161 protein-coding genes, 2 tRNA genes and 2 pseudogenes (1 of these 165 only partly in view) are annotated in these 162095 nt (G+C 56.6%); 80 read left to right on the forward strand and 85 right to left on the reverse strand.

Translation table 11 applies throughout. The features are described from left to right. Positions 1-119, reverse strand: the 5' portion of a protein-coding gene (gene hmgA, locus GYN01_RS18765; RefSeq protein ID WP_048400174.1) for a homogentisate 1,2-dioxygenase. The gene continues 1186 nt to the left of window position 1, outside the view; 119 of the gene's 1305 nt are visible here — the first part of the coding sequence; it begins with the start codon at positions 117-119; its stop codon lies beyond the left edge, outside the window. Positions 120-283: 164 nt separating this feature from the next. Between hmgA and GYN01_RS18770 the strand changes: the two genes are divergently transcribed. Beyond that, the gene (locus GYN01_RS18770; protein WP_048363198.1) at positions 284-1078 is read left to right on the forward strand and encodes an IclR family transcriptional regulator; all 795 of its coding nucleotides are present in this window, start codon (positions 284-286) and stop codon (positions 1076-1078) included. 12 nt (positions 1079-1090) lie between these two features. Here the strand turns inward: GYN01_RS18770 and GYN01_RS18775 are convergent, their stop codons facing one another. From GYN01_RS18775 to GYN01_RS18790, 4 genes are all read right to left on the reverse strand, one after another. Beyond that, on the reverse strand, positions 1091-1450 hold the full coding sequence (locus tag GYN01_RS18775) for a hypothetical protein (RefSeq protein WP_048363197.1): 360 nt from the start codon (positions 1448-1450) through the stop codon (positions 1091-1093). Positions 1451-1556: 106 nt separating this feature from the next. Continuing rightward, the gene (locus GYN01_RS18780) at positions 1557-1931 is read right to left on the reverse strand and encodes a hypothetical protein (protein WP_048363196.1); all 375 of its coding nucleotides are present in this window, start codon (positions 1929-1931) and stop codon (positions 1557-1559) included. Positions 1932-2423: 492 nt separating this feature from the next. After that, positions 2424-3110: an LrgB family protein gene (locus GYN01_RS18785; protein ID WP_048363195.1), complete on the reverse strand. Its 687-nt coding sequence runs from the start codon at positions 3108-3110 to the stop codon at positions 2424-2426. Then, on the reverse strand, positions 3100-3486 hold the full coding sequence (locus tag GYN01_RS18790; protein WP_048363194.1) for a CidA/LrgA family protein: 387 nt from the start codon (positions 3484-3486) through the stop codon (positions 3100-3102). Before GYN01_RS18790 ends, GYN01_RS18785 begins: the two co-directional genes overlap by 11 nt. Positions 3487-3585: 99 nt before the next feature. On the opposite strand from GYN01_RS18790, the gene GYN01_RS18795 reads away from it, so the two are divergent. Then, complete coding sequence (locus GYN01_RS18795; RefSeq protein ID WP_203307601.1) at positions 3586-4485, forward strand: LysR family transcriptional regulator; 900 nt, start codon at positions 3586-3588, stop codon at positions 4483-4485. On the opposite strand, the gene GYN01_RS18800 is transcribed toward GYN01_RS18795, so the two are convergent. Beyond that, on the reverse strand, positions 4463-4918 hold the full coding sequence (locus GYN01_RS18800) for a flavodoxin (protein ID WP_048363192.1): 456 nt from the start codon (positions 4916-4918) through the stop codon (positions 4463-4465). The genes GYN01_RS18795 and GYN01_RS18800 overlap by 23 nt on opposite strands. A gap of 225 nt (positions 4919-5143) precedes the next feature. Here GYN01_RS18800 and GYN01_RS18805 point away from each other — a divergent pair, with 225 nt between their 5' ends. Beyond that, positions 5144-5611, forward strand: coding sequence for a PAS domain-containing protein (locus GYN01_RS18805; RefSeq protein WP_203307602.1), 468 nt, complete (start codon positions 5144-5146; stop codon positions 5609-5611). 58 nt (positions 5612-5669) lie between these two features. After that, positions 5670-6275, forward strand: a complete 606-nt coding sequence (locus tag GYN01_RS18810) for a hypothetical protein (RefSeq protein ID WP_048363190.1) — start codon at positions 5670-5672, stop codon at positions 6273-6275. Positions 6276-6277: 2 nt separating this feature from the next. On the opposite strand, the gene GYN01_RS18815 is transcribed toward GYN01_RS18810, so the two are convergent. Beyond that, positions 6278-7222: a MerR family transcriptional regulator gene (locus GYN01_RS18815; RefSeq protein WP_048400183.1), complete on the reverse strand. Its 945-nt coding sequence runs from the start codon at positions 7220-7222 to the stop codon at positions 6278-6280. A gap of 35 nt (positions 7223-7257) precedes the next feature. Then, entirely contained in the window at positions 7258-8040 is a 783-nt protein-coding gene (locus tag GYN01_RS18820; protein ID WP_203307603.1) for a hypothetical protein, read from the reverse strand. A 220-nt stretch (positions 8041-8260) separates the two neighbouring features. On the opposite strand from GYN01_RS18820, the gene GYN01_RS18825 reads away from it, so the two are divergent. The 6 genes from GYN01_RS18825 (at position 8261) to GYN01_RS18850 (ending at position 11268) form a co-directional block, all read left to right on the forward strand. Further along, positions 8261-8830 (forward strand): putative antibiotic biosynthesis monooxygenase, encoded by a 570-nt coding sequence (locus GYN01_RS18825; RefSeq protein ID WP_048400187.1) that lies wholly within the window; start codon positions 8261-8263, stop codon positions 8828-8830. A 112-nt stretch (positions 8831-8942) separates the two neighbouring features. Continuing rightward, a complete protein-coding gene (folM, locus tag GYN01_RS18830) occupies positions 8943-9653 on the forward strand; it encodes a dihydromonapterin reductase (RefSeq protein ID WP_048363187.1) in 711 nt (236 codons plus the stop codon). A gap of 23 nt (positions 9654-9676) precedes the next feature. Beyond that, positions 9677-10237, forward strand: coding sequence for a GTP cyclohydrolase I FolE (folE, locus tag GYN01_RS18835; RefSeq protein ID WP_048363186.1), 561 nt, complete (start codon positions 9677-9679; stop codon positions 10235-10237). Beyond that, entirely contained in the window at positions 10237-10608 is a 372-nt protein-coding gene (gene folX / locus GYN01_RS18840; RefSeq protein WP_048363185.1) for a dihydroneopterin triphosphate 2'-epimerase, read from the forward strand. Before folE ends, folX begins: the two co-directional genes overlap by 1 nt. 29 nt (positions 10609-10637) lie before the next feature. Next, positions 10638-10934: a DUF1244 domain-containing protein gene (locus GYN01_RS18845; RefSeq protein ID WP_048400188.1), complete on the forward strand. Its 297-nt coding sequence runs from the start codon at positions 10638-10640 to the stop codon at positions 10932-10934. Beyond that, positions 10927-11268: a HopJ type III effector protein gene (locus tag GYN01_RS18850; RefSeq protein ID WP_203307604.1), complete on the forward strand. Its 342-nt coding sequence runs from the start codon at positions 10927-10929 to the stop codon at positions 11266-11268. The genes GYN01_RS18845 and GYN01_RS18850 overlap by 8 nt, the downstream gene beginning before the upstream one ends. On the opposite strand, the gene GYN01_RS18855 is transcribed toward GYN01_RS18850, so the two are convergent. Beyond that, complete coding sequence (locus GYN01_RS18855) at positions 11265-12413, reverse strand: AGE family epimerase/isomerase (protein ID WP_203307605.1); 1149 nt, start codon at positions 12411-12413, stop codon at positions 11265-11267. The genes GYN01_RS18850 and GYN01_RS18855 overlap by 4 nt on opposite strands. Before the next feature lie 579 nt (positions 12414-12992). On the opposite strand from GYN01_RS18855, the gene GYN01_RS22370 reads away from it, so the two are divergent. Beyond that, entirely contained in the window at positions 12993-13226 is a 234-nt protein-coding gene (locus GYN01_RS22370; protein WP_053075983.1) for a hypothetical protein, read from the forward strand. A 117-nt stretch (positions 13227-13343) separates the two neighbouring features. Here GYN01_RS22370 and trxB read toward each other — a convergent pair whose 3' ends face one another. Beyond that, entirely contained in the window at positions 13344-14306 is a 963-nt protein-coding gene (gene trxB, locus GYN01_RS18865) for a thioredoxin-disulfide reductase (RefSeq protein ID WP_203307606.1), read from the reverse strand. 314 nt (positions 14307-14620) lie between these two features. Here trxB and cysZ point away from each other — a divergent pair, with 314 nt between their 5' ends. Continuing rightward, positions 14621-15370: a sulfate transporter CysZ gene (gene cysZ, locus GYN01_RS18870; protein WP_048400198.1), complete on the forward strand. Its 750-nt coding sequence runs from the start codon at positions 14621-14623 to the stop codon at positions 15368-15370. Between the two features lie 40 nt (positions 15371-15410). Next, complete coding sequence (locus tag GYN01_RS18875; RefSeq protein WP_203307607.1) at positions 15411-16625, forward strand: glycosyltransferase family 4 protein; 1215 nt, start codon at positions 15411-15413, stop codon at positions 16623-16625. Here GYN01_RS18875 and GYN01_RS18880 read toward each other — a convergent pair. Together GYN01_RS18880 and GYN01_RS18885 are read right to left on the reverse strand one after the other, a co-directional pair. Further along, positions 16622-17104 carry a glutathione peroxidase gene (locus tag GYN01_RS18880; protein ID WP_048363176.1) on the reverse strand — a complete coding sequence of 161 codons (483 nt, stop codon included), beginning with the start codon at positions 17102-17104 and terminating at the stop codon, positions 16622-16624. The genes GYN01_RS18875 and GYN01_RS18880 overlap by 4 nt on opposite strands. Positions 17105-17235: 131 nt before the next feature. Next, complete coding sequence (locus tag GYN01_RS18885) at positions 17236-17721, reverse strand: FKBP-type peptidyl-prolyl cis-trans isomerase (protein ID WP_048363175.1); 486 nt, start codon at positions 17719-17721, stop codon at positions 17236-17238. Between GYN01_RS18885 and GYN01_RS22585 the strand changes: the two are divergent. The 3 genes and pseudogenes from GYN01_RS22585 to GYN01_RS18900 all read left to right on the forward strand — a co-directional run bounded on the left by GYN01_RS22585 (position 17690) and on the right by GYN01_RS18900 (position 21103). After that, a pseudogene (locus GYN01_RS22585) lies at positions 17690-18037 on the forward strand (DUF3565 domain-containing protein). The gene GYN01_RS18885 and the pseudogene GYN01_RS22585 overlap by 32 nt on opposite strands. A gap of 60 nt (positions 18038-18097) precedes the next feature. Beyond that, positions 18098-20197, forward strand: coding sequence for a phosphate acetyltransferase (gene pta, locus GYN01_RS18895; RefSeq protein WP_048363174.1), 2100 nt, complete (start codon positions 18098-18100; stop codon positions 20195-20197). Beyond that, positions 20198-21103 (forward strand): acyltransferase, encoded by a 906-nt coding sequence (locus GYN01_RS18900; RefSeq protein WP_048400208.1) that lies wholly within the window; start codon positions 20198-20200, stop codon positions 21101-21103. 243 nt (positions 21104-21346) lie between these two features. Here the strand turns inward: GYN01_RS18900 and cysN are convergent, their stop codons facing one another. The 3 genes from cysN to GYN01_RS18915 all read right to left on the reverse strand — a co-directional run bounded on the left by cysN (position 21347) and on the right by GYN01_RS18915 (position 25131). After that, positions 21347-23245, reverse strand: a complete 1899-nt coding sequence (gene cysN, locus GYN01_RS18905; protein ID WP_203307608.1) for a sulfate adenylyltransferase subunit CysN — start codon at positions 23243-23245, stop codon at positions 21347-21349. Between the two features lie 9 nt (positions 23246-23254). Next, on the reverse strand, positions 23255-24172 hold the full coding sequence (cysD, locus tag GYN01_RS18910; protein WP_048363171.1) for a sulfate adenylyltransferase subunit CysD: 918 nt from the start codon (positions 24170-24172) through the stop codon (positions 23255-23257). A gap of 200 nt (positions 24173-24372) precedes the next feature. Then, a complete protein-coding gene (locus GYN01_RS18915) occupies positions 24373-25131 on the reverse strand; it encodes a Nif3-like dinuclear metal center hexameric protein (protein WP_048363170.1) in 759 nt (252 codons plus the stop codon). A 101-nt stretch (positions 25132-25232) separates the two neighbouring features. Between GYN01_RS18915 and algW the strand changes: the two genes are divergently transcribed. Beyond that, a complete protein-coding gene (gene algW / locus GYN01_RS18920; protein ID WP_048363169.1) occupies positions 25233-26387 on the forward strand; it encodes a Do family serine endopeptidase AlgW in 1155 nt (384 codons plus the stop codon). 194 nt (positions 26388-26581) lie between these two features. Here algW and hisC read toward each other — a convergent pair whose 3' ends face one another. The 10 genes from hisC to GYN01_RS18970 all read right to left on the reverse strand — a co-directional run bounded on the left by hisC (position 26582) and on the right by GYN01_RS18970 (position 34609). Further along, positions 26582-27634, reverse strand: a complete 1053-nt coding sequence (gene hisC / locus GYN01_RS18925; protein ID WP_048400212.1) for a histidinol-phosphate transaminase — start codon at positions 27632-27634, stop codon at positions 26582-26584. Positions 27635-27636: 2 nt separating this feature from the next. Then, positions 27637-28962 carry a histidinol dehydrogenase gene (hisD, locus tag GYN01_RS18930; protein ID WP_048400214.1) on the reverse strand — a complete coding sequence of 442 codons (1326 nt, stop codon included), beginning with the start codon at positions 28960-28962 and terminating at the stop codon, positions 27637-27639. 152 nt (positions 28963-29114) lie between these two features. Then, a complete protein-coding gene (gene hisG / locus GYN01_RS18935) occupies positions 29115-29750 on the reverse strand; it encodes an ATP phosphoribosyltransferase (protein WP_048363166.1) in 636 nt (211 codons plus the stop codon). A 182-nt stretch (positions 29751-29932) separates the two neighbouring features. Further along, positions 29933-31198 carry a UDP-N-acetylglucosamine 1-carboxyvinyltransferase gene (gene murA, locus GYN01_RS18940; RefSeq protein ID WP_048363165.1) on the reverse strand — a complete coding sequence of 422 codons (1266 nt, stop codon included), beginning with the start codon at positions 31196-31198 and terminating at the stop codon, positions 29933-29935. Positions 31199-31220: 22 nt separating this feature from the next. Beyond that, positions 31221-31460 carry a BolA family protein gene (locus tag GYN01_RS18945; protein ID WP_048363164.1) on the reverse strand — a complete coding sequence of 80 codons (240 nt, stop codon included), beginning with the start codon at positions 31458-31460 and terminating at the stop codon, positions 31221-31223. Between the two features lie 114 nt (positions 31461-31574). Continuing rightward, a complete protein-coding gene (locus GYN01_RS18950; RefSeq protein ID WP_048363163.1) occupies positions 31575-31880 on the reverse strand; it encodes an STAS domain-containing protein in 306 nt (101 codons plus the stop codon). Further along, on the reverse strand, positions 31877-32524 hold the full coding sequence (locus GYN01_RS18955; RefSeq protein ID WP_048400220.1) for an MlaC/ttg2D family ABC transporter substrate-binding protein: 648 nt from the start codon (positions 32522-32524) through the stop codon (positions 31877-31879). The genes GYN01_RS18950 and GYN01_RS18955 overlap by 4 nt, the downstream gene beginning before the upstream one ends. An 11-nt stretch (positions 32525-32535) precedes the next feature. After that, positions 32536-33003, reverse strand: a complete 468-nt coding sequence (gene mlaD, locus GYN01_RS18960; RefSeq protein WP_048363161.1) for an outer membrane lipid asymmetry maintenance protein MlaD — start codon at positions 33001-33003, stop codon at positions 32536-32538. After that, entirely contained in the window at positions 33003-33800 is a 798-nt protein-coding gene (mlaE, locus tag GYN01_RS18965) for a lipid asymmetry maintenance ABC transporter permease subunit MlaE (protein WP_048363160.1), read from the reverse strand. Before mlaE ends, mlaD begins: the two co-directional genes overlap by 1 nt. Beyond that, entirely contained in the window at positions 33800-34609 is an 810-nt protein-coding gene (locus GYN01_RS18970) for an ATP-binding cassette domain-containing protein (RefSeq protein WP_048400222.1), read from the reverse strand. The genes mlaE and GYN01_RS18970 overlap by 1 nt, the downstream gene beginning before the upstream one ends. 292 nt (positions 34610-34901) lie before the next feature. On the opposite strand from GYN01_RS18970, the gene GYN01_RS18975 reads away from it, so the two are divergent. The 10 genes from GYN01_RS18975 (at position 34902) to GYN01_RS19020 (ending at position 41933) form a co-directional block, all read left to right on the forward strand. Next, positions 34902-35876: a KpsF/GutQ family sugar-phosphate isomerase gene (locus GYN01_RS18975; protein ID WP_048400224.1), complete on the forward strand. Its 975-nt coding sequence runs from the start codon at positions 34902-34904 to the stop codon at positions 35874-35876. Beyond that, positions 35876-36400 carry a KdsC family phosphatase gene (locus GYN01_RS18980; RefSeq protein ID WP_048363157.1) on the forward strand — a complete coding sequence of 175 codons (525 nt, stop codon included), beginning with the start codon at positions 35876-35878 and terminating at the stop codon, positions 36398-36400. Before GYN01_RS18975 ends, GYN01_RS18980 begins: the two co-directional genes overlap by 1 nt. Before the next feature lie 8 nt (positions 36401-36408). Continuing rightward, on the forward strand, positions 36409-36981 hold the full coding sequence (gene lptC / locus GYN01_RS18985) for an LPS export ABC transporter periplasmic protein LptC (RefSeq protein WP_048363156.1): 573 nt from the start codon (positions 36409-36411) through the stop codon (positions 36979-36981). After that, positions 36968-37513: a lipopolysaccharide transport periplasmic protein LptA gene (lptA, locus tag GYN01_RS18990; RefSeq protein WP_048363155.1), complete on the forward strand. Its 546-nt coding sequence runs from the start codon at positions 36968-36970 to the stop codon at positions 37511-37513. Before lptC ends, lptA begins: the two co-directional genes overlap by 14 nt. After that, positions 37513-38238, forward strand: a complete 726-nt coding sequence (gene lptB, locus GYN01_RS18995; RefSeq protein ID WP_047273366.1) for an LPS export ABC transporter ATP-binding protein — start codon at positions 37513-37515, stop codon at positions 38236-38238. Before lptA ends, lptB begins: the two co-directional genes overlap by 1 nt. Positions 38239-38424: 186 nt before the next feature. Then, entirely contained in the window at positions 38425-39927 is a 1503-nt protein-coding gene (locus GYN01_RS19000; protein ID WP_048363153.1) for an RNA polymerase factor sigma-54, read from the forward strand. A 75-nt stretch (positions 39928-40002) separates the two neighbouring features. Continuing rightward, on the forward strand, positions 40003-40308 hold the full coding sequence (gene hpf / locus GYN01_RS19005) for a ribosome hibernation-promoting factor, HPF/YfiA family (protein WP_010170586.1): 306 nt from the start codon (positions 40003-40005) through the stop codon (positions 40306-40308). Positions 40309-40320: 12 nt separating this feature from the next. Beyond that, positions 40321-40785 (forward strand): PTS IIA-like nitrogen regulatory protein PtsN, encoded by a 465-nt coding sequence (gene ptsN, locus GYN01_RS19010; protein ID WP_059762495.1) that lies wholly within the window; start codon positions 40321-40323, stop codon positions 40783-40785. Between the two features lie 2 nt (positions 40786-40787). After that, positions 40788-41645: an RNase adapter RapZ gene (gene rapZ / locus GYN01_RS19015; protein WP_048363151.1), complete on the forward strand. Its 858-nt coding sequence runs from the start codon at positions 40788-40790 to the stop codon at positions 41643-41645. Between the two features lie 15 nt (positions 41646-41660). After that, positions 41661-41933, forward strand: a complete 273-nt coding sequence (locus tag GYN01_RS19020) for an HPr family phosphocarrier protein (RefSeq protein WP_203307609.1) — start codon at positions 41661-41663, stop codon at positions 41931-41933. A gap of 175 nt (positions 41934-42108) precedes the next feature. Here the strand turns inward: GYN01_RS19020 and GYN01_RS19025 are convergent, their stop codons facing one another. The 6 genes from GYN01_RS19025 to pmbA all read right to left on the reverse strand — a co-directional run bounded on the left by GYN01_RS19025 (position 42109) and on the right by pmbA (position 47740). Continuing rightward, the gene (locus tag GYN01_RS19025; RefSeq protein WP_048363149.1) at positions 42109-43002 is read right to left on the reverse strand and encodes a ZIP family metal transporter; all 894 of its coding nucleotides are present in this window, start codon (positions 43000-43002) and stop codon (positions 42109-42111) included. Positions 43003-43027: 25 nt separating this feature from the next. Next, the gene (locus tag GYN01_RS19030) at positions 43028-43639 is read right to left on the reverse strand and encodes a superoxide dismutase (RefSeq protein WP_203307610.1); all 612 of its coding nucleotides are present in this window, start codon (positions 43637-43639) and stop codon (positions 43028-43030) included. Position 43640: 1 nt separating this feature from the next. Continuing rightward, positions 43641-44090 (reverse strand): hypothetical protein, encoded by a 450-nt coding sequence (locus tag GYN01_RS19035; RefSeq protein ID WP_203307611.1) that lies wholly within the window; start codon positions 44088-44090, stop codon positions 43641-43643. 28 nt (positions 44091-44118) lie between these two features. Continuing rightward, positions 44119-45495 (reverse strand): class II fumarate hydratase, encoded by a 1377-nt coding sequence (locus GYN01_RS19040; RefSeq protein WP_203307612.1) that lies wholly within the window; start codon positions 45493-45495, stop codon positions 44119-44121. Continuing rightward, entirely contained in the window at positions 45488-45883 is a 396-nt protein-coding gene (locus GYN01_RS19045; protein WP_048363145.1) for a hypothetical protein, read from the reverse strand. Before GYN01_RS19045 ends, GYN01_RS19040 begins: the two co-directional genes overlap by 8 nt. A gap of 510 nt (positions 45884-46393) precedes the next feature. Beyond that, positions 46394-47740 (reverse strand): metalloprotease PmbA, encoded by a 1347-nt coding sequence (gene pmbA / locus GYN01_RS19050; protein ID WP_048400240.1) that lies wholly within the window; start codon positions 47738-47740, stop codon positions 46394-46396. 107 nt (positions 47741-47847) lie between these two features. On the opposite strand from pmbA, the gene yjgA reads away from it, so the two are divergent. After that, positions 47848-48369 carry a ribosome biogenesis factor YjgA gene (gene yjgA / locus GYN01_RS19055; RefSeq protein ID WP_048363143.1) on the forward strand — a complete coding sequence of 174 codons (522 nt, stop codon included), beginning with the start codon at positions 47848-47850 and terminating at the stop codon, positions 48367-48369. Between the two features lie 44 nt (positions 48370-48413). On the opposite strand, the gene tldD is transcribed toward yjgA, so the two are convergent. The 8 genes from tldD to mreB form a co-directional block, all read right to left on the reverse strand. Next, positions 48414-49856: a metalloprotease TldD gene (gene tldD / locus GYN01_RS19060; RefSeq protein ID WP_048363142.1), complete on the reverse strand. Its 1443-nt coding sequence runs from the start codon at positions 49854-49856 to the stop codon at positions 48414-48416. Positions 49857-49915: 59 nt separating this feature from the next. Beyond that, positions 49916-50764, reverse strand: a complete 849-nt coding sequence (locus GYN01_RS19065; RefSeq protein WP_048363141.1) for a carbon-nitrogen hydrolase family protein — start codon at positions 50762-50764, stop codon at positions 49916-49918. Positions 50765-50788: 24 nt separating this feature from the next. Continuing rightward, complete coding sequence (locus tag GYN01_RS19070; RefSeq protein ID WP_048400243.1) at positions 50789-54601, reverse strand: YhdP family protein; 3813 nt, start codon at positions 54599-54601, stop codon at positions 50789-50791. A 76-nt stretch (positions 54602-54677) separates the two neighbouring features. After that, a complete protein-coding gene (rng, locus tag GYN01_RS19075; RefSeq protein ID WP_048363139.1) occupies positions 54678-56135 on the reverse strand; it encodes a ribonuclease G in 1458 nt (485 codons plus the stop codon). A gap of 56 nt (positions 56136-56191) precedes the next feature. Beyond that, entirely contained in the window at positions 56192-56797 is a 606-nt protein-coding gene (locus tag GYN01_RS19080; RefSeq protein WP_048363138.1) for a Maf family protein, read from the reverse strand. Positions 56798-56849: 52 nt separating this feature from the next. Beyond that, a complete protein-coding gene (gene mreD / locus GYN01_RS19085) occupies positions 56850-57338 on the reverse strand; it encodes a rod shape-determining protein MreD (RefSeq protein ID WP_048363137.1) in 489 nt (162 codons plus the stop codon). Next, positions 57338-58423 (reverse strand): rod shape-determining protein MreC, encoded by a 1086-nt coding sequence (gene mreC, locus GYN01_RS19090; protein ID WP_082152862.1) that lies wholly within the window; start codon positions 58421-58423, stop codon positions 57338-57340. Before mreC ends, mreD begins: the two co-directional genes overlap by 1 nt. 143 nt (positions 58424-58566) lie before the next feature. Beyond that, a complete protein-coding gene (mreB, locus tag GYN01_RS19095) occupies positions 58567-59604 on the reverse strand; it encodes a rod shape-determining protein MreB (protein ID WP_002555108.1) in 1038 nt (345 codons plus the stop codon). A 210-nt stretch (positions 59605-59814) separates the two neighbouring features. Here mreB and gatC point away from each other — a divergent pair, with 210 nt between their 5' ends. The 5 genes from gatC (at position 59815) to GYN01_RS19120 (ending at position 64557) form a co-directional block, all read left to right on the forward strand. Next, positions 59815-60102, forward strand: coding sequence for an Asp-tRNA(Asn)/Glu-tRNA(Gln) amidotransferase subunit GatC (gatC, locus tag GYN01_RS19100; protein ID WP_048363135.1), 288 nt, complete (start codon positions 59815-59817; stop codon positions 60100-60102). Between the two features lie 14 nt (positions 60103-60116). Further along, entirely contained in the window at positions 60117-61568 is a 1452-nt protein-coding gene (gatA, locus tag GYN01_RS19105) for an Asp-tRNA(Asn)/Glu-tRNA(Gln) amidotransferase subunit GatA (protein ID WP_048363134.1), read from the forward strand. Positions 61569-61578: 10 nt separating this feature from the next. Next, positions 61579-63024, forward strand: a complete 1446-nt coding sequence (gatB, locus tag GYN01_RS19110) for an Asp-tRNA(Asn)/Glu-tRNA(Gln) amidotransferase subunit GatB (RefSeq protein WP_048400247.1) — start codon at positions 61579-61581, stop codon at positions 63022-63024. Between the two features lie 70 nt (positions 63025-63094). Next, positions 63095-63466, forward strand: a complete 372-nt coding sequence (locus GYN01_RS19115) for a septal ring lytic transglycosylase RlpA family protein (RefSeq protein WP_203307613.1) — start codon at positions 63095-63097, stop codon at positions 63464-63466. A 50-nt stretch (positions 63467-63516) separates the two neighbouring features. Further along, on the forward strand, positions 63517-64557 hold the full coding sequence (locus GYN01_RS19120) for a calcium/sodium antiporter (protein ID WP_048363678.1): 1041 nt from the start codon (positions 63517-63519) through the stop codon (positions 64555-64557). 59 nt (positions 64558-64616) lie between these two features. Here GYN01_RS19120 and GYN01_RS19125 read toward each other — a convergent pair whose 3' ends face one another. The 3 genes from GYN01_RS19125 to GYN01_RS19135 all read right to left on the reverse strand — a co-directional run bounded on the left by GYN01_RS19125 (position 64617) and on the right by GYN01_RS19135 (position 66768). Next, the gene (locus GYN01_RS19125) at positions 64617-65558 is read right to left on the reverse strand and encodes an AEC family transporter (RefSeq protein WP_048400249.1); all 942 of its coding nucleotides are present in this window, start codon (positions 65556-65558) and stop codon (positions 64617-64619) included. 161 nt (positions 65559-65719) lie between these two features. Next, positions 65720-66193: a WbuC family cupin fold metalloprotein gene (locus GYN01_RS19130; protein ID WP_048400251.1), complete on the reverse strand. Its 474-nt coding sequence runs from the start codon at positions 66191-66193 to the stop codon at positions 65720-65722. A gap of 17 nt (positions 66194-66210) precedes the next feature. Further along, positions 66211-66768 carry a hypoxanthine-guanine phosphoribosyltransferase gene (locus GYN01_RS19135; protein ID WP_048363129.1) on the reverse strand — a complete coding sequence of 186 codons (558 nt, stop codon included), beginning with the start codon at positions 66766-66768 and terminating at the stop codon, positions 66211-66213. 163 nt (positions 66769-66931) lie between these two features. Between GYN01_RS19135 and upp the strand changes: the two genes are divergently transcribed. Further along, on the forward strand, positions 66932-67570 hold the full coding sequence (gene upp, locus GYN01_RS19140; protein WP_048363128.1) for a uracil phosphoribosyltransferase: 639 nt from the start codon (positions 66932-66934) through the stop codon (positions 67568-67570). A 1-nt stretch (position 67571) separates the two neighbouring features. Further along, positions 67572-68846 carry a uracil-xanthine permease family protein gene (locus GYN01_RS19145; protein WP_048400254.1) on the forward strand — a complete coding sequence of 425 codons (1275 nt, stop codon included), beginning with the start codon at positions 67572-67574 and terminating at the stop codon, positions 68844-68846. A 51-nt stretch (positions 68847-68897) separates the two neighbouring features. On the opposite strand, the gene hemH is transcribed toward GYN01_RS19145, so the two are convergent. Both hemH and GYN01_RS19155 read right to left on the reverse strand, forming a co-directional pair. Further along, complete coding sequence (gene hemH, locus GYN01_RS19150; protein WP_048363126.1) at positions 68898-69923, reverse strand: ferrochelatase; 1026 nt, start codon at positions 69921-69923, stop codon at positions 68898-68900. Between the two features lie 13 nt (positions 69924-69936). Further along, positions 69937-70839 (reverse strand): TIGR01777 family oxidoreductase, encoded by a 903-nt coding sequence (locus GYN01_RS19155; RefSeq protein ID WP_048363125.1) that lies wholly within the window; start codon positions 70837-70839, stop codon positions 69937-69939. Between the two features lie 194 nt (positions 70840-71033). Between GYN01_RS19155 and GYN01_RS19160 the strand changes: the two genes are divergently transcribed. The 10 genes from GYN01_RS19160 to GYN01_RS19205 all read left to right on the forward strand — a co-directional run bounded on the left by GYN01_RS19160 (position 71034) and on the right by GYN01_RS19205 (position 80525). After that, positions 71034-72020, forward strand: a complete 987-nt coding sequence (locus tag GYN01_RS19160; protein WP_203307614.1) for an NAD(P)/FAD-dependent oxidoreductase — start codon at positions 71034-71036, stop codon at positions 72018-72020. Between the two features lie 142 nt (positions 72021-72162). Next, entirely contained in the window at positions 72163-73131 is a 969-nt protein-coding gene (locus tag GYN01_RS19165) for a YbgA family protein (protein ID WP_203307615.1), read from the forward strand. A gap of 2 nt (positions 73132-73133) precedes the next feature. Next, complete coding sequence (locus tag GYN01_RS19170) at positions 73134-74069, forward strand: MerR family transcriptional regulator (protein ID WP_048363122.1); 936 nt, start codon at positions 73134-73136, stop codon at positions 74067-74069. Between the two features lie 27 nt (positions 74070-74096). Beyond that, positions 74097-75542, forward strand: coding sequence for a deoxyribodipyrimidine photo-lyase (phrB, locus tag GYN01_RS19175; protein ID WP_203307616.1), 1446 nt, complete (start codon positions 74097-74099; stop codon positions 75540-75542). After that, positions 75535-76305 (forward strand): SDR family NAD(P)-dependent oxidoreductase, encoded by a 771-nt coding sequence (locus tag GYN01_RS19180; RefSeq protein ID WP_048363120.1) that lies wholly within the window; start codon positions 75535-75537, stop codon positions 76303-76305. Before phrB ends, GYN01_RS19180 begins: the two co-directional genes overlap by 8 nt. After that, on the forward strand, positions 76302-77549 hold the full coding sequence (locus GYN01_RS19185) for an NAD(P)/FAD-dependent oxidoreductase (protein WP_048400266.1): 1248 nt from the start codon (positions 76302-76304) through the stop codon (positions 77547-77549). The genes GYN01_RS19180 and GYN01_RS19185 overlap by 4 nt, the downstream gene beginning before the upstream one ends. After that, positions 77546-78346, forward strand: coding sequence for a DUF1365 domain-containing protein (locus GYN01_RS19190; RefSeq protein ID WP_203307617.1), 801 nt, complete (start codon positions 77546-77548; stop codon positions 78344-78346). The genes GYN01_RS19185 and GYN01_RS19190 overlap by 4 nt, the downstream gene beginning before the upstream one ends. Continuing rightward, complete coding sequence (locus GYN01_RS19195; RefSeq protein ID WP_048400269.1) at positions 78333-79604, forward strand: SAM-dependent methyltransferase; 1272 nt, start codon at positions 78333-78335, stop codon at positions 79602-79604. Before GYN01_RS19190 ends, GYN01_RS19195 begins: the two co-directional genes overlap by 14 nt. Next, positions 79597-80124 (forward strand): DUF2878 domain-containing protein, encoded by a 528-nt coding sequence (locus tag GYN01_RS19200; protein WP_048363116.1) that lies wholly within the window; start codon positions 79597-79599, stop codon positions 80122-80124. The genes GYN01_RS19195 and GYN01_RS19200 overlap by 8 nt, the downstream gene beginning before the upstream one ends. A gap of 95 nt (positions 80125-80219) precedes the next feature. After that, complete coding sequence (locus GYN01_RS19205) at positions 80220-80525, forward strand: YkgJ family cysteine cluster protein (RefSeq protein ID WP_048363115.1); 306 nt, start codon at positions 80220-80222, stop codon at positions 80523-80525. A gap of 1 nt (position 80526) precedes the next feature. Here GYN01_RS19205 and GYN01_RS19210 read toward each other — a convergent pair whose 3' ends face one another. The 6 genes from GYN01_RS19210 to hemA form a co-directional block, all read right to left on the reverse strand. Further along, entirely contained in the window at positions 80527-81045 is a 519-nt protein-coding gene (locus tag GYN01_RS19210) for an acyloxyacyl hydrolase (protein ID WP_048363114.1), read from the reverse strand. 113 nt (positions 81046-81158) lie between these two features. Then, a complete protein-coding gene (murI, locus tag GYN01_RS19215) occupies positions 81159-81950 on the reverse strand; it encodes a glutamate racemase (RefSeq protein WP_048363113.1) in 792 nt (263 codons plus the stop codon). Continuing rightward, positions 81943-82698 carry a molybdopterin-synthase adenylyltransferase MoeB gene (locus GYN01_RS19220; RefSeq protein ID WP_048400274.1) on the reverse strand — a complete coding sequence of 252 codons (756 nt, stop codon included), beginning with the start codon at positions 82696-82698 and terminating at the stop codon, positions 81943-81945. The genes murI and GYN01_RS19220 overlap by 8 nt, the downstream gene beginning before the upstream one ends. Continuing rightward, positions 82692-83522: a peptide chain release factor N(5)-glutamine methyltransferase gene (gene prmC, locus GYN01_RS19225; RefSeq protein WP_048400276.1), complete on the reverse strand. Its 831-nt coding sequence runs from the start codon at positions 83520-83522 to the stop codon at positions 82692-82694. Before prmC ends, GYN01_RS19220 begins: the two co-directional genes overlap by 7 nt. Next, positions 83523-84605 carry a peptide chain release factor 1 gene (gene prfA / locus GYN01_RS19230; protein WP_048363110.1) on the reverse strand — a complete coding sequence of 361 codons (1083 nt, stop codon included), beginning with the start codon at positions 84603-84605 and terminating at the stop codon, positions 83523-83525. Beyond that, positions 84605-85891, reverse strand: coding sequence for a glutamyl-tRNA reductase (gene hemA, locus GYN01_RS19235; RefSeq protein WP_048363109.1), 1287 nt, complete (start codon positions 85889-85891; stop codon positions 84605-84607). The genes prfA and hemA overlap by 1 nt, the downstream gene beginning before the upstream one ends. Before the next feature lie 212 nt (positions 85892-86103). Between hemA and GYN01_RS19240 the strand changes: the two genes are divergently transcribed. The 20 genes from GYN01_RS19240 to GYN01_RS19330 all read left to right on the forward strand — a co-directional run bounded on the left by GYN01_RS19240 (position 86104) and on the right by GYN01_RS19330 (position 102108). Next, on the forward strand, positions 86104-87828 hold the full coding sequence (locus GYN01_RS19240) for a tetratricopeptide repeat protein (RefSeq protein WP_203307618.1): 1725 nt from the start codon (positions 86104-86106) through the stop codon (positions 87826-87828). A 3-nt stretch (positions 87829-87831) separates the two neighbouring features. After that, positions 87832-88458 (forward strand): lipoprotein insertase outer membrane protein LolB, encoded by a 627-nt coding sequence (gene lolB, locus GYN01_RS19245; RefSeq protein WP_048400281.1) that lies wholly within the window; start codon positions 87832-87834, stop codon positions 88456-88458. Between the two features lies 1 nt (position 88459). Then, positions 88460-89308, forward strand: a complete 849-nt coding sequence (gene ispE, locus GYN01_RS19250; RefSeq protein ID WP_203307619.1) for a 4-(cytidine 5'-diphospho)-2-C-methyl-D-erythritol kinase — start codon at positions 88460-88462, stop codon at positions 89306-89308. A gap of 37 nt (positions 89309-89345) precedes the next feature. Continuing rightward, positions 89346-89420 (forward strand) — tRNA-Gln (locus GYN01_RS19255). A 45-nt stretch (positions 89421-89465) separates the two neighbouring features. Next, on the forward strand, positions 89466-90407 hold the full coding sequence (locus tag GYN01_RS19260; RefSeq protein ID WP_019825119.1) for a ribose-phosphate pyrophosphokinase: 942 nt from the start codon (positions 89466-89468) through the stop codon (positions 90405-90407). A 140-nt stretch (positions 90408-90547) separates the two neighbouring features. Continuing rightward, positions 90548-91138 (forward strand): 50S ribosomal protein L25/general stress protein Ctc, encoded by a 591-nt coding sequence (locus tag GYN01_RS19265; RefSeq protein ID WP_048363105.1) that lies wholly within the window; start codon positions 90548-90550, stop codon positions 91136-91138. Positions 91139-91303: 165 nt separating this feature from the next. Continuing rightward, positions 91304-91888: an aminoacyl-tRNA hydrolase gene (gene pth, locus GYN01_RS19270; protein ID WP_048363104.1), complete on the forward strand. Its 585-nt coding sequence runs from the start codon at positions 91304-91306 to the stop codon at positions 91886-91888. Between the two features lie 23 nt (positions 91889-91911). Next, entirely contained in the window at positions 91912-93012 is a 1101-nt protein-coding gene (gene ychF, locus GYN01_RS19275; RefSeq protein WP_048400285.1) for a redox-regulated ATPase YchF, read from the forward strand. A 376-nt stretch (positions 93013-93388) separates the two neighbouring features. Further along, on the forward strand, positions 93389-94441 hold the full coding sequence (locus GYN01_RS19280) for an FUSC family protein (protein WP_048363102.1): 1053 nt from the start codon (positions 93389-93391) through the stop codon (positions 94439-94441). A 505-nt stretch (positions 94442-94946) separates the two neighbouring features. Beyond that, positions 94947-95864, forward strand: a complete 918-nt coding sequence (locus GYN01_RS19285; RefSeq protein ID WP_048363101.1) for a sigma 54-interacting transcriptional regulator — start codon at positions 94947-94949, stop codon at positions 95862-95864. A 93-nt stretch (positions 95865-95957) separates the two neighbouring features. After that, a complete protein-coding gene (locus tag GYN01_RS19290) occupies positions 95958-96146 on the forward strand; it encodes a hypothetical protein (RefSeq protein WP_048363100.1) in 189 nt (62 codons plus the stop codon). Positions 96147-96204: 58 nt separating this feature from the next. Next, entirely contained in the window at positions 96205-96492 is a 288-nt protein-coding gene (locus GYN01_RS19295; protein WP_048363099.1) for a type III secretion system major pilin HrpA, read from the forward strand. Between the two features lie 127 nt (positions 96493-96619). Next, the gene (gene sctI / locus GYN01_RS19300; RefSeq protein WP_048363098.1) at positions 96620-96988 is read left to right on the forward strand and encodes a type III secretion system inner rod subunit SctI; all 369 of its coding nucleotides are present in this window, start codon (positions 96620-96622) and stop codon (positions 96986-96988) included. A gap of 9 nt (positions 96989-96997) precedes the next feature. Continuing rightward, complete coding sequence (gene sctJ / locus GYN01_RS19305) at positions 96998-97810, forward strand: type III secretion system inner membrane ring lipoprotein SctJ (protein WP_048363097.1); 813 nt, start codon at positions 96998-97000, stop codon at positions 97808-97810. Positions 97811-97842: 32 nt separating this feature from the next. After that, a complete protein-coding gene (locus GYN01_RS19310) occupies positions 97843-98403 on the forward strand; it encodes a type III secretion protein (protein WP_173426971.1) in 561 nt (186 codons plus the stop codon). Further along, positions 98381-98992 carry a type III secretion system stator protein SctL gene (sctL, locus tag GYN01_RS19315; RefSeq protein WP_203307620.1) on the forward strand — a complete coding sequence of 204 codons (612 nt, stop codon included), beginning with the start codon at positions 98381-98383 and terminating at the stop codon, positions 98990-98992. Before GYN01_RS19310 ends, sctL begins: the two co-directional genes overlap by 23 nt. Before the next feature lie 26 nt (positions 98993-99018). Further along, on the forward strand, positions 99019-99237 hold the full coding sequence (locus GYN01_RS19320; RefSeq protein ID WP_048363094.1) for a type III secretion protein HrpF: 219 nt from the start codon (positions 99019-99021) through the stop codon (positions 99235-99237). Between the two features lie 99 nt (positions 99238-99336). Beyond that, positions 99337-101421: a type III secretion system outer membrane ring subunit SctC gene (gene sctC, locus GYN01_RS19325; RefSeq protein ID WP_048363093.1), complete on the forward strand. Its 2085-nt coding sequence runs from the start codon at positions 99337-99339 to the stop codon at positions 101419-101421. Next, on the forward strand, positions 101418-101621 hold the full coding sequence (gene hrpT, locus GYN01_RS22375; RefSeq protein WP_082149343.1) for an HrpT family type III secretion system protein: 204 nt from the start codon (positions 101418-101420) through the stop codon (positions 101619-101621). Before sctC ends, hrpT begins: the two co-directional genes overlap by 4 nt. 88 nt (positions 101622-101709) lie before the next feature. Continuing rightward, positions 101710-102108, forward strand: a complete 399-nt coding sequence (locus GYN01_RS19330) for a type III secretion system chaperone (protein ID WP_048363091.1) — start codon at positions 101710-101712, stop codon at positions 102106-102108. 59 nt (positions 102109-102167) lie between these two features. Here GYN01_RS19330 and GYN01_RS19335 read toward each other — a convergent pair whose 3' ends face one another. From GYN01_RS19335 to sctW, 12 genes are all read right to left on the reverse strand, one after another. Further along, entirely contained in the window at positions 102168-106382 is a 4215-nt protein-coding gene (locus GYN01_RS19335; protein ID WP_203307621.1) for an AvrE-family type 3 secretion system effector, read from the reverse strand. A 271-nt stretch (positions 106383-106653) separates the two neighbouring features. Next, on the reverse strand, positions 106654-107751 hold the full coding sequence (gene sctU / locus GYN01_RS19340) for a type III secretion system export apparatus subunit SctU (protein ID WP_048363089.1): 1098 nt from the start codon (positions 107749-107751) through the stop codon (positions 106654-106656). Beyond that, a complete protein-coding gene (gene sctT, locus GYN01_RS19345; RefSeq protein ID WP_203307622.1) occupies positions 107748-108545 on the reverse strand; it encodes a type III secretion system export apparatus subunit SctT in 798 nt (265 codons plus the stop codon). Before sctT ends, sctU begins: the two co-directional genes overlap by 4 nt. 9 nt (positions 108546-108554) lie before the next feature. Then, positions 108555-108818 (reverse strand): type III secretion system export apparatus subunit SctS, encoded by a 264-nt coding sequence (gene sctS / locus GYN01_RS19350; protein WP_048363087.1) that lies wholly within the window; start codon positions 108816-108818, stop codon positions 108555-108557. A 10-nt stretch (positions 108819-108828) separates the two neighbouring features. After that, complete coding sequence (sctR, locus tag GYN01_RS19355) at positions 108829-109482, reverse strand: type III secretion system export apparatus subunit SctR (RefSeq protein ID WP_048363086.1); 654 nt, start codon at positions 109480-109482, stop codon at positions 108829-108831. Continuing rightward, positions 109479-110444 carry a FliM/FliN family flagellar motor switch protein gene (locus GYN01_RS19360; protein ID WP_338053185.1) on the reverse strand — a complete coding sequence of 322 codons (966 nt, stop codon included), beginning with the start codon at positions 110442-110444 and terminating at the stop codon, positions 109479-109481. Before GYN01_RS19360 ends, sctR begins: the two co-directional genes overlap by 4 nt. Positions 110445-110515: 71 nt before the next feature. Next, positions 110516-110959, reverse strand: coding sequence for a type III secretion system HrpP C-terminal domain-containing protein (locus tag GYN01_RS19365; RefSeq protein WP_053075981.1), 444 nt, complete (start codon positions 110957-110959; stop codon positions 110516-110518). Next, positions 110956-111384, reverse strand: a complete 429-nt coding sequence (sctO, locus tag GYN01_RS19370; protein WP_048363084.1) for a type III secretion system stalk subunit SctO — start codon at positions 111382-111384, stop codon at positions 110956-110958. The genes GYN01_RS19365 and sctO overlap by 4 nt, the downstream gene beginning before the upstream one ends. Then, the gene (locus GYN01_RS19375) at positions 111371-112729 is read right to left on the reverse strand and encodes a FliI/YscN family ATPase (RefSeq protein ID WP_048363083.1); all 1359 of its coding nucleotides are present in this window, start codon (positions 112727-112729) and stop codon (positions 111371-111373) included. Before GYN01_RS19375 ends, sctO begins: the two co-directional genes overlap by 14 nt. After that, the gene (locus GYN01_RS19380; protein ID WP_048363082.1) at positions 112726-113634 is read right to left on the reverse strand and encodes an FHA domain-containing protein; all 909 of its coding nucleotides are present in this window, start codon (positions 113632-113634) and stop codon (positions 112726-112728) included. The genes GYN01_RS19375 and GYN01_RS19380 overlap by 4 nt, the downstream gene beginning before the upstream one ends. A 17-nt stretch (positions 113635-113651) precedes the next feature. Further along, on the reverse strand, positions 113652-115745 hold the full coding sequence (gene sctV / locus GYN01_RS19385; RefSeq protein WP_048363081.1) for a type III secretion system export apparatus subunit SctV: 2094 nt from the start codon (positions 115743-115745) through the stop codon (positions 113652-113654). After that, positions 115742-116869, reverse strand: a complete 1128-nt coding sequence (gene sctW / locus GYN01_RS19390) for a type III secretion system gatekeeper subunit SctW (RefSeq protein ID WP_338053186.1) — start codon at positions 116867-116869, stop codon at positions 115742-115744. Before sctW ends, sctV begins: the two co-directional genes overlap by 4 nt. Positions 116870-117120: 251 nt before the next feature. Between sctW and GYN01_RS19395 the strand changes: the two genes are divergently transcribed. Continuing rightward, positions 117121-117660, forward strand: a complete 540-nt coding sequence (locus GYN01_RS19395) for an RNA polymerase sigma factor (RefSeq protein WP_048363080.1) — start codon at positions 117121-117123, stop codon at positions 117658-117660. 80 nt (positions 117661-117740) lie between these two features. Here the strand turns inward: GYN01_RS19395 and GYN01_RS19400 are convergent, their stop codons facing one another. Beyond that, on the reverse strand, positions 117741-118958 hold the full coding sequence (locus GYN01_RS19400; protein ID WP_048363079.1) for an MFS transporter: 1218 nt from the start codon (positions 118956-118958) through the stop codon (positions 117741-117743). Positions 118959-119131: 173 nt separating this feature from the next. Between GYN01_RS19400 and GYN01_RS19405 the strand changes: the two genes are divergently transcribed. The 6 genes from GYN01_RS19405 to GYN01_RS19430 all read left to right on the forward strand — a co-directional run bounded on the left by GYN01_RS19405 (position 119132) and on the right by GYN01_RS19430 (position 125550). Next, positions 119132-119208, forward strand: a tRNA-Met gene (locus GYN01_RS19405). 211 nt (positions 119209-119419) lie between these two features. Further along, entirely contained in the window at positions 119420-119950 is a 531-nt protein-coding gene (locus tag GYN01_RS19410) for a fimbrial protein (protein ID WP_048363078.1), read from the forward strand. 99 nt (positions 119951-120049) lie between these two features. Then, entirely contained in the window at positions 120050-120778 is a 729-nt protein-coding gene (locus GYN01_RS19415) for a fimbrial biogenesis chaperone (protein ID WP_048363077.1), read from the forward strand. A gap of 16 nt (positions 120779-120794) precedes the next feature. Beyond that, complete coding sequence (locus tag GYN01_RS19420) at positions 120795-123434, forward strand: fimbria/pilus outer membrane usher protein (RefSeq protein ID WP_203307623.1); 2640 nt, start codon at positions 120795-120797, stop codon at positions 123432-123434. Positions 123435-123472: 38 nt separating this feature from the next. Beyond that, positions 123473-124786, forward strand: coding sequence for a fimbrial protein (locus GYN01_RS19425; protein ID WP_048363075.1), 1314 nt, complete (start codon positions 123473-123475; stop codon positions 124784-124786). 2 nt (positions 124787-124788) lie between these two features. Next, entirely contained in the window at positions 124789-125550 is a 762-nt protein-coding gene (locus GYN01_RS19430; RefSeq protein ID WP_048363074.1) for a fimbrial biogenesis chaperone, read from the forward strand. A 12-nt stretch (positions 125551-125562) separates the two neighbouring features. Here the strand turns inward: GYN01_RS19430 and GYN01_RS19435 are convergent, their stop codons facing one another. The 7 genes and pseudogenes from GYN01_RS19435 to GYN01_RS22760 all read right to left on the reverse strand — a co-directional run. Next, positions 125563-126210, reverse strand: coding sequence for a response regulator (locus GYN01_RS19435; protein WP_048363073.1), 648 nt, complete (start codon positions 126208-126210; stop codon positions 125563-125565). Positions 126211-126279: 69 nt separating this feature from the next. Further along, positions 126280-129483: a hybrid sensor histidine kinase/response regulator gene (locus GYN01_RS19440; protein WP_048400297.1), complete on the reverse strand. Its 3204-nt coding sequence runs from the start codon at positions 129481-129483 to the stop codon at positions 126280-126282. A gap of 118 nt (positions 129484-129601) precedes the next feature. Further along, a complete protein-coding gene (gene pvrR / locus GYN01_RS19445) occupies positions 129602-130792 on the reverse strand; it encodes a response regulator cyclic di-GMP phosphodiesterase PvrR (RefSeq protein WP_048363071.1) in 1191 nt (396 codons plus the stop codon). Continuing rightward, positions 130782-133613 (reverse strand): response regulator, encoded by a 2832-nt coding sequence (locus GYN01_RS19450; protein WP_048400298.1) that lies wholly within the window; start codon positions 133611-133613, stop codon positions 130782-130784. Before GYN01_RS19450 ends, pvrR begins: the two co-directional genes overlap by 11 nt. A 92-nt stretch (positions 133614-133705) precedes the next feature. Continuing rightward, the gene (locus tag GYN01_RS19455) at positions 133706-134590 is read right to left on the reverse strand and encodes a Dyp-type peroxidase (protein ID WP_048400300.1); all 885 of its coding nucleotides are present in this window, start codon (positions 134588-134590) and stop codon (positions 133706-133708) included. A 97-nt stretch (positions 134591-134687) separates the two neighbouring features. After that, positions 134688-135119, reverse strand: coding sequence for a methyl-accepting chemotaxis protein (locus GYN01_RS22755; RefSeq protein WP_420850454.1), 432 nt, complete (start codon positions 135117-135119; stop codon positions 134688-134690). Positions 135120-135227: 108 nt separating this feature from the next. Then, positions 135228-136004 (reverse strand): annotated as a pseudogene (locus tag GYN01_RS22760) (PAS domain-containing protein); the annotation flags it as partial. A 213-nt stretch (positions 136005-136217) separates the two neighbouring features. Here GYN01_RS22760 and GYN01_RS19465 point away from each other — a divergent pair. Both GYN01_RS19465 and GYN01_RS19470 read left to right on the forward strand, forming a co-directional pair. Next, a complete protein-coding gene (locus GYN01_RS19465; RefSeq protein WP_048363067.1) occupies positions 136218-136448 on the forward strand; it encodes a DUF6555 family protein in 231 nt (76 codons plus the stop codon). A gap of 129 nt (positions 136449-136577) precedes the next feature. Beyond that, on the forward strand, positions 136578-137996 hold the full coding sequence (locus tag GYN01_RS19470; RefSeq protein WP_203307625.1) for a short-chain fatty acid transporter: 1419 nt from the start codon (positions 136578-136580) through the stop codon (positions 137994-137996). A 55-nt stretch (positions 137997-138051) separates the two neighbouring features. Here GYN01_RS19470 and can read toward each other — a convergent pair whose 3' ends face one another. Beyond that, entirely contained in the window at positions 138052-138696 is a 645-nt protein-coding gene (gene can, locus GYN01_RS19475; protein ID WP_048363065.1) for a carbonate dehydratase, read from the reverse strand. A 152-nt stretch (positions 138697-138848) separates the two neighbouring features. On the opposite strand from can, the gene GYN01_RS19480 reads away from it, so the two are divergent. Continuing rightward, on the forward strand, positions 138849-139262 hold the full coding sequence (locus tag GYN01_RS19480) for a serine kinase/phosphatase (RefSeq protein WP_203307626.1): 414 nt from the start codon (positions 138849-138851) through the stop codon (positions 139260-139262). 55 nt (positions 139263-139317) lie between these two features. Here the strand turns inward: GYN01_RS19480 and rimI are convergent, their stop codons facing one another. Further along, a complete protein-coding gene (gene rimI / locus GYN01_RS19485) occupies positions 139318-139770 on the reverse strand; it encodes a ribosomal protein S18-alanine N-acetyltransferase (RefSeq protein ID WP_048363063.1) in 453 nt (150 codons plus the stop codon). Next, entirely contained in the window at positions 139763-140545 is a 783-nt protein-coding gene (locus GYN01_RS19490; RefSeq protein ID WP_048363062.1) for an SPOR domain-containing protein, read from the reverse strand. Before GYN01_RS19490 ends, rimI begins: the two co-directional genes overlap by 8 nt. 169 nt (positions 140546-140714) lie before the next feature. Here GYN01_RS19490 and mksB point away from each other — a divergent pair, with 169 nt between their 5' ends. From mksB to GYN01_RS19515, 5 genes are all read left to right on the forward strand, one after another. Beyond that, positions 140715-141995 carry an Mks condensin complex protein MksB gene (gene mksB / locus GYN01_RS19495; protein ID WP_203307627.1) on the forward strand — a complete coding sequence of 427 codons (1281 nt, stop codon included), beginning with the start codon at positions 140715-140717 and terminating at the stop codon, positions 141993-141995. Next, positions 141985-142647 (forward strand): Mks condensin complex protein MksE, encoded by a 663-nt coding sequence (gene mksE, locus GYN01_RS19500; protein WP_203307628.1) that lies wholly within the window; start codon positions 141985-141987, stop codon positions 142645-142647. The genes mksB and mksE overlap by 11 nt, the downstream gene beginning before the upstream one ends. Continuing rightward, a complete protein-coding gene (gene mksF / locus GYN01_RS19505; RefSeq protein WP_048363059.1) occupies positions 142644-145484 on the forward strand; it encodes an Mks condensin complex protein MksF in 2841 nt (946 codons plus the stop codon). Before mksE ends, mksF begins: the two co-directional genes overlap by 4 nt. A gap of 489 nt (positions 145485-145973) precedes the next feature. After that, entirely contained in the window at positions 145974-146603 is a 630-nt protein-coding gene (locus GYN01_RS19510) for a response regulator transcription factor (RefSeq protein ID WP_048363058.1), read from the forward strand. Between the two features lie 47 nt (positions 146604-146650). Then, on the forward strand, positions 146651-150229 hold the full coding sequence (locus GYN01_RS19515; protein ID WP_203307629.1) for a transporter substrate-binding domain-containing protein: 3579 nt from the start codon (positions 146651-146653) through the stop codon (positions 150227-150229). Positions 150230-150298: 69 nt separating this feature from the next. Here the strand turns inward: GYN01_RS19515 and GYN01_RS19520 are convergent, their stop codons facing one another. From GYN01_RS19520 to GYN01_RS19575, 12 genes are all read right to left on the reverse strand, one after another. Continuing rightward, positions 150299-151228: a fimbrial protein gene (locus GYN01_RS19520; protein ID WP_203307630.1), complete on the reverse strand. Its 930-nt coding sequence runs from the start codon at positions 151226-151228 to the stop codon at positions 150299-150301. Positions 151229-151294: 66 nt separating this feature from the next. Further along, entirely contained in the window at positions 151295-151816 is a 522-nt protein-coding gene (locus GYN01_RS19525) for a fimbrial protein (protein WP_238936339.1), read from the reverse strand. A 45-nt stretch (positions 151817-151861) separates the two neighbouring features. Further along, positions 151862-152341 carry a fimbrial protein gene (locus GYN01_RS19530; protein ID WP_048400311.1) on the reverse strand — a complete coding sequence of 160 codons (480 nt, stop codon included), beginning with the start codon at positions 152339-152341 and terminating at the stop codon, positions 151862-151864. A 13-nt stretch (positions 152342-152354) separates the two neighbouring features. Continuing rightward, positions 152355-152849: a fimbrial protein gene (locus GYN01_RS19535; protein WP_048363674.1), complete on the reverse strand. Its 495-nt coding sequence runs from the start codon at positions 152847-152849 to the stop codon at positions 152355-152357. A gap of 10 nt (positions 152850-152859) precedes the next feature. Continuing rightward, positions 152860-153435 carry a fimbrial protein gene (locus tag GYN01_RS19540; protein WP_048363054.1) on the reverse strand — a complete coding sequence of 192 codons (576 nt, stop codon included), beginning with the start codon at positions 153433-153435 and terminating at the stop codon, positions 152860-152862. Between the two features lie 21 nt (positions 153436-153456). After that, positions 153457-154218 carry a fimbria/pilus periplasmic chaperone gene (locus tag GYN01_RS19545; protein ID WP_048363053.1) on the reverse strand — a complete coding sequence of 254 codons (762 nt, stop codon included), beginning with the start codon at positions 154216-154218 and terminating at the stop codon, positions 153457-153459. Then, a complete protein-coding gene (locus GYN01_RS19550) occupies positions 154215-156785 on the reverse strand; it encodes an outer membrane usher protein (RefSeq protein ID WP_203307631.1) in 2571 nt (856 codons plus the stop codon). The genes GYN01_RS19545 and GYN01_RS19550 overlap by 4 nt, the downstream gene beginning before the upstream one ends. After that, entirely contained in the window at positions 156786-157310 is a 525-nt protein-coding gene (locus GYN01_RS19555) for a fimbrial protein (RefSeq protein ID WP_048403085.1), read from the reverse strand. Between the two features lie 100 nt (positions 157311-157410). Further along, positions 157411-157944 carry a fimbrial protein gene (locus GYN01_RS19560; protein ID WP_048403083.1) on the reverse strand — a complete coding sequence of 178 codons (534 nt, stop codon included), beginning with the start codon at positions 157942-157944 and terminating at the stop codon, positions 157411-157413. Between the two features lie 458 nt (positions 157945-158402). Next, positions 158403-160706, reverse strand: coding sequence for a PqiB family protein (locus GYN01_RS19565; protein ID WP_048403080.1), 2304 nt, complete (start codon positions 160704-160706; stop codon positions 158403-158405). Beyond that, positions 160699-161322: a paraquat-inducible protein A gene (locus GYN01_RS19570; RefSeq protein ID WP_048363049.1), complete on the reverse strand. Its 624-nt coding sequence runs from the start codon at positions 161320-161322 to the stop codon at positions 160699-160701. The genes GYN01_RS19565 and GYN01_RS19570 overlap by 8 nt, the downstream gene beginning before the upstream one ends. Then, entirely contained in the window at positions 161309-161968 is a 660-nt protein-coding gene (locus tag GYN01_RS19575; RefSeq protein ID WP_048363048.1) for a paraquat-inducible protein A, read from the reverse strand. Before GYN01_RS19575 ends, GYN01_RS19570 begins: the two co-directional genes overlap by 14 nt. Positions 161969-162095: the final 127 nt, after the last annotated feature.

The following is a 162095-nucleotide window of genomic DNA, read 5'->3' on the forward strand; positions in this document are numbered from 1 at the left end:
GGGGCTTTTTGCGGGGAGTTTTGACCGACAGGTAGCGCACCGGGCAGTGCTTCGCTACTGAATTCGTTGCCAAACCCGGATTGATAATCAAGGGCTGACATAGGCGAGTCGAGGTTCATGGAGCCTCCAGCGTGGAGAATGCAGGTGACTGCGCCCTGCTCTGAATCTGCGTGCGCACCGCTGCGTTATTTTTATCGTAATCTGATTACGCATAACGTAATTTGATTGGTATTAAGCGTCAAGCTATAAAGACGCCCATTGATCCCGAGATGTAAGCGACACCATGGAAAAGCCCCTCAAAAGCACCGACAGTTCTGGCAAGCAAAAAGTACGTTCTGCCGAGGTTGGTACGGACATTCTCAAAGCATTGGCCGAACTGTCGCCCGCCACCTCGCTGTCGCGCCTGGCCGAGCACGTACACATGCCTGCAAGCAAAGTGCATCGCTATTTGCAGGCGCTGATTGCCAGCGGGTTTGCGGAACAGAATGCCGCCACCAACCATTACGGTCTGGGCCGCGAAGCGTTGCGCGTGGGCCTGGCAGCGCTCAATAGCATGGATGTGGTGAAAGTCGCGGCCTTACCGCTCTCGCAGCTACGCGATGATTTGAATGAAACCTGCTTTTTGGCGGTGTGGGGCAATCAGGGCGCAACCGTGGTTCACATTGAGCCAGCCGTACGCGCAGTGACCGTGGTAACACAATTGGGGTCGGTGCTGCCGTTGTTGAGTTCGTCTACGGGCCTGGTATTCAATGCGTACTTGCCCGACCGTGAAACCGCAGAGTTGCGCGAGCAGGCGTTTAATGCCGAGCCGGTTCATCCTTTGCAATCAGCTGAAACCTACGTGCAGTTGTGCAATGAAATACGAGAACGCGGCCTGCATTTTGTACACGGCCTGTTGATGCCCGGCGTCGATGCGTTATCGGCGCCGGTCTTTGATGCCACCGGTAAAGTGGCCGGGGTGCTCACCGTTGTCGGCCCCACGTCGGTGTTCCATGCCGATGAAAATGGGCCAGCAGCCAAGCTTGTACTCGCGACCAGTCGAGCCATCAGTTGGCGAATGGGCTATCAACCCGGCTAACCCCCACGGGTATTAAACGCGCCACTGGTGTTTGGCCTCATCCAGCAGGCTGCGCATTATTTTCTCGACATCATCCAGTGATGGTTTGCGCAGGCTATACGCCTGCTCAAACGTCCACGGCAGGGAAAACACGTACGTAATTCCCTGAACGTACGTAGGCTCGCTGCCACGCTCCAGTGAATCAATAGCCTCTTCGTAAAGAGACTGGCTGGAAACCAGTCTTTGATTGATCGGGTCGTCCACTGTGTTGATGTAAACGTCTGCACTGTTAAGCGCAAACGGTTCGAGTTTTTTATTCAGAAATACCCGCACTCGTTCGTATAACAAACCTGATACGCGTGGATCTGTTGGAGCATCGTTCAAAATATTCATGGTGTAATTCCTGTTATTACCGTGTGCCGGCCTTACCTCTTTTGTTACGGGGATCGATTCGCCCCAAAGTAGCGGGATGCCGGTGAGGGTTACAAAGGCCACTGGATCAGTTGCTCCAGTCAGCCTTGGCATGGTCCAGAAGTTTTTGCATGAGGCCTTCAACCTCACGAATTGAGGGACGGCTCACGCGAAGCGTTTCTTCATAGCGCCCATGTTCGGAAAAGCAACCGGTCACCTCACTATCGTGTGACTGCACCTCGCCCCACTCCAGCGTGTCGTTACCCAACGCATTCAGGTCCTGACTAAACGTCACCACAGGATTAACGGCGCTATGAACCGTGGTAATGAAAAGACGCTGGCTGTCCGCTTCATATTGCGCCAGTTGCTGGTTCAAGAACTCGCGCACACGTGCATCAATTTCAGGGCTTGGTTTGAGAGCGAATGCCCCTGTGGAATGGATATGTTCTTCTGTCTTGTTCAAGGTAAAACTCCTTTTTATGCGGTCTGCCATCCAGCCTCATGCTGAAGTCGTTGTGCAGACAGAAATTTTTCGATGACGTATTAAGCGCCGCTCACGATTAAACGGCGCACTGCATATTTATCGTTTCGCTCACACGCAAAGAGCCCCACGAAGCCTGAGCCAGAGAGGTTGAGAGAGGATTTCACTATTGCCAAAGCTGTAACAGAGATTGTCTTGAAGTGGGCTTACTCCATTAACAACCAGACTTTATTCTTGTCGCACGTTTCAGGCACATGCCTTAAGCGTCCCGACTGACGAGTGCGCATGCCTGCGTCGGTTTTATTCAGCACTTGGCCCTGACAGGCCAAGAAGCAACCGGGTTCACCCTGACGTTGATTTGTAGCTCCTTGATCGAACGTCTTCCTTGGCCGCTGTATTTACAGCGGCCTTTTTTATGCGCGCGATTTAAGGCGAATGCATCGCGAGTGCCGACACACGCCACGGTCGGCGGTGCTACAGCAGCATCGCCAGTAACGGGGCGGCAAACAGGTTGAGAATACCTGTGAGCACCATCACCAGCCCCGCAACAGAGCCTTCTTCGCTGCCCACCTCACGAGCACGACTGACACCTGCACCGTGCGCCCCGATACCAAATAAAGCGCCCCGCGCCAGGCTGCTGCGCAACGGTAGCCATTTGAGCAACACGCCGCCTAGCAGCGCACCAAACACACCAGTAAACATCACGAACACCGCCGTCAGTTCTGGGATGCCACCCAAGTCCTGCGCCAGCGGCATGGCAAACGGCGTGGTGATGGAGCGCGGCACCAGCGACAGGGTCAGCGAGGTGTCTAGCGACAGCGCCTTGGCCAGCCAGAATGAACTGCCAATGGACACAGCACTGCCCGCCAACATGCCCATCAACAGCGCCACCCAATGTTTGGCCAGCAATTTACGCTGCTGCCAGATAGGCACCGCAAACGCCACGGTTACCGGGCCCAATACCAGCATCAACCAATGGGTGTTGCTGGAGTATTCGGCGTACGCGGTGTGCAGCGGTACAGCCACCGCGAGCAGTAAAGCGGGCACCAGAATCAACGGGGACAACAGATAGCGACCCGTGCGCCGGTATAACCAGCGGCTCAGGCCATAGGTGGCAAGTGTGAAGAGCAACCAGAACATCGGCATCCATTCAAACTTCATGGCGTAACCTCCAGCGGCACACCGCTTCCACGGTAAACGCCGTCACCACCATCACCAGCAACGTACTGACACCAATCACCAGCAAAATGCGCCAGCCTTCATCACGCACCAATATGCCGTAGTCGAGCAGGCTCATCAGGGCCGGAATAAAAAACAGCAGCATTTCGGCCATCAGCACGCCCGCTCCCAGCTGCAACGCCGCAGGCTTGACCCAGCCCAACGCGAAAGCCAGCAGCAACAGCGCCATGCCCACCACGCCACCCGGTATGGGTAGCTGCAAGCCGCTGGCAATCTGACACCCGGCAAAATAGATGGCCAGCAGAACAACGATTTCAGTGACCAGTCGACCCAAGCGTTTTACATCGAAGCGTTTCATTTTGTTTCCATCCCAGACAGGCCTTCAGTGTAAAGACCCCTCTTCCATCTCGAAAACGAATTGTTAGACTGGCAGTCATTCCAAAATGGAATTCATTCAATGGAATTCAAACAACTTCGTACCTTCGTTGAAGTCGCCCGCCTCGGTGGGTTCACCCAGGCCGCGCACACCTTGCATATCAGTCAATCGGCGGTGAGCAAACAAGTGGCTCAGCTCGAACAAAGCCTGGGCACGCCTGTGTTTGACCGTTTGGGCTCACATGTACGGCTGACCGCAGCGGGCAATGTGGTGCTGCAACGGGCAGAAGGCATGTTGCGTTTGCAAAAAGAGTTGTTGAGTGAACTCGATGACTTGAGTCATTTGACGCGGGGCGAATTGCGTCTGGGCCTGCCGCTATTGGGCAGTGATGCGCTGTTCGCCGGGCTGTTTGCCGAATACCGCCGACGCTACCCCAACATTCAGGTGCAATTGCTCGAAGGCGGTAGCCTGGTGGTCGAGCAAGCGGTGTTAAGCGGCGAGCTGGAGATAGGTGGCAGTTTGACGCCCAACAATCCGGCCTTTGCCTACCAACCGTTTTGCGATGAACCGCTGGATGCCTTACTGCCCATCGATCATCCACTGGCAGAAGATGGCAGTGTGCGACTGGAGCAGTTGGCTGAAACACCGTTTCTGCTGTATCAGCGCAGTTTCGTACTCAATGATCGTTTGCTCCAGGCTTGCCAGCAAATGGGCTTTACCCCCAAGGAAGGTGGTCGCAGCGGGCAATCTGATTTTTTGGTGGCGCTGGTGGCAGCCGGCCAAGGCGTCGTATTGTTGCCCAGCGTCGTCGCGCGCGGGCTGGTGCGCCCCGGCGTGGTGAGGCTAAAACTCATTGCGCCGGATGATCTGCGCTGGGACATCGCCTTTATCTGGCGCGAGGGCGCGTATCTGTCGCGTGCCGCTCACGCCTGGCAGGAGTTGTTGCGCGAGCGGCCGGTTAAAGCTTCAGCACTCGGATGAAATCAACAAGCCAAGGCTCACTGTCAATTTCAGGCGTTACAGTTTCGCTGGCATCCAGGCGCAGCATGGATAGCACCTCCTGCACGCCCAGTTCGGTAAATAGCTCGCGCATCTGTTCGCCGCCGCCGCAGTACGTGTCGCCGTAGCTTGCGTCGCCCAGCGCGATGACCGCACCCGGCAAGCCACGCCAGGGCGCCGGTAGCTGATCGCGGATCTGGCTGTAAAGCGGCATCAGGTTGTCCGGCAACTCACCCATACCCGTGGTCGAGGTGACCGCCAAAAAGGCATCGGGGGCAAATGCTTGAACATCGGCCAAGGTTGCACGCGGGTTAAGCAAGACTTCAAACCCGGCATCCGTCAGCAGTTGCCTGGCATTACGAGCAACTTCTTCTGCGGTGCCGTACACCGAGCCACATAGGATGGCGACTTTCATCAATCTGATCCTGTTACTGACTAAAAGGCCGGGATATTAACAGGTGAGACGGCGTTTCGGTGATGGCACGTGGACAGCTATCACCGATGTCTTAGAATGCAGAACACCGCTGGCGACAATCTGGCGATCAATCACTGGTTTATCGTCCGTTTGGCGAGGTCGCGCTTGCCGTCAGTCAAAAACATGCATCCGTAAAGGATTCCCCACTTTCAGAAGAGCGGTTCAATGATCAACGCACGCTTGCTGCAACGCATGGTCGACGCATCCCAGGACGGCATCGTGGTCGCCGAGCGGGAAGGTGATGACACCATTCTGATTTACGCGAACAGCGCTTTCGAAACCCTCACTGGTTATAGCCGTGACGAAATTCTGTACCAGGATTGCCGCTTTTTGCAGGCAGGCGATCGCGATCAACACGCACTGCAATTGATCCGCGAAGCGGTCGCCAGCGGTCAACCGACCCGCCAGCGGCTGCGTAACTATCGCAAGGATGGCACGCATTTCTGGAACGAACTGTCGATTACCCCGGTGTTCAATGAAAGCGATCAACTGACGTATTTTATTGGCGTGCAAAAAGATGTCAGCCAACAGGTCAAAGCAGAACAACGAGTGGCGCAGCTAGAAGCCCAGCTGGCGGCCCTGACCGCAGAGCTGCAAACACTCAAGGCGACGAGCGGCCTCAACAAAACGTAAAAATGATGGTCTGTTGTAAACAGTTACGACTTTCATCTGCCAAAAACCGAGTTACACCATGTCGCACGATGCCCTTCTGACTCAAGACGAGTTGGATTTTATCCAGACCATGCATCAAAACCCGCTGCTTAATCAGCGGGATGCTTCGTCGAGTCTGCTGGTAAATGGGGTGTCGCAAATACGCGATCTGCTGACCCGCCTGGCCGCCCATGAGCAAGTCACGATTCAGGCTCAATTCGCTAATCAGCAAATGAGCTTTCCGCTGCGTTTGGTTGAAGACGAATTTCATGCCCAACATCTGCAATTGGGCGCGCCGAGCATTTTTGAAGACGGGCCGATGGTGCGCCCGTGGCGTTTGACACTGCCCGAACCGGTAGCCCTGGAAAATGTGCGCGGGCGCAGCGGCCACTTGTGGGTCACTGAAGTGTCGTTCAAGGGTTTGTTGATCAAGGTACGCAACGACACCCGCCCTCCGCGCCAGTTCGCTCAGTGGTTCAGCCCCACCGGCTATGAACGCATTGCGGTGCACGGCACGCTCGAACGCCAAACCGAACTGGGCCTGTACGCCTATCGGTTAAGTCAACGCGACCAGGGCGAAACCGAACGCTTGCGCCAGTTCATCCTGCAACAACACCGCCTGGCCCACCCCGCGCTGCACGTTTAGATTCAAACGCCCTTCAGAGAGATATCCAGACGCTGGCTCATCACACTCGCCTCACTGCCCAAGCACCCGATAGAGGACGCCATCAATGCTTCGCAGGCCAGATCCGACGCTTCGCCAGCCAACCAGACCGCACTGTTGAGGGGTTGCGTCAGCCTCAGCAAACGTTGAAGGCGCGCAGCACTCAGGGCGCGGGTACCCAATAGCACAACCGCTTGGGGGCGGATTTTTTCACATACCAGCGACAGTTCTTCCAGCGGCTGCCCGATGGCCAAAACCCTGACAACCCGATCATTACGCGCCAGCAACAACCCCGTCACCAGCAACTGCAATTCGTGGCACAACTCTGGCAAGGCTACGAGCACCACACACTGCGCCGGCGCAGCTACAACCTGTAATTGCAGACGGTGCTGAACACGACCGCGTAAAAAGCGGTCCAGCAACAGCCATTCACTGGTGCGACCAAACTCATCTTGCACGCGCAATAAACGCTGCCAGAGCGGCAAGAAAATCTCATGAAATACGGTTTTGAGCGGGTAGCTGGAAAAAACCTGTCCGTAAAGACGTTCAAGTTCAGGCTCATCAAAGGCCGTGAGTACGGCACCAATGCGGGACTGCCACTGTGTGTATTCATCCGTTTGGGCACTGGGTTGAGCAGGCGTGGCGTTGACACTACGCGTCAATAACTCGCCCACTTTGCTGACTGAAACACCGCGCTCGATCCACCCTTGAACCTGTCGCACTGTCTCAATATCGGTCACGGAGTACAGCCTGTGCCCACTTTCGGTGCGTTTTGGCTGGATTAAGCCATAACGACGCTCCCAGGCGCGCAGCGTGACCGGGTTGATACCGGTCAGGCGCGACACTTCACGGATCGGATAAAGGCCGTCCTGCTCTAAAGGGTCAGCAGCAGCCGCTACAGTGCGTTCAATATCTGTCATCACAGGCATCAGAAAGCCCAAAGCCGAAAATAAGTCTGGCGAGTCTACTCCTCATGGGCCTCACGTTCCTTTTTAACGAGGGTGTCGAGCAGCTTTAACGCGGGCACCTGAGTTCCCTCATCCTGCTGATAGGTAAATACAGGGAATGCTCTTCCTGCAAACTCAGGCCCTCCTTTATCAATGACTTTCTGAAAGTCTGCTCTGGCCGCAAGCCAATCAGGTTTGGACGGTACGGGGTAAAAAAGCAGTCCCGCGATCGCGCCGGGTTCAATGCCCACCGTTTGCACTTCATTATTTTCCAGCCGCTCGCTCTGCCGCACGTTCTGCTCCTTGATCAAACTCGCCAGCATTTTATTCAAGTGAAAACGGGCATCTGCGTCATGAATCACAGACATATCCGGTGCAACATTACCTGATGCGTTGTCTTTTTCATGAATGCCCACAATATGCCGACCAACTTTTTCTGGCAGTGCCAAAAATGCCATATGCCTTGGCATACCGGTGACGTTGGGGCCCATTGCGAAATAATTGGGCACGAGATTCGCGTGTGCCAATGTCCACTTGCGTAACCCGCCGTGCTGACTGGCGCCACTGGCGTGTAAGTTTCTGGCGTTGTCGACGCTGATGCCACAGTGGTGCAGCTCTTTATGGGCATGAGGCAATTGCACCGTGCGCACCAGCACCCCACCCCTAGAGAACGCCGCGCTTATGTCCTCGGGACGTGAATTATCCCCAGTTTTTAAAGATGCATGAACCGCATGGCCTGCTCGCGTATTAACACAGAGGCTGTCATTGGGCGCAAAAGCGTTGAGGCTCTGAAGAAGCATGCTCTGTCCTCTGAGTATCGGGTGGTTAATGATTGGCCATTAAGCGGGGCAAGGTTCCACAGGCCACGCGAAAACAGTGAAGTCTGTGTGCCCGGGCAACGGCTGAATCAATTGAAAAGAGGAACAATCCTTGCTTGCACTCCCCAACGCAGCCCACCACCCCGGCGCTGCGTTTTATGCCTGCCTTACCCTGGCAGCATCAGCCACATGGAGATACACAATGTCTACCTCCCCTGTCACCTTGATGGTTGCACGCCGTGTCGCCGAAGGTCGCTATCAAGACATGATTGCCTGGCTGCATGAAGGCGAACAGTTGGCCACCGATTTCCCAGGTTATCTGGGCTCGGGCGTGCTGGCGCCGCCACCCGGTGATGACGCCTTTCAAATCATTTTCCGCTTTGCCGATGAAGCCACCCTGCACGCGTGGGAACATTCAGTCTCGCGCACGGCCTGGTTGCTGCGCGGCAGCGATCTGTTTGCCCACCCGCACGAACACCGGGTCAGCGGCATCGACGGCTGGTTTGGCGCCGCCGGGCAGCGCCCACCCCGCTGGAAGCAAGCCGTGGCTATTTGGCTCGCGTTTTTTCCGATTTCATTGCTGTTCAATTTCGTGCTCAACCCCTTGCTGAGCGAGCTGAGCCTGCTACCCCGGGTGTTCGTCAGCACGCTGGCCCTGACACCCTTGATGGTTTACTTCTTTATTCCTTTATCGACCCACTTATTGTCAGGTTGGCTGCACCGTACACCTGCCAAACCTTTGGGCAGCGCCGCGACCTCCAACGGTCACTGAAACGGCATCAGGAACAGGGGATCCGTACAGGCATGGCCGTGGCGCAGCGGACGCTGGTATAGTTTTGCCATCACGCTGCCGCTCTCCCCTGTTCTCTGACGCCGAGCCTGTCATGCCATCTCAATCCGCACCCATTCTGATCACGGGCGCTGCCCAGCGCATTGGCTTGCACTGCGCGCAGCAATTGCTGGCAGACGGCTATCGAGTGATTTTCAGCTACCGCAGCGAAAAGCCCGGCGTGCAGATGTTGCGCGATCTGGGGGCCACAGCGGTATATGGCGATTTTTCAACCGAGCACGGCATTCTCGCGTTTATCGAACAACTGAAAAATCACACCCAGGCTTTACGGGCGATTGTGCATAACGCGTCGGCCTGGTTGCCAGAAAGCACTGATACACAAATCAGCGACTTCACACAGATGTTCAGTGTGCATATGCTCGCGCCGTACCTGATCAACCTGCAATGCAGCGAGCTGCTGGAGCGCTCAAGCCCGGCGGATATCGTACACATCAGTGACGATGTGACCCGCAAGGGCAGCAGCAAGCACATTGCGTATTGCGCCACCAAAGCGGGTCTCGACAGCCTGACGTTGTCATTCGCGGCTAAACTGGCGCCACGGATCAAAGTCAACGGCATTGCGCCCGCGCTGCTGCTGTTCAACCCGGACGACGACGCGGCGTACCGCGCCAAGGCCCTGGCCAAGTCAGCACTGGGGATCGAACCCGGGCCCGAGGTCATCTATCAAAGCCTGCGTTATCTGCTGGACAACCCGTATGTGACCGGCACCACTCTGACCGTCAATGGCGGTCGGCATCTCAAATAAGCCGTCCGCGAGGAAGTATTTTCATGAGCACATCATTGCCTGAGCACTACCGCGAGATCCTGCTGGGTCTCGGTGAGAACCCTGACCGCGAAGGCTTGCTCGACACCCCGAAACGCGCCGCCAAGGCCATGCAATACCTGTGTCACGGCTATGACCAAAGCGTTGACGATATCGTCAACGGCGCTCTGTTCGCCTCCGACAGCGACGAAATGGTGATCGTGGCCGATATCGAGCTGTACTCGCTGTGCGAACACCATTTGCTGCCATTTATCGGCAAGGCGCACGTGGCGTATATTCCGACCGGCAAAGTACTCGGCCTGTCGAAAGTGGCCCGCATCGTCGACATGTTTGCCCGCCGCCTGCAGATTCAGGAAAACCTCACCCGAGAAATCGCCGACGCTATTCAGAACGTCACTCAGGCGGCGGGTGTGGCCGTGGTGATTGAAGCCAAGCACATGTGCATGATGATGCGCGGCGTAGAAAAACAGAATTCGACCATGAACACCTCGGTGATGCTCGGTGCTTTTCGCGAGCCCAGCACCCGCATGGAGTTCCTGCAACTGATTGGACGGAGCAAGTCGTAATGCCACAACTTCAGCCAGGAATGGCCCGTATTCGCGTCAAAGACCTGTGCCTGCGCACCTACATTGGCATCAATGAAGAAGAAATCCTCAACAAGCAGGATGTGTTGATTAACCTCACCATCCTGTATGCCGCGCAAGAGGCCGTACGAGATAACGACATCGACCACGCGCTCAATTACCGCACCATCACCAAAGCTGTGATTGCCCACGTTGAAGAAAACCGTTTCGCGCTGCTGGAACGGTTGACCCAAGAGCTGCTGGATTTAGTGATGGCCAATAGCGCTGTGTTGTATGCCGAAGTCGAAGTCGACAAACCGCACGCCCTGCGCTTTGCCGAATCGGTCTCCATTACGCTGGCGGCAAGCCGCTAAGCTGCCCCCCTCTCTCACTCGGTGAACCCATGACGCCTCAAGAACGCCTTGAACTCGAAGCCGCTGCTTTTCGTCGCCTGGTCGCGCACCTGGACAGTCGTAAAGATGTGCAAAACATAGACCTGATGAACCTCTCGGGCTTTTGCCGCAACTGCCTGTCCAAGTGGTACAAGGCTGCGGCCGATGAGCGCCAGATCGAGGTCAGCCTCGATGACGCCCGCGAAGTGGTGTACGGCATGCCGTACGCCGACTGGAAATCCCAGTACCAGAAAGAAGCCTCTGCCGAACAGACAGCGGCGTTTGCCCAAGGAAAAAAGCATGACTGATCTAACCGCTCTGCGCGCCAGCCTCAACAGCGGCGAACACCTGTTTGCCGACACCCTGGCTTTTATCGCCGCGCACTACGATTACCAGCCACGAGCCTTCACCAACGGCGAGGTGGAAAATGCTGCCGGGCAAAACGAAGGGTCGTGCAAGACCTTGGGCCTGGCGGTGCTGGAAGGGTTGAGCGACCCAGAGGCCCTGTTGGCGTTTGGCGAACATTACCGCTCAGTGCTCGCGACACCTGAAGGCAGCGATCACGGCAACATTCGCGCCCTGATCGCTCACGGTCTGGCCGGGGTGAAATTCAACGCCCGGCCATTGACCCGCAAGGCTTAAATCGAGCCGCCTGAATTGAAGTACTGCGCCAGGCCGCTGTAACAGGTGGCCAGGTGATAAGGGGTGGTCGAGGGCATGTCCTCGCGACTGACCTGGCCTTGCGCATCAAGGCATTCGTACCAACCCCCGGCGTGTAAAAAGTGCTGCTGCAACGCCTGCAATTGGCGTTGCACCCGCACCAGGCCATCTTCGCGCAACGTCAGTGCCCGCAGGTATTCGGCCTGAGCCCAGATTCGCTGCGTGCCATCACGCAGGCTGCCATCACTGCCCAACATGCCGCAGACCGCCCCGCTCTGCGGATCGACACCCACCTGCTCGGCAAACCCGAACGCGCGATCCAGTGAATCGTGCAGCGCCGTAGTGCGCAGCAAAGGTGAGGATTGCAGCAGGAAATACCATTCGAATTGATGGCCGGGCTCAAACCAGTTATCGGCTGCACCACGGGGTTTTTCCAGCATCACCCCGTGTTCGGGCGCGATGAAGCGTTGCTGCATGCCCTCGGCGAGCGCCAGCAGCGCGGCGTGAGTGGCGGCGTCTTCGCGCACCGACAAGGTGGCGAGAAAGGCTTCAGCCAAGTGCATCAGCGGGTTTTGCAGCGGGCCGCTGCCCACTGTGGACCAATCCCGGTTCAAGCTGGCTTCGTACAAACCGTTGCCATCATTGAAGCGCTGCGCGACCACCTCCAAAGCCGCATTGAGCACCGACGCCACCAACGGCTCACGGACTTGGGCCCAGTAATGCGCACAGGCAAAAATGATGAAGGCGTGGGTGTAGAGGTCTTTGCGCTGATCCAGCGGCGCGCCCTGCGGGTCGATGCTGTAGAACCAGCCACCGTGTTCGGCGTCATGAAAATGCTGCTGCAAGGCGCGAAACAGCGCCGCTGCGCGCTCGCCCGCGCCAGGGAACTGAGCGTCCCCCATCAGGCTGGCAAATACATACAACTGGCGGGCGCAAGCCATCGCACGGTAACGCGCAGGGGGCAACGGTTGATGGGCTGCGCTCAGCGACTCGTAAGGCAACGCCAGCTCGGCATTCCAGCCGGGGCCTTGCCACAGAGGCACGATCACCTGACGAAAGTGCTGCTGCACGGCCGCAAAACCGGCAATCAGTTCAGGAGGGAAAACAGGGCTGGCTACATCAGGCATCGGCAAGGATCGTCACGGCTGGGGCGTTTGCGCGACATGATACACCCAAAGCTTCTTGGCGCAGATGAGGGCGGCTGACGCCGTAACGTTGATCATGGATTAAAGATCGGGGCTCAGCGCTTCACCACTGTTTTGGAGCACAGCAAACGTGCACATGAGCACTGTGAAGAGATCAGCGAGCAAGTATCGGCACGTCTGTTGCGTATGCATATGCACAGGCCGGGACTGATCTTAAGCCTGAGCTATCCGCGCCATCCCGAACGCATCAACACGGCTGTTTGAGATCAGGTTGTGGTCTTTGGATGAACAAGGCCAACGGGGCTGGCACACCCACCGCATTCGTTTTAATCCATCGCTCATTGGGAGGCTCGGTTACATGGAGTACGAGCGGCACGATCCCAAAGCCCTTCAAGACCCGCTGGAACTTCAAGGCCCTGACGATCCGCCTCACGAAGGGCTGCGCTCCGCAATGCCCATGCCGCCATGCACCGTCGTTGGCATGAGAAGGAGGTGGGTTGGGTGTACGTTTTTTTCTGGTACGTCTATCACGTCATGACGTTCTGAACGCTGCCCAACCGTTTGGTCGAATGGGAAATCAAACGCATCGCCAAAGTCGGCCGCCGCGCCCTGCCACAGGCCATGCGCGAATGGTCGAAACCCTTGCCACCCGAACACAGGGCCACACCCAGCCACGACCTGTTGCGTTTAAGCGCCAACGTCAGGGCCTTGAAGCAACGCTCACCACAGCGCGACATCACCGACATTTTTGCCGAAGTGTATCGAGCAGAACCTGACGCGTCGGATGGAGGGTGAGCACGGACAAGCAAAAATGCGCACAAAAAAATGCCCGTATCGTTCGATACGGGCATTGGTGTGAACCGGGCCACGCAGGACTAAACAGTCACTGTGCCCTTCGGGTCAAGCGGTGTATCAGAACTCAGCGTTCTGCAAGCCGTCCAGGTAGCGCTCCGCGTCCAGTGCAGCCATGCAGCCGGCACCGGCCGAGGTGATGGCTTGACGGTAGACGTGATCGGCCACGTCACCGGCAGCAAACACGCCTTCGATGCTGGTGGCGGTGGCGTTGCCTTCGCGGCCGCCCTGCACAACCATGTAGCCGTCTTTAAGCGCCAGTTGGCCTTCGAACAACGAGGTGTTCGGGGTGTGGCCGATGGCGATAAACACGCCGTCGACGGTGATTTCCTCGAAGCTGCCGTCATTGTTTTTCAGGCGCGCACCGGTCACGCCCATGTTGTCGCCCAGCACTTCATCCAGGGTCGCGTTCAGCTTGAGTTCGATTTTGCCTTCCGCCACACGGGCATTGAGCTTGTCGATCAGGATTTTCTCGGCACGGAAGGTTTCGCGGCGGTGAACCAGCGTTACTTTGCTGGCGATGTTGGCCAGGTACAGGGCTTCTTCAACGGCAGTATTGCCGCCACCGACCACAGCCACCGGCTTGTTGCGATAGAAGAAGCCATCGCAGGTCGCGCACGCCGAGACGCCTTTGCCCATGAAGGTTTCTTCAGACGGCAAGCCCAGGTAACGGGCGCTGGCGCCGGTAGCGATGATCAGGGCGTCACAGGTGAAAGTACCGCTGTCGCCCTTGAGGGTGAACGGCTTGTTTTTCAGGTCCACTTCGTTGATGTGGTCGAACACGATCTCGGTTTCAAAACGCTCGGCGTGCTCACGCATACGCTCCATCAGCGCCGGACCGGTCAGGCCGTGAACATCACCCGGCCAGTTGTCGACCTCAGTGGTGGTGGTCAATTGACCGCCTGCCTGCATGCCCGTAATCAGCAGTGGCTTGAGGTTGGCGCGGGCCGCGTACACAGCAGCGCTGTAACCGGCAGGGCCGGAACCCAGAATAATCACTCGCGAATGACGTACTTCAGACATGACTCACTCCTATGACCGCCCGCGTCGAAATCGGGTCGGAACGCCGTTTGAGCGGCTGGAATATAAAAGGATCGCAAAGCAGGACAGGCTAGACCTGAAACGCATCGATCCTGAAAAAATGTGGGTGCAGCGTATCGAGGTGGCAGAGATTAAGGAAATACGCTTTAACAATCCAGCTCATAGCAGGTCTCAATGAGACCGCAGCCGTCTGAGGCCGCCTTTGTAACAGTTATTGTCGATCCTGATCCAAGGCTTTCACGCCATTCATAAAGCCGCTAAGGTCGCCCCGTTTTCTCATTGCTCGGAGTACAACTATGCCCGCCCCTGTTCTTTGCGGCCCGCACTACCTGCGTGAGGGTCTTAAGCTGGTGCTCACCCCCGGCCTGCGCCTGTTTGTATTGCTGCCATTGCTGATCAACCTGGTGCTGTTCGTCGGCTTGATTTATTTCGCAGGGCATCAGTTCAGCCTATGGGTGGATACCCTGATGCCCGCGCTGCCCAACTGGCTGAGTTTTCTCAATTACCTGCTGTGGCCGTTGTTCGTGGTGCTGGTGGCATTGATGGTGTTTTTTACCTTCACCCTGCTCGCCAATATCATTGCTGCACCCTTCAACGGTTTTCTCTCAGAGAAGGTTGAGGTGGTGGTGCGCGGCACGGATGACTTCCCGGCGTTCAGTTGGGGCGAGCTGATCGCCATGGTGCCGCGCACCCTGGCGCGAGAAATGCGCAAACTGGGGTATTTTCTGCCCCGCGCCATTGCCTTGTTGATCCTGTCGTTTATTCCGGTGCTGAACCTGATCGCCGCACCGCTGTGGCTGATTTTCGGGATCTGGATGATGGCCATTCAGTACATCGATTACCCGGCGGATAACCACAAACTGGGCTGGAACGAGATGCTCGCCTGGCTGCGTGAAAAACGCTGGCAGAGCATGAGTTTTGGCGGGATCGTCTATCTGGTGCTGCTGATTCCGCTGGTCAACGTGCTGATGATGCCCGCCGCTGTCGCAGGCGCTACCCTGTTTTGGGTGCGTGAACGCGGCGAAGACGCCCTCAAAAGCCGCTGAACGTTTCATAAATCCATCATCAGCGTGACACATCGACGTCATGGCCCTACCCGACACTGGGGTCATGACCACTGCCCTTCATATCGCCCTCGTCACAGAAACCTTCCCACCCGAGATCAATGGCGTGGCCAATACCCTTGGCCATTTATATGAAGGTTTATGTGCACTCAATCATCACGTGGAACTGGTGCGCCCGCGCCAAAGCGGGGATGGCCATCAACGCAGCACCGATCAATTGATGCTGTGCCGCGGTTGGCCGATACCGGGCTATCCCACCCTGCAATGGGGCATGACTTCAATCCATCGCTTGAGCAAACGCTGGCAGCAACAGCGCCCGGACGTGGTGTACATCGCCACCGAAGGGCCGCTGGGGCTGTGCGCGTTGCGAGTGGCCAGGCGTTTGGGGATTGCGGTGGTCAGTGGCTTTCACACCAATTTCCAGCAGTACTCCAGCCAGTACGGTTGGGGGCTTATTACCCGCGCCTTGACCCACTATTTGCGCTGGTTTCACAACCGTTCGGCGCTGACGCTGGTACCCAGCACCAGCCAGCGTCTGGAACTGCAACGCCGGCACTTCGAGCGCCTGCAACTGCTGACCCGCGGTGTCGACAGCCGCCTGTTCAACCCGGCCAAACGCCAGAACACCTTGCGTCAACACTGGGGCCTGCGTGAAGACGACATTGCCTTGCTGCACGTGGGCCGCCTGGCGCCGGAAAAAAACCTCACAGCCCTCAAGCGCTGCTTGCAGGCACTGCAAGCCCGTTACCCGGCGCGACGGCTCACGTTGATCATTGTCGGGGAAGGCCCCAAACGGGCGGCCCTCGAAGCCTCGCTGCCCGAGGCTATTTTTTGTGGGGTGCAGACGGGAGAAACGCTGGCCAGTCACTACGCCAGTAGTGACGTGTTCTTGTTTCCGAGCATGACCGAAACCTTCGGCAACGTTGTGCTCGAAGCCCTGGCATCAGGTTTAGGCGTGGTGGCGTATGACGAGGCGGCGGCGGGGTTGCATATCCGTCATGGCTATAACGGCGTACTGGCCATGACCGGGGACGAGCACGCGTGGATCGAAGCCGCAAGCTGGCTGCTGGATGACCCTGAGACGCTGCGCACCATTCGTCTGAATGCGCGTCAGCATGCCAGTCGTCATGGCTGGCCAAACATCATCAGGCAGTTCGAAGGAGTGCTGCACAACGCCTGTCGCGCTGAAACCTGCGCAGAGGCCATCCCCATCTCCGTACCGGTGAAAAAGCGTTAACTCAACGCTTTTTCAATCGCCTGAATCACTGCGGCATCGTCTGGAGCGGTGCGCGGCGAAAAACGCGCCAATACGCGACCGTCCTGACCCAGCAGGAATTTCTCGAAGTTCCAGGTAATGTCCCCCGGGAACTCAGCGCCCTCGCCTGCCAACAAGCGATACAACTGATGACGATCAGGATCGTTGACGTTCATTTTGCCGCTCAGATCGAAGGTCACGCCGTAGTTGAGGCTGCAAAAGGACTGGATTTCCTCGTCTGTGCCAGGCTCTTGTCCCGCGAATTGATTGCACGGCACGCCCAAAATGCTGAAACCTTGATCCTTGTACTGCTGATAGATGTTTTCCAGCGCCGCGTACTGTGGGGTCAAACCACATTTAGAGGCGACGTTCACCACCAGCACCACCTTGCCCTTGAGGGTTTCCAGTGGCAGCGGCTTGCCGTCCAGCGCGTCGAGGGTAAGTTCGTGAAAGGCACTCATGACGGACTCCAAAAATCTCGGGACCAGGTTCAGACAACCGCTCAAAAGCCAATTGCCCTACGCTTTAAAGATGAAAAAGGCGCCCGTAGGCGCCCTTTCCTGGCTAGCTCAGGTGAGCTTAGCAGCCATTATCAGTGCTGATGACCGCCTTCACCGTGTACGTGGCCGTGAGCAACTTCTTCTTCACTCGCGTCACGAATGGCCACAACCTTCACTTTGAAGTTCAGGCGTTGACCGGCCAATGGGTGGTTGCCATCAACGGTCACGTCGTCGCCGTCCAGATCACGAATGGTCACGATCTGCATTTGGCCGTCCGGCGCGGAAGCGTGGAACTGCATGCCAACTTCCAGTTCGTCAACGCCTTCGAACATGCTGCGGCTCAACGTGCTGACCAGTTCAGCGGAGTACTCGCCGTAAGCGTCTTCTGGCTCTACGGCAACTTCCAGCTCGTCACCGACTGCCTTGCCTTCCAGCGCCTTTTCCAGACCCGGGATGATGTTACCTGCGCCTTGCAGGTAAACCAGTGGCGCGCCACCGGCGGAGCTGTCGATGACCTCACCAGCGTCGTTGGTCAGGGTATAGTCGATGGAGACAGCCTTGTTGGCGGCGATCGTCATGGGGCGAGACCTTTTGCAGAAAATAAAGAGTGCGCAAGTTTAACCAAGCAAACGCACGAAAGCGAACACAACGAAACACAACCAAGACCAACGGATAATTTTGAAAAGCTCAATAATCATTGGTTGGCGACAGGATGAGGAGGCGCATTGGGTGGCCGTGCTGTCTTGTGGCCACACCCAGCACCATCGTCATCAACCGCCCTGGCAATCGCGCGCCTGGGTGCTTGACCCCGAGCAACGGCGCGCAAAAATAGGTCAGCCCTTTGCCTGTGGCTGGTGTGCTCAAGGGGCGGATAGCGCTAATCTTGGCAATTGATTCAGGCACATGACCCGCTCGGCGGGTGTGCCCTTGCACTGCTCACGTCAGGAAGCTCGCATGCAAACTTTCTTTATCGCCCCCACTGATTTTGGTGTGGGCCTGACTTCTATCAGCCTCGGTCTGGTGCGCACCCTTGAACGCGCCGGCTTGAAAGTCGGCTTTTTCAAACCGATTGCCCAGCCGCACCCAGGCGATCTGGGCCCTGAGCGCTCGACCGAGCTGATGGCCCGCACTCACGGTCTGAAGCCACCCAAACCCTTGGGGCTGGCGCACGTTGAGCGGATGCTCGGCGACGGCCAGCTCGATGAGTTGCTTGAAGAAATCATCCGCCTGTATCAAGAGGCCGCGATTGGCAAAGATGTGCTGATCGTCGAGGGCATGGTGCCCACCCGCAGCGCCAGCTACGCCGCACGGGTCAACCTGCACCTGGCCAAAAGCCTGGATGCTGAAGTGATTCTGGTCTCGGCCCCGGAAAACGAAGTCCTGACTGAACTCTCCGGGCGCGTTGAACTACAGGCTCAACTGTTTGGCGGCCCCAAAGACCCGAAAGTGCTGGGCGTGATCCTGAACAAGGTGCGCACTGACGAAAGCATGGAAGACTTCGCTGCACGGCTCAAAGAGCATTCGCCTTTGCTGCGCTCCGGTGACTTCAAACTGCTGGGTTGTATACCCTATCAACCGGAACTCAACGCACCGCGTACCCGCGACGTGGCAGATTTGCTCGGCGCCCAGGTGCTGAACGCCGGGGACTATGAAACCCGGCGCATGTCGAAAATCATTTTGTGCGCCCGTACCGTGCTCAATACGCTGCAACTGCTCAAGCCTGGCGTGCTGGTGGTCACCCCGGGCGACCGCGACGACATCATTCTCGCCGTCAGCCTGGCCGCGATGAATGGCGTGCCGCTGGCCGGCCTGCTGCTGACCAGTGACACCCAACCCGACCCGCGCCTGATGGAGCTGTGTCGCGGCGCCCTGCAAGCCGGGCTGCCTGTGCTGTCAGTGAGCACCGGCTCGTACGACACGGCCAATCGCCTGAACAACCTGAACAAAGAAATCCCCATCGATGACCGCGAACGTGCGCAAATCATCACTGATTTCGTCGCCAGCCACCTCGACGCCAAATGGTTGCACCAGCGCTGCGGTACGCCTCGGGAAATGCGCCTCACACCTGCTGTCTTCCGTTATCAGTTGATACAGCGCGCCCAGCAGGCGAACAAACGCATCGTGTTGCCCGAAGGCAGCGAACCGCTGACCGTGCAGGCGGCGGCCATCTGTCACGCTCGCGGCATCGCCCGCTGTGTGCTGCTGGCCAAGCCTGAAGAGGTGCACGCCGTGGCCAAGGCCCACGGGTTTGAGCTGCCTGAGGGGTTGGAGATTCTCGACCCAGACGTCATTCGCGGGCGTTACGTCGAGCCGATGGTGGCGCTGCGCAAAACCAAAAGCATCAACGCGCCGATGGCCGAGCAGCAACTGGAAGACCCGGTGGTGATCGGCACCATGATGCTGGCGCTGGACGAAGTGGACGGACTGGTGTCGGGGGTGATTCACTCCACCGCCAACACCATCCGCCCGGCCTTGCAACTGATCAAAACGGCGCCGGGGTGCACGCTGGTGTCCTCCGTGTTCTTCATGCTCTTCCCCGAGCAAGTGCTGGTGTATGGCGACTGCGTGATGAACCCGCACCCGTCTGCCACCGAACTGGCCGAAATCGCTCTGCAAAGTGCCGACTCGGCGGCCGCATTTGGCATCACGCCTCGCGTGGCGATGATCAGTTACTCCAGTGGCGATTCGGCCAGCGGTGAAGAAGTCGAAAAAGTCCGCGAAGCCACCCTTCTCGCTCACGAAGCGCAACATGCGCTGTTGATTGATGGCCCGTTGCAATACGACGCGGCGGCCAACGAAAGTGTGGCCAGACAATTGGCCCCCAACAGCCAGGTGGCTGGCCGCGCGACGGTCTTTGTGTTCCCGGACCTGAACACCGGCAACACCACGCACAAAGCCGTGCAACGCAGCGCCGATTGCGTCAGCCTTGGTCCTATGCTGCAAGGGTTGCGTAAACCGGTGAATGACCTGCCACGCGGCGCCCAAGTGGACGATATCGTCTACACCATCGCCCTCACGGCGATCCAAGCCGCCAACCGACCTATGGATGTGTAAATGCTGGATTTCCTGCCTGCGCCGTTACGCGGCGTCATTGCTTCACTGCTGTTGGCGATCAACACCATCGTGTGCTGCACGCCGTTATTCGTGGTGGCCATTTTTAAACTGTGCCTACCCTTCCCGGCCGCGCAACGGGTCACCGACGAGTTGATGCGTCGTATCCACGAAGCGTGGGTCAGCAACAACCAGCGCTGGATGAACCTGCTGCGCAAGACACGCTGGCACATCAAAGGGCTGGAGGGTCTTGATTACGAGCACTCTTACCTGGTGACCAGCAACCACCAGAGCTGGGTTGACATCATGGTGCTGCAATACGTGCTCAACAAACGTATTCGCCCGCTCAAGTTCTTCCTCAAGCAAGAACTGATCTGGGTGCCGGTCATTGGTCTGGCCTGGTGGGCGCTGGGTTTCCCGTTCATGAAGCGCTACTCCAAGGCTTATCTGGCCAAGCACCCGGAGAAAAAAGGCGCCGACCTGGCGACCACGCGTAAAACCTGTGCGAAGTTCAAAAACCAGCCGGTGGGTATTTTCAACTTTGTTGAAGGCACCCGCTTTACCGAGGCCAAGCATGCGCAGCAGCAATCACCGTTTCGCTACCTGCTCAAGCCCAAGGCCGGCGGGATTGCCTTTGTGCTGGATGCGATGGGGGAGCAGCTCAAATCCATCGTCAACGTGACGATCCACTATCCTGGAGGGCGTCCGGGTTATTGGGATTTACTGTGCGGGAATGTGCGCGAGGTGGTGGTGGTGTTCGAAGAGTTACCCATTCCAGCTGAGTTTATTGGCAGGAACTACGATCAGGACGCTGAGTACAAGCTGGCGTTTCAGGGCTGGATCAATCAGTTGTGGGAAGACAAAGACCGGCTGCTGGACCAATTGCACCACGAGTACCCAAAGGTCTGACTCGCTGCCACCGCTCAAAAGCCCCTCACCCTAACCCTCTCCCAGAGGGAGAGGGGACTGATTGGGGGAAATGCACCACCCTTCCCCCACAGAGAGAGTGGGACTGATCGGGGAGGTTCACGTTTTACGCAACACCGCGATTAAGCTCCCTCTCCCTTTGGGAGAGGGTTGGGGTGAGGGAGAAGCCGTTATCCAATAAAAAGCCCGCCACCGATCACTCGGTGGCGGGCTTTTTGATGCGCCTTATATCGCGCCGCGTTGACGCAACAGGTCCAGCACTAACTTCACGCCTTCATCGACCGTCAGCGCCTGGGTGTTGACTACCAGGTCTGCATTTAACGGCACGTCATACGGGAAGGAATCACCCGGAATGTTATCGCCGCCCGCCGCGTACAAGCCCTGCGGATCACGTTCGGCGCAGACCGCTGGTGATGCCTGCACATACACGGTAATTAAACGCTCATCCCCGATCAACGCTTTGGCCTGCTCACGGCCTTGCGCATCCGGCGCCACAAACGCCGCCAGTGTCAGCAAGCCGGCTTCGTTGAACTGACGCGCCACATGCGCGGCGCGGCGCCAGTTTTCTGTGCGTCCAGCACGGTCCTGAGGCAAACCTTTGTTCAGGTCATGCCGCAGGTTTTGACCGTCCAGCACAAACACCGCACGGCCCATGTCGAACAATTTACGCTCAACCGCATAGGCCAAGGTGCTTTTGCCTGCGCCCGACAAGCCGCTGAACAACACCGTGGCCGGTTGCTGACCAAAACGTTGCGCACGTTCTTGAGTGGTCACATGCGCCAGCTCGCCATGATGGCCGGTGCTGCCATGACTCACCGGCTGGGCAACGATCATGCCTGCGCCCACGGTGCCATTGGTCAGGCGGTCAATGATGATGAACGAACCCGTGGTGCGGTTGCTTTCGTAACCGTCCAGCGCAATCGGTGCATCGAGGCTGATCTTGACCTTGCCGATCTCGTTCAACTGCAAGGCGCTGGCCGGACCTTCTTGCAGCGTGTTCACGTCGACTTTGTTGACGATGCTGGCAATGGAACCCGGTACATAGCTGGTCGCGCGCTTGATGTCGTACTTCTTGCCCGGCAGCATCGGCTCTTCGGCCATCCATACCAGCATGGCTTCGAAGCTGTCAGTCACCGGCGGAACGTTGTCGGCATGCACCAGCAGGTCGCCACGGGAGATGTCGATCTCATCTTCCATGGTCAGCGTGATTGCTTGCCCAGGGCCTGCGTGTTCCAGCTCGCCTTCAAAGGTAACAATGGATTTGACACGGCTGCTCTTGCCCGATGGCAGCACCACCACCTCGTCGCCCTTGCGCACGATGCCACTGGCCAGGGTGCCAGCGAAGCCACGGAAGTTCAGGTTCGGACGGTTCACGTATTGCACCGGGAAGCGCAGGTCAGTGAGGTTGCGGTCCGCCGCGATTTCCACGGTTTCAAGAATTTCCATCAGCGACTGCCCGGTGTACCACGGCGAGCGCTCGCTTTTGTTTACGACGTTGTCGCCTTTAAGGGCTGACATCGGCACGAAGTATAAGCTCATGGGCTTGACCTTCATGCCTTCAGCGAACGCCAGGTAGTCGGTCTTGATCGACTCAAATACGCTTTGATCAAACCCGTTGATGTCCATTTTGTTGATGGCCACCACGATGTGTTTGATGCCCAGCAGCGAGGCGATAAAGCTGTGGCGACGGGTCTGGGTCTGCACGCCATAACGGGCATCCACCAAAATGATGGCCAAATCGCAGGTCGACGCACCGGTGGCCATGTTGCGGGTGTACTGCTCGTGACCCGGGGTGTCGGCGATGATGAATTTGCGCTTGGCCGTGGAAAAGTAGCGATACGCCACATCAATGGTGATGCCCTGCTCGCGCTCGGCTTGCAGGCCGTCCACCAGCAGCGCCAGGTCGATATCATCGCCCGTGGTGCCGCTTTTTTTCGAATCGCGGGTGATGGCTTCCAGGTGATCTTCGTAGATCATCTTGGAGTCGTGCAGCAGGCGCCCGATCAGGGTGCTCTTGCCGTCGTCGACGTTGCCGCAGGTCAGAAAACGCAACATCTCTTTGCGCTCATGCTGGCCCAGGTAGGCGAGGATGTCCTCGCTGATCAAATCAGATACGTGCGACATGACAACCCCTTAGAAATAACCTTGACGTTTTTTATCTTCCATTGAGCCTGCGCCATCGTGATCGATGACCCGGCCCTGGCGCTCGGAAGTTCGCGTCAGGAGCATTTCCTGGATGATGTCGGTCAGGGTTTCAGCCTCCGATTCCACCGCGCCGGTCAGCGGGTAGCAACCCAGCGTGCGGAAACGGACCTTTTTCTTGACGATGCGCGCTTTGTCTTCGTCAGACAGGTGCTCAAGAATGCGCTCGTCGTCAATCATGATCAGCGTGCCGTTCTTCTCGATCACTTCACGCTCGGCGGCGAAGTACAGCGGCACAATCGGGATGCCTTCGAGGTAGATGTACTGCCAGATGTCGAGTTCGGTCCAGTTCGACAACGGGAACACGCGGATCGATTCGCCCTTGTTGACGTTGCCGTTGTACACGTTCCACAACTCTGGACGCTGGTTTTTCGGGTCCCAACGGTGTTTGCTGTCGCGGAATGAATACACGCGCTCTTTGGCGCGGGACTTCTCTTCGTCGCGGCGGGCGCCACCGAATGCGGCATCAAAACCATATTTGTCGAGCGCCTGCTTGAGACCCTCGGTTTTCATGATGTCGGTGTGCTTGGCACTGCCGTGGGTGAAAGGGTTGATGCCCTGTGCCACGCCGTCCGGGTTGACGTGGGTGATCAAGTCCAGGCCCAGCTCGGCAACCATCTTGTCGCGAAAGCGGTACATCTCCTGGAATTTCCACTGCGTGTCTACATGCATCACCGGAAACGGCAGCTTGCCAGGGAAAAATGCCTTGCGCGCAAGGTGCAGCATCACGGCGGAATCTTTACCGATCGAGTACAGCATGACCGGGTTATCGAACTCGGCGGCCACCTCGCGGATGATGTGGATGCTTTCCGCCTCCAGCTGTTTCAGGTGCGTCAGTTTGTCGACCATGGCTACTCACGAAAGCTATCTTATGAACGGCCTGCGGGCCGTGTTCGAGCTCAGAATGCTAGCACAGCGCCCTCTTATATAGAGGGCGCCGACTAGATCGAAAACGTCTAAGAATAGATCGCGGAGTTTGCCCGATTGATTACTCGCAGGAGCCGCCGCAGGCTGCGAACAATTGAAAGATCGCAGCCTGCGGGGTCGTTTCAGATGGGGTTAGGGCAATCGATGAACAGGTGCTCAAGGGCAAAGCGTCGGGCCAGGTAATCGCCCAATGCCTGTACGCCATACCGCTCGGTGGCATGATGCCCGGCGGCAATAAAACTGATGTCGTTTTCGCGCGCACTGTGGAAGGTCTGCTCCGACGCTTCGCCACTGAGGTACAAATCGACACCGGCCAGCACGGCTTGATCGATGTAACCCTGGCCACCGCCTGTGCACCAACCCACGCGACGGATCATGTCGCTGCCTTCAATCAGCAGCGGTTCGCGGCCCAGAGCTTCTTGCACCCGACGGGCAAAATCACGCGCAGTCACCGGTTCCGCCAGCGACCCGACCAACCCCACCACTTTGGCATTGGCGGGGTCCAGCGGGCCTTCGACGGTAATGTCCAGTTGCCGGGCCAGCTGCACGTTATTGCCCACCTCAGGGTGCACGTCCAACGGCAAGTGATAGGCCAGCAGGCTGATGTCGTGTTTGAGTAACGTTTTGAGGCGACGCTGCTTCATGCCCGTGATGCACGGGTCTTCACCCTTCCAGAAGTAACCGTGATGCACCAGCACCAAGTCCGCCTGAGCTTCAACGGCGGCGTCCAGCAACGCCTGGCTGGCGGTCACGCCACTGACAATACGCAGCACTTGAGGCCGCCCTTCGACCTGCAAACCGTTGGGGCAGTAATCGCCGATGGCAGCACAGTTCAGGTAACGATTGGCTTCTTCAACCAGGGTGCTCAAGGCGACAGCCATAAAAGACTCCTAAATATAGCGTTCAGAGGCGCGCAGCCCTCGTATAATGGCCGCCATTATGGGCCGTGATGCAGGCTCTGCAACCTTCAGGACTTAGTTCAATGCTCAAGGCTTTGCGTTTTTTTGGCTGGCCACTGCTGGCTGGCGTGCTTATCGCTTTGCTGATTATTCAGCGTTACCCGCAATGGGTCGGGCTGCCGAGTCTGGACGTTAATCTGCAACAAGCGCCGCAAACCAATTACGTGCAACAGGGCCCGGTGACGTACGCCGATGCCGTGGTTCGCGCCGCACCGGCCGTGGCTAACCTGTACACCACAAAGGTGGTGAACCGAAACGCCCGCCCGTTGTTTGAAGACCCGCAGTTCCGGCACTTTTTCGGCAACAACGCACCCAAGCAAAAGCGTATGGAGTCCAGCCTCGGCTCAGCCGTGCTGATGAGCCCGGAAGGCTACTTGCTGACCAATAACCATGTGGTGTTGAACGCTGACCAGATCGTGGTGGCACTCAAAGACGGGCGTGAAACCCTGGCCCGGGTCATTGGCAGCGATCCTGAAACAGATTTGGCAGTACTCAAAATTGACCTGAAAAACCTGCCAGCCATCACCATTGGTCGCTCCGACACGCTGCGTATCGGTGACATTGCCCTGGCCATCGGCAACCCGTTCGGTGTGGGCCAGACCACCACCATGGGCATCATCAGCGCCACCGGGCGTAACCAGCTGGGTCTTAACAACTACGAAGACTTTATCCAGACCGATGCCGCGATCAACCCCGGCAACTCGGGCGGCGCGCTGGTGGATGCCAATGGCAACCTGACCGGTATCAACACCGCTATTTTTACCAAGTCCGGCGGCTCGCAAGGCATTGGCTTTGCGATTCCGATCAACCTGGCAATGGAAGTCATGAAGTCGATCATTGAACACGGCCAGGTGATTCGTGGCTGGTTGGGGATTGAGGTGCAACCATTGACCCCGGATCTGGCCGAATCATTTGGCCTGAGCGGTCGTCCGGGGATTGTCGTGGCGGGTATTTTCCGCGATGGCCCTGCGCAAAAAGCAGGCCTGCAACTGGGTGACGTGATTCTGAGCATTGATGGCGCACCGGCAAGCGACGGGCGTCGCTCGATGAACCAAGTGGCCCGAATCAAGCCTTCGGACAAAATCAGTATTCAGGTCATGCGCAACGGTAAAGAGCTCAAGCTCACGGCCGAAGTAGGCTTGCGCCCACCGCAAGAACAGCCGCCACAGCAGGAATAAATCCCGCATAACCGAAGAAACCGAAGAAACCGAGGTTGGAGTAGCCCTTGGCGAAGTCGACGTCCGATTGCGAAACGATCGTAAACCCGATGTTTGCGATGCCTCTGTGGCACCGCGCTGAATGGTTTACGAGCGCTTCGCGCCCCGCGATGCCTGATCGGCAACAGTGTAACCACAGGTTTTAGCCTGGCCGATTACACACCCGACAACCCTTCAATCAACGCCGCGTTCTGCTGCGGCGTGCCGATGCTGATACGCAGGAACTGGGCAATTCGCAGTTGTTTGAAGTGCCGTACGATCACGCCCTGCGCACGCAATTTTGCTGCCAGCGCAGTCGCATCGTGCTCCGGGTGGCGGGCAAAGATGAAGTTGGCCGCTGACGGCAACACCTCAAAACCCAATGCCTGCAACTGCTCAACCATCTGCTCACGGCTGTCGATCACCGCCTTGCAGGTTTGCTCGAAGTAGTCGCGATCTGCAAACGCAGCGGCGGCCCCGGCGATGGCCACACGGTCCAGCGGGTATGAATTGAAGCTGTTTTTGATCCGCTCCAGCGCCTCGATCAGATCCGGATGCCCCACCGCCAGGCCCACCCGCAAACCCGCCAGCGAACGCGACTTGGACAAGGTTTGTGTCACCAGCAGGTTCGGGTAACGATCCACCAGGCTGATGGCCGTCTCGCCACCAAAATCAACATAGGCTTCGTCCACCACCACCACGGAATCCGGGCTGGCGATAAGCAATTGCTCGATGGCGTCCAGCGCTAGCAAACAGCCAGTAGGGGCGTTGGGGTTGGGGAAAATAATCCCGCCGTTAGGCTTGGCGTAATCTTCAGGCTGGATCTGGAACTGCTCATCCAGCGGCACCGCATCGAATTCAATGCCATAAAGGCCGCAGTACACCGGATAGAAGCTGTAGCTGATGTCTGGAAACAACAGCGGTTTGTCGTGCTGAAACAGGCCATTGAAGACATGCGCCAGCACTTCATCGGAACCGTTGCCGAGGAAGACCTGTTGAGTCTGCACCCCGTAGTACTCGGCCACCGCCTGCTTGAGCAGGTCGCTGTTGGGGTCCGGGTACAGGCGCAGGTCATCGTTGATTTCAGCGCGCATCGCCGCCAGCGCTTTAGGCGACGGGCCGTAAGGGTTTTCGTTGGTGTTGAGCTTGACCAGCCGGGTCAGTTTCGGCTGCTCGCCCGGCACATAAGGCACCAGTTCTTTAACGAATGGACTCCAGAATTTGCTCATGCTTATTGCCCCTGTTCGTCGGCGATGATCCGGTATTCAGCACTGCGCGCGTGTCCGGTCAACGACTCGCCACGGGCCAGTACCGATGCCGTTTTGCCCAGCTCGGACGCGCCCTGCTCGGAGCAGAAGATGATCGAGGAACGCTTCTGAAAGTCATACACCCCCAGCGGTGAAGAAAACCGTGCGGTGCCCGATGTGGGCAGCACGTGGTTGGGGCCTGCGCAGTAATCGCCCAACGCTTCTGAGGTGTGACGGCCCATAAAAATAGCGCCCGCGTGGCGAATCTGCGGCAACCAGGCCTGCGGGTCAGCCACCGACAACTCCAGGTGTTCCGGGGCGATGCGGTTGGCCACGTCAATGGCCTGCTGCATGTCGTTCACCAGGATCAGCGCACCACGACCATTGATCGACGTGTTGATGATCTCGGCACGTTCCATCGTCGGCAGCAACTTGGCGATACTCGCCGCCACTTGGTCGAGGAACTCGGCGTGCGGGCTGACCAGGATCGCTTGCGCGTCTTCGTCGTGCTCGGCCTGGGAGAACAGGTCCATGGCGATCCAGTCCGGATCGGTCAGACCATCACACACCACCAGAATTTCCGAAGGCCCGGCGATCATGTCGATCCCCACTTGGCCGAATACGTGACGCTTGGCGGTGGCAACATAAATGTTGCCCGGCCCCACCACTTTGTCGACTTTAGGCACGCTTTCGGTGCCATACGCCAGTGCTGCCACCGCTTGCGCGCCACCGATGGTGAACACCCGGTCCACGCCCGCGATGCACGCGGCCGCCAGCACCAGTTCGTTGATTTCGCCACGCGGGGTCGGCACCACCATGACCACTTCAGCCACGCCAGCCACCTTGGCCGGGATTGCGTTCATCAACACCGACGAGGGATACGACGCTTTTCCGCCTGGCACGTAAAGACCGGCGCGGTCCAGCGGAGTGACTTTTTGGCCCAGCACCGTGCCGTCAGCCTCGGTGTAGGTCCAGGAATCCTGTTTCTGTTTTTCGTGATAGCTGCGTACACGCTGCGCAGCTTTTTCCAACGCTTCACGCTGCGGTGCCGTGATACGGGTCAATGCCAGTTCCAGACGTTCACGGGGCAGGATCAAGTCTGCCATCGAGGCCACTTGCAGCCCGTCGAAACGCTCAGTGAACTCAACCAGTGCTGCATCGCCACGCTCGCGCACGGCCTTGATGATGTCGAGCACACGCTGGTTGACCGAGTCGTCAGACACACTTTCCCAGCTCAGCAAATGATCCAGATGCTGCGCGAAGTCCGGGTCAGCAGCGTTGAGACGACGAATAGCAGTGGGAGCGGTCATAGCGAGGGCCTCGGTAATTGGCGAATGCTTAGATTTCATAATGTTACACAGCGAGCACAGCAAGACTAACAAGCCATCCGCGCGGATACCTGAGATTTCTGGCGATTACGCGGATAGAGGGGCGCGACTTTAGGGTCAGTCGCGCAGGAGAGTCAGCCGCGGTGTCGAGATTCCACTGCTTGGCGCAGGGTATCGATCAGGGCTTGAATACGGGCGTGCTGCATTTTCATCGAAGCCTTGTTAACCACCAGACGGGAGCTGATGGCGGCAATGAATTCCTGAGGTTCCAGGCCATTGGCACGCAAGGTGTTACCGGTATCGACCACGTCGATGATTTTGTCGGCCAGGCCAATCAGCGGGGCCAGTTCCATCGAGCCGTACAGCTTGATGATGTCAACCTGGCGGCCTTGTTCGGCGTAGTAACGCTTGGCCACATTGACGAACTTGGTGGCAACGCGCAAACGCCCTTTAGGCTCAACGGCGCCCACAGCACCTGCGGTCATCAGCTTGCACTGGGCGATACGCAGGTCCAGCGGCTCGTACAGGCCCTGACCACCGTACTCCATCAGCACGTCTTTGCCGGCGACACCAAGGTCGGCAGCACCGTGCTCAACGTAAGTCGGCACATCGGTGGCGCGTACGATCAGCAGACGTACGTCTGGCTGAGAGGTCGGGATGATCAGCTTGCGGCTTTTGTCCGGATTCTCGGTCGGCACAATGCCCGCTTCAGCGAGAAGCGGCAGAGTGTCGTCAAGGATACGGCCCTTGGACAATGCAATGGTCAGCATGGGAAACGTAAGTCCTTATCAGGGTACTTATGCCCGGACGCAATCGGCGCCGGACAAACATCGAGCCTGATAATCAGGCTCGACTTGAACGATTCGAAGCCAGGTAAGGTAGCGCGTACAAGGCATTACGTCACCTGGCGGCTGGGCACAGTCCGTGTGCCCATGATGCCTGACACCAAAAACTAGCCCGGAACGCGGCGGATTTTGGCACCCAGCATTTGCAGTTTCTCTTCGATGCACTCGTAGCCACGGTCTATGTGGTAGATGCGATCGATCAAGGTGTCACCTTCAGCGACAAGCGCCGAGATCACCAGGCTGGCCGATGCACGCAAGTCGGTTGCCATCACTGGCGCACCCTTGAGTGTTTCGGTGCCGGTCACGATGGCTGTGTTGCCTTCGACCTGGATCTTGGCGCCCATGCGGTGCAGTTCGTACACGTGCATGAAGCGGTTTTCGAAGATGGTCTCGATCACAGCGCCGGTGCCTTCAGCAATGGCGTTCAACGAGATGAACTGCGCCTGCATGTCGGTCGGGAACGCCGGGTAGGGAGCGGTACGCACGTTAACGGCTTTAGGACGCTTGCCGTGCATGTTGAGCTCGATCCAATTATCACCGGTGGTGATTTCTGCGCCCGCTTCCTTCAGCTTCTCCAACACGGCTTCAAGGATAGTCGGATCGGTGTCCTTGACCTTCACGCGGCCGCCGGTCACGGCAGCAGCGACCAGGTACGTACCGGTCTCGATACGGTCGGGCATTACGCGGTAAGTCGCAGAGTGCAGCTCTTTAACACCTTCAATGGTGATGGTGTCGGTACCAGCACCGCTGACCTTGGCGCCCATGGCGTTCAGGAAGTTGGCCAGGTCGACGACTTCAGGCTCACGCGCCGAGTTCTTCAGTACGCTGGTGCCATTGGCCAGTGCGGCGGCCATCATGATGTTTTCAGTGCCGGTCACACTGACGGTGTCAAAGAAGAAGTCTGCACCACGCAAGCCGCCCTCAGGTGCCTTGGCCTTGATGTAACCGCCTTCAACGTCGATCACAGCGCCCATGGCTTCAAGGCCACGGATGTGCAGGTCAACCGGACGCGAACCGATGGCGCAACCGCCCGGCAAGGCCACTTCTGCGTAACCAAAACGCGCCACCATCGGACCCAATACCAGGATCGATGCACGCATGGTTTTAACCAGTTCGTACGGGGCGATCAGGGTTTTGATGGTGTTGGGGTTGATTTCGACGCTGAGTTTTTCATCGATCACAGGCTCGATGCCCATGCGCCCGAACAGCTCGATCATCGTGGTGATGTCGTGCAGGTGCGGCAGGTTGGCAACCGTCACCGGGCCATTGCACAGCAGGGTTGCAGCCAAAATCGGCAGAGCAGAGTTTTTTGCCCCGGAAATGCGGATCTCGCCGTCTAGACGGGCACCGCCAGTAATAATCAATTTATCCATAACAATCTCGACGCCAATGGGCTCAGGTGCGCTCGGCCCAGGCCGCGCTGCTGAAGAATTTCATAGTGACCGCATGGATGCTGCCATCAGCGATCCACGGGTTCAAATGGGCATAGATGCTTTGCTGACGTTTCACCGGGCTCAAGGCCACCAGTTCGTCACTGATCACATTCAGCTGAAAGTTGCAGCCTTCGCCCTCAACTTCTATCTGGATATCAGGCAGCTTTATCTCAAGAAAGCGCTTCACTTCTACGGCCTGCATGCTCAACCTCAATCAGCGCCTATCGCGCGCGGGTCGGCCATCATACAAAAAAGCCCCGCGCCTGCGAACCCCGTAAAACAGGACTCTGACGGGGGGCTTCTCTATAAATGGCGATTAATGATGTGCCAACAGTTCAGTCAAGCCCGAAACCTGCGCGATTTCGCGCATGTCTTCGGGCATGGCACGAATGCTCAATGGCTTGTTCAGGGCCTGTGCGTCACGGATGAAGCACAACAGGAGCGATAACCCCACGCTGCTGGACTTGGTGACGCCCGAGCAATCGACGACCAAGGATTTGGCCAGCGCCTTTTTGATCAGGGCCTGGCCTTCCTTGCGCAAACGAGGGCCGGTTTGGTAGTCAAGCACGCCACTGAGTCGCAACTCGCTTTCACCGGCCAGGGTTACGGCGCCCTCACTCATTTGTCGATGGCCTTGTCAGTCTCTTGCTTGACCTTGGCCACTTCGCCTGCCCAGTTATCAATGGTTTTATCCAGGTTGTTGCCATTTTTCTGCATGGCATCAGAGAACTGATCGCGGAACAACTTACCTATGTTGATACCGTTAACAATCACGTTGCGCACTTTCCACTCACCTTTCACCTTGTTGAGGGTGTAGGACAGCGGGTAAGTGGCGCCGTTATCGCCTTTGACGATCATGTCAACGCTGGTGCGGTCGCCGCTTTCATCCTTGGCTGGCCCGACGGTGATGCCCTGATTTTTAAATTCAAGCAAGGCGTTACCGTAGAACTGCATCAGGCTGCGCTTGAAGTTCTCTTGAAAGCGCTGCATTTGCGCAGGCGTTGCATTTCGCGAGTACTTAACGGTCATGATGCTTTTGGAAATACCTTCAACATCTACAGCCGGCCCGACAATGCTGTTCAAGGCATCGTAAAACCTGCTCGGGTCTTGCTTGTACTGCTCTTTGTTGGCTTGAAGGTCAGCCAGCAAACGGGTGGTAGTGTCTTGAACGATGTCATGGGCAGATTGCCCCGGTGCCGCATTAGCCATCAGCGGAAGGGCTGCTGCCAACATCACCAGCAGGCCACGACGTAAAAGAGAAATCATCAAAACACTCCTTATTTGGCGTCTTTACTGACGGTATTGAGCAAGAACTTGCCGATCAAGTCTTCTAGAACCAGTGACGATTGGGTGTCGTGAATAGTTCCACCGTCTTTGAGCAGGGTGTCTTCCCCGCCCACGCTGATACCGATGTATTTTTCGCCCAACAGGCCCGCCGTGAGGATAGACGCAGTCGAATCGGTCGGCAGGTTATCGACTTTCTTTTCGAGTTGCAGCGTGACGCGGGCCGTGAAGTTGTCACGGTCCAGGTCAATCGCAGTGACTTTACCGATGGTCACGCCCGCCATCGAGACCTTGGCGCGCACGGTCAGACCGGCAATATTGTCGAAATAGGCATACAGCTTGTAGGTGTCGTTGCTGGCGGTCGGGGACAGTCCACTGACCCGAAGGGCGAGCAACAGCAAAGCCAGGATGCCAGCCAGCAGGAACAGGCCGACACCGATTTCCATGGTGCGGTTTTGCATCAGAAATCTCCAAACATCAAGGCGGTCAAAATAAAGTCCAGCCCGAGTACAGCCAAAGAGGCATACACCACGGTCTTGGTAGTGGCACGGCTGATCCCCTCTGAAGTGGGCTCACAGTCATAACCTTGAAACACGGCAATCCAGGTCACTACAAACGCAAAGACGATGCTTTTGATGATCCCGTTAAGCACGTCACCACTGAAGGTCACGCTGTTCTGCATATTGGCCCAGTAGGAACCGTCATAGACGCCCAGCCAGTCCACCGCCACCCACGAACCACCCCAGATCCCGACCACACTGAAGATCATCGCTAGCACCGGCAGGGAAATGAACCCGGCCCACAAGCGTGGCGCGATGATGTATTTCAGTGGATCGACGCCAATCATTTCCAGGCTGGACAGTTGCTCGGTCGATTTCATGTTGCCGATTTCAGCGGTCAACGCAGACCCGGCGCGCCCGGCGAACAACAGCGCGGTTACCACCGGCCCCAACTCGCGCAGCAGGGTCAAGGCTACCATCTGCCCGACCGCCTGCTCAGAACCGTAGCTGGACAGGATACTGAAGCCTTGCAGCGCCAGGACCATGCCGATAAACACGCCCGAAACCACAATAATCACCAGCGACATGACGCCGACGGAATGCAGTTGTTTGAGCAACAGCCCAAAGCCGCCGCCGAGACCGCCACGCCCCAGCAAGGCGTGAAACAGGAAAATCGTCGAACGCCCCAGCACCGAGACAATATCGATCCCGGCCCGGCCGAACAGTGCGACACGGTCCATTATTGATTGTTTGCGCATCAGCGCTTCCCCAGAAGATCGGTTCGGTAGTCCGACGCCGGAAAGTGAAACGGTACCGGACCGTCCGGATCGCCGGTCATGAACTGACGAATGCGCGGATTATCAGCGTTCATCAACTCTTCAGGCGTGCCCTGCCCCAGCACCTGACCATCGCCCACTACATATAAATAGTCGGCAATGCTCGCTGTTTCGGCCAAGTCGTGAGAAACCACAATGCTGGTGATACCCAGCGCATCATTGAGCAGACGAATCAGACGCACCAACACGCCCATGGCAATGGGGTCCTGACCGACGAACGGTTCGTCATACATCAGGATTTGCGGGTCCAGCGCAATCGCCCGGGCCAACGCCACACGGCGTTTCATACCGCCGGACAGCTCGTCCGGCATCAAGTCGATGGCGCCACGCAAACCCACCGCCTGCAATTTAAGCAGCACGATGTCGCGGATCATTTCTTCCGGCAATTCGGTATGAACCCGTAACGGGAAGGCAACGTTTTCGAACACGTCCAGATCGGTGAACAGCGCGCCACTCTGAAACAGCACACCCATATGCTTGCGGGCGTCGAACAGGTCACTGCGCGACAACGTAGGCAAGTTCTGACCGTTAACCCACACTTCTCCGCTAGTGGGACGCAGTTGCATTCCCATCAAGCGCAACAGAGTGGTCTTGCCGCAACCGGACGGCCCCATGATCCCCGTGACTTTGCCACGCGGGATACAAATATCGACGTTATTGAAGATGCTGCGCGCACCGCGCTTGAAGGAAACTCCCTTCAGCTCGACCGCGTAGGCGTTATCGGCACTCATCTAAACTCCTTGCGATGCAGCCTCTGCCTCTAACCGGACACCAAGCTTCTTTTCAGGAAGCGCGCGTTCCTTGAGCGGGCCGAACTGGCGGCGAACTATATCACTGCTGATACTGACCGCCCAAGGCCGAAGGAGTGCCTATTCAGGTTCAAGACAGTGAAAAAATCACAATTCATCCTAAAGTCCAATGACGCTTTGTTACCAGCGACAACAAAGCATGACGATCTAACGTGAGGGAATTGCGCAGAACCGCTATAATCGCCGCCTTTTCTCAGGCTACCCGACTTCAAACATGAGCCAATCCAGCGACCTGATTCAATCTGCACAACGCACCATCCGCCTCGAACTGGAAGCCGTAGAAGATTTACTGCCCCGTATCGACGCTGATTTCGTACGCGCTTGCGAGATGATTCTGGCGAGCAAGGGCCGAGTAGTCGTCGTCGGCATGGGCAAATCCGGGCACATAGGCAACAAAATAGCCGCCACGCTGGCCAGCACCGGCACCACGGCTTTTTTTGTTCATCCCGCCGAAGCCAGCCACGGTGACATGGGCATGATCACCCGCGATGACATCATCCTCGCGCTGTCCAATTCGGGCTCGACCGCCGAAATCGTCACCTTGCTGCCGCTGATCAAGCGCCTGGGCATTCAATTGATCAGCATGACCGGCAACCCTGAATCACCACTGGCCAAAGCCGCTGACGTCAGCCTGGATGCCCGCGTGGCCCAAGAGGCTTGCCCACTGAACCTGGCGCCGACCTCCTCCACCACCGCGACGCTGGTGCTGGGTGATGCACTGGCCATTGCCTTGCTTGAAGCGCGCGGTTTTACCGCTGAAGACTTCGCTTTTTCGCACCCTGGTGGCGCCCTCGGCCGTCGCTTGCTGCTTAAAGTAGAAAACGTCATGCACGCAGGCGAAGAGCTTCCGCAAGTGGTACGCGGCACGCTGCTTCGGGACGCACTGATGGAAATGACCCACAAGGGGCTGGGCATGACCGTTGTCACCGAAGCCGATGGCCGTCTGGCCGGGATCTTCACTGACGGCGACTTGCGCCGCACGCTGGATCGGGAAATCGATATCCGCAACGCAACCATCGACACCGTCATGACCCCGCACGGCAAGACAGCGCGTGCCGATATGCTGGCCGCTGAGGCCCTCAAAATCATGGAAGACCACAAAATCAGCGCGCTGGTTGTCGTCGACAAGGATGACCGCCCTGTCGGCGCCTTGAACATGCACGATTTACTGCGCGCAGGAGTGATGTAATGAGCAGCGATTTACTCAAACGCGGCAAAGGGATCAAACTCGCCATTTTCGACGTTGATGGCGTGCTGACCGACGGCCGGCTGTACTTCCTTGAGGACGGCAGCGAGTTCAAAACGTTTAATACCCTCGACGGCCAGGGCATCAAGATGCTGATGGCTGGCGGCGTGCAAACGGCAATTATCAGTGGCCGCAAAACCCCTGTGGTTGAGCGTCGTGCGCAAAACCTTGGTATCCCGTACCTGTATCAGGGGCGTGAAGACAAATTAGTGGTATTGGACGAGCTTCTCGGCCAACTCAACCTAAGCTATGAACAGGTCGCCTATTTGGGCGATGACTTGCCGGACTTGCCGGTTATCCGCCGCGTAGGTCTGGGCATGGCCGTGGCCAATGCCGCCAGTTTCGTGCGCGAGCACGCCCACGGCGTGACACAAGCGCGGGGCGGTGAAGGTGCCGCCCGAGAGTTTTGTGAATTGATCCTGCGCGCCCAAGGCCGCCTTGATGCCGCTCACGCTGCCTACCTATAGAGCTTTCTATGCTGAGTAAAAAAATTCGCAATTTCCTGTTATTCGGGGTCATTGCTGCGCTGTTTGCCGCCGTTGGCTACTGGAATATCAGCCCGGAGCGCTTCCTCGACAAACCCGCCGTGGCCGTCGATGAAACCGCTATCGACTATTACGCTATCAATGCGCACAGCCTTCAGTACCTGCCGGACGGCAAGCTGCAATACGAAATGACGTCCGACAAAGTCGAGCACCTCAAGGCCAGCGAAGTGACGTTGCTGACCAACCCGGACTTGCAGATGTACCGCGGAACCACCTTCCCGTGGCACGTTCAAAGCCTGCGTGGCGAAGTGAACCCGGATGGCACTGAAGTCGAATTGATCGACTCGGTACGGGTCGCTCGTACCGACGAACGAAACCGCGAGCTGATCATCACCAGCTCACGCATGACAGTATTCCCACAGAAGCAATATGCGCAGACCGAGCAAGCCGTTAGAATCGACGGCGCTGGCGGTGTGACCACCGCCAATGGCATGAAAGCATATTTGAAAGACGGCAGGATGGACCTGCTGTCCAACGTAAGAGGACAGTATGAGTCTCGTTAAAACCCTCCCTTTATTGCTCAGCCTGAGCGCAGCACTGGGAAGCGTGAGCGCCTGGGCTCTGCCGAACGACAACGAACAGCCTATCCGCATTCAGGCTAACGAAGCGCAGCTGGATGATAAAAAAGGCGTCGCGACCTACAAGGGCGACGTAATCATCACTCAAGGCTCGATGAAAATTACCGGTAACACGGTCACTATCACGCGCAATGCTGCGGGCGAAATTGACGTGGTCACCTCGGTCGGCAACCTGGCCTACTTTGAGCAACTGCAAAAAGCCACAGACCCTAAACCGGTTCAAGCCTACGGCGTGACCATTCAGTACCATGCGCCGCAAAACCGCATCGTATTGATCGACAAAGCCAAGGTCATCAACGACGGCAACACCACCGAAGGCGAGAAAATCGTCTACGACACGGTCAAACAAGTCGCCAATGCGGGTCGCGCCACTGGCAGCAGCGTTACTGCGCCTCGCCCTCGTATCGACATGGTGATCCAGCCGAAGAAAAAAACTGACGCGCAGAAGGCCCAGTAATGGCAACTCTGAAAGCCCAGCATTTGGCTAAAAGCTACAAAAGCCGTCAGGTAGTGCGTGACGTCAGCCTGTCGATCGACAGCGGGCAGATTGTTGGCTTGCTCGGCCCGAACGGTGCCGGCAAGACCACCTGCTTCTACATGATCGTGGGCCTGGTGCAGGCCGATCAGGGCCGCGTGTTGATTGATGACCTGGATGTCAGCCATCAGCCGATGCACGGTCGCGCACGCGCCGGTATCGGTTATCTGCCGCAAGAAGCCTCCATTTTCCGCAAATTGTCGGTCGCCGATAACATCATGGCGATCCTCGAAACGCGCAAGGAACTGGATAAAGCAGGTCGTCGCAAAGAGCTGGAAAGCCTGTTGCAGGAATTCCATATCAACCACATTCGCGACAACCTGGGCATGAGCCTGTCGGGTGGCGAGCGTCGCCGGGTAGAAATCGCCCGCGCATTGGCCACTGCCCCCAAGTTCATCCTGCTCGATGAACCCTTTGCCGGTGTCGACCCGATCTCTGTGGGCGACATCAAGCAAATCATCCATCACCTCAAGGCCAAAGGCATTGGCGTGCTAATCACCGATCACAACGTCCGCGAAACTCTCGATATTTGCGAAACGGCTTACATCGTTAACGACGGACAACTGATTGCTGAAGGCGACGCTGAAACGATTCTGGCCAACAAACTGGTGAGAGAAGTGTACCTGGGCAACGAGTTCCGCTTGTAAGCCCCTCCCCTGCTTCAACCTGCCTTGCAGGCGTTCTCAATTTGCCCACCTCATTCGGGCAAATTGAAAACGCCTCTAGGCAAACGCTACGGTTTCAGGCATATAATTTGCTTATGTTTGGCGCTCACGCGCCCTTGTAGTGGATGGCGCCATGTGCGCCGGCGAATAAGGTGTTAAGCCCCTGCCATGAAACCATCGCTAGTCCTGAGAATGGGCCAGCAGCTGACAATGACACCTCAGCTGCAACAAGCCATACGCCTGCTCCAATTGTCGACCCTGGACCTGCAACAGGAAATCCAGGAGGCCCTGGAATCCAATCCGATGCTCGAACGCCAGGAAGAAGGCGAAGATTTCGACAATACGGACCCCTTGGCTGACAACATCGAGCAAAAACCCACAAACGATATCAACGAGATCCAAGAGCCCTCTTACCAAGAGTCCGCCCCCACTGTGGACAACCTGGAAGACGGCGAGTGGAACGACCGTATTCCCAATGAGCTTCCTGTCGACACCGCGTGGGAAGACGTCTACCAGACCAGCGCCAGCAGCTTGCCCAGCAACGATGACGACGAATGGGACTTCACCACGCGCACATCCGCTGGCGAAAGCCTGCAAAGTCATCTGCTGTGGCAATTGAACCTGGCGCCCATGTCGGACACCGACCGACTGATCGGTGTAACCCTGATCGACTGCATCAACAATCAGGGCTATCTGGACGAAACCCTCGAAGAGATCCTCGAAGCCTTTGATCCTGAACTGGACATTGAACTCGATGAGATCGAAGCCGTCCTGCATCGCATCCAGCAATTCGAGCCTGCGGGTATCGGGGCGCGCAACCTGAGCGAGTGCCTGCTCCTGCAATTGCGTCAGTTACCGGAAAAAACGCTTTGGCTGGCTGAAGCCAAACGCTTGATCACCGACTACATCGACCTGCTGGGCGCGCGTGATTACAGCCAGCTCATGCGGCGCATGAAGCTCAAGGAAGACGAACTGCGCCAGGTCATCGAGCTGGTGCAAAGCCTGAACCCGCGTCCAGGCTCGCAAATTGAATCAAGCGAAGCCGAATACGTCGTGCCGGACGTTATCGTGCGCAAAGACAACGAACGCTGGCTGGTGGAGCTCAATCAAGAGTCCGTGCCACGTCTGCGGGTTAACGCGCAATACGCAGGTTTTGTACGCCGTGCGGACACCAGCGCCGATAACACGTTCATGCGCAATCAACTGCAAGAAGCCCGCTGGTTTATCAAAAGCCTGCAAAGCCGCAACGAAACCCTGATGAAAGTGGCGACGCAAATTGTCGAGCATCAACGCGGTTTTCTGGAGTATGGCGACGAAGCCATGAAGCCACTTGTGTTGCATGACATTGCAGAAGCCGTCGGCATGCACGAATCAACGATTTCACGGGTCACCACCCAGAAATTCATGCATACCCCGCGGGGCATTTATGAATTGAAGTACTTTTTCTCCAGCCATGTCAGCACCTCTGAAGGCGGCGAATGCTCGTCCACAGCGATTCGCGCGATCATCAAAAAACTGGTCGCGGCTGAAAATCAGAAAAAGCCGTTGAGTGACAGCAAGATCGCTGGTTTACTGGAGGCACAAGGTATTCAGGTAGCCCGTCGTACGGTCGCCAAGTACCGCGAGTCCCTTGGGATCGCGCCTTCGAGCGAGCGTAAGCGTTTGATGTGACGGGCCTGCCACCGCGTTCCAGTGGCGGGTATTCCCACCCGCCGCTTTATGCACTGGCAACGAAGGAGAAACTGTATGCAAGTCAACATCAGTGGACACCAACTGGAAGTGACTGAACCGCTGCGCGCTTATATCGGCGAAAAACTCAAACGAATTGAGGGGCATTTCGACAAAATCACCAACGTGCAAGTCATTATGACTGTCGAAAAGCTGAAGCAGAAAATCGAAGCCACCTTGCGTATACCCGGCGGGGAAGTAGTCGCCAATGCGGAGCATTCAGATATGTATGCAGCCATTGACGACCTGACCGACAAGCTGGATCGCCAAATCAAAAAGCATAAGGAAAAGCAGCAGAGCCTCCTTCAAGGCACTGGCCGCTAACACTCCCTACCCATGATCCGACTTGAAACCATCCTGACCCCCGGCCGTTCACTCGTGAACGTGCCGGGCGGCAGTAAAAAGCGCGCCCTCGAACAAATTGCCAACCTGATCGGCCGAGAAGTGCCTGAACTGGATACGCAAGCTGTTTACGAGGCCCTGATCGCCCGTGAAAAACTGGGTTCAACCGGTTTTGGCAACGGCATCGCAATCCCCCACTGCCGCCTCAAGGGCTGCGAGACGCCTGTCAGCGCCTTGCTGCACCTGGATGCCCCCATAGATTTCGACGCCATTGATGGCGCGCCGGTCGACCTGTTGTTCGTTTTGCTGGTGCCAGAAGCGGCCACCGACGCACACCTGGAGCTGCTCCGGCAGATCGCCAGCATGCTCGATCGCAAAGAAGTTCGCGAAAAACTACGCCATGCACCCAGCAACGAAGCGTTGTATCAGGTTGTTCTGGACGAACAGAACGGTCAATAAACATGCGCTTAATCATTGTCAGCGGACGCTCCGGCTCCGGTAAAAGCACTGCCCTGGCCGTCCTCGAAGACAACGGCTTTTACTGCATCGACAACTTGCCCGCCGGTTTGCTGCCTGAGCTGGCAGAGCGAGCGCTGATTCACACTGAATTGGCGCAGCCATTGGTGGCCGTGTCGATTGATGCGCGCAATCTGCCTAGCCATCTGTCGCGCTTTCCACAGCTGCTTGAAGAAGTGCGCAACCGCCATATTCAGTGCGATGTGCTGTACCTGGACGCTGACGAGGAGACGCTGCTCAAACGGTTCTCGGAAACCCGCCGCAGGCACCCGCTGAGCAGCGCCAGCCGCTCGCTGGCCGAGGCCATTCGCGATGAGACCCAACTGCTTGGTCCGATCGCAGATCTGGCCGACCTGACAATCAACACCACCAATCTGAACCTGTATCAGCTACGCGACACCATCAAACTACGTCTGCTGAACAAGCCTGAACCTGGCACCGCCTTTCTGGTCGAGTCGTTTGGCTTCAAACGTGGCATGCCGGTAGATGCTGACCTGGTGTTTGACGTGCGCTGCCTGCCCAATCCGTATTGGAAACCCGAGTTGCGTGAGCAATCCGGGCTGGATCAACCGGTGGCCGAGTACCTGGCAGCACAACCGGATGTCGAGGAAATGTATCAGGACATCTCCAGTTATCTGCTCAAATGGTTACCCCGCTTTGCTGCCAGTAACCGCGCCTATGTGACCATTGGTATTGGTTGCACTGGCGGACATCACCGCTCCGTGTACCTGACTGAGCGCTTGGGCAAATGCCTGCAAGAAACCCTGAAAAACGTTCAGGTTCGCCACCGCGACCTTACTTGAAGGACCTACCCCGCAATGCCAGCTATGGAAATCGAAATCATCAACAAGCTGGGCCTTCACGCTCGGGCATCCGCCAAGTTCGTAGGTATTGCGGGCAAGTACCCTTGCCAGGTGCGAGCAGGTCGCTCGCCTGAGACCATGGTCGACGGCAAAAGTATCATGGCAATGATGATGCTCGCCGCAGGCAAAGGGACCCGAATCCATGTAAAAACTGAAGGTGAACAAGAACAGGAAGCGCTGGATGCGCTGGTCGCCCTCATCAACAACTTCTTCGATGAAGGCGAATAGCTACTGCGCTGCATGACTCGTAACAGCTGACGAGTAATGCCAGGCTGCGTCCGACTGCGAAGCAGCCGTCATGCCATTTAACCTCGTGAGTCCAGATACCCCGCTGTTATCGGTTTTACGATCGCTTCGCGCCCGATCGCAGTCTCATGCCTCGACAGCGACTACAGGCCGTGATTTATCCCAACGCCGTGTCCATCACCATCATCACGCAGAACCCCACACACAACCCAAGGCTGGCCAGCTTTTCGTGACCATTACGTCGCGATTCCGGGATCACTTCCTGCGTAACCACCAATAGCATCGCCCCCGCAGCCAGGGCCAGTCCCAATGGCAACAACAACTCCGCCAGGTTCACCAGCCAGGCGCACAGCACTGCAAACACTGGCTCGACCAGACCGGACGCTGCGCCAATCAAGAACGCCCTGACCCGCGACATGCCCGCACCCGCCAGCACCAGTGCAATGACCAAGCCTTCGGGCACATCTTGCAGCGCAATGCCCATTGCCAGACTGTCGGCATCCGGCATTCCACCACCGGCAGATACACCGACAGCCATACCCTCAGGAATGTTGTGGGCCACAATCGCAATCACGAACAACCAGATGCGCGGGGCAATAACAGGCTCTCCAGGGCGACTGACAATGACTTCAGGCCCGGCACCCGACACTTTCAAGTCCACCAGAAACAAGCACAGGGCACCCAGCAGAATGCCGCCGCTAACCAGCCCGCTTGACGCCCACGCCGACAGTCCAAGGCTTTGCGCAGCGGCTATGCCCGGCACAATCAGGGAGAAGGCCGTGGCCGCCAACATCACCCCGGCACCAAATCCCAACAAGGTATCGCTGACCGCCACCGGCATATTACGGATCACCAGCACCGGTACGGCGCCCAGCGCTGTTCCCAAGGCACACAAGGCCCCGCCTTGCAGGGCCCTGAGCATCTTGGGTTCGAGATCCAGCCACACCAATCCTTTGGCCACCAACAATGCAGTGCCCGCCAACAGCAACAGCGTGCCGAGGGCATAGCGAAACATTCGCACGCCGCCGACCGCCAAAATTTGCGTGCCCATATCCGCCTAATCCTTTTGTGTAGGCTTAGACCATAGCTGCTTGATAGCGACGCGCTACTTCAGGCCAGTTGATGACGCTGTAAAACGCATTGATGTATTCAGGCCGTCGGTTCTGGTAACGCAGGTAATAGGCGTGCTCCCACACATCCAGGCCCAAAATCGGCGTGTTACCGCTCATCAGCGGGCTGTCCTGATTGCCACTGCTCTCCACCACCAGGGTGTTGTGCAGGGTGACGCTCAACCAGGCCCAACCGCTGCCGAAACGCGTCAATGCCGCTTTGGTAAACGCGTCTTTGAAAGCCTCCAGTCCACCGAGTTGCTCATCAATTGCCTTGGCCAAGGCACCTTCGGGCTTGCCACCGCCTTTAGGGCTCATCACCTCCCAAAACAATGAGTGGTTGGCATGCCCGCCGCCCTGATTAATCACCGCTGCGCGCAGCTTTTCGGGCAACTGATGCACGCCGGCCACCAGTTTTTCGACGGGCCACTGTGCCCACTCGGTGCCCTCGACTGCCGCGTTCAAGTTGTTGATATAGGTCTGATGATGCTTGGTGTAGTGGATCTCCATGGTTTGCGCATCGATATGTGGCTCAAGCGCGTCGTAGGCATAAGGCAAGGCAGGCAAGGTGTACGTCATATCAATGGACTCCTGGAATATGGCCACTGGTTGTGGAGAGTGCGCGACTGGATTGGGCAGCCGTGTTTTTGAGCAAGAGATCAGAGCGCGGGTATTCGCCGTGTTCACTGATGAAATTCAACAGTTCCACGTAGGTTTTACTGCTGTGACGTAACGCGGCTTCACGCAGTTCGGACTTGAATCGCAGGTTCTGCATGGTGTGTAACAAGCGTTGATGAATCGAACACAGGTACTCGACGCTTTCTTCCGGCTGATTGAGGCGTAAATGCAAGTCCGCCAGGTTGTGATGTGAAATCACGCAGGCTGCCACTGCTTCGTCGGCATCACTCCAGCGCTCGAACAACACTTGAGCCAGCGCCAGCGCCTGCAAATAGTGCTCTCGCGCATCAACCAGCTCGCCCTCAGCGAAACAGCGATTGGCTCTTTCGATCGTGCGTTTCCAGTGTTCCATGTGCGCCTCCAAAACAGTGTCAGGGGGATTAAACGCCGCCAGCCGTCAGCTTTTCGGGGTCCAGCAGCGCTTCAAGCTGGCTGCGCGGCAGGTCCGTAAACTCAAGGGCGACGTCAATCACCGGACGACCTTGCTTGTAAGCGGTCTTGGCGATTTCAGCGGCCTTTTGGTAACCAATGATGGGGTTGAGCGCCGTCACCAGAATCGGGTTACGCGACAGCGCTTCTTTAAGTTTGGCTTCGTTGACCTTGAAACTGGCAATCGCCTTGTCAGCCAGCAACCGGCTGACGTTTGCCAGCAGCTCGATGCTGCTCAGCAGGTTCTGAGCAATCACGGGCAACATCACGTTGAGCTCAAAGTTGCCCGATTGCCCCGCCACCGTGATCACCGTGTCGTTACCGATCACCTGAGCCGCAACCATCGCCGTCGCCTCCGGGATGACCGGATTGACCTTGCCCGGCATGATCGAAGAGCCAGGCTGCAAGGCTTGCAGTTCAATTTCGCCCAGACCGGCCAGCGGGCCAGAGTTCATCCAGCGCAAGTCGTTGGCAATTTTCATCAGCGACACGGCTGTTGCTTTGAGCTGGCCCGAAACCGACACCGCCGTGTCTTGGGAGCCGATCAGCGCGAACAGATCCTTGCCCGGCGTGAATTCAAGCTGCGTCAACGCACTGAGTTGCTGGCTGAACAGCCCGGCGAATTTGGGATGCGCGTTAATGCCGGTGCCCACGGCCGTACCGCCCTGAGCCAGCGATTGCAGCGCGGGTTGCAGATTATGCAAATGCTCAATATTGGCCTTGAGCTGCTGCGCCCAGCCGTTGAGTACCTGACTCATGCGCACCGGCATCGCATCCATCAAGTGCGTACGGCCGGTTTTGACGTACACATGCACCTGCTCGGCCTTGCGCTCGATCACCTGCACCAGATGGGTCAGCGCTGGCAGCAGTTGTTCATGCAAGCCGAGCGCTGCACTGACGTGAATGGTAGTGGGAATGATGTCGTTGCTGCTTTGGCCGCAGTTGACGTGATCGTTGGGGTTGACCGCTTCACCCAGCACCTGCGTGGCCAGGGTGGCGATCACTTCGTTGGCATTCATGTTGGAACTGGTGCCCGAGCCGGTCTGGAAAATATCCACCGGAAAGTGCTCCATGTAATCGCCTTCAAGCAGAATTTGCGTGGATTCAACGATGGCTTTGCCCTGTGCTTCGCTGATTTGCCCCAACTCCACGTTGGCCTTGGCCGCTGCGGCTTTCGCCAAAATCAATGCACGAATGAATTGCGCAGGCATGCGCTGATGGCTGACGGGAAAGTTGTTCACCGCACGCTGGGTTTGGGCGCCGTACAGCGCCGTCTCAGGCACGTGCAACTCGCCCATGCTGTCACGTTCGATACGCGTATTAGTCATCGGGAAATCCTTGCACCAGTTCGATTAAAGAAATTGACGGTTCGAGTTCACAGGTTGCCAATTGCCAGGCAAAGCTTTGCCAGCGCTTGAGTCGGCACCCGCACAGAGATTGCGTTTCGAGGTCGCGCAGCGGTCGCCACGCATGGTCCAGACACACATTGCGCCAATGCCAGGGCAACGCAGTGTCGGCAGCGGTATCCAGCAAAAGCCGGAACGAGGTCACGGCAATCGTCCAGGGGGAGGTTGACGTACAGCAGGCCAGATAACGGCCTTCTGCTAAATAGTGCTCAATCAGGCGCGGCTCGTCGGGCGCCAGCCCGCAACGGATCTGGCGGCTCATCCAGCGCCAGCTTTCCAGATAAGGCCCTTCATGCAAGGCAGCACTCATGACTCTGGCTCGCTCGATAATGAGATTCATTATTAAGCGATATTGATTATCAAAACAACCCCGACCAAAGCGCTCGTTTAAAGCGCCCAGGGCTAAAGGGTGCGATCAATGACCTCATTCAAGGCTAAAGAAAGGGCAGCGTTTTGTGTTTAACCAGAGACTCGGCCAAATCAAGCTTCGGTGCCGATCTGAGCGCTTCGGGAAATATATTGATCCAGCAGCTTTCTGGCCTCTTCACGGTTTCAGAACTCAAGGCATCAGATAATTGAAAGGCATCACTCATAGAGAAACACTCACACATGCTCAAGTAGCCCATTGCCCCGGCCATAGGCGCGAATCAGGGACGATAAATACAAAAGCAGTGTTGTACCGGGTGAACGTCGAAACCTATCTACAGATATAGGCACGGTAACAGTGGGAGTGCTGGCATCAACGCCAGGGCTTTAGCGGGGTTATGTCCTGGCGCATTACGCGTGGAACGGCGCGCCAGGACAGTTCACTGCAAAAAAATTAACTGCCCGCTACCATCATTCGCTCAATGAGTACCGAACCCGTACGAATGTTGCTACGCAGTTCCAGATCATTGCCCACGGCGACTATCTGCTTGAACATGTCGCGCATGTTGCCTGCAATAGTGACCTCCTGAACCGGGAACTGGATCTCGCCGTTCTCGACCCAGAAACCCGCCGCACCACGGGAGTAGTCGCCGGTGACCATGTTCAAACCGCTGCCCATCAGTTCAGTCACAAACAGCCCGCGCCCCATGCGGCGGATCAATGCGGCCTGATCTTCATCGCCGTGGGTCACGAACAGGTTGTGCACCCCGCCCGCATTCGCCGTGCTTGGCATACCCAGCTTGCGGCCGGAATAAGTGCTGAGGATGTAGGACACCAACTCGCCGTCTTTGATAAACGGTTTGGCGAAGGTGGCCAAACCGTCGTTGTCAAAGGACGAACTGCCCATCGCGCGCATCAGGTGTGGACGCTCATCCAGGGTCAACCACTCAGGGAAGATCTGCTGCCCCATCGCATCGAGCAGAAACGATGATTTGCGGTACAGGTTGCCACCCGAAATGGCGCCCAGAAAGCTGCCGAACAAACCGCCCGCCAGCTCAGCGCTAAACAGCACCGGCACTTCACAGGTGGGCACCGGGCGAGAGCCCAGACGACGTGCCGCACGCTCTGCCGCGCGCTGGCCTATAAGGGCCGCATCCATCAGTAACTCACCCTGACAGTTAACGTCGTACCAGTAATCGCGCTGCATCTGGCCCTCACCTTCGGCGATCATCACGCAGCTCAGGCTGTGCCGGGTAGACGCCGAGCCGCCGATAAAGCCGTTGCTGTTGCCGTAGACGCGACAGCCCTGGTGAGTGCTCAAGGAGGTGCCGTCAGCGTTTTTGATGCGGCTGTCGGCCTCGAATGCAGCGGCTTCGCAGGCCAGGGCTTTTTCGATGGCCTGCTCCGGCGTGATGTCCCATGTGTGGAACACATCGAAATCTTTAAGCTCACGGGCCATCAGGCTTGGGTCTGCCAGGCCAGAGCTTTCATCTTCTGAGGTGTGCTTGGCAATCGCCAGCGCGGCTGCAACGGTTTCACGAATAGCATCGGGACCGGTGGCCGAGGTGCTGGCCGAGCCTTTGCGCTGGCCCACGTAAAGGGTGATACCAAACCCCTGGTCGCGGTTGAACTCGACGGTTTCGACCTCGCGCTGGCGCACCGAGGTCGACAGGCCCTGCTCCACTGACACCGCCACTTCACAGGCGCTAGCGCCCTGGCGCTTGGCTTCGGCGATGATTTGCTCGACCTGCGCTTGCAGTGCCGGCAAGGCCTGCGGGCCGACGCTTTCTACTGCACTCATGGTTTTCTCCACTCAAATTCTGTTTTCGGTAGGGCCGCCGAGCGACCGGGCCGGACAAGCGGCCCCCGACTGGTTATCATGGCGGCGTTTCTTTGCGGACTGCCACCATGGTTGATTCTTACGACGACGCCTTCGACGGCGAAAAAAGCAAATCGCAGGTCAAACGCGAGCTTCATGCTCTGGTTGATCTGGGCGAGCGCCTCACAACGCTCAAGCCTGACTTGCTGAACAAAATGCCTTTGACCGACGCCCTGCGCCGGGCCCTGGCAGATGCTCCAAAACACACGGCCAATATTGCGCGCAAGCGGCACATGATGTTCATCGGCAAGCTGATGCGCGATCAACCGATTGACGAAATCATGGCCTTGCTGGAACAGGTTGACGCCTCTTCCCGTCAGTACAACGAACGTTTCCACGGCCTCGAGCGCTGGCGTGATCGCCTGATCGAAGGCGATGACGACGTACTGGAAAAGTTTGTTACCGAGTTCCCTGAAGCCGATCGCCAGCAAATGCGTTCGATCGTGCGCCAGGCCAAACACGAACTGGCTCACAACAAGGCACCGGCTTCGAGCCGCAAATTGTTCAAGTACATTCGTGGGTTGGACGAGACTCAACGCGGCTTGCGTTAAACCTCGTACATGGCCGGGTTGCCCTGCAACCCGGCCAATCCCCCTCAACCGCCTGTACCGCCTACTGTAATCGCGTCAATCTTCAAGGTGGGCTGCCCCACGCCAACCGGCACCGACTGACCATCCTTGCCACATGTACCTACGCCGCTGTCCAGCGACAGGTCATTACCCACCATCGACACTTTGCTCATCGCTTCCGGGCCGTTGCCAATCAGGGTTGCACCTTTGACCGGACGGGTGATTTTGCCGTCTTCGATCAAATACGCTTCGCTGGTGGAAAACACGAACTTGCCACTGGTGATGTCGACCTGCCCGCCACCAAGGTTGGCGCAGTAAATGCCCTTCTTCACCGAGGCAATGATCTCAGCCGGGTCGCTTTCGCCACCCAACATGTAGGTGTTGGTCATGCGTGGCATCGGCAGATGAGCGTATGACTCACGACGACCGTTACCGGTGCGCGCCACACCCATCAGGCGGGCATTGAGCTTGTCTTGCATATAGCCTTTGAGCACGCCGTTTTCGATCAGGGTGGTGCACTCGGTCGGAGTGCCCTCATCGTCCACGCTCAGCGAACCACGACGACCGGCCAGGGTGCCATCATCGACGATGGTGCACAGCTTGGAGGCGACCCTTTCACCCATGCGGCCACTGTAGGCCGAACTGCCCTTGCGGTTGAAATCACCTTCCAGACCGTGGCCCACAGCTTCGTGCAGCAACACGCCAGACCAACCCGAGCCCAAGACCACGGGCAGGGTACCGGCTGGCGCCGGCACCGCTTCAAGGTTGACCAATGCCTGACGCAACGCCTCACGGGCATAGCCCATCGCACGGTCGTCACTCAGAAAATAACGGTAGTCGGTACGCCCGCCGCCGCCATGCCCGCCCCGCTCGCGGCGGCCATTTTGCTCAACGATCACGCTGACATTGAAGCGCACCAGAGGCCGCACGTCAGCGGCCAACCCACCATCAGTGGACGCCACCAGAATGCGCTCCCACACCCCGGCCATGCTCACCGTCACTTGCTGGATACGCGGATCTAGCGCACGGGTGGCGGCATCAACACGCTTGAGCAGCTCGACCTTTTCGGCGCGGCTGATGACTTCCAGCGGGTTGTCTGGCGCGTACAGTTGCGCCACGTCTTGCGTGGTGAAGGCTTGCACGGTGCCGTTTTGACCGGCGCGCGAGATCGAACGGGCAGCACGGGCGGCCAACCCCAACGCCTCAAGGGTGATGGCGTTGCTGTAGGCAAAACCGGTTTTCTCACCCGACTGGGCCCGCACCCCTACGCCTTGGTCCAGGTTAAAACTGCCTTCTTTGACGATGCCGTCTTCAAGGGCCCAGGATTCAGAAATCTGGCCCTGAAAGTACAGGTCGGCGGCATCGATGCCCGGCCCGGCCAGGTCGCCCAATACGCTTTGCAGGCTTTCAATGGTGACACCGCCCGGTGCCAACAGGTGTTCGCTGACTGAGGTCAACAACTCGCTCATAGTTACTCCGTCTTGACCCCTGCTTCAGCCGCTGTGAGGGCTGAACGCAGGGGCCTGAATTAGCCTTGCGTGGCAGGTCGCTGGGCGCCCTGCGAAAAAAATCGCCGGTGGTCAGTCACCGGCATGCGTGCCCTGATGGCCGCTTGCTCAACACTGTCGCGTTCGGCGATCAGCACCCCTTCGCCCTGTGCCTGCTCAGCCAGCACTCGCCCCCAGGGGTCGATGATGGCGGCGTGGCCGAAGGTCTCACGCGGCCCCGGATGCACACCACCCTGAGCGGCCGCCAACACGTAACATTGGGTTTCAATGGCCCGGGCACGGATCAGAATCTCCCAGTGCGCCGCCCCCGTGACGGCAGTAAACGCTGACGGTGCGCTGATCAACTCTGCGCCCGCAGCGCGTAACTCGCTGTACAACTCCGCAAAGCGCAGGTCATAACACACGCTCAAACCCAATTTACCCACCGGCGTGTCCGCCACCACCACGCGCTCACCTTGAGCATAGTCATCGGATTCACGGTAGCGCCCACGATTGTCAGACACGTCAACGTCAAACAAGTGCAGCTTGTCGTAACGCGCCACCTGCTCGCCGTCGGCATTGATCAACAGGGAACAGGCGTTGGCCTTGGCATCCGGTTGACCCGCAGGGGGCAATGGCAACGTGCCTGCAACTACCCATAACGTGAGGTCGCGGGTGACCTGTTTCAACCATGGCAGGATTGGACCTTCGCCCAATGCCTCGGCACGGCCCAAGGCGGCGACATCACGGCGGCCCATCGCGGCGAAGTTTTCCGGAAGTACGGCCAGTCGCGCCCCACCCTCGGCCGCTTTTTCAAGCAAACCACGCGCCTGTGCCAAATTGGCCAGCACATCGCTCTGGCTGACCATTTGAATGACTGCTAGCGACATGACGTGTTCCTCAATAGCCCGCCATTATTTCTTTTCGAATGGCTTGTCGAACGTGATTTTCGGGTCTTGCCACGGCCCTTTGATGCTGTATTGCACGCTGGCAAAACGCGACACCTGATCACCAATCAGCTTGTTGATCAAGAACAGCGCCCCGCCCACTGCCGGAGCACCGACCAGCAATGCCGCTATCGGCAAGTTATTGGTCACGGGCAAAGTGACCAGCAGCCTGGCGTCGACCTGATCGGTGACCATGTTCAAGGTGCCACTCAACTCAAGGTTGCTCGACGGGCCGGTCATGGTGATGGGTTTATTTGCGCTGTACACCCCGCGATTAGCCTGCAACAAGCCTTTGACCCGGTCGTAACTCAAGCCTTTGCCGAACAGGTCGGAGAAGTCCAGACGCAAACGCCGGCCAATGGAGTTGAAGTTCAGCAGGCCAAAAATACGCAGGACCTGGGCACTGCCATCAACTTCGACAAACTGGCCTTTGTTCAATGACGCATCCAGTGTGCCACTGAAGCGTTTGAGGCCAATCCACGCCGGTGAACCTGGCCACTTACCCTCTACGTCCAGGCGGAAATTATCGCTGGTCACACTGGGCGCAAAGCCCCAGTTCTTCAATACGTCCGCCAGATTACGGCCGCCCAGACGGCCCTTGTACCAACTGTTGCTGGCGCCGGCAAAACCTTCCCAGCCGCCCGAACCCTCTAGCAGCAAGCCTTTGAGCCCCAAGTTGAGGTTGTTGAGCAAAATGCCACGGCTGGTGGGGCGTATGTTGAGCGACCAGGCGCCAATCAGGTCCGGCCCCTGATAGAGCTGGCGAATGATGATGTCCAGCGCAGGAATGTTGCGCGGGTCAACCGACGCCAACGGATCAGGCGCGTTGTCGTCCGCCGCAGCCTTGGGATCAGCAGCGGGCAAGCGCACGATTTGCATCGTGATGGTGATTGGGGCGTTTTTCGCGTCCGGCAACGTGGCCGAGCCAACCGCTTGTTTGCTGTCGATTTTCAGCCCCCAGGACGCGGGGTAACGATTCATCTGCAAGCGGACCTGATCGAGTTGCGTGCCCATCGCCGTCAATTTGCCAATCTTGAAATCGGCGCTGCTGAGCAGTTGCTGCGCGCTGCCCCCTGCATCCTTGCCCGCGTAACGCTCGACCAATGCCTGCCAAGGTGCAACATCCAGCTCGGACAGCACGCCGCGCACACGCAGGCCCTTGGTGGTGGGTAACGTGGCTGCGCCTGCGCCGAGGAACAATTCACCGCGCCCGGCCTCAAGCTTGCCGTCCGGGGCGGCTAAGGTCAGGCTCGCCAGGTTGGCGTAATCAAACCAGTAGCGCTTCTCGGCGCCCTGCAAGGTCATGCGAAACACGCTGTCGCGGCTTTCATTGGCCGCCAGCCCAAACGGTGCCGGCAGATCAATCACCGCACCTTTAAGGCTGGAGTTGACACGTAACTGACTGTCGGCGCCGTCCAGCGTCAATTGCAGCTGGTAAGGCAAATCGCCTGAGACCGGGATCGGCTGATTGAATTTCAGCCAGTCCGTGAGTTTCTTGACCCCGACCTGACCCTTAGCCACCACCCGGGTGCTGATCCTGCCGGGCCTGCCATCGGCAAAAATCTGCGCGTTGATCGGCCGGTCAAACGCGCGGGCCGTGATGCTTTTGCCGCTTAATCCTTTTGCACTGTCAAAGCGGAAGTCGCCTTTGAGCTGTGTCAGCTCGAACTCGGGCTCGCTGATTTTCAACCGTGCTTTATCGGTTTTGAAATCCACCACGATTTTAGGTTCGACGCTGTGCTCCAGCGGGATATCGAGGTCTACCCGACCATTGAGCGAGCCTTCACCCTGCCAGCCGGCGAAGGTTTCAGCCGTGCCAATCGGCGCGTCTTGAAGGATCTTCAACCCATCACCCAGACCGCCCGCAAAGTTGCCCTGCAATAACAGATGGCTGACTTTACCGCTCGGCACATGGGGGATGCTCACCGCAACGTCGCGCACCTGGGTGTCGAGTAACTGCCCCTTGCTGGCCATGATTCGCACACCGCTGTCTTCGATAAACACATCGCCAGACACATTGCGCACATGGGGCCAGCCCGGCTGAAAGTCCAACTCTGCGCCATGCACCTTGAAGAACAGGCTGATATTGCGAGCCGCCGCGACAGCGTCATGGCTCAGCGAGCCTTGGTACTGGAAGAATCCTTCTTCAACATCGCCCTTGATAATCGCGGTACTGAGCCATTCGGTCAGCGCCGGACTCAAGACTTCTGGCAGATATTTGGGGGTAAAGCGGCCATCGCCATCGGTCAGACCGACCCGCAAGTCCATGTAGTCTTCCTGGGCGTGGTCCATGTGGATACGGATCAGGAAATCGGCAGCGATCTTGCCCTCCTCGCCCAACACCTTGATATAAGGCGCGATCAGGGTGAAGGTGTCTTTGCTCAGCGTCCACGTCAGCAAGGCATTGGCCTGCTGGTACTGCCACGGCTTGGCGAAAATCGGATCCAGATGCAGCATGAAGTCCTTGCTGTCCAGACGCAGTTCGCCTTTACCCAGATCACCACTGATCAAACCGCTGACATTGCGCGCAGCAGGCGCGCCGTGGGTGGCGTTAAAACCGACCTGTTGCAGGTTGGCGGCGAAGCTGAGCTTTTGATCGTCTGTGGCTTGCGGGCGAAAGTCGGCCAGCACATTGCGCAGCGTACCCGTGACGTTGAGCTGGTCGATGACGCTGGCCACACTGTCGGACCAGGGTGCGAGCGAGTCCAGCAGGGGCGTAATCGGCGTCAGGTTCAGGTGGTCGGCCTGAAAATGCCAACGTTGCGGGTCGGTATCGGTGGCCTTGAATTGCTGCACCTGCGCCCGCGTCTCCCAGCGCAGTTCGCCAATACTCATCGCCAGCGAGTCCAGCACCACGTTCACGCCTTGATCACCCCGTTCAAGCCAGGCATGCAGGGCGACATTTTCCAGGGTGCTCGGTTTGCGCTGTGCATAAGCGCCGCGAAACTTCGGTGCATTCAGACGCGCCGTCGCGCTTTGTACGGTGCCGTTGCCCCAGTTGAACCAAAGTTCACCGCCAGCCTTTAACTCGGTAATGTTCCAGCCTTGGGTGAGGTTGGAGGGTAACCACTTGGCCCAGTCGCTTTGCGGCAGGCTGACATAGGCTTGCGCTGCGCCATCGCGCCAGCGGCTGGCTTGAATCTGGCTTTTGACACTCAACGCAACCGGCTGACCATCAGGCAACGTCAAGCGCGCATCAAGGCGCTGATCAGACGCGCCGACATCAAGGCTCAGGCCAACATAGGTCAGGGTCATCGGTGCGGCTTTATACGGCTCAAGTGTGAGCTGGCTGTCTAGCACCGACAAACGCTCGACCCGTTGCAACTGATTCAGTAACTGCTCGGGGTCCAACGGCTTGTCATCCTGGACCGGCAAACCTTCGAGGGTCCAGTGACCGTCTTTGTCCTGACGCGCACTCAGTTGCAAGCCATCGAGCTGCACGTGGCCGATGCGCACTTCACGGGCCAGCACGCTGCCCCATATATCGGGCACCACTTGTACTTCGTCCAGGCGCAAGGCGCTGTTGCCTTCACCCACCATCACATCATGCGCCAGCAGCACCGGCGCCATGCCGCTCCAGCGGCCTTCCAGACGGCCAATGCTCAGCGGCATGCCCAAGGCTTCACGCGCCTTGCTCTGCACTTCGGCGCGATATTCAGCAATCAGTGGCGTGAGTTCGCGTCCCAGGCTGACGTACAACGCCGTCAGCACCAGCAGCAACGCACAAAGACTTAATCCCCAGCGGGTCAGCGCGGCAAAAAAGCGTGTCAGACGCTCCATGTCAGGTGGCCCCTTCAGTAATGATCGAAGGGGCTGGATTCAGCCCCTTTGGTATATCCGTAAAGTGCGTGATGCTTCAGAGCAGCACCACGTCGTATTGTTCCTGGGAGTACATGGTTTCTACTTGAAAACGAATCGTACGCCCGATAAAGCCTTCCAGCTCTGCCACATTGCCCGACTCTTCATCAAGCAAGCGGTCTACCACGCGCTGACTGGCTAACACGCGATACCCTTCGGCTTGATACGCACGCGCCTCACGCAAGATTTCGCGGAAGATTTCGTAACAGATGGTCTCTGGGGTCTTCAACTTGCCACGCCCCTGACAGCACACGCACGGCTCGCACAGCACTTGCTCAAGACTTTCGCGGGTGCGCTTGCGGGTCATTTGCACCAGTCCCAACTCGGTAATCCCGATGATGTTGGTTTTGGCGTGGTCGCGTTCGAGCTGTTTTTCGAGGGTGCGCAGCACTTGGCGCTGATGCTCTTCGTCTTCCATGTCGATGAAGTCGATGATGATGATGCCGCCCAGATTACGCAGGCGCAGCTGGCGCGCGATGGCGGTGGCCGCTTCGAGGTTGGTCTTGAAGATGGTCTCTTCAAGATTGCGATGCCCTACGAACGCGCCGGTGTTGACGTCAATGGTGGTCATGGCCTCGGCCGGGTCCACCACCAGATAACCGCCGGACTTGAGCGGCACCTTGCGATCGAGGGCTTTCTGGATTTCACCTTCTACGCCATACAAGTCAAAAATCGGCCGCTCGCCGGGGTAATGCTCCAGACGATCCGCGATTTCAGGCATCAGTTCGGCCACAAACTGCGTGGTTTTCTGGAAGGTTTCGCGTGAGTCGATGCGGATTTTTTCGATCTTGGGGCTGACCAGATCGCGCAGTGTGCGCAAGGCCAGGCCCAGGTCTTCATAGATAACGGTCGGCGCACCCACGGTTTTGATTTGTGCGCCGATCTGGTCCCACAGGCGACGCAGATAACGAATGTCCATCAGGATTTCATCCGCCCCGGCACCTTCGGCCGCCGTACGCAGGATAAAACCACCGGCTTCCTTGATGCCTTCCTGAGCCACGCAGTCGCTGACCACCTGCTTGAGGCGCTCACGCTCGGCTTCGTCTTCGATCTTCAGGGAAATACCGACATGCGCGGTGCGCGGCATGTACACCAGATAACGCGAAGGGATCGACAACTGCGTGGTCAGGCGCGCGCCCTTGGAGGCAATCGGGTCTTTGGTGACTTGCACCACCAGGCTCTGACCCTCATGGACCAAGGCGCTGATGCTTTCAACGGCCTGGCCTTCACGCAGGGAGATTTCGGAGGCGTGGATAAAGGCTGCGCGGTCCAGGCCGATATCAACAAAGGCGGCCTGCATGCCGGGTAATACGCGAACGATCTTGCCTTTATAGATGTTGCCAACAATGCCTCGGCGCTGGGTGCGCTCGACATGCACCTCTTGCAAAACACCGTTCTCTACCACCGCCACGCGCGATTCCATCGGCGTGATGTTGATCAGGATCTCTTCACTCATGGCTGGGTCTCGTTCAGGCGTCATCACATTAGTGCCACGTCTCGTAGGTGCGGTATTTAACGCACGGTAAGGTTTTGCCAACAGGGTATGCCGAAATGCGCCAGCACTTCTGCGGTTTCGCACACAGGCAAGCCGACGACAGCCGAATAACTGCCATGCAGCCCGGACACAAACACCGCAGCCAAGCCTTGAATAGCGTAGCCACCGGCTTTGTCCTGAGGTTCACCACTGGCCCAGTACCGCGCAGCTTCTTGTGTGCTGATGTGTCTGAAATGAACCGTGCTGCGTACAACGCGTGTCTCACACCGCTCAGCGTCCAACACGGCAACGGCGGTCAACACCTCATGCTCACGACCCGATAACGCCATGAGCATAGCCAAGGCATCGGCCTCGTCGACGGGTTTACCCAGAATTTTCCCGTCCAGCACCACGGCGGTATCGGCGCCCAGCACGCAAAAGGCGGCGTCAGGGACAGATGTGCGCAAATGCTCACGCCCGGCGCGTGCTTTTTCACACGCAAGGCGCTCGACATAGGCCGCTGGGGATTCATGGGCAAGAGGGGTTTCATCAATGCCAGCACTGACGGTGCTGAAAGGCACGCCGATTTGAGTCAGTAACTCGCGTCGGCGGGGTGAGCCTGAAGCCAGATAAAGCGAAGTCATCACGACATCTCCCTGTCAATGTGCACAAACCAGGAAATGGCTCGCGATCCGGTCAATTAATTTTGAAGCGTCGGGTCAATCCACGTAGTCCATAACTGACCCAGGGCCACAGCAACGCGCTGACCAAGGCTGGCAGCACCAGCGCCAGCGTGGGCTGGCGGTTGCCGGTCAAGGCACTGAGCCACAACTGCGCCAACTGCGCCAGGCCGAAGATCACCAGCAACACCAGGCTTTGCTGCCACATCGGGAACATGCGCAACCGCTGTTGCAGGGACAGCACCAAGAATGTGATGAGGGTCAGAATCAACGCGTTCTGCCCCAGCAACGTGCCGTACAGCACGTCTTCGGTCAGGCCCAGACACCATGCGGTGACCATGCCCACCTTGTGCGGCATGTACAGCGCCCAAAAAGCCAGTAGCAAGGCCAGCCACAGCGGGCGAAAGACTTCCATGAACTGCGGCATCGGCGAAACGCTGAGCAGCAGGCCAATGGCAAACGTCAGCCAGATCATCCAGCCATTGTGCGAACGGATACCCGCCATTATTGCCTCTCCCGAGTGGTGGCCGGCGCAGCGGCTGGCGGCGTGGCGGCGGCAGGGGTTACAACTGGAGCCGGTTTTTTAACCGCGCCGCTCGCGGGCGTTGGCGCCGCCGGCTGGGTGGCCGTAGGCACTGGTGTCGCGGTTGGGGCAACAGCAGGCACAGCAACCGGTTTGGGCACGGTGGCGGGAATGATGGGTAGCGGCTCGCCGTTTTTCTCGGCTTCTTGCGCTTGAGCCGCGTCATTGGCCCGCTCTTCAGGGCTGCGGCTGTCACTGAACACCAACAACAGATACCGGCTGCGGTTCAACGCCGCCGTCGGCACCGCACGCACGATGGCAAACGGCTGACCGGAGTCGTGAATCACTTCCTTGACGGTTGCCACCGGGTAACCGGCCGGGAATCGCTGACCCAAACCCGAGCTGACCAACAGATCGCCTTCTTTGATGTCGGCGGTGTCTGCCACATGGCGCAACTCCAGACGCTCGGGGTTGCCCGTGCCGCTGGCAATTGCACGTAAGCCATTGCGGTTGACCTGCACGGGAATGCTGTGGGTGGTGTCTGTCAGCAACAGTACTCGCGAGGTGTAGGGCATCAACTCGACCACTTGCCCCATCAGCCCACGCGCATCGAGCACTGGCTGACCGAGCACCACCCCGTCGCGCTCACCCTTGTTGATGATGATGCGATGGGTAAAGGGATTAGGGTCCATGCCAATCAACTCGGCCACTTCAACCTTTTCGTTGACCAGTGCCGAGGAGTTCAACAACTCGCGCAGGCGAACGTTCTGCTCGGTCAAGGCGGCCAGTTTTTGCATGCGGCCTTGCAGCAGAAGGTTTTCGGTTTTTAGTTTCTCGTTTTCAGCGACCAGTTCCGTACGGCTGCCAAACTGACTCGCGACACCCTGAAACAGGCGCTGCGGCAAGTCGGTAATCCAGTAGGTCTGCATCAGCACCAGTGACATTTGACTGCGCACCGGCTTGAGCAACGTGAAACGGGCATCGACCACCATCAGTGCGACCGATAGCACGACCAACACCAATAGGCGTACGCCCAAAGAGGGGCCTTTGGAAAAGAGCGGTTTAATAAGCCGCTCCTCCGGGGCAAGTGTTCAATGTATTCATACGGCTTCAAGCGGCCTGAATGAAGATTGACAAAAGATAAACGCCAAAAGGCAGCACTGCAAAGTGCTACCTTCTGGTGATAACCATCGAACTGCGACCACCGATCTTATTCGCTGGAGAGCAGGTCCATCGTGTGTTTATCCATCATTTCCAGCGCACGACCACCGCCACGCGCAACACAGGTCAACGGGTCTTCGGCAACAATTACCGGCAGACCGGTTTCCTGCGCCAGCAACTTGTCGAGGTCACGCAGCAAGGCGCCACCACCGGTCAGCACCAGACCGCGCTCGGCGATGTCTGAAGCCAGCTCTGGCGGGGACTGCTCCAGCGCGCTCTTCACGGCCTGAACGATGGTGGCCAGCGACTCTTGCAGCGCCTCCAGCACTTCATTGGAGTTCAGGGTGAAAGCACGAGGTACGCCCTCAGCCAGGTTACGGCCGCGTACGTCAACCTCACGCACTTCTCCGCCCGGATAGGCTGTGCCGATTTCCTGCTTGATGCGCTCAGCCGTCGATTCACCGATCAGGCTGCCGTAGTTACGGCGCACGTAGGTAATGATCGCTTCGTCGAAGCGGTCGCCGCCAACCCGTACGGACTCGGCGTAAACCACGCCGTTCAGGGAGATCAGCGCGATTTCAGTGGTACCACCACCGATATCGACGACCATCGAACCGCGCGCTTCCTCTACCGGCAAGCCGGCACCGATGGCGGCGGCCATTGGCTCTTCAATCAGGAAGACTTCACGGGCGCCGGCACCCAGTGCCGACTCACGAATGGCGCGACGCTCAACCTGAGTCGATTTGCACGGTACGCAAATCAGTACCCGAGGGCTGGGTTGCAGAAAGCTGTTTTCGTGAACCTTGTTGATAAAGTACTGCAGCATTTTTTCGCACACGCTGAAATCGGCAATAACGCCGTCTTTCATCGGACGAATGGCTGCAATGTTGCCCGGTGTACGGCCCAGCATGCGCTTGGCCTCGGTGCCGACGGCAACGACACTTTTCTGGTTACCGTGTGTCCGAATAGCCACAACCGATGGCTCATTCAGGACAATACCGCGCTCGCGCACGTAAATAAGGGTGTTGGCAGTGCCCAGGTCGATGGAAAGATCGCTGGAAAACATGCCACGCAGTTTCTTGAACATGGGAAAGGGACCCTAGGCAACGCGTGGGTAAAAAAGTGCGGCAAACTCTAACAACGACAGGGATTTTGGGCAAGGCGCCAATATGTTAAATTGGCCGCTTTTCCGAGCACCAGCCCCCACAATCGCGGCCATATGACCGTAGAAATGCGGTAGTGTTCCGACAATCTAACACACGGATAGCATCCGTCTTGTTTTCCACTGGAGAATCCCATGGCGCTTGAACGCTCCGACGTGGAAAAAATCGCTCATTTGGCCCGCCTGGGTTTGAATGATGCCGATCTGCCACGCACCACCGAAGCCCTTAATAGCATTCTGGGGCTGATTGACCAGATGCAGGCTGTCGACACCACCGGTATCGAGCCGCTGGCCCACCCACTGGAAGCCAGCCAGCGCCTGCGTGCAGACGTCGTGACTGAAACCAATCACCGCGAGGCTTACCAGGCCATCGCGCCAGCGGTCGAGAACGGCCTCTATCTGGTTCCCAAGGTCATCGAGTAAAAGGAAGAGCCTGCATGCATCAATTGACTCTGGCCGAGATCGCCCGCGGACTCGCCGATAAAAAGTTTTCGTCTGAAGAGCTGACCAAAACCCTGCTGGCGCGTATCGCCCAGCTCGATCCTCAGCTCAACAGCTTCATCACCCTCACCGAAGACCTCGCTGTAGAGCAGGCCAAGGCCGCCGACGCACGTCGCGCCAACGGTGAAACCGGCGCCCTGCTGGGTGCGCCAATTGGTCACAAGGACTTGTTCTGCACCCTGGGTGTACGCACCAGCTGCGGCTCCAGGATGCTCGACAACTTCAAGGCCCCGTACGATGCCACCGTGGTGTCGAAACTGGCCGCTGCGGGCGCGGTAAGCCTGGGCAAGACCAACATGGACGAGTTCGCGATGGGCTCGGCCAACGAGTCGAGCTACTACGGCCCGGTCAAAAACCCGTGGAACCTTGATCACGTCCCCGGCGGTTCGTCGGGTGGCTCGGCCGCAGCCGTTGCCGCTCGTCTGTTACCGGCTGCCACTGGCACCGACACCGGCGGCTCGATTCGCCAGCCCGCCGCACTGACCAACCTCACCGGCCTGAAACCGACCTACGGTCGTGTGTCGCGCTGGGGCATGATTGCTTACGCGTCCAGCCTCGATCAGGGTGGCCCGCTTGCGCGCACCGCCGAAGACTGCGCCATCCTGCTGCAAGGCATGGCCGGTTTCGACCCGCAAGACTCCACCAGCATCGACGAACCCGTGCCGGACTACAGCGCCAACCTCAATGGTTCGCTGCAAGGCCTGCGCATCGGCGTGCCAAAAGAGTTCTTCAGCGAAGGCCTCGATCCACGTATCGCCGAGTTGATCCACACCAGCATCAAAGAACTTGAAAAACTCGGTGCCGTGATCAAGCCCATCAGCCTGCCCAACATGCAGCACGCGATTCCTGCGTACTACGTGATCGCGCCGGCAGAAGCCTCCTCCAACCTGTCGCGTTTTGACGGTGTGCGCTTCGGTCATCGCTGCGAAGACCCCAAAGACCTCACCGACCTGTACAAGCGCTCGCGCGCCGAAGGTTTTGGCCCGGAAGTACAACGCCGGATTCTGGTCGGGGCCTACGCACTGTCGGCGGGTTACTACGACGCGTATTACCTGCAAGCGCAAAAAATCCGTCGCCTGATCAAAAACGACTTCATGACGGCGTTCAATGAAGTCGACATCATCCTCGGCCCAACCACGCCTAACCCGGCCTGGAAAATCGGCGCTAAAAACAGCGACCCGGTTTCTGCCTATCTGGAAGACGTGTACACCATCACCGCCAACCTCGCGGGCCTGCCGGGCCTGTCGATGCCAGCCGGTTTTGTCGATGGCCTGCCTGTAGGCGTGCAGCTGCTGGCTCCGTACTTCCAGGAAGGTCGCCTGCTCAACGTTGCTCACCAGTATCAGCTCAACACTGACTGGCACACGCGCTCACCTGCCGGCTTCTGAGGAGAAACATATGCAATGGGAAGTTGTGATCGGGCTGGAAATTCACTCCCAGCTCGCCACCCAATCGAAGATTTTCTCCGGTAGCGCCACCACCTTTGGCTCGCAGCCGAACACTCAGGCCAGCCTGGTTGACCTGGGCATGCCGGGCGTGTTGCCGGTGCTCAACGAAGAAGCCGTGCGCATGGCCGTGATGTTCGGCCTGGCCGTTGATGCCGAGATCGTTCAGCACAACGTCTTTGCGCGCAAAAACTACTTCTACCCGGACCTGCCCAAGGGTTACCAGATCAGCCAGATGGAGCTGCCGATTGTCGGCAAGGGCCACCTGGACATCACCCTTGAAGACGGCACGGTCAAACGCGTCGGCATTACCCGCGCACATTTGGAAGAAGACGCAGGCAAAAGCCTGCACGAAGATTTCAGCGGCGCCACCGGCATCGACCTGAACCGTGCGGGCACGCCGTTGCTGGAAATCGTCTCCGAGCCGGACATGCGCAGCGCCAAAGAAGCCGTGGCCTACGTAAAAGCCATGCACGCCCTCGTGCGCTACCTGGGCATTTGCGACGGCAACATGGCCGAAGGTTCGCTGCGTTGCGACTGCAACGTGTCGATTCGCAGATTTGGTGAGGCTGAATTCGGCACCCGCTGCGAGATCAAGAACGTCAACTCGTTCCGCTTCATCGAAAAAGCGATCAACAGCGAAGTTCAGCGCCAGATCGAACTGATCGAAGACGGCGGCAAGGTCATTCAACAGACCCGTCTGTACGACCCGAACAAAGACGAAACCCGCGCCATGCGCAGCAAAGAGGAAGCCAACGACTACCGTTACTTCCCCGACCCGGACCTGCTGCCCGTCGTCATCGAAGACACGTTCATCGAAGACGTGCGCGCGACCCTGCCCGAACTGCCACCGCAAAAGCGCGAGCGTTTCCAGTCACAGTTCGGCCTGTCCGCCTACGACGCCAGCGTGCTGGCTTCGAGCCGCGAGCAAGCGGACTACTTTGAAAAAGTGGTCAGCATCAGCGGCGACGCCAAGCTGGCGGCCAACTGGGTCATGGTTGAGCTGGGCAGCCTGCTCAACAAGCAGGGCCTGGACATCGACCAGTCACCCGTCACCGCCGAGCAACTGGGCGGCATGTTGCAGCGCATCAAGGACAACACCATTTCCGGCAAAATTGCCAAAGTGGTGCTTGAAGCCATGGCCAATGGCGAAGGCAGCGCAGACGAGGTCATCGAAAAACGCGGCCTCAAGCAGGTAACTGACAGCGGCGCGATTGAAAAAGTGCTGGATGAAGTGCTGGCCGCCAACGCCGAGCAAGTTGAGCAGTACCGTGCGGCTGACGAAGCCAAGCGCGGCAAAATGTTCGGTTTCTTTGTCGGGCAGGCAATGAAAGCGTCCAAAGGTAAAGCCAACCCGCAACAGGTCAACGAACTGCTCAAAAGCAAGCTCGAAGGCTAGGTTTCAGGCGAACCCCGTAGCCGCTGCCTGCGGCTACGGGGCGTTTTTCTGAGTTCTATAAGGATCCCCCATGAAGCGGCTACTCGGCGCTTGCGCCTTGCTCAGCTTGCTCGCCGGCTGCGCCAGCCACGACATAGACCCACGCGGCTATGACAATATCGGCGTCGCCTCTTATTACGGCGCTCGTCACCACGGTAAACGTACCGCCAGTGGCGAACCCTTCGACCAGCACGCCCTCAGTGCCGCCCATCGCCAACTGGCCTTCGGCAGCCGGGTTTTGGTCACCAATCTAAGTAACAACCAGAGCGTTGTGGTGCGCATCAATGATCGCGGCCCGCACACCCGTGGGCGCCTGATCGATCTTTCGCGCCAAGCGGCCCAACAGTTGGGTATGCTGCGCAGCGGCACCGCAAAAGTCCGCATTCAGGGCTTGAGCGACTAAATCAGGGAGCGGCTGCAATCTTGGGCTTGAACGCGTTATCGACATGGAACCTGCTGCAATTGCTGTGCGGCCTCGGGCTGCTAATCGCAGGTGCCGAGCTGTTGGTGCGCTGCGCGGTGAGCATGGCTGCAAAAATGAAAGTTCGCCCCTTGCTGATCGGCTTGACCGTGGTCGCACTCGGCAGCAGCGCGCCGCAAATGACCGTCAGCCTGCAAGCGGCCTTCAATGACACTTCAGACATTGCCGTCGGCAGCGTGATCGGTAGCAACATCTTTAACGTTCTGGTCACCCTCGGGTTGTCTGCCCTGATCATCCCGCTGCGCGTATCCCGCCAGTTGGTGCGCCTCGATATTCCGCTGATGATCCTCGCCAGCGCACTGGTCTACGGGCTGGCCTTGAGCAAGGATCTCGACCGACTGGACGGCGTTGTGTTGCTCTGTGCCCTGGCGGTCTATCTGGGCATGCTGCTGCGCCAGTCACGCCACAGCAGCCACCATCACGCCAGCCACGACCAGCCGCAACACACGTGGCCACGCAATGTACTGATGATGTTCTGCGCCTTGCTCCTGCTCGGCCTGGCCGGTCATCTTTTGCTGACTGCCGCCGTCGACGTCGCGACCCAGCTGGGGCTGTCGGAACGCATCATCGGTCTGACCATCATTGCGGTGAGCACCTCACTGCCCGAGCTGGCCACCTCGCTGATCGCCGCTTTTCGCGGTCAACGTGAGATTGCAGTGGGCAACGTGATCGGCAGCAACGTCTTCAACCTGCTCGGCGTGCTGGGTTTCACCGCTTTGCTGGCACCCGCGCCGCTGTCCGTCTCGCCCAATGCCCTGGCGTTCGACCTGCCGGTGATGCTGGGGGTTGCCGTACTGTGCCTGCCCGTGTTCTACACCGGCTACCGCGTGACACGGGTTGAGGGGCTGCTGTTTCTGGGGTTGTATCTGGCGTATGGCCTGCACGTAGTGTCGTTCACCACCGGCATGCCACTGGCCGGCAAGCTCGAACACCTGATGCTGTTTTACCTCTTGCCGGCACTGTTGGTGTTTCTGCTGCTCAGCACCCTGCGCGCCTGGCGTCGACAACACTGAGGGGCCGTGCGAGGCGCACTCCATGCCGTAACGTGCGCAGGGTTTTGCACGCCACAGGCTTAAATCCAGCCACCCCACTGCAACACAAAGATCCCGATATTGGTGGTGATGGCGGCCATCAGGGTGGTGATCACGATAATCGCGGCGGCCAGTTCGTGATTGCCATTGGCGGCGCGGGCCATCACAAAACTGGCCGCGGCGGTCGGGCTGGCGAAGTACAGAAACAGCGTACCCAGTTCCGGCCCACGAAAGCCGCACAACCATGCGCCCAGCGTGGTGATGATTGGCAAGCTGATCATTTTGACCAGACTCGCACTGAGGGCCAGATCGCCACTTTTGCGTAAGGCGGCCAATGACAAGGTGCCGCCGATGCAAATCAACGCCAGTGGCAACGTCATCGCCGCCAGGTATTCGCCGCTGGCTTGCAGCCAATTGGGCAGCGCAATCTTGAACGCTGCAAACGGCACCGCGGCCAGCACGCTGATAATCAGCGGGTTTTTGAACACACTTTTGCAGATGCTCCACGGATCGGACTTGATCACCGGGCTGTACACCGCCAGTACGATGGTCGACAACGTGTTGTAAAGCAGGATGACCAGCGCCGCGAGCACAGCCCCCAAAGAGATGCCGTAGTCGCCGTACATGCTGGCAGCCAGTGCCAGGCCAATGACCGCGTTGTTACCGCGAAACGCGCCTTGGGTATAGATGCCACGGTCTTCACGCGGGCAGCGCCAGATCGACCATGTCCACGCCAGTGAAAAGCTGAGTAAGGTGGCCGCGGTAAAGTACCCCAGGACTTTAGGTTGTAATGCGGTGCTCAAATCCGCATGCAAAATACCCAGAAACAACAACGCCGGCATGGTGACGTTAAACACCAGAGCCGACGCAGTGTGGATAAAACTGTCGTTGATCCAGCCAACGCGCTTAAGCACGACGCCCAGAAACAACATGGCAAATACTGGAGCGGTGATGGTGAGCGTCTGAAGGAAAATAGCCAGCATGCCAAGCAATTCCGATTGCAATCGTTAGGCGGCTAATCTTATGTCAGCCACTGAGCCACTGCCTAGCCACTGAACACGCGCTGTCGTCGCTGCCGACGGCCGCGATTTGTGGCGCCCGGTTCAAGGGGCTCGCCGCTTGCGACAGCAACGACAGGCAATGATCAATCAAACTGTGCACACATCCAGCGGTGGTACTCGGCCACGCCGGGATCACCTTCACGCGGTGCCCAATGGGCCAGTTCGCCCTCACCCACAGGCCGATACGGCCCTGCTTTGCATTCGAACATCAAACTGTCGGCTTCAAGCACCACCAAACCATGAAACACCCCCGGCGGCAGGTCGACCCCAAGGCATTCGCCTCCCGCCACCAGCACCCGTTTGTCGAGCAACTGACCGTCCTGATCAAATATCAGCACGCCCAACTTACCCTTGAGCACCAACAAGGTTTCAGCCTTGTCACTGCTCAAGTGCCGGTGCGGCGGCACGTAGGTGCCGGGTTGCAGCCCCACCACCATGCGATGGCACGGCTCCTCCATCTGATGCAGGTTGTGGTGCTGACGACCACGGGGGTTACCGGCCGCTTTCTCAGCCAGTTCGTTAAACAACGTTTGATCGAGAAAGCTTGGGGTAATCATGGTTTCAACGTCCTTGTTTACATACCTTTAACGGCATAAATGCCGGCGGCGTTACGCCAGTAGCCTTTGTAGTCCATGCCATAACCGAAGACATAACGGTCAACGCACGGCAGGCCCTCATAGTTGGCTTTCAGGCCGGGACTGGCTTTGCGGTCATGGTCTTTATCAATCAGCACGGCAGTGTGCACTTGACGCGCGCCCGCATGGTGACAGAAATCAACGATAGCGCTCAGGGTGTGGCCTTCATCCAGAATGTCGTCGATGATCAATACATGACGGTCCATGAACGACACTTCAGGCTTGGCCTTCCAGAACAGATCGCCACCGCTGGTTTGGTTGCGATAACGCGTGGCGTGCAAGTAAGACGACTCAAGCGGGAATTTCAGATGGGTGAGCAGCTTACCGGCAAAAATCAGCCCGCCGTTCATCACACAAAAAACCACTGGATTCATCTCGGCCATGTCGGCCGTGATTTGCGCGCCAACGCGGGCAATGGCCGCCTCGACTTCAGCTTCGGTGTACAGGCAGTCAGCCTCTCGCATGATTTGACGGATATGCTCGAGATCAGCAGACATGACGCTCTCCAGGGGGGGTTGCTCAAGAAAAGCGGGCAAAGGTACGCATCCGCATGGCTCAGATCAAGCGTTTATGGACTAACGTGCACTAATGTCTGTAGGACATCACCCCGGATTAGATTAATCTAGGCCGGTTTTTTTGCCTGCCCCCGGAGTTTTCCCTATGCCCATCCGTGAGATCCGACATCCACTGATTCGTCACAAACTTGGCCTGATGCGCCGCGCCGACATTAGCACGAAGAACTTCCGCGAGCTTGCTCAGGAAGTCGGCGCGTTGCTGACCTATGAAGCCACCAGCGACCTGACCCTCGAAACCTACGAGATTGAAGGCTGGAGCGGGCCTGTTCAAGTTGAAAAAATTGCCGGTAAGAAAATTACCGTTGTGCCTATCCTGCGCGCCGGTATCGGCATGCTTGAAGGCGTACTGAGCCTGATCCCGGGTGCCAAAGTCAGCGCTGTCGGCGTGGCGCGTAACGAAGAAACCTTGCAGGCGCACACCTACCTGGAAAAACTCGTACCGGAAATCGACGAACGTCTGGCGATGATCATCGACCCCATGCTGGCCACAGGCTCCTCGATGGTTGCCACCATTGACCTGCTGAAGAAAGCCGGCTGCAAAGAAATTCGCGCCATGGTGCTGGTTGCTGCCCCAGAAGGCATTGCCGCCGTTCAAGCCGCTCACCCGGACGTGACCATCTACACCGCGTCGATCGATAACCGTCTGGACGAACACGGCTACATCATTCCGGGCTTGGGCGATGCCGGCGACAAGATCTTCGGCACCAAGCAAAAGGACGCCTAACATGCAGGACGAGTTCAATGACCCGCTCTGGCGCCAGATTATTTCTGGCGCGCAGATGCTCTTCGTGGCCTTTGGCGCGTTGGTGTTGATGCCTTTGATTACAGGCCTGGACCCTAACGTCGCGCTGTTCACGGCGGGTCTCGGGACTCTGCTGTTCCAGATCGTTACCCGGCGCCAGGTGCCGGTCTTTCTGGCTTCGAGTTTCGCCTTCATTACCCCCATCATTCTCGCCAAGGGCCAGTTCGGCCTCGCCGCGACCATGGGCGGCGTAATGGCAGCCGGTTTCGTGTACACCTTCCTTGGCTTCGCCGTAAAAATTAAGGGCACCGGTTTCATTGATCGCCTGCTGCCACCGGTGGTGATTGGCCCGGTGATTATTTCGATCGGTCTGGCAATGGCCCCGATTGCCGCACATATGGCAATGGGCCGGGCAGAAGACGGCACCGAACTGATCCACTACCAAACCGCCATGCTGATCTCGATGCCAGCGTTGCTGACCACACTGATCGTGGCGGTCTTCGGTAAAGGGATTTTCCGTCTGGTGCCGATCATTGCCGGCGTCTTGGTAGGTTTTGCGTTGGCGTTCTACTTTGGCGTCGTCGACACCGCCAAGATCGCTGCGGCCCCCTGGTTTGCCCTGCCGCACTTCACAGCACCGGAGTTCAACTGGCAGGCGATTCTGTTTATCGTCCCCGTGGCCCTGGCCCCGGCCATTGAACATATCGGCGGCGTTATCGCTGTAGGCAGCGTGACTGGGCGTGACTACCTGAAAAAGCCGGGGCTGCATCGCACGCTGTTCGGTGACGGCATTGCCACCACCGCCGCAGGCCTGCTGGGCGGCCCACCCAATACCACCTACGCCGAAGTGACGGGCGCCGTGATGCTGACCAAGAACTACAACCCGAAAATCATGACCTGGGCAGCGATCTTCGCGATCAGCCTGGCGTTTGTCGGTAAGTTCGGCGCACTGCTGCAAAGCATCCCAGTGCCTGTCATGGGCGGGATTCTCTGCCTGCTGTTCGGTTCGATTGCCGCCGTGGGGATGAACACCCTGATTCGCCATCAGGTAGACCTGAGCGAAGCGCGCAACCTGGTGATCGTCTCGGTGACGCTGGTATTCGGGATCGGCGGCGTATTGATCGGTACGGGGATGGGGCCTGAAGACTTCGGTCTTAAAGGCATCGCGCTGTGCGCCATTGTGGCGATAGCGTTGAACCTGATCCTGCCGGGCAATGACGCCTGGAAAAAGAAGAAAGGTGACGAGCCGATTCTCTAAACCGGCTTGCCCCTCACCCCCACCCTCTCCCATTGGGAGAGGGTGAAGGGTTTACAGCGCCAGCGGCGCTCTTTCACACAACGTATTCAATGCCGCCGCCCACTGCGGGCTGTCATTGAGACACGGCACCAGCACCAATTCTTCGCCTCCCGCCTCAATAAATTGCTCACGACCGCGATCGCCAATTTCTTCCAGCGTTTCGATGCAATCGGCCACAAACGCCGGGCACATGACCAATATCTTCTTCACGCCCTCTTTGGCCAACGCATCCAGCCGAGCCTCAGTGTAGGGTTCGATCCATTTCGCTCGTCCCAAGCGCGACTGGAACGCTACCGACCATTTACCGTCTGGCAAGCCCATGCGCTGGGCAAACGCTTCAGCTGTGCGCAAACACTGCGCGCGATAGCAGGTGGCCAATACGGCAGGTGAGGCGTTTTGGCAGCAGTCTTCACGTTTAAAACAGTGATTGCCGGTAGGGTCGAGCTTGTGTAAATGGCGTTCGGGCAAGCCGTGAAAACTCAGCAACAGGTGATCGTAATCCTGCTCCAGGTGCGGCTTGGCACTGGCCACCAAGGCATCCAGGTACTCGGGCTGGTCGTAAAACGGCTGCACAATCGAGAACTGAATCGGGAGTTTTTTGACCGTGACCACGCGTCTGGCTTCCTCAATCACCGTGGTCACGGTGCTGTCGGCAAACTGTGGATAAAGCGGCGCCAAGGTGACCTTTTTAATGCCTTGAGCGGCCAACCGGGTCAGCACGGTTTCAATCGACGGCTCGCCATAGCGCATGGCCAGCTCCACCGGCCCCTGCGTCCACTCCTGGGTCATGGCCTGCTGCAAGCGACGGCTGAGCACCACCAAAGGCGAGCCTTCATCCCACCAGATAGACGCGTAGGCATGTGCCGACTGCTCAGGGCGCTTGATCAGGATCAGCGACACCAGCAAACGTCTGACAGGCCACGGCAAGTCGATGACGTAGGGGTCCATCAAAAATTGGTTCAGGTAACTGCGTACATCCGCTACCGAGGTAGACGCCGGCGAACCTAGGTTAACCAGCAACAGCGCGTGGTCGGTCATGCAACATCCTATTTCAGAGGCGGGCGGACACATCATCAAGTGCCGCACGCAAATCGGTGAACTGAAAAGTGAAACCGGCTTCCAGCAATCTGGCAGGTGTTGCGCGCTGGCCACCCAATAATAATTGCGACATCTCGCCCAACAGCACACGCAATACAAACGCCGGCATGGGCATAAAGGCCGGGCGATGCAGCACACGGCCCAAGGTCTTGGCGAACGCTGCGTTACGTACCGGGTGCGGCGCGCAGGCATTATAAGGACCCGTCGCGGCATTCTCATGCACAAGAAAATCAATCAGGGCAATTTGGTCATTGATATGAATCCACGGCATCCACTGCCGACCATTGCCTATTGGCCCACCCAAGCCCAGCTTGAAGGGCAGCAGTAGACGCGACAAAAAGCCGCCATCGGCCGATAACACCAAACCCGTTCGCACCAGCACCACACGGATGCCCAGAGCCTGCGCCCGTTGTGCGGTCTCTTCCCATGCGATGCACAAATGGCTGGCGAAATCTTCGTTCACCGTAGGCGAGTCCTCGGTCAACTCGCGCTCAGCGCCGTCGCCATACCATCCCACAGCAGAGCCAGAGACCAAGACCGAAGGCTTGTGTTCGCGGCTTTCGAGCCAGGTCAGAAGGGTTTCTGTGAGCGTGATCCGGCTGCTCCAAAGCAACACTTTGCGTTTACGCGTCCACGGCCTGTCTGCGATAGGCGCGCCCGCCAAATTGATCACCGCATCCACCGGCTCCTGCCCAAGCGCATCGAGACGGGCGATACCTCTTACACCCGTGCCGCACAGTTCACTCACCTGCTCCGGGCGCCGGCTCCATACCGTCAAACGATGACCTTGCGCCAACCAGTGACGACACAGTTGGCGACCTATCAAGCCCGTACCGCCTGTCAGCAATATGTGCATCAGTTCAACCTCGCAGGGAGTTTTATCGCAAGCACTGGTCTATTTTTAAACAAAGACCCATTTCATCGGTCTGCTGGCTTGCATGAAGAATAGGCCAAATGACCCCAGCGAGCACGTAGAAACCTATACTAATAAATAGATTTGTACAGGTATTATCGACGACGTCGTCTGTGCAAACAGGAATCGAGGCCAATATGACTGTACCTATCGCAATAATCGGCACCGGAATTGCCGGGCTTTCGGCTGCACATGCCCTGCACAAGGCAGGGCACGCCGTGCACCTGTTCGATAAAAGCCGCGGCAGCGGCGGGCGCATGTCGAGCACACGCAGCGAGGCCGGTGCGCTCGATCTGGGCGCACAGTACTTCACAGCCCGCGACCGGCGTTTTGTCGATGAGGTTCAACACTGGCAAGCCAAAGGTTGGGCTAGCGAGTGGGAACCCCGCCTGTATAACCACAAAAATGGCCAACTGACGCCCTCTCCCGACGAGCAAACCCGTTGGGTCGGCAGCCCGCGCATGAGCGCCATTACCCGGGGCCTGCTGGAGCACCTGACAGTGACCTTTACTTGCCGCATTACAGACTTGTTTCGCGGCGAAAAACATTGGCACCTGCAAGATGCAGACGGCAAGGATCACGGACCGTTCAGCCATGTGATCGTGGCCACCCCCGCCCCCCAAGCCACGGCGCTACTGGCCAGCGCGCCGAAACTGGCCAGCGCCGCAGCCGGGGTCAAGATGGACCCGACGTGGGCGGTGGCGTTGGCATTCGAAACCGCCCTCGACACCAAAATGGATGGCTGCTTTGTACAAGACAGCCCGCTGGACTGGCTCGCGCGAAACAGCAGTAAACCCCGACGGGACAGCCAGCCCGACACCTGGGTGCTGCATGCCACCAGCGCCTGGAGCCGGCAAAACCTCGACCTGAGCAAAGAAGCCGTGATTGAACACCTGCACGGCGCATTTGCCGAGCTGATGCACGTTGCGATTCCGGCGCCCATTTTCACTCAGGCCCACCGCTGGCTTTATGCTCGGCCCGCAGCAGCCCACGAATGGGGCGCTTTGGCTGACGCCGACCTGGGCCTTTATGCCTGCGGCGACTGGTGCTTGTCCGGCCGGGTCGAAGGCGCATGGCTCAGCGGCCAGGAGGCAGCACGCCGCCTGCTTGAGCATTTGGAATGAATGGCAGGCGATTAAGGCCACTGCCGAGCAGTGCACGGCAAAACCTATACAAGAAGTTTGACTTGTACAATATCAAGCCTATGATGACCTCAAGTTGTACGTTAATAAAAAGATGTACAAGAAATTCTTGGAGGTTCATCCCATGGCCTGCATCGCCGCTACCGGACACAAACCGAAAATAGCCATCAGCGCCTGCTTACTGGGTGCTGAAGTGCGCTTCAACGGTGGGCACAAAGAATCGCGCCTGTGCAGCCAGACCTTAAGTGAACATTTCGAATTTGTGCCGCTGTGCCCCGAGGTTGCCATCGGCCTGGGTATTCCACGCCAACCCATCCGTTTGATAGGTGACCCTGCAAAGCCTCTCGCGGTGGGCAGTGTCGACAGTGCCCTGGACGTGACCCGGCCCCTGCACGATTACGGTGTGGCAATGGCGGCTTCCCACACGGATATTTGTGGCTACATCTTCATGCAAAAGTCGCCTTCGTGTGGCCTTGAGCGGGTCAAGGTGTATCAGGACGGGGGGCGGCCTGCCGAGTTGAGCGGGCGCGGCATCTACGCCCATGCGTTCTGCGCGGCTCACCCGGACTTGCCGGTCGAAGAAGACGGCCGCCTGAATGACCCGGTGCTGCGCGAAAACTTCATGACCCGGGTGTACGCCTACAGCGCCTGGCAGGCCCTGCTCAAACAGGGCATCACCCGTCGTACCCTCACCGAGTTCCACGCGCGCTACAAATACCAACTGATGGCACATCACCCGGTGCAGTACAAAACTCTGGGCCATTTACTCGGCAACCTCGGCAAGCAAGACCCGCGAGAAATTGCGCCGCAGTACTTCAGCGAGCTGATGAAGGCCCTTAAAAAATGCGCCACCCGCCGCACCCATACCAACGTATTGCAGCACCTGAGCGGCTACCTCAAAAAGTCCATCAGCCCCGCTGACAAACGCGAAATGCAGCACCTGATTGGCCAATACCTGCAAGGCATCGTGCCATTAGTGGTGCCGCTGACCTTACTCAAGCATCACTTTCGCCTCCACCCCGACCCTTACATCTCGCGTCAGGTTTACCTGCAACCGCATCCGGAAAATCTCAGCCTGCGAAATGCTATCTGACCATGAATGATGACTTGATCATGTCCAATACCCCTCACACCGACTACAGCCAGGCACTGGTTGAAGGCTGGCTGCCCATTCGTGACGTGTCACGCATCACGGGGGTGAATGCGGTGACGTTACGCGCCTGGGAACGCCGCTATGGCCTGATCGTGCCGCAGCGCACGGCCAAGGGCCATCGCCTGTTCTCGAATGAACATATCCAGCGTATCCAGCACATATTGCTGTGGCTCAATCGCGGGGTTGCTGTCAGCCAAATCAAACCCCTGCTCGATACCCCCGACGCGCCTGACGACTCACTCGCAAATGACTGGCAGGTTTGGCGGCAAACCCTGATTCAAGCCATCAGCGAATTGGCAGAGCGCAAGCTGGATGACTGCTTCAACCAAGTGATGTCGCTCTACCCGGCCCGCGCCTTGTGCGAGCAATTATTGATGCCGTTGCTCAAAGAGCTGGAACAACGCTGGCAAGGCCAGTTTGGCGCCCAACTGGAACGCGTGTTCTTCCACTCCTGGTTACGCAGCAAATTGGGCGCACGGATTTATCACAACAACCGCTCGCTTAGCGGCGACCCGGTGTTGCTGATCAATCATTCTGATCTGGCGTTCGAACCTCATCTGTGGCTCACCGCTTTGCTCATCAGCAACAGCCACTGCCCGGTTGAAATGTTTGATGCCCCACTGCCGGTCGGTGAACTGGGGCTGGCGGTTGAGCGCTTAAAACCACGCGCCGTGGTGCTGTACTCCAGCAAAACGCTGAACACCCACCAACTGCCAAAACTCTTGAACGGCATCGCGTGCCCCATCGTGATTGCCGGACCAACGGTATGCATCCATTACGACGTGTTGTCCGTAAGTACGACTGAGATCGCTGGACTGTGTCTGGCCAACGACCCCATTGAGGCCCACCAACGCCTCTTTCAACTCGGGCTGGTGTAGCACCGCGCTATTGCTCAAGGAATTGACATGCAACTTATCTGGCTACGAAGCGACCTGCGCCATCTCGACAACACCGCCCTGAGTGCTGCCACCCACCGCGGCCCCACCACAGCCGTGTACCTGATCAGCCCGCAACAATGGCTGGCCCATGACGACGCGCCATGCAAAGTCGATTTTTGGTTGCGTAACCTGCGCACGCTGAGTGACAGCCTGCAACAGCTCAATATCCCGCTGCTGATTCGCACCTGCCCGACGTGGGATCAAGCGCCCGTGGTACTGCTGCAGTTATGCCAACAACTGGGCGTGCAAGCGCTGCACACCAATCAGGAATACGGCATCAACGAAACCCGGCGCGATGAGGCGGTGGCTCACACCCTTGAAGCCCGGGGCATTGAGTTCCACTCTTACTTGGACCAACTGTTGTTTCAGCCGGGCAGCATCTTGACGCAATCGGGCTCCTACTTTCAGGTCTTCAGCCAGTTTCGCAAAATTTGCTACAAGCGCTTGTACATGGCCCTGCCGCAAACCGTTGCACCGCCCAAAGCCCAGGCACCGCTCAATATTGCGCGCGATGCCGTGCCTGATTCAGTTGAAGGTTTTGCATCACCCAGCGCATCCATTCGTGCGCTCTGGCCTGCCGGTGAAGAGGAGGCACAGCAACGTTTGGCGCGCTTTGCCGATCAACAGATTCACTATTACCAAGACGAACGCGACTTACCGGCCAAACCCGGCACCAGCCAGCTTTCAGCTTATTTGGCCGCTGGGGTCATCTCGCCCCGCCAATGCCTGCACGCCGCCTTGCAAAGTAATAACGGCGAGTTCGAAAGCGGCAGCCCCGGTGCGCTTACCTGGATCACCGAACTGCTGTGGCGCGAATTCTACAAACACATAGTGGTCGGTTACCCACGCGTCTCTCGCCATCGTGCCTTTCGACTTGAAACCGAGTTTTTGCCGTGGCGCGACGCTCCCCAAGACTTGGCCGCCTGGAAAGAGGGCCGCACCGGCTTCCCGATCATTGATGCCGCCATTCGCCAATTGCTGGACACCGGCTGGATGCACAACCGCCTGCGCATGGTAGTGGCCATGTTCCTCACCAAAAACCTGCTGATCGACTGGCGTGAAGGCGAGCGTTTCTTTATGCAGCACCTGATCGACGGCGACCTGGCCGCCAACAACGGTGGCTGGCAATGGAGTTCGTCTACCGGCACCGATTCGGTCCCCTATTTCAGAATTTTCAATCCCCTGAGCCAGTCCGAACGCTTCGACCCCGACGGGGTTTTCATCAAACACTGGCTGCCCGAACTGGCGGACCTGAACAAAAAACAGGTGCATAACCCGGCCTCGGCAGGCGGGTTGTTTGGCGTGGCAGAGTACCCGGCCCCCATCGTCAACTTGAGCCAAAGCCGCGAACGGGCCCTGAGTGCCTTCAAAAACTTACCCTCCAAACAAATGCTCGAGGTGAGCCATGGCTGACGGGCGACGGATTTGGCTCACAGGCGCCAGCAGTGGCATGGGCGCACACATGGCCGAGGAGCTGCTTAAAAGCGGCGCCCGCCTCGCATTGACCGCTCGCACACTGGCGCCGCTCAAAGCCTTGTCCGATCGCTATCCCGACCAAGTGCTCCTCGTGCCGGGAGATTTGACTGACCGCTCGCAGGTGCGTGAAATCGGCAACCGCATCACCCAACTCTGGGGCGCTCTGGACACGGTGATCCTCAACGCGGGCACCTGCGAATACGTGGACGTGCGCCATTTTGACGCTACGGTGATTGAGCGCGTGGTGCGCACCAACTTGCTGGCCACCAGTTATTGCCTTGAGAGCGCGTTGCCTTTACTGCGCGCCGGTTCGCGCCCGCATGTGGTGGGCGTGGTCAGTTCGGTCACCTATTGGGCACTGCCACGCGCCGAAGCCTATGGCGCATCCAAAGCCGGCCTGCGCTACTTGCTCCAATCCCTGCGTATCGATCTGGCCCAGGAAGGGATTGACGTCACCCTTGTCAGCCCAGGCTTTGTCGACACTCCGCTGACAGAAAAAAATGACTTCCCGATGCCCATGCGCTGGCCTGCGCACAAAGCCGCCCGGCATATTTGCCAGCGCTTGCAAAAACGCCCGCTGGAGATCGCCTTCCCGACCCTGTTCATTGCCACATTGCGACTGTTGGCGAGCCTGCCCAAACGCCTCCAAGTGGCGTTGGGCAGACGCTTGGCGCGCACCTCTGACGGAAAACCATCATGAAAATCGCGATCATTGGCAGCGGCATCTCAGGGCTGACCTGCGGTTATTTACTGCATAAAGCGCACGATATCAGTGTGTTCGAAGCCAGTGACTGGATCGGGGGGCATACGCACACCGTTGAGGTGAATGTAAACGGCCAGACCCATGCCGTGGACACCGGCTTCATTGTGTTCAATGACTGGACCTACCCCAATTTCATCACACTGATGACGCAACTGGGCGTGCGCTCCAAGGCCACAGAAATGAGCTTTTCTGTGCACGACACCCGCAGCTCGCTCGAATACAACGGCAATACCCTCAATAGTTTGTTTGCCCAGCGCAGCAACCTGTTGTCGCCCAGGTTCTGGGGCATGTTGCGCGATATCGTGCGCTTCAACCGCGAAGCCATTCGCGATTTGGAGGAGCAACGTATTGCCAGTGACACCCAGCTGGGCGACTACCTACAGCAGCGCGGCTATGGCACACGTTTTATCGAGCACTACATCGTACCGATGGGCGCCGCGATCTGGTCCATGTCACTGGACGACATGCTGCGCTTTCCGCTGCAATTCTTTGTGCGTTTTTTCAAGAATCACGGCTTGCTCAGCATCAGCAATCGCCCGCAATGGCGTGTGATTGAAGGCGGCTCCAGTGCCTACATCAAACCGTTGAGCGCAGGTTTTGCCGACAACATCCACCTTAAGTGCCCGGTCACCCAGGTCGAACGTTACGAACAAGGTGTACTGATACACAGCGGCGCAGGCACTGAACGTTTCGACAAAGTCATTTTTGCCTGCCACAGCGATCAAGCCCTCAAGCTGCTGGCCGCACCGTCAGCCGCCGAGCAACACATCCTCGGCGCGCTGCCCTATGCCGACAATGATGTGGTGTTGCACACCGATACCCGCCTGTTGCCTGATCGAAAACTGGCGTGGGCCAGCTGGAACTATCGATTGGGTAACGCAGGACAAAAACGTGCGGCTGTGACCTATGACATGAACATCCTGCAAGGCATCCAGAGCGAGACCACTTTTTGCGTCAGCCTCAACCAAACCTCAGCGATTGATCCGCGCAAAGTGCTGGCCAGCTACACCTACGCTCACCCGCAATACAGTTTGGCTGGCGTAGCGGCTCAAGCCCGCTGGCAAGAGCTGCTGGGGCCTCAGCACAGCTATTTTTGTGGTGCCTATTGGGCCAATGGCTTCCATGAAGACGGCGTGGTCAGCGCACTGCGCGTGGCCAAAGCTTTCGGCCAAACGTTATGAACAGCGCCCTGTACAGCGGCTGGATCGCCCATCGACGTTTTACAGCGCGTGGTCATGCGTTCCGCTATCGCATCGGCCTGCTGTATCTGGACCTGGATGAGCAAGACGCTGTACTGGGGTTGTCACCGCTGGCCGGCAAAAGTCGCTTTGCGCCCTTCTCCTTTCGTGAAAGCGATTACTTAAAAACCTACACCGAAGCCGGCATGCGCCTGATTGATGCAGTGCGCCAGCAAGTGGGCATAGCGTTAGGCCGCACGCCACAAGGTGCGGTTCGTTTATTGACTCAAGCCCGCAGCTGGGGGCTGTCCTTCAACCCGGTGAGTTTCTTTTACTGCTACGAAACGGATGGAAAACTGGCCGCCATCCTGTGCGAAGTGACCAACACACCGTGGCGCGAACGCTACCACTACGTACTGCCCGTCGAGGGTGACAGCTTTGCGCATGTCGCCGTGGCCAAGGCCTTTCACGTCTCGCCGTTTTTGCCGCGCGATCTGGAATACCGCATGAGTTTCAGCCCTCCAGGCGCCCGTCTTGGGGTGCACATGGCGGACTGGCAAGGCGAACTGAAGGTCTTCGATGCCACGCTCAACCTGCACCGTACAGAACTGGACCGCGCGAGTTTGCACCGCTACCTGCGCCAATTTCCGTGGATGACGGCCAAAACCTGCCTGGCTATTTACTGGCAAGCCTTACGCCTTTTTCTTAAACGTACACCGATTGTTTCTCACCAGGCCGCCGACGGCGCCTTTCGCATTGCTGCCCTGCAACCCAAGGATCAACACCATGAAAAGCCCTAGCCTGGTGAGCAAGTCCTCGCTCTCGACCACCCACAATCTGACCAGCGTGCTGTTAAGGCGCGGGGTGATGCGCCAATTGAATCAATTGAAAAATGGCCATCTGGTCATCATCGAAAACGGTGAGCCGCATGTTTTTGGGGATTGCAGTGCGAGCATGGTCGCTGAAGTACAGATTCACGACGCCAGTGTGTGGGGCATGATCGCCAGCAACGGCTCGATTGGCGCAGGCGAAGCGTTCATACACGGCTACTGGAGTTCACCCGATCTGACCAAAGTGATTCAGGTGCTGGTCAGTAACATGCAGGTACTGGATGCCCTGGAAGGCGGGCTGGCGCGACTGGGGCGGCCGTTGATTCGCGCTCTGCATTGGGTCAATCGCAATACGCGTAAAGGCTCGCAAAAAAATATTGCCGCGCATTACGATTTGGGCAATGAAATGTTCGAGCAGTTTCTCGACCCCACCATGATGTATTCCGCGGCGCAGTTCCTCAGCCCCGACGACACGCTGGAGCAGGCCCAGCTCAATAAACTGGAGCGTATCTGCCAAAAACTCAACCTCAAACCCGAAGACCATTTACTGGAAATCGGTACGGGTTGGGGCAGCATGGCACTGTTCGCCGCACAGCATTACGGCTGCAAAGTGACCACCACCACCTTGTCCAAAGAACAGTTCGACTACACCCAGGCCCGCGTTGAAACCCTGGGCTTACAGGACCAAGTGACCTTGCTGCTGGAGGATTACCGCGACCTGACAGGGCAATACGACAAGCTGGTGTCGATTGAAATGATTGAGGCGGTTGGCCATCGCTTCTTGCCGAACTATTTCAAGCAATGTTCGCACTTGCTCAAACCCCACGGCTTGATGCTGCTGCAAGCCATCACGATTCGCGAACAGCGCTATGAGCAGGCCAAAAGCAGTGTGGACTTTATCCAACGCTACATTTTCCCCGGTGGCGCATTGCCCAGCGTGCAAAAAATGCTCGCCATTGTGGGCAGCGATACCGACATGAACCTTATGCACATGGAAGATTTTGGCCTGCACTACGCCAAAACCCTGCGCCTGTGGCATGAGAATTTTCGCCGCGCCCACGGGCGTTTGACGGAGCTGGGTTACGACGAGTACTTCCTGCGCTTGTGGGAGTTTTACCTGTGTTACTGCGAAGGCGGCTTTTTGGAGCGCAGCATCGGCACCGCACAATTACTGTTGGCTAAACCCGCCGCCATGAACCCACCATTACTCGGCCGCTTCAATGCTTGAAAAGCAGTTGGCCAATGCCGTGCTGTTTCAGCTCGGCTGGTTTGCCTGTGTGTTGGGCGGCAACAGTGCCTGGCTCTGGCTGGCGGCTGGCGCGCTGCTGATCCACGTGGTGTGGATAAGTCGCTCATGGGCCGAACTGCGTCTGATGGTGTGCGTGTGCATGCTCGGTACGCTGGTCGACAGTCTGCTCCTCAACGCGGGCGTGTTTGCGTTCACGCAGGCCCAGTGGCTGATCCCGTTCTGGTTGATGGTGCTTTGGGCCTTACTGGCGACGACGCTGAACCATTGCCTGGCATGGACCGCACAACCTCGTTGGCGGGCCGCACTGCTGGGTGCCGTCGGCGGGCCGCTGTCCTATTACGCCGGGCAACGGCTGGGAGCCGTGACGTTCCCATTCGGTGTGTGGCCAACGCTGCTTGGACTAGGCGTGTTGTGGGCGGGATTGTTTGCAGCACTGCAATGGATCGCCGCAAAACACGTCAACCCCCGTAGCCGTGAGCTTGCTCGCGACCCGACTTAACCACGGTGCGACGCCTCGGGGGTAGCGCAGTGACAGGGTGTGCGATTGTCAGCTGTTTTACACCTGAACGCAGCACTGCCTTACACTGCGCGCCTATGACCAACATCCCCCTGACTGAAATTACCGAACCCGCCGTCACCTGTTCGACGTGTGCGGCGTGCTGCTGCCAACTGGAAGTGATGCTGATCACCGAAACCGGTGTGCCCGAACGCTTTATCGACACCGATGACTGGGGGGGCGAAGTGATGTTGCGCCTTGACGATGGCTGGTGTGCGGCCCTAGACCGCAACACCATGATGTGCACCATTTACGAGAAGCGCCCGCTGATTTGCCGCGAGTTCGAGATGGGTGACGTTGAATGCCTCAACGAACGCCAAGGCATCGCCACCGTCTATCGTTAGGCTACAACGGCATCGTGTAATGCAGTGCGTAGCTTTCCACCCCGTCGTTGGTGCTGGAAAGTCCGGCGTTGGAGTAGTGGGTAGCGCGAATGCCCACCTCATGCCCGCCGGTAAAGCGCAAACCGAAACCAATCCGGTCCTCAAACTGAAACGCGGTCCCCAGCTTTTGCTCTTCGACTTCGGTCTTGGAAAACAGCGCCATACCGATCCCGGCTTCGATGTAAGGCTTTACCGTTTCACCGGCAAATTCGTACACAAATACCGGGGAGAACGACAGGCTGTTGCTGCTGGATGACTTTTTGCCATCCCAATACGTGTAAGCACCATCCCAATAACCCGTAAGACGGCCGACATCGCTTTGTAACCAACTCTTGTCCCAGTCGGACTTCAGGCCCAAGCGATACGTCATGCTCGACTGACTGGTATGCCCTACCCCAAATTCGATACCGGCCGCTTGTGCCGTGAAACTGTGCCCCAGAACGGTTGCTGTAAGAACAGCCAAGCTAAAAAAACGCGTCATAAGAAAATCCTATTTTCGAATGCATAGGTCGTGTGTTGTGTGCCACATCAGGCAGGCGGTATGAATCCAATCACAAGGTGAAGTTCAACCCATTTGAACAAGCACACATTTTTTTACAGGTCGAAGCTTCGCACAACACCTGATTTATTCCATAGCACAGGTAGGATTTTTCGCATTTGTTCAGGTGAGGCGCTGGTCCAGAACTGCGTGTCTTGGGCCGGGCCACTGGCTAACAGACCACGTTCGTGGAGCAAGCGTTGCAGTTGCCGGGCCACGGCGGCACCGGTATCGATCAGGCAGATCGAGGGCGGGAGCATCTGACTGAGCAGAGGCTTGAGGAAGGGATAATGCGTACAGCCCAAAATAATCGTGTCGCACCCTGCGGCCAATAACGGCTCCACATAGCCGCGCAGCAGCGTGACCAAGGCTTCGCTGTGCAGGTCGCCGGTTTCAATCAGTTCAACCAAACCGGGGCAAGGTTGGGTAATGACGCGTACATCGCTGGCAAATCGATCCAGCAAGGCGGCAAACTTGGCACTTTGCAATGTACCGGTGGTGGCGAGCACGCCCACCACGCCACTGCGCGTAGCCGCCGCGGCCGGTTTGACGGCCGGCTCCATGCCAACAATGGGCCAGTTCGCATAGCGCTGACGCACATCTGCCACACCTGCGACGGTGGCGGTATTACAGGCTAGGACAAACGCTTTGGCGCCTTGACGCTGGAAGAAGTCAGCCATCACTACACACCGCTGACGGATGAACTCAGGGGTTTTCTCGCCATAGGGAATATGCCCACAGTCGCCGACGTAGAGCAGCGACTCATTGGGCAGTAGTGCGCGGATCTCATTGAGCACCGACAGCCCGCCTACACCGGAGTCAAACACCCCAATCGGCGCTTCACTCATGGGCAGGGCCGCACACACTGCACGCCGGGTCGCGTTTGACCCGCAACTCGCGAAACCGCGTACCCAGCGCATCAATCAATAACAAGCGCCCCACCAACGGCTCACCAAAACCTGCCAGTAGCTTGAGCGCTTCAAGGGCTTGCAAACTGCCGACCAACCCCACCAGCGGCCCGATCACCCCGGCTTCGCTGCACGTCAGGTCGTCATCGCTACCGTGCCCGTATAAACAGTGATAGCAGGGGCTGGCAGGTTGGCGCACGTCAAACACGGACAACTGGCCTTCAAGGCGAATGGCCGCGCCACTGACCAACGGTTTGCGCGCTGCGACACAGGCGGCGTTGACGGCTTCGCGAGTGCCGAAGTTATCGCAGCAGTCGAGCACCAAGTCCACCGCTTCCACGGCCTTGGCCAGCGAGTCGGCGTCCAGCGCGCGGCGATGGGCCAGCAAGGTGATTTCAGGGTTGATCGCGGCCAGTCGAGCCAGGGCCGAGTCGACCTTGCTCTGACCGACACTGGCCGTGTCATGGATGATCTGGCGTTGCAGATTGGTCACATCGACGTGATCGAAGTCAGCCACATGCAGTTCACCCACACCCGCCGCAGCCAAATACAACGCCACTGGCGAGCCCAGCCCGCCCAGACCGACGATCAGCACGCGGCTGTGCTTGAGTTTTAACTGGCCGTCGATGTCGACCTGTTGCAAGAGGATCTGTCGGCTGTAGCGCAACAGCTCCTGATCAGTCAGCACGGCAGCCGGCCCAGCGTAATACGCTCATGAGCGCCCAGGTCCTTGCGGCTTTCAACCTGGGTAAAACCGGCACCTTGCAGCAAGTCACGCACGGGCGCGCCCTGGTCGTAACCGTGTTCGAGCATCAGCCATGCCCCCGGGTTGAGGTGCTGCGGGGCTGCGGCGACAATCTGGCGAATATCGTCCAGCCCGTCGGGGCCCGCCACCAACGCACTTTCGGGTTCGAAACGCACGTCGCCTTCAGCCAGATGAACATCACCTGCGGCAATGTAAGGCGGGTTGCTGATAATCAGGTCAAAACGATGGTCGGCCAAAGCACTGAACCAATGACTGTTGAGCACAGTGACGTTGTCCAGCGCCAAGCGCTGGCGATTACGCTCGGCCAGAGCAACGGCTTCAAGCACACGGTCAACCGCCGTCACCTGCCAGGCCGCACGTTCACTGGCCAAGGCCAGCGCAATGGCGCCGCTGCCGGTGCCCAGATCCAGCACGTTAGCCGGCGTTGCAGGCAGCAGTTGCAATGCGGTCTCAACCAGCAGTTCGGTATCCGGGCGCGGAATCAACGTGTGTGGCGCCACTTCCAGGTCAAGATTCCAGAACCCTTGCTGACCCAAAATGTAGGCCACCGGCTCACCCGCCCGACGGCGGTGCAGGTAGTCGGCAAAGATCAGTGCCGATTCGCTGCTGACAATTTTCTCGGGCCATGTGTGCAGGTAACTGCGCGACTTGCCCAGGGCGGCGGCCAACAACAACTCGGCATCCAGTCGGGCCGTGGGCGAGTCAGGCAGTTCGGCAGCCCGTAACAAGCTGGCAATAATGGTCATTTATTCACCCAACGCGGTCAGTTGATCGGCCTGGTATTCGGCTAACAACGGCTCGATCACGGCTTCAACGCCGCCTGCCAGCACTTCATCCAATGAATACAAGGTGAGATTGACGCGGTGATCGGTCACTCGTCCTTGCGCAAAATTGTAGGTCCGGATGCGCTCGGAGCGGTCTCCCGAGCCCACCAGCAACTTACGCTCGCTGGCAATGGCATTGGCCGCAGCGCTGGTTTGCTGGTCATTCAATTTAGCTGAAAGCCACGACATCGCCCGTGCACGGTTTTTATGCTGCGAACGCTCTTCCTGACACTCAACTACGATGCCCGAAGGCAAGTGAGTGATACGGATGGCCGAGTCGGTCTTGTTGACGTGCTGACCGCCCGCGCCGGAAGAACGGTAGGTATCAACACGCAAATCGGCAGGATTGATCTCAATGGCTTCCTGCTCATCGGGTTCAGGCAACACTGCCACGGTGCAGGCAGAGGTGTGAATACGGCCCTGAGACTCGGTGGCAGGGACTCGCTGAACGCGGTGCACGCCGGACTCGAACTTCAACTTGCCGTAAACGTTGTCCCCTTCGACGCGAGCAATGACTTCTTTATAGCCGCCATGCTCACCCGGGTTTTCAGACAGGATTTCCAGCCTCCAGCCACGACGCTCAGCGTAACGGGAGTACATGCGAAACAGGTCACCGGCAAAGATCGCCGCCTCATCACCGCCCGTACCGGCACGAATTTCGAGGAATACGTTACGCCCGTCGTTCGGGTCTTTGGGCAGCAGCATGCGTTGCAGATCACCTTCGAGCTCAATCAGCCGCTCTTTGGCTTCGCGCACCTCCTCAACCGCCATTTCACGCATGTCGGGGTCGCTGTCTTTGAGTAACGCTTGTGCGCCTTCAAGGTCAGCCTGGACTTTTAGCCATTGGCTATAAGCACCAACAATAGGCTCAACTTCTGCGTACTCCTTGGAATACGCACGAAATTTGGTTTGATCCGAAATGACCTCGCCATCGCCAAGCAACGCGGTCAATTCTTCAAAACGGTCCTGGAGGATGTCCAGCTTATTAAGCAGTGACGCTTTCATTACGATTTTTTATCCGCAGAGCTATCCGATGAGCCCTCACCGAGGGCAAAAAGTTCTTGGGCCATGGCCAGCGCATCGAGGCGGCCTTCGGCGGAAAGCTTTTTCAGCTGCACGCTGGGGGCGTGAAGCAATTTATTCGTCAAGCCGCGTGCCAGTTGTGCCAGCACGTCTTCAGGGTTGCCGCCATTGGCGAGCATTTTCTGGGCTTTTTGCAATTCTTCGTCACGCAGGCGCTCGCCTTGTTGACGGTACGCCTTGAGCACATCAACCGCGGCCAATTCACGTAAACGCACCATGAATTCGTCAGCGCCAATACTGACCAGTTCTTCTGCCGCTTGCGCTGCGCCCTGACGGCTCTTGAGGTTTTCAGCCACGACCTCATGCAAGTCATCGACGGTATAGAGGTAAACGTCGTCTAACTCGCCTACTTCAGGTTCGATATCGCGCGGAACAGCGATGTCGACCATAAAAATAGGTTTGTGCTTGCGCAGCTTTAAAGCGCTTTCAACCGCGCCCTTACCCAAGATCGGTAATTGGCTGGCGGTAGAACTGATGACGATATCGCTGTGCACCAACTCTTGGGGAATGTCCGACAACAACACCGCATGTGCGCCGAACTGTTCAGCCAAAATGCTGGCGCGTTCAAGCGTACGGTTTGCCACCACGATACGTTTAACCCCCAGGTCATGCAGGTGACGGGCGACCAGCGTAATGGTTTCACCAGCACCGATGAGCAAGGCCTGACTGCGCTGCAAGTCGCTGAAAATCTGCTTCGCCAGGCTGACCGCGGCAAACGCCACCGACACCGGGTTCTCGCCAATAGCCGTTTCAGTACGCACTTGCTTGGCCGAGTTAAAGGTGGCCTGAAACAGGCGCCCCAACAATGGCCCGACAGTGCCCGCTTCACGCGCCACGGCATACGCTGACTTCAACTGACCGAGAATTTGCGGCTCACCCAATACCAGCGAGTCAAGGCCCGCCGCCACTCGCATCATGTGGCGAACCGCTGCGTCCTCTTCATGGATGTAGGCGCAGGACCTCAACGCATCGAGGTCGAGCTTATGATAGTCAGCCAGCCATTTCAGGACCGTATCGGCGGAAAGGTGGTCTTGCTCTATATACAGCTCACTGCGATTGCAGGTTGAGAGGATCGCAGCTTCGCGACTGTCGGTGAGTCGGCAGAGCTGCTGCAAGGCCTCAACCAACTGCTCGGGGGTAAAAGCCACGCGCTCGCGGACGTCTACTGAAGCAGTCTTGTGGTTAATACCGAGTGCAAGGAAGGCCATTCAAGATCGCTGATGATGACGAGAAGCCGGCAATTGTCCTACTTCGCCAGATTGAGAACAACCATTGCTGACTATTGTCTCTATAGTTAAGGTCTGTTGACGCCCAATTAGCCATCATCCTGGCCCTTCATATCGATAGTCGCAGCTGTTAGGGTTTGCCCTGTCGCATGTGTCATGATGCCCCGACCGCAGGTAAGTCGCCCTTCTCTTATATGAATAGATCCTCCGCGTTGCTCCTTGCTCTCGTCTTCCTCAGTGGCTGCCAGGTCTTGGCCCCCACGTCGCCGAACGAATCGTCCCCGGTCGAAGACGCCACTTCCGCACCCGAAAAACCAACGGTCTACAGCTCATTCAGCGAAGACACGCTGTACAGCTTGTTAAGCGCCGAATTGGCGGGCCAGCGCAATCGACTGGACCTGGCACTGGATAACTACGTGACCCAGGCCATCAACACCCAGGACCCGGGAATTTCCGAGCGCGCCTTTCGCATTGCCGAGTACCTGGGCGCCGATCAGGCCGCACTCGACACATCGCTGATTTGGGCCAGAAACGCACCGGATGATCTGGAAGCACAACGCGCGGCCGCTATTCAGTTGGCACGCAACGGCCGGTATGACGATTCCATGGTGTACATGGAAAAAGTCCTGCAAGCCAAAGGCGATACTCACTTTGACTTTTTAGCCTTATCGGCCGCCGAAACAGACCCAGACACCCGCAGCGGATTGCTCAAAAGCTTTGATCAATTACTCGCCAGGCATCCGGATAACGGCCAGCTTATTTTCGGCAAAGCCTTGTTGATGCAGCAGGATGGTGACGCACAAGGCGCACTCAAGCTGCTGGAACGCAATCCGCCGCAAGCCGGTGAAGTCGCACCGGTGCTGCTGCGAGCGCGCATCTTGCAAGGGCTTGATCGCGGCGACGAAGCCCTGCCGCTGCTGAAAAAAAGTGTCGAACAGTACCCTGAGGACAAGCGCCTTGGCCTGACGTATGCCCGCACACTGGTTGAACAGAACCGCATGGATCAAGCCAAAACCCAGTTCGCCAGCCTGCTCCAGCAATACCCCGAAGACGATGAACTGCGCTTTTCGCTGGCATTGGTGTGCCTTGAAGGCAAAGCCTGGGACGAGGCCGAAGGCTATCTGCAAACACTGATTGAGCGCGACAGTCACGTAGATTCAGCGCATTTAAACCTTGGCCGGATTGCCGAGGAGCGCAACGACCCGCAAGCCGCACTGATCGAATACGCCCTGGTTGGCCCCGGCAATGACTATTTGCCCGCCCAGCTGCGCCAGGCTGACATCTTGATCAGCCACGGCCGGGGCGCTGAAGCGTCCACCAAACTTGCCACGGCACGAGATGAGCAACCGGACTACGCGATTCAGTTGTTTTTGATCGAAGCAGAAACCTTGAGCGCGAACAATCAGACAAACCGCGCCTGGAACGTGCTGCAACAAGCGCTGAAACAGTACCCGGATGATCTGAACCTGTTGTACTCACGCGCCATGCTGGCCGAAAAGCGCAATGACCTGCCGCAAATGGAAAAAGACTTGCGCGCCATCATTGCCCGCGAGCCTGACAACGCAATGGCATTGAACGCGCTGGGCTACACCCTGTCAGATCGAACGACGCGCTACGCCGAAGCCAAAGCACTGATTCAGCAGGCTTACGACATCAACCCGGATGATCCGGCCGTGCTCGACAGCTTGGGCTGGGTGAATTACCGCCTTGGCAATCTGGATGAAGCCGAGCGCTTGTTGCGCCAGGCACTGGAGCGCTTCCCGGACCAAGAAGTCGCCGCGCACTTGGGCGAGGTGCTTTGGGCCAATGGCAAGCAGCGCGAAGCCAAGCAAATATGGGCCACGTTTCTTAAAGAAAACCCCGACAGCCCTCTCCTGCGCAAAACCGTTTTGCGCCTGACCGGATCCGAGACTCTTTAAATCATGTTTTATCGCCACCTGCGACACCTTATTGCCTTTGGCTTGATCGCCCTTTTGGCCGGCTGCTCGATGTTTGGCGCCCGTGAATCGGTCGAGGGTCACGGCAGCCCGGCGTTGTGGACAGAACACAAACAGCATCTGACGCAACTCGACGGCTGGCAGATCAACGGCAAAGTCGGAATTCGCGCCCCTAAAGACTCCGGCAGCGCGACCTTGTTTTGGTTGCAGCGCCAGGACTATTACGACATTCGCTTGTCAGGCCCACTGGGCCGGGGTGCCGCCCGCCTGACCGGCCGCCCCGGAAATGTGAGCCTGGAAGTTGCCAATCAGGGCCGCTATGAAGCGTCCACACCAGAAGAACTGCTGGGCGAGCAACTGGGCTGGAGCCTGCCCGTGTCACATTTGGTCTGGTGGGTGCGCGGACTACCTGCTCCCGGCAGCAAAAGCCGGGTCACACTCAACGCAGACAGCCGTCTGGCCAATCTGGAACAGGACGGCTGGAAAATTGAATACCTGAGTTACGTCGAACAAAACGGATTCTGGGTACCTGAGCGCGTCAAGCTGCACGGTACCGACCTGGACGTCACCCTGGTGGTGAAAGATTGGCAACCCCGTCAATTGGGTCAATGACATGCAAAAAAATCCACTGACGTTGCCTTCACCGGCAAAACTGAATTTGATGCTGCACATCCTTGACCGTCGCGAAGACGGTTATCACGAACTGGAAACGTTGTTTCAATTTCTCGATTACGGCGATGAAATGACGTTTTCGGTGCGCGATGACGCAAAGATCTGCCTGCACACCGAGTTCCCTGGCGTGCCCCACGATCAAAACTTGATCGTCAGAGCGGCAAAACTACTTCAACAAGACGCCGCCTGCCCGCTGGGCATTGATATCCGGATCAAAAAAGTGCTGCCTATGGGCGGAGGCCTTGGCGGTGGCAGCTCCAATGCCGCCACCACATTGCTGGCCCTCAATCATCTTTGGCAACTGGGCTGGGATGAGGATCGCCTGGCCGCATTGGGTTTGAGTCTGGGCGCAGACGTACCGGTTTTCGTACGCGGCTACGCCGCTTTCGCTAAGGGCGTGGGCGAAATCCTGTCACACGAATACCCCGAAGAGCCTTGGTATGTGGTGCTTGTACCGCAAGTCTCTGTAAGCACAGCAGAAATTTTTTCACATCCTTTGTTGACACGTAACACTTTGCCCATTACAGTGCGCCCCGTTCCCAAGGGAAACAGCCGAAACGACTGCGAAGCAGTAGTGAAGGAGCTTTACCCAGATGTACGTAAAGCTTTGAATTTGTTAGGTAAATATACCGAAGCAAAATTAACTGGAACTGGAAGTTGTATATTTGGGGCCTTCCCAAACGAAGCAGATGCTGATAAAGTCCTGCACCTTCTTACAGAGACCCATACAGGGTTTGTAGCAAAGGGAAGCAACGTTTCGATGTTGCATCGCACACTACAAAATCTGTAAGCGGAAACGGGTACACGGTACTCGTAGCAACAGATACAGGGGCGTCGCCAAGCGGTAAGGCAGCAGGTTTTGATCCTGCCATGCGTTGGTTCGAATCCAGCCGCCCCTGCCATTTCTTATACTCATCCAGGTTACCCTCAGCCTTCAGGTACTGCGCGTGTCCAAGATGATGGTCTTTACGGGGAACGCTAACCCCGATCTGGCTCGGCGTGTCGTACGTCAGCTGCATATCCCACTCGGTGACATTTCTGTCGGTAAGTTTTCCGACGGCGAGATTACCGCTGAGATTAATGAAAATGTCCGCGGTAAAGACGTTTTCATCATTCAGCCGACTTGTGCTCCGACCAACGATAACCTGATGGAACTCGTCGTGATGGCTGATGCCTTCCGCCGCTCCTCAGCGACTCGTATTACTGCTGTTATTCCTTACTTTGGTTATGCCCGTCAGGATCGCCGTCCGCGTTCCGCACGTGTGGCTATCAGCGCAAAAGTTGTTGCTGACATGCTTACCGTAGTCGGCATCGATCGTGTTCTCACGGTTGATTTGCATGCTGACCAAATTCAGGGCTTCTTCGATATTCCTGTAGATAACATCTATGGCTCCCCAGTTTTGGTGGATGACATCGAAGATCAGCGCTTTGAGAACCTTATGATTGTGTCCCCGGATATCGGCGGCGTCGTGCGTGCACGCGCTGTTGCAAAATCCCTGGGCGTTGATCTGGGTATCATCGACAAACGCCGTGAGAAAGCCAATCACTCGGAAGTGATGCATATCATTGGTGATGTCGAAGGGCGTACCTGCATTCTGGTTGATGACATGGTCGATACCGCCGGCACTCTGTGCCATGCGGCTAAAGCCTTGAAAGAGCATGGCGCATCCAAAGTGTTCGCCTACTGCACACACCCTGTGCTGTCGGGTCGGGCAATCGAGAATATCGAAAATTCCATGCTGGATGAGCTGGTGGTGACTAACACCATTCCGCTGTCCGCTGCCGCACAAGCCTGTTCGCGTATCCGCCAGTTGGATATCGCACCGGTTGTGGCTGAAGCGGTTCGCCGCATCAGCAACGAAGAATCGATCAGCGCGATGTTCCGATAAGGGCCCTGCCCTTCTCGGATATCACGTTGACGAAAAGCGCCCCGCCCCAACAGCCTGTTGGGGCGGGGCTTTTTTGCCCATACCGTCCATAGCGCTGGTCGCAAACGCTAGGCCGGATGTGGTTATTTTGGAGATACAACATGAACGATTTTACTCTGAATGCTGAAGTGCGTTCCGACCTGGGGAAAGGTGCGAGCCGCCGCCTGCGTCGTCTCGCAAGCCTGGTTCCAGCTGTAGTTTACGGTGGCGAAAAAGCCCCTGAATCCATCAGCATGCTGGCCAAAGAAGTTGCCAAACTGCTCGAAAACGAAGCGGCTTACAGCCACGTTATCGAACTGACTGTTGGCGGCGTTAAGCAAAACGTGATCATCAAAGCTCTGCAACGTCACCCGGCTAAAGGCCACGTGATGCACGCTGACTTCGTTCGCGTTGTTGCCGGTCAAAAGCTGACTGCAATCGTTCCAGTTCACTTTGTGGGTGAAGCTGCTCCGATCAAGAAAGGCGGCGAGATCTCGCACGTTATTGCTGAAATCGAAGTTTCCTGCCTGCCAAAAGACCTGCCTGAATTCATCGAAGTTGACCTGGCTAACGCTGAAGTCGGCTCGATCATTCACCTGTCGGACATCACCGCTCCTAAAGGCGTTGAGTTCGTAGCTCTGGCACACGGTAACGACCTGGCAGTAGCCAACGTTCACGCTCCACGTGTTGCACCAGAAGCAGACGCAGAGTAATTCATTACTCTGTTGTTGGAGTTTTGAGAAACATCGCGAGCTAACACGCAGCGAGTAAAGCGGACAAGATCGCGAAGTTTACTCATGTAAACCCGTATTTTTGTCCGTTTTCGCCGCTGCTGTCAGCGGTGATGTTATTCACAACGCCATAGAAGGGCCCTTGTCGTGACCGCCATAAAACTGATCGTTGGCCTGGGAAATCCAGGCACCGAATACGAACAGACCCGGCATAACGCAGGGGCCCTTTTTGTTGAGCGTCTAGCGTCAGCAAACGGGGTCAATCTCGTTGCGGATCGCAAGTATTTTGGCCTGACCGGGCGTTTCAGCCACCAAGGTCAGGATGTTCGCCTGTTGATTCCCACCACCTATATGAACCGAAGCGGCCAGGCCGTAGCGGCACTTGCCGGTTTCTACCGCATTGAACCGCAGTCCATATTGGTGGCCCACGACGAACTGGATCTCCCTCCCGGCGTTGCCAAGCTCAAGCTGGGCGGCGGCCACGGAGGTCACAACGGGCTGCGCGACATCATCGCGCAACTGGGAAACAACAATAATTTCTACCGTCTGCGGCTCGGCATTGGCCACCCAGGCGTCGCCAGCATGGTGTCCAACTTTGTACTGGGTCGTGCGCCACGCGCCGAACAGGAAAAACTGGACGCCAGCATCGATTTTGCCCTCGGCGTGCTGCCGGATATCCTCGCCGGGGAATGGAACCGTGCGATGAAAAACCTGCACAGCCAGAAGGCCTGACTCTACTCCTCGGGGAAAACACCATGGGATTCAACTGCGGCATCGTCGGCCTGCCTAACGTCGGCAAGTCCACCCTGTTCAACGCCCTGACCAAATCCGGTATTGCGGCTGAGAACTTCCCCTTCTGCACGATCGAGCCGAACACCGGCATCGTGCCGATGCCCGACCCACGTCTGGACGCGCTGGCTGCCATCGTCAAGCCTCAGCGCATCTTGCCTACCACTATGGAGTTCGTCGATATCGCAGGCCTGGTGGCTGGCGCATCGAAAGGCGAAGGGCTGGGCAACAAGTTCTTGGCCAACATCCGTGAGACCGATGCCATCGCTCACGTGGTCCGCTGCTTTGAAGACGAAAACGTGATTCACGTTTCCAACAGCGTTGACCCGAAACGCGATATCGAAATCATCGACCTTGAGCTGATCTTCGCCGACCTCGACAGCTGCGAAAAGCAATTGCAGAAAGTCGCGCGTAACGCCAAAGGCGGTGACAAAGACGCTGTGGCTCAAAAAGCCTTGCTGGAGCAACTGATTGCCCACTTCACCTTGGGCAAGCCGGCACGCAGCCTGATCAAGAACATGGACGCTGATGAGAAACACATCATCAAAGGCTTCCACCTGCTGACAACCAAGCCGGTGATGTACATCGCCAACGTGGCCGAAGACGGCTTCGAAAACAATCCGTTGCTTGACGTGGTAATGGAGATTGCCGCAGAAGAAGGCGCCATCGTGGTGCCAGTCTGCAACAAGATTGAAGCCGAAATTGCCGAGCTGGACGACGGCGAAGAAAAAGACATGTTCCTGGAAGCGCTGGGCCTTGAAGAGCCAGGCCTGAACCGCGTGATTCGCGCAGGTTACGAAATGCTCAACCTGCAAACCTACTTCACCGCCGGCGTTCAAGAAGTTCGCGCCTGGACCGTGAAAGTCGGTGCAACGGCTCCACAAGCCGCCGGTGTGATCCACACCGACTTCGAAAAAGGCTTTATCCGCGCTGAAGTAATCGCCTACGACGATTTCATCAAATTCAACGGCGAAGCGGGTGCGAAAGAAGCTGGTAAATGGCGTCTGGAAGGCAAGGAATACATCGTTAAAGACGGTGACGTTCTTCACTTCCGCTTCAACGTGTAAATACAACACGAAAAAAAACCGCGCTCAGGCGCGTTTTTTTTTGGCCTGATTTTTTAACTTTGCTATCAATGCCTCTTGTTCTTTGTGTTTATTCCCTAACAAGCGTAAGAAGAATCCTTTGTTCTTGAAGAAAATTCACTACATCCCAAATGTGTCTTGTGAGTCTAGGTTCGACGCGGCAAGCTCTTGACGTGACGTAGCATCTTTCCTACATAAATAGATGCTGCTATGAGTGCGCGCATTGCACTCTACACATCCGATGGAGCACTCACCGATTCTGGAATGGAACGGCTAGCGCTGTGCGCAGAGTCAAACCCAGAAACAAAGGATCTATAGTCAGTTACTACGCCCATTGACGGGCCGATCGGGGGGTTCAATGTTCGCTAAGCTGTTCTTCAATCGCTTCACTAGTTCCCTGATTGAGCGGGTTGTCTCTCGCTGGTCATCCGCTTGGCGAGATGCACTGGCTTCAGCTATTGCAGCCGCGCTGGCATGGATCCTTGCCCAGCACTTTTTCGGTCATGCGCACCCAGTTTTTGCGGCGATCAGTGCGGTTGTGTGCCTCGCGCCAGGCCTCCCAAGTCACGGCAAGCAAGCAATAGGCTTGATGGTAGGTGTTGCAACCGGAATTCTGGTGGGCGAAGCCGCTCTGTGGCTCCCTGATTCTTATCCATTATTACGAATTGGCTTTGCCACATTCGCGGCTATTGCCATTGCCGCCCTATATGGCCTGGCTCCTGTAGTCCCCATCCAGGCAGGAGTCTCCGCTGTATTGATGCTGGCAGTAGGCCCTGAGAGCGCCGGTGCTGTACGCATGCTGGATGTGATCATGGGGGCAGGTGTTGGATTGGTCTTCAGCCAAATACTGATGACTCCCAACCCCATTGGCATTATCGATAGTTCAGCCAAAGAGCTCTTGGAAAAACTCGCTTCAGGATTTGAAAAAAGCCTTGAGGCTCTCGAAAATAATGACGCGTCCAAAGCGCACAATGCAGTACAGATTTTTTCTTCAGCTCACGACAGCCTCATTACATTGGAAAACGGCATCGCCATGGCTCGAAATACTGCTCGGTGGACGTTACGCGGACGTTTTGCTTCACGTGAGGTCAAAGACATTGCCAGTCGTTACGAACGCCACGCCGTTCGACTCTACGCCAGCGCCTTGCTGTTCTCTGAAGCTTTTGCCAATGCCTTGCGCAAAGAGCAAGGCACACCGCCCCCCTCACTGCATGAACGCTTGAGCTGCGTCGCCACCCGTTGTTTAGCCCTTGCGAGGGAAGACAACAAAACGCCCCCTACCCCAAACACCCCTTACGACGTAGCGGGTATTAGCGCTGCACCTTGGCAACGTTGCTTAGAACACTTACAAACGGTTGAGAGTGCATTATTAACATTCAGACTCACTCCACATAGAGATACTGAAAAATGAAAATCGAGCACGTTTGATATCTAAAGGAGAAAGCAAAACACATGCTGAGTCTCTCGACAGTTTCAGACATCCGAAACTCACTGACTTCCTTAATTAAAACAGAGCATGCATACCACCATAACCACCCAGCTTTATATATCGACCCAACTGACTGCCAATCATTGTGTAAAAACATACAAACCTCATAAAAAGTGATTGATGAATGACACTTACCCGCCAAACCAAAGAACTTTCCTACTGCAATCAAGGAACATAAGCACTCAATCCATGCCTCGACCACTCTAAAATCAAAAACCTAAGGAGCATGAGAGTTTTCAACATACCTTTCACTCTAAGCACACCGAGCATACTGAGCCCCTTTTATTTTTCACCTCCAGGTGGCTGGCCCATAGGAGGGGGTTGCATCGAAATAATTTATATTAAATGAAAACACCTTTTACCTCGCCCTTCAGAGTAATGCCCCGCGTGCAAGATCAGTTGCAAAATTGATTATTGGAGTAGAAACATGGTGTCTCCACATAAAAAAAATGATGTTCACGACACATTTCAACTTGAAGACCCAGCGCTAGACGAAATCGTCAACAATATCGCCACGCTCAACATTGATATCTTGTTACATGGAGAGACAGGTACAGGCAAAGATACATTGGCAGAACGCATTCATTGCTTGTCAGGCCGACGAGGCAATTTTATAGCCATCAATTGTGCTGCCATTCCTGAAACGCTTGCCGAGAGCCAACTCTTTGGTGTGACGCACGGAGCATTTACTGGAACAGTGCAGTCACGCGCAGGTTTTATTGAAGCCTCAAATATGGGCACCCTGTATCTCGATGAAATAGATAGCATGCCCCTGACCTTGCAGGCCAAATTGTTACGGGTACTTGAAACCCGTGGCGTTGAACGCCTGGGGTCTACAAAACTTATAGCGCTGGACATGCGCGTTATTGCCTCAGCCCAAACCTCGTTGATCGACCTGGTTGAACAAGGTCTGTTCAGGCGCGATCTTTATTTCCGTCTTAATGTCGTTAGCCTCAATTTGCCGCCTTTGCGTGAAAAGCGTGAGCAAATCATTCCTTTATTCATGAGCCTTATCCAGCAAGAAGCAGAGCATTTCAAATCACACGCGCCCATTCCCGACAGCTCGCTGCTGCAACAAATGGTGTGCCATGACTGGCCGGGCAATGTCAGGGAATTACGATCCACTGCCAAACGACTGGTACTTGGGCTACTGCCCATTTCATCAGGCGCCAGGGAGGATGCGGGCACCGACATGAGTTTGAAGTTCCGTTTACAACAAATAGAAAAACTTTTGATACAAGACTCACTGCGACGTCACCTGCACAGCATCGATGCCGTTGTCCTTGAGTTAGGGATCGCGAAACGCACGCTGTACCACCGAATGAAACAATTAGACATTTCATAATAAAAATTTATTGGAACACCCTGAGAAAAAACAGCACTCATTAGATGAACACAAGAAGCACTCCCACAAACAAGTGTTCCTGGAGGTCAATCAATGATTCCATTAGTCACGCTATTAGCGCCTCTTGTTGCGCCCATCGTGCAATCAGTCGTTGATACCGTTGGCAGCATTGCCAAAGACGTTGTTAAATTTGGCTTGGACAATATTTCCAAGGGCATCGACAAGCACTTGGAAAGTATCAAGGCTCCTGATTCACAAACCGAGGCACCTATCTCGTACTAACAACGAGTTCATGCAGCTATTCATACACCCACGGCAATAACAACACAGGAAATGCACTATGATCGGAAATATTGGTGGCTTGCTTAACAGCGTCATTGGTGGCAATGGCGGCAGTGTTGGCAATGGCGGCAGTGTTGGCGGCGAAAACAACAAAGCGGAAGAAGCTGCTCGAAAAGCGTTGAAAGAACAAGATGAAACGCAAGCACGCATGACTGAAATGCAATCTAAAGCGGCTCAAAGCAAGATCGTCACGGATGGCATTAATGCCATCATGGCCGGTGCTCTTGACTCCGGTAATAAAGCGTCTAACTCTGTCAGCAGCTCCGCGAAACAAGTTCAATATTAACCTGCCAGGTTCAGCCCTAGCGTTTCGGCAGGGCTGTTTATCCCCCGCTCTCACAGCGGGGGAACCTTAAACTACGGCACGTGGGCTGTTATCTCTGCCAAGCCTTCTTATCTACCAGAGCGTCTTTATGAATATCAATATCCAGGACGTACAGACACCTTCTTTATCCGCCTATACGAAGACCTCTACACCGGCACCCGAGCAACTTGACGTGGGCTGGTTTAATGCTGCTTTAAAAAATAACGACCCCGCATCCGTCAACAGAGTTTCGCTCGACAACAAGGCAGGTCAATCATTGGTACAGCGCTCAGATTTCCTGCAAGGGTTATCAAATCAGGCTGCACGCGCGCTGCAAAAAGTAGGCCGTCATACGGACCCTATGAACATGGTCAAATCAACCCGCGCCATGTCAGCCTTTCATCTTGAAACTCAATTGACAGCCAAAATGATCAGCAAAACGTCACAAGCTATCGAAAAACTGACCAACCTCTCTTAGGTAAAAAACATGGTGCGTGACCTCTTCAAAGGCCTGTTCTTTATCGCCATGTTAAGCATGGCGGGGTGTGGCGAACATGTGGAGCTTCACCGTGAGCTCTCCGAACAGGAGGCTAATGAAGTTATCGCTGAACTGGCTAACAAGCAGATCAATGCACAAAAAATCCCTGCTAAAAGCGGTGTGTCCGTTCGTATCGGCGCTAGCGATATAAGCCGCGCCGTCAATGTACTGGAAGCCGCAGGACTACCGCGTGCCCAACGCACTAATCTTGGGGACATCTTTCGTAAGGAAGGGGTCATTTCAACCCCCCTGGAAGAACGTGCGCGCTATATCTATGCGCTTTCACAAGAGCTCGAGGCCACGCTGTCAAAGATTGACGGCGTCATTGTGGCTCGCGTGCATGTCGTGTTGCCTGAGCGAGTAGCCCCTGGAGAGCCGGTACAACCTGCATCTGCATCAGTTTTTATCAAGCACGATACAAAACTGGACCCGGACAGTATTCAGGCACGCGTACGAAGACTGGTTGCCAGCAGCATTCCTGGTATGGCATCAGCCATTGAAACTCCGAATAAAATAACCACAGTATTCGTCCCCTCCACGGCGTATCTGGAAAAACAGTCACTGGTCTTTCTGGGGCCTTTTCTTATTCCCGAACAGAACCAGGGATTTTGGAAAAAAATCTTCGTGGCCCTTATTTCCGCTCCGCCGTTGGTCGTCGTTGCGATTCTGATTTGGTTAAAAAAACCTTCGCGTCGACCTAAACCTGAAGACCTCGCGGCAGCGTCGCCTGACAACGAGCCTCACATCACGGGTGGACCATGAGCGAGGGTGAGTTATGGGCACGGTGGTGGGCGATGGCCTGGATGCAGGCTCACCCGGATTGGTATGACGCCGAATTCCATGCGTTGCCCATTGAACAGGCACGCACGTTAACCCGTAGCCAGCACGCTCGCACTGGCAGGGCTTTTGCTATTACGCCCTGCCTACCTATTGAACCTGATCGCGCTTTACTTCATTTCATATTGGCGCCAGCTACGCACCAGGCGTTCGTTTTGACACTGGTCGACTGCATCTGTCGCCCCCAACTGCCCAACTCGTTGTGCACGACACAGCAACTCTGGTGCCAACGTTTATCCAAGGTCTTGCGCCCCACTGACTGGCTTGCGACAAGCGATGACACTCTACAGCTGTTAAGGGCCTGGGTAACGCCAGCCGTTTGGCAACGCCTGCGTTTGAGCTTTGCTCGCTCCAGAGTCAGTGCGCTTGAACTCATAACACCTCACGCCATTGCACCACTAAAGCTTCAATCACTGTGGCAAGCCGTGCTGTGGAAAAGCATTAAGTTCAACGAAGCCGCCGCACCCTCTCTTATTGATGAACAGGAGCGTGAGGATGTTGTTACGACGCAAGATTGAACTGCGAGCAGACTTGCCAGGGCTGCCGTCACTACTGATGCCCCATCAAACACTCCTCGACTGCGGCCAAGCTCAGCAGATGCTGGCGCAGGCACATCGCAAAGTGGACGCGTTGCTCAGGGCCGCACACACCGCTTCAGAAGCAGCCTGTGAAAAGGCCCGGTCTGAGTTTTGGGATATGGCCAATGCACAACTGGCGCAATGGGCAACGCAACACTCAGCCCTGTGCCAGGCGCTGGAGTCCAACGCCACTCAAGTGGTAAATCAGGCCTTGCTTCATTTGCTTGATGAGGTGCCGCCCACATCGCGTATCACAGCGCTACTTGCACAACTGCTACGGGTTCAATGCCCTTCACTTAGCACCGTTTTGCGCTGTCATCCGGACGCTCAAGAAAGCATCCAACAGTGGTTATCTACCCACGTAGAAAACGTTTGGCAGCTTGAGCCTGATGAATCACTTCCCCCGTTGTCCCTCGTGCTGGTATCAGAACATGGCGATCTGCATATCGATTGGTTCACAACGCGGGATGCCTTATTGCTACCTGACCCGCCTGATGGAACCGATTCAAAACTCAATACCACACAGTAGTCAGTTCATCACTAGGAGAGAACTACATGCCTTCATTCGAAAGCATCCAGCGTCGAATTGATAACCGTTTTGAAAAGGCCCAAAAAAATATGGACTCTATTGCGATGAGTAATCAGGGCAGTCAACAAGACATGCTCAGTTTCCTTAGCGCGTCGAAAAAAATGGCCTCTGCCACGTTCTCAATTACTGAGCAGACCCGTTTTAAACATAGCCTGACCAAATCCATCATTGATGCAGTGCAATAAATCACCTGTTCTTTGCACGACAACTCGAAGAGCGGTGAATAAAACGTCACCTCGATAAAAGTCGCATCTTGTAACGGTGCAATAAATAGAGTGCTTTCCATGCCTAACACCTCCCCAGGCCCAACCGGCTTGAATTTTTTCCTGCGCGCATCACTCAGACGCGCGGGCGGTTTAGCATTATTACTGTTCCTTCATATGCACACTCCACAGGCCATGGCCGCAGTGCCAGAAGAGTGGAAGAAAACACCTTACGCGTATGATGCTGTCAACAGAACGCTGCGCGACTTTCTGGAAGACCTGGCTCATTCAGCAGGGCTTCAACTTCAAATTGAAGGCGAGTTACAAGGCGCCGTGCATGGGAAAATCCGGTCCAATACTCTGTTCAATTTAATGGAGCGGTTGGCACTGGAGCATCGCTTCCAATGGTTCGTCTATAACAATACGCTCTACATCAGCTCATTGAGTCAGCAAACCTCTGAACGGCTTGAGGTCGCCGAAGAGGCCGTGTCTGATTTAAAACAAGCCCTTATTCATATCGGCCTGCTGGACGATCGTTTTGGTTGGGGAGAACTGCCTGAGATTGGTCAGGTCCTGGTTTCAGGCCCAAAACGCTATGTAGAACAGATCAAATCATTTACACGCAAAGACTCCGATCTGGCCGAAAAACAAGATGTTTTGACTTTCTCCTTGCAGTTTGCAAATGCGGCGGATCGTCAGATCGACTACCGCGGAGAGAAACTGATAGTTCCTGGAATTGCCAGTTTATTGCGCGGGCTTCTCGATCCTGCCTCGGCAAACAAAACCGGTGTTCTGCCCACGTCTCAAATGATGTCCACACTGTCCAACTCGCCGACCGCTACGCCTTACGACTCAACACTGAGCAACATAATCCCACCGGACCTGCCTAAAGTTCGAGTCGAAGCCGACGTACGAAATAACAGCGTGTTGATCTATGACTTGCCACAACGCAATGCGTTGTATCAAACCTTGATCGCCAAACTCGATGTTGCCCGCAAGCTGGTTGAAATTGATGCTGTCATTCTTGATATCAATCGCACCCAACTCAAAGAGCTAGGCGTCAACTGGGGGTTTCAAAACAGCCGTTTCGGGGCTGGCATGCAAAACCTCGCAGCAGGCTCTTCGTCAACCTTATCCATTACCAACAGAAGTCGCTTCGCTGCCGACATCAGAGCCTTGGAGGAGCGCGGTTTAGCCACTGTCATCTCTAACCCGTCCATCATGACACTGGAAAATCAACCGGCGATTATCGACTTCAACCGTACGCAATACATCAAAGCGGTAGGTGATGGCGTAGCGAATATCATGCCTGTCACGGTGGGCACCAGTTTCCAGGTAATCCCACGCGTGATTAACACCAATGGGAGCAGTCAGATTCATCTGATCGTGGATATCGAGGATGGTAATTTCTCTGAAGTCGTTGGCGGAGATATCGCCTATGACACCCCAGACGTCCGCAAGGCCAGGGTCAGTACCCAAGCGGTTATCGCCGAAAAGCAATCACTGGTGATTGGTGGTTTTCATGTGGCTGAAGAAGTTGACCGCGTTAACAGTGTTCCGTTATTGAGCCGAACCCCGTTGATAGGCAAAGCCCTGTTCTCTTCAACGCTAAGTAGTAACAACCGACGTGAACGCCTTTTCATATTGACCCCTCGACTGGTTGGGGATCAGGTCAATCCTGAGCGTTATCTGCCACAGTCGGATCAAGATCATCTGAGCGCAGCGTTCGCGCCATTGGCGCGGCGCAGGGCTGAACATCTTCCCATTGTGAAACGCGCAGATGTCGCCGAAACACTCGCCAATCTCGTCACGGGACAAGTGCCCAAGAAGTTCAAGGCGGGACCGATGCCCACTGGCGCTGGGGTTGTCTGTAAAACGCCGAGCCTCTTAAGCCCTGTCCCTGGGGCAAGTCAATGGTACTCAGGCGCGCTTTACAACGTGGCAGTACTGGTCCTGCACAACAAGGGCGATCGCTACGTGCGCATTGATGAAAGTGAATGCAGTAATGAGCATACCTTGGCGGTCAGTGTCTGGCCTCAAGCCTGGCTGGCGCCAGGTGAGAAAGCTGAAGTGTTCATTGCCACGCGCACGCGCAATAAAAATCAAAGTACCGCCGTCACACGCCCTTCATTACTAGCCCCTGCGGCGAGGAGCACTCCTAAATGACCCGATTTATACGCATTGGCCTCGCTGCCGGCATCTTGTTCATACTTCAAGGCTGTACTCCCCAATGTCGCGGTGACTCTTGTGAACGTCCGGAGTCGAAGGCTGAAACGCTGGTGATTTGGTGGCCTGCAGACATGCGGGTTGAAACAGGGCATAGCGCAGAACAGGCAGACCATCAGACCGTGTCGCTAAAACGCTAAGCCTTAATAGGCGCTCAGGCCAATTCGCTTGCAGCGCCTGACTTCATAGCTGAGCTCGCGTGTATTCACAATCCCTCAGGAACCTGGCATGCATAAAAATAGCCCTGCGCCCCACCAACTGGTGGCGGCGCTTAGTCAGTACCTCAAGGTTAATTTGCAACTGGAGAATGGGGTGTGCGCTCTGTTCGACAAGCAACAACTGGAAATGTGCATCATCGAGCTTTTACCCATGAGCACGACGGCGATATTGCACTGTGCGATGGGTACTCGCAGCCATGCGCCTGACAGGCACAGCCAGTTGCTCAAGTTGAACCTGCAACCCGATAAGCTCAACGGTTGCTGGTTGGCACTGGATGAAACAGGGGAAGAGCGTTTATGCGCACAGTGCCCGATGGTTTTTTTAACGGAAGAATCATTTTGCCAATGGGTCACAGGCTTTATTGAACAAGTCGGCGAAACCCGCGCACTTCTCAGTCAAACCGCCTAAACCTTCGCCACATTGGCGTTACGTTGCATCATTCGATACAACGTAACGCCTACCCCGTCTTAAACCTCTGTCCTGAGCTGATCCCGAATCTTCTGCTCCCTCAACGCCGGGTTTGAATCCGTACGCTCGGGAGCCGCCATTGCATCCTTGAATTTCATTCTCAGGGGCGTGTTCTGATCCTGCCCGTATTCAAACTCCGCACTCAGCAATTTATGTGCATGGCTGATTCCAGCAGCACTGGAGATTGAAAGCAGTGGTAAAGGCAGTGGAAACACCCGACGATCCGAGCGGCTGGCGCTGTAACTGACGCCAAAACTTTTCACCCGCACGTTATCGACATTTTGCAAGGCCCGCTCGATTTCACCGTCGCCATCCTGTCCTTTCATCAGTGTGCTTTCAAGTGCGCGTAACACACTCGGCTTCAATTCCAGGCCGATGCTCACAGACGTGCCTTCGCTGCTCTCCAGTGACTTAACCGTTCGAGCTAACTCTGGCTGATTCTCGAGTAACCGAATGATTGCGGCCTTGTTGGCAGGTGACGCATCGTTCAGCCAAGAGTGACGTGAATCACCATTCAAGCCCACATAGGAAACCGTGCGAGCCACTGAGCTTAAGGCTCGCCCGTTCTGTGCATGCTGCTGATGCTGGCGTTGAAGGCCGTCGAGTTGATCCTTGAGCGCATGTTGTTGCTCACGCTTATGCACCGGAGCCGACGCTGTATCAAATAAGCGCTGAACCGTTTGCAGTTGCTCACCGATGTCTTGTGTCGCCGTCAAAGGTAGGGCCTGAAGTGCTGATCTGTATTCAGGGAACGCTTGTGCGAAGGCATCGCACACTTGTGCGAGTGCTTCAGGCTTTACAGCGTCAGGCCGTGTGAACGTAAAGTTAAAGCTGTTCGCCACACTGCGATCGAAACTCACCGCGAAAGACACAGTGGGTGAAGCATAGCTGGCCAACTTTGCACCATTGGGCTCAACTTGTGCCATTCCCAACGTGGCACCCAGAAAATTACCTGCCGAAACGCCACCCCGACTAAGAAGTTGGGTATCCGATCCATGACTTTCACTGATATCCAAATCCCCCTGGGTAACGGAATGGCTATTGCCCCAGTGGGCAAGATTAAGACTGGCCGCACCCCCGATGGCTGCGCGCATCACACCACTGAGTGTTCCTGAACGTTCTTGACCAATCACATTGGCGCGGGCTTGTGCATAGACATTAACGGTGAGGTCCGCACCTGTTTTCGCTGTTTTACCCGATTTATGGTCCGCGCCCAAACTCAGTAAGCCGTCTAAGTCCCCCCCAAAAAGGCTATCTAGCATGTTAGGAAGATCAGCCTCCTTTACATCAAAATCAATCGCACTCCCTCTGCCATGCGCCACTGTCAATTCAAGTTCAGTGCCCAATCGGACATTCCCCACCACCCCTCCGCCTCCTGTTGATAACGGCGTCACCCCGGTACCTATCGAACCTGACAAGGAGTGTGCGGTATTCATGCCGATTTTTACATTGGCCCCGGTGTCTGTTCGGCTAATGCTCACACTGTTGGATTTCTCTCTCGAGGCGCCGACAAAAAACTCAATGATAGGCACGGGTTGAATATCAAACGCTATCAGGCCGACGCTCTTCTTTTTGTCTCTGCTTGAGGTCAGAGATTGCCCGCTGGAGGACTGCAAGATGTCTTGTAACAGCGCTTCTTTGAGACCCTTGCCTTCGGCAACACCCAGCAGGCGGGAAATATGGAAACTCAATGCACCGCCAGGCGTGCCAAGATCTTTGGATAACAATTTGAAGTTTTTATACAGCGCTTCGGCTTGCGCGAAGTTATTGATGTTTTGCGAGGATTTTTTGTGTACCGGACTGTCGTGATAGTCCTGCATGATGCCTTTGAGTTCACCCCCAAGCTTTACTAGGTCCGGCGCTGCGCCCTCCAGTGCCGCGACTAAATGACTTAACCGAGACAGTGTTAGCGCATGATGAATCAAACCGCCTTCAACTAACGCAGTCGGGTTTTTCACGTCCCGAGTGACATCAGCTGACCACTTCGATAAGGCAACACCCTGCCCCTCATAACTGCGTAGCAAAGCAGCCGTGACGTTGGTCTGAGAGGGCGACAACCGCTCAAAAGCCTGTCGCATCTGATTAAGGCTTGAGTCGGAAGACGGGGGCCTTTTGCCTGTGACTCCATTGTGCTCAGGGGTGACTGTTGCCCCATGCATCTCACCCAAACGGGTCGCCAGGGGTGCACTTTTACCTTCGACCAAAACCAGCGCGCTTTTGAGCTCATCGGCGAGCGGTTGAGTCGATGTCTTCAGGCTCAACTGCTCCAGGCGTGTGGTCATGTCTGTCGTAGCAGGCTGGGCATTCGCCAGGTTTTTAAGCTCGGTGCGCAACGCCTTGTCATTCGCGTATAAACCCTGCAGCCCCACCCGCCCTTTAAAGTAATGCTGAATATCGCGCCCGACTTCTTTAAAGCTTTCTACAGGCTTGAAATGAGTTCCAAAACCCTTGAAGTACGCACTGCTCTCAGTGACACCTTCTTGAGTTTGACCCAAGACCGTTGAGGACGCGCTCCATGCGGTAGTGCCGTTGATGTGCCCTTTCATTTGTCCCTGCATCAAGACCGAACTTATCGGCGATGCATCTTTGTTGCTCGATGAAGTAACTGGCCCCCATTGCAGCGCTCCCTGCGCCGAGATATCCAGTCGCCGGTTTTTCTCGCCCCAACGCTTCTCCTGAGGATTATTTTCACCCCAACTGGCGATCAAATGCTGGTCAGCGCCCATGCGTAATGATTTAAGCGGCTGGTTGTCCGGCAATTGAACACGCCTCCAGGCGACGTCCGATACGTCAGGGGATTGCCAATCTGCTTTGTCCAGCCTGACTAACCCATCCGTTTGGGTTTGCCCATAAAGGTTGCCAAGGTGATCCAGTGCCAGAGCCTTCAGAGGAGTGGGAGTGGTAAACGTTAAGGTTTTTTCCTTTCCATCAATATGCGCGTGTAACTGATTTTTATCATCGAGGCTCACAAAGCGCTTGCCGTTTTCAACTGCAAAGCCGGTGATTATCCGCGCCTCATCTCCAGCCATGACCTCAGCGAGAGTGACGTGTGTCTGTGCACGGGCGGGAGGGGCCAAGTCATAACTGCCGCCCATATGGACCGGCTCTTGGCTTTTGAGTGTTGTCAGTTCTTTCAACTGGCCTGCTTGCAGCGCATAAGCACGACCATCCAGACCGCGCGCCAGATGATCCACATCCACATGGGGGGTCTTGTCCCAACTCTGGGCTGCCGAGTCCCAAGACATCAGCGTGCCACCCTCGAGCGCAACTTTACCCCGCTGCCCAAGATCGATACTGCCCGCCAATGCTTTCAAATCAAGGTCTGGCACCCCTCTGTCGACGACTTTGAGCATCACGTCAGTGAGGTTCCACTCCGGTAACAATCGGGGGTTATCCGTTAATGGATTGCTATGCAGTTGCTTGTAGTTGTCAGCCACCAACGCATTAAGCTGGCCATTATCGTCATGCATGAAGCCTTTGACATGAGCGCCGCTTTTGGGCAACTCGACGGGCACCTGGTGCATCTGCAAAAGGCTTTTATCAGCACTTCGCAAATCTGCGCGAAGCAGCTCGCCGTCTTCAGTGGTGGCAAAGAGCGTATGACCTGCCAACCCGATTCGGGTCAGTGCAACAGGCTCACCAGACTCACTGACAGGTGTTAGCCGTGCAGGAGCACCACCTGTTGCAGTGTTAGCAATTTCAAGGGACATGTCGTCTTCTGATTGCATCAGGCTCACCTGCGTGGTGCCTTCAACACTCATGTCACTGATGCCCTGCGGCACCTTCATCAACGCGCCCTCATTGGTCAAACCAAGTCGTTGGTACTGCCCCTGATCTTTGTCGGGTAACCAGGTGTCCGTTTGAGGTTCAAAGCGATGCAAACGCTGTTCTATCAAGCGAAACTGATCACCTTCTTGCGTTGTGTGTACACCGCTGACTTGCCCTAAATGCGCTCTCCCCGGGTTATTTATGACCTCAGGACTGGCAGCCTGAGTGCGGCTGCTTTTGAACACAGCCGCAGCGGCCGGCGTACATGAAAGATGAAAAACATTGAGTTTTTGATCCACAAAACGTAGCCCTTGGCCTTTGTCTACCCCCGCGGAGTCTTGCATAAAGCGCTTGGGGAGCTGATTAAGTCGATCGGCCATTTCTCGGCCGGCTTGCGACCCTTGCACAACTACTTTTCCGTGTTGCAACGTTGCGTTGAACGCCATTGAGGACACGTGATAGTGACGAAACTGAGTCAGTGCGACAGGTTGCTTGCTGGCTCGCCCTCGGTGAAAGAGGTCACTGCAGCATTTAACAAAGCCACGAGAGGCTGGCTTTTGCGCTATGGCGTCATGGCCAGGCTTCGCTGCGCTTGACGTATTGAGATTACTCAGATTAGGAACGATGGCATCTAAAGGACTTAAGGGCATGAGACACTCGATTGACTGGCTGATATAACCTGAGTGACCGTTAACTCACACTCGGTTCCCTTAGCCCTTACAACCGATCAAGCTCCGGCAGCTCAAGGGTTTCACGAAGTGCCTCGGCATCCAGTTCCTGCAAAGTACGATAAATCAAAGCCACAGCCTGTAACGTCTCTCGACTGATGCAATGGCCCAGCTCTTCGCGGTACAACGTTCGGGCCAACCATACACATTGAACAACCGGAACATCCGCAGCCTTGGCTCTGACGATCATGTCACGCGCCTGAGCATCCGTGCCTTTGTCGATTAACACCGGCAATGGGGTGTGCGGAGGACGGTAATACAGCGCTACAGCAAAATGGGTCGGGTTCACCAGCAGCATGTCCGCGTCCTCGAGCGGCGGCGGTTTGGCCGACTCTCCCTCTTGCGACATCTCTTGTGCCAATGCCCTGCGCATCATTTTCACGTGAGGGTCGCCTTCCATATCTTTGTATTCCTTGACCACATCGACATAAGTCATGCGCATACGCTTTGCAAAAAAGTACCGTTGAAGCGATAAATCGATCATCGCCAGAACCAACAGCATCCCCAGACAAACGTGCAATAAATGCCGAAACAACACAATCAACGCATCGATGTAACCCGGTAAATCACCGTTGACCAAACCCACCAAGGCGCCCAGTGAAGGCCCTATTACCCGATAGAGCACAAAACTGATCAATACGGCTTTGAACAGCCCCATCAACATGTTCATCACCGACTGGGCCGAGAACATTTGCTTGGCCTGGTTAATCGGGTTGAGGCGATTGAAGTCCGGCTTGAGCGTTTCGGGGGCAAACAGAAAACCAAACTGAAACCAACTGCTGATCAGCTTCATCAAAATGGCGCCGCCCGTCATCAACAACGCCAAACCAAGAAACACCTGAGTGACCTCAGCCACTACCTCTTGTAGAGCACGGATAAAGGGCTGTCCGATCAGGGAAACAGGCAATACCAATAATTGTTGAAGGCGCTGCATGACCCCATGAGCCGTCATCATCGCCAGCTCACTCAACAACGCCAAAACCAGCAGTTTGCCGACATCCTGGCTCTGTGCCACTTGCCCTTTCTTGCGTTGATCCTTAAGCTTTTTTTGGCTCGCTTCATATTTTTTTTCGCCAGAGTCACTCATGAGCCGGGCACTGTGAACAACAACGTCAGTGAGTGTTTCAAGTCATCCAGCAGCCCCATACGTCCCACAATCAAATCCTGCAGCTGTGGTAAGTAAATAATCAAAAAACATAACCCGGCCAAACTCTTGGCTGGCATCGATAACACAAAGACCTGCAATTGCGGGCTGTAAAGACTTAGCAGGGCGATGGCGAACTCAACGATCAACAGCAACGCGATAAAAGGCGCTGCGTACAACACCATATGCGTGAAGGTATCTCCCAGCAGGGTTAAAAAAACTGCATACCCATCTGCTGCCAGGTTCGGAACCCACAGGGTCGGTGGCCAGATCAAATAACTGTCCCATAGCACCTGAGTCAGGCTGGTCAAACCCAGTGTCACAATCAGCAGAAAAATGCTCAATTCCTTAAACATATGTCCAATGGGCGTGGCATCCGGCCCCAGCGACGGGTTGAGTTGACCACCGATCAGCGCACCTCGTTGATTATCGAGCAAAGCGCCCACCGACTCGAACAGCCAGAAAGGCATGGACAGCAGCATGCCCAACAAAAAACCTAAAATCGCTTCTTTGAATACCAGGCCACAGAGTGCCAACAACGTGTAATCAAACGCCATCAAATGGTGATGAACCCCCGGGACGGGCATAAGGGCGACTGAAAAAACAATGACGTGACGCGGCATACCGCGCACATGCTGAAAGCAAAAGGCCGGAACCATGTAAAAACAGGGATACAAGCGCGCCATGGCAATGGCCATGCTGGGCAGGTATTCAAGAAAGGGGACGTGTGGCGTCATGACCGCTCCCTATCCGCGCGCCGAGCGCGAAACCATGTCGAACATGAGGTTAAGGAGTTGAATCATCTCGACCCCGATCCAGCGTCCCGTCAACGCCAACGTAATGCCCACAGCCACCAGTTTGATCCCGAACGGCAGGGTTTGATCCTGTATCTGCATCAATGCCTGGACCAGGGACGTCAAGACGCCCACCACCACAGCCACAATCAGCGGAGGCGCAGACAGCAGCACCACCAACAACATGCCTTGTTTGAAAAGCAGCGTAGGGTCCATAGGGCATCTCTCACAGGTACGAAAGAAAAAGACTGTCGAGCAGGCGCGTCCACCCCGATACCAACACAAACAGCAGTAGTTTGAGTGGCAGTGAAATGGTCATGGGTGAAACCATTTGCATACCCAACGCGAGCAACAGGTTTGACACAATCAAGTCGATGACAATGAACGGGATATAAATCAAAAAACCTATCTCGAACCCGGCCTGTAATTGCGAAAGTACAAAAGAGGGCACTAACAAAATCAGGTCATCACGTTGAACATGTTGCGCCATTTCGGGGGGCCACATGCGCTTGGCACTTTCCTGAAGATGAGTCAGCACATCCGGGTCCGTGTTGCGGTTCATAAAAGCCTGCAGCGGTTTTACCGCTTGCAATCCGCTTTCTTGAAGTGCTTTTACGCTGCTTAAATCAACCGGTGTCTCTTTGAGGTTTTGTGCAATTTCATACCCCACCGGAGCCATCACGAACAATGTTGCCGCGAGTGCAACGCCATACAGCGCCATGCTTGGAGGCACTTGCTGAACGCCAATGGCATTGCGGGTGATCATCAGCACAATACATATCTTCAAAAACGCTGTGCACACCACCAACAGCATGGGCATCAACGACAAACTGCCAAGAAACAGCGCCAGCAATAGGGGATCAACCCCTTGAACGGTCATCGCGAAAAAATGATGCGTGACAGTTGCAAACCCAGGCGTCCATCCACCTCCACCAATTGCCCCTGACCAATCGGCCGATCCCCGTAATAAAGTCCCGCCATGCCGGGGCTATAACCTTCAATGTTCAATACCACGCCCGGCGCTAGCTGGCGCAGCTCACCCAGACTCAGCTTCAGTGCGCCGCACCTGACGCTCAACGCCAAGGGCAGGTTTTCAAGCGACTGGTCCTCATCCAGCACTCGTTGCGCCTGTGCATTTGCATTTGCATTTGCATTTGCATTTGCATTTGCATCAACGTCCGTACTTGCAAAAAAAACATCATCCACAGCCACTTCCTCGATAGAACAAATGTTCAAGCACCTGCGTGCACCTTCATCGTCAATCATCACGTGCAGCCGAAGTTTCCCAACATTCAGTTGGCCAACGCCCTCAACGTCCAATTGCGTGCTCTCCAGCAACACAACGTCTCCCGGTTGAACGGAGCGCAGTTGCTCAACGGACAATTGCAACTGCCCCAAAATCACTGGAATCAGAAATGGAAAGCGATCAGCCACAGATGCTTTAAGGGGGTGCCAATGGCCGGACTCATACAGCGCCAGTAACGATTCAGGCGCCATCCTCAGCCGACTGACGCTACGCGCTTGCCCCAACGCAATGCTGGCCCGACATTCAAAAGTCTGCGGTTGTACGTCGCAAATCGGCCGCACATAGCCAAAAACGGAGACCAGTTGCGTACTCATGCGCTGCTCAAATAAAGCCCAAAACCATGAGCACGGATCATTCTCAGTATCAGCCAGCACCACAGGGCAATCGCCCATCAAACTCAGCAGAGGGCCCGCATCGCTGAATGTCATCACTCCACAACGCGTCTCTAATGAGAGCGACACGCCACACTCTGGAGCCCTCCCTGGCTCAAGCAATAATTCGCCCACCTCACCAGCGACCTCGAACGAAAAACGCAAGCCTCGCCCCAACCGGCGGTAAGCCTGGACAGTCAGGCTGTCCAGCACGGGAAGTTTGATCACCGGCGCGGTCACTGCACACGATCCCATATCAACAACACTCTGACCGATTGACCCAACGTGCGTGAAAGTCGCGCTTGGCAGTCTGGCTGCTGGCCGATAAGCCATTGATGGGTTGCTGATTGCTCGGCCTCCAACGAGAACGTCCACCCGGCATATTCATGGTGCGCGCGGACATTGATCCGCCCGCGCCGCGCCAGGCTGATCACAAATTGCATGGGTGTGCTGACGCCTCTCGTCCAGCGAGGTCCACAACGCTCACCGATGGCTTGAAGCAGATCGCACCCCGTACCAGCCCGCGTAAATGATTCACTGCAACCCCAACTTTTTTCAGTGCCCTGTTGAGCCACAAAGCGAGCGAACAGACTGCTGTCAGTCATCCGGGCAGACGCGGGATGAGCCTCAAACGACAGTGCTTGTACGCGTAAAGGGGTTAAGTCAAGCCGTTGGGTCATTCCTCCTCCTGCGCCAGCAACGCAGACAACTCGCGGAGTTTTTCAACTTGTCGCGAACAGATGCTCGATTGCAGTCGAGCCTGTTCAAGCTGTTCGTTCTCGCGTGCCTGTTGATCAAACAGTTCCTGCAAATGCACTTTTTGCTGAGTCGTTTGCGCCGACAATTTGCGTTCATCCTCATCCCAGCTCGTCAGGGCCTGGGGCGAAAGAACCTGTCCACGGTGACGATTCAGCAACTCATTGCATTGCCGGGTTTCAAGCCCTCGTACCTGCTCAACACGCTCGCGGGCCTGTTGGATGCGCCCGCTCAACACACGCTGCGCCATGTAAGCTCTTTGTAACTGCCGAGCGGCCCTGTCTGCGCGATGCTGACGCAGTTGCTGCAAAGCCTGTATTTCACACAAAAACATTTCAGGAGGGGACATAGGCAGTCAGCTCACTCAGTTGGTCCAGGGTTGCCAAAAACGGCGTAGGTTCACGCAGGTCCTGCCGTAAAAAAGCATCCACTTGATGTCGGCTCTCTACAGCCATATCAGTCAGCGCATCATTGCCTGCTTGGTACTCACCCAATTTGAGCATCAGCTCGATCTGCTGATGCGCTGACAGCAGTCGCCTTAAAGCCGTCATGTTTTGCACATGGCCCGGCTCGGCAACATTGCTCAGAATCCGCGACAAACTGGCCAGCACATCAATCGCCGGGTAGTGACCGCGCTCTGCCAATTTGCGCGACAACACAATGTGGCCGTCCAGCAGAGAGCGCACTTCATCCGCAACCGGGTCATTCATGGAGTCCTGCTCAATCAGCACGGTGTAAATCGCGGTAATCACCCCTTGTTGGGTCAGCCCTGCACGTTCAACCAAGCGCGGTAACAGGCTGTATACGGAGGGCGGCAAGCCCCCTCGCCCCAAAGGTTCGCCAGCCGCCAGGCCAATCTCACGCTGGGCACGGGCAAAGCGCGTCAACGAGTCAATCAACAATAAAACTCGCTGGCCTTTACGACGAAACCCCTCAGCCAGAGCCGTCGCCGTAAAGGCTGCGCGCGCACGCTCCATACTGGAGCGATCAGACGTTGCACACACCAGAACGGCTTTGGATCGCAACTCATCATCGAGTTCATGATCAAGAAACTCGCGCAATTCACGCCCACGCTCGCCGATCAACCCGAAGACGATGACATCGCAATCAACATTACGAGCGATCTCAGCCAGCAGAGTGGTTTTACCGCAGCCAGCGCCCGCAAAAAGCCCGATCCGCTGCCCTTCACCCAAGGTCAGCAGACCATCAATTGCGCGTATGCCTGTGGATAAGGCACGGTTGATACGGGGTCTTTCGGTGGGCAGCGGCGCTTCACACATCACAGGCCCCGCGTCGGCGCTGGACGGTGTGGCAAATGCACCCCAGCCGCTGCCTGTGAGTGGGCGACCAAAGCCATCCAGCACCTGCCCCAATAAACTCTCTGCAACGCAAATATGATGAGCTCCGCCTAAGCGCTTAACCGCAGCCCCTACACAAATACCTTCCAGGCTTCCCAATGCACTGAGCATCGCGTCTTGTTGATCAAAACCAATAATCTCGGCCAGGATCCAGTTGTTATCAGCCGTCTGAACCTCACACAGATCGGAGATACGCGACTGCGGCAAGCGACATTGCAACAACGTGCCATTGACCCGCTGGATCCGGCCGCACACCGTCACCGGTGAAAAACGAGCCAGATAAGCCGACTGGCGTTGCTGCCAAGACTCAAGTCTTTCCTCAAAACCCTGACTCACCAGCTCACCTCATAGCGCTGGCGCCCTTCAAACAACAGACGATTATTTTCGATAACCGTCAGGCGCACCCCATCCACTTCGTCACCAAAAAACAGACGGCGCCCGTCCGCTAACACCACATGGGCCTTTGGGCCGCCAATGATTTGAACAATTTTGAAAGGCAACTCACGGCTAATGAGCTGAACCTTGTTATGGATGGTTATCGAGGTATCGAATTGAAGCTGAAATCGTTTGAGCATCCGCGAGACCAGCGCTAATTGCTCAACCTGAACGTCCCCCCTCAGAGTCACTTGATGGCTTGTGGACTCCAGAATGACGTGGGTACTCAGTTCACGGTCGTTCAGCATCGAAAGCAGTTGCCGATGAACGTCGATGGCCGTCTGGAGAACGCGTTTTTCATTCACGACAGGGGCCGGCACCTCCAAGGGTACGTCCTCATCGCGCGACAGAAAAAAAGAGCCGGCCATCACCAGTACTAGCGCTGCCAATGCGCCTGCTATTGGTTTCTTTGCTGCCTTTTTCGACGTTTCTTGCACTTTGCCAGTCAGGGTATCGCCAGGTTCAAAGGGCGAATGACTTGGCGCTTGCGGCCAACTGCTTTCGGCATGCGCAACGCAGAGACGAATGCCACCCAAGGAAAACTCAGCTCCTGGAACAAGGTTTGAGATGTACGCCAAGGTAGCGCCCGCATCGTCCTGCAAAAGGCCTTCTTGAGCTTGCAACGACCAGTGTTCGCCAGTGCGCTGCAACTGCGCATGCCGAACATGAACGCCAGGATCATATAAACCCAGATCAGCTTCTTCGCTGGCACCGATGCTCCAACACTCACCAAACAGAGGCAAAGCCGCACCCTGATGCAAGCCGCTGAGTACGCGTAGCTCGAATATCTCGCAAGACGTATCCATGCTGTACGTTAGAACGTTCAAAAATCCGCCTCGTGCTCGTCACTGTCGCCTTCAAAATCAAGACGACCCAATACTTTTACCTTTGCCGTGCCCATCAACTCAGCAAAGGACAAAACAGGTACATGGTTAAATTCATCGAACAACAAAGTCCGTATGGGGCTGCGTAAATCATGGGCAACCAACAGCACCCTTTGCTCACGCTGATAGGGTAAAAAAGCCTCTTTGAGCAAGTTGATCAGCTGTGCACTGGGACCGCTTTCCAGGGCCAGAAACACACCGGTTTGAGTCTGGCGGAGCGCTTCACGAAAAATGTTTTCGGCGTTGGATGAAAACAGCCAGGCATGCAGCCCGTCGCTTTCACTGTACTGATGATAAATCTGCGACTTCAGAGCAATCCGCGCGTAGTCCGCAAGCGCATTGACCTCACGCTCATGCTGCCCATACTCATTCAGCGCTTCGATAATCAGACGCACAGCTCGCAGGGGTACACCTTCACTGGCCAAGCGTTGCAGTACGGCAGAAAAACGTGAGAGTGGCATGATGCGCTGCAACTCTTGAACTAACTCTGGCTGACTCTGCTCTAGCCAGGAGAGGATGGATTTACATTCTTGAATACCCAGAAACTGCGGCCCACTGATCATCATGGCCCGCTGCATGCGCACGACGATCAAGTCGTGCGCAGTGAACGGTTCGATCTCTTCACCAGCCAAGATCGGATCTTCCGGTTGCAGCCATAACCATTCCTGCTCATCCCGCTCTTCACTGCCTCGTGGAGCCTCAGGGCATAGGTCCAGATAGCGACTGCGCATCAGTGCGATCAACGGAGAAAAAGTCGCCTTGATCATCGGTACTTCGTGCACACAAAAGCGAAACTCATCATCGGCCAGCGAGGCGCTGTATTCGATCTCAAAGGGAGGGAGGGTTAAACCGATCGCAGTGACAATGCTGTTTCGAGCCTGGCGGATGGAATGAATCAGCTGAAGGGTGCGCTGTTCGTCCTGCTGCAGAGCTGAAAATTGCAGTACATAGGGGCGCGTAGGTGTAAAACTGCGCAGGTCCTCATCCCCATTCAACTCAGGGGTGGTCTGGGGCACAGACGCAGACTCGACTGACTCACCCTTAGTGCCGCGAAACCACAGGTAAAAACCCAGCGCAAAGGTGTTCAGTGCAATAAAAATGAACACCAGGGTCGGCATACCCGGGAGTACGGCAAAGGCCAGCATGCCTGCCGAAGCGATCATCCAGCTCTTGGGCTCACTGGTGATCTGCTGCCCTATTTGCGTACCAATGTTTGTTCTTTCTGAGTCATCATCAGGCGCAACACGGGTGATGATCATGCCTGCGGTCAATGCAATCAGCAGCGCCGGGATCTGCGCAATCAAGCCATCACCAATAGTTAATACCGAATACAGCGTAATGGCGTCCGCAGCGCTCATCCCGTGTTGAATAATCCCGGTGGAGAAACCACCCAATATATTGATAACCACAATAATCAGTCCGGCAACCGCATCGCCTTTAACAAACTTCATGGCGCCATCCATCGCACCAAACAACTGACTTTCGCGGGACAGTTGTTCGCGTTTATAGCGAGCCTGTTTACCGTCTATTAAACCGCCTCTCAAATCGCTGTCGATGGACATCTGCTTACCGGGCATCGCATCCAGACTGAAACGCGCTGCCACTTCAGCGACTCGCTCCGATCCTTTAGTAATCACCAGAAAGTTCACCAGCGTGATGATCAAAAAAATCACCAACCCTACGGCAAGGTTCCCCCCCACTACAAAGTTACCAAACGCTTCCACAATGTCGCCCGCGTCTTGTTCCAACAAGATCAGGCGCGTGGTCGCAATCGACAGCGCCAGGCGAAACATAGTGGTTAACAGCAATAACGAGGGAAAGGAGGAAAAAGCCAACGGGTTCGGTAAATAGAACGCGAGCACAATTAACAAACAAGAAATACAAATATTGACCGCAATCAGAATATCAATCAGCCAGGTGGGAAGCGGGACAATAAAAATAAAGACAATCCCGAGCACGACCATCGCCCCCAGCACTTCCCCTCCCCCGGAGACTTTGGAGAGCACATTATTGAAGGTGCCAGCCCACGTCATTTAACGATGCTCGAGTACCCGAATGCCTGTGGTACAAGCCCTTCGGACTGAGTCAGCTCATCCATCAAGCCCATCAGAAAACGCAACGTATCCTGGCGGTTTCGCTGATCACACCATATGGCCAGCGGAAGACGCTGAATCAGTGGGTAGACACGATTGAGCATGAGCAAATGACTGTCAGGGTTGGTCGCGCCCAAATCACGACCCAACGATTGACTCTCGCGCAGGTCAATACCCTCGCTGGCATACCCCAGCAAACGTTGTAACAGCGAAACCGCAGCCAGTTCGATTGATTTTTCGTGCCTGGGCATTTGCTCAATAAATCGGCGACAACTGTTCAATACACTGCCTAATTGCCTGCAACTTTGCAGACCCAACATAACGGACCTTAACTTGTTGGTCGGCAACGATGGACGTTGCGCTGCCATATCGTCAGCCAGTGCCCGACTCATCATTTTTAACCCTACGCTGAACCCTTTGTCCCCAAACATTCCCAGCAGTGCCTGCATGATGATCGCCGGTGACTGGCGCCTTACCACATTGGCGTAATACAGCGTGCGAACTGCCTGGCGCAAAGAAGCATCATCACTGATAGTGCTCAGCCCACGCGCAATGTTCATCCCCGCTTGAACAGGCCCTGCGTGCTGCGTGTGCAGCTGATCCTGATAGCTGTGCGACAACGCAACATCAGCGTCATGACCTTCTGATTGTGCCCATGCAGTCACGTAACTCAGCACTACACTGGTCCGGGCCGGATCACCTCCGGTCAGTTCAATCAGACTGTCCAGGCTAGACCTGGACGACATATCCTGACGGACCTGTCTGGCTACCTGGCTCAAGCTGGCCTGACCGGGATGGCCCAACTGCTCGTACAAAGCCATGAGTTGCTCGATGCCCTCAATTCTGCGCACTCGAATCTCAGCCCCCGAGGCACGCAACGTTCGCTGCGCCGTTTCTTTGCTGCTGCTCTCGGTCTTTTGACTAAAGAGCATGCCGACCTCTTCGGCAGAACTTTGCTGAGTGGCCTGAGGTACCGGCGGTCGAACGTTTGTCGCAGCGAGCAAAGAGCTCACTGCTCGCGAGGGGTCATGTCGCACGTCAACTTTCATAGCGTAATCGCCCATCAGAGAAGTTTCGATCCTCTGTGTGGCCAAGTCCGCGTGAACAGTTCCTTATTAATGTGACTATTTTTTAAATTGAAAAAGTTGGCGCACGCGCACGCATGATTATGCAAATAACGGCACAAAAAAAACCGCTGCAATTATAAAACCACATATAAATCAACTTGATAAATCACTTCAGAAGATTGGCACACGCAGTGCTTAGGAGGTCTTTCTCGAAATTATTTCGAGGCCGCTTATCCTGAGGATGAATAATGAATCAGCGTAAAGATGTTTCACTCACCCGACCTGTAAACGCGCCGCAGAACGTGTTGGATTTATCACCCGAACTTCAACGAAAATTGAAGGCATTTATCCACAAACGTGTATTGAACCCCGAAGATGCTGACGATATTTTTCAATTAACCTGCCTTGAAGCATGGCGCGGTAAAGACCGATACAGTGGCCAGGCAACGATCAGTACGTGGGTGTGCGGTATTGCACAGAACTTGATCCGCAATCACTTTCGCCGCCTTTACGCAAAACCCATACATTGCGAATTTGATGAAGCGCTGTGCACGGACCTGGATAACGCGCAAGACTTGGGTGGGCAGTTCGAGATCAAGCAACGCCTTGAGCGCACCCTGATTGCCATTGACCACCTGCCCAAAGAGATGCGCAATACGCTCTATGCCTCTCTGGAAACCGGCGGTAATTACCGAGACACCGCGCTCGCCCTTGAAATCCCCATCGGCACGGTTCGCTCACGCATCTCTCGAGCGAGAGAGCAGCTCAAGATAGCCACCCACCGTTAAAGACGATTACCCGCGTGAAGGTACTGACTCACCACGGGACTGTTCTGCCAAGTCCCGTGGTTTTGAGTCAGACAATGGCCTCACGCTTTTTGCGAGCGCGGCAAGAAAATAGCCAATACACCCAACAGCGGCAGATACGAGCACAAGGTGTATACGTACTCGATGCCATGAATATCAGCCAAATGCCCGAGCAGCGCGGCACCAATCCCTCCAAAGCCAAACATCAGGCCGAAGAAAATACCTGCGATCATGCCCACATTGCCCGGCACCAGCTCTTGGGCATACACCACAATGGCCGAGAACGCCGAGGCCAGAATAAAACCGATGACCACACTCAGCACACTGGTCCAGAACAGATCGGCATACGGCAGCAGCAAGGTGAACGGCGCCACGCCCAGAATCGAGAACCAGATCACCGCCTTACGTCCAATACGGTCACCGATAGGCCCGCCAAAGAAGGTGCCCGCCGCCACAGCGCCCAAGAACAGAAACAAATACATTTGCGAGCTGGCGATCGACACACCGAACTTCTCAATCAGGAAGAACGTGTAGTAACTGGTCAGACTGGCCATGTAGAAGTATTTGGAGAACACCAACAGCCCAAGCACGACGAGTGCCGCCAATACCCGTTGTTTCGATAACCCGTGGGTCGCCTTTTGCCCGGACTTGAGCTTGAACAGGTTCAAGTGGCTGCGATACCAGCGGCTGATGGCATACAACAATCCGACCGCGAACAGCGCAAACAAGCCAAACCAGGCGACATTGCCCTGCCCGAACGGAATGATGATCGCGGCGGCCAACAACGGCCCGAAGGCAGAACCCGCATTGCCACCGACTTGAAAAGTGGACTGCGCAAAACCATAGCGCCCGCCTGAAGCCAGCCGCGCCACTCTGGAGGCCTCCGGGTGAAAGGTCGACGACCCGATGCCCACCAATGCTGCGGCCAGCAGAATCAAGGGGAAACTGCCCACCTGAGACAGCATCAAAATCCCGACCAGTGTGCACACCATGCCCGCAGGCAGCAGCAACGGGTTGGGGTGTCGATCCGTGTAATAACCCACCCACGGCTGCAACAGCGACGCGGTCATCTGGAAGGTCAGGGTAATCAGGCCGATCTGAGTGAAGGTCAGGTCATATTTAGCCTTGAGCATCGGATAGATCGAAGGCAGAACGGCTTGAATCAAATCGTTGATCAGATGCGCCAATGCGACTGCGCCGATGATGCGCAGCACTAACGGGCTGGTTTGAGCGGGTGACGAGGCTGTCGTTGTTTTTGTTTGAGCGTTGCTAAGGGCCATAAGCGTTTCCGTACATCAGGTGAATGCGCACTTGCAGGGGACGTCAATGTGCCACTTTTTAACAACATATTTCCATGCAAACGCTGGAAAACCTTAAGCGGTTGATAGAACAGCAAATTTTTTAAGATATTTGCTTGACACATGCCCAACTCGAGGGAATAATGCGCGCCATTGGCTACATAGCTCAGTTGGTTAGAGCATAGCATTCATAATGCTGGGGTCCGGGGTTCAAGTCCCTGTGTAGCCACCAATACTAAAAATGGCTTACCGCAAGGTAAGCCATTTTTTTATGCCTGTAGAAAAGCAGCGCCTCTGAACCGCAGCCCGCGGGCTTTTAAGAATCGTCTGATTAAAGATCTGCCCCCCGCTCGATAACCTGAACTGGCTAAACCTGCTCCTGACCGACTCCACGAAGAATGGGTTGGGCTCGAGCCTCATCTCCAGTTATCAGGATTATTACTATGAAGCGTACTGCTCTGCTCATCGCGATGACGGCATTCCCGGCGATCTCTTTCGCTGCCGCCAGCCAAAACACCATCACCTTCAAGGGCCAGGTGTCTGACCAGACGTGCCAGGTGTCGGTCAACGGTAACTCCGGTAGCCCGATCGTGGTTCTGCCCACCGTTGCTTCCAGCGACCTGGACACCGCCGGTAAATTCGCAGGCGAAACGCCGTTCACCATCGCGGTGACCGGTTGCACGGCACCGACCACTGGCGACCTGAACATCAAGACCACGTTCCTGGGCGCTGACGTGAACGCTGGCGGCAACCTGGGTAACACCGGCACCGCACAAAACGTCGCCATCCAACTGCTGGATGCTACCGGCGGCAACCCGATCGCGCTGAGCGGCATGACCTCGGTTTCCGGCCTGATCTTGAAAAAAGACGAGACCGCGACCAGCCACGACTTCGCTGCGCGCTACATCAGCACGGGCGCAGCAACGGCCGGTACCGTATCGGCTTCGGCTCAGTACGCCCTCGACTACCTGTAAGCGTAGCCCTCTGACCTGCCGCCTTCGCACCTCGCGAAGCGGCGGGTCCGCACCTCGATTGTCCTTATCTGATCCCCAGCCTTTCGGAAGGAGTTGGTCATGACCTGCCTGAAACGCTTAGCCCTGTCCGTTGGTTTGCTGATCGGCGTCACCGTTGCCCAAAACGCACTGGCCAGTGTGGTCATGAGCGGCACACGGGTGATCTACCCCGCCAGCATTCGCGAAAAAGCCCTGCAACTCACCAGTCACGATGCGTATCCCAATCTGGTGCAGATCTGGGTGGACAAAGGCGACCCGGCGTCCACGCCGCAAACCGCTGATGCGCCGTTTATCGCCAGCCCACAGATTTTTCGGATGAACCCCAAGGCCGGGCAAATCGTGCGCCTGGTGTACACCGGTAAAGACTTGCCGCAAGACCGCGAGTCCGTGTTTTACATCAACTTCATGCAGATGCCAGCCCTCAAGGCCCACGACATGGACGCCAACAAGCTGATGCTCACCGTGAGCAGCCGGATGAAGGTGTTCTATCGCCCTGAAAGCATCGCAGGCAACCCGGAAGACATCACCAAATCGATGACATTCAAGCTGCAAGGCAGCGGTTCAAACCTGAGCGTGAGCGCCGAAAACAACAGCGGTTATCACGCGGTGATCCGTGAGGCCAACCTGCTGGTCGGCGGCAAACCGGTCAACGTGGCCAAAGCCGTGATGATCGCCCCCTACTCCAACGCTCAATGGCCGGTTAAAGGGGCCAACGCTGGCAACCAATTGCGCTTGACGCTGGTGAACGATTACGGCGCTGACGTCACCACTGACTTGCCGCTTCACTAGCCCTGAGAAAATGCACATGACCGTGACTCACTTCACCCCTTGCCGGATCCGCAACCGCGCCCCCCATAGCCGTTGGCTGTGGGCAATGCTGCTGGTGTCGTCGACGATCCTGTGCAGCGGATTGAGCGCGGGCACCGCCCAGGCCGAGACCCAAACCAGCAGCAGTAACGACGACTATCAGTTTGACGACAACATGATGTTTGGCGGCGGCTCGCTGTCGCGCTTTAACAAAATCAACGCCATCGACCCCGGCCATTACACCGTCGACCTGTACCTCAATGATCGTTTCGTCGAGCGCGTGCCCGTGCAGTTTGTGGCCGTAGCCCAGGGCGACGTGCAACCGTGCTTGGCGCGCGAGTTGCTGGAAGGCGCAGGCGTGTTGGCCAGTGCCATTACCGACACGCAAGGCAGCGAATGCCAATTGCTCAGCGACACGGTAAAAGACGCCAGCAGCCATTTTGACTTCGCCCAACTGCGCCTCGACATCAGCATGCCGCAAAGCTTGATGCTGCACGTACCGCGCGGGTATGTCTCACCGCAAAACCTCGACGCGGGCAGCACCATCGGTTTTATCAACTACAGCGCCAACCAATACCACGTCAGTCGCAGCGGGAGTCACGCCCAAGACACCGACTCCAGCTATCTGGCGCTCAACAGCGGCCTGAACCTGGGCATGTGGCGCCTGCGCCAGCAAGCGTCCCTGCGCTACGACTCGCAACACGGCAGCGACTGGAATGCCACGCGCACTTACGTGCAACGCGCATTGCCAAGCCTGCGCAGCGAACTGACCGCGGGCGAAGGCTACACCTCGGGGCGCTTCTTCTCCGGGCTTGGCTTTCGCGGGATGCAAATCACCTCAGACGAACGCATGTTGCCCGAGTCGGTACGTGGCTATGCGCCGACCGTACGCGGGATCGCCAAGACCAACGCCAAGGTCACCGTGCGCCAAAACGGCAATGACATTTACGAAGCCACCGTCGCGCCGGGGCCGTTTGAAATCAACGACCTCTACGCCACCAACTACAACGGCGACCTCGAAGTCTCGGTACAAGAAGCGGACGGCAGCATCAGCCGATTCAGCGTGCCGTTCTCGGCCGTACCCGAATCGCTGCGCCCCGGGACCTCGCGCTACAGCGCCGCCGTGGGCAAGACCAGTGACGTGGGCGATAACGACCTGTTCAGCGAGTTCACCTACCAGCGCGGCCTGACCAACACCGTCACCGCCAACACCGGTTTACGGGTGGCGGACGGTTATCAGGCGTTGGTATTGGGTGGCGTGTACGCCAACTGGCTGGGCGCGTTTGGCCTGGACGCTACCTACTCACGGGCCGACATGCCGCAAGAGGGCCTGGTCGATGGCTGGATGGCGCGCTTGTCGTACAGCCGCACCTTCGCACCGACCAACACCACCTTGTCGATTGCCGGCTACCGTTACTCCACCGCTGGTTATCGCGACCTGGGCGACGTGCTCGGCGTGCGTGAATCGTTGCGCAAAGGGGAAGAGTGGGACTCGGCCAGCTACCTGCAACGCTCGCGATTTGAAGTGTCGGTCAACCAAAGCCTGGCCGAGTACGGCTCCATTTACGTGTCCGGCTCGACTCAGGATTACCGCAACGGCCGTGAACGCGACACACAGCTGCAATTGGGCTATGCCAATACGCTGAAAAACTCGGTGAGCCTCAACCTGTCGGTCTCACGCCAGTCCACGGGGAGCTTCGAAAACACCCGTTACGGCGGCTTCGACGGTCACAACAACGGCAACAACGTCAACGGCGGCAGTTGGAACCCTTCTTCGCCCGGCTCGACTGAAACCGTCACCTTGCTCTCGGTGTCATTCCCGCTGGGCAGCCCGTCGAAGAGCAACACGCCGACCTTGAGCAGCTCGGTCAGCCACAGCTCGACCTACGGCAATGTGTATCAAACCTCGTTGTCCGGCACAGCAGGCGCAGAACAAACCCTGAGCTACGGGATGGACGTGTCTCACGACGCCGAGCAAAAACAGAACACCTGGAGTGGCAACCTGCAAAAACGTTTGCCCAAGACCAGCCTCGCCCTCAGCGCCTCCAAGGGCGAAGACTACTGGCAAGCTTCCGGCAGCGCCCGCGGTGCCGTGGCGATTCACAGCGGTGGCGTAACCTTTGGACCGTATTTGGGTGACACCTTCGCGCTGGTGGAAGCCAAAGGCGCCAGCGGCGCAAAAATCATGAACAGCCAGGGCACGACCATTGATGACTCAGGCTACGCACTGGTACCCGCGCTCACGCCGTACCGCTACAACACCGTGGCCATCACCCCGGAAGGCATGAACCAGAAAACCGAACTCGACGACGGTCAGCGCCGCATCGCGCCGTATGCCGGTGCTGCCGTCAAAATCCAGTTCAAAACCCGTAGCGGCAACGCCCTGCTGGTCAAGGCCCTGTTGGCCAATAATCAGGCCGTCCCTATGGGTGCGGACGTGCTCGACGAAAGTGGCAGCGTGATCGGTATGGTCGGTCAAGGCAGCCAGGCTTACTTGCGCAGCGAGAAGCCTGAAGGCGCATTGACCCTGCGCTGGGGTGATCGGCCGCAAGAGCAATGCGTTCTGCATTACGACGTGTCGGATCGCGATCTGGAGCAGCCATTGCTGCGCGTGACCAGCGAATGCCGTGCGCTCTGATTTCCCCTTTATTCACACCCTGAAAATCGAGGCCTTTTATGTTCACTCTACGCCCACGATTGAATCAGTTATTGCTACTGGCGCTGACTCTCGCCGCGCTGCCCGCTGCACACGCCACCTGTACCCGCGTCTACAACGGCATTAACGTGCTTGACCCTTACTCGGCGCAAATCAGCTTTGGCCGGGTCAACCTCACCAGCACCTACCTGCAACCGGTCGGGACGCCGCTGGGCACCACCATCGTCGACAGCGCCACCGCGACGGGGCTAAACAGCGAGACCGTGCTCTGGCAGTGCGACCTGGCGGACAAAGATGAGCTGTATGAAGTGTTTGCCACCAACGGCGACGACCGGGTGGGCGGCTACTGGGAAATCGGCAACGGTGCCGGTACATCCACCAATGACGGGTTGCCCGGCTACTACGCCACGTACTTTCCGTATGTCGGCCTCAAATTGACGCACCTCAATTCCGGCAAAGTGTTCACCCGCTATTGGCAGCAAAGCAAGATCACCCAATACGACGTGGTCGGCAACAAGCTGCAAATCAAACCCAAGCACCTGAGCATGGTGCAGGCCGACCTGGCGCGCGTGTCCAGCCTGCCACCCACATCCGGCAGCGGCAGTAACTACTGCGGCGGTCAAGCGGCGGCGAGCGGCAGCGGCAATTACAGCTACACCTGCACCCAGCCCAACGGCTATGTGCAATTTCAAGGTCCGGGCTACAAGTCTGACACCGTGGGCACTGACTCCAACACCAACTATTACTTTTGGGGCCAGTACAACGGTATTGGCTTTGGCATGCGCAGCGCCGCGTCGATCAGCTACACCGCCACCTGCGTGGCGCGCAACGTCACGCCGCTGGTGATGTTCATGCCCGTCACGGCTCAGGAACTGAATGACAACATGACCCGCGAAAGTGATTTCAGCATCGAGATTGAATGCAGCGATCAGGCGGTGTCCGGTGTTAATACCAACCAGACGGCAATGGGCGTGCAAGTGTCTGCCGCCGCGTATGCCAAGGCCGCGGAACTGGGTCTGCTGACCGGGTCCCAAGGCGTCACGCATCTGGTTTCCAACGGGTACGGCACAGACCCCTCCATTGCCACCGGGGTTGGCATTGCCTTGAGCAACAACGGCAAGCAAATGAACTTCCTGGGCACGGGGGTGGCGGGTGGCGGTAACGCGAGTGGCTGGTACCCGGTCAAAGACGGCGCCAGTGCCAATGGCAGCGCCGCCTCGGGCTACACCACCTATACCCAGACCCTCACCGCCATTCTCAAAACCCTGCCGGGGCGTAAAGCCACACCGGGCAAGGTGAATGCCACCGCTTACGTCCTCGTCAAGGTGCAGTAAACATGACTAAAAAAATAACACTCACCCTCACCCGGCTATTAATGCTCGCCCTGTTGTGCGTGTTCATTCTCCCCGCACAGGCAGGCGTCATGGCATCACGCACGCGGGTCATTTATGAAGAGGGGCAAAATCAGCACTCGCTGATGCTGGCCAATATCAATCCGTATCCGGTGGTGGTGCAAACCTGGGTCAACGACGGCGAAGACCAGCAGGCACCGGAAAAAAGCACCTCACCAATGATCGCCCTGCCGTCTGTGTTTCGTATGCAACCGGGGGCGGTGCAAGGCTTGCGCATTATTTATAACGGCGATCAATTGCCCAAAGACCGCGAGTCGGTATTTTGGCTCAACCTCTATGAGATTGCTCCCAAGTCCACCACCACGCCTGCACCGCAGGCAGCCGTAGCGCTGGCCATGAACACCCAGATGAAGATTTTTTACCGCCCTAAAAACTTGCCAAGCACGGCCGAAGACATGCCCAAGGTGCTGACGTTCACCCTGGAGCAACAAGGCGAGCAATGGGTGCTGGTGCTGCGTAACCCGACCCCTTATCACGCCTCGATGGCGTCTTTGCGCCTGGTCGACAACGACAAGCAGATGGCCGTGCCACAAACCCTGGACATGATGGCGCCACCGTATGGCGAAAAGCGCTATCGCATGGCCCCTGGCAGCCAGATCAACCCCAAAGGACTGAAAGTGAGCTTTACCTGGGTGGATGACGGCGGTCACTTTCACACCGCCACCGCCCCCGTGCTCAATCCCTAAACCTGCGGCGGTTCAAATCAGGTTCATGCTGATGCAGAAGGTCAGCAAGGCGTGATCGTTTTCCACGTCCAGCTTGCGCATGGCTGAAACCTTCTGCGAACTCACGGTCTTCACACTGCGATTAAGCGAGTGAGCGATATCGCGCACGTTCATCCCCGATGCAAAGCGGCGCAACACCTCAAACTCCTTGACCGACAGGCTGGAAATCCGCGCCTGCACGGCATCTGAACGCTCCACGACACTGGCGGCTCCCTGGGCGGCCTTGCTGTGCCACTTCTCTCCGTTTGCCAGCGCACTGAGCGCCAGCGGGATCTCATTAAGGTCGCCGTTTTTCAAAATAATCCCGCCGACCCCCAAGTCATACAGACGCGACAGAATCAAGTTGTTGGTGAGCATGGTCAGCACCAGGATCTTGACCTGCGCAAAATGCCGGATCAGGTACTCGATGAGCTTGACCCCGTCGCCATAGGTTTCATCCCCCGGCATGTTGTAATCGGTGACCACAATGTCTGGCTGCAAGCGCTGCAACTGCTCAATCAGCTCTGTGGGGGTCTGAGCCTGGCCCACGACTTCATAACACCCATCACGCTCGATCAGATCCCTAACGCCCATCAGCACGATCGGGTGGTCATCCGCTAATACGACTTTTATTTTTGGCACAGGTACATCCTGTCAAAAGAACGATCACTCTGTGACGCGCTCAATCGGTGGTGTGGGAAAACGAAAATATCAAACCGTAGCTACAGCCCGCTTGATGCGAGCCAACAGCGCCTCGATCTGATCGTACAAAGACTCATCCAATACATGACCTTCCAGGCGGTGCTCAAGTTCACCGCAGCGCTCGGTCAACGCATGTGCCTGAACCACCGCCAAAGCCCCCCGAATACAATGCAATAGGGCCTTGAGCGCATCACTGTCGCGAGCATTCAACGCCTGCTGCGCGTTTTTTATATCGGCGCCCATGGTGTTGATAAATAAATCACGCATCCGCGCAGAGACCACGATGGGTACTTCGACTGGCGCGGGATTCTGGGCCGCTGAAGGAGGCTCTGACTCAGGCAGTTTTATGCCGCAGGCGCGTACCAACTCGGCCCATAACCTCTGCAAGGTCATAGGCTTGACCATGCGTGCGTTCATGCCCACCGCGATACACCGCTCGCCTTCCTCGCGCATGGCATTGGCGGTGACCCCGATGATCGGGATGTGGGCATCCTGCTGGCGAATGGCGCCAGCCAGTTCGTAACCATTCATGATCGGCATGTTGACGTCGGTCAACACCGCATCAAACGCCTGCGGCGACCACAAACTCAGGGCCTCTTGCCCATGAGAAGCGAGTACCACACGACACCCCAGTTCTTCGAGCTGCTCTTTGAGAATGGTTTGATTGATCGGGTTGTCTTCGGCCACCAGCACCCGCAGGTCGAGCTTCTCGCGTCGCACAGGAGGTTGGCCGACGGTGGTGTCCACACGCCCAAGCTGCGCCAGCATGACGGCACGGGCCACACCGCGAATCATGTTCACGCCCACGAGCCAGCCCTGCGCCGTGTGCTCCGGCTGGCCGGAGCCGGGCAGGCCAATCACGCACGGGCCAGGCCATTGCACGGTCGAGTGACGGCTGGGCAATAAATCCACCCATACCGCCCCAGGCGAGGTGCTGATCGAACCGCTGGGTGCAACCAGCGCATGGCCACCCCAGCGGTTAAGCCAGTCACAGGTGGTTTGCGCCAGCTCAATGACCGGTGCCCGCACATACACCGGGGTTGGGCGCAGATGCAGGTCGCTGACCGCCGGCAAGGCCCCCTCAAGGATCGGCATCTCCAGCATCAAGCTGAAACTGCTGCCCAGTCCCGGTTCACTGACCACACGCAATTGGCCGTCCATCAACTGCGTCAGACGCATACAAATTGACAGCCCCAGCCCCGTGCCGCCCGCTGAGTGGCCGTTAAACACCTGGTAAAACGGTTCGAACAAACGCTGCTGCTGGGCCTCGGAAATACCTACGCCGGTGTCCGTCACCTGCCACTGCAACGTCACGTTGTGCGCATCCCGGCTTAATACCTTGAGGCGCAGTACCACGCGACCATAGTCGCTGAACTTGATCGCGTTATTGAGCAGGTTGTTGAGAATCTGGCGGATGCGCGACTGATCACCGCTCAACTGGTCGGGCACATCGGCATCGATGCAGGCATAGATTTGCAAGCCTTTGCTTTCGGCGGAGGCCGCGTACGCGTCCACCACTTCCTCGGCCATGTCCAGCGGGCAAAAACGCCCCGTCTCCAGTGCCATTTGCCCGGACTCGATCTTGGACACATCAAGAATGTCGCTGATCAATTGCAGCAAGGTCGACGAGGAACGCGAGATGGTATTGAGATACACCCGCTGACGACTGTCCAATGGCGTCAATTCCAGCAACTCAAGGGTGCCGAGTACGCCATACAACGGGGTGCGGATTTCGTGACTCATGGTCGCTAAAAAGGTGGTCTTGGCATGACTGGCCTCTTCGGCCTGATGCTTGGCGTGGTTCAGCGCAGCGGCGTCGTCCTTGTGCCCGGTCACGTCATTGAAGGCACACACGATGACATCCTGCTCCTGGTAGCGTGTGCTGCTGAAACTGACATGGAAATAGCGCCCGCCGACTTCCACGCAGGCTTCTCCCATGTCCGCTTGCTGCTCACGAACCAGCCGTGAAATGTACTGCGAATTGCCCAACCATTCTTGTGCCCGCTTGTTGGCCAACAACATATGGTTATCGGACTGGCGTACCACGCATAAGCCCGTGGGCGCCGTGTCGATCACTGCGCGGCTGAATATTTCACTTTCAATCACCCGCCGATGTGCGCGTTCAGCCGGGCGTACCACGCGTAGCCGGTACCAGCGATTGACCAGCCAGCCCACGTACACACTGAACAGCGCGATACACAAAATGCTCAACAGTTGCCATTTTGCATAATGAAAAAAGCTGTCGTAGCTGATCCGATATAGCGCCGTCCAGCGATCCTCACCCTCACTGGAGACTTTCATTTCCAGCCCGTGGGAGGTAAAGCGCATGCCATCGGGCCGCGTGTTGTTGTCATGCACACTTCCCAGCAACACGGCACCCGTTGGCGCGATCAGCGTCAGGTCGTCAAACTTCGGGGAGGTCACACTCGAAGGGGTTTGGGCCAGGCGCCGCACATTGATCAGGGCCGCCAGCAGCACCTCTCGGTCAGTCCCCGCCACATCCAGAAACTTGGAGGGCAAGTTGATTTTTATGAAGGCAAACACCTCGGCATTGCCTTCACTGACACTGCCGGTGTTGGACCAGTACACCTGCCCCTCTTGCAGCTCATCCTTGCGCGCCTTGAACAGGTGCAGCAGGCTTCGGCTGGTGTCCAGATACGACTCAAGGCTGAGAATCGCTACATGTCCGCGACGAGCGCCGATGGCGGGTACGGCAAGGGTGAAATCATGGTTGGGCGGCAATAGAAACAATTGCGGCGAGGGGTACACCGACCCCGACCAAAAACCGCTGTAGAAGTTGGACAAGTGCATGCCCAGCGAAAACGCCGACTGGCTAATCCTCTGGCTCGCATCGCTTTGCGCCAGGTTGAACGGTGTCGAAAACGAGAACTCCTTGCCCTCATAGATGTTCATCCCGGCGCCTTGAAACACCAGAGCGCTTTGCAGCGGGGTGATGTTCTTGTCCAATACATCCTGAGCATCTTTGACGGCACTGTTAACGTTGTTCAAAAACAGGCGGTTTTCATTCAGGTTCTCCACCAGCAGTGAAAAGTGATAATCGACCTTGTTCACTTCCACTTCCAGCAAGCGCTGCAACGCCCAGGCGCAGGTGCCCACCAGCACCACCGCGACGCCCACCAAAATCAAGACGCCACGGTTCAAGCGCATGGAACTCAATGCGAGTTTGCCCAGCGAGGTGTTGTCGGCGGTCATGTTACTTCCTGTTTTTGGCGTAATGGCCCAACGGGCTCAGACTCGTATAGCGTAGACGAGCGGATGGCGGCGGATGAAGGCGGTCCATTTTCAGGCCAGATGCTGCCCCTTGCCGGGGTCAGTGCAGCAGCGGCGGAGCATCCTCATGCAGCAGGTGCCCGAAGTGACCTGATGATACGGCACGCGATATCAGAAAACCCTGCACCCGGTCACAGTTGAGCTTGCGCAGCAGGGCCAGCTCTTCCTGACTCTCGACCCCTTCGGCGACCACCTCCAGACCCAACTGGCGGCCCAAGGCCACAATGCTGGCCAACGCCGAGGCCAGGTTTTCATTTTCGACACAGCCATGCACCAGCGCACGGTCGATTTTCAGTTCGGTGAACGGTGTCGACACCAAATTGAAATACGAGCTGAAACCCTGTCCAAAGTCGTCCTGGGCCAGCCCAAAACCTTTCATGCGCAACCGGCAGGCGCCAGCGTAATACTTGCTGATACCCTGCGTGGTGGAGCACTCCATCAACTCAAAGGCGAGCTTGGCCGGTATCCCGCCTTCGGCGCGCACGTAATCATGCAAGGCGTCGGCCAGGTCATCGTCATCGAGCAAGTGGGTGGGCAAGTTGATCGACACGGGAATGTCATAGCCCTGGCTGGCCCAACTGCTCTGGGCGGCAATGGTTTGCTTGATAAACAGCAGCAACAGTTCTTTTTCCAGCCCATGCCCCACCAACGACGGTAAAAAGTCAGCGGGCATCAACAATCCCAGCTCAGGATGAACCCAGCGCGCCAGGGCCTCGGCCGCCACGATGTGGCCGTCATGAAGTGATTTTTTGGGCTGGAACCACGCTTGCAACGCACCACTTGCCATTGCCGCGCGCAGGGCTTCACGCTCCAGCACCAACGGCTCGCGCTTAAGGGGTTGATCGCTGGTGAGTAGTTTGTCCAGCGTGGTCATCACGGTACGGACCGCCGCGGGGACCACGGGTTTGGACAATTGCCCTACCACCGTCAAACCCATGCTTTGCGCCACCAGGCTGGCACTGACAATCATGCGCCGCGAGGCCGCGCTCATGATCGCCAGTGCCGGTTTGTGCGGCAAAGATGCCAGCCGCTGGATCAGTTGCACGCCGTCCATGCCTGGCATCAATAAATCGGTGAGCACCAGATCAAAAGGCCGCTTTTGCAGCCACTCAAACGCTTCATTGCCGTCACGGGCCGCTTCGACCCGAATATTGCCCAAGTCACGAAACAGGTTGAGCAAGTATTCATGCTGAAAAGGATGGTCCTCGACGATCAGAACGCTATACGGCATGCGGCTTCCTCTGGGTTTGCTCAAGGCAAGTAAATAAGGCGCTGAGGCCAAACGGTTTGACCAGGCATTCATTCATCCCCACCGCCAGGCAACGGGCACGCTCTTCGTGCTGCGCGTTGGCGGTGGCACCAATGATGGGCACGCTGCTATCGAGCTGGCGCAATTGTGCGGCCAGTTCGTAACCATTCATACGTGGCATGTTGACGTCCGTCAGCACCCGGTCAAAGGTCGCCGGCTGCCACAGCGCCAGCGCCTCCAAGCCGTCCGAGGCCAGGTCGACCGTGCAGCCCAGCTCTTCGAGCTGGTCTTTGAGAATCAACTGGCTGATGGCGTTGTCTTCCACCACCAACACGTGCAACCCCAAGGGTTTGAAAACACTGGTTGCCAGGCCAGCAGGTCGCGCATACGGGCTTAGCCCTTGCGCCTGACTGACCGCGCGACGCAAATCCTGCAAGTAGCTCAAGTTGACATGCCACTGCGGCGTTTCTTGTTCAGGCTGGGCAAAGCACACACTGCCGCAGGCCACGACCACCGGTCCCGGCCATTCCAGCTCATGGTTATGTGTGCAATCACCGGGGTGAATTTCAACCAGCACCGCGTTGCGGTCGCTGATGTCCATACCGGGGCGCAGCACTTGTGCCCTGGCGCCCCAGCGGCTTAACCAGCCACTGATGTTCTCGGCCATTTCCGGCATCGACGACACCACAAACACGGTTTCAGGCAGCAACTCAACGGGCGTCGTGATCCGTGGTGCATAGCCCTGTTCGAGCGGCAAGCTCAAGGTAAAACTGCTACCCAGCCCCGGCTCGCTGACCACGCGCATGCTGCCGCTCATCAGGTACATCAGGCGCTGACAGATCGACAAGCCCAACCCCGTGCCCGTGATCACGTTGGCACGGGTGCCGGTCTGATAAAACGGGTCGAACAAAAATGGCTGGTCCTGCTGAGCAATGCCCTGCCCGGTGTCCGTGACCTGCCACAGCACCGTCACCCGTTCATCGTTTCGGCTTTCAACCTTGACCCGCACAACGATTTGCCCACTTTCAGTGAACTTGACCGCATTGCTCAGCAAGTTGTTCAGGATCTGACGGATACGCGGGCCATCGCCGATCAGCTGCTCGGGCAACTGCGGATCAATGTGGGCATACAGTTGCAAACCTTTGCTTTGCGCGGCAGCCGAATAGCCATTGACCACGTCCTGGATCAAGTCCAGTGGCGCAAACTCATTGACCTCCAGCACCAACTGACCGGCCTCGATCTTTGACACATCCAGCACGTCGCAAATCAATTGCAGCAAAGTTGATGAGGAGTTCTGGATGGCGTGCAGGTACTCCTTTTGTCGCGGGTTCAGCTGGGTGCGGCTCAATAACTCAAGGGTGCCCAAGGCACCATAGAGCGGGGTGCGGATCTCATGGCTCATGGTGGCAAGAAACAAGGTTTTGGCTTCATTGGCCTTGTCGGCCTCGCGCTTGGCCTGCTCCAGCGCCAGCTCGACGTCCTTGTGCGCGCTAATATCGCTGAACGCACACAGCAACACGTCCTCACCTTTGTAACGGGTGGCCACACAGCTGATGTGTAAATGCCGACCCGCCACCGAAAACTCGTCGACACGGGGCAGGCCGTCGCCGTGGTACGCCTGATCGATCCAGTCATGGCACAACGCGTCGCGCTCACGGCCACGTCCCAGCCATTGCTGGGCCAGGGTGTTTTCCAGCACCACTGCGCCGTTGGCACGCCGTAATACACACAGGGCCACGGGCGCGGTCTGGATCACTGCGCGGCTGAACGCTTCACTCTCTATCAACGCCTGTTTGCGATTAATCGCCGGGTTAATCAATTGCCGTTCAATGCGCCGCACCAACAGGCCCAGCGCCAGCGTGCAGCCCACGGCCAGCAACAGCGCAATCAGCAACGGCTCACGCATGGCCAGCAGCAAATGGCCGAACTCCATCGAATACACCACGTTCAGGTCGGCGTACCCCAACTGGTTGCGCATGATCAGGTAGTCCGGCCACACGCCTTCGCCGGTAAAGCCAAAGTGCTTGTCACCGGCAAAACTTTTCAGGGCCTGGCGTAAACCGGGGTTCAAGGCGCTGGCAAAAATCTCTTCGCCCTGGGCATTGAGCACCACAAAATCACCCGCATACTTGCGGTCCATCGCGGCGGAAATATCAGTCCCTTCTATTTCCAGCCCCAACCAGCCCGACGCGGGATCACGCTTGTCGAGCAACGTGAACAGGTACAACGCGGAGTTTTCAGTGAGCACCAGGTTGGGTGTGGCGTTGAACCAATGCTCCCCCACGACCGAAACCTGCGAGTGTTCGAGCGCTTTGAGCTGGCGCAACACGTCCTGGTCCACTGCCACCGGGTTAAGTGCTGTCTGAGTCAATCGTTCGGCCTGCACGACACTGCCCGCCTTGACGTACAGCAGATTGATTTTTTTACTGCGCAGGTAATCCAGTTCGCGAGATGTCTGCCACAGGCTCCAGGAGTGGGCGCCCTCACCCAGCACCAACTGGAATTCGTCACTGTCTTCTTCAGGTTCCATCACCGCCGGTTTGTTATTGCGCACCGCCGACAAACTGAGGCTTTTGAGAAGAATTTCATGGCCCGTAAAAAAACGTTGGGCCTCAAGAATGGCACCGCTCATGTAACCGCGACGCTGGGAGATTTCCCGGTCAAAGCTGGAATTGAGGTAAACGTAAAGCCCGCCGAACAACGAAAGCAGCAACGCGACGAAAAAAGAACGCAGCAAGGTACGCGCTGCGATTGAGGTCGAGAACGAGGCATCTAACGGACGGAAAAACTGTTTGAGCTTCATGCCGCCAGACTAGGGATCTGGCGGCTTTTGAAACATCAGACAAACCTTAAAAAAACGGTTCAGCCAACGCACTGTAGGCGCGCAAATAAAACTCAGGCAGGGCTGACGGCCCTGAAATCCAGGCGCCCGTCCTTGAGCGGCGGGCACCAGTAATAGCCGCCATTGAGCGGTCGGCTGTAGCGGTACAGGCCGTCAATAATGCCGTCTTCCAGACCGCTCATGCGGCGCAGTTGCACTTCAAAGGCGTTCAAGGTGCGACCAAAGGCGACAAACATCAGACCCGACTTACCGTTCTCGGTCCACGGCATGGAACGGCGCACGATAAAGGCTTCAGGGCTGAAGCTCTCTTGCGCAGTACGTTTGACGTGGGCGGATGCGGGGGCGTCGTCCAGTTCTTCGTTGTCGCTCATGCGACGGCCCATGATGTTGTCCTGCTCCTCGCACGGCAGTGCCGCGAAGCCGTTCAAGTCATGCTGCCACTGCTGAATGGCCACAAAACTGCCGCCATCCAGCCCCGGTCCTGCGTTGGCGACGATGGCGGCGTCGACGGCCGCCTCGTCCACCGGGTTTTCAGTGCCGTCTTCGTAGCCGGTCAAGTCGCGGTCGGTACCGTAGCGAAAGCCTTCGGTGACTTGCAGCAGGTTAAACGCAGAGGCCAGCGCGGTTTCAATCTTTTGGCTGCGGTGCAGCAGCTCGCCACGGTCATCGCCCAGCAGCCAAAGCCACAGTGCATGTTGGGTTGACGGGTTTTCGACCATCGCATTGAGCGCCGGGAACACGCGCAAGCCCTGAACTTTAGCGCCCAAAGCCATTACCAGCGGCGAACCAAAACCCGCCACCACGCTTTTGCCGTCCACCCACTGCGACAGAACGTCAAGTGCGGCCGGCAAGGCTTCTACTGACTTGAGGGCGAAAAACATATAACGCGCTTGCGAAGGGATCGGCTTAGTCAGAATGCTCGACTGGTAGAGACTCATAGAAACTCCTTTGGAAAGCGCAGAGTTTACGCCTACCCGTACTTTTTCCGTCACCCGGAGCTTACTTTTCTTGAGTACAACCCCGGCATATCAAGGTTTAAGACGAGAGTTGGTTAGCAAACTGCCCGACCGCGCTCACCACTTTTTGCGCACCGTCCTGAATCTCAACGATCACCGTGCCCGCTTCCGCCGCCAGTGCCAGCCCTTCTTCAGCCTGTAACTTGCCATCGGCCATCAAGGCCACGGCGTCGCGGGCCATGTCCTGATTGTGACGCACCACATTAATGATTTCTTCGGTGGCTTTGCTGGTACGAGACGCCAACTGCCGCACTTCGTCGGCGACCACAGCAAACCCACGCCCCTGCTCACCGGCACGCGCAGCCTCGATGGCGGCGTTGAGTGCCAACAAGTTAGTTTGCTCGGCAATGCCACTGATGGTTTTGACGATGGTGCCAATCACTTGCGATTGATCATTCAACGCCTCAATGCCGTCCCCGGCCTGCTGCATGTGTTTGGCCAGGTCACGCATCACATCCACAGCCTGGGTCACGACTTTGGTTCCGCGCTGCGCACTCTCATCGGTTTGCAAAGACGTGCTGTAGGCAATACTGGCTGCCTCGGACACCGCTTGCTCCTGATGAATTTGATCGGTAATCACCGTGGCGAACTTGACCACTTTGTACAGCGTGTTATTGGCGTCACATACCGGGTTGTACGACGCTTCGAGCCACACGTCGCGGCCGTGGCTGTCAATGCGCTGGAAGCGACCGGCGACAAACTCACCCGCATTCAGGCGCTTCCAAAACGCCTGATACTCGGCGCTGCCTTGCTCCTGCGGGGTACAGAACATGCGGTGATGCTTGCCTTGAATCTGCGCCAGCGAGTAGCCCATGCCATTGAGAAAGCGGTCATTGGCGGTCAACACCTCGCCATTGAGGTTGAACTCAATCACGGCGGTGGAGCGCAGCAATGCGCTCATCAGGTTTTCGTGGTCGCGGGACGCTTCGATGGTGCGCGTCAGGTCGCTGGAAAAAATCGAAATGCGCAACACACGGCCACTGGAATCAAGAATCGGCTGCACGATCGAGCGTAGCCAGGCTTCTTGCCCATTGCCGCGCAGCAACCGTACGGTGCCGCTGAAATGCTCACTGCGCGTCATGGCCGTTTTGAAACGACGCAAGTGCTCGTCGTTTTTCAGGTGCGCAGGGAACAGATCGTCAATGCGCCGCCCAATCAGCGCGCCATTGGCGTAAAGCATTTCGTGGGTGAAATTGTGATTTGCGGTTTCAATGCGTCCATCTGCCCCCAATGAGAGCACCAGCATTTCGCTGTCCAGGCTCTCTTTAACTTGTTGCAAGCTGGACAGTTCTTCGCGAAGAGCCGCTAGCTCTTGCTTCAAGCGTTTGTTAAACATGGGATACCCGGGGCAATGATGGTCTGCGTGAAACAGAATCGGCTAGGAGTGCCTTTTCTGAAGGACAAAACACGACCGTTGATCAAAAATACTTTACGTACGAAACCTGGCCGACCCACCCCCTTAAACCGGTGTGCGTGACACCGACAATTGAAGTGAATTTTTCGAGATGCACGCAATCCCAAATACATCACAGGGAGCCATTGTTAAGCCATGAACTCAGCCAAACTTTTCGTTATTGACTACACGCTGCACGGCACACCGAAATCTTTCATCATCCGCCAGCCCCGCCTGAACGACGCCACGGCATGGTATTGGGCTGGCTGCGACGCGGGGGTCGAACGTATCGCGCGTAATGATCGCGATGCTGCGAAAAAACTCAGCCGCGCCGACATGGAAAAAAAAGGCGTCGCCAACGTGACATGGCGCTCGGCCTCCACCTAAGCCTGCGCGCGTGCCCATCGGCAATACCTCAGGATTGATTTATGGTGTGCTCAGTCGCCGCCTATGCCTTGAACCTTCAAAGGCTGGGTGCAGGCGTCACCATAATCATAAGAAATTGAGGTATGTCCCATGGCCGCTGAGATTGAAGCCAGCCGTTATGCCCGCTTTGCCCTGCGCTGTTCCAATTGGGCCGAACGCTGGTTCCCCGATTCATGGGTGTTTGCCGCCGTTGCAGTGATCACCGTGGCGCTGGCCACGATGGCAATGGGGGCCAAACCCACAGACGCGGCGATGGCGTTTGGCGATGGTTTCTGGAGCCTGATCCCCTTCACCATGCAAATGGCCTTCGTGGTCATCGGTGGCTACGTGGTCGCCAGCTCACCGCCCGCCGTCAAACTGATCGACAAACTCGCGCAAGTACCCAGGAACGGACGCCAGGCCGTGTGCTGGGTGGCGTTGATTTCGATGGTCGCCTCCTTGCTCAATTGGGGCTTGTCACTGGTCTTTGGCGGGTTGCTGGTGCGGGCACTGGCGCGCCGTACGAACTTGCGCATGGACTACCGCGCGGCCGGCGCGGCCGCGTACCTGGGCCTTGGCGCGGTGTGGGCTTTGGGGTTGTCGTCTTCGGCGGCGCAGTTGCAGGCCAACCCGGCCAGTTTGCCGCCGTCTATTCTGGCGATTACCGGGGTCATCCCGTTCACTGAAACCATCTTTCTGTGGCAGTCCGGTGTGTTACTGGCGGCGCTGGTGGTGGTGTCGTTGATCGTGGCATACGCCACGGCACCCGGCCCGGCGTCGGCGCGCGATGCCGCAGCGTGCGGCATTGACCCCAGTTTCAGCCTGCCCAAGCTGCCTGAACGCACCCGACCGGGCGAATGGCTGGAATACAGCCCACTGCTGACCCTATTGCTGGTGCTGCTGGCGGCAGGCTGGTTGTTTCACGAGTTCTCGACCAAGCCGGCAATCAGCGCTATTTCGGGGCTTAACACGTACAACTTTTTGTTCTTGATGCTCGGCGCGCTGCTGCATTGGCGACCGCGCAGTTTTCTGAATGCCGTCGCCAGCGCCGTGCCGACCACAACCGGGGTGATGATTCAGTTTCCGCTGTACGGCTCGATTGCCGCATTGATGACCGTGGTCAAAGGCACCGACGGGCAAACCCTGGCGCATCACATCTCGACGTTTTTTGTGCACATCGCGTCTCACGACACCTATGCCGTATTGATGGGCGTGTACTCGGCGGTGCTAGGGTTCTTCATCCCGTCGGGTGGCGGCAAGTGGATCATCGAAGCGCCGTACGTGATGCAAGTGGCCAATGACCTGGGTTATCACTTGGGCTGGGCGGTACAGATCTACAACGCGGCTGAAGCGCTGCCCAACTTGATTAACCCGTTTTATATGTTGCCGTTATTGGGTGTGCTGGGGTTGAAGGCTCGGGACTTGATCGGGTTTTCGTTCGTGCAGTTGTTGGTGCATGCACCCTTGGTGCTGTTTTTACTGTGGGCGTTGGGAACGACGCTGACGTATGTGCCACCTGTGATGCCATAAAAAATCCTCACCCTAGCCCTCTCCCTTTGGGAGAGGGCTAGGGTGAGGGGGCTGTTTAGACCGGTTTTACCGGGCGCAAGCGGTATTGCGGCGGTAACTGGTCCAGGCCGCTGATGGTGGTGTTCAGGCTTTTCCAGCGACCGTCCTTGATCCCGTAAATACAGCCATGAACCGACAGGCTCTGCCCGCGGTGCCAGGCGTTTTGCACAATGTTGGTATGCCCCACGTTAGCCACCTGTTGAATCACGTTGAGTTCGCACAGGCGGTCAACCCGTTCTTCTTCGGTGGGCAGCAGCGCCAGCGCTTCGCGGTTTTCGTAATACAGGTCGCGAATCGAGCGTAACCAGCCGTCAATCAGGCCCAGTTGCTGGTCCTGCATCGAGGCGCGGACACCGCCGCAACCGTAGTGGCCGGTGACCAGGATGTGTTTGACCTTCAAAACATCGACCGCGTATTGAATCACTGACAAGCAGTTGAGGTCGGTGTGCAGCACCACATTGGCGACGTTGCGGTGTACAAACAGATCGCCGGGCAGCATGCCGACGATCTCGTTGGCCGGTACGCGTGCGTCCGAACAACCAATCCATAGGTATTCCGGCGCTTGCTGGCGAGCCAGCTTGGCGAAAAATTCGGGATCTTGCTGCTTGATCGCATCCGCCCAGCGTGCGTTGTTATCAATCAGATCTTGTAGTTCGTTCATACGGTAAGGCCTCAAGAGTTGATGCGCAGCTTTGACAGCCGACCGGCGGTCGGGGTCACGTGGGCAACTGCCAAATCCAGTGGGCAATCAGGTGGAATCTTCAAGCTTAGCTACAGTCCACCGTATCAGGCCCCACAGTATGAGGATTTACCATGACCGATTCACGCCGCCCATTCGGGGCGCAAGAACCGTCAGAAATCGACGATACCGAAGACCGCATGGGAGCGGTTAAGCCGCTGGATTTCGACGATAACGAAGACACGCATGAGCCTTTGACTGACTTGCTGAGCGATGAAGAATACGAGCGCCATGTGGCCGCCCATCGTCCCCGTAATAAAGAACTGAGTGGCGCCGCACTGCCTGGCCGGGACTCAAACCCGGATGATCTGGACGCCGACATGCTCACCCCTGAAGACGGCGCACGCGATGCCCAGGAAGCCGCGCAAGCGCGTGGCGGCGCGGCCGATTGGGATTTAAGCGTGGTGGATGAAGACGAGATCGGCGCAGGCCGTGGGCTGGATGAGGCCGAACTGGCCGATATTGACCCGGTGGGGCGTAAAGATTAAAAGCCCCTCACCCCAAGCCTCTCCCAAAAGGAGAGGCTTGGGGTGGGCCAAACGGTCAGTCCACCAATGTACAGGCCATGACCACCGCATCTTCGCGACCGCCCACTGCCGGATAATAGTCGCGGCGGCGGCCGATCTCGTTAAAGCCATAGCGCTCGTACAACTTGAAGGCCGCGGTGTTGCTGTCGCGCAGTTCGAGGAAGCACTCACGGGCTTCGTGCCGATAGGCAATCGACATCAAGTGTTCCAGCAGTTTAAGCCCCAGGCCACGGCCCTGACTTTCTGGCTTGACCGTGATGTTGAGCAAATGCGCTTCGTCCAGAATGATCTGCACCACGCCGTGGCCCACTTGCTGCTCGCCTTCGAACATCAGCCAGATGTGATATTTGCCCAACCCGTCGAGAAAAATGCCTCGCGTCCACGGGTGGCTGAATGCCGCGTATTCAATTTTCAGTACGGCATCGAGGTCCGCCTCGGTCATCGGGCGGAACGTTACAGCGTCACTCATTGATAGGTTTCCAGCGCGCCATCAGCCGGCGCATGGCTTGCCACACATCCGCTTTGCGGTGTGGCTCATCCATTAACAGTTCCAGGCCCGGCAGCGCCCATGCGCAGCCCAACCCTTCAATTTCAAGTTCGCGATTAAACGACTCGGCGTTGACCTCACCGGCGAAACGCACCGCAGGCAATCCGATCAACCATAAGCAGGCGCACTCGGCCTCTTCAAGGCGCGCCATCAGAAAGCCCTGTACGAATTCACGGGCCGCATCCGGCCCTTGATCGACGTTGCCACGGCGCAGCAAAGGCCAGCGAATCGGCTCGCCAATGATTTGCGGGCTGTCGGGCAAGCCCGCAGCACGCAGCATGTCTTTGAGCAACAAATAGGCTGGATCGCGGCTTTGGAACGCTCCCCCTGTGGGTAACTCCACCAACACCAGGCAACGGCCTGCGCGCAGCAACTGCAAGGCAAAACGCGGGGGCGGCACGGGCGCCGCTTTGGCCACCACGGGCGCGACGTCGCCTTCGACCACTGGTTTGCTCGCCGCGCGCACGGTGACCGAAGGCCGTGGCACTTCGATCTTTGGCCGCTCGGCAGGTGCGCTCGGTGCGACCACCACCTTGGCCTTGGCCACAGGCTGCGCAATCACGGGCGCTACAGGCGCCTCATCAAACACCAGCAGTTCTGGCCGCGACGGGGCGGCAAACGGCAATTCAGTGCGCGGTAACCAACTGACCACCTGCATGGCGGTCAAGTAAGCGCGGCGGCGGGACTCATTCAACAAGGGTCGGCCATCTGTGGATAACAAAAGAGCGGGGATTCTACCGCCCTTCTGCCCTTCACGCCTGCTGTTGATCGCCCGATGGTGGCTGGGCCCATCCGGCGGCAGATCGCCAAGTAAAGATGTGCGCAGTACAATCGCCGCCTTTCATTGCCAATCGACCGGCCCTCCCATGATCGAACCCAAGCGCGTTTTACGTGCCCTCGCCGAGCACTGGGCACTCCTTGAGCCTTTGTGTGAACACTTCGACCAAGGCACCTTGAGCCTCAGCGAACTGCGTCTGCAATTGGCAGCGCATCAGGTGGACAGCACACCGCAAGACATCACCCAGGTGCTCGATAGCTGGATCCGGCTCGACATTCTGGTGCCGGTCGCCAAAAGCCCTAACCGCTTTGAGCTGAACGCGCAAATCCATGACTTCCTGGCCTATTTGCGGCGTGAACACCGCCTCGGCCTGTGCCTGGAGATCGAAGCCTACCTGCGCCATCTGGAGCGCCTGGCGGGTTATATCCAGGATGCGTTCGATGTCCGCGACGGCAACGATCTGGCGCGCCAGCTGCGTCTGCTCGATATGCGGGTACGCGATGTGCTGAAAAAACTGGCCAACGATGAACAGGCGCTGGTGGCTGTGGCAGAACGTGCCAAGACCAGCGACCGGCAGATCCCGTTGCGCCAGCGTTACGCCGAAGTGCTGGCGACGTGGGATGAATACGTCGAGCCGATGATTCAGTTAGTCAATGCCGACGGCGCCTTCGAACAAGGCGTGCGCAAGGTCGAAAATGTGCTGCTGCGCATGCTCAGTGAACAGCAACGTCTTGGCCACTTGGTCGATGACGACATGCTGCTGCGCACCCATGCGCGCATCCTCGAAATGCAAACCAGTGCGCAATTGACGCTGCGCCACGCCCGCGAACTGCTGCTGCCGCTGCGTGAAGAGGCCCGCCGCCACAACGCCGTCACCCGTGGCGCGGCACTGGCCCTGGCGGCCATTCGACGCAAAGGGCTGGACGCGGTGCCGCAAGCGGCAATGCCGATGTTCACTCGCCCGCAAAGCACTTTTTTGGGCAGCGCCAGCCAGGTCGAGGCCTACGTGTATGCCCTCGCGCGCTTTGAACCCAAACCCGCACGGTTCCCCAAAGCGCACAAAACCCACAAGGTGGGCGAGGCCCCTAAAGCACCGCGCACGGTCAAGGAAATGCTCGACCGTTGCAGTGACGCGCTGCCCATGCCGGACTTGATGAGCTGGTTGCTGGCCCAAGAGCCCAACGGCGACACCGACGAATTGCTGTATTGGTTCTCGCGCTTGTCGCGCGAGAAACGCTTCGTGCGCGAACGTCTTGAGCGTCGCGAGTATCACACCCACGATCATTTGGTCAGCCTGCGCTCCTTCGCCCTGCTTTCACGCAGCGAAGACGCGGCCGAGCCTACTGCGAGCCCTCTCCATGCATCTTGATCTGTCTGAACTGTCCCAACTGGCACCGATTTTTCGTGAATTGTTCAAGGGCTACCACGTGAGCCGACGCGACCCGGAGCTGTACGCGCAGTTGTCGAACTTCCAGGATCAGTACCGCGCCCTGTTCAAGGCGCTGGGCTTTGAGCTGGTGTGTGATACCCGCGGTTTTTATTACTTCGTGCCCGACACCGCCACAGCGCATGTCAACAAGACCGCGCAGCGTCTGGCGCTGTTCACGTTCATCATCGTCGAGCATTTGGCCGATCAGGGGCGCGACCCGATTGCCGTGCTCGATGGCGGTAGTCTGGGCCGCGACGAACTGCCCGCGCTGCTGGAAAAATACCGCGACCTGTTTGTGCAAGCCGAAGTCACGACCCAGGACGAGCTGGAAGAAAAAATCATGCGCCGCATGACGCAACTGGGCTTCGCCAACGAAGAGAGCGGGATTTATCGCTTCTTGCCGCCGATGCACCGCTTTCTCGATGTGTGCCTGTCGGTGCAACAGGACCGCGACCTGGCGGCCAGCCTGCACAGCATCTTGCCGTTGCCCACGCCCGTGTTGGCAGGGGACGACCCTGAGGTCGAGGACGAAGACGAAGACGCCGCCTTGGCGCGGGCCATTGCCGCCGAGCAACAGGAGATGGACGCATGAGCCAAGAACGTTACGGAATACGCCGCTTTGCCTTGTTGAACACTGCCGGTTACAGCCTGGGCCTGTTCCCGCTGGAACATCCGTTGTCGGTGTACGGGGCCAACAACCTCGGCAAGTCGGCGTCGATCAACGCTTTGCAGTTCCCGATTCTGGCACGCATGTCGGACATGAGCTTCGGCAAATACAGCCTTGAACAATCGCGGCGTTTTTACTTCGCCTCCGACACCAGCTATATCCTCGTTGAGGTGTCCCTGCCCCACGGCCCGCATGTGATTGGTGTGGTCGGGCGCGGCCCCGGAGGCGGTTTCGGCCATCAGTTTTTCGCCTACGCCGGCAAGCTGGACCTGGCCCATTACCAAAAAGACGACACCTGTCTGCGCCAAAAAGAGTTGTTCAGCAACCTTGAGCGCAACGGCCTGAAAGCCTACGAACTCAAGCCTGACGAACTGCGGCGCTTGCTGGTCGGCGGTCACACCTCGATCCCGCTCGACCTCACCCTGATCCCGCTGCGCTCCACCAGCGAGCAAAGCCTCAAAACTTTCCGCGCGCTGTTTATCAACCTGCTGCACATGCGCGAAATCACGGCCGCCAAACTCAAGCAACTGTTCCTCGATGCCTTTGAACACAGCCTGCGCTCGGGCAGTGTCGATTACATCGCCGCCTGTGAAGAAGCGTTCCGCGATGTACGACGCATGGAGCAGGATTACAACGCACTGGTCGGCGCCGGGCCTCTGGTCGAGTCATTGGCTGGCGGCGTGCGCCAGCGCGACCTGCTACGCGGCAAGCTGCATCGCCTGTCACCGATCCTTGATTCATTGCTCGGCGCTTGGCAGGACTATGCCGGGGCGCGCAAAGAGGAGCTGCTGATTCAGTCCGAGCACTACCGCGGCGAGCAAGACGCACTGCAAAACGATCAGCGCAGCAGCACCCAGGAACTGATGCGCCTGGAGCGCGAAATCACCGGCATCCAGCGCTGGCTGGGCGAGCTGTCGGTGCTCAAGCACCGCTTCGCGCTGGTGGCCGATGTGAAAGTACTCGAACAACAGTTGCTCGCCGCCAAAGACGCGCACGACGAACTGGCGGGCGCGCTCGCGCAATCGCGTCAGTTCAGCGCCGAAGATCTGGACGAGCGGGTTCGCGATCTGGAAAAACGCCTGAAGTCGGTCAAGCAGCAACTCGATCACGCCGACAACAACAGCTACGCCCGTCTGCGCGAAGAGTTTTCGCAGCAGGACGTTGAGCGCCTGATGCGGCTGTTCAACAGCGCTCTGTTCAGCTTGCCGCTGGGCGAGCACGGGATTGCGCTGGACGACAGCGACGCGTGGGTCAAATCGCTGGAAATGATCCTGGAGGGCTTCAAAGGTGAACGCTTTGAAGCGCCGGGGCTGTCCATCGACCTCAGCCATATCGAACCGCCCGCCTTGCAAGCACTGGCAGACCGGGCCGCACTGCGCGATCAAAAAGAGCGTCTGGACAAAGAACTCAAGCAACTGAAAACCCAACAGGCCGTGACCTCGGACCGCGCGGCGAGCAAGCACGAAGCCGAGTCGCTGTACCAGCAAGTGCTGGACGCGCAAAAGGCGCTGGAAGACTTCCGCCGCAGCCAGACGCTGAGTGCCGAAGAAGGCGAAAAACTGGAGCAACTGGCTCAGGCTGAAGCGGCGCAAGATGAATTGAAGCGCTCCAGCGATGCGTTCACCGAACGCGTGCAGCAACTGTCGGCCAAGCTGCAACTGGTCGGGCGCCAGCTCGGCGACATGGAAGCCAAACAGCGCACGCTGGATGACAGCCTGCGCCGCCGCCAACTGTTGCCCGCCGACCTGCCGTTCGGCACCCCGTTCATGGACCCGATCGACGACTCGATGGACAACTTGCTGCCATTGCTCAACGACTATCAGGACACGTGGCAAGGGCTATTGCGCTGCGACGGCCAGATCGAAGCGCTGTATGCACAAGTGCGCTTGAAAGGTGTGGCCAAGTTCGACAGCGAAGACGACATGGAGCGCCGTCTGCAACTGCTGATCAACGCGTACGCGCACCGCACTGAAGAAGCCCTGACCCTCGGCAAAGCGCGGCGCGCAGCCGTCACGGACATCGCCCGTACCTTGCGCAACATTCGCAGCGACTACGACAGCCTTGAGCATCAACTGGCGCTGTTCAACCGCGAGATCAACAAACGCCAGGTATCGAACCTGCAAAGCTTTCGCATTGTGCTGGCGCCCAACAAGGAAGCGCTCAAGCACATCGATCAAATTATCCACAGCGCCGGGCAATACGAAGAAGGCGAAACATTGTCGGTGTTCGACCTCAGCCAAAGCGCCGAGCAAGACAACAAAAACGAAGAAGCCAAGGAATACCTGGCGCGTCTGGTGGCCGCCAACCATAACCAGTTGGGCCTCAAGGACCTGTTTGAACTGGCATTCGAGATCACCAAGGTCAATGGACAACCGGTGATTCATACCGACATCGACGGGGCGGCGTCCAACGGCACCACCATGACGATCAAGGCGCTGACCAACATGTATTTGTTGCTGCACTTGATGGACCGCGACCTGGCCGGGCGCATTCGTTTGCCGTACTACCTTGATGAGGCGGCAGACATCGATGAGAAAAACCAGACCGCGCTGCTCGAAACCAGTTTGCAATTGGGCTTTGTACCGATTCTGGCCAGCGTCAAGCCGCAAGTCTGTGCCCATGTGGCCATCGACCTTGAGGGGGGTAGCGGGCCTAACGGGATTTATATCGATGAGGATGACTGGAAATACATTCGTCGCCATGACGAGGCAAAACATGCAGGAGCGGGGGCGGCACAACAGCCGGAGCTAGACGAGGTCTGACGCACCCCACAAGTACACCAAAAGGCCGCGATCACAGGATAGCGGCCTTTTTTGGTTCATGCGCACGTGCAACATGCAAGACTCACCACCTCCAGGAAGCCCCCGCCGGTGAGATTGAAACGTTAACAAATGCGTCTTACATCTAGAACAAAAATATATTTTAATTTTCAGAAAATTCCTACCAGCTCTCCAACAACCAAACAGCACACTGCTAAGTGCTTAGCGCCGCAGGGCTTGGCACTATAAAGCTACTGCCCTGGCTTTAGATGTTTTATCGCTAACAACGGCGATGGCTCATACCTATTTCATCTACCTCAAGCACTCAAGAAAGCCGTAACCTTTACACGTTGTGTGACTTGAAAAGTTAGCTGTTTATCCAATTCGTTATACCGTAGGAACTTTCATATCAGAACATCCTTTTCTATCAATACATTGAGATAGTGAAAGCCAGCAGCCTACAAAGCAATCTTGAAAGTTGTAGGAGAAATCATGCGTAAGGCCCTAATAGTAGACGACCATCCTTTTATTCGACGCATTGTCAGGCTGGTATTAGAGAAAGCCAATTTTCAGGTCGCGGCAGAAACAGATAATGGGGCAACCGCTCTGGACTTGGCGCGATCGCATATTCCACATCTAATCATTCTAGATTTGTCGATGCCCAAGCTGGACGGGCTGGAAGTATTGAAACGCCTGCACATACTCGGTTTACCCATAAAAGTATTGGTCCTCACCTCCAAGGGGTCTGCGTTTTTTGCAGACCGCTGTATCCGTGCAGGTGCCATCGGGTTTATGGAAAAAACCGAAGATGTAGATGCGTTAACGCACGCCATCCATCGTGTGATGAGTGGCAGCATTTATTTAAACGATATCAACGCCAATGTTGCCACGGCGGGAAGCGACAACCAAAGCGATCAACAATTGATCAAGACACTGTCAGACCGGGAACTGAGAACGCTGCAATATTTAGTATCAGGTTTATCCAACAAGAAAATATCCGAAACCATGTTATTAAGCGAAAAGACCGTCAGCACATATAAAACCCGCGTTCTCAACAAACTCAACATCAAGTCTGTGGTCTATTTGGCTGAGTTCGCAAAACGCAACAATCTGGTCGAATGAGCAGGTTGTCACGTCGACGATGCCTGCCCTTGCTCTTCTCGTTATGTATGACGTCGACGGGGTGTGCAGAGACCATCGACTTGCAACTGCTGGGTCGTTCGCACATCGACAGTCCTCCTCTTGATCTGAGCGAGGACGACAAACAATGGTTAATGAGCAAAGGCTCGCTGACGCTGGGCACTTCCGCACCGGACTATGCACCCTTCGATATTTCAACCGGCAGTGATTACTTCGAAGGATTAACGGCCGACTATGCAGGGCTCTTGAGCCAACTGTTACACGTTCCGTTCAAGGTACGCCGGTATGATTCTCGCGCCGAGGTCATTGAAGCGTTAAAAAAAAGAGACATTGATTTACTGGGAACCGCCAATGCCTATGAAATGACCGACCCCGAGTTGGCGTTCTCTTCACCGTATGCACTGGATACACCAGTACTCGTCACGCGCACTGGCAACACGCCGCAAAACGCTGAGCAGCCAAAAGGGCTGCGACTGGCCATGCTTTATCACTACCAGCCCGTTGAAGAGGTAAAAGCCATTTATCCGCATGCGGATGTGCAGTTATACGCTTCTACCCTGAGCGCTATTGGCGCAGTCGCTTTCGGTCAGGCGGACATGTACTTGGGGGACGCCATCACCACCCATTACCTGATCAATAAGAACTACTTGAACAACGTTTATATCAAAGACTTCTCCCCTATCGAGGGACATCCTTTTTCTTTTGCAGTCCATCACCCCAATCCGCGTTTACTGCGAATAATCGATGCGGCGCTGGCCCGGATTCCCTCTGACGAAAGCTATGCAATTTTAAGTCGCTGGGGGGGCAGCGGAATCAGGTTCGAGGGCCGCGAACCGTTGCATTTTTCACCCTCAGAACAGCTCTGGATCGCTCAGCATCCCCGGCTGAAAGTCGCTATCAATGAAGACTTTTTGCCCTTCAGTTTTTTTGATGAAAGTGGCGCTTTCAGCGGTCTCGCGGCCGACCTGCTGGCCAAGATCAGTGCGCGTACGGGGCTGAAATTCGATTTGGTTCGCACCACGTCCGTGGCGCAATTGACTGACATGATCAAACAAGGTGATGCCAACCTGACCCCCGCGCTCACCCCCAGTAACAGCCGTGGAAATGTCCTGCGCTTTACCAAACCCTATCTCACAACCCCTTTTGTATTGGTCACGCCTGCAAAGCCCGGGAGCGCGCTGACGCTGGATATGCTGAATGGAAAGCGAGTGGCGTTGGTGATCGACAACACGACGCTGCCTTACCTGAAACAAAACTTCCCGGGTGTGAAATTGATTGCTGCCACTAACTCCGCGCAGGCATTGGCGATGGTTGCCAGGGGCGAAGTTGAAGGGGCGGTCAACGCATTGATCAGCGCACGTTATTTGATCAAACAGCACTACAGCGGCCAATTAAGAATTCGCAGCACCGTGGGGATTGTGCCTGCCCAATTTTCATTGGCGGTTGATGCGAACGCGCCTGCGCTGCACTCAGTTTTAAGCAAGGCGCTGACCAGTATTCCCCCGGAAGAAATGGATGTGCTGACCAAACGCTGGCAAAGCGCAGTCGTGCTGGACAGTCGTTATTGGGAGCGTCACCGCTCAACGCTTCTAAAAGCCTCGATGATTCTGGCCAGCATTCTGGTACTGGCCGTTGTGTGGATTGCCTACCTGCGCGGACTCATCCAGAAACGCGAGCACGCTGAGCGCGCATTAAGCGATCAACTGGCGTTCATGCGTACATTGATCGACGGAACGCCCCACCCCATCTATGTGCGTGACCGCGAAGGACGCTTGTTGATTTGCAACGAGGTTTATCTAGAAACCTTTGGCGTCAGTCGCGAAGCCGTCATCGGCAAAAACCTGCTGGAACTTGCGTTTAGCCCCGAACAACAAAGCAAGGCCTACCACACCGACTATATGAGCGTGATGCAAGACGCTCGCCCACTGCTGCGCGACCACCCGCTGACACTGCCGGACGGGCGGGTGCTGACGATTTATCACTGGGTGCTGCCTTATCGGGGCAGTGACGGGGCGGTGGCAGGGATGATCGGCGGCTGGATCGACATCAGTGAACGCGCACAGCTGTTTGATCAGCTAAAAGAAGCTAAAAATCACGCCGATCAGGCCAATCTGGCAAAAAGTGATTTTCTGACCACCATGAGTCACGAAATTCGCACGCCGATGAACGCCGTAATCGGGATGCTTGAACTGGCGCTGAAAAAAGCCGAACAAGGCGTTGCCGATAAAGAGTCGATCAACGTGGCGTCTGAAGCGGCACATGGCTTGCTTGAGCTGATTGGTGAAATTCTGGACATCGCGCAAATTGAATCCGGGCGCATGTCACTCAATCAGCAACGCACACACTTGATGTCATTGGTGCAGTCCACCGTTCGGGTATTCGAGGGTATGGCCCAACAAAAAGGGCTGCTGATGAGCGTTGAGCTTGACCCGAAAATCAGCACCGACGTATTAATCGACCCGCTGCGCTTCCGGCAGGTTTTGTCCAACCTGCTCAGCAATGCGATCAAGTTCACTGACGCCGGACAAGTGCGCTTAAGTGTTCGCGCCAAGCGCTCTGATGATGGTGAAAGACTTCACCTCTATCTACAGGTTGAAGACACGGGCATCGGGATTTCAAACGACGATCAACAACGCTTGTTCAGTTCTTTTTCCCAAGTGAATCTACCGCAGCAAACACCGGGTGGTTCGGGGCTGGGGCTGATGATCAGCCGTCAGTTGTGCACCATGATGGGCGGCACGCTGACATTGGAGAGTACGTTGGGCAAAGGAACGTGCATCAACATGCAACTCGAGATCGTGACGTTGCTATCACAGATACCGGTTGCACCTGTAGCCGGTGTAGCGGGCTGTCAAACTCGACCTTTAAAAGTGTTAGTGGTTGACGATTACGCGCCCAATCGCAGGCTGCTGACCCAACAGTTAGGGTATTTGGGGCATACCGCGATTGAGGCTAAAGACGGTGCACAAGGGTTAAAAGCCTGGCGGGCAGAACGCTTTGACATGATCATGACCGACTGTTCAATGCCGGTCATGGATGGTTACGAGCTGGCCCGTACCGTTCGCGCCGAGGAAGCGGCCACTGGCGCCTGCGCTATTTTAATCGTGGGATTTACCGCCAATGCCCAGATCGGAGAGGCCGAACGCTGTTTGGCGGCGGGGATGAATGATTGCCTGTTCAAACCCATCAGTTTGCAAAGCCTGGAAGCCCGATTAACTTCTGCGAATCGGGTCAGCGTCGATCTGCATAACGAACGTTATATTTCGCCCCAAAGCCAACTGATCGATCTGCAAGCCCTTGAACAATTAACCGGGGGGGACGCCAATACCCTGAAAAGCCTGCTTGAGCCTTTGATCGACAGCCTCGAAGACGATATGGCGAGCCTGTTAAAAGCATTCACCAAAAACGACTTACCGGGCCTGAGTGACATTGCCCATAAGGTCAAAAGCGGGGCAAGAATGATCAAGGCAACGCATTTGGCGCGCTGCTGTGAAAGCCTGGAGCAGGCATGCTTAAGCCCCGAGTGGAGCCAATTGGCACAGCGGGTCGATGAACAATACGAAGCAATGGCGCAAGTGATGGAAGTGATTGAGGCGTATCGGGTCTGATCAAGGCCCGTGCGCAGTGAACGTTCACCTCGCACGGGCCATCAGCACACGTGGGCATACCCTTGGGGCTCACGGTATACCCATGACTAACGTGCCACTCCCAGAAAAAGCACCGGTGGCAGGAGCGCTGCCCGGTCGACGGGTGAGCGCGAAGGTCACATCGTCCCCACCCGAACTGTTGACGATGTTGGTGGTGAATGAATTCTCAGGGGCCACTTGTCCTGTCCCTCGCAGCATGCCCGTTCCCAGGTTCGGATTGCTCATCCTCAGGACACCGGCGTCAAACGAGGCGGGAATGCCTTTTAGCGTAATGGTGATGGGCATGGTGATCCCGGGATCAGGGCAGGCGTAGCTCAACCGTAGAGTCGTGCGTATCGGCGTGCTGCTGACAGTTTCGCCGATGAGCGTACGGTCGACAGTATTGAAGTTGACGTCGATGGGCTGATTGCTATTAATCGTGCAGGTGGACGGCTCAGTCATAAAGTCATTGCCCGCATACAAAAGCACCTCCACTTCATGGTCTTTATGAAAGCCTTTTTGATAAAAATAGAAGGTGGCAAACTGCTGGCCAGCATGGATATTAATAGGTTTGCCGGGAGAGCCTCGGGTCAGGATGTACATGTAGGTATCAAGGTCATGCCTTTTTGAGTCATTGCGCATCGTGGCAAGCAGAATATTTCCCGTCACGGGGCTGGGATAGTCAGTGCCCCGTATGCGCAGCCCCACCTTGTAATTTCCAAAATAGGGTGACCCTAAAGCCCCAGGCTTTGTGTACAAACGATCCGTCCTTGATACAGGCCCGCTTTCCGGTGTGTAACGGCACTCCATGCGGTAGCCATTGAGATCAATTCGTCCCGTACTGGGGTTAGCGATCAAAGGGACGGTTAGCGGGAACCAGCCGCCAGCCACACTCTCCCAAGGACCGCTATCCACTCGGCATTGCGAGGCCATAGCCGTGTGCATGAACAACAACAGTAAGAGGCCGGTCAAGTATTTCATTTTGAAGTAATCTCTTCACACGAGCGCGTCGGTGCACTCCGTAGGATAGGGGGACGATTTAAACCGTTATGGGTAATCCAGGGTAAATGTCGAGGTCGCGCTAAATACGCCAGCGGTTATCGATTTATCTGCCAAGGCTTGAGGCTCCCCCCTTACATAAGCGTTGAAGGCAATAACGTTGTTACCGTCGCTGAGCGTTTGTTCATCGCTAATGACATTGAGAGGCAGCGGTTGATTGGCCGGTGTTTCAAGCCCGATTGCAATACCGTTCGCAACGCTGCCTGCGTCCAGCGCAAGCAGTCCGGGAAGTGCCATATTTTCCACACCACTGAACGTGGTTGTGACCGAATCAGCAGTATCCGTATCGCAGTCTTCAAGATGAATTTCGAAACGCCTGCCCATCGTGCGAGAGTTTGAGTAGAGCTCGCGGCTTGAGACTTCTTCCATGTCAAGTTCCAACGCCTCGTCACCTGGACGAAGGGTACAGGCCTCAGCCACCAAGTTGCCCTTGAACGTCAGATTATCAGCGCCATGGCCTCGCCCGGACATCAGTAGGAATGCCACCAGTAAAAAGAACAATGTGCCCATCTGGACACCCCTGATTTGCATTGCACTTCTCATAACCGCCCTTCCTTACTGAAACTCGGCCAACAAGGTGGCCGATGCCGAAAAACCGCCCGTGGCGAGCTGTACGCCTGGTCGCTTGATCGGTACTGCTTCAAGCACTGGCGGTGTTGTGGGGTTGATGATCAGCGAGGTATTGAGGTCGAAGGGGGTACCGTCTTGCAGAAGTCGAATGCCTAGATCGGAAACGCTGGTCTGCACAGCGGATGATTCGAAAGACGTGGCGACGCCTTTAACAGTCAACACCATTTCCCAAGGTAAAGTGCCCGAAGAGCATGTAATCGTGTAGCTCACCGACTGACGATAATTAATGCCGTCAACCTTGTTGATACCGACATCCTTGAAGTCGGTTTCTATTGTGCTGCCACTGTTGATCGTACACGGCGGGGGCTCTACTAATGTCCCGTCGAACGTGAGGTTCGCCATTGCATGGCTCCCAAGCCCCATAGAACACAGTGCCAGCAGAGCAGGCTGTTGCCAGAGTCTCATGTGTTTTTCCTTGTCATTGCCATGCAACCACAACCGTTGCCGATGCCGAAAAAGTACCGGCGTTTAGTACGCTGCCACTCTTCTTCACGGGCACCGCTTCCATGCTCGGTAATGTCGGATAGGTGAAGCTCACGGTGTTATTGAGGGGCCAGACCACTCCGTTGATAAAAAGCTTGATGCCCAAGTCCGCATTGCTGGTACTCAGAAATGCACTGTCGAAGCCTGCCCCGGTACCTTGCAATTTGAGGGTCATGCCATTGGAGGGCAAGCCCGTGCATGTGACCGTATAAGGCACCTTACGTCGATAATTAAGACCGTCGATTCGGGTCGTCATAAGGGCATTACCAAAGGGGACGTTGAGCGTGCTCCCTCCATTAATGACGCAAGAGGGAGGCGCCATGATGACCCCCCGGATAGCCAACGTGACCTGTGCCAAAGCAGCTTCGCTGATAGCTAAAAGCAGCAGGCTACACACGCATAAGGACCTGGCATTTACGGCTTTAGCCATGGTTGCACCCTCACTCATAATTGAGCCTGAAATCCACCACGGCCCTGAAAGTGCCATTGGTCAGCGCTGCCGGGGTGCGGGTGGGCTGGACATACCACGTCAACGTGTCACTGCCGTGGGCCAAAAATAAAGGTTCGCCTCTGGACCCCAAACGCACATCCCGCCCCATTGCGTCGCTTAGGCGTAAACCTAACCCGGTGACGCCGCGTACCTGGACCAAACGGGGATCATCCGCGTCGGCAGGCGCCAGAAAAGCGACTGACACCACCGGGTGATAAGCACTCCAGACCAGCTTGCCCGTACGTTGATTGGTGATACTGCCCGCGGCCCGTCGACAGTCAAAAAAACGCAAGTGGAAAGCAATGGGGGCCGCCCTATCACCCGGTCGTTGCAATAGACTGCGCGGGACATTACCAAGCTCCACCGTCTGATACGCAGAAGGCATGTCCACGACACAGGCGGAATGGTGCAGCGAACCGGTGATATCCAGTAATCCGCCCATACCGTCATCATCCGCAGCCTGGGTGCTAGACGTCAGTAGCACCCACAAGAGGCAACCGAGGACCTTTGTACTGTCAGGTTTCATGCGCGCCTCCTGTAGCAAGCATTACTCATCACCCGGGGACGCTTTCAGGTCCACTGTGCAGGTATCACCCGAGCAGCTGAAAGCGAGCGTCGGGCGGCCACCGTAATCATTCACATAGGTTACATACGGCGTAACGCCGAGCGCTTTGGCACTAGGGGCTAAGGCGAGTGAGCCTCTGGGCGGTACCATTAATGGCTCAAAACCCTCGGCTGTCTTGGCATCCTTACTGCTGCGCGCATCCACCAGCGTGATGTAGTACGGGGTTGGATTGTTGACTTGGTACTGGTCCCCAACCCGGGTGAGGGTCAGCTTTTGCTGCCAAGGATTGGACAGCTGTTGCTGGCTCGGCACGATCGCAGTTGGCCGATAAAACAGCTTAATCCGTGTTTGCAAAGCAATTTGAAGCGTGTTGGCCTTGTCAGTGCGGGGCGGAATTTCACGCAAGTTGAAGTAGTAGACACTCTCCCTGTCCTGAGGAAGGAATTTAGCGGCTGGCAATGCCTGAACCTTTACTTGACTCTGCTTGCCAGGCTCCAGCCGTTGAACGGGGGGAAGCACCGTCAACGGAGTGGTAATCTTGTTTCCTTGTTCATTCTCGATCCAGCCGTGAGCCAAGTAAGGGAGCTGCGTGTTGTTGTTGGTGATGCTCATGCTGACAGCATCTTTACTGCCGTCAAAAATGACCCGGGTTCGATCAAGGCCAATGGCTGCTTTAGCGTTGTTGAATACACACAACGCGACCAGCGCAAGCGCCAAAGGCGTTAAACGTGAATTGAGTGTCATAAGGTTTTGTTCTCCGTGTCGTTATCAGTCAAGGGTGTGAGCGCAGGCAACCTGTCATGCGCACTTGCACCTTGGCAAAGCAGGCTCAGCGCAGAGGCCAAACCATCGGCCGGCAAGCTCGCAGGCAACATCAACGTGCAGCGTTCTGCACCGCCCCAACTCACGGTCATCTGTTGGCCAGGCTCGATACCGCTCAGGTAAACACTGCCGTCCTCGTTGACGATCCCCGTGTCCTGCTGCCTCTGATTTTTCACCGTGGCGCCAAATGGAGGCACACTGCCATCAAGCAGTTGGATAATCGCCATAGCCTTCTCACCGGAAATCACATCCAGTGAGCGGTAGCCAATAGCCCCTTCAGTCAACGTCAGTTGGGTCACTGATTGAGTTGCCTCGGCATTGGCTGGCAGGTTTTCCAGATCGACACTTGCCGCCGTGCGGTGGTAACTGCTGATGTCTGCAATAACGGTTTTGCCAAACGCGTTGCTGCGGCTCGCTACACCATATCCTCGGATCGGTATGCCGGGCACACCGGCGGTGTCGACCATCAAACGCGTACCGCCCATCGTGCCGGCCCGATGCAAAGCTCCCCCTTTGGTGGTGAGCGTGCCGCCGCCACGCGCAGAAACACTGAGGCTGGTGTAGTCGTTTTCTTGTGCGCTGGCGCTGAGGTCTAGGTTAACGCGATCACCGACATGACTGAGGTATCCGCTGACAGCGTTATCACTGGCCGACAGTTGATAGCTATTGCGCTCATCGAGCCGATCACTGAACCGCGCTGAATAGCTGTTTTTATCCAGTGTTCTGCTGGCATTCGTTGATAACGTCCCCGATCTGCCCAACGGTAAACTGAGTGATACGTACATCCCGGTACTGCTTTGTGCTCCGCTGCGCTGATCTCGCTCCTGATTACGAAACAGGTTCATGGACAGGCTCATGTTCTTGATCGTGCCCACACTGAAATAACGGGCCAACGATAAATTCCATCGTTCGCTGACGGGGCGGTCCCAATAAGACTGGTTGCTGTAGTTGAGATAAACAGAGACGCCGGCATCACGAAACTGCTTATTAAACGTAGCGGTGTAGAGCGCCTTACTGCCTCCGACCGGGCCGCCATACTGACTCGCGTCCAAATACTCACTCATGCTCAGGTAGTTTTTTTCCGAAAAACGGTAACCGGCAAAAGTGATTTGGCTATCAAACTCTTCAAATCGTTTCGAATAACTCAAGCGGTAGGACGCACCCGACAATGTTTCATCCGACAGCGATGTTTGTGCGCGCGTGGCATCAAATGACAGCGCTCCAAATGCAAGCAAGTCACGCCCCAAGCCCATGGAAAATGCTTTGTAATTGTTATCTGTGATTGCGCCGCCATACAGGGACCAGCCATTACTCACCCCCCACGAGAACTCACCCGTGGCGAAAGCATTACCCTGCCCGCCCTTATGCAAGTCTGATGGACGGCCACCGGCCACCTTGTAACGAACAGTGCCCGGGCGCGTCAGGTAAGGAATACTCGCTGACTGCACCTGAAAAGTGCTAACAGTACCGTCTTGCTCTTCAACGCGAACGTCCAGGGAGCCACTAACGGCATCATTAAGGTCCTGAATGCGAAACGGCCCGGCAGCAACCAGCGTTTCATAGAGCACACGGCCCTGCTGGCTGATGACAACTTTGGCGTTGGTCAAGGCCACACCTGTTACTTCAGGCGCATAGCCGCGCAAGTTGGGAGGCAACTGCGTGTCATCAGAATTCAGCATGGCGCCGATATACCGAAAACTGTCGAAAATATCTGAGTACAGATAGTTTTCGCCCAATGTCAGGCGCGACTGAATAGCGGGTAATGCGCGATAAGCGTAAAAACGGCTCCATTCCAGTTTTTGCGTACTGCCTGTATCAGCACTGTCGGCACGCCCTTGCCAGTCGGCGCGAAAACGCCAAGGTCCTGCATTGGCGCCAACAGTGCCGTTGCCGCTGAAATTATTGCGTACCGACTCGTCTCGCTGATGGATGTTCTGCGCCGTGATGTTGTAATCAAGCAGCAGACCCGGAACACCTTCATCCCACCGCGATGGCGGGTCCCAATTGGGTGCGCTGTATTCAAAGTAAACCTGCGGCAGCGAGATGTGCAGCGTAGAGGAGCTCAAATCACCCGAGACATCCATTCCGGGCAAACTGCGTGTATCTAGACATTCGCCACTTTTCCACCATGCCAACTGAGACACATACTCTTTCTTCAATCCCATCTGGTCCACCAATTGGGGGGACAGGCAAGCCTGGCTGCCTTTGGGGTCTTGCTCGGGAGGATAAAACACCACCGACTGCTCCGGGAGTGTGTCGCTGTTTATCTGCACAGCCATCGGGTAAGTCCCCGGCAAGATGAAGCCACTGCGCGAGAATTGAGACAGGTCAAAATTGCTGCGATCGTTCAGATCTAAAATATCGGTGTTGAACTGAATATCCCCAGTGGCCAATACACTACCGCTTATCGACATGAGCCCAACAAGCAAACCGGGTTGCAGTCTTAGCTTTCCAATCAAAGGGTTTAATAACGCGTACAGCCCATACATTCAGTAATACTCCAGCCTGAAACGCACCGCAGCACGATGACTTCCGACAGCCATTGGCTGATCATTGCCAACCAGTTGAAGCACGTAGTTGAGCACCATGTCCTCTCCCGCCAAGGGCGTCAGGTCCATGGGCACGCCCGGAATACTTTCCTGCCCATTTGCATCTGTTATATGCAAGGCCACACCCTGTGAAGATCCTAAGGCCGCGAAAGAGCGCCCTTCGCGATCAGTCAAACCTTCAAAGGTCACCCGTACATGCTCCCAATCCGGCAAATAGTGGCCTGGACGGGCGGGGTCAGGGCGGGTGAGCGAGCACTTGACCAAGCGCAATGAAAAGGGATGTGGATCGCTCTCGCCTTCGCGAATTAATCGCCCGACAGGGACGGGCGTCATATCAATCACTTGATAAGCACTGTTCGCATCCAGAGCACACGCAGAATCGAGAATTTGCCCTTCCAACGTTACAAGACCGCTGCCTTGATGTTGTTGCCCTGCAAATACAGGCAGGCAGGAAGTTGCAAACATGACAAGCACGCAAGTAAACGCTGGCACCGTAAATACGTTCACATGGAACTCCCCCTCCAGCTTTGTCCTGCCGCCGACTTCACGGCGGCAGGACAAACACTTATTGGTAAGCCAGGGAGAAGTTAGTCACGGCGCTAAACTCACCCGGGGTGATATCGCCCGTAGCCTGACCTTTCAAGAAAGCACCAAACGACAGTTGGTTATTACCGTCTTGAAGGAGTTGCGGCTTGGTCGCTGTGCCCAATACCACCGCGGTACCACTGCCATCGACCATCATGATGCCAGCGCCTTTAGCCGTCCCGACGATACCCAACGCACCAGGAACATCAGCCGAGCCAGCCCCGGTGAAAGTAGTGGTGACCGTCTTATCTGTAAGAGAGGCTACATTGCACCCCACCAGCTTGATGTGAAAATCTTGAGGGGTCGCCGTGCCACCCCCCGTCAGGGCCGACTTTGCAACCTGGCCAAGTCCGACGGTTTGATCCACACTTTCGGGGTCGATGGAGCAGGCGGCTTCAATAATCGCTCCTTTGAAAGTAACAGTGCCTGCGCCTGCGCCCGCGGCATGAGCAACTGAGGCAGGACCTGCCAACAAAACCATGGACGCCAACGCAGCTTTTATTGCAATGTTCATCTAAATTATTCCTATGTAAGCCAATTAAAATACGCTGCTTTAATTACTCACACGTTTGCGTGACCGTGAACACTTGAGAAACACCTTGCACCCGAGCAAGTTGCTTCAACACGCGCCAGTTCACAACGACGCTCATCATTCAAGGACAAATGAATGTCCTATGAGTATCCGAACACCGAAACAACGCACAATTAAAGCAATCGTTAATTTCTGCATTGTTTTATCAATGGCTTCAATATCGCCACGTACTGAGCACGAAGACTTATATACGTAGATCAACTATCTACCCCTGATGAAACAGAAAAGAATTTAACTGTTAATTTTCAATTCGCTTGTAGGAATTTACTGAACATTAAAAAATCGTTCCTGCGTGTCATGCAGGCCACGGGAACGTGGTGGTGAAAAATGAATAAAAAAAAACCGTGATCAGTGATCACGGTTTTAAAGGCTATGGGTGGTTACTTGCCGAGGGGTATTTTCGGCGCCCATTGAAGCCATTCATCTTCGAAGGCATCGAACAATGGGAAGGTTTGCTCGGGCCGGGCTTGATTGCCCATTTTGCCGTCATCCGGCGTGGCAAATGCGATACCGCCCTGGATCAAGGTCTCAAGTGATTCGGTGCGCACTGTCGCGCCCTTGAACAAACCAAAATCGACACCAAACCCACTGGTGTTCCAGAAGCGACTGCCGCTGCGCACCAGAGGTGCGTAACGTGGCTCGATCAAGATGTGCACCAGCACTCGGTCCGCCGTATTGCCGAGCTCATATCCGGTTACCTTACCCACGGCAACTTCGCGGTAGGTCACCGGTACGCCCTCCTTCAGCGATCCTCGGCGCGCAGCACTCAGCACCAAACTAAGCCCGGCCTGAGGCAGAGCAGCATCAGGCGCGCGATCCAGTGCTACGAAGCTGGTTTGCTGGCCTCGGTCTTTGGCCGCAGGCTGCACCTCAAGGTATTGACCCGTGACGAGGGTTTCCAGGTTGGCCGTTTTCATCAAACCCAGTTCCGGTTTAACCACCCAAAACTGTGAGCCGACCCGTGCAATGCGATCAGGAACTTCGGTAATACGTGCCTGAAGCAAGACAGATTGCAGATCATCACTCAGATCAACGCTTTCGACTTTTCCGACTGTCAGCCCTTTAAAGCGAATGGGTGAACCGCTGCTTAAGCCGTCGGCTCGGTCTACTTTTATCGTGATGGGCACGCCTTGCTCCATTGCCGCATCGCGATCAGTAAACAAGCGGAAACGTGGAATGCGCTTTTGCAAGGGAGCAGTTGCTTTCGGCGTTTCGAAGGCAATGCCGCCTGCCATCAGGCTTTGCAGCGATTCGCTTTTAACTTGGATGCCGCCAGTAAATCCGCCTGTCAGGGTTATGCCGCTGGCATTCCAGAATCGCGTAGAGGCATTCACCAGATTTTCATATTCTTTCTCAATGTGAACGCCAATGATCAGTTGCTTCTTGGTGCGTGAGAACTGGTAGCTCTGAACCGATCCGACTTTCACCTGTTTGTAGAGAATCGGACTCCCAACATCCAGCGATCCCAAGTTGTCAGTGAACAGCACCATATGCAGACCTGGCGAACGTAAATCCAACGGCGGTGCTTTGGGACGGGCAATGAACTCGCGCTCAGGTGTGCTGCCTTTATCGCCGGGACGTATGGCGATGTAGTTGCCTTTGACCAAGGCTTCCAGACCGGTAATACCCGCCAGCGATATAGAGGGTTTGACGACCCAGAATTGAGTGCCTTCTACCAAGTAATCTTCGGCCAACGGGTCCAGCGCCAATTCAGCGCTGGCGCTGGTTAGATCCGGATCAACCTTTAAGCCTTTGAGACTGCCGACTTGAATGCCTTTGTACATGACCGGCGTACGGCCTGCCTGCAAACCTTCGAAGTCGCTGAGTTTAACTTTGACCTTGATCCCGGCCTGCGCCGCATCAAAGTCCTCATACAAGCGGAACGGCAAACTTGAGTCGGTCGGTGGGCTGTCTTTGCGATTCTCCGGTGTCGCAAAAGCAATGCCGCCAGCGACGATGCTGGCCAACGACTCACTTCGCAGCTTTACACCGGACAGATTGGCGTCAATGCTGATGCCGCTGGCATTCCAGAAACGTGTGTGTTTGCGCACCAGGTTGGCATAAGTCGGTTCAATGAAAACTTTGACCTCGACTGTGCTCTGGTCTTCAGACAACACATAACTTTTGATCTGGCCGACCTGGATTTGTTTGTAAAACACCGGACTGCCGCGGTTCAGTGAACCTAAACGGTCTGCCTTGAGCGTGAGGTGCAATCCAGGCTTTGCATCAGACAGCGGCGGTTCTTGCGAAAGTGCTTTGAACTTGCGCGTAGGCTCCCCATCCGCTGGGCTAACAGCGATGTAGTTACCGGACACCAGGGTTTCGAGACCAGTAATACCTGCCAATGTCACGCTCGGTTTAACCAACCAGAAGCGGGTGTTGGTTTTCAGATACTGCTCAACATCTTTGTCCATTTCGACGGTGGCGATGACGCCTTTGCTGGGGCCTTCTTCATCCAGCGCCAAGGTCTTTACCTTACCGACTGGCATGCCCTTATAGACCACTTCGGTTTTGTTGGCGACGATCCCTTCTCCGCTTTCGAAACGAACCTGGATGTTGATCCCGGTTTCGCTGTAAGCACGCCAGCCCAGCCAGCCGCCAATAATCAGCGCAATGAGGGGGAGAATCCAGATGGCCGACCAGTTAGAAGCCGGGCGGGTTTTAGCGGTAGGTAAATCACTCATGGTCGTCGTCCGACTCCGTGTTATCCCAAATTAGTCGGGGATCGAAAGTTACAGCTGCAAGCATTGTTAGTATCACCACACTGGCAAACGCCACAGCGCCCAGGTTGGCCTCAACACTGGCTATACGGCCAAAGTTAACCACTGCCACCAAGATGGCGATAACGAAAATATCCAACATCGACCAGCGGCCAATGAATTCAATAAATCGGTACATGATGATGCGTTGTCGGGCGGATAAAGGCTGGCGGCGCTGAACAGAGAACAGCAGCAAAGCAATGCCCACCAATTTAAAGGTTGGCACCAGAATACTGGCGATAAATACCACGGCGGCAATCGGGATCATGCCGTGCTGCACCAACTCAATGACGCCGGCCATGATAGTACTTGGCGAGCCCTGCCCTAACGAACTGATCGTCATGATCGGCAGCAAGTTGGCGGGGATATAAAGAATCGCTGACGTCAGCAACAGCGCCCACGTTCGCATCAGGCTGTCGGGACGACGCGCGTGCACTAAGGCACCGCATCGAGTGCATGTTTGCTCATCTGTTTGAGCGTCTTGCCGGTTGAGTTCGTGGCACTCGGTACAGATCAAGATCCCGGCATCAATTGCACGCATGAGCATCCTCCCCTGAGAGGGCCTGCCATATCTGGTGAGGCGACATGACGACCTCCAGCCAGACTTGAACCAGTAACAGGCTGACGAAGCAGGTCAGGCCAAGTCCAAGACTGAGTTCCGCCAGGTCGGCCAACTTCACAATCGCCACCAACACCCCCATCAAGTAGACCTCAAGCATGCCCCAATCTTTCAGGTGGTGATAAATACGGTAAATGAGCAGGCCATATTCGCGTCCTATGTTCCAACGAATACTGAGTAACACAGCGAGCTGGCAGAGTAGCTTGAGCAATGGGATGCCCATGCTGCACAGGAACACGACAACAGCGATACCTTGCATACCCGTATCGAACAGCCCGACTACGCCGCTCCAGACGGTGTCTTGTGAGACTTGGCCCAAAAGATTGAGTTGCATGATGGGTAGAAAGTTCGCAGGCACATAGAGCAGCAGAGCAGCAATCACCAGCGCAAGACTGCGCTCAACCACGTTATGACGATGGGCATAAAGCTCATATCCGCAGCGCGGGCATTGAGCTTTCTCACCGAGGGCAAGATGCGGCTTGCGCATCAAAAGATCACACTCATGGCAGGCCACTAACTCGTCCAGCGGTAAATCTGACACCCTGCGGGCGTCAACCGGATCTGGCATATAAGGAGTCTCTGGCTTTGAAATAACTGCGCCCATTCTAGTGTGCGGAGCATGAAATGACTGCGTCTATTTGTAGGACTTTAGGTGAAGCACGCCGGAGTGGTGCCCGGCATGGCTGGTCAGTGGC

It is taken from the genome of Pseudomonas weihenstephanensis, from assembly GCF_016812185.1.
Lineage (GTDB): Bacteria > Pseudomonadota > Gammaproteobacteria > Pseudomonadales > Pseudomonadaceae > Aquipseudomonas > Aquipseudomonas weihenstephanensis.

Excerpts from the sequence above, each read along its gene's own strand:
- GYN01_RS18770 (WP_048363198.1), top strand. The coding sequence starts at position 284 with ATGGAAAAGCCCCTCAAAAGCACCGACAGTTCTGGCAAGCAAAAAGTA.
- GYN01_RS18775 (WP_048363197.1), bottom strand. The coding sequence starts at position 1,450 with ATGAATATTTTGAACGATGCTCCAACAGATCCACGCGTATCAGGTTTG.
- GYN01_RS18785 (WP_048363195.1), bottom strand. The coding sequence starts at position 3,110 with ATGAAGTTTGAATGGATGCCGATGTTCTGGTTGCTCTTCACACTTGCC.
- GYN01_RS18790 (WP_048363194.1), bottom strand. The coding sequence starts at position 3,486 with ATGAAACGCTTCGATGTAAAACGCTTGGGTCGACTGGTCACTGAAATC.
- GYN01_RS18795 (WP_203307601.1), top strand. The coding sequence starts at position 3,586 with ATGGAATTCAAACAACTTCGTACCTTCGTTGAAGTCGCCCGCCTCGGT.
- GYN01_RS18800 (WP_048363192.1), bottom strand. The coding sequence starts at position 4,918 with ATGAAAGTCGCCATCCTATGTGGCTCGGTGTACGGCACCGCAGAAGAA.
- GYN01_RS18805 (WP_203307602.1), top strand. The coding sequence starts at position 5,144 with ATGATCAACGCACGCTTGCTGCAACGCATGGTCGACGCATCCCAGGAC.
- GYN01_RS18810 (WP_048363190.1), top strand. The coding sequence starts at position 5,670 with ATGTCGCACGATGCCCTTCTGACTCAAGACGAGTTGGATTTTATCCAG.
- GYN01_RS18815 (WP_048400183.1), bottom strand. The coding sequence starts at position 7,222 with ATGCCTGTGATGACAGATATTGAACGCACTGTAGCGGCTGCTGCTGAC.
- GYN01_RS18820 (WP_203307603.1), bottom strand. The coding sequence starts at position 8,040 with ATGCTTCTTCAGAGCCTCAACGCTTTTGCGCCCAATGACAGCCTCTGT.
- GYN01_RS18825 (WP_048400187.1), top strand. The coding sequence starts at position 8,261 with ATGTCTACCTCCCCTGTCACCTTGATGGTTGCACGCCGTGTCGCCGAA.
- folM (WP_048363187.1), top strand. The coding sequence starts at position 8,943 with ATGCCATCTCAATCCGCACCCATTCTGATCACGGGCGCTGCCCAGCGC.
- folE (WP_048363186.1), top strand. The coding sequence starts at position 9,677 with ATGAGCACATCATTGCCTGAGCACTACCGCGAGATCCTGCTGGGTCTC.
- folX (WP_048363185.1), top strand. The coding sequence starts at position 10,237 with ATGCCACAACTTCAGCCAGGAATGGCCCGTATTCGCGTCAAAGACCTG.
- GYN01_RS18845 (WP_048400188.1), top strand. The coding sequence starts at position 10,638 with ATGACGCCTCAAGAACGCCTTGAACTCGAAGCCGCTGCTTTTCGTCGC.
- GYN01_RS18850 (WP_203307604.1), top strand. The coding sequence starts at position 10,927 with ATGACTGATCTAACCGCTCTGCGCGCCAGCCTCAACAGCGGCGAACAC.
- GYN01_RS18855 (WP_203307605.1), bottom strand. The coding sequence starts at position 12,413 with ATGCCTGATGTAGCCAGCCCTGTTTTCCCTCCTGAACTGATTGCCGGT.
- trxB (WP_203307606.1), bottom strand. The coding sequence starts at position 14,306 with ATGTCTGAAGTACGTCATTCGCGAGTGATTATTCTGGGTTCCGGCCCT.
- cysZ (WP_048400198.1), top strand. The coding sequence starts at position 14,621 with ATGCCCGCCCCTGTTCTTTGCGGCCCGCACTACCTGCGTGAGGGTCTT.
- GYN01_RS18875 (WP_203307607.1), top strand. The coding sequence starts at position 15,411 with ATGGCCCTACCCGACACTGGGGTCATGACCACTGCCCTTCATATCGCC.
- GYN01_RS18880 (WP_048363176.1), bottom strand. The coding sequence starts at position 17,104 with ATGAGTGCCTTTCACGAACTTACCCTCGACGCGCTGGACGGCAAGCCG.
- GYN01_RS18885 (WP_048363175.1), bottom strand. The coding sequence starts at position 17,721 with ATGACGATCGCCGCCAACAAGGCTGTCTCCATCGACTATACCCTGACC.
- pta (WP_048363174.1), top strand. The coding sequence starts at position 18,098 with ATGCAAACTTTCTTTATCGCCCCCACTGATTTTGGTGTGGGCCTGACT.
- GYN01_RS18900 (WP_048400208.1), top strand. The coding sequence starts at position 20,198 with ATGCTGGATTTCCTGCCTGCGCCGTTACGCGGCGTCATTGCTTCACTG.
- cysN (WP_203307608.1), bottom strand. The coding sequence starts at position 23,245 with ATGTCGCACGTATCTGATTTGATCAGCGAGGACATCCTCGCCTACCTG.
- cysD (WP_048363171.1), bottom strand. The coding sequence starts at position 24,172 with ATGGTCGACAAACTGACGCACCTGAAACAGCTGGAGGCGGAAAGCATC.
- GYN01_RS18915 (WP_048363170.1), bottom strand. The coding sequence starts at position 25,131 with ATGGCTGTCGCCTTGAGCACCCTGGTTGAAGAAGCCAATCGTTACCTG.
- algW (WP_048363169.1), top strand. The coding sequence starts at position 25,233 with ATGCTCAAGGCTTTGCGTTTTTTTGGCTGGCCACTGCTGGCTGGCGTG.
- hisC (WP_048400212.1), bottom strand. The coding sequence starts at position 27,634 with ATGAGCAAATTCTGGAGTCCATTCGTTAAAGAACTGGTGCCTTATGTG.
- hisD (WP_048400214.1), bottom strand. The coding sequence starts at position 28,962 with ATGACCGCTCCCACTGCTATTCGTCGTCTCAACGCTGCTGACCCGGAC.
- hisG (WP_048363166.1), bottom strand. The coding sequence starts at position 29,750 with ATGCTGACCATTGCATTGTCCAAGGGCCGTATCCTTGACGACACTCTG.
- murA (WP_048363165.1), bottom strand. The coding sequence starts at position 31,198 with ATGGATAAATTGATTATTACTGGCGGTGCCCGTCTAGACGGCGAGATC.
- GYN01_RS18945 (WP_048363164.1), bottom strand. The coding sequence starts at position 31,460 with ATGCAGGCCGTAGAAGTGAAGCGCTTTCTTGAGATAAAGCTGCCTGAT.
- GYN01_RS18950 (WP_048363163.1), bottom strand. The coding sequence starts at position 31,880 with ATGAGTGAGGGCGCCGTAACCCTGGCCGGTGAAAGCGAGTTGCGACTC.
- GYN01_RS18955 (WP_048400220.1), bottom strand. The coding sequence starts at position 32,524 with ATGATTTCTCTTTTACGTCGTGGCCTGCTGGTGATGTTGGCAGCAGCC.
- mlaD (WP_048363161.1), bottom strand. The coding sequence starts at position 33,003 with ATGCAAAACCGCACCATGGAAATCGGTGTCGGCCTGTTCCTGCTGGCT.
- mlaE (WP_048363160.1), bottom strand. The coding sequence starts at position 33,800 with ATGCGCAAACAATCAATAATGGACCGTGTCGCACTGTTCGGCCGGGCC.
- GYN01_RS18970 (WP_048400222.1), bottom strand. The coding sequence starts at position 34,609 with ATGAGTGCCGATAACGCCTACGCGGTCGAGCTGAAGGGAGTTTCCTTC.
- GYN01_RS18975 (WP_048400224.1), top strand. The coding sequence starts at position 34,902 with ATGAGCCAATCCAGCGACCTGATTCAATCTGCACAACGCACCATCCGC.
- GYN01_RS18980 (WP_048363157.1), top strand. The coding sequence starts at position 35,876 with ATGAGCAGCGATTTACTCAAACGCGGCAAAGGGATCAAACTCGCCATT.
- lptC (WP_048363156.1), top strand. The coding sequence starts at position 36,409 with ATGCTGAGTAAAAAAATTCGCAATTTCCTGTTATTCGGGGTCATTGCT.
- lptA (WP_048363155.1), top strand. The coding sequence starts at position 36,968 with ATGAGTCTCGTTAAAACCCTCCCTTTATTGCTCAGCCTGAGCGCAGCA.
- lptB (WP_047273366.1), top strand. The coding sequence starts at position 37,513 with ATGGCAACTCTGAAAGCCCAGCATTTGGCTAAAAGCTACAAAAGCCGT.
- GYN01_RS19000 (WP_048363153.1), top strand. The coding sequence starts at position 38,425 with ATGAAACCATCGCTAGTCCTGAGAATGGGCCAGCAGCTGACAATGACA.
- hpf (WP_010170586.1), top strand. The coding sequence starts at position 40,003 with ATGCAAGTCAACATCAGTGGACACCAACTGGAAGTGACTGAACCGCTG.
- ptsN (WP_059762495.1), top strand. The coding sequence starts at position 40,321 with ATGATCCGACTTGAAACCATCCTGACCCCCGGCCGTTCACTCGTGAAC.
- rapZ (WP_048363151.1), top strand. The coding sequence starts at position 40,788 with ATGCGCTTAATCATTGTCAGCGGACGCTCCGGCTCCGGTAAAAGCACT.
- GYN01_RS19020 (WP_203307609.1), top strand. The coding sequence starts at position 41,661 with ATGCCAGCTATGGAAATCGAAATCATCAACAAGCTGGGCCTTCACGCT.
- GYN01_RS19025 (WP_048363149.1), bottom strand. The coding sequence starts at position 43,002 with ATGGGCACGCAAATTTTGGCGGTCGGCGGCGTGCGAATGTTTCGCTAT.
- GYN01_RS19030 (WP_203307610.1), bottom strand. The coding sequence starts at position 43,639 with ATGACGTACACCTTGCCTGCCTTGCCTTATGCCTACGACGCGCTTGAG.
- GYN01_RS19035 (WP_203307611.1), bottom strand. The coding sequence starts at position 44,090 with ATGGAACACTGGAAACGCACGATCGAAAGAGCCAATCGCTGTTTCGCT.
- GYN01_RS19040 (WP_203307612.1), bottom strand. The coding sequence starts at position 45,495 with ATGACTAATACGCGTATCGAACGTGACAGCATGGGCGAGTTGCACGTG.
- GYN01_RS19045 (WP_048363145.1), bottom strand. The coding sequence starts at position 45,883 with ATGAGTGCTGCCTTGCATGAAGGGCCTTATCTGGAAAGCTGGCGCTGG.
- pmbA (WP_048400240.1), bottom strand. The coding sequence starts at position 47,740 with ATGAGTGCAGTAGAAAGCGTCGGCCCGCAGGCCTTGCCGGCACTGCAA.
- yjgA (WP_048363143.1), top strand. The coding sequence starts at position 47,848 with ATGGTTGATTCTTACGACGACGCCTTCGACGGCGAAAAAAGCAAATCG.
- tldD (WP_048363142.1), bottom strand. The coding sequence starts at position 49,856 with ATGAGCGAGTTGTTGACCTCAGTCAGCGAACACCTGTTGGCACCGGGC.
- GYN01_RS19065 (WP_048363141.1), bottom strand. The coding sequence starts at position 50,764 with ATGTCGCTAGCAGTCATTCAAATGGTCAGCCAGAGCGATGTGCTGGCC.
- GYN01_RS19070 (WP_048400243.1), bottom strand. The coding sequence starts at position 54,601 with ATGGAGCGTCTGACACGCTTTTTTGCCGCGCTGACCCGCTGGGGATTA.
- rng (WP_048363139.1), bottom strand. The coding sequence starts at position 56,135 with ATGAGTGAAGAGATCCTGATCAACATCACGCCGATGGAATCGCGCGTG.
- GYN01_RS19080 (WP_048363138.1), bottom strand. The coding sequence starts at position 56,797 with ATGACTTCGCTTTATCTGGCTTCAGGCTCACCCCGCCGACGCGAGTTA.
- mreD (WP_048363137.1), bottom strand. The coding sequence starts at position 57,338 with ATGGCGGGTATCCGTTCGCACAATGGCTGGATGATCTGGCTGACGTTT.
- mreB (WP_002555108.1), bottom strand. The coding sequence starts at position 59,604 with ATGTTCAAGAAACTGCGTGGCATGTTTTCCAGCGATCTTTCCATCGAC.
- gatC (WP_048363135.1), top strand. The coding sequence starts at position 59,815 with ATGGCGCTTGAACGCTCCGACGTGGAAAAAATCGCTCATTTGGCCCGC.
- gatA (WP_048363134.1), top strand. The coding sequence starts at position 60,117 with ATGCATCAATTGACTCTGGCCGAGATCGCCCGCGGACTCGCCGATAAA.
- gatB (WP_048400247.1), top strand. The coding sequence starts at position 61,579 with ATGCAATGGGAAGTTGTGATCGGGCTGGAAATTCACTCCCAGCTCGCC.
- GYN01_RS19115 (WP_203307613.1), top strand. The coding sequence starts at position 63,095 with ATGAAGCGGCTACTCGGCGCTTGCGCCTTGCTCAGCTTGCTCGCCGGC.
- GYN01_RS19125 (WP_048400249.1), bottom strand. The coding sequence starts at position 65,558 with ATGCTGGCTATTTTCCTTCAGACGCTCACCATCACCGCTCCAGTATTT.
- GYN01_RS19130 (WP_048400251.1), bottom strand. The coding sequence starts at position 66,193 with ATGATTACCCCAAGCTTTCTCGATCAAACGTTGTTTAACGAACTGGCT.
- GYN01_RS19135 (WP_048363129.1), bottom strand. The coding sequence starts at position 66,768 with ATGTCTGCTGATCTCGAGCATATCCGTCAAATCATGCGAGAGGCTGAC.
- upp (WP_048363128.1), top strand. The coding sequence starts at position 66,932 with ATGCCCATCCGTGAGATCCGACATCCACTGATTCGTCACAAACTTGGC.
- GYN01_RS19145 (WP_048400254.1), top strand. The coding sequence starts at position 67,572 with ATGCAGGACGAGTTCAATGACCCGCTCTGGCGCCAGATTATTTCTGGC.
- hemH (WP_048363126.1), bottom strand. The coding sequence starts at position 69,923 with ATGACCGACCACGCGCTGTTGCTGGTTAACCTAGGTTCGCCGGCGTCT.
- GYN01_RS19155 (WP_048363125.1), bottom strand. The coding sequence starts at position 70,839 with ATGCACATATTGCTGACAGGCGGTACGGGCTTGATAGGTCGCCAACTG.
- GYN01_RS19160 (WP_203307614.1), top strand. The coding sequence starts at position 71,034 with ATGACTGTACCTATCGCAATAATCGGCACCGGAATTGCCGGGCTTTCG.
- GYN01_RS19165 (WP_203307615.1), top strand. The coding sequence starts at position 72,163 with ATGGCCTGCATCGCCGCTACCGGACACAAACCGAAAATAGCCATCAGC.
- GYN01_RS19170 (WP_048363122.1), top strand. The coding sequence starts at position 73,134 with ATGAATGATGACTTGATCATGTCCAATACCCCTCACACCGACTACAGC.
- phrB (WP_203307616.1), top strand. The coding sequence starts at position 74,097 with ATGCAACTTATCTGGCTACGAAGCGACCTGCGCCATCTCGACAACACC.
- GYN01_RS19180 (WP_048363120.1), top strand. The coding sequence starts at position 75,535 with ATGGCTGACGGGCGACGGATTTGGCTCACAGGCGCCAGCAGTGGCATG.
- GYN01_RS19185 (WP_048400266.1), top strand. The coding sequence starts at position 76,302 with ATGAAAATCGCGATCATTGGCAGCGGCATCTCAGGGCTGACCTGCGGT.
- GYN01_RS19190 (WP_203307617.1), top strand. The coding sequence starts at position 77,546 with ATGAACAGCGCCCTGTACAGCGGCTGGATCGCCCATCGACGTTTTACA.
- GYN01_RS19195 (WP_048400269.1), top strand. The coding sequence starts at position 78,333 with ATGAAAAGCCCTAGCCTGGTGAGCAAGTCCTCGCTCTCGACCACCCAC.
- GYN01_RS19200 (WP_048363116.1), top strand. The coding sequence starts at position 79,597 with ATGCTTGAAAAGCAGTTGGCCAATGCCGTGCTGTTTCAGCTCGGCTGG.
- GYN01_RS19205 (WP_048363115.1), top strand. The coding sequence starts at position 80,220 with ATGACCAACATCCCCCTGACTGAAATTACCGAACCCGCCGTCACCTGT.
- GYN01_RS19210 (WP_048363114.1), bottom strand. The coding sequence starts at position 81,045 with ATGACGCGTTTTTTTAGCTTGGCTGTTCTTACAGCAACCGTTCTGGGG.
- murI (WP_048363113.1), bottom strand. The coding sequence starts at position 81,950 with ATGAGTGAAGCGCCGATTGGGGTGTTTGACTCCGGTGTAGGCGGGCTG.
- prmC (WP_048400276.1), bottom strand. The coding sequence starts at position 83,522 with ATGACCATTATTGCCAGCTTGTTACGGGCTGCCGAACTGCCTGACTCG.
- prfA (WP_048363110.1), bottom strand. The coding sequence starts at position 84,605 with ATGAAAGCGTCACTGCTTAATAAGCTGGACATCCTCCAGGACCGTTTT.
- hemA (WP_048363109.1), bottom strand. The coding sequence starts at position 85,891 with ATGGCCTTCCTTGCACTCGGTATTAACCACAAGACTGCTTCAGTAGAC.
- GYN01_RS19240 (WP_203307618.1), top strand. The coding sequence starts at position 86,104 with ATGAATAGATCCTCCGCGTTGCTCCTTGCTCTCGTCTTCCTCAGTGGC.
- lolB (WP_048400281.1), top strand. The coding sequence starts at position 87,832 with ATGTTTTATCGCCACCTGCGACACCTTATTGCCTTTGGCTTGATCGCC.
- ispE (WP_203307619.1), top strand. The coding sequence starts at position 88,460 with ATGCAAAAAAATCCACTGACGTTGCCTTCACCGGCAAAACTGAATTTG.
- GYN01_RS19265 (WP_048363105.1), top strand. The coding sequence starts at position 90,548 with ATGAACGATTTTACTCTGAATGCTGAAGTGCGTTCCGACCTGGGGAAA.
- ychF (WP_048400285.1), top strand. The coding sequence starts at position 91,912 with ATGGGATTCAACTGCGGCATCGTCGGCCTGCCTAACGTCGGCAAGTCC.
- GYN01_RS19280 (WP_048363102.1), top strand. The coding sequence starts at position 93,389 with ATGTTCGCTAAGCTGTTCTTCAATCGCTTCACTAGTTCCCTGATTGAG.
- GYN01_RS19285 (WP_048363101.1), top strand. The coding sequence starts at position 94,947 with ATGGTGTCTCCACATAAAAAAAATGATGTTCACGACACATTTCAACTT.
- GYN01_RS19290 (WP_048363100.1), top strand. The coding sequence starts at position 95,958 with ATGATTCCATTAGTCACGCTATTAGCGCCTCTTGTTGCGCCCATCGTG.
- GYN01_RS19295 (WP_048363099.1), top strand. The coding sequence starts at position 96,205 with ATGATCGGAAATATTGGTGGCTTGCTTAACAGCGTCATTGGTGGCAAT.
- sctI (WP_048363098.1), top strand. The coding sequence starts at position 96,620 with ATGAATATCAATATCCAGGACGTACAGACACCTTCTTTATCCGCCTAT.
- sctJ (WP_048363097.1), top strand. The coding sequence starts at position 96,998 with ATGGTGCGTGACCTCTTCAAAGGCCTGTTCTTTATCGCCATGTTAAGC.
- GYN01_RS19310 (WP_173426971.1), top strand. The coding sequence starts at position 97,843 with ATGGCCTGGATGCAGGCTCACCCGGATTGGTATGACGCCGAATTCCAT.
- sctL (WP_203307620.1), top strand. The coding sequence starts at position 98,381 with ATGTTGTTACGACGCAAGATTGAACTGCGAGCAGACTTGCCAGGGCTG.
- GYN01_RS19320 (WP_048363094.1), top strand. The coding sequence starts at position 99,019 with ATGCCTTCATTCGAAAGCATCCAGCGTCGAATTGATAACCGTTTTGAA.
- sctC (WP_048363093.1), top strand. The coding sequence starts at position 99,337 with ATGCCTAACACCTCCCCAGGCCCAACCGGCTTGAATTTTTTCCTGCGC.
- hrpT (WP_082149343.1), top strand. The coding sequence starts at position 101,418 with ATGACCCGATTTATACGCATTGGCCTCGCTGCCGGCATCTTGTTCATA.
- GYN01_RS19330 (WP_048363091.1), top strand. The coding sequence starts at position 101,710 with ATGCATAAAAATAGCCCTGCGCCCCACCAACTGGTGGCGGCGCTTAGT.
- GYN01_RS19335 (WP_203307621.1), bottom strand. The coding sequence starts at position 106,382 with ATGGCGTTCAACGCAACGTTGCAACACGGAAAAGTAGTTGTGCAAGGG.
- sctU (WP_048363089.1), bottom strand. The coding sequence starts at position 107,751 with ATGAGTGACTCTGGCGAAAAAAAATATGAAGCGAGCCAAAAAAAGCTT.
- sctT (WP_203307622.1), bottom strand. The coding sequence starts at position 108,545 with ATGACGCCACACGTCCCCTTTCTTGAATACCTGCCCAGCATGGCCATT.
- sctS (WP_048363087.1), bottom strand. The coding sequence starts at position 108,818 with ATGGACCCTACGCTGCTTTTCAAACAAGGCATGTTGTTGGTGGTGCTG.
- sctR (WP_048363086.1), bottom strand. The coding sequence starts at position 109,482 with ATGACCGTTCAAGGGGTTGATCCCCTATTGCTGGCGCTGTTTCTTGGC.
- GYN01_RS19365 (WP_053075981.1), bottom strand. The coding sequence starts at position 110,959 with ATGACCCAACGGCTTGACTTAACCCCTTTACGCGTACAAGCACTGTCG.
- sctO (WP_048363084.1), bottom strand. The coding sequence starts at position 111,384 with ATGTCCCCTCCTGAAATGTTTTTGTGTGAAATACAGGCTTTGCAGCAA.
- GYN01_RS19380 (WP_048363082.1), bottom strand. The coding sequence starts at position 113,634 with ATGGATACGTCTTGCGAGATATTCGAGCTACGCGTACTCAGCGGCTTG.
- sctV (WP_048363081.1), bottom strand. The coding sequence starts at position 115,745 with ATGACGTGGGCTGGCACCTTCAATAATGTGCTCTCCAAAGTCTCCGGG.
- sctW (WP_338053186.1), bottom strand. The coding sequence starts at position 116,869 with ATGGGCGATTACGCTATGAAAGTTGACGTGCGACATGACCCCTCGCGA.
- GYN01_RS19395 (WP_048363080.1), top strand. The coding sequence starts at position 117,121 with ATGAATCAGCGTAAAGATGTTTCACTCACCCGACCTGTAAACGCGCCG.
- GYN01_RS19400 (WP_048363079.1), bottom strand. The coding sequence starts at position 118,958 with ATGGCCCTTAGCAACGCTCAAACAAAAACAACGACAGCCTCGTCACCC.
- GYN01_RS19410 (WP_048363078.1), top strand. The coding sequence starts at position 119,420 with ATGAAGCGTACTGCTCTGCTCATCGCGATGACGGCATTCCCGGCGATC.
- GYN01_RS19415 (WP_048363077.1), top strand. The coding sequence starts at position 120,050 with ATGACCTGCCTGAAACGCTTAGCCCTGTCCGTTGGTTTGCTGATCGGC.
- GYN01_RS19420 (WP_203307623.1), top strand. The coding sequence starts at position 120,795 with ATGACCGTGACTCACTTCACCCCTTGCCGGATCCGCAACCGCGCCCCC.
- GYN01_RS19425 (WP_048363075.1), top strand. The coding sequence starts at position 123,473 with ATGTTCACTCTACGCCCACGATTGAATCAGTTATTGCTACTGGCGCTG.
- GYN01_RS19430 (WP_048363074.1), top strand. The coding sequence starts at position 124,789 with ATGACTAAAAAAATAACACTCACCCTCACCCGGCTATTAATGCTCGCC.
- GYN01_RS19440 (WP_048400297.1), bottom strand. The coding sequence starts at position 129,483 with ATGACCGCCGACAACACCTCGCTGGGCAAACTCGCATTGAGTTCCATG.
- pvrR (WP_048363071.1), bottom strand. The coding sequence starts at position 130,792 with ATGCCGTATAGCGTTCTGATCGTCGAGGACCATCCTTTTCAGCATGAA.
- GYN01_RS19450 (WP_048400298.1), bottom strand. The coding sequence starts at position 133,613 with ATGAAGCTCAAACAGTTTTTCCGTCCGTTAGATGCCTCGTTCTCGACC.
- GYN01_RS19455 (WP_048400300.1), bottom strand. The coding sequence starts at position 134,590 with ATGAGTCTCTACCAGTCGAGCATTCTGACTAAGCCGATCCCTTCGCAA.
- GYN01_RS22755 (WP_420850454.1), bottom strand. The coding sequence starts at position 135,119 with ATGCGTGACCTGGCCAAACACATGCAGCAGGCCGGGGACGGCATTGAG.
- GYN01_RS19465 (WP_048363067.1), top strand. The coding sequence starts at position 136,218 with ATGAACTCAGCCAAACTTTTCGTTATTGACTACACGCTGCACGGCACA.
- GYN01_RS19470 (WP_203307625.1), top strand. The coding sequence starts at position 136,578 with ATGGCCGCTGAGATTGAAGCCAGCCGTTATGCCCGCTTTGCCCTGCGC.
- can (WP_048363065.1), bottom strand. The coding sequence starts at position 138,696 with ATGAACGAACTACAAGATCTGATTGATAACAACGCACGCTGGGCGGAT.
- GYN01_RS19480 (WP_203307626.1), top strand. The coding sequence starts at position 138,849 with ATGACCGATTCACGCCGCCCATTCGGGGCGCAAGAACCGTCAGAAATC.
- rimI (WP_048363063.1), bottom strand. The coding sequence starts at position 139,770 with ATGAGTGACGCTGTAACGTTCCGCCCGATGACCGAGGCGGACCTCGAT.
- mksB (WP_203307627.1), top strand. The coding sequence starts at position 140,715 with ATGATCGAACCCAAGCGCGTTTTACGTGCCCTCGCCGAGCACTGGGCA.
- mksE (WP_203307628.1), top strand. The coding sequence starts at position 141,985 with ATGCATCTTGATCTGTCTGAACTGTCCCAACTGGCACCGATTTTTCGT.
- mksF (WP_048363059.1), top strand. The coding sequence starts at position 142,644 with ATGAGCCAAGAACGTTACGGAATACGCCGCTTTGCCTTGTTGAACACT.
- GYN01_RS19510 (WP_048363058.1), top strand. The coding sequence starts at position 145,974 with ATGCGTAAGGCCCTAATAGTAGACGACCATCCTTTTATTCGACGCATT.
- GYN01_RS19515 (WP_203307629.1), top strand. The coding sequence starts at position 146,651 with ATGACGTCGACGGGGTGTGCAGAGACCATCGACTTGCAACTGCTGGGT.
- GYN01_RS19520 (WP_203307630.1), bottom strand. The coding sequence starts at position 151,228 with ATGAAATACTTGACCGGCCTCTTACTGTTGTTGTTCATGCACACGGCT.
- GYN01_RS19525 (WP_238936339.1), bottom strand. The coding sequence starts at position 151,816 with ATGGGCACATTGTTCTTTTTACTGGTGGCATTCCTACTGATGTCCGGG.
- GYN01_RS19530 (WP_048400311.1), bottom strand. The coding sequence starts at position 152,341 with ATGAGACTCTGGCAACAGCCTGCTCTGCTGGCACTGTGTTCTATGGGG.
- GYN01_RS19535 (WP_048363674.1), bottom strand. The coding sequence starts at position 152,849 with ATGGCTAAAGCCGTAAATGCCAGGTCCTTATGCGTGTGTAGCCTGCTG.
- GYN01_RS19540 (WP_048363054.1), bottom strand. The coding sequence starts at position 153,435 with ATGAAACCTGACAGTACAAAGGTCCTCGGTTGCCTCTTGTGGGTGCTA.
- GYN01_RS19545 (WP_048363053.1), bottom strand. The coding sequence starts at position 154,218 with ATGACACTCAATTCACGTTTAACGCCTTTGGCGCTTGCGCTGGTCGCG.
- GYN01_RS19550 (WP_203307631.1), bottom strand. The coding sequence starts at position 156,785 with ATGTATGGGCTGTACGCGTTATTAAACCCTTTGATTGGAAAGCTAAGA.
- GYN01_RS19555 (WP_048403085.1), bottom strand. The coding sequence starts at position 157,310 with ATGTTTGCAACTTCCTGCCTGCCTGTATTTGCAGGGCAACAACATCAA.
- GYN01_RS19560 (WP_048403083.1), bottom strand. The coding sequence starts at position 157,944 with ATGAACATTGCAATAAAAGCTGCGTTGGCGTCCATGGTTTTGTTGGCA.
- GYN01_RS19565 (WP_048403080.1), bottom strand. The coding sequence starts at position 160,706 with ATGAGTGATTTACCTACCGCTAAAACCCGCCCGGCTTCTAACTGGTCG.
- GYN01_RS19570 (WP_048363049.1), bottom strand. The coding sequence starts at position 161,322 with ATGCGTGCAATTGATGCCGGGATCTTGATCTGTACCGAGTGCCACGAA.
- GYN01_RS19575 (WP_048363048.1), bottom strand. The coding sequence starts at position 161,968 with ATGCCAGATCCGGTTGACGCCCGCAGGGTGTCAGATTTACCGCTGGAC.